This is a genomic window from Robinsoniella sp. KNHs210 (assembly GCF_000686105.1).
Classification (GTDB): Bacteria; Bacillota; Clostridia; order Lachnospirales; family Lachnospiraceae; genus Robinsoniella; species Robinsoniella peoriensis.
Genome location: NZ_JMLZ01000002.1, coordinates 655,172 through 885,857, shown reverse-complemented (window position 1 = coordinate 885,857; position 230,686 = coordinate 655,172). Strand labels below are relative to the sequence as shown.

191 protein-coding genes, 6 tRNA genes, 5 pseudogenes, 1 riboswitch and 1 other annotated feature (2 of these 204 cut by a window edge) are annotated in these 230,686 nt (G+C 41.0%); of the genes and pseudogenes, 30 read left to right on the top strand and 172 right to left on the bottom strand.

What is annotated here, in order from left to right; genetic code table 11:
* The 10 genes from eutA to CD03_RS0110660 form a co-directional block, all read right to left on the bottom strand.
* Positions 1–835, bottom strand: the 5' portion of a protein-coding gene (gene eutA, locus CD03_RS0110705; RefSeq protein WP_027293625.1) for an ethanolamine ammonia-lyase reactivating factor EutA. The gene continues 602 nt to the left of window position 1, outside the view; only the first 835 of its 1,437 coding nucleotides appear in the window; it begins with the start codon at positions 833–835; its stop codon lies beyond the left edge, outside the window.
* A 157-nt stretch (positions 836–992) separates the two neighbouring features.
* A complete protein-coding gene (locus CD03_RS0110700; protein ID WP_027293624.1) occupies positions 993–2,387 on the bottom strand; it encodes a sensor histidine kinase in 1,395 nt (464 codons plus the stop codon).
* Positions 2,384–2,974, bottom strand: coding sequence for an ANTAR domain-containing response regulator (locus CD03_RS0110695; RefSeq protein WP_027293623.1), 591 nt, complete (start codon positions 2,972–2,974; stop codon positions 2,384–2,386). Before CD03_RS0110695 ends, CD03_RS0110700 begins: the two co-directional genes overlap by 4 nt.
* Before the next feature lie 70 nt (positions 2,975–3,044).
* Positions 3,045–3,479, bottom strand: a complete 435-nt coding sequence (locus CD03_RS0110690; RefSeq protein ID WP_027293622.1) for a EutP/PduV family microcompartment system protein — start codon at positions 3,477–3,479, stop codon at positions 3,045–3,047.
* Between the two features lie 21 nt (positions 3,480–3,500).
* Positions 3,501–3,851: an ethanolamine utilization microcompartment protein EutS gene (eutS, locus tag CD03_RS0110685; RefSeq protein WP_027293621.1), complete on the bottom strand. Its 351-nt coding sequence runs from the start codon at positions 3,849–3,851 to the stop codon at positions 3,501–3,503.
* Positions 3,852–4,225: 374 nt separating this feature from the next.
* Positions 4,226–5,416 (bottom strand): 1-propanol dehydrogenase PduQ, encoded by a 1,191-nt coding sequence (locus tag CD03_RS0110680; protein WP_330377177.1) that lies wholly within the window; start codon positions 5,414–5,416, stop codon positions 4,226–4,228.
* A 223-nt stretch (positions 5,417–5,639) separates the two neighbouring features.
* The gene (locus CD03_RS33180; RefSeq protein ID WP_152614149.1) at positions 5,640–6,857 is read right to left on the bottom strand and encodes an AraC family transcriptional regulator; all 1,218 of its coding nucleotides are present in this window, start codon (positions 6,855–6,857) and stop codon (positions 5,640–5,642) included.
* Positions 6,845–7,672 (bottom strand): MerR family transcriptional regulator, encoded by an 828-nt coding sequence (locus tag CD03_RS0110670; RefSeq protein ID WP_027293619.1) that lies wholly within the window; start codon positions 7,670–7,672, stop codon positions 6,845–6,847. The genes CD03_RS33180 and CD03_RS0110670 overlap by 13 nt, the downstream gene beginning before the upstream one ends.
* Before the next feature lie 130 nt (positions 7,673–7,802).
* Positions 7,803–10,061, bottom strand: coding sequence for an ABC transporter permease (locus CD03_RS0110665; protein WP_027293618.1), 2,259 nt, complete (start codon positions 10,059–10,061; stop codon positions 7,803–7,805).
* Positions 10,061–10,765, bottom strand: coding sequence for an ABC transporter ATP-binding protein (locus CD03_RS0110660; protein ID WP_027293617.1), 705 nt, complete (start codon positions 10,763–10,765; stop codon positions 10,061–10,063). The genes CD03_RS0110665 and CD03_RS0110660 overlap by 1 nt, the downstream gene beginning before the upstream one ends.
* A 194-nt stretch (positions 10,766–10,959) precedes the next feature.
* Between CD03_RS0110660 and CD03_RS35975 the strand changes: the two genes are divergently transcribed.
* Both CD03_RS35975 and CD03_RS0110650 read left to right on the top strand, forming a co-directional pair.
* Positions 10,960–11,565, top strand: a complete 606-nt coding sequence (locus tag CD03_RS35975; protein WP_052377756.1) for a TetR/AcrR family transcriptional regulator — start codon at positions 10,960–10,962, stop codon at positions 11,563–11,565.
* 107 nt (positions 11,566–11,672) lie between these two features.
* Positions 11,673–12,287: a hypothetical protein gene (locus CD03_RS0110650; RefSeq protein WP_027293616.1), complete on the top strand. Its 615-nt coding sequence runs from the start codon at positions 11,673–11,675 to the stop codon at positions 12,285–12,287.
* Positions 12,288–12,330: 43 nt separating this feature from the next.
* On the opposite strand, the pseudogene CD03_RS39930 reads toward CD03_RS0110650, so the two are convergent.
* Together CD03_RS39930 and CD03_RS0110645 are read right to left on the bottom strand one after the other, a co-directional pair.
* Positions 12,331–12,438, bottom strand: a pseudogene (locus CD03_RS39930) (DUF6783 domain-containing protein); the annotation flags it as partial.
* Positions 12,439–12,447: 9 nt separating this feature from the next.
* Positions 12,448–14,253: a serine hydrolase domain-containing protein gene (locus CD03_RS0110645; RefSeq protein WP_027293615.1), complete on the bottom strand. Its 1,806-nt coding sequence runs from the start codon at positions 14,251–14,253 to the stop codon at positions 12,448–12,450.
* Positions 14,254–14,559: 306 nt separating this feature from the next.
* Between CD03_RS0110645 and CD03_RS38545 the strand changes: the two genes are divergently transcribed.
* Both CD03_RS38545 and CD03_RS39925 read left to right on the top strand, forming a co-directional pair.
* On the top strand, positions 14,560–14,847 hold the full coding sequence (locus CD03_RS38545) for a DUF554 family protein (protein ID WP_027293614.1): 288 nt from the start codon (positions 14,560–14,562) through the stop codon (positions 14,845–14,847).
* A complete protein-coding gene (locus tag CD03_RS39925) occupies positions 14,816–15,037 on the top strand; it encodes a DUF554 family protein (RefSeq protein WP_027293613.1) in 222 nt (73 codons plus the stop codon). The genes CD03_RS38545 and CD03_RS39925 overlap by 32 nt, the downstream gene beginning before the upstream one ends.
* A 19-nt stretch (positions 15,038–15,056) precedes the next feature.
* Here the strand turns inward: CD03_RS39925 and CD03_RS0110630 are convergent, their stop codons facing one another.
* The 19 genes from CD03_RS0110630 to glyA form a co-directional block, all read right to left on the bottom strand.
* Positions 15,057–15,995, bottom strand: a complete 939-nt coding sequence (locus CD03_RS0110630) for an amidohydrolase family protein (protein WP_027293612.1) — start codon at positions 15,993–15,995, stop codon at positions 15,057–15,059.
* A 312-nt stretch (positions 15,996–16,307) separates the two neighbouring features.
* Entirely contained in the window at positions 16,308–17,231 is a 924-nt protein-coding gene (locus CD03_RS0110625) for a hypothetical protein (RefSeq protein WP_027293611.1), read from the bottom strand.
* Positions 17,232–17,362: 131 nt separating this feature from the next.
* Positions 17,363–18,244 (bottom strand): helix-turn-helix domain-containing protein, encoded by an 882-nt coding sequence (locus CD03_RS33170; RefSeq protein ID WP_044289298.1) that lies wholly within the window; start codon positions 18,242–18,244, stop codon positions 17,363–17,365.
* Between the two features lie 151 nt (positions 18,245–18,395).
* Entirely contained in the window at positions 18,396–19,265 is an 870-nt protein-coding gene (locus CD03_RS0110615; protein WP_027293610.1) for a MerR family transcriptional regulator, read from the bottom strand.
* Between the two features lie 352 nt (positions 19,266–19,617).
* Complete coding sequence (locus tag CD03_RS33165) at positions 19,618–21,249, bottom strand: InlB B-repeat-containing protein (RefSeq protein WP_081820215.1); 1,632 nt, start codon at positions 21,247–21,249, stop codon at positions 19,618–19,620.
* 21 nt (positions 21,250–21,270) lie between these two features.
* Complete coding sequence (locus CD03_RS0110600; RefSeq protein WP_027293609.1) at positions 21,271–21,792, bottom strand: hypothetical protein; 522 nt, start codon at positions 21,790–21,792, stop codon at positions 21,271–21,273.
* On the bottom strand, positions 21,789–21,935 hold the full coding sequence (locus CD03_RS38240) for a hypothetical protein (protein ID WP_197041655.1): 147 nt from the start codon (positions 21,933–21,935) through the stop codon (positions 21,789–21,791). The genes CD03_RS0110600 and CD03_RS38240 overlap by 4 nt, the downstream gene beginning before the upstream one ends.
* Before the next feature lie 139 nt (positions 21,936–22,074).
* Positions 22,075–22,869, bottom strand: a complete 795-nt coding sequence (locus CD03_RS35970) for a hypothetical protein (protein WP_027293608.1) — start codon at positions 22,867–22,869, stop codon at positions 22,075–22,077.
* A 27-nt stretch (positions 22,870–22,896) separates the two neighbouring features.
* Positions 22,897–24,375, bottom strand: coding sequence for a hypothetical protein (locus CD03_RS0110585; RefSeq protein WP_027293607.1), 1,479 nt, complete (start codon positions 24,373–24,375; stop codon positions 22,897–22,899).
* 35 nt (positions 24,376–24,410) lie between these two features.
* Entirely contained in the window at positions 24,411–26,675 is a 2,265-nt protein-coding gene (locus tag CD03_RS0110580; RefSeq protein WP_027293606.1) for an InlB B-repeat-containing protein, read from the bottom strand.
* 245 nt (positions 26,676–26,920) lie between these two features.
* Entirely contained in the window at positions 26,921–27,724 is an 804-nt protein-coding gene (locus tag CD03_RS0110575) for a response regulator (protein ID WP_027293605.1), read from the bottom strand.
* Positions 27,705–29,057, bottom strand: a complete 1,353-nt coding sequence (locus tag CD03_RS0110570; RefSeq protein WP_027293604.1) for a sensor histidine kinase — start codon at positions 29,055–29,057, stop codon at positions 27,705–27,707. The genes CD03_RS0110575 and CD03_RS0110570 overlap by 20 nt, the downstream gene beginning before the upstream one ends.
* 589 nt (positions 29,058–29,646) lie before the next feature.
* On the bottom strand, positions 29,647–30,579 hold the full coding sequence (gene tsf / locus CD03_RS0110565; RefSeq protein WP_027293603.1) for a translation elongation factor Ts: 933 nt from the start codon (positions 30,577–30,579) through the stop codon (positions 29,647–29,649).
* Between the two features lie 171 nt (positions 30,580–30,750).
* Entirely contained in the window at positions 30,751–31,494 is a 744-nt protein-coding gene (gene rpsB / locus CD03_RS0110560) for a 30S ribosomal protein S2 (RefSeq protein ID WP_027293602.1), read from the bottom strand.
* A gap of 275 nt (positions 31,495–31,769) precedes the next feature.
* Positions 31,770–33,029 carry an ABC transporter permease gene (locus CD03_RS0110555; RefSeq protein ID WP_027293601.1) on the bottom strand — a complete coding sequence of 420 codons (1,260 nt, stop codon included), beginning with the start codon at positions 33,027–33,029 and terminating at the stop codon, positions 31,770–31,772.
* An 11-nt stretch (positions 33,030–33,040) separates the two neighbouring features.
* The gene (locus CD03_RS0110550) at positions 33,041–35,209 is read right to left on the bottom strand and encodes a Cna B-type domain-containing protein (RefSeq protein ID WP_027293600.1); all 2,169 of its coding nucleotides are present in this window, start codon (positions 35,207–35,209) and stop codon (positions 33,041–33,043) included.
* Entirely contained in the window at positions 35,206–35,895 is a 690-nt protein-coding gene (locus tag CD03_RS0110545) for an ABC transporter ATP-binding protein (protein WP_027293599.1), read from the bottom strand. The genes CD03_RS0110550 and CD03_RS0110545 overlap by 4 nt, the downstream gene beginning before the upstream one ends.
* A gap of 17 nt (positions 35,896–35,912) precedes the next feature.
* Complete coding sequence (locus tag CD03_RS33155; protein WP_044289296.1) at positions 35,913–37,412, bottom strand: efflux RND transporter periplasmic adaptor subunit; 1,500 nt, start codon at positions 37,410–37,412, stop codon at positions 35,913–35,915.
* A gap of 146 nt (positions 37,413–37,558) precedes the next feature.
* A complete protein-coding gene (gene glyA / locus CD03_RS0110535; RefSeq protein ID WP_027293598.1) occupies positions 37,559–38,797 on the bottom strand; it encodes a serine hydroxymethyltransferase in 1,239 nt (412 codons plus the stop codon).
* A gap of 177 nt (positions 38,798–38,974) precedes the next feature.
* Between glyA and CD03_RS0110530 the strand changes: the two genes are divergently transcribed.
* Both CD03_RS0110530 and CD03_RS0110525 read left to right on the top strand, forming a co-directional pair.
* Positions 38,975–39,244, top strand: a complete 270-nt coding sequence (locus tag CD03_RS0110530) for a DUF1294 domain-containing protein (RefSeq protein ID WP_027293597.1) — start codon at positions 38,975–38,977, stop codon at positions 39,242–39,244.
* Between the two features lie 11 nt (positions 39,245–39,255).
* A complete protein-coding gene (locus CD03_RS0110525; protein WP_027293596.1) occupies positions 39,256–40,362 on the top strand; it encodes a hypothetical protein in 1,107 nt (368 codons plus the stop codon).
* A gap of 48 nt (positions 40,363–40,410) precedes the next feature.
* Here the strand turns inward: CD03_RS0110525 and CD03_RS0110520 are convergent, their stop codons facing one another.
* The 9 genes from CD03_RS0110520 to CD03_RS0110480 form a co-directional block, all read right to left on the bottom strand.
* Positions 40,411–43,461, bottom strand: coding sequence for a leucine-rich repeat protein (locus CD03_RS0110520; RefSeq protein WP_027293595.1), 3,051 nt, complete (start codon positions 43,459–43,461; stop codon positions 40,411–40,413).
* A gap of 243 nt (positions 43,462–43,704) precedes the next feature.
* Entirely contained in the window at positions 43,705–45,513 is a 1,809-nt protein-coding gene (gene aspS / locus CD03_RS0110515; RefSeq protein WP_027293594.1) for an aspartate--tRNA ligase, read from the bottom strand.
* Positions 45,514–45,579: 66 nt separating this feature from the next.
* A complete protein-coding gene (hisS, locus tag CD03_RS0110510; protein WP_027293593.1) occupies positions 45,580–46,824 on the bottom strand; it encodes a histidine--tRNA ligase in 1,245 nt (414 codons plus the stop codon).
* Positions 46,821–47,435 carry an HD-GYP domain-containing protein gene (locus CD03_RS33150; protein ID WP_044289295.1) on the bottom strand — a complete coding sequence of 205 codons (615 nt, stop codon included), beginning with the start codon at positions 47,433–47,435 and terminating at the stop codon, positions 46,821–46,823. Before CD03_RS33150 ends, hisS begins: the two co-directional genes overlap by 4 nt.
* Complete coding sequence (gene hemZ / locus CD03_RS0110500) at positions 47,432–48,904, bottom strand: coproporphyrinogen dehydrogenase HemZ (protein WP_027293592.1); 1,473 nt, start codon at positions 48,902–48,904, stop codon at positions 47,432–47,434. Before hemZ ends, CD03_RS33150 begins: the two co-directional genes overlap by 4 nt.
* 22 nt (positions 48,905–48,926) lie before the next feature.
* Complete coding sequence (locus tag CD03_RS0110495; protein ID WP_027293591.1) at positions 48,927–49,556, bottom strand: MBL fold metallo-hydrolase; 630 nt, start codon at positions 49,554–49,556, stop codon at positions 48,927–48,929.
* Between the two features lie 12 nt (positions 49,557–49,568).
* Positions 49,569–51,869 carry a RelA/SpoT family protein gene (locus CD03_RS0110490; protein ID WP_027293590.1) on the bottom strand — a complete coding sequence of 767 codons (2,301 nt, stop codon included), beginning with the start codon at positions 51,867–51,869 and terminating at the stop codon, positions 49,569–49,571.
* A 45-nt stretch (positions 51,870–51,914) separates the two neighbouring features.
* Positions 51,915–52,439 (bottom strand): adenine phosphoribosyltransferase, encoded by a 525-nt coding sequence (locus tag CD03_RS0110485; protein WP_027293589.1) that lies wholly within the window; start codon positions 52,437–52,439, stop codon positions 51,915–51,917.
* A 559-nt stretch (positions 52,440–52,998) separates the two neighbouring features.
* Positions 52,999–53,082, bottom strand: a tRNA-Leu gene (locus CD03_RS0110480).
* Positions 53,083–53,294: 212 nt separating this feature from the next.
* On the opposite strand from CD03_RS0110480, the gene CD03_RS0110475 reads away from it, so the two are divergent.
* Both CD03_RS0110475 and CD03_RS37780 read left to right on the top strand, forming a co-directional pair.
* Positions 53,295–53,378: transfer RNA gene (locus CD03_RS0110475), tRNA-Leu, on the top strand.
* A gap of 893 nt (positions 53,379–54,271) precedes the next feature.
* Complete coding sequence (locus CD03_RS37780) at positions 54,272–54,424, top strand: hypothetical protein (protein WP_156042856.1); 153 nt, start codon at positions 54,272–54,274, stop codon at positions 54,422–54,424.
* A 385-nt stretch (positions 54,425–54,809) separates the two neighbouring features.
* Here CD03_RS37780 and CD03_RS37775 read toward each other — a convergent pair whose 3' ends face one another.
* From CD03_RS37775 to CD03_RS0110405, 12 genes are all read right to left on the bottom strand, one after another.
* Positions 54,810–54,968, bottom strand: a complete 159-nt coding sequence (locus CD03_RS37775) for a hypothetical protein (protein WP_156042854.1) — start codon at positions 54,966–54,968, stop codon at positions 54,810–54,812.
* A gap of 168 nt (positions 54,969–55,136) precedes the next feature.
* Positions 55,137–55,328 carry a hypothetical protein gene (locus CD03_RS0110455; protein ID WP_027293588.1) on the bottom strand — a complete coding sequence of 64 codons (192 nt, stop codon included), beginning with the start codon at positions 55,326–55,328 and terminating at the stop codon, positions 55,137–55,139.
* A 335-nt stretch (positions 55,329–55,663) separates the two neighbouring features.
* Positions 55,664–55,735 (bottom strand) — tRNA-Asn (locus CD03_RS0110450).
* A 130-nt stretch (positions 55,736–55,865) separates the two neighbouring features.
* The gene (gene rplT, locus CD03_RS0110445; RefSeq protein WP_027293587.1) at positions 55,866–56,222 is read right to left on the bottom strand and encodes a 50S ribosomal protein L20; all 357 of its coding nucleotides are present in this window, start codon (positions 56,220–56,222) and stop codon (positions 55,866–55,868) included.
* 25 nt (positions 56,223–56,247) lie between these two features.
* On the bottom strand, positions 56,248–56,445 hold the full coding sequence (rpmI, locus tag CD03_RS0110440; protein ID WP_027293586.1) for a 50S ribosomal protein L35: 198 nt from the start codon (positions 56,443–56,445) through the stop codon (positions 56,248–56,250).
* A 51-nt stretch (positions 56,446–56,496) separates the two neighbouring features.
* The gene (gene infC / locus CD03_RS0110435; protein ID WP_027293585.1) at positions 56,497–56,994 is read right to left on the bottom strand and encodes a translation initiation factor IF-3; all 498 of its coding nucleotides are present in this window, start codon (positions 56,992–56,994) and stop codon (positions 56,497–56,499) included.
* A gap of 310 nt (positions 56,995–57,304) precedes the next feature.
* Positions 57,305–57,619: a DUF1540 domain-containing protein gene (locus CD03_RS0110430; protein ID WP_027293584.1), complete on the bottom strand. Its 315-nt coding sequence runs from the start codon at positions 57,617–57,619 to the stop codon at positions 57,305–57,307.
* A gap of 77 nt (positions 57,620–57,696) precedes the next feature.
* Entirely contained in the window at positions 57,697–59,649 is a 1,953-nt protein-coding gene (gene thrS, locus CD03_RS0110425) for a threonine--tRNA ligase (RefSeq protein WP_027293583.1), read from the bottom strand.
* Between the two features lie 210 nt (positions 59,650–59,859).
* Positions 59,860–60,056 (bottom strand) — a binding site (T-box leader).
* 56 nt (positions 60,057–60,112) lie between these two features.
* Positions 60,113–60,856, bottom strand: a complete 744-nt coding sequence (locus CD03_RS0110420; protein ID WP_027293582.1) for a YdcF family protein — start codon at positions 60,854–60,856, stop codon at positions 60,113–60,115.
* Between the two features lie 260 nt (positions 60,857–61,116).
* On the bottom strand, positions 61,117–61,989 hold the full coding sequence (locus tag CD03_RS0110415) for a carbohydrate ABC transporter permease (protein ID WP_138002413.1): 873 nt from the start codon (positions 61,987–61,989) through the stop codon (positions 61,117–61,119).
* A complete protein-coding gene (locus CD03_RS0110410; RefSeq protein WP_044289294.1) occupies positions 61,986–62,882 on the bottom strand; it encodes a carbohydrate ABC transporter permease in 897 nt (298 codons plus the stop codon). Before CD03_RS0110410 ends, CD03_RS0110415 begins: the two co-directional genes overlap by 4 nt.
* Positions 62,883–62,957: 75 nt before the next feature.
* Entirely contained in the window at positions 62,958–64,304 is a 1,347-nt protein-coding gene (locus CD03_RS0110405) for an ABC transporter substrate-binding protein (protein WP_027293579.1), read from the bottom strand.
* 270 nt (positions 64,305–64,574) lie between these two features.
* Between CD03_RS0110405 and CD03_RS0110400 the strand changes: the two genes are divergently transcribed.
* Together CD03_RS0110400 and CD03_RS0110395 are read left to right on the top strand one after the other, a co-directional pair.
* Complete coding sequence (locus CD03_RS0110400) at positions 64,575–66,311, top strand: sensor histidine kinase (RefSeq protein ID WP_027293578.1); 1,737 nt, start codon at positions 64,575–64,577, stop codon at positions 66,309–66,311.
* Positions 66,312–66,320: 9 nt separating this feature from the next.
* The gene (locus CD03_RS0110395; protein ID WP_027293577.1) at positions 66,321–67,886 is read left to right on the top strand and encodes a response regulator transcription factor; all 1,566 of its coding nucleotides are present in this window, start codon (positions 66,321–66,323) and stop codon (positions 67,884–67,886) included.
* A 159-nt stretch (positions 67,887–68,045) separates the two neighbouring features.
* Here CD03_RS0110395 and CD03_RS0110390 read toward each other — a convergent pair whose 3' ends face one another.
* The 4 genes from CD03_RS0110390 to CD03_RS0110375 all read right to left on the bottom strand — a co-directional run bounded on the left by CD03_RS0110390 (position 68,046) and on the right by CD03_RS0110375 (position 71,777).
* Positions 68,046–68,552 carry an SEC-C metal-binding domain-containing protein gene (locus CD03_RS0110390; protein ID WP_027293576.1) on the bottom strand — a complete coding sequence of 169 codons (507 nt, stop codon included), beginning with the start codon at positions 68,550–68,552 and terminating at the stop codon, positions 68,046–68,048.
* A 213-nt stretch (positions 68,553–68,765) separates the two neighbouring features.
* Entirely contained in the window at positions 68,766–69,296 is a 531-nt protein-coding gene (locus tag CD03_RS0110385; RefSeq protein ID WP_027293575.1) for a hypothetical protein, read from the bottom strand.
* A gap of 109 nt (positions 69,297–69,405) precedes the next feature.
* Positions 69,406–70,728, bottom strand: coding sequence for a sodium-dependent transporter (locus tag CD03_RS0110380; protein WP_027293574.1), 1,323 nt, complete (start codon positions 70,726–70,728; stop codon positions 69,406–69,408).
* Between the two features lie 23 nt (positions 70,729–70,751).
* Positions 70,752–71,777, bottom strand: a complete 1,026-nt coding sequence (locus CD03_RS0110375) for a threonine aldolase family protein (RefSeq protein ID WP_027293573.1) — start codon at positions 71,775–71,777, stop codon at positions 70,752–70,754.
* Positions 71,778–71,948: 171 nt separating this feature from the next.
* On the opposite strand from CD03_RS0110375, the gene CD03_RS0110370 reads away from it, so the two are divergent.
* The gene (locus CD03_RS0110370; RefSeq protein ID WP_027293572.1) at positions 71,949–72,176 is read left to right on the top strand and encodes a hypothetical protein; all 228 of its coding nucleotides are present in this window, start codon (positions 71,949–71,951) and stop codon (positions 72,174–72,176) included.
* Between the two features lie 59 nt (positions 72,177–72,235).
* Here CD03_RS0110370 and CD03_RS0110365 read toward each other — a convergent pair whose 3' ends face one another.
* A complete protein-coding gene (locus CD03_RS0110365) occupies positions 72,236–72,874 on the bottom strand; it encodes a VTC domain-containing protein (RefSeq protein ID WP_027293571.1) in 639 nt (212 codons plus the stop codon).
* Positions 72,875–73,165: 291 nt separating this feature from the next.
* Between CD03_RS0110365 and CD03_RS0110360 the strand changes: the two genes are divergently transcribed.
* A complete protein-coding gene (locus tag CD03_RS0110360) occupies positions 73,166–73,768 on the top strand; it encodes an HAD family hydrolase (protein WP_027293570.1) in 603 nt (200 codons plus the stop codon).
* Between the two features lie 101 nt (positions 73,769–73,869).
* Here the strand turns inward: CD03_RS0110360 and CD03_RS0110355 are convergent, their stop codons facing one another.
* From CD03_RS0110355 to CD03_RS0110295, 13 genes are all read right to left on the bottom strand, one after another.
* Positions 73,870–75,147, bottom strand: coding sequence for an adenylosuccinate synthase (locus CD03_RS0110355; RefSeq protein WP_027293569.1), 1,278 nt, complete (start codon positions 75,145–75,147; stop codon positions 73,870–73,872).
* Positions 75,148–75,239: 92 nt separating this feature from the next.
* Positions 75,240–76,145, bottom strand: coding sequence for a LysR family transcriptional regulator (locus tag CD03_RS0110350; protein ID WP_027293568.1), 906 nt, complete (start codon positions 76,143–76,145; stop codon positions 75,240–75,242).
* Positions 76,146–76,239: 94 nt separating this feature from the next.
* Positions 76,240–77,556: a Na+/H+ antiporter NhaC family protein gene (locus tag CD03_RS0110345; protein WP_081820213.1), complete on the bottom strand. Its 1,317-nt coding sequence runs from the start codon at positions 77,554–77,556 to the stop codon at positions 76,240–76,242.
* A 132-nt stretch (positions 77,557–77,688) separates the two neighbouring features.
* Positions 77,689–79,122, bottom strand: a complete 1,434-nt coding sequence (gene purB / locus CD03_RS0110340; RefSeq protein ID WP_027293566.1) for an adenylosuccinate lyase — start codon at positions 79,120–79,122, stop codon at positions 77,689–77,691.
* Positions 79,123–79,164: 42 nt separating this feature from the next.
* A complete protein-coding gene (gene purF, locus CD03_RS0110335; RefSeq protein WP_027293565.1) occupies positions 79,165–80,610 on the bottom strand; it encodes an amidophosphoribosyltransferase in 1,446 nt (481 codons plus the stop codon).
* A 191-nt stretch (positions 80,611–80,801) separates the two neighbouring features.
* Positions 80,802–81,506 (bottom strand): phosphoribosylaminoimidazolesuccinocarboxamide synthase, encoded by a 705-nt coding sequence (purC, locus tag CD03_RS0110330; protein ID WP_027293564.1) that lies wholly within the window; start codon positions 81,504–81,506, stop codon positions 80,802–80,804.
* A 133-nt stretch (positions 81,507–81,639) separates the two neighbouring features.
* Positions 81,640–82,395: an amino acid ABC transporter ATP-binding protein gene (locus CD03_RS0110325; protein ID WP_027293563.1), complete on the bottom strand. Its 756-nt coding sequence runs from the start codon at positions 82,393–82,395 to the stop codon at positions 81,640–81,642.
* A gap of 103 nt (positions 82,396–82,498) precedes the next feature.
* A complete protein-coding gene (locus CD03_RS0110320) occupies positions 82,499–83,149 on the bottom strand; it encodes an amino acid ABC transporter permease (protein ID WP_027293562.1) in 651 nt (216 codons plus the stop codon).
* A 73-nt stretch (positions 83,150–83,222) separates the two neighbouring features.
* On the bottom strand, positions 83,223–84,146 hold the full coding sequence (locus tag CD03_RS0110315; protein ID WP_027293561.1) for an amino acid ABC transporter substrate-binding protein: 924 nt from the start codon (positions 84,144–84,146) through the stop codon (positions 83,223–83,225).
* A gap of 293 nt (positions 84,147–84,439) precedes the next feature.
* Positions 84,440–84,820, bottom strand: coding sequence for a hypothetical protein (locus CD03_RS0110310; protein ID WP_027293560.1), 381 nt, complete (start codon positions 84,818–84,820; stop codon positions 84,440–84,442).
* A 486-nt stretch (positions 84,821–85,306) separates the two neighbouring features.
* Positions 85,307–86,104 carry a hypothetical protein gene (locus tag CD03_RS0110305; protein WP_027293559.1) on the bottom strand — a complete coding sequence of 266 codons (798 nt, stop codon included), beginning with the start codon at positions 86,102–86,104 and terminating at the stop codon, positions 85,307–85,309.
* 15 nt (positions 86,105–86,119) lie between these two features.
* Complete coding sequence (locus CD03_RS0110300) at positions 86,120–87,289, bottom strand: DUF5716 family protein (RefSeq protein WP_027293558.1); 1,170 nt, start codon at positions 87,287–87,289, stop codon at positions 86,120–86,122.
* 12 nt (positions 87,290–87,301) lie between these two features.
* Positions 87,302–90,850, bottom strand: coding sequence for a DUF5717 family protein (locus CD03_RS0110295; RefSeq protein ID WP_027293557.1), 3,549 nt, complete (start codon positions 90,848–90,850; stop codon positions 87,302–87,304).
* A 286-nt stretch (positions 90,851–91,136) separates the two neighbouring features.
* Here CD03_RS0110295 and CD03_RS33145 point away from each other — a divergent pair, with 286 nt between their 5' ends.
* The gene (locus tag CD03_RS33145; protein ID WP_242849079.1) at positions 91,137–91,826 is read left to right on the top strand and encodes a phosphatase PAP2 family protein; all 690 of its coding nucleotides are present in this window, start codon (positions 91,137–91,139) and stop codon (positions 91,824–91,826) included.
* Positions 91,827–91,918: 92 nt separating this feature from the next.
* Here CD03_RS33145 and nrdR read toward each other — a convergent pair whose 3' ends face one another.
* A complete protein-coding gene (nrdR, locus tag CD03_RS0110285; RefSeq protein WP_027293556.1) occupies positions 91,919–92,368 on the bottom strand; it encodes a transcriptional regulator NrdR in 450 nt (149 codons plus the stop codon).
* 250 nt (positions 92,369–92,618) lie between these two features.
* Here nrdR and CD03_RS0110280 point away from each other — a divergent pair, with 250 nt between their 5' ends.
* A complete protein-coding gene (locus CD03_RS0110280; RefSeq protein WP_027293555.1) occupies positions 92,619–92,876 on the top strand; it encodes a YlmC/YmxH family sporulation protein in 258 nt (85 codons plus the stop codon).
* 7 nt (positions 92,877–92,883) lie between these two features.
* Here CD03_RS0110280 and CD03_RS0110275 read toward each other — a convergent pair whose 3' ends face one another.
* From CD03_RS0110275 to CD03_RS0110150, 26 genes and pseudogenes are all read right to left on the bottom strand, one after another.
* Entirely contained in the window at positions 92,884–93,576 is a 693-nt protein-coding gene (locus tag CD03_RS0110275) for a response regulator (protein ID WP_027293554.1), read from the bottom strand.
* Positions 93,566–94,993, bottom strand: coding sequence for an ATP-binding protein (locus tag CD03_RS0110270; protein ID WP_044289292.1), 1,428 nt, complete (start codon positions 94,991–94,993; stop codon positions 93,566–93,568). The genes CD03_RS0110275 and CD03_RS0110270 overlap by 11 nt, the downstream gene beginning before the upstream one ends.
* 51 nt (positions 94,994–95,044) lie before the next feature.
* Positions 95,045–95,698: a potassium channel family protein gene (locus tag CD03_RS0110265; protein ID WP_027293552.1), complete on the bottom strand. Its 654-nt coding sequence runs from the start codon at positions 95,696–95,698 to the stop codon at positions 95,045–95,047.
* A gap of 13 nt (positions 95,699–95,711) precedes the next feature.
* Positions 95,712–97,052 (bottom strand): TrkH family potassium uptake protein, encoded by a 1,341-nt coding sequence (locus CD03_RS0110260; protein WP_027293551.1) that lies wholly within the window; start codon positions 97,050–97,052, stop codon positions 95,712–95,714.
* A 304-nt stretch (positions 97,053–97,356) separates the two neighbouring features.
* Positions 97,357–98,949: an amidohydrolase gene (locus CD03_RS0110255; RefSeq protein WP_197041654.1), complete on the bottom strand. Its 1,593-nt coding sequence runs from the start codon at positions 98,947–98,949 to the stop codon at positions 97,357–97,359.
* Between the two features lie 192 nt (positions 98,950–99,141).
* Positions 99,142–100,062 (bottom strand): tocopherol cyclase family protein, encoded by a 921-nt coding sequence (locus CD03_RS0110250; protein WP_044289291.1) that lies wholly within the window; start codon positions 100,060–100,062, stop codon positions 99,142–99,144.
* A 19-nt stretch (positions 100,063–100,081) separates the two neighbouring features.
* The gene (locus tag CD03_RS0110245; protein WP_027293548.1) at positions 100,082–101,524 is read right to left on the bottom strand and encodes an FAD-dependent oxidoreductase; all 1,443 of its coding nucleotides are present in this window, start codon (positions 101,522–101,524) and stop codon (positions 100,082–100,084) included.
* A 45-nt stretch (positions 101,525–101,569) separates the two neighbouring features.
* On the bottom strand, positions 101,570–102,346 hold the full coding sequence (gene sigG / locus CD03_RS0110240) for an RNA polymerase sporulation sigma factor SigG (protein WP_027293547.1): 777 nt from the start codon (positions 102,344–102,346) through the stop codon (positions 101,570–101,572).
* A gap of 129 nt (positions 102,347–102,475) precedes the next feature.
* Complete coding sequence (locus tag CD03_RS0110235) at positions 102,476–104,911, bottom strand: beta-mannosidase (RefSeq protein ID WP_027293546.1); 2,436 nt, start codon at positions 104,909–104,911, stop codon at positions 102,476–102,478.
* Between the two features lie 193 nt (positions 104,912–105,104).
* On the bottom strand, positions 105,105–106,610 hold the full coding sequence (locus tag CD03_RS0110225; RefSeq protein WP_027293545.1) for an ABC transporter substrate-binding protein: 1,506 nt from the start codon (positions 106,608–106,610) through the stop codon (positions 105,105–105,107).
* Positions 106,611–106,684: 74 nt separating this feature from the next.
* On the bottom strand, positions 106,685–107,644 hold the full coding sequence (locus CD03_RS0110220; protein WP_027293544.1) for a carbohydrate ABC transporter permease: 960 nt from the start codon (positions 107,642–107,644) through the stop codon (positions 106,685–106,687).
* A 12-nt stretch (positions 107,645–107,656) separates the two neighbouring features.
* A complete protein-coding gene (locus tag CD03_RS0110215; protein ID WP_027293543.1) occupies positions 107,657–108,601 on the bottom strand; it encodes an ABC transporter permease in 945 nt (314 codons plus the stop codon).
* A gap of 141 nt (positions 108,602–108,742) precedes the next feature.
* Entirely contained in the window at positions 108,743–110,272 is a 1,530-nt protein-coding gene (locus CD03_RS0110210) for a response regulator (protein WP_242849078.1), read from the bottom strand.
* Positions 110,247–111,986 (bottom strand): sensor histidine kinase, encoded by a 1,740-nt coding sequence (locus CD03_RS35965; RefSeq protein WP_052377755.1) that lies wholly within the window; start codon positions 111,984–111,986, stop codon positions 110,247–110,249. Before CD03_RS35965 ends, CD03_RS0110210 begins: the two co-directional genes overlap by 26 nt.
* 116 nt (positions 111,987–112,102) lie before the next feature.
* The gene (locus CD03_RS0110200) at positions 112,103–112,783 is read right to left on the bottom strand and encodes a hypothetical protein (RefSeq protein WP_027293541.1); all 681 of its coding nucleotides are present in this window, start codon (positions 112,781–112,783) and stop codon (positions 112,103–112,105) included.
* Between the two features lie 53 nt (positions 112,784–112,836).
* On the bottom strand, positions 112,837–115,971 hold the full coding sequence (locus CD03_RS0110195) for an alpha-mannosidase (RefSeq protein WP_027293540.1): 3,135 nt from the start codon (positions 115,969–115,971) through the stop codon (positions 112,837–112,839).
* 128 nt (positions 115,972–116,099) lie between these two features.
* Positions 116,100–117,425 (bottom strand): glycoside hydrolase family 125 protein, encoded by a 1,326-nt coding sequence (locus CD03_RS0110190; protein WP_044289290.1) that lies wholly within the window; start codon positions 117,423–117,425, stop codon positions 116,100–116,102.
* Positions 117,426–117,618: 193 nt separating this feature from the next.
* Positions 117,619–118,359: an RNA polymerase sporulation sigma factor SigE gene (gene sigE / locus CD03_RS0110185; protein WP_027293538.1), complete on the bottom strand. Its 741-nt coding sequence runs from the start codon at positions 118,357–118,359 to the stop codon at positions 117,619–117,621.
* 11 nt (positions 118,360–118,370) lie between these two features.
* Complete coding sequence (locus CD03_RS0110180) at positions 118,371–119,204, bottom strand: sigma-E processing peptidase SpoIIGA (protein WP_027293537.1); 834 nt, start codon at positions 119,202–119,204, stop codon at positions 118,371–118,373.
* Positions 119,205–119,522: 318 nt separating this feature from the next.
* Positions 119,523–120,290, bottom strand: a complete 768-nt coding sequence (gene aroD, locus CD03_RS0110175; RefSeq protein WP_027293536.1) for a type I 3-dehydroquinate dehydratase — start codon at positions 120,288–120,290, stop codon at positions 119,523–119,525.
* Positions 120,291–120,379: 89 nt separating this feature from the next.
* Complete coding sequence (locus tag CD03_RS0110170) at positions 120,380–121,438, bottom strand: hypothetical protein (protein WP_027293535.1); 1,059 nt, start codon at positions 121,436–121,438, stop codon at positions 120,380–120,382.
* Between the two features lie 316 nt (positions 121,439–121,754).
* Entirely contained in the window at positions 121,755–122,771 is a 1,017-nt protein-coding gene (gene galE, locus CD03_RS0110165) for a UDP-glucose 4-epimerase GalE (RefSeq protein WP_027293534.1), read from the bottom strand.
* 32 nt (positions 122,772–122,803) lie between these two features.
* Positions 122,804–122,899 (bottom strand): annotated as a pseudogene (locus CD03_RS39920) (hypothetical protein); the annotation flags it as partial.
* A 35-nt stretch (positions 122,900–122,934) separates the two neighbouring features.
* Positions 122,935–123,855, bottom strand: a complete 921-nt coding sequence (locus CD03_RS0110160; RefSeq protein ID WP_027293533.1) for a nucleotidyltransferase family protein — start codon at positions 123,853–123,855, stop codon at positions 122,935–122,937.
* A gap of 257 nt (positions 123,856–124,112) precedes the next feature.
* A complete protein-coding gene (locus tag CD03_RS0110155; RefSeq protein WP_027293532.1) occupies positions 124,113–125,225 on the bottom strand; it encodes a phosphotransferase enzyme family protein in 1,113 nt (370 codons plus the stop codon).
* Positions 125,225–126,154, bottom strand: coding sequence for a nucleotidyltransferase family protein (locus CD03_RS0110150; RefSeq protein ID WP_027293531.1), 930 nt, complete (start codon positions 126,152–126,154; stop codon positions 125,225–125,227). The genes CD03_RS0110155 and CD03_RS0110150 overlap by 1 nt, the downstream gene beginning before the upstream one ends.
* 174 nt (positions 126,155–126,328) lie before the next feature.
* On the opposite strand from CD03_RS0110150, the gene CD03_RS33135 reads away from it, so the two are divergent.
* Entirely contained in the window at positions 126,329–127,273 is a 945-nt protein-coding gene (locus CD03_RS33135; protein ID WP_044289288.1) for an AraC family transcriptional regulator, read from the top strand.
* A gap of 59 nt (positions 127,274–127,332) precedes the next feature.
* On the opposite strand, the gene ftsZ is transcribed toward CD03_RS33135, so the two are convergent.
* From ftsZ to CD03_RS39915, 27 genes and pseudogenes are all read right to left on the bottom strand, one after another.
* Positions 127,333–128,511, bottom strand: a complete 1,179-nt coding sequence (gene ftsZ, locus CD03_RS0110140; RefSeq protein WP_027293530.1) for a cell division protein FtsZ — start codon at positions 128,509–128,511, stop codon at positions 127,333–127,335.
* Between the two features lie 306 nt (positions 128,512–128,817).
* Positions 128,818–129,825, bottom strand: a complete 1,008-nt coding sequence (locus tag CD03_RS33130; protein WP_052377754.1) for a cell division protein FtsQ/DivIB — start codon at positions 129,823–129,825, stop codon at positions 128,818–128,820.
* Between the two features lie 77 nt (positions 129,826–129,902).
* Complete coding sequence (gene murA, locus CD03_RS0110130; RefSeq protein ID WP_027293529.1) at positions 129,903–131,165, bottom strand: UDP-N-acetylglucosamine 1-carboxyvinyltransferase; 1,263 nt, start codon at positions 131,163–131,165, stop codon at positions 129,903–129,905.
* 78 nt (positions 131,166–131,243) lie between these two features.
* The gene (locus CD03_RS0110125) at positions 131,244–132,323 is read right to left on the bottom strand and encodes an FtsW/RodA/SpoVE family cell cycle protein (protein ID WP_027293528.1); all 1,080 of its coding nucleotides are present in this window, start codon (positions 132,321–132,323) and stop codon (positions 131,244–131,246) included.
* 19 nt (positions 132,324–132,342) lie between these two features.
* Positions 132,343–133,701: a UDP-N-acetylmuramoyl-L-alanine--D-glutamate ligase gene (gene murD, locus CD03_RS0110120; RefSeq protein WP_027293527.1), complete on the bottom strand. Its 1,359-nt coding sequence runs from the start codon at positions 133,699–133,701 to the stop codon at positions 132,343–132,345.
* A gap of 133 nt (positions 133,702–133,834) precedes the next feature.
* The gene (mraY, locus tag CD03_RS0110115) at positions 133,835–134,800 is read right to left on the bottom strand and encodes a phospho-N-acetylmuramoyl-pentapeptide-transferase (RefSeq protein WP_044289287.1); all 966 of its coding nucleotides are present in this window, start codon (positions 134,798–134,800) and stop codon (positions 133,835–133,837) included.
* A 300-nt stretch (positions 134,801–135,100) separates the two neighbouring features.
* Positions 135,101–136,855, bottom strand: coding sequence for a peptidoglycan D,D-transpeptidase FtsI family protein (locus CD03_RS33125; protein WP_044289286.1), 1,755 nt, complete (start codon positions 136,853–136,855; stop codon positions 135,101–135,103).
* 58 nt (positions 136,856–136,913) lie between these two features.
* Positions 136,914–138,971, bottom strand: coding sequence for a peptidoglycan D,D-transpeptidase FtsI family protein (locus CD03_RS33120; protein ID WP_242849077.1), 2,058 nt, complete (start codon positions 138,969–138,971; stop codon positions 136,914–136,916).
* 84 nt (positions 138,972–139,055) lie between these two features.
* Positions 139,056–139,583 (bottom strand): hypothetical protein, encoded by a 528-nt coding sequence (locus CD03_RS0110100; protein WP_027293525.1) that lies wholly within the window; start codon positions 139,581–139,583, stop codon positions 139,056–139,058.
* Between the two features lie 230 nt (positions 139,584–139,813).
* A complete protein-coding gene (gene rsmH / locus CD03_RS0110095) occupies positions 139,814–140,752 on the bottom strand; it encodes a 16S rRNA (cytosine(1402)-N(4))-methyltransferase RsmH (protein ID WP_027293524.1) in 939 nt (312 codons plus the stop codon).
* A gap of 15 nt (positions 140,753–140,767) precedes the next feature.
* Positions 140,768–141,199: a division/cell wall cluster transcriptional repressor MraZ gene (mraZ, locus tag CD03_RS0110090; RefSeq protein ID WP_027293523.1), complete on the bottom strand. Its 432-nt coding sequence runs from the start codon at positions 141,197–141,199 to the stop codon at positions 140,768–140,770.
* A 908-nt stretch (positions 141,200–142,107) separates the two neighbouring features.
* Positions 142,108–142,257 (bottom strand): hypothetical protein, encoded by a 150-nt coding sequence (locus CD03_RS37770; protein ID WP_156042849.1) that lies wholly within the window; start codon positions 142,255–142,257, stop codon positions 142,108–142,110.
* 10 nt (positions 142,258–142,267) lie between these two features.
* A complete protein-coding gene (gene lgt / locus CD03_RS0110080) occupies positions 142,268–143,140 on the bottom strand; it encodes a prolipoprotein diacylglyceryl transferase (RefSeq protein ID WP_027293522.1) in 873 nt (290 codons plus the stop codon).
* Between the two features lie 9 nt (positions 143,141–143,149).
* Entirely contained in the window at positions 143,150–144,247 is a 1,098-nt protein-coding gene (gene ychF / locus CD03_RS0110075; RefSeq protein WP_027293521.1) for a redox-regulated ATPase YchF, read from the bottom strand.
* 156 nt (positions 144,248–144,403) lie between these two features.
* Positions 144,404–145,051, bottom strand: coding sequence for a thiamine diphosphokinase (locus tag CD03_RS0110070; RefSeq protein ID WP_027293520.1), 648 nt, complete (start codon positions 145,049–145,051; stop codon positions 144,404–144,406).
* A 21-nt stretch (positions 145,052–145,072) separates the two neighbouring features.
* The gene (gene rpe, locus CD03_RS0110065; protein WP_027293519.1) at positions 145,073–145,735 is read right to left on the bottom strand and encodes a ribulose-phosphate 3-epimerase; all 663 of its coding nucleotides are present in this window, start codon (positions 145,733–145,735) and stop codon (positions 145,073–145,075) included.
* Between the two features lies 1 nt (position 145,736).
* On the bottom strand, positions 145,737–146,615 hold the full coding sequence (gene rsgA, locus CD03_RS0110060) for a ribosome small subunit-dependent GTPase A (RefSeq protein ID WP_027293518.1): 879 nt from the start codon (positions 146,613–146,615) through the stop codon (positions 145,737–145,739).
* Between the two features lie 10 nt (positions 146,616–146,625).
* Positions 146,626–148,974, bottom strand: a complete 2,349-nt coding sequence (pknB, locus tag CD03_RS37170) for a Stk1 family PASTA domain-containing Ser/Thr kinase (RefSeq protein WP_027293517.1) — start codon at positions 148,972–148,974, stop codon at positions 146,626–146,628.
* Positions 148,974–149,711, bottom strand: a complete 738-nt coding sequence (locus CD03_RS0110050; RefSeq protein ID WP_027293516.1) for a Stp1/IreP family PP2C-type Ser/Thr phosphatase — start codon at positions 149,709–149,711, stop codon at positions 148,974–148,976. The genes pknB and CD03_RS0110050 overlap by 1 nt, the downstream gene beginning before the upstream one ends.
* A 31-nt stretch (positions 149,712–149,742) precedes the next feature.
* Complete coding sequence (gene rlmN, locus CD03_RS0110045) at positions 149,743–150,780, bottom strand: 23S rRNA (adenine(2503)-C(2))-methyltransferase RlmN (protein WP_027293515.1); 1,038 nt, start codon at positions 150,778–150,780, stop codon at positions 149,743–149,745.
* A gap of 4 nt (positions 150,781–150,784) precedes the next feature.
* Entirely contained in the window at positions 150,785–152,140 is a 1,356-nt protein-coding gene (rsmB, locus tag CD03_RS0110040; protein ID WP_027293514.1) for a 16S rRNA (cytosine(967)-C(5))-methyltransferase RsmB, read from the bottom strand.
* The gene (locus tag CD03_RS0110035; RefSeq protein WP_027293513.1) at positions 152,133–152,816 is read right to left on the bottom strand and encodes a zinc metallopeptidase; all 684 of its coding nucleotides are present in this window, start codon (positions 152,814–152,816) and stop codon (positions 152,133–152,135) included. The genes rsmB and CD03_RS0110035 overlap by 8 nt, the downstream gene beginning before the upstream one ends.
* A 192-nt stretch (positions 152,817–153,008) precedes the next feature.
* Positions 153,009–153,941, bottom strand: a complete 933-nt coding sequence (gene fmt, locus CD03_RS0110030; protein ID WP_027293512.1) for a methionyl-tRNA formyltransferase — start codon at positions 153,939–153,941, stop codon at positions 153,009–153,011.
* Between the two features lie 133 nt (positions 153,942–154,074).
* Positions 154,075–154,551 (bottom strand): peptide deformylase, encoded by a 477-nt coding sequence (gene def, locus CD03_RS0110025; RefSeq protein WP_027293511.1) that lies wholly within the window; start codon positions 154,549–154,551, stop codon positions 154,075–154,077.
* A gap of 49 nt (positions 154,552–154,600) precedes the next feature.
* Positions 154,601–156,823 (bottom strand): replication restart helicase PriA, encoded by a 2,223-nt coding sequence (gene priA, locus CD03_RS0110020; RefSeq protein ID WP_027293510.1) that lies wholly within the window; start codon positions 156,821–156,823, stop codon positions 154,601–154,603.
* Between the two features lie 47 nt (positions 156,824–156,870).
* Positions 156,871–158,349 carry a UDP-N-acetylmuramoyl-L-alanyl-D-glutamate--2,6-diaminopimelate ligase gene (locus tag CD03_RS0110015; protein WP_027293509.1) on the bottom strand — a complete coding sequence of 493 codons (1,479 nt, stop codon included), beginning with the start codon at positions 158,347–158,349 and terminating at the stop codon, positions 156,871–156,873.
* Between the two features lie 208 nt (positions 158,350–158,557).
* Positions 158,558–158,617 (bottom strand): annotated as a pseudogene (locus tag CD03_RS39915) (DUF6783 domain-containing protein); the annotation flags it as partial.
* On the opposite strand from CD03_RS39915, the gene CD03_RS39910 reads away from it, so the two are divergent.
* Positions 158,618–158,749 (top strand): DUF6783 domain-containing protein, encoded by a 132-nt coding sequence (locus CD03_RS39910; protein ID WP_442969722.1) that lies wholly within the window; start codon positions 158,618–158,620, stop codon positions 158,747–158,749.
* Here CD03_RS39910 and recQ read toward each other — a convergent pair.
* The 6 genes from recQ to CD03_RS0109985 form a co-directional block, all read right to left on the bottom strand.
* Positions 158,695–160,959 (bottom strand): DNA helicase RecQ, encoded by a 2,265-nt coding sequence (gene recQ, locus CD03_RS33115; RefSeq protein WP_081820456.1) that lies wholly within the window; start codon positions 160,957–160,959, stop codon positions 158,695–158,697. The two genes, CD03_RS39910 and recQ, sit on opposite strands and share 55 nt — an antisense overlap.
* Before the next feature lie 258 nt (positions 160,960–161,217).
* Positions 161,218–161,835, bottom strand: a complete 618-nt coding sequence (locus CD03_RS37165) for a hypothetical protein (RefSeq protein ID WP_027293508.1) — start codon at positions 161,833–161,835, stop codon at positions 161,218–161,220.
* The gene (locus CD03_RS0110000; RefSeq protein ID WP_197041653.1) at positions 161,792–163,045 is read right to left on the bottom strand and encodes an ABC transporter permease; all 1,254 of its coding nucleotides are present in this window, start codon (positions 163,043–163,045) and stop codon (positions 161,792–161,794) included. The genes CD03_RS37165 and CD03_RS0110000 overlap by 44 nt, the downstream gene beginning before the upstream one ends.
* 11 nt (positions 163,046–163,056) lie before the next feature.
* On the bottom strand, positions 163,057–163,935 hold the full coding sequence (locus CD03_RS0109995) for an ABC transporter ATP-binding protein (RefSeq protein ID WP_027293506.1): 879 nt from the start codon (positions 163,933–163,935) through the stop codon (positions 163,057–163,059).
* 65 nt (positions 163,936–164,000) lie between these two features.
* The gene (locus CD03_RS0109990) at positions 164,001–165,194 is read right to left on the bottom strand and encodes a HAMP domain-containing sensor histidine kinase (RefSeq protein ID WP_027293505.1); all 1,194 of its coding nucleotides are present in this window, start codon (positions 165,192–165,194) and stop codon (positions 164,001–164,003) included.
* A complete protein-coding gene (locus tag CD03_RS0109985) occupies positions 165,182–165,856 on the bottom strand; it encodes a response regulator transcription factor (protein ID WP_027293504.1) in 675 nt (224 codons plus the stop codon). Before CD03_RS0109985 ends, CD03_RS0109990 begins: the two co-directional genes overlap by 13 nt.
* A 298-nt stretch (positions 165,857–166,154) precedes the next feature.
* On the opposite strand from CD03_RS0109985, the gene CD03_RS0109980 reads away from it, so the two are divergent.
* On the top strand, positions 166,155–167,504 hold the full coding sequence (locus tag CD03_RS0109980) for an MATE family efflux transporter (RefSeq protein WP_027293503.1): 1,350 nt from the start codon (positions 166,155–166,157) through the stop codon (positions 167,502–167,504).
* A 141-nt stretch (positions 167,505–167,645) separates the two neighbouring features.
* Here CD03_RS0109980 and CD03_RS0109975 read toward each other — a convergent pair whose 3' ends face one another.
* The 11 genes from CD03_RS0109975 to abc-f all read right to left on the bottom strand — a co-directional run bounded on the left by CD03_RS0109975 (position 167,646) and on the right by abc-f (position 184,807).
* Positions 167,646–168,527, bottom strand: coding sequence for a cation diffusion facilitator family transporter (locus tag CD03_RS0109975; protein WP_027293502.1), 882 nt, complete (start codon positions 168,525–168,527; stop codon positions 167,646–167,648).
* A gap of 103 nt (positions 168,528–168,630) precedes the next feature.
* Positions 168,631–168,808: riboswitch (NiCo riboswitch) on the bottom strand.
* A 195-nt stretch (positions 168,809–169,003) separates the two neighbouring features.
* Entirely contained in the window at positions 169,004–169,957 is a 954-nt protein-coding gene (locus tag CD03_RS0109970; protein ID WP_027293501.1) for an Rpn family recombination-promoting nuclease/putative transposase, read from the bottom strand.
* Between the two features lie 460 nt (positions 169,958–170,417).
* On the bottom strand, positions 170,418–171,317 hold the full coding sequence (locus CD03_RS33105; RefSeq protein ID WP_044289281.1) for a glycyl-radical enzyme activating protein: 900 nt from the start codon (positions 171,315–171,317) through the stop codon (positions 170,418–170,420).
* A gap of 33 nt (positions 171,318–171,350) precedes the next feature.
* A complete protein-coding gene (locus tag CD03_RS33100) occupies positions 171,351–173,651 on the bottom strand; it encodes a pyruvate formate lyase family protein (protein ID WP_044289279.1) in 2,301 nt (766 codons plus the stop codon).
* A 407-nt stretch (positions 173,652–174,058) separates the two neighbouring features.
* Positions 174,059–176,320, bottom strand: coding sequence for a beta-galactosidase (locus CD03_RS0109955; RefSeq protein ID WP_027293500.1), 2,262 nt, complete (start codon positions 176,318–176,320; stop codon positions 174,059–174,061).
* A 10-nt stretch (positions 176,321–176,330) separates the two neighbouring features.
* Positions 176,331–177,158, bottom strand: coding sequence for a carbohydrate ABC transporter permease (locus CD03_RS0109950; protein WP_027293499.1), 828 nt, complete (start codon positions 177,156–177,158; stop codon positions 176,331–176,333).
* A complete protein-coding gene (locus tag CD03_RS0109945) occupies positions 177,155–178,072 on the bottom strand; it encodes a carbohydrate ABC transporter permease (RefSeq protein WP_044289875.1) in 918 nt (305 codons plus the stop codon). Before CD03_RS0109945 ends, CD03_RS0109950 begins: the two co-directional genes overlap by 4 nt.
* Before the next feature lie 63 nt (positions 178,073–178,135).
* Positions 178,136–179,533, bottom strand: coding sequence for an extracellular solute-binding protein (locus tag CD03_RS33095; protein WP_052377752.1), 1,398 nt, complete (start codon positions 179,531–179,533; stop codon positions 178,136–178,138).
* A gap of 109 nt (positions 179,534–179,642) precedes the next feature.
* A complete protein-coding gene (locus CD03_RS0109930; RefSeq protein WP_027293497.1) occupies positions 179,643–181,397 on the bottom strand; it encodes a sensor histidine kinase in 1,755 nt (584 codons plus the stop codon).
* Positions 181,360–182,922 (bottom strand): response regulator transcription factor, encoded by a 1,563-nt coding sequence (locus CD03_RS0109925; RefSeq protein WP_027293496.1) that lies wholly within the window; start codon positions 182,920–182,922, stop codon positions 181,360–181,362. The genes CD03_RS0109930 and CD03_RS0109925 overlap by 38 nt, the downstream gene beginning before the upstream one ends.
* A gap of 244 nt (positions 182,923–183,166) precedes the next feature.
* Positions 183,167–184,807, bottom strand: a complete 1,641-nt coding sequence (gene abc-f, locus CD03_RS0109915; protein WP_027293495.1) for a ribosomal protection-like ABC-F family protein — start codon at positions 184,805–184,807, stop codon at positions 183,167–183,169.
* Positions 184,808–185,635: 828 nt separating this feature from the next.
* Here abc-f and CD03_RS0109905 point away from each other — a divergent pair.
* Both CD03_RS0109905 and CD03_RS0109900 read left to right on the top strand, forming a co-directional pair.
* Positions 185,636–186,262 carry a TetR/AcrR family transcriptional regulator gene (locus tag CD03_RS0109905; protein ID WP_027293493.1) on the top strand — a complete coding sequence of 209 codons (627 nt, stop codon included), beginning with the start codon at positions 185,636–185,638 and terminating at the stop codon, positions 186,260–186,262.
* An 11-nt stretch (positions 186,263–186,273) separates the two neighbouring features.
* The gene (locus tag CD03_RS0109900; protein WP_027293492.1) at positions 186,274–187,344 is read left to right on the top strand and encodes a radical SAM/SPASM domain-containing protein; all 1,071 of its coding nucleotides are present in this window, start codon (positions 186,274–186,276) and stop codon (positions 187,342–187,344) included.
* 191 nt (positions 187,345–187,535) lie between these two features.
* On the opposite strand, the gene CD03_RS0109895 is transcribed toward CD03_RS0109900, so the two are convergent.
* Together CD03_RS0109895 and eda are read right to left on the bottom strand one after the other, a co-directional pair.
* Positions 187,536–188,561, bottom strand: a complete 1,026-nt coding sequence (locus CD03_RS0109895; RefSeq protein ID WP_027293491.1) for a sugar kinase — start codon at positions 188,559–188,561, stop codon at positions 187,536–187,538.
* 118 nt (positions 188,562–188,679) lie between these two features.
* Positions 188,680–189,642: a bifunctional 4-hydroxy-2-oxoglutarate aldolase/2-dehydro-3-deoxy-phosphogluconate aldolase gene (gene eda, locus CD03_RS0109890; protein WP_027293490.1), complete on the bottom strand. Its 963-nt coding sequence runs from the start codon at positions 189,640–189,642 to the stop codon at positions 188,680–188,682.
* A 473-nt stretch (positions 189,643–190,115) separates the two neighbouring features.
* On the opposite strand from eda, the gene CD03_RS0109885 reads away from it, so the two are divergent.
* A complete protein-coding gene (locus CD03_RS0109885) occupies positions 190,116–190,715 on the top strand; it encodes a TVP38/TMEM64 family protein (RefSeq protein ID WP_027293489.1) in 600 nt (199 codons plus the stop codon).
* A gap of 15 nt (positions 190,716–190,730) precedes the next feature.
* Here CD03_RS0109885 and pfkB read toward each other — a convergent pair whose 3' ends face one another.
* Together pfkB and CD03_RS39905 are read right to left on the bottom strand one after the other, a co-directional pair.
* Positions 190,731–191,657 (bottom strand): 1-phosphofructokinase, encoded by a 927-nt coding sequence (gene pfkB / locus CD03_RS0109880; RefSeq protein ID WP_027293488.1) that lies wholly within the window; start codon positions 191,655–191,657, stop codon positions 190,731–190,733.
* A 104-nt stretch (positions 191,658–191,761) separates the two neighbouring features.
* Positions 191,762–191,806 (bottom strand): hypothetical protein, encoded by a 45-nt coding sequence (locus CD03_RS39905; RefSeq protein WP_442969736.1) that lies wholly within the window; start codon positions 191,804–191,806, stop codon positions 191,762–191,764.
* Between CD03_RS39905 and CD03_RS39900 the strand changes: the two are divergent.
* Positions 191,792–191,866: pseudogene (locus CD03_RS39900) on the top strand (hypothetical protein); the annotation flags it as partial. The gene CD03_RS39905 and the pseudogene CD03_RS39900 sit on opposite strands and share 15 nt — an antisense overlap.
* On the opposite strand, the gene CD03_RS39895 reads toward CD03_RS39900, so the two are convergent.
* The 3 genes from CD03_RS39895 to fba form a co-directional block, all read right to left on the bottom strand.
* A complete protein-coding gene (locus CD03_RS39895) occupies positions 191,837–191,902 on the bottom strand; it encodes a DUF6783 domain-containing protein (protein ID WP_442969735.1) in 66 nt (21 codons plus the stop codon). The pseudogene CD03_RS39900 and the gene CD03_RS39895 overlap by 30 nt on opposite strands.
* A 28-nt stretch (positions 191,903–191,930) precedes the next feature.
* Positions 191,931–192,980, bottom strand: a complete 1,050-nt coding sequence (locus CD03_RS0109875) for a galactitol-1-phosphate 5-dehydrogenase (protein ID WP_027293487.1) — start codon at positions 192,978–192,980, stop codon at positions 191,931–191,933.
* A 170-nt stretch (positions 192,981–193,150) separates the two neighbouring features.
* Positions 193,151–194,002, bottom strand: coding sequence for a class II fructose-1,6-bisphosphate aldolase (gene fba / locus CD03_RS0109870; RefSeq protein WP_027293486.1), 852 nt, complete (start codon positions 194,000–194,002; stop codon positions 193,151–193,153).
* 404 nt (positions 194,003–194,406) lie between these two features.
* On the opposite strand from fba, the gene CD03_RS0109865 reads away from it, so the two are divergent.
* Entirely contained in the window at positions 194,407–195,204 is a 798-nt protein-coding gene (locus CD03_RS0109865; protein WP_027293485.1) for a DeoR/GlpR family DNA-binding transcription regulator, read from the top strand.
* Positions 195,205–195,319: 115 nt separating this feature from the next.
* Positions 195,320–196,510, top strand: a complete 1,191-nt coding sequence (locus CD03_RS0109860; RefSeq protein WP_027293484.1) for an MFS transporter — start codon at positions 195,320–195,322, stop codon at positions 196,508–196,510.
* 256 nt (positions 196,511–196,766) lie between these two features.
* Here CD03_RS0109860 and CD03_RS0109855 read toward each other — a convergent pair whose 3' ends face one another.
* From CD03_RS0109855 to CD03_RS38235, 10 genes are all read right to left on the bottom strand, one after another.
* The gene (locus CD03_RS0109855; protein WP_027293483.1) at positions 196,767–198,251 is read right to left on the bottom strand and encodes a glutamate synthase subunit beta; all 1,485 of its coding nucleotides are present in this window, start codon (positions 198,249–198,251) and stop codon (positions 196,767–196,769) included.
* 12 nt (positions 198,252–198,263) lie between these two features.
* A complete protein-coding gene (gene gltB / locus CD03_RS0109850; RefSeq protein ID WP_044289278.1) occupies positions 198,264–202,817 on the bottom strand; it encodes a glutamate synthase large subunit in 4,554 nt (1,517 codons plus the stop codon).
* Between the two features lie 414 nt (positions 202,818–203,231).
* Positions 203,232–203,864 carry a CPBP family intramembrane glutamic endopeptidase gene (locus CD03_RS0109845; RefSeq protein ID WP_027293481.1) on the bottom strand — a complete coding sequence of 211 codons (633 nt, stop codon included), beginning with the start codon at positions 203,862–203,864 and terminating at the stop codon, positions 203,232–203,234.
* An 81-nt stretch (positions 203,865–203,945) separates the two neighbouring features.
* Positions 203,946–204,905: an N-acetylmuramoyl-L-alanine amidase family protein gene (locus CD03_RS0109835; RefSeq protein WP_027293480.1), complete on the bottom strand. Its 960-nt coding sequence runs from the start codon at positions 204,903–204,905 to the stop codon at positions 203,946–203,948.
* A 165-nt stretch (positions 204,906–205,070) separates the two neighbouring features.
* A complete protein-coding gene (locus tag CD03_RS0109830) occupies positions 205,071–206,123 on the bottom strand; it encodes a hypothetical protein (RefSeq protein WP_027293479.1) in 1,053 nt (350 codons plus the stop codon).
* 13 nt (positions 206,124–206,136) lie between these two features.
* A complete protein-coding gene (locus CD03_RS0109825) occupies positions 206,137–207,048 on the bottom strand; it encodes a YARHG domain-containing protein (RefSeq protein ID WP_027293478.1) in 912 nt (303 codons plus the stop codon).
* Positions 207,049–207,097: 49 nt separating this feature from the next.
* On the bottom strand, positions 207,098–209,941 hold the full coding sequence (locus tag CD03_RS0109820; protein ID WP_027293477.1) for a hypothetical protein: 2,844 nt from the start codon (positions 209,939–209,941) through the stop codon (positions 207,098–207,100).
* Positions 209,938–211,566 (bottom strand): serine/threonine protein kinase, encoded by a 1,629-nt coding sequence (locus CD03_RS35955; protein WP_255348126.1) that lies wholly within the window; start codon positions 211,564–211,566, stop codon positions 209,938–209,940. Before CD03_RS35955 ends, CD03_RS0109820 begins: the two co-directional genes overlap by 4 nt.
* Positions 211,567–211,811: 245 nt before the next feature.
* Positions 211,812–213,578 (bottom strand): arginine--tRNA ligase, encoded by a 1,767-nt coding sequence (gene argS / locus CD03_RS0109810; protein WP_027293476.1) that lies wholly within the window; start codon positions 213,576–213,578, stop codon positions 211,812–211,814.
* A complete protein-coding gene (locus CD03_RS38235; protein WP_044293157.1) occupies positions 213,562–213,849 on the bottom strand; it encodes a hypothetical protein in 288 nt (95 codons plus the stop codon). The genes argS and CD03_RS38235 overlap by 17 nt, the downstream gene beginning before the upstream one ends.
* A 378-nt stretch (positions 213,850–214,227) precedes the next feature.
* Between CD03_RS38235 and CD03_RS0109795 the strand changes: the two genes are divergently transcribed.
* The gene (locus tag CD03_RS0109795) at positions 214,228–214,863 is read left to right on the top strand and encodes a lactate utilization protein (RefSeq protein ID WP_027293473.1); all 636 of its coding nucleotides are present in this window, start codon (positions 214,228–214,230) and stop codon (positions 214,861–214,863) included.
* A gap of 60 nt (positions 214,864–214,923) precedes the next feature.
* A complete protein-coding gene (locus CD03_RS0109790; protein ID WP_027293472.1) occupies positions 214,924–216,024 on the top strand; it encodes a pyridoxal phosphate-dependent aminotransferase in 1,101 nt (366 codons plus the stop codon).
* A 187-nt stretch (positions 216,025–216,211) separates the two neighbouring features.
* Here CD03_RS0109790 and CD03_RS0109785 read toward each other — a convergent pair whose 3' ends face one another.
* Positions 216,212–216,706 carry a DUF5626 family protein gene (locus CD03_RS0109785; protein ID WP_156042846.1) on the bottom strand — a complete coding sequence of 165 codons (495 nt, stop codon included), beginning with the start codon at positions 216,704–216,706 and terminating at the stop codon, positions 216,212–216,214.
* A 415-nt stretch (positions 216,707–217,121) separates the two neighbouring features.
* Here CD03_RS0109785 and CD03_RS0109780 point away from each other — a divergent pair, with 415 nt between their 5' ends.
* Both CD03_RS0109780 and CD03_RS0109775 read left to right on the top strand, forming a co-directional pair.
* On the top strand, positions 217,122–217,505 hold the full coding sequence (locus tag CD03_RS0109780; protein WP_027293470.1) for a BlaI/MecI/CopY family transcriptional regulator: 384 nt from the start codon (positions 217,122–217,124) through the stop codon (positions 217,503–217,505).
* Complete coding sequence (locus CD03_RS0109775) at positions 217,489–218,517, top strand: M56 family metallopeptidase (protein ID WP_027293469.1); 1,029 nt, start codon at positions 217,489–217,491, stop codon at positions 218,515–218,517. The genes CD03_RS0109780 and CD03_RS0109775 overlap by 17 nt, the downstream gene beginning before the upstream one ends.
* Before the next feature lie 4 nt (positions 218,518–218,521).
* Here CD03_RS0109775 and truA read toward each other — a convergent pair whose 3' ends face one another.
* Together truA and CD03_RS35950 are read right to left on the bottom strand one after the other, a co-directional pair.
* On the bottom strand, positions 218,522–219,259 hold the full coding sequence (gene truA / locus CD03_RS0109770; RefSeq protein ID WP_027293468.1) for a tRNA pseudouridine(38-40) synthase TruA: 738 nt from the start codon (positions 219,257–219,259) through the stop codon (positions 218,522–218,524).
* A 105-nt stretch (positions 219,260–219,364) separates the two neighbouring features.
* Complete coding sequence (locus tag CD03_RS35950) at positions 219,365–220,444, bottom strand: helix-turn-helix domain-containing protein (protein ID WP_052377750.1); 1,080 nt, start codon at positions 220,442–220,444, stop codon at positions 219,365–219,367.
* A 509-nt stretch (positions 220,445–220,953) separates the two neighbouring features.
* On the opposite strand from CD03_RS35950, the gene CD03_RS0109760 reads away from it, so the two are divergent.
* The 3 genes from CD03_RS0109760 (at position 220,954) to CD03_RS36730 (ending at position 222,229) form a co-directional block, all read left to right on the top strand.
* The gene (locus CD03_RS0109760) at positions 220,954–221,157 is read left to right on the top strand and encodes a cold-shock protein (protein ID WP_027293467.1); all 204 of its coding nucleotides are present in this window, start codon (positions 220,954–220,956) and stop codon (positions 221,155–221,157) included.
* A gap of 195 nt (positions 221,158–221,352) precedes the next feature.
* A tRNA-Thr gene (locus tag CD03_RS0109755) sits at positions 221,353–221,425 on the top strand.
* A 96-nt stretch (positions 221,426–221,521) separates the two neighbouring features.
* Complete coding sequence (locus tag CD03_RS36730; RefSeq protein WP_027293466.1) at positions 221,522–222,229, top strand: lysozyme family protein; 708 nt, start codon at positions 221,522–221,524, stop codon at positions 222,227–222,229.
* Positions 222,230–222,787: 558 nt separating this feature from the next.
* Here CD03_RS36730 and CD03_RS0109745 read toward each other — a convergent pair.
* The 11 genes and pseudogenes from CD03_RS0109745 to CD03_RS0109690 form a co-directional block, all read right to left on the bottom strand.
* The gene (locus CD03_RS0109745) at positions 222,788–223,498 is read right to left on the bottom strand and encodes a queuosine precursor transporter (RefSeq protein WP_027293465.1); all 711 of its coding nucleotides are present in this window, start codon (positions 223,496–223,498) and stop codon (positions 222,788–222,790) included.
* A gap of 3 nt (positions 223,499–223,501) precedes the next feature.
* Positions 223,502–224,215, bottom strand: a complete 714-nt coding sequence (locus CD03_RS0109740; RefSeq protein WP_027293464.1) for a radical SAM protein — start codon at positions 224,213–224,215, stop codon at positions 223,502–223,504.
* Positions 224,216–224,709: 494 nt separating this feature from the next.
* The gene (gene sigH / locus CD03_RS0109730; protein ID WP_027293463.1) at positions 224,710–225,303 is read right to left on the bottom strand and encodes an RNA polymerase sporulation sigma factor SigH; all 594 of its coding nucleotides are present in this window, start codon (positions 225,301–225,303) and stop codon (positions 224,710–224,712) included.
* Between the two features lie 24 nt (positions 225,304–225,327).
* On the bottom strand, positions 225,328–226,065 hold the full coding sequence (rlmB, locus tag CD03_RS0109725; RefSeq protein ID WP_027293462.1) for a 23S rRNA (guanosine(2251)-2'-O)-methyltransferase RlmB: 738 nt from the start codon (positions 226,063–226,065) through the stop codon (positions 225,328–225,330).
* A 106-nt stretch (positions 226,066–226,171) separates the two neighbouring features.
* A pseudogene (locus CD03_RS33080) lies at positions 226,172–226,597 on the bottom strand (Mini-ribonuclease 3); the annotation flags it as partial.
* Positions 226,582–227,988 carry a cysteine--tRNA ligase gene (cysS, locus tag CD03_RS0109715; RefSeq protein WP_027293461.1) on the bottom strand — a complete coding sequence of 469 codons (1,407 nt, stop codon included), beginning with the start codon at positions 227,986–227,988 and terminating at the stop codon, positions 226,582–226,584. The pseudogene CD03_RS33080 and the gene cysS, both read right to left, overlap by 16 nt.
* Positions 227,989–228,111: 123 nt before the next feature.
* Entirely contained in the window at positions 228,112–229,335 is a 1,224-nt protein-coding gene (locus CD03_RS0109710) for a GNAT family N-acetyltransferase (protein WP_081820208.1), read from the bottom strand.
* Positions 229,283–229,822 (bottom strand): 2-C-methyl-D-erythritol 2,4-cyclodiphosphate synthase, encoded by a 540-nt coding sequence (gene ispF / locus CD03_RS0109705; RefSeq protein WP_027293459.1) that lies wholly within the window; start codon positions 229,820–229,822, stop codon positions 229,283–229,285. Before ispF ends, CD03_RS0109710 begins: the two co-directional genes overlap by 53 nt.
* A 271-nt stretch (positions 229,823–230,093) precedes the next feature.
* Complete coding sequence (locus CD03_RS0109700) at positions 230,094–230,330, bottom strand: hypothetical protein (protein ID WP_027293458.1); 237 nt, start codon at positions 230,328–230,330, stop codon at positions 230,094–230,096.
* A gap of 199 nt (positions 230,331–230,529) precedes the next feature.
* Positions 230,530–230,603 (bottom strand) — tRNA-Met (locus tag CD03_RS0109695).
* Positions 230,604–230,621: 18 nt separating this feature from the next.
* Positions 230,622–230,686 (bottom strand) — tRNA-Val (locus CD03_RS0109690); it runs 8 nt beyond the window's last position.

Genomic DNA, 230,686 nt, shown 5'->3' with positions numbered 1-230,686 from the left:
CGTTACCGGCTTCCTGATATATATAATCAGCAACGCCTCCTGAAAAGGTAACGGCTTTTGGTATTACTTCCTCCTTCAGCCCATTGCCACCATTCGTAAATATTTCATTATAATAGTCTGACTTTGGCAGTGTATGAAGAGACTGACCAATCAGATCCGCCATTAAGGTACAGATACTTCTTATTTTAGCTGCATCTGCAATCTCTCCTACGGAGATCGGGATGCCCAGACGTTCTGCCAGCTTTTGTATTTTGGAATAAATGTAAGTAATACGCTTTGTTCCCCGGTCTACTTTAATCAGCCTTCCGCCAATATCCAGACAGGTGGTTCCAATTAGATTTCCGTGGTCAAAAACCGCTATATTACTGGTCCCACCGCCTACGTCAACATTTGCAACCACAGTTCTTTTTTCTTTTGAAAAATTATCTGCCCCTGCACCTCTGCCGGATAGTACGGATTCCAGATCCGGACCGGCCGTCGCAACTACAAAGTCTCCCGCCAGACCACTTAATCTATCCAGCACTACATTTGCATTTTCTTTTCTGGCTGTTTCTCCCGTTATAATAACTGCACCGGTTTTTATCTCCTCCGGTTTGATTCCCGCCTTATGGTACTGGCTCTCTAAGATCTGTTTTACCGCTTCCCCATCAATCTCCGTCTGGGACAATAAAGGAGTAAAAAAGATTTCACTGCGGAAAATAACTTTCTTATCTACAATGCTGATTCTGGGAACCGTATAGCTGGTTGCCTGGTTTTCAATGGTCAATTCACTGAATACCAGCTGTGTGGTGGAGGTTCCAATATCAATTCCCACACTTAAAATGACTTCATGCATGTTCTGCCTCCCTTATATTTGATAACCCGATAGGATGAATCGTGTCTGAAAAATGCTCTGGAGCACCCTCCAAACAAGAAAAAAAGCCCAGGTGCAGAATTTTCTGCTCCTAAGCTTCACCGCTTTTTTCAGACACCCCTGCATCGGACTGTCTTATTCAATTGTACATTTTAAAATCAAAACTTGCTCTGGTGCCTTCCGGCCCTGATTTTATCTTAAACTTGCCGTGCAGTTTTTCTCTTACCACACTATCTACGATATATAATCCCAGGCTCTTTCTTTTTACTGCATCAACTGCAAACCCTTTTCCGTTATCTGTTATACTCACCTGGGAATACATCTTCCCATGGGTAATCTCGATAATAATATGCCCGGACGTTACATCCGTAAACGCATACTTAAATGAGTTTTGCAGTAATTCATTAATTACAAGGGTAACTGATGATGCCACTTCTGCATTCAGCTTAAATTCATCTCCAATGACATCAATTTTAACTTCCAGATCCGGATAGATATATGATCTTAACAGATCCCGTTTTATACTTTCCACAACTTCATAGATATTAACATTATCATCCTCACCCTGCAGGATCAATTCATGGGTTATGGAAATTGATAGAAGGCGGTTAATCGTATCCTCCAGCACTTCTTTTACCTCGTCGTTTTCACTTCTTCTGCTCTGCATACGCAGAATACTGGCAATCATCTGAAAATTATTTTTGATCCGATGATGCATTTCTTTTAAAGCAACTGATTTATTCACCAATTCCTTTTCTTTTTCTCTAAGGTGCGTAATATCACTTAAAACAATTGCGAACTGAATCCCGTTTTTCCCAAGGGGAATCTGCTTTACCCTCAGAAAATATTTCCCAACAGTGACTTCAACTCCGGTTTTTTCAAGTTCCCCGGGCTGATACTCACGCTCCGGCTGATATAAAAGAATATTATCATAAGGCATGTCCAGAATATCACCGCCATATCCAAGCTTGGCATACAGTTCCTTTGCCATCATATTGCGGAAACATACTTTTCCTTTATCATCCACCATCATTAATGCTTCATCTATATACTGCATCAGCCAGTCATATTCGTGTATTAAATTATCAAATACATTTACTTGTCTTGGCTTTTCATCTTCTATGGTCTCAATTTCTTCTACCGCACGTTTTTCCGTTATTAACACACCGATAATGCGGTTATCATTAAAAATAGGTTCTACATTCTGCATTACTTCTGTTCTCTCCTGGGTTACTGCCTTTACATATTTCGTCCCGATTCCCAGTCGGATCGTACGCTCTACTGCCGGTTCATCTTCTTTTCTGGCAAGCATTCCCACTACGCTTTTGGCATAAGCAGAGGGTACATTTTCCGGATTCGCCTCACAGATTACAATCGCGGTGGATTTATCTTCTGTAATGCAGTCAATAAACACATCACATCCTACCATGTTCGCAATGAGCTGAAGACTAGGCTGCATAGCTTCAATCACTTGAATATCCGAATCGGTAAGCGGAGTGCATTCTTTGCATAAATCATATACTTTAGAACTCACACATGCCCACCTGCTTTCAATAATATCATTTCTGCCACACGTTTCATAGACAGCTTTTTTGCCTGACTTAAGCTTCTGATATAATCATAAGCCTCCTGCTCAGAGATTTTTTTCTCCTGCATGATAAAGCCTTTTGCTTTTTCAATAATTTTCCTGCTTTCCAGCTGTTTCTTTGCCTGTGTTCCTTCCTGCTTTAACTGCTTCATCTGAGCACTCTGCGCAAGCGCCACCTCAATAGCCGGAATCATCGTCCTTACCGCTACCGGTTTGACTATATAACCGGAAACGCCGATCTCTTTTGCCTTTCGGATACAGTCTTTATCACTATAAGCTGTCAGCATCATAACCGTATCCACAATATCCTCTTCTTTTAATACCTTTGCCGCACAAAACCCATCTAAAAGCGGCATTTCAATGTCCATTAATACAAGATCCGGTCTTACCGCCTTACAAACTTCAATTGCATCGAAACCATCGGATGCTTCTCCGACAACTTCGTAATTCTGATCCTCCAGCAATTCTTTCAGGTCCATTCTGGTAATCGGCTCATCATCCGCAATTACCACCCTTACTTTTGATTCTTCCATTTGTACCTCCGCATTATACCTCACATTACTTCTGTCGATTATGCTTTATATCCGGATCACTTATGATCTGCTAGTGATCCTCCAGGTATTGAATAACGTCTTCCATACCTTTTCCCGCAACTGCACTTGTTAAAAAAATCTTTTTTGCTCCTGCATTTTCCAGATACTTTACTGCCAGAGCGGTCTGCTCCCGGGAAGCAGCATCGCATTTTGTTACAATTCCAATGACCGGCTTCGTAAACATCGATGTGAACATTGGCGCAAACATACTGCCGTCTGCAGTAGCATCCTGCACAAAGATAATCACATCCGCCTCAGCTGAAGTTACCTGCAGTGCACGGTATAACCCCCGTCTCTCCAGATATTCTCCTGGTGTATCGATCAGCTCCTTCCCCAGGATTTCAATCGCCTGGGTCTTCTTATATTTTATTGATTCACCCATAAGATACTGGCATAGCGTAGTCTTACCTGCGTATGTCCTGCCTACAAACATTACTTTCTTCATGGTATGTCCACTCCCTTATAGTCAGGTTCTAGTGATTTTAGAAGGAGTGAAATCTAACATGTCGCCTAACACATTCATAATTTCATGCAAAGAAGCATCCACAGCAGCAATATCACCGGTAATAACCAACGACCCGCTGAAACGATCAACAAAACCAATCTTCACATCTGCCGCTTTCGTTGCTACATCTGCGCCTATAATGGCACCTTCACTGGGTGTTATAGTTAAAATACCAATTGCTCCGCGCCCATCAACCAGGCCCAGCTTAGTATACAGGTCTTCATCCGGGTTGGCAATCAAATGTGCCAAAGTAACCTGCTTCCCCGGAACAAACTCCTGAATAATTCTTTTTTTCTCATCTAATTCTATCATATTTTCACTCCTTATGCAGTAAAATATCCTGTAAAAGCGCAAAAAACCCCCAGAAATAAATTTCCGGAAGTTCCATCACTTCGTAAAAACACTGCAGGTCATTACGTCACAACCCGCTTATTCAGTTGAAAAGATCTCTCTTTTGTTATACTTTAATGCATACTTCATAGTTGGTAATATGTATACGTACTTTCAAACTTATCGTAATCCCGCTTACGATACTGCCTGATACGCAGTGCGACTGCGAACTGCATTCACATTTTCACACTTACTTCTATAGCGACTATACACTATTTTATACAGTTTTGTCAACACTTTTCGTCAATTATATGTTATTTTTTACCATTGTTATCCCCGTTTTTCACCATTTGTTCCTACATCTTTAAATATTTACTTTTTCCATAATAAGCTTCCCGGAAAACAGTTTCGATTTCTTCCGGAAGACACTTTCTCGGATTTGTAGCCGTACACCTGTCCTCACAGGCAATTCGTGACATCTCTGATACCGATGCTTCAAATGCACTCTGATCCTCCCAGGCATCTTTGATTTGCAGCGGCATTTTAAACTCCCTGCACAGTTTTTCCATTCCGTGAATCAGGTTTACCACACCGGAACGGACACTGTAGGATTCATAACCTGCCAGTTTCGCCAGTCTTGCATATTTTTTTGCTGCCCCTGATTCTTTTTCACCGCCAACATCCTGAATTCCGGCATTGTAAGCAATTACGTAGGGAAGCAGCACTGCATTTGCACGTCCGTGGGGCAAAGAAGCACGAATACCCAGAATATGCGCCATTCCATGATTTACCCCAAGGGATACACTGTCAAATGCCATTCCTGCCAGACAGGACGCATGATGCATATTTTCTCTCGCTTCCAAATCATCACCCTGATGATATGCCCTTCGCAGACTGTCAAACGCCATTTTAAATGCCTTTTCCGCCAGTGCATCTGAAAAATCAGTTGCATTTGCAGAAACATAAGCCTCCATGGCATGGGTTAATACATCCATTCCGGTATCAGCCGTAATAGCCGGCGGTACGCTTACCGTAAGGTGTGCGTCTAACACTGCTATGTCCGGAAGCAGGCTGTCATCCACAAGCGGATATTTTATATTTTTCTCATGGTCTGATATTATGGAAAATCTTGTAACTTCAGATCCTGTACCGCTGGTGGTTGGAATCGCTATAGATAAACACCGGGGCAGTCCTGCCGTTCTGACTGCAAAGTACATAATTCCTTTCGCTGTATCAATTGCGGAACCGCCTCCAAAAGAAATCACCGTATCCGGTTTAAACTCATCAATGATAGAAATTCCTTTCATAACCAACTCAACATCGGGATTGGGCACCACATCGGAAAATACATAATACGGAATTCCTGCTGCCTCCAGTTTCTCTGTCACATAAGTAATCCTGCCGCTTTCCACCAAAAATTTGTCTGTTACAATAAACACACTCTTCGTGTCAGGACAAACACTGGAAATGTCCAGTTCACCCATAAAAATTTCTGTACCCAGTTGAAATGTTTTCATCTTCAATTCCTTATCCTCCATATTCTTCATACCCGCATATTGAATGCTCTCTTTGCTGCACCGCCAATCAAGAAACAATTCAAACCCGGCAATCAAACAAAACGCCTAAACAACATAAAAAGTGCCTCGGATAAAATTCATCCAAGACACTTCAACGTACCTTTAAGCTCCATGTACTGCGCCGCACATAGAATATTCTGAAATCAATTATACGCACCTGCTCTGGAAAAGTCAAGAAATATATAGTCATCCCCTATTTTTTCAAAAACTCTCTGGATCTGTACCGATCCCGGTACTGCTGGGGAGTTACCCCATTACATTTCTTAAACACGCTGCCAAAATGGCTCTGGGAATTAAAGCAGACATAACTGCTGATTTCCGTCAGGGTTGCATCGGAATATTTCAGCAGGTTCTCCGCCCTTTTTACACGAACGCGGTTAATGTATTCATTCATGGATATTCCTTCTTCTTTTTTAAATAGATGGGACAGGTAATTTTTATTGATCCCAATTGCATCTGCCGCTTCCTCCAGCCGGATTTTATATTGATAATGATTTATAATATAGTCCTTACACTGTTCAATATAATTAGACCGGACTTTTTCTTTTCTGGCTTCCATCACCTGTCTTGTAAATTCCATAGTGCTGAGCCTTCGCAATTCAATCAGCTGCCCCACATCACTGCATTTATCAATCTTATCAATATAAACATCGCTTAATATATAAGCCTCCGCCGGAGTAACTCCGCTCTCAATTGCGGCTCTGGTTGCTAGCGTAACCGCACAGATCGCCAGATTTCTCTGGTGGTTCATTTCCTTTCTTGACAGTTTACCTGCATTTTCAGCCAAAGAATCGCTCATTTCTTTTGCTTTTACTTCATCGCCATTCTTTATGCAGTTAATCCATTGGAGTTCTTCCATGTAGGTATGGTGATAAGCTTCTTCCTCAACCTTGCCAATGCGAAAGGTTGCTTTATCCCGTTCCAGCTCTTCCGGGTCTACATAGGCCAGATTATTTTCCTTAAGCAGCATTTCTTCGTTACATATTTCACCGGTTATGGTGGTATATATCATACTGATCAGCGAGATCATCTGCAAAAACCCCAGTCTGGCAGGTGCTTTTTGCTCGATCTTCTCCATGTTATGCAGCTTATAAAAACGGTGTACTTCCACATTTGAAAGAAATTCCGAACACATCGGTCCCGCCAGGACATATTGATTTTCATCAGCCTTTATTGCACTGAAATAAATTGCTTTATTTTCCACTATCACTGCCGGACAAGCAATGCCGTTGCACCTCTCAATCAGCTTGTTGGTAAAGTGGGAATCAGCCCCAAGGGGGTTTTCCTCTTTCTCAAAATTACCATAGCATTCCGTGATCCCGGCTCCTGATTCATATAAAAACAGGGCAATATTTGATAGCAGGCACAGCTTTTGCATACTGTACTTTTTCTTCTTATCTATGACAAACACCCCTTTTTATCTTTTATAACCGGTAACTGCAATTCGGTCAGCCACTCCCCGGGATCTTCTGCATTCCAGATGCCATCTATATAACTCTCCCTTGGATTCCCGGCTGCAATATATCCATTTTCCTCCACCCACTTAAATAAATAGGCATAAGCATTTGGAAGCTTTTCATAAGATCCTTTATGCATGACAGAGGCAACCACCACAGGTTCCATTTTCTTAAAAACAACTCCTTCAACTTCATTGCCAAAGCGGGTGACAGCTTCGCAGAACTCTATATTTATATCTTTCTCCCGGTATTCACCATCCAGATATACACAAAAGCAGTATTCCGGTATGGCACATCTCAAATCGGGATTCGCTTCCTGCACCGCAGCACCGATCCCCGGAATGATTTGAAAATAAGAACTGTAACCCGGAATGGTAAGCCGTTTGGAATAAACTATGCATTCCGGTATTTCTTTAATTATACCCTGGTACTGTCTCATGCTTTCCGCTTCGCTGCCGGACAGCATAAAATTAATCCTGGAGATCTGATCCCTGCCCTCTCTTAATTCTTCCTCAAGCTCTCTTTTTCGATTATGAAGTATCTCCTCCATATTATGTCCATCCTGAATCAATTTGATTTCCATAATAGACAGTCCGATTTGACGCAACGCCTGAATGTGGTGCAGTTCCAGAATCTGCCGGGTTGAATAAAAGCGGTAGTTTGTTTCATCATCAATATACTCCGGTTTCAGAAGTCCCACCTCATTATAATAGCGCAGTGTTTTAATGGTTGTCTTGCAAAGCTTGGAAAATTCTCCAATCCGGAACATATCTTTTCCTCCTCGTATTTGTCAGATGTATTTGCATTTATTATACATCCTCCCTTAAGGGGAGAGTCAAGTATTTTTCCAAAAAGAATGATCCGCTGCTTTATTCCTTTTTTTCATCGCAATCTCTCCTCTACTCTGCGCCTTTTAACGCACTTACCATGTCAATATCTTTTACTTTCCTGGAAAATAATATATTCACTCCCACGGAAACAATCATCGTTATGGCAACACTGATTCCTATACTGAGCATACTAATCTTCGTCATCATATCAAAATTGTCTCCCAGCATCCCGCACATCAAATCAATAATCCATTTTCCCAATAAATATCCCGGGACTAATCCCAATGCACTAAGCCATATATTCTGACGCAGCATTAGTAGACGTATTTTCTCAGATTTAAATCCAAGTACCCGCAAGGTCGCAAATTCCCTCAGCTTCTCCGTAAAGGAAAGTACTCCCAGATTGTAAAGTACTACAACCGCCATTAAAACTGCCGCCGCAACCATAATGTAGATAATCGAATACATGGTATCCATCATTTCTGTAACAGAGGACTTCAGTCTTTCAATATTCCAGACCGTGTAAGAAACAGCATCCGGATCTATATTAGCTTTTGTTAAAAATGAAGTGGGCTGGTAATTGCCGCCCTGTTCTTCGAAGTAATCCCGGTATAACGTAATTCCCTGCGCCACCGGATCCCGGTATATTGCTTTGATTTTCGATTCCACCCATTTGCTTTCCCCATAGAGATGCCATGAGACCTCATCTCCCACATCCACATTTAAGATATCCGCCATATGGAAGCTGATAGAAATTCCATTAACCGGAAGCTTTTGTTCATTCCTTCTGCTGTCCGTAAAAACAGTAAGACTGGATTCCGGTTCTAAAACCGTAATTCCCGTTGTTTTTTTAATTCCATTAGCGCGCAGTTCAATACTGCCCTCCTGGATGGTCTCTCCCGGATAGGGCATATCCGAAGCCGTCAAATCTTCTGTCAGTAAAACCTTGTTCCGGTACTGGGTGAGCTGCCCATACTTCCAATCATTAATATTGTTCAGCGAATCAACCATTCCTAGTGCACAGGTAAGCAGGCTCATACACCCTGTAATACCCACAATTGCCATAATACTTCTTACCTTACTCCTCAGCGTATCCCGTAAATTCCACTGGAAGTCAAATCCGGTCCGCTTCCACCACGCGGTTTGTTCAAACCACATATGCTTCGAAATCTTCGGCGGCTTCGTCCGCAGTGCATCCGCCGGCTTTTCCTTTAAGATTTTATTACAGGCAAGCCAGGTTACGAGGGAACACGCAGCCACTGCTGCTGCCGCCATAAGAACTGCCTGGGGCAGTAAGATAACCGTAAGCGGAGGAAGGGAATACATGCCAGACTGCATTTGAAAAAACAAAGGTGTCAGGGTAACCGGTCCCAGAATTAAGCCGAGCAAAGCCCCCGCCAGTGAAGGAATTGTCCCGTAACAGATAAAATGCCTCATGATTTTCCTGTCTTTAAATCCCAGCGCTTTTAAAGTTCCAATCTGTGTTCTCTGATTATTAATCATTCTGCTCATAGTGGTAAGTATCGTAAGCAATGCCACTGCAATAAATACAAATGGAAACAAATCCCCCATTGCCTTATTCTGCAATATTTCTTCCCGGAACTGCTGATAGCTTCCCTGTCCATCTCTGGATAAAAATACATTGTATGTACCATCCAGCTGCTTCTCAATCTGTTCTTCTGCTTTCTGATAGTCCGTTGTGCTAAGAAGTGCCGCAATCTGATTGTAAACTTTGGGAAATCCCTGAGGCAGTAAATCCATTCCGCCATACACAACCCCTATATTCTCCGGATTTGCCATGCTGTCAAAAGACGCAGAAGCATAGACATATTCCGGGCTTATCATAATTCCCAGGATTTTTTTACTGATCACAATACCTTCCACCTGCATATCCAGGGTATCGCCTGCCGCAAGTCCTCTTGTCTCTGCAAATTTATCACTCAGCCATATCCCGTCGGCGGCAGGATCAAAGCTTTCCCCGCGAATCACTTTACAGGAAGAAATCTTATCCTCATCCATAAGCAAAATCTCCAGCTCCGGTTCTCCGCTTAAATCAGCTGTACCTTTCAGATAAAGACGCTTTGAGGCATCTGTTACAACATCCGTTTTCCGCAAGTTGGAGACATCACTTTCCGTAAATGACTTTCCGTAAAGCCAGATATCCGCCAGATGCGTTTCCGAATAGTAACTGTCTATTCCCTTTTGGAAAGTGTACCATTCGCTTCCAATTCCCGCATAAACAAAAATTGCCAAAAATGTCATTAACCCAATGGAAATAAACTGCATTTTATTATTTTTCATATCCCGCAGCATTTTTCGAAACAGCATTACCACTCCACCTCACTTACGGACTTTGGATTCTCATTGACTGTGACACTGCGGATCTTCCCATTTTTAATCCGAATCACTTTATCAGCCGCCTCAGCCAGGGCACTGTTATGGGTTACAATAATAACTGTTCTGTTATGTTCCCGGCTCATATTCTGGAGAAGGGACAAAATCAAAATGCCTGTTTCAGAATCCAACGCTCCGGTAGGTTCATCACAGAGCAGCATCTTTGGATTTTTACACACTGCCCTGGCAATGGAAACCCTCTGCTGCTCTCCTCCTGACAGCTGTGCGGGAAACTTATCCTGATGTTCCAAAAGCCCCACCGACTGCAGCATCTCACCGGGATCCAGGCTTTCCCTTGCAATTTCTTTTACAAGGGCAACATTTTCATAAACAGTCAATGCAGGAATTAAATTATAAAACTGAAATACAAATCCAACATCCTCTGCACGGTACTCCGATAATTCCTCTGCTTTCAGTTCTGATATTTCCCGCTCACCTACTACGATCTTTCCGCTGGTCACATGATCCATACCTCCCAGAAGGTTTAACAGGGTAGATTTTCCCGCCCCGCTGGGTCCCAGAATAATAACGAATTCACCTTCGTCAATGGTAAAATTCAAATGATTGGCAGCAAACAGCACTTTCTCTCCAATGGGATAACTTTTCACTACCTCTTCAAATGCAATTAACCGGCTCATAAATTCCTCCTCTCCATGGATATTCCATATCCATATTCAAAACCTGAAATATATTTCATGTTTTGAATTCTACCACTCCGGCAACCGTTTGTCAATAAAACCTGAAACTTTTTTCACCTTATTTGACAACCTGTTCTTAAGCGGTTATACTATACAGAAGTACCATATTATCTTGTAAAGAGAGGCTTTGTTAAATGAGTGATGTAATTAAAACCCCTGTCCAGCAACGTTCTATTGATAAAAAAAATCGTTTAATGAAGGCCGGGCTGGATCTGATGCGTGAACGTGGATACTATCATGTAAATGCTGTTGACATAGCCAAAGAGGCTGGCGTATCCACCGGCATCTTTTACCGTTATTTTGAAAATAAAATGGATCTTGTGTTGGAAATAATGAACCAGATTGTAGATCAAAGCTTTAAACCGCTGGTTCGGGAATTTGTAGAAAAAAATATAGATCAGACAAACTTCATTTCTTTTCTCGATAAATTACTAGATGAACTCAGTGAAATTCATGAAGGTCTCGGTATTCTTCATAATGACCTGAATACGCTACTTAGTTCTGATGAGGAAAAAGCCAGCCTTTGGATGTCATTAGAGGATCAGATCATGCAGCTCTTTGTTGCCGCAGCGAAAAAAAGTAACCTGAATCTGAAAGATCCGGATGAAAAGATCCATATTGCCTATAACCTGGTAGAAGCATACTGCCATGAAAAAGCATTTCATAAGCATTCCTATATCGACTACGATGTATTGAAGCAGGAAATCATAAAAACACTGGTTTTTGTTATAATAACTTAAATACTCTAAAAAACATTTATTGAGAACTAAAATATGAAAAACAGTATATCCTATACTAAAGATGTTAGAAAATTCATTCTACAATGGAAAGAGGAGGGATGACTGCTATGAAAAAAGAACTGCCCTATTTTAATATTGGAGACTCTTTTGGCGGTAACCAGGACTGGTTCCACAATTTTCTCATGCACATGGGCGGATGTGCTGCTGCTACCGCCTGTGACAGCTGCATTTATTTCGCACTGCACCGGGATGTCAGGGATCTCTATCCCTTTGATGTGAGCCATATAACCAAAGAAGACTATGAAGCTTTTGCCATGAAGATGAAAACTTATCTTCGTCCAAGAGCCGGAGGTATAAAAAAACTGACAATTTATATGGACGGTCTTTGTAAATACCTGCAAAGTCTGGGAAAAGGAGATTTTATCTCCATGGAAGGATTTTCCGGAGATCATTCTTATGACGAAGCAGCTTCCTTTATTATTGCCCTTATAGATCAGGGATACCCTATTCCCTATCTTATGCTGAAGCATACAGACTGTAAATTTAAAGATTTTTCCTGGCACTGGTTTTTGCTTGTTGGATATGAACAGTCGGAATCCGATGTACTGGTAACAGCTGCTTCCTATGGTAAAGCAACTGTTTTTTCCCTCCGTGAGTTATGGCATACCGGCTATGAAGAAAAGGGCGGAATGATCCGGTACCAACTGAATAATCCGGTATAACTACTTTCCCTGATATCAAAATCGCAGCATCGTCACAGTTTGTGGGATATTTATCCCGGATGAAGGGCACGTAGCGGGCTACGTAACCTGAATCCGGGGCAAATATGCCGTAAGTGGTTCCTGCAGATGGCGGGAATGAACTTTCAGACACGCTGTAGTACTAGCATCCAGACTCCGTCTGTAACAAATGTCCTTTCACCACAGGCTGAATGGTCCGTCCGATCAGATAATAAAACAATTCCGGATTTACCATCCCTCTCAGATTATTAATTATCAGATTATCTGCAGGCATAGCTGCAAATGAATCCAGGCCTTTTAAAATGACATCTTTACCCGGCGCTTCATCCCAGCGAATTTCCACTTCTTCGTCCTGAAAGTAAAATTTCACTTCCCGCCTTACTGCTTCTTCTAAAAAGGTAATCCAGATCCGCAATACCCTGCGGTTTTCTTCATCTGTTGTAAATCTGCCTTCTGCCCCAACCAGATACTCTTCTTCATGGAACTTTACCGCCGTGGTTCTGGCCCCATGAAACCCGATTTCAATCTTATGGCTGTCAGAACCCTCTTGTATTTCCAAATAAAATTTCCCATTATCCAGGGAAAATCCCATCTGCGTAATGCCCTCAGAATAGTTATTATGCATCACCTGAATGATTAACGGCGCCAGTCCCACATGTTTTTGTTCCATCCCGTAAACTCTGCCGGCTGCCCATTGTCTGTCATCCGGTACAAGCTTCTGCCTTGGCAGTCTTCTCTGCTTCTGTATACGGCGGTGTTTCCATCCACCTTTTTCAATCAGCGGAAGATCCGTTCCTGCTCCTCCCAGTGACTTGCGGATACTTAAAAGTCTGGAATAATTGGCATTTTCTTCTGCAGTGACGCTCACCTTATTCTCAGCCGGGGTAAAATCATTTTCAAAATACCTGCCAATCACATCCATTAGGGTAGATTTCTGGAAGAGTTCCCTGCTTCCCGCATGGACTACGATCACCATTTGAAGATCCGGATAAACTATCACATTCTGTCCCAGCATCCCATTAAAGAGAAAACTTCCCGGTCTCCCTCCCATCCATATCTGATAACCATATCCATAACCACCTTTTTCCGGCGGCGTATCTACCTGTTTCGTTGTAGATTCCTCCACCCAGGCAGCCGGAATTATCTGGCGGTCATTCCATTTGCCCTCCTGAAGGTACAACTGTCCAAGCTTGGCAGCATCCTCCGGCATGAGGAAAAGTCCCCAGCCCCCCTTCGTTATCCCTTTCGGACAGGTTTCCCAGAAAAACTTTGTAATTCCCAGTGGTTCAAAAAGTCGCGGCGTCAGATATTCCGTCAGTGTCTCCCCCGTTATTTCCGTCACAATGGCGGACAGCATATAAGTATTCATACTGTTATAGTCAAACACTGTACCCGGTGTTCCTTTTACGGAAGACTCCAGAAAACTTTTCGCCCATTCATTTCCAGCCAGTGCCCCAGCCTCATTGTAGACAACACCGCTGGACATAGTGAGCAGATTGCGAACCGTAATATTTTTCTGACGGAATAATCCCAGTATATTTTTCTTCTCGAAAATATCGTGAACCCGGTCATCCAATTCCAGCCTGCCTTCTGCAATCAGCATTCCCACTGCCATTCCGGTAATGCTCTTGCACATGGAGTGAGTGATATGCCACATCCCCTGAATGTAGGGTGCAAAACTGGTCTCTCCTATGACATAACCATTTCGCAGTATCATAATATGATGCATATTGATCCCGTCATTTCCTGCCAGTTCCTCCAGCAGATCCCCAATCATTGCAGATGAAATTCCCTGTGTTTCCGGAATTGCCCTCTGAAATGCCTGTTCATAGGGTGCTTCCTCTGAAAAAGGTATCTTCTGCGGAGCAAATTCAACTTTACTATGATCAGTTTTCCCATTTATTAAATTCCAGATTAGTTCAAATACAGCCATCTGTTCTTTCGTCATTATGTATCCCTCCGTTTCAGAGTGTGTCTGAAAATCCCGGTTATAAAATTCCGTTTCAATTCGGGCAATTTTTCAAACAGACTCTATCTCTTAAATGCTGCTAAGTAAGCATTGCACAACAATTCACTAAGTTACCTACTCTATGATTATAGTATGGATAAACCTTATATACCACCTTCAAAAATAATATTTTCCAAAAGAAACTATAAAATTTTTATATGCATATTCTAAAAAATATTTTCCAAACACCATAACTGATGTTATAATCTTCCTTATGACATTTATAGAAGCTGGAGGATTACTTTCATGTTTGGTACTGGTACACTAATCAACACCATCGCCGTCATTGCCGGAAGCGGAATCGGTATTTTCCTGCACAAGAGTATAAAAAAAGAACTGCAGGCTTCTCTCATGTGTGCCTGCGGAGTTGCTACCATATTCATAGGTATCAGCGGCACATTACAGGGAATGCTGCAGTTTCAAAACGGCATGATCGAAACCAAAGGCAGCATGTTGCTGATCTTTTCCCTGGTTCTTGGCAGCCTGTTCGGGGAAATCATTAATGTGTTCTGCACTTGCCATTTTGGTATATGAAGGATGCATCACACTGGTGGCGCACTTCGCGGGATATTTTGTAGCAGAAGAACTGATTGCCAATCTTTCGTATATTGGATCCGCACTGATATTCTGCGTAGGAATTAATATTGCATTTGGCAAGAAATTCCGGGTGGGCAATATGCTGCCCGCCTTAATTATCCCAGTCCTTTATGCAGTCATTTTTTAATTCCAAACCCGAGAAAAACTTATGCCATGATACCTAAAAGCGCAGCGGCATTCCGGTAAAAAACTTTATCCGCAGCATCTTCTTTACCGGAAAACGCTTCCCTGCAAAGTGCAATCGAGGATTCTGCTTCACCAAACGGATAATCCGTCCCAAACAGAATCTTGTCCTCTCCCATCAATTCAACTAATTCTTTTATTACCTCAGTTCCCTTAAACGAGGTGTCGGTATATACATGCTTCCATTTATGTTTTCTAACTGCATCCGCCAGTTCCAGATACTCTTTTCCACATTCTCCACCCGCATGAGCCGGAATTAAAATATACTGGGGATACCGTTCAATCAGCGCAAGCATATAATGAAGGGCTCCATACTCCTTTGGTGCAATATTCTGATAGGGACTGCCCGGTTTATAATAATCATTTACCCCGCAATGTGCAGTTACCGGAAGCTTTAAATCTCCAAAAACCTCAACCGCAGCATAAGTCCGCTTATCCGTTAATTTTACGTTTTGCAGAATCGGATGAAGTTTTAATCCCCTTGCTCCCATCCTGATATCCTCTCTTAGTTTTTCCTGCATTTCTTTCACTGGAAGAGAGAAATCCGGGCTGGTAAATGGAAGAATTTTGGGCTCTAGTTTTGATGCTGCAAGCGTTTCTTCAAAACTGGTATTGGGAAGAACCGGCAGAGATACCATATAATCCATTCGATTACGTTCTATCTCCTCCCGGACAGACTGTAAACTCCCTTTTTCCCAGATACGGAATTGTCCTGCATCAATTAAAGTATTTAAGGCATCCGGATCATCTGCGATAAGCGGTGCCCGGTAACCTCCTTCTCCCAGTTCTTTGAAAGGGTCCTTATATTTTGGTAAATGCTGTGGTGCTTTAAAGCTTATATTCTTATTCTCATGAAAAATGTCACCTAAATGTGTATGGAAATCTATAATTCTTGTTCTCATCAATCCTAAGGATACCGGCAGATAAATTTATCAGACAGTATCATCCTTTCATAATACATAATATACTTACTGTATATCTTGTACTGCCACCATCCGATTTATACATTTATGCTCTTCCCACTAACTTTTTTACATACATATTTTTCCTTCCATCAACTTTTTCATATATTTTTCTTTCCATCAACTTTTTCGCTTAACAATCTTGCAAAAACAGAGACAGAAAAAACTGCTGCTTATCCTTATAATAACGCCCATAACGAACAGTGAGGCAGCTTCTGCCACCTCACTGTTAGTTATATTTGACCTTGTTTTTTACTGATTCAATCTGCCGAATCTTTTCAGAAACATTGTTTTTTCTATAGCTTTATAAGCTTTTGCCCAATTTTCACTGACTGCAAATTCTTTTGGGTATTTTTCATAGTTTTCAAACCAGGACCAGGATATTGGCCATACATCATTCTGCGGCAGTGTATCTACCAGAAAATCCAGTTCTGTTTCCACAATATCCTTATTATCTAAATAAAATATACTATCTTTGGATTTTATATAATCTGATGGTCGATAACCATAAGAGGGCCACTGCGCAGGATCTCTCTGAATAGATTTATTCACTACTTCTTTCAGCCTGTTTTCTAATCTGTCATAATCATATCCATCTAATTGCACATTTTTCATTGCACTTACTAAGGATATATATCCATTGGGGCCCATGTCTCCCAGATTTTCATCAGTCAATCCATCGATCAATCTTTTTGTCATTTCCAAAACCTGTGCATAAATGGACGATTCCGGATAGTGTTCAATGATAAATGCACAAAACCTTAAAGCAATCCCTCTGCTTTCTATTTTGTTATATGCATCATCATAATTATAGAAACTGGCATGTGGATATTTCTCGTTGGAAGGAACTGTAAAAATCCATCCATCCGGAAAATTACTGTGGCATTCCAGATACTTTATAATACCTGCATAAATTGGATGCTGGATATCATCAAACTCGATTTCCTTCAGTATCTCCAAAACATAATATGTCCCATAAGGTAAGGAGTTGGTATTCCAGTTGTCCGGGTCAATCCCATTCCCAAAACCGCCATCCTCATTTTGAAAATACATAATTGCATTTACTATCTCTTCCTTACTTCCGTTTGCAAAATAATAATTCCATCTTGTCATTTCCAGTTCCCTTGCATTTCTATGCATCCATACTTCTATGTGATTCTTATCTGCTTTCTTCATATTTATACCTCCTGCATATCACAGGCCTGCCTGCGGTGATGCCTGTCCCAATTCAACCAGGGCTGTACATCTGTTATATAGTTACAAAGTTACATCTGGTTCTCAGACATTTGCTGATGTGCCTCTTACCTCTATATATTATATTTTATTCCATTCTCATTTTCTTGTAAAAAAGCGACATCCTTTAATGCGAGATTTTTGGCCTCCTGAATTGACATAGAGTGAAAACGTTTAAAATCATGCAGTAAATGAGACTGATCCGTATAATGATATTTAGAAAGGGCATGTAATACATCAAATTTTCCGCATTTCACTATATCATTCCATAAATATTGATACCGGATTATCGAAGATAATTGTTTTGGGGATATTCCGATATTCTCTTTGAATAACCGTTCTAACTGTCTGCTGCTGATATGAACTTCTCTGGCAAGCTGCAAGGTCTTTATATTTCCTTTATTCAGGAAAATTTCAAATAATGCATCTGTGACAATATGATTTATGCGTTCCGGATGATAATTTTCCAGCAGATAATTTTCTGCAATCGCTTTGCGCTGCGTCAGGCTGTCTGTGTCAAACAATCTGTTTTCCAGTAATTTCTTTAATTTAGAAAAGTAGTATCCTACATCACAAAACATATTTTTAGCATCAACCATAGACTCTTCGGAAAATAAAATTACTGCCCAGGCATAAAAACGAATTGCAAATTTAGATATTCGTTTTACAGTACCAGGCTGTGAGCATATTTGAAAAGAACTGTTATTTATCCCGGAAAAGTTATTTTTAAGTTTATTATCTGTATAATCTATGTCAAACATAATATCCATACATGTATCGGGTGTCACGATGCCGCTGACAGCCATATCGCTTTTTGGCTGTATTATCGGTCTCTCTGTCCCCCAAAAGCACCTGATATAGGGTTTTAAAGCATCACAAGGCTCTATTTCAATATATGTTTCATCCTTTTTGAAAGGGGTGGCTGTTAATGGTTTATATATTTGATAAAATTCCATTTTTCTCCTTGTCTCATACGCAAATATATTAGGAACATGTTATGTCCAGAATTTTATGACGATAATGAACATACCTGGTATATATATTACCACTTTAGCCACGCCTGATAAACTAAAAAGTGTCTTACTTGAAGGTAAATAAAAGAGCTGATTACTGCTTATGAAGATAACTCTGCATTGCTTTAACAATAAAATCGGATGCACCTGCTCCATATTTATCATCTGTAATTTGTCTTATGGCATCCTGTGAATAACTTTCTATCACCATATCCCAATATCCTTCGCCCATATCTACCTCAAAACCAGTCACCTTGAACATATCCATGATTTCACAAAGTATGTCCTGTATTTCATCGCAAGCCGGATCTTTGGTTAAGTCTGCGGTCAATTTTTCATATAAATCATTATTTGTTTTCAGAATGTCATCTTTCTTTTCCTCAAGTACTTTCATTTGCTCCATTATTTCTGAAAAATGCTCCAGGTTGTATTTCATCGCTTCCGTATATTTTTCAACACTTCCAAATTGTTTAATTGCTATTGGGGCTAAGGTTGTCTGGTCGTCTTTCACTTTTTGAATGAACTCATTAAACTTTTCCAAACTGCCCCAATATTTAATAACCTCCTCTGTCTTTTCTTTTTTAAACTGCTCCAAGGCATCTATATATTCACTCAAATCAAATTCTTTAAAACTCATACACTGTTCCCCTTTCTCCAGTTTACCCAGAAGTTCTATCAGTTTGTCCAGCCGATTACGTTTTAAACTTAGTAATTTCTTTTGTTTTTTATACGCTTCGATTTTGTCAAACCCGGGATCTTCTACAAATTCTTTGATTTCCCTTAACTTAAAATCCATTTCTTTAAAAAATAAAATTTGTTGCAATCGCTCTAAAGCATCATTATTATATAACCGATAACCGGATGATGTTACTTCGCTTGGCTTTAAAAGTCCAATTTCATCATAGTACTGCAATGTGCGTATACTTACTCCTGTCAATTTAGCAATCTGGCTTATCGTTCTCATAGTTATATCAACTCCTGGAAATAATTAAGAAATAGTATAGAAATAATTTGCCGGCGAATATTTCTCTCTATTCTTATCTTAATATTACACTATCACGTTGCGTGAAAGTCAATACTATTTTTGAATTAATCAGGATAACCGGACGCTTATCTTCCTCCTTCAGTAAAAGCAGAACTTTCCGCCTGACCCAAATGGACAATGGTACTTGCATGCAGTGAGATGCCATGCTCCTCAATCAGCTTCTTAACTGTTTCCAGTATGAAATCCACTTCCAGTGAATCACTGAGCACAAAATCAAAAAGATGCCTTAGAGACGTCAACAAAATACGCAACGCCTCAAAGACATCTCTGTTCAGTTCTTTGGTGTGCGGGGACCTCCCTTATAGGTAATGGTCACTGCAACATTTGCTATTCTAATATATCCGTTTTCATTGGGACTTCCTGAAGTTTCAAATTCCAGATTGCTGGGTGTGCCTACCAGTCTCAGATAACCGCTCACGGCAGGTGCCGGTTCCGACTCCGCCGGTACTCTGGATAGCAGCAGCGCCGTGGCCGGTGTACTTTGAACTGCATTTTCCCGGTTGAGCAGTATATCAACCCCAGGTAACTCATAGGGCAGCGTCACTATATCAACCATAACATCCGCATTGGAATGATTGTAGACCGTAACTCTGTTATTACTGCCATCAAATCCGTGGGGCAGCCAGTCATACACAATGCTGGAATAGCGGTGTTCATCCGGATCCCACATCTTCCCGATCGAGTATTCAAATTCCATGCCGCCCCAGGTAATATCAACTTTATAAACGGCACCGTCACCGCCTTCCAGTACTCTGGTCTGTACATCCAACTCGGCAGTTCCTCCCGATGTCAGCTGTGTGGTCTGATCCGGTAATATCTTACTGTTCCCTACAACGGCATAAGTAGACAGACGTCTCGTATGTATGGTAAGAATGGTTTCCCCGCTTTGACTGTCTTTTGCATACTCAAAGTATTCGGTCTGGTCGGTAGGATCAGCCACCGGCCCGTCTGGAATCAACTCGGCTGCACCGTTGTGATAGCGGTATACTCTGTATCCGCTCCTTTGGCCAATCTCCGGAGAAAGCGTAATCTGTACTTGCACGGTATTTGGTATCTGATTCAGCCCGGTTACGATTGCCTTACTATCCGACTGTTTTTTTACCGATTTCGTCACACTGAAATCATAAAACTTAATCACTTCTCCCTGAGCCAGTTGAATAATATCAGAAGCCCCCTCATCCAATTCTCCGGCATCACGGGCTGACATGGTCAGAATTATTTCATCACTATCCATATCGTCTGCCGTAACACCGTTTCTGGCATCCTCCACCTGCTGCTCATAGACCCTTCGCAAATCATTGCTGTCCATTACAACCGTTTCTGTGGCATTATCCACAACCGTAACCTGTTTCGACCGGTTCCACGTAGCTGACAAAACGAGAGCTGTATCGTATGATACAGCACCTATAACCAGACCTTTTGATGCAGTCAGACTGTTGTTGATTCTCCATCCAAAGAACTCGTAACCTTCTCTGGCAGGATCCGATACTGCAGTGGTCTTTCCATAAGTATGCGTTACAGGATTGTCTGTTCCAGAGGATGCCTGTTCCATATTTTCATATATTATCTTATAGGTTCTGACCTGCCACGCTGCATAGACAGCAGACGTCTCTAAAAAATCGCAGGAAATTAGAGCCTTACCCGACTCATCATAATATCTTTTCCCCTGACCATTCGCCTTTTCATAATATCCCTGGAACGAATATCCTCGTCTGACCGGGATTTCTATTTGGGGCATGTTCTCTCCATATGGTACATAGATTTCTGATGTACCGGCTCCACCGCCCATAGGTCTTAGATAAATGTGCACACGATTGTCACCTGCTGCCAATACAGTAACAGAGGTAAAAAAACACCCTGCTAAAATCAAAGCCAACGACAGCCGCCTGAAGTAGACTTTCATAGGATTCCCCTTTCTTGCTGTTTACCATGGCTGCAGTGTATTACCCAGAGAAATCACTCCCTTACTATAATAAGTTTCTGGTTCATAAGCATATACTTTTACATCCACTTCAATCGCTTCATTTTTTATTTTCTTTATAGGATCCAGCCGTTCCAGATAATAGCCCGGCTGAATCAGTCCGCTTTTATAAAGCACCTCACCATTTTTATCTACAATTTCACACAGCAGATTGACCCCGCTGTCTTCCGGATTGGTCAGATACTGCAGCACCGTTCCGTCTTCCTGCTGAAACAGGGTTCCCGATATATAAAATTTGAATGCCTGTGGAGCTTCGATTCCTCCGTAACTCATGTTGTTAGGAGGTGCCGGCACCCCTGCCTGAGCCGCCGGATCAAAATCCGGCGGAACAAAAACGGGCTTGTAGTTTCGGTTATAAACAACCACTCCTATGCATAAAAGAACCAGCACAATAAGGCTGATTTTAATTATTTTGTTTTGAATATGTCTTGTTTTTGGTCGTAAAGCCTGTTCACGCATTTTCATCCCGTCCCCCCTCTCTTATGCTGCTTTGCTCTATTCGCTTTTATAAAAGCACTGCTGCCACCGACAATGCCCTTATAAAAACGGGCCCCGACTCTTGCCGGAGCCATGCCCTTATTGCAGCTAATATCCCTATACTTTGTCACGCCTTCCCTGTCACAGGCAGCGTATGCCGCTTTCGTTCTCACGCCGTCCAATACGCAAGAGGGAAAGCAGTGCTAAAGCACGTTTAAAATATGATCATATTAAAGGCAAACGTTCTTTTATACATACTATATCGTTTGTCTACGGAACCTGTGCTGGTGTGGGAGCGATGGTAACCGTGATCACGCCAACCTTCTTGAAATTATCAAGTTCTGCACCTTTGCCCTCATCCGGTGTTCCGCTGAATGCAAAATATGCTTCGGCCTTTGTCTCTGTACCTGCTGCAGCTGATCCACTGTTGTCAGCAGTTGGAAGCTGAACCTTATCAATGCTGTTTGTTACTGCAGACACTGTTCCAGCACTATAGGTGCCAGTCAATTTTTGGGAAGCGGTAACTGCATTTGCATTTGTAGCAAAGAAATTACCTACAACTGCATTGTCACTTATAGAGCTAGCATTAAATGGTGTTCCTGCAAGTGAAAAAGCAAGTCCTGCATCAATACCTCCATTAGAGTGATTGGTTATATCCAGTTTATTGTTCGTCCCATCAAGATATCCTGTCTCAGTCCACTCAGCCTGACCTGCCCCGCCGTTATATGTATGAGTGTCTGGATCCCAAACTCCGCTTCCGCTGGTGTACTCAAACTTCATAGCTCCCCAAGCCAAATCAACTTTGTAAACAATGGTTCCTTTATCCGTTACTTTAGCCCATACATTAATGTCGGTATTGTCAGCTGCTTCACCGTCAAAACCGTCATCCGTCGTAAAGTCAGCAGCACCTGATGCTTTAGAAATTGTGCCTGCACCTGTACTTGCCCCTGCCTCACCAGAACCTGCCGGAGAGGTGGCCTCTGCTCCTGTAGCTGCAAATGCAGTAATGCTCATAGAAGCTGTTAAACATGTAATAATTGCAATTTTTGCTAATTTTTTTAACATAATGATTCCTCCTAAATAAATTTAATTTTAGTGGACGGATATGACAACTGGAAGCTGCGATTCCAGCATTGCCCGTTCGTTGGTTTCGATGTCATAAAACATCAGATACACTATCGCGTTATATTCTCCTGGCGGGATAGCTGCGCCGTTTGGTTGTTCTACAAGCCTGAGGTTTTCAAGCTGATACCCGATCTGGATGGCACCCGATTCCGCAATAATCATGCGGTTAACTGCCGGGTCATAGTCAGGATTATCATCTAATTTCTTTTGGTCTTCCTCAGACCTGCCGGTACTGCCCATAATACGAATCGCCTGCTCATCGGTAAACTGCAGTTGGATCACAATATTGTGATTGGAGTTACCCGGATTCTTGAATCCAAATTTACATAGCCCCGTAGCAAGGTCTACATCTATATGTTCTTCAAACTGGAAAGACGCAAAATTTCCATCTGCATTAGGCTCAATGGTTTCTCCCGGTATGGGATCCTGGTCTGGATCATATGGTACCGGAGCAAAACTTGGTAAAATAATTGGATTCTTAATGAAGAATAATAGGAAAAGCAGAAGCAGTAAAACTGGCAATCCGAAAATCCATGGAATCACAAGAAAGGTAATCTTTCCCGCTGCATAGCTGTGGAAAATTCTGCCGCTGTTTCTTCCTGCGAGACCACCGTAGCTTCCCTTTTTGCCGCTGAGCTCTATGATTGCGGCACAACAGCCGATAACAGCATCAGCCTCACATATTGCGGCGATACCGCCTGCCACATTCCCACCCTTGATATGGCAGTCCACTGTGAGGTTATACACCTCTCCATTTAGAAATCCAAAAAATCCTTTATTTTCTGTCTCTTTGCTTTTTATTACAAAGTTTTTGACGGTATATCCGGCACCGTCAAACACCCCATGGAATGGTAAAGTTCGTTCTCTGCCTATGGGTGTCCATTCCCTGCCACCCAGATCAATATCGTTGACCAGTTGGATATAGGCCGAAGCCAGCGCTCTATCTCCCTCATTGATTTTTTTTGCCAAATCAAAAAGTTCTTCCGGTGTGGATATTTTTACAATATCTTCAGCCGTCGTTGTTGACTGGGCTACCTCATAGAACCAATGCTCTGCCTGGAAGCGAAGGAGCGGTTCCGCTCCTGTATACTCCCATACAACTTCGGTATCAAATCCAAGCTCCTGTGCTTCTTTTTCACTTTGTACGGTTTTCAGCCGCTGACCGTGGTGAGGATCACATAACTTTTGCAGCTTTTTGCTGCCCTCTTTTTCACTGTGAAAAAAATAGCAGGAATCCTCAGCATTGTTGTTGCCTGAAAAACCACCTGTCATGGTTTTATTGATTTTACACATAGCCAGGCTTTTTCGAATTATACCTGCATTTTCCCCTGCAAAACCTGCACTCATCTGCTTTTTTGCATTGAGTTTTATATAACTGTAAGAATTTTCAATCGTCCCGTTGTTAAACGCAGCAAACCCACCAACGTAACCGGTGTTTTTTTGCATTTTTTCACCTCTCCCTTATATTATAGTAAATCCTTTTAGCTCTTGGGAGTCAACCCGCCGCTTTCATCCGGTGTAACTGTCATAGTGATTACACCCACTTTAGTAATCGTTGTTTCCTGCCCGGTTGCCGGTGTTCCTCCCGGAAGATTTTGTGGCGTACCTGACAACCAAAGATATGTATCAACACTGGATGGCGTTGCATTTTCTGCTGCAACTTTGGGAATATAATACGGGTTTACTGCATCACTGGTGTCAGCATTAACAGCTTTAAACTTTACATCCACTCCCTCCAGCTGCCCTGTCTCCTTCACTATGGTAAAGTTTGCAAAAACATCTGCGTTAGAGTGATTTGTGGTTGTGATTTTGTTGTTTCCATTCAGAAAACTCTCATCCGACCATTTGTAGGAAGCTCCGGTATACATATGGTTATAAGGATCCCACTCTTTTGCTATGGTAAAATCAAACACCATACTTCCCCATGAAATATCCATTTTGTAGACTGCCTCCAGACCTTTTTGAGAAATACGTCCCTGGACATCAATGTCAGAAGTGGCATCAGCCATATTACCGTTGTAGGAAGGAGACGGAGTCATAACCTTTTCTCCTGCAGCGATGGCAAAGGTGGAAAACATCCGGGTATAAACAATGAGATTTCCATTTTCTATAGTATAGTACTCACTGTCTCTTGGATCACTGCTGATCTGATGAATCTCCTCAACCGGATTGTTTTTATCCATGAAAGTGTGATAACGGAAAACCGAATAACTGGCCTTATCTGCCAACTCTCCGGTAAGCGGAATGGAAACTGCAATCCGCACCGGTATTTCTTTCAGGGTCGTTGTAGTAGGTGTCCCACTCAGAGATGTAATGGTTTTTTCCACTTTTGCATCGAAAAACTTCACGATCTCTCCCTGGGCTGCCTCTTTGATTTGTGTCTCTCCCGCAGGACTGCCAACGGTATTTGTTACCTTGAGGGTCAGTTTCACAGATGCATTGTTTGACATTTCATCTGAAGTCACTCCCGCAGCAGCATCGGTAACAGGATTTTCAAAGACTTTGTTTAGATCTGCTTTATTTTCCGAGGTATTGGCCTGCAAATCCACTGTATCCTCAATTGATACATCCGTTTGTTTTTTCCAGTTTGCTGTCAGTGTAATATTATTTGTGTAGGAAGTTGCACCCAACACCAGATTTCGGTTCAGCGTATTTTGTCCGTTAACGGACCAGCCCATAAAGGTGTGCTCAGTTTTAGTTGGATCTGAAACAGTGGTTGCCTGCCCATAAGTATGCGTGCCAGGCTTACTGGAACCATAAGCCGCTCCACTCATTCCCTCATAAGTAATGTTGAACTGTTTTGGTATCCAGCGGGCATACAAGGTAAGATTTCCTGACATGGCCGTGGCTGTGTTTCGTGCACCTGTGCTGGTATAATACTGGTTTCCCCCTGAGGACGCAGTGTAATATCCAGTAAAGTCATAACCGTCTCTTTTAGGCGGGGTAACTGAACCCGGAAGAGAAGCTCCGCTGGTTACCGTAGCCGTGGTATTTGCAACTCCCTGATTGTTAAAAGTAAGTGTATACACATTTTGCTGCCACTGGGCATACAAGGTTCCATTGTAATTGCCGCTTCGGATGTAGCCGTTGCTGTCAATCATCCGGGTTCCGCCAGATGTTTGATTATAAAATCCGGTAAAAGTGTAACCGGACCTGGTGGGCGGGGTAATATAATTGGTGGAAGATGAGGAATTTGTATACAGCCAGTATGCAACATTGTTGTAATAGTAGTTCGATCCTCCTGATCCTCCATTTTTATTTAATGTTACCGTATTATAACTAGGGCCATCAATAAGAAAATTGTATGTAGTTTGAGCGGAACTGTATTTTGTTGCAAAGCAATAGTAGGTCTGACCTGCATAGCATAAATATGACAGACTAAAATCCCTTCCTCCACCACTGTCATCATTATATACGAGACTGTTATCCCTGGCGGTATCATTCCTATACCCGGTACTCGCAAGAGCATTGTACACTGCATTGTAACCGCTGGAATTCGTCAGATAAAAATATGGATCACCTTCCGTATTGCTGTAGGAGTAAAAACGATAATATCCTGTCACACTGGGAGTAAAGGTAAACACATCTCCCGCCCAGTGAGAAGGAAAATTACAGTTCTTTACACTTCCGGCACTGATTGAATAAGAAGATAATCCCGCAGCAAATGCTGTTAAAGGGAAAATTGCCACCATTATAATAACTGCCGTCAGAAATGCAATGCTCCTTTTTCTATTTTTTTTAATCATTTCACCATCTCCTTTTTTCTATTTTGTAAAATCACCATTTGAATAGCAGCTATATCAGATATATATCTTTTTCCAATCTGATTGCATCTCATTTTTTATATCGTCCGATTGCACGCTTTTAAAATGCCGATTGCTAAATCTATTATAAAACAGCTTCCGCAAGCAAACCGCAAGCAAAACCCCCGAATTATGATCCATTCGGGGGTTTTACTTTAAATAAACTGATATGCAATTTTACAATAGATTTACATTATCTTTTTTATCCGGTTCTCCAGATATCCAACGGTTGTTTCTGCCCATGAATACTGGGTCATGTATTGTCCCATATACAGCTTAAATGCTGCTTCTTTATGGTTGAGCAAATGGTAAAAATCACAATCAATTTTCTCAGTATCCACAGCAAAACTATTTCTGGTCTTTATAACGATATCACCGGCATTGATATTCCCCAGAGTCTTCATAAGATCTGAAATCAGATTGCGGAACTGGCTGCGCATAGCAGGGGTATCTTCTTTATCTTCCCACAATATCGCACACAGTTCTCCTGTATTTGCACTGGCACCTTTGCGATCCACCAGATATGCAAAAAGTTCTTTTGTTTTTGTATAGCGGAATTTCAGCGGTTTTTCCCCGGCAAAAACTTCAAAACTGCCAAATGTCTGTACCCGTATCAGGGGCGCTGTTTTAATTGAGACGGGATGCCGCAGATTATTCAGCTCTACCCGCAGTTCTTCTGCCCGGACAGGTTTCATCAAATAACCGCTGGCATGAAGTCTAAGAGCCTCCATCGTGTATTTGGAATAGCCGGTTACAAAAATAATGTTAACCTGTGGGCAGAGGGCTTTACATTTTTCAGCCAGCGCCAATCCACTGTAACCATCCAATTCAATATCCAAAAAGGCAATATCTACTTTGTTGTCTGCAAGAAACGCAAAGGCCGCATCCGCTTCTGTAAACGGCGTAACATCTGCGTCCGGCTCTGTCTCCCTCAGCACCTTGATAAAGCTATTTAATGCCCGGCGTTCATCATCAACGGCAATTATTTTCATATGCCTCTGTCTCCTTCTGTGGTAAAATAATTTTCGCTTTGGTACCGGCTCCACGCTCACTTTCAATCAAGAGTGAGCCTTCACACTGCATGGCCAGGCGATCCCGTACATTATCGATGCCGACATGGGTTCGTCCGTCTGTCTTTGTTTCATACACATCAAATCCCACACCGTCATCCGTAATATCAATAACCACATCATTTCCAATTTTGCGGCTTTGTATCACCAAGGTGCCTCCTCCTTTCTTTTTGGTAATGCCATAACGCACGGCATTCTCAACAATCGGCTGCAAAGTCAGGGGCGGCAGTCGGAAATCCATATATTCCAATGCCCATTCTACATTTAGTTTTTCTTCAAAACGTATTTTTTCCAAATATAAATAATCTTTCACATGCTCGATTTCTTTTCTGAAAGGAATTAGTCTGGTGTCTGCCAGCGAGTCCAGATTCCCCCGTAAAAAATATGCAAAATGTTCCAGTGCTTTAGATGCCATCTCCGGTTCCGTATCACACAAATCTTTGATTCCGGTCAATGAATTATACAAAAAATGTGGCTGTATCTGGGAAAGCATAATGGAAATGCGGCTCTTTTGCAATTCCAGTTCTTTCTCCATAATAGCGGTGTGAATTCTTTCGATCTCCAATTCCTTTTCACTAAGCTGATTGGCCTGCTCTGCCTGAATCAAGATATAAATACTGACTGCAACCAGAGTGTTAACCACGTGGAGAGATACTGCACCGTAAATAAAAATATGGCTGCCAGCAGCTGCCAGAGGCAAAACATAATATGCAGAAAAAGCGATTTTTTCCTTAATGTTCAGAATATGCCTAAACTTTATCACCATCCAAATGCCGGGAAGCATAGCCACCATGCCTATGGCATTGGAAAGCCAGTAGAAATTTCCCCGATGATAAACATTAATCCCATCGATGAAGTAATACAGCGGCACAAACTGGGATATGAGCAATAAAACAATTCCCACGCCAATAATTAACCAGCATGTCTGGGCTTCTCTGGTTACTGCTCCGCCCCGTTCCCCGATATATGCCGTAAAATAATTGATAAACGTACCAATCAGCAGGAAAGAAAACAAGAACATAAACAGATTGGAAGAACGGACCAGCAATTCTCCCCCTATCCCCTGCCATCCGTCAAACAGCCAGGAAGATATATTTGCAATCTGCAGGAAAATGTTACACAGCAGCATCTCTATGTACAATTTGTCCAGTCGGCTTTGCTTTTCACGATAAACAACCAGACATAGTATTATGATTAAAGAAATCAGCCCTCCAAAAGTCTGCAGCGCGGTATTCACAACTACTTGTATGTTCATAGAAATACTCCTTTACTATAAACGCTCCTAATATGATATTAATTTTCTCAATAAATCAATGAAGTTATTTTAGCATCTGTTAAAAAAAATGTAAAGAAATTGATATGTATGATCTTTGCAAAAATTGATATGTATGATCTTTAATCAGAATGACCGGATGGTATTCTGATTCAGAAAGTTCTGTAAAAATAAATAGTGTCTCCGGCACTTCAACTCCCCTGGGCTCAGTCATGAGGAGTTAGGGGGGTGGACCATTATGAAGAGATATAATATCTATTACATCCGCGTCACGACCTTGATGACGATGAATTCAACGCAAGTCAAACTTTCTTATTACATGAAAATAAAGGGTACATTGCTTTCACAACATACCCTTTCCTTCATTCACGTTTTCCCTACTATTTTAAACAACAAGTAATCTTTGCATTAAGAGGTTGGGTAAATCTCTCTACCCAATCGCCCACCTGATTTTTACCCAAAATACTATGATATTTTGTGATATCCTGCAATCGTTTATATCACTTGCAAAATCAGGAAAAAATGTGAAAATACGCTATTTTTATAGTCTTATATCACTCTAAAAAATGATTTAGTTACCCATCTGCTTTGCAACTTCAGCAGCAAAATCTTCCTGTTTCTTTTCGATACCTTCGCCAGTTTCGAAACGAACAAAGCTCTTGATTGTAATTTTAGCATTGTTAGCTTTTGCAACAGAATCCACATATGCTTTTACGTTCTGTTTTCCGTCTTCTGCTTTTACATAGATCTGATCTAATAAGCAGATTTCTTTTAATTCTTTGTTAATACGTCCCATTACCATTCCGCTGATGATCTTGTCATTCGCATCCGGTTTTTCATTTTTAGCCTGAACAGTTAAAATTTCTTTTTCTTTTTCGATGTATTCCTGGTCTACTTCATCTCTGCATGTATATACAGGTTTTAAAGCTGCAGCCTGCATAGCTACGTTTTTAGCCATTTCTTTAATATCATCGTTAACAACATCTGTTTCAACATCTACTAAAACGCCGATCTTTCCACCCATATGTGTGTAAGATGCCACGAATCCGTTTTCTTCTGTAACCTGTTTAAATCTTCTGATGTTCATGTTTTCGCCGATTACTGCGATCTGTCCTGCTAATTCTTCTTTAACAGTCTTTGTAGTATCAGCTTTCCAAGGTTCTTCCATGAATGCTTCGATATCTGCTGCATCTGTAACCATAGCCTGTGCTGCTACTTCTGCAACGTATGCCTGGAATTTTTCATTCTTTGCTACGAAGTCTGTCTCAGCATTAACTTCAACTACAACTGCTTTCTTATCATCATCAGATACAAGAACTTTACAAAGACCTTCTGCTGCGATTCTTCCTGCTTTTTTCTGAGCAGTAGCAAGTCCTTTTTCTCTTAAGAACTCAACAGCTTTGTCCATATCGCCTTCAGTTGCTGTAAGCGCTTTTTTACAATCCATCATACCAGCGCCTGTCGTTTCTCTTAATTCTTTTACCATTCCTGCGGTAATAGCCATTTTATTCTTCCTCCTGAATTTGTATTTATTATTGTAACTATCATTTGCGTTAATATTCAATTCAATTGAAAATAACTGCATAATTACATTAGTTTCTATTTTAAAATTCTACTTTACTTAAGAAAGTGCGCACTAAATTAGTGCGCATTCTCCGTTTTCTATGATTATCGCTTATGCTTCTACTTCTGTTTCAGCTTCTGCATCCATGAATTCTTCAGCAACATCTGCTTCTGCACCCTGGTTTGCTTCAATAACAGCATCTGCCATTTTAGAAACGATTAATTTTACAGCTCTGATTGCATCGTCATTACCCGGGATAACGAAATCAAGTTCTTCAGGATCACAGTTTGTATCTGCAATACCGATTAACGGAATTCCCAGTGTATGAGCTTCCTGCACACAGATTCTTTCTTTCTTAGGATCTACTACGAAGATTGCATCCGGGATCTTCTTCATATCTTTGATGCCGCCCAGATTCTTCTGTAATTTATCTAATTCTTTCTTTAATGCGATAACTTCTTTTTTCGGAAGAACATCAAATGTTCCATCTTCCTGCATTGTTTCAATTTCTTTTAAACGGTTAATTCTGCTCTGGATGGTTTTGAAGTTTGTAAGCATACCGCCTAACCATCTTTCATTTACAAAGTACATGTTACAACGTTCAGCTTCGCTTTTAACAGCGTCCTGAGCCTGTTTCTTTGTTCCTACGAACAAGATTGTGCCGCCTTCTGCTGCGATGTCAGAAACTGCCTTGTAAGCTGTGTCTACCATACCTACAGATTTCTGTAAGTCGATGATGTAGATACCGTTTCTTTCTGTGTAAATGTACGGAGCCATTTTAGGGTTCCATCTTCTTGTCTGATGTCCAAAGTGAACACCTGCTTCGAGTAACTGTTTCATTGAAATTACGCTCATGTTTTTTTCTCCTTTTTGGTTAAAATCCTCCGTGCATTTCACTCTTCCTCCAAAACCGGACATTCGGCACCGTCTTCGGAATCCATGCACGTGTGTTATTTTTTGCCTATGTAGTATAGCATATTATGGCAGCGAAAAGCAAGGACTTTTTCGAATAATTCGAAATATTTTGTAATATGTTCTGGGATTTTGCATATAACGAAAAAAATCCCTCCAAAGCAGCAGTGCTTTTTATTTTACACATACTGCTTTAGAGAGATCTGCTTTAATAAAACTTATTCATGACGCAGCGCATCGATGGGATTCAGCTTCGCCGCTTTTACAGATGGCAGCAGACCAAAGATGATTCCGATCAGCATCGAGAAAATAACTGAGCCAATTATTGCCGGAACACTGATTGCCACTGGAATCTGCGATATCTTGGAAATCGCCTGGGCAAGTATAATTCCTGCAATAACACCTATAATTCCTCCAAGACTGGTCAACACCGCTGCTTCCGTTAAGAACTGTCCTAAAATACTCTTTTTCTTGGCACCGATTGCTTTCTTTAATCCAATTTCACTGGTACGTTCCGTAACAGATACCAACATAATATTCATTACACCGATACCACCAACCAGAAGTGAAATACTTGCAATCCACAGGAGCTGGTTATTTGTTGCGGCACTCAGCTCTTCTTTTTCCTTTGCAATCTGCAAAACATCGGAAGCTTTGTATTTAATATTATCTGTATTGGTAACGGACGCATTTACAATGTCGGCACACTTCTTACCAATACTGCTCATGTCATCCGTATTTTCTGCCTTCATTACTATATTCTGAGGCTCGTCATACTGATATGGAATACACCATGATGAAGTCGTAAGGTAAACAATACCACTTGCTTCATTTCCTTTATAGTTGCTATAGTCCTCCATAGAATTAATAACAGGTTCAAATTGATCACTCTTAACCACCACACCAACTACGGTGAATGGCTCACCTTTTATTTCTATGGTTTTTCCAAGCGGATCTTCATCCTGAAACAGGCTTGTAGCCGCCGACTCATCCAGGATTGCTACTTTACGAAAATTTTTGTAATCTTCTTCTAAGAATGGGCGTCCCGTTTTCATTATGTAACCGCAGGTGGCGAAGTAATCCAAATCAACTCCGTAGACTCCGCCTCCGTCCAAACTGGTATTCTGATGGTAGATTCCATCTGCATACGCTCTTCTTGTATATAATGATACTTTTTCAACGCCGCTTATATCACTTATTTCTTTTTTCGTCTCTTCCGAAATTACCGGCACGCCCTTAGGAAGGGCGTCGTAATCGGACAGGGAATAATCATCCCAGTCACCCTGGCTTAAGCTTACCGTAACGGTATTATTACCCCCGCCAATCAGGTTCTTTTTAATCTGCTCATTGGTTCCCTGGATTGTGGAAACAATGGATATAATAGATGCGATACCAATGATGATACCCAGCATGGTTAAAAATGACCTCATCTTATGTGACCAGATGCCCTGAAAGGACAATCGTATATTCTCTAACACTGTTCCACCTCCTAGTACATCATTTCACTGGTGTCATCAGCATCTTTTACTTTTGCACCGTTCTTAACATTTTTACCATATGGGAATGAGATCTTATCTTCGTTGGTTAAACCTTCTTTAATTTCAATGTACTGTGAAAATAATGTTTTACCTGTCTTTACAAACTGCTGCTTCAAACGGTTATTCTCGTCTACCTTGTAAACGTAGCTCTGCCCGTTTTCTGTTCTTACATAAGCCTTATATAAATAAATGGTATTTGCATTTCCCGAACCGCCGCTGATTGTGATCTGGGCAGATTCATTATTGCTCAAACCATCTGCTGATTCAATATAAGCCGTAAATGGATAGTATGAGGAATTAGAGTTTCCTTCACCAAAACCATAGCTGTTGGAATCCTCAGGATAAGGAGATATTTCTGTAATCGTAGCTGCAAAACTAATCCCGCTTTCATTACCCATTCCCTGGACAATATCGCCTTTTTTAATTGTATCCAGGTTCAGTTCACTGATTGCCCCTTTTACATACAGTCCTTCATCACTGGTGATTACAACGAAAGCTTTTCCGTCAACTTCTCCAACATTTGGATCACCAACGCTTTTTACAACGCCGTTGATTGTAGATGATATGGTTGCCTCATTTACTTCTCTTCTGGACTTTTCAATCTTCAGACTGGATTCTCTTTTATCCAGTTCCAGTTTCCGGATCTCTGCTTCTTTTTCCTTAATTGCCTGTTTTAATTCGTCTTCGGTATAGCCTTCATCAAAATCTCCCGGATCACTCCAGTCAACATCTCCCGGATCTCCCCAATTGCCGTTTTTATCATCGTCTTTGGGAGGATCATTGATATCAGTTTCCTGCTTTTTGATTCCATCACTGGTAAATACCCAGGAAGTTCCCGGCGCATAACCATGGGTGACCTTGATCGTTCCGTCAAAGCCAATGGATTTAATAAATCCTCCTGTCAGAGAATCTGCCTCACGTATTTCTAATTTCGCGTGATATCCGCTTCGGATGGATTTTTCACCCTTTTCATCAAATCCCAGCATTTTATTAATAAAGGAACCTTTGACTACCGTACCGTCCTTACAGAAGAATACATAGGGATTTTTCTTTGTTCCTTCTCCCTTATATGGCTCTGATTTGTAATCCAGAATATCATAAGGTTTAATTGTTGCTGCGGGTGAATCTGCCGGTTCATTGTAATGATAATTCAAGGTAAATGTTCCAGCCGGCTTTTCTTTCATAATCAACGAATACTCTGCTACCTCTTCTCCTTTAACCGAATAAGTTCCGGATGGATCTAAGTTTGTAAACGTTGCACTCCATTTATTATCAGCCGTTAATGTTTTTACATCTGCTTGTTTATCACCATTCATCAAAGTAACTTTTACCCCGGAAGGATAATCAGCCAATGCATTGGTACCATGATCCCAGCCGATATTCACAATAATGCTGTTTAACTCAGCCGGAGCATCTGTCGATGGTGTCTCCGTTTGCTGATTTGTCTCTGTTGCCGGCTCCTGGCTGTCTGTTGGTTTTGTTTCCGGAGCATCCGTACTGTCTCCGCTTTCACTTGGTTTGGTATCCGGCGTACTGGTATCGCCAGTATTCCCGGTACTGTCTGTATCATTTGTGCTGCCCTGCATCTGACTCATAGATGCTGTAACAAAATTTTCTGTCAGGATTGCCTTTGCTTCATCTCCCGGTCCGTCATCGTCATCGGAATCATCACTGGGACCCTGATTTGGTATATTGTGATTTGCCTTAGCTGAATTCGGAAGAGGTGTCACCTTTTTCAATTTTTCCAGGTCATTTTTCGATCCCTGTATTTTTAAATCCAGTGTCTTTCCATCCAGTTCATACATCTCCAGATTCAGTTCCATAAGGGTTGTATCATAAGACAAAAGCTTATCCCCTACCTTGACTTTATCGCCTTCTTTTACATATACCTCATTTACAATCTGATCGGAAGCCAGATGTACTTCCTGACTGATATCAGATACAATATTGGCATATAGCGTGCTTCCGTCTCCCATCATACCCATTCCCTGAAACTGAGAAACCGGAATGACCTCTACCGGATCACCACCTGATTTTACTACTTTAAACACACCAAACCCGGCGGCACCAACTACAAGGACAGAAGCAATACAGATACCTGCTATGGTAATTTTTTTCACTTGGTAACCTCCTTTGGATTGCTTTCAGAGAGTTCTCCGTCAAATATATATACCGTCCTTTTTGCACACTGTGCAATCCCCGGGTCATGGGTAATCATAACAACTGTTACCCCTTCCTCATTTAGCTTTTCAAATAACTCCATTACCTGTTTGCTGGATCTGGAGTCCAAAGCGCCTGTAGGCTCATCTGCCAGAATTATCTTCGGATTATTTACCAAAGCTCTGGCGATTGCCACCCTCTGCTTCTGTCCGCCGGAGAGCTGCGTGGGTTTGAACTCTATACGATCTTCCAGCCCAACTCTTTCCAGTGCCTGTGCCGCTCTCTTCAAACGTTCTTTCTTATGCACGCCTGCGTAAATCAACGGTAATGCTACATTTTCAAGAGCACTCTGCCTTGGAAGCAGCTGAAAGGTCTGAAATACAAATCCTACGCTCTTTAAACGCACATCCGCTACAGATTCCTCTTTTAGTCCCAGTACATCCTGTCCATCCAGCAAAAATGTTCCTTTTGTCGGCTTGTCAAGACAGCCGACAATATTCATAAGCGTTGATTTTCCGGAACCGGAAGGACCCATAATTGCAACATATTCACCTTTTTCTACATGAAGGCAAACATCCTTTAATACCGGGACAACCATTTTGCCCTGAATATAATCTTTATAGATATGATCTAACTCAAGAATCACTTTGTTGCCTCCATTTCTTAATTGCCTGCTGAAGCTGGCGCAGAACCATCACCTTCAATCGTTACAGGTCCCGGCGATACTACACTTCCTTCAACGTCATTTTCATCCATTGCATCATCAGCTCCATCATCATCACCTGGAGCAATTTCTGCATTGCCGCCTTCGTCGCTGCCATTAAACTCCTGAACATCCATGCTGCCGGATACGCCATTTCCTGCATCCATTCCGCCATCCATGCTTCCTCCCGGCATTACGCCTTCACCGCCCTGAAGATCTTCTGCTCCGCCGCCGCTGCCTTCATCTGAATCATTCTGTCCTGACAGATCGTTGATATTTCTGGTTACCGGAGCCCCTGCTTCTATCGTATCATCCGGATAAGCAATGTAATCTTCCGCAGTCAGTCCCTCTGTAATCTGATATTTCTGAAGATCCTCATCAAATTCTCCAAGAGTTACTTTTCGTTTTTCCAGTTTATCTTTGGAGTCTGCTGCCCATACATAGGCTTCTTCCGGTTTTTCTTCATCCATGACCAGATAGTAGCTGTCCAGCCAGATTCCATCTTTATGATCTTCCTGCCCATTATCCATTTCGATATAAACGTGCTGACCCAGCATTAAACCATCAGCTGAATCCAGAATTACATAAAATGGATAATTGCTGGAAGATGTCTCAGAACTTCCACTGCTCATATACATACTGTTCTGGCTGGATTCCGGCTTGTCTGTTTCTACTGACGTTAGTGTTCCCTTCCAAGTTTTATCCTCATCCACTCTGGAACGGATAATAACCGGATTGCCTTCAATTATGGAAGACATATTCTGTTCATTGACTTTTCCTTTTACACGGTAATCCCCGGTAGCCAGTACCGTCATAAATGGTTCTGCTTCGCCGGTACTCGTTGTTGCAGTACCATCCTTATTAATGGACTTTACAACTCCGCCGATTTCACTGAGTACATCCGCATTTGCAATGGTCTTTTTCAGATTTTCAATTTCCACTGCTTTCGTTTTCTTTTCATACTCTGACCGCTTTACAGAGTTCTGGGCTGTCTGGATCTGTGTTGTATAGCTCAGCTGTTCATCTGCACCAGCTTCCTTTTTCTCCTTCTCCAGCTCAGCAATATTATTATTAGCCGTATCTATATCAGACTGAATACGTTCAAGATCAATCTGAGACTGATTCAGGGTATCTTCAGAGTCCTGGGTATCATAGGTAAATAACTTATCCCCTACTTTAACCTCCTGCCCCTCTTCTACATAGATTTCTTTTATTTTCTTATCCTGAGAAACTTCAATTTTCCAGGTTTCCTGGGGTTCTACAACACCGGAATATCTCCCGTTCAGACCATCCCCGCTGGATAGACCTGCAAGATTTGCCACGGAATCCACATATACGACATTCTTACCTGAAGCTGAGCCTGTCCCTCTGAATTTGAAAAACCATATCGCTAAACCTATTACTGCCAAGACAAGGATAACTGCTATAACAATTATAAGTTTCTTTTTCTTCTTATCCATCGTTTTCCTCCATAAATCCATAATAATGTTGATTATACCACCTGCCACTAAGCGTGTCATTAAGAATTCATTAAATTCACATAAAATTCAAAAACCACCTTTTCCTGATTTACTGCCTGTTCAGGAAAAAGTGGTTTCTAATTAATCTATGATAATGGATATTTTTCGGTCAGGCTCTGTACAAGTGCCAATGCTTTATCATGGTTTTCTTCCGGTGACTGAAGCATCATTGCAATAGCTTCAGCAATGATATCCATATCAGCTTCTACCATACCTCTGGCTGTTACTGCAGGTGTTCCAAGTCTTACACCGCTTGTTACAAATGCCGACTGGGGATCATTTGGAATTGTATTCTTATTGCAGGTGATATTAACGCTGTCTAAAATTTTCTCAACTGCTTTTCCGGTCTGTCCAAGAACGGATAAATCAACCAGCATCAGGTGATTATCTGTACCTCCGGATACAATCTTAATACCACGGCTCATCAGACCTTTGCTCAGTGCCTGGGCATTCTTAACAATATTTTTCTGATATTCTTTATATTCATCGGATAATGCTTCTTTAAAGCAGACTGCTTTTGCTGCAATCACGTGCATCAGAGGTCCTCCCTGAATTCCTGGAAATACTGCTTTATTGAAGTTGAATTTTTTTGCTGTTTCTTCACTGCATAAGATCAAACCACCACGTGGTCCGCGAAGTGTCTTATGGGTTGTCGTTGTTACAACGTCAGCATATGGGATTGGGCTTGGATGAACTCCGGCTGCTACCAGTCCTGCAATATGTGCCATATCGACCATCAGATATGCATTTACTTCATCTGCAATCTCCCGGAATTTCTTAAAGTCGATGGTTCTTGCATATGCGCTTGCACCTGCAACGATCATTTTCGGTTTTGATTCCAGGGCAATTCTTCTTACTTCTTCATAATCGATAAAGCCTTCATCATTTACCCCATAAGGAACCGCATTAAAATAAGCTCCGGACATATTAGCCGGACTTCCATGTGTCAGATGTCCGCCGTGTGCAAGATTCATTCCCATCACGGTATCTCCTGGCTTTAACATTGCAAAAAATACAGCCATATTAGCCTGTGCTCCGGAATGGGGCTGAACATTTGCATAAGTACATCCAAAAATCTCTTTTGCTCTTTCTATGGCCAGAGTTTCAACAACATCCACACATTCGCATCCGCCATAATAACGCTTACCCGGATACCCTTCTGCATATTTGTTTGTCAGCGGGCTTCCCATTGCCGCCATTACTGCTTTACTAACCCAGTTTTCAGATGCTATCAACTCTATATGGCTGTTTTGCCGATCCTGTTCTGCTTCGATTGCCGACGCTACCTCTGGGTCTACTGACCTTACTTCATCCAGTGAATACATATTCAATCCTCCTAAGATATTTTAACACATTGCAGTATTAATATATCGGTTTTTTCAAAAATTGTCAAGAGGTTTGACAATCTGCCCTTTTTCGTATAAACTATAGTAGATGACACAGATTCAGTATGAGATGAAACTTATTACTAAATTTGTCAAATACTGTCGAAAGGATTTCACATGTACTCAATTACAACATTTTATCTTATTCTGATCAATCTTATTGGTTTCCTTTCCATGGGTCTGGATAAGAGCAAAGCAAGGCGCGGCAAATGGCGCATAAAGGAACGGACACTATTCCTCATTGCTCTGGTTGGCGGAAGTACCGGTTCTCTGTGCGGTATGTATTTTTTTAGACATAAGACAAAACACAGATCATTTGTTATAGGAATCCCTGCTATATTAATTTTACAGGCAGCCGGATTCGTTAGTTACTATTTTATTTTTTAAAGGAGACTCCCATGAAGAAATATTCCATCAGATTGTTATTGTCTGTACTTTTTTTATGTGTGATATTTGTTCCGCTCTCAGGCTGTACGGACAGTGCACCCAAAAAAACCGTAAAAAAAGAACTTAATCTGATCCAGCATCTGGATGAAAATACAATCAAGTCTTTCATTTCCTATGAAGACATGATACATACTCACTCCAGCTCTGAAGCAATCAGCCCGGAAGCAACCGAATCCATTAAATTATTTTTCAAGAACTTCACTTACAAAATTAAATCGACAAAAATTGACGGCGATCATGCGACTGTTGCCGTCGAAATCAAAAATCTTGATACAAATGCACTGGCCAAGGATCTTTGCAAAGCCCTCATTGCCCAAAGTGCTTCCTTAGAGAACGAATCCCAGGAAATCTCCGGTTTAACTCCCTACTTCACTTTATTACACAATTTTCTATCCAAGAACAGCTATGACCTTATCACTACAACTGCAGAAATCCCACTTACCAAAAACGATGATAACTGGTCTATCGATAATTCACCTGAATTAGAAGATGCCCTGGTCAGCGGTTTTGTTTCCCAGTTAAAAAACCCTTACCTGATTACACCGGAAGAAGTTCTATCCATATACATGGAGAGCTTTAAAAAACTGGATGCAAAGGGTTGGATACAGTATCTGGGAATGGAAGATATTTTCGCCACCGGAAATGCTCTCTATCCGGAAATCGACCTTGCATTGGCAGACCAGATCGAAAAATATTTTGATTATAAGATACACACTTCCACGCAGGACGAAAATTATGCAACTGTCAATGTGGATATTACCAGTCTGGACTTGGAAAGTGTACTTCATACATACCGGGATCTTCTTATGAAATATGCCAATACAACCGCTGCAATAAGAGCAACGGATTCGGAGTTGTCGGACAAGACCTCCAAGTATCTTTTAGAAGCGTTAAAAGCTAATAAACAGGCAATTACCAAAAATATAGACCTAAAGCTGACAAATGACGGGTCAAGCTGGGTTCTTCAGCTGAATGACGGCTTTTCTGATGCCCTTCTTGGAGATATCAGCGCTGCACTTTCCGCATTCAGCCAGCCGGAAAGTGAAGAAAATTCATAATGTAATAAAAAACGGAAACTACATGCAGATGCAGTTTCCGTTTTTTATTTATTTTACTTTTACCGCTGCGGCTTTACTGTAAGATCCGTAAATACGCTTTCCGGTAGAGTCTTCTTTATACGCACGCACCTTTACATAATACTTTCTGCCGCTTTTCAGCTTCGTAACAGTCTTGTTCAGCAATCCCGTATTCAAAGACTTTTTGCCTTTTGTAAAGGAAGAATTTGCTGCATATAAAATCTGATAGCCCTTTGCTCCCTTTACCTCTTTTGTGGATACAACCATCCGGGTCTTCGTTGTACTGGATAAGCTGATCCCAGATACTTTTTTCACTTTAACCTTTGTCCACTGGGCATAGACGGTGCGGTTCTTTGCCGACTTAATCTTTTTGTCAGAAGTAATTTTACTTCCGCCCTTTTTCTTGGTATACCAGCCTTTAAACTCATATCCTGCTCGTTTAACAGATGGCAGTGTTCCATAGAATGATCCGTATTTAATGGTCTTAGATGCCTTACCAGACTTACCGCCATTACCATTAAACTTAACTTCATAATTCATTTTTGAAGGTATGGTTACCTTTTTGCCCTTCTTCACCTTATTGTTTCCACTGCCTTTTGAAGCTACGATTTTGCTGATGTTCTTACAGTTCTTTCCGTAATCCAGAGTTAAGCCTGAGCCATTAATTCCTGCATTGTAGAAAGTCTGGAAGTAAGCCTCTACACCATCGATTTCGTCATCATCTTCATACGCACCATCTTCGAAGATCGGATCTGTCAAATTTGCATTTATAATCATCTTTCCTTGTAGATTTACACATCCATTGAAGGTATCAATCATATTATAAACACTCTTTGGGATATCAGGTGCCTGGCGCAAATTAGTGCAGTTTTTAAATGTTCCCATCAAATCCACTACATTATTTGATATGGCATAGACCTGCTTCAAACTACTACATCCGGAAAAAGCATATCGCATGTACTTAACTGAATCCGGAATTTCTGTAACTATTTCCAAAGAAGTACATCCAGCAAATGTATTATACATTTGTTTAACACCATTCGGTATTGTTGGCATCTTTGTTAAGCTTTCACAGTTATAAAATGTCCAGTCCAAAGAAGTAACTCCTTTGGGTATTGTAGGTGCTTTCTTTAAACTTTTACATCCACGGAATGTATCTGATAATTGTTTTAAAGAAGCAGGTAGCTTTGGCGCTTCTTCCATACTGATACAACCAGTAAATGTATAATTCAGATTTGATACTGTATCAGGTATCTTGGGTGCTTTCTTTAAACTTTTACATCCCAGAAATGTCTCTTCCATATTTATAACACCTGATGGTATCGACGGTGCAACCTGAATAGTTTCACAATCTGCCAGATATCCGGAGATATCCACAATCCCCTTTGGAATCCTTGGCGCCTTTACAAGATTGGTACATCCTGAAAAAGCATATGTCAAAGATTTAACCGTAGTTGGAAACTCAGGAACACTCGTAAGACTTCTACAATCCGCAAATGCTCTACTAACATCCTTTACTTTGGCTGGCAAATCCGGCACTTTTAAAAGATTAACACATCCATTAAAAATCCCCGAAATGTCTGTGGCACTTTTGGGCAAATTTCCAATTTCCTTCAAAGCAGTACAACCACTAAATGCATAACTTGCATTTTTTATGCCATTAGGAATCTCATAGATTCCTTCCAGACTTATACACTCTTTAAAAGCAGATTGAATATCAAGAGTACCTGTTGGTATTCCTGTAACTTTTTGAAGATTCCTACATCCTGCAAACGCAAACTGCATGTTATTATCTTCAAACTTTACCCCATCTTCAAAATTAATAGAACTGATCACTTTATTATTTGTAAATACACCATTCGATCCTCTTTTTCCTGCTTTACCAACTACTATCTTATATTCAATTTTATCAAGTTTCACCATTTTAGGAACAACAACCTCAGCTCCCACATCTAAATATTTATGAAGTGTAATTGTTTTTGTCTTTTCATTAACATCATAATTCCATTTACCTGTAAAATTATCATATGTCCATGCAGCATACAATATTTGGCTATCATTTGCTTTATATACCATTTCTGGTGTGACTTTATGACTTTCTTCCTTGTCGGTATACCAACCTTTGAATATATATCCATTTCTGACAGGCGTTGGTAATGCACCGTATGATTCACCCGTTGTAACATCTTTGCTTTCTTGTGAAACACTTCCTCCATTTGGATCGAAAATTATCTGACATTTATTTCTTGCTGATTTATTACCAACTATCATACCTTTTACTATATTAGTACGTTCGCCCCCTTGAGTAGCTATAATTTGTTCAATATTGAGACAATCTTTTGTATAATTCACAATAAGACTATTTTTTCCTGTAGATGCATTTAAAAAGCAATTCTCAAAATTATCCGGATTGCCTGATATTGTAATTTCTCCTTTCAGTCTGCTGCAATTTTCAAATGCATTTTCCAAGTTCGTTATCTCTGAAGGTAAATTATTTACTTGCTCTAAGGTGTCACATCCTGAAAACATATAAGATAAGTCGTTATTTTCAATTTTCACTCCCTTTTCAAAAGTAACTGACTTAATTTTTTTATTATTTGTAAACGCTCCTAATAGAATTTCACCCTGATCATCTGATATGTATTCTGCATTTTTTAACATTATATCATATGGTTGTCCTTTTATATCGATTTCCTTTGGAACATTTACAATTTCATCGCTCCCAACATACTGTTTCAATAAAATTATTTTCTCAGAATCCAATATATCATAATCCCAGTTTTGTGATAAATATATATTGTCTATTTCCAGCTCGGTCTCGATTTCTGTTGCATCCCATATTTCTGTTTCAGACTCTGTCGATTCGGTTTTAATTGTCTCTTTCTCGTCGGTTTCTACTACAGTATCTGTCACTTCTTCCTTTAACAATTCTGTCTCTGAAACAGTTTCCATTTCATCAACCTGATCTGATTTCTGTGTGATGTTTTTCTCATCTGCTAATGCTGTAATACCAGATGTACTGATAATAGAAGCACAAATTAATACACTCAAAATCTTTTTACACACTTTTTTTCTTCTCATAACCCACTCTTCCTTTCTTTTTTTAAACAATATTTTCTGATGTTACATTGTGCAATATGTCAGCTTTTGCTTTGATTTTACACTATAATTAATCTAATTATAACATATAATATTATATATGTTTGAATTTTTTCTTAATTTGTAGCTGCCATTTACACAAAAAAACTATCCAACTGCATGTAGGATCAATAAAACATGGCCCTTTTTTTGCAAGTTGGATAGTAATGATACGATCATTCAATTTTACTCTGATTCTTTTTCTTCTTCCTGAGCCGCTACTATTTTCAGTTCTAATTCATCTAACTGCTTCTCATCTACAACCCCCGGTGCTCCTGTCATCAGGCAGGACGCATCCTTCACTTTCGGGAATGCAATCACTTCACGGATGCTGTCTTCTTTTGTCATCAGCATGATCAGCCTGTCCAGTCCATAAGCCAGTCCTGCGTGGGGTGGAACTCCGTATTTAAATGCATTTAACAGGTATCCGAAACGCTCCTCTGCCTGTTCTTTTGTGAATCCCAGAACTTCAAACATTTTTGCCTGAACATCATTCTGGAAGATTCGGACACTGCCGCCTCCGAGCTCGGTACCGTTAAGTACGATATCGTATGCTTTCGCTCTGACTGCACCAGGATCTGTATCGATCTTATCTAAATCTTCTTCCATCGGCATGGTAAATGGATGATGCATAGCTGCAAAACGCTGCTGTTCTTCTGACCACTCCAGAAGCGGAAACTCCGTTACCCAGAGGAACTTATAATCATCCTTAGAGAGAATTTCCATATTTTTTGCAATCTCAAGGCGAAGATTTCCTAATACATCCCAGACAACCTTATTCTTATCCGCCGCAAACAGCAGTAAATCCCCAGGTTCTCCACCCATTGCTGCAACGATTGCTTTTAATTCCTCTTCTGACATAAATTTCGCAAAGGAGGACTTAAAAGTGCCATCCGGATTGATCACCAGGTAGGCAAGACCTTTGGCGCCATAGCCTTTGGCAAATTCAACAAGTGCATCTATTTTCTTACGAGGCATGCTTCCCTGCCCTTTCGCATTAATGCCGCGTACACTTCCGCCATTATCCAGGGCTCCTTTAAATACTACAAATCCGCAGTCCTTTACAACTTCTGATATATCTTTTAATTCCATACCAAAACGGATATCCGGTTTATCGGACCCATAACGATCCATTGCATCCTGCCATGTCATTCTCGGAATCGGAAGTGGCACATCAATACCGATAGCTTCCTTGAAGATCTTAGCTAACAGTCTTTCGTTGACTTCAATTACATCATCTATGTCTACAAAAGACATCTCCATATCGATCTGTGTAAATTCCGGCTGTCTGTCCGCCCTTAAATCCTCATCACGGAAACATTTTGCAATCTGGAAGTAGCGGTCAAAACCGGAACACATCAGCAGCTGCTTAAATAACTGGGGTGACTGTGGAAGAGCATAGAAATTACCGGGATGCACACGGCTTGGAACCAGGTAATCACGAGCACCTTCCGGGGTACTATTTATTAAAATCGGAGTTTCAATTTCCAGGAAGCCTTCTTCCGCAAGGAAAGTTCGTACAGAAGTAGCCACCTTACTTCTTAGCATCAGGTTTCTCTGAAGATTTGGTCTTCTAAGGTCTAAATATCGGTATTTTAAACGAAGTTCATCTTTTGTCTGGATATTTTCCTCTACCGGGAAAGGCGGTGTATCAGATTCAGAAAGAATACGAAGTTCCGTAGCGCGAAGCTCCCATTCTCCTGTTGCCAGATGTTCATTTACAGCTCCGGAACGGTTTTCCAGAATTCCTTTTACTGCAATTACAAATTCACTGCGCAGTTTTCCTGCTTTCTCAAATCCCTCTGTTCCAATATCATTTTCATCAAACACGATCTGAAGTATCCCGGAGCGGTCTCTCAGATCCACAAAGATCAGACTTCCAAGATTTCTCCTTTTCTGTACCCATCCCATTGCAATGATCTCGGTACTAATGTCGGACTTTGTAACCTCCGCACATCTGTGTGTTCTCTTAAGGCCTTTCATTGATTCTGCCATTTCTCTTATCCTCCATCATCAAAGCGGACATTTAAAATCCACTTTGTTACTTTTATTATACACGCTCTAAACAAATAATCCCGGAATATCCGTTAATGCCACTTCTGTCTGTTCCCCGGTTTCCATATCTTTTACCCTTGCCACACCTTTTTCAAGCTCGTCAGAACCGATGACCACCGTTTTCTTTGCTCCGATTTTGTTCGCATATTTCATCTGGGCTTTCACGCTGCGGTCCATATAGTCTGTTTCCACGATAATTCCGTGGCTTCTGATTTCATTTACAAGCTTATATGCCTTTGCTTTCGCTTCTTTTCCCAGAATTCCCACATATAATTCAACCGAATCTTCTGACGGGAGCTGAACACCTTCTTTTTCCAGGAAGTATAAAATTCGTTCGATCCCCATTCCAAATCCTACCGAAGGAATATCCTGCTTCTCATCGATTTCATGAATCAGTCCGTCATAACGTCCGCCTCCGCAGAGTGTAAAACCTTCCGAATTTACAAATTCAAAAACAGTTTTTGTATAGTAGTCCAGTCCTCTGACAATTCCCGTATCTATTTCGTAGGGCACGTTTAATTCATCTAATAGTGCCTGTAATTCCTCAAAGTGCTCTCTGCACTCCTCATCCAGATATTCAATTGTTCTAGGTGCCTTGTCCACAATCGTTTTACAGGTATCCACTTTACAGTCTAAAACACGAAGGGGATTTTTCAGCATTCTCTCACGACAGGTGGGACATAGCTGTTCTTCATGTTCTTTTAAGTACGCAAGGAGGGCATCATTATAAGTTTTACGGCAATCCTTGCAGCCGATACTGTTAATATGAAGCTTTGCATCGGATAATCCTAATTTACGAATCAGGGTAGATACCAGTGTAATCACTTCGACTTCTGCCAATGGACTTTTGGATCCTACAAATTCCACTCCGAACTGGTGATGCTGTCTGAGTCTGCCGCTTTGAGGTTTTTCATAACGAAATGCCGGTGTCACATAAAATAATTTTGTAGGTGCAGGCTGTGCGTACATGTTGTGCTCCAGGTAAGCTCTCATAACCGGGGAGGTGCCCTCCGGCTTTAAAGTAATGCTGCGGTCACCTTTATCTAAAAAGGTATACATCTCTTTTTGTACTACGTCTGTCGTTTCCCCAACTCCACGCTGGAACAACACAGTATGCTCGAACATAGGGGTAATAATTTCAGAGATATGATACGTTTTTGCTAGATCTCTTGCTATTTTTTCTACCAGGGTACGCTTGTGCATCTCTTCTCCGTACCAATCCTGTACTCCTCTGGGTGCCTGTGTAATCATGACAAGTCCTCCTCTATTTCAATCTCTATATTTTCTTTGTCTAATATTTCTTCTATCCCATCTTGATGTATGACTCTTAAAAATGCAAGGAATATTTTCATATCGAAATTCTTTACTTCCGCAATCATCAATTCCACAGCAGCATCCATTTCAAAAGACCTGCGGTATGGACGGTCGGAAGTTAAAGCCGCAAAGACATCGCACACTCTTAAGATCCTTGCTCCTATAGGGATCTCTTCCTCTGCCAGATTGGATGGATATCCAGTACCATCGTAGTTTTCGTGATGATACAGAATACTGTCCAAAACTTTCATGGAATAACCCTCTTTATGCAAAATAGCATAACTGAGCGTAGAGTGTGTACGAACATACCGCATCTCTTCAACCGTTAAGGTTTCTTCTTCCCGTCCATAGATATATTTTGCAAGTTCCATCTTACCTATATCATGGAGAAAACCGGCAATTGCCATCTCATGGCAATCTTCCTCACAAAGGCCCAGTTCTCTGGACACACGGCTGGCCAGATTACTGACACACATTCCATGTGCAATTTCCTTTGCAAGATCTATTTGTATGATGTGACATGTTCGTTGTTTACGAGTTTCTGTCATTCCAATTCCCCTTCGTATAGTAAGAAGCCTTTTCGCTTCCGTTCTATCATTTCATCAATACGTTCGATATAACCTTTAATATCTTTTACATTTTCTATGCGTTCAATATGTTCCTCATCCGGCACAATTTTGGTAGCTGCTCCCGCCCCCAATGCCAGAATACTCTGTTTTTCTTCCATAATCAGAATATTGTAAATACCTGCTTTATCCGGCTTAGCATAACCCACATTTTCAAAATTTCCCGCCATATTCTTCTGTCGGTACAGGTAATAAGGTGTCAGTCCGCTTTTGCTCACATAATCAGATGTCATGTCCATAATTTCCTGATTATTCGTAAATGTCATCTCTTTATACTGATCTCTAAACATGTTCAGCCTTGCCGCGCGTTTCACTGCAAGGGAATGGACTGTAATACTTTCCGGATCCATCTCCACTACTTCCTGAAGTGTATGCTCCACCTCAGATTTACCTTCACCTGGAAGTCCTACAATCAAATCCATGTTAATATTATCGAATCCTGCATCCCGTGCCAGAGCAAATGCTTCTTTGGTCTGCGCCACCGTATGGCGCCTGCCTATAATATCCAGCGTCTTATCATTCATCGTCTGAGGATTTATCGAAATCCTGGTAACCGGATGTCTGCGTATCGCCTCTAACTTTTCCATTGTAATACTGTCAGGCCTTCCGGCTTCCACCGTGTACTCCTGGATTTTATTGATATCAAAACAGGATTCAATCTTATTCATAAGACGCTCTATCTGTTCCGGTTCCAAAGTCGTAGGTGTTCCTCCCCCTATATAAATCGTATTGAGTTCACGGTTTTTATAGAGCTTTGCAGCAAACTCCATCTCCTTACAAAGTGCGTCAAGATAAGCGTCCACTTTATGCTTCCACACGGACAGCGGGCTGGAACTAAACGAACAATAGAGACAGATACTGGGGCAAAATGGAATTCCTATATATAGACTATAACCATTTTTATAATTAATATCCTTTAAAATATAGCTTTCCCGGTTTGCAATCATAACACTCAGTGAGGTTTTTTCATTGCTGCAATAATATGTATTGCGCATATAATCCGCTATCTCAGTATTCTTAAGTCCCTGTTCTAACAGAGCCATTGGAATCTTCGTAGGGCGAATGCCTGTCAACGTCCCCCAGGGCAGTTCCTGACCCGAACGTTCTCTAAGCATTTCATAAAGCAGGCGTTTCAGCCTGTTTTTTGTTTCCTTACGATTGGCATAATAATCCAGCTGAATGCTTCGTCCATCCAGCTTTTCCCGATCCGGTCCATAAAATGTTATAGCAATGCCGGTGTCACTGTAGGATATCATGATATAAAAATCAAAAGACCCTTCCACCAGATCTTCCCCGTAATAGACAGGTACATCCACCCCCGGATAGAATGCTCTCACCAGTGAATGGATATCATATTCGAAATCTCTCTTATTCAATTGTACTGCAATCATCATTTTCTCCTGTAAAACGATATTAAGCAAAAGGATTATACTTTTTTTCGTGACCGATGTCTGTCATAGATTCATGCCCTGGGCAGACCTGCGTATCTTCCGGCAAAGTGTTTAAAAGCTCTTTTACCGATCGTGATAATTCCGCCTGGTTTCCGGTTGGAAAATCAGTTCTGCCTATACTTTCACGAAATAATGTATCCCCGCTGAATAAGGTCTTTTCTTCCGGCAGGTAATAACATGCCCCGCCTTTTGTATGTCCCGGTGTATGCAATACTTTGATTTTGAAGCCCGCAAGTTCTGCTTCTTCCTGATTCTTAAAATAGCGGTCTGCCTTAATCACAAACGGCAGTCCAAACATCGAGGATAAGTTTAAATGATTATCCTCAGTGACCGCCTTTTCCTGCTCTAATACACAGACTGGAACCTGGAGCTCTTTCTTCAAATCCATAGCTGCACCAGTATGGTCAAAATGACCATGGGTTAATAAAATGGCTGCCACTTTAACCTGCAGGCTTTTTATCTTTTGTATAATCGCCTGTGCTCTGTCTGCCGGATCTATAATAACAGCTTCTTTGTTCTCTTCGTTGATTGCCAGATAACAATTGGTCTGCACCATCCCCAGCACCATCTTCTCGATATGCAGCTTACTCATACAACCTACTCCTTATCCGGTGGTACGTTCAATATCAATCACGCTTTCCACCTGTCTGATTTTTTCAATAAGACTGTTTAGAACTTCCCGTCCCGGCACATCAAAGCTCATGGCAATGGTTGCCGTTCCCTGTTTGCTTGTTCTGGAATTTACACTGGTAACATCAATCTTACGTTCGGTAAAAATCCTGGATATATCTACCAGAAGTCCGGTTCTGTTATTACCGTAGATCTTAATCTCTGCAGTATAAAGTCCATTAGATCCGGTTTCCTCCGGCTCCTGCCATTCAGCATCAATAAGACGTACCCTGTCTTCTCCACCCAGATTAATAATATTTACACAATCTGTCCTGTGAATTGACACACCTCTTCCTCTAGTAACAAATCCAACGATTTCATCTCCCGGTACAGGGCTGCAGCATTTGGAAAAACGTACAGCAACATCATGAATGCCTTTTACGACAATGCCGCTTTTCGTTCTGGCAATGCGGACTTTTTCTTTTGATTCTGCTGCTTCAATAATATTTTCATCCGTGATCTGCTTCTTATGCTGCTTCTGATACTCCTCCAGAAGTTTGTTCACCACCTGGCCCTCTTTCAGTCCGCCATGGCCGATGGCCGCCAATACAGATTCCCAGTCCCGGAAACCATATTTACGCATCACACTTTCCATATATGCCGGCTTTGTAATGTCGCTTTGTACAATTGCTTTGGATTTGCAATACTGTGCAAACATTTCCTTGCCTTTAATAATATTATCTTCTTTCAGTTCATTCTTAAACCATTGGTTAATCTTGTTCTTTGCCTGAGTACTTTTTACAATCCCCAGCCAGTCACGGCTTGGACCTCTGGAATTTTGTGAAGTCACAATCTCAATACGGTCTCCGTTTTGAATCACGTAATCGATATTCACAAGCTTGCCATTTACTCTTGCACCAATCATTTTGTTCCCAACTGCACTGTGGATACTGTAAGCAAAATCAATTGGTGTTGAACCATTTGGAAGGTTCTTCACATCTCCCGCAGGTGTGAAGCAGTATACATTCTCGGCAAACAAATCCAAATCACTTTTTAACAGGCTCATGAATTCTTTATTGTCAGACATATCACGCTGCCATTCCAGAATCTGACGCAGCCAGCTTAATTTTTCTTCTTCCTGCTCAGCCACTCCTTTTTTACCGTCGGAGCTTTCCTTGTATTTCCAATGGGCAGCAATACCAAATTCTGCTGTCCGGTGCATTTCAAATGTACGGATCTGAATTTCAAAAGGCTGACCGCTGGGGCCAATCAAGGTGGTATGCAGGGATTGGTACATGTTGGGCTTAGGCATCGCAATGTAATCCTTAAAACGCCCCGGAATCGGTTTATACATCTCGTGAATTACCCCGAGAGCTGCATAACAATCCTTCACTGTGTCCACAATTATCCGAACTGCAAACAAATCATAGATCTGTTCAATCGTCTTCTGCTGATTGACCATTTTCTTATAGATACTAAAGAAATGTTTCACCCTTCCATCAATCTGCGCCCTAATCCCGGCACTTTCTACATGGAGGCTGACTTCATCGACAATACTCTGCACGAACTGCTCCCGCTCCGTTTTACGCAGTGAAACTTTTTCCACAAGGTCATAGTACACTTCAGGCTCCAGATATTTTAAAGAAAGATCATCCAGCTCCACTTTAATCTTGGAAATACCAAGCCGTTGGGCAATGGGTGCATAAATATCCATGGTTTCCCTTGCTTTTTCCTTCTGCTTTTCCGGCTTCATATACTTCAAAGTCCGCATGTTATGCAGTCTGTCCGCCAGTTTAATTAATATAACCCGAATGTCTTTCGCCATTGCCAAAAACATTTTACGCAGGTTCTCCGCCTGAACTTCAACTTTATCTGCTGAATAGGACAACTGCCCCAGTTTGGTTACGCCATCCACCAGAAGTTCCACCTCTGCACCAAATTCCCTGCGTACCTCATCGGAAGTCAGAACCGTGTCTTCCACCACATCGTGCAGAAGTCCTGCTACAATGGTTTCTTTATCCAGTTCCAGATCCGCAAGTATGATTGCAACACTTAAAGGATGGATAATATATGGTTCTCCTGATTTCCTCTTCTGATCCTGATGGGCATCATTCGCAAGATGATACGCCTTTTCGATCATCGAGATATCGGTAGACGGATGATATTTTCTAACACTGCTGATCAGCTCATCATACAGGATATCCGGGCTCGTAAAATCAGCCATGCCCTTTATAATGGCATCCGCCTTTTTAATCTTATCTAATTTTTCATTTTTAATCGTCCCATTCATTGGCATTCATATCACCATCTTCTAATTGTTATATTCGCTGCTGTTTTGCGTCTATATACCCTCATAGCAGAGCACAGACTGAACATCATAGCCTTTCAGACGTTCTCTGCCTTTCAGCCCTGCAAGTTCCATTAAAAATACAATCTTGACTACTTCTCCGCCCAGACTTTCAATCAGCTTCACGCTGGCTTCTATAGTTCCGCCTGTAGCAATTAAATCATCAATAATAACAACCTTCTGTCCAGGCTTAACCGCATCCTTGTGAATTTCAATTTCGGCACTGCCATACTCCAGGTCATATTCCTCAGAAATTGTCTCACAGGGCAATTTCCCCTTTTTCCTCACAGGTACAAAGGAAGTATGCAAATTATATGCCAGGGGCATTCCAAAAATGAATCCTCTGGATTCTGTTCCAACAATTACATCTACCGGTATATCTCCAATTAATTCCTGCATGGAATCAATTGCAAGCTTCAATCCGTCTGCATCCTGCAAAATACTGGTAACATCTCTGAAAATAACTCCTGGTTCCGGAAAATCCGGGATACTTCTTACATAATCGTCTAGCTTCTTCATCCTGTTCTCCATTCTAAATTCAATCATTCTTCTTTATTTATCAATTTAACTTATCCATAAGTATATCATTTATCTATCGAATTATCAATTGTAAACTCCTTCAAAATTAGGCGCAAAAAAAGATGCAAAATGGTATATTTGCATCTTTTTTCTGTTATAGTGTCGTATTATGTGGTTTTTTTCTACTTTATGGGCATGAATTCCATTTATAAAGGAGCGTATTTTGAGGGCAAACTCCACGAGGCCATGCCCCTTCTGTATTTATTAACCAGTCATGCAGTTCCTCATTTGCTAAAACGTATCACCGAACCATCAGCTTATAAGATTCCCAAACCGGACTCAGAAGCAGAAACCGTCATATTATAAGTTGCAGTTCCTATCGATTATGCATTACAAATTTCATAGAATACGTTCTTCCGTTCCTATCGGACATAACAAATCTATCCCCAGTGTATTGATCAAGTATATGGTACCCCCATACTTTTCAATAATACGTAAAACAAAAAATAGCCCTCTTTTCAGAAGACTACTCTTATATAAAAAACTAATATTTCTTTGATGCGGAAGATGGGACTTGAACCCACACGATATTGCTACCACAGGCACCTGAAGCCTGCGCGTCTGCCAATTCCGCCACTTCCGCGTTCTATGTAGTTACTTGCGCAACTTACATGCTATATAATACAATATTTGTAACCGCTTGTCAACAAGAATTTTAAATTTTTTCAAAAATTTATACAAATAAAAAATTTTCAACTTTTTTCGATTTTAGTGTTGACATCTGTTCCTACCAATGCTATAATTCTATCTGTTCGCAGCTGAGAGAAACACATCACAGCGGATATAACTACATAGGCGGGAGTGCTGGAATTGGCAGACAGGCAAGACTAAGGATCTTGTGTATGCATGTACGTGTGGGTTCAAGTCCCATCTCCCGCATAGTTAATTTTGAGAAGAATACCTAATTTATTGGGTATTCTTTTTTTGTTCAATCAAACTGTGCTATTTTTTACTCCCCCCTCTCAGGTTACGAGATTAGTTTGTGGGAGATTGGTCCAGGATGAAGGGCACATAGCGGGCTACATAACCCAATCTTTTCATTTTCCATATAATTTTCTTAATAGAATCACAAGCTTTTTTAGAAATGCTTTATTCCCACGTCATAATCTTGACACAAATATTCGATATACTAATATCATCAAATGAAGGACAGCGGTTTCACAACATAAATAAATTAGCTTACCTATCGTGGACTGCCGTTGGACTTCGACTAACAATTATCCAAACAATATTGGTTAACATAAACTTTTTCATAACTCAGCCCTGTACTCACAGTACAGGGCTCTCCCTCCGTTCAGAGATATAAAAAAATATCGCAGCCACGAGCCAACCATGACCACCCAGTCCGATTTATCAGGTTGAAATCCGTAAAAATTAATGGGTATCATCAGCATAAGCAAAAAATATTTATGAGAACCAGACTCTATCTATTTCATATTTCCCTACCAATTTCTTAATACAATCTAAAGCTTTTTTATAAATCATTTATTTCTCTGCCACACTTCGGACACAAATCTTCGGTATACTAAATATATCAAATGAAGAACAGCGGTTTTACCTAACACCTTGTTATGTGAGCTGCCGCTGGACTTCGACAAACAACTATCCTATTATTGGTTTATATAAAATCTTTTTCATAACTCTGCCAGTACTGTTAACAGTACTGGCCTCCCTCTTTTTATGGACCTTTTTTACTTTTTTTCTGTCCATTTTTTCCCATGCATAATAAACTATAAATTACGAAATACTATCTCAAAAAAGGAGTGTGTATTATGGAAACTAAAAATACTAATAAAAATGATTATAAGTTTGCAGATATTAATGAATCCTGCAAAAGTGATATTGATGCATTAGAAAGCACTATCAGTAATAAGTTAAATAAACAAATTGCCATCGTTGCATACGAACACTCGGAAGAGGAATAATAATAATGTGGCTGCCGTGAATCCTTAAGATGTACGGCAGCCACATTACTTTTTTATTTTTGAGGGAGTCAGACTGGTAACGTCGTGGGGTTTTACCAGACTGAACGAGTTGTGAAATATACCAGCTTCCGCTAATATAATTTGTATATTAACATATTTATACAAAATTCGCAATAATCTAAATATAGAAATTTGTGTTATAATCCAAAAATTTTCTTGTTATAAAATGACCCTGCCGGAAGAAGATATACACTTCCCCCAACAGGGCAGAATATGATATTTCCTTTTTCTTTTGTTTCCCTACCTGTCAGGAGCCCCCCGGCACCACTTTAGAGCCTTTATCTGTGCTAATACGGCTTTCTTTCTCATATAGTATCCAAGAATCTTATTTACTGTTGTATTTACGCAAATATTCTATTTGCTCCCGATCTTCCTGATCTTTGTCTTTTGAATTACCGGATACCTGACATAAGGCTATTACAAAAACGCCGCTCGCCATTCCGGCAAAAAACAACCCGAATCCCATCAATATCTCCAGACCCATATGACAATCCCCCTGTAAGAATACACTTCTCTATTTATAATAATATGATAGACATATTTTTTTATACTTAATCACAGAAAGAATTAAATTTTCATATTAATCGCAAAAAATCCTGAAGACAGTGATTGTAAGCCAGTCTTCAGGATTTCTTAATTGAATTTGATTTTTTTACGACGGTATTACTTTAATTGTCCATGCATAACCATTCTTTGTCCATACTTTGTAGTCATTATCTTTATGATTATAAGTAATGTGATCCAATTCAGGATTTGCATTAACATTTATAATATTCATATACTCTATGGGATTCAGCTCCCAGTTTCTGCTTCGCAGATATGAATCAATTTCGTGACTGTACATCTGATGCCCTCCTGTCTGTGTTTTATTTTGTGCTTTATTTTGTGCTTTATTTTGTGTTCTATTTTTCTATTCTGTATTATTTCTTCTTAATCTTATTTTACCAATCTTATTTTGTATTTAAAATAGAAATTTTTATCGATTTGTGGTAATATTTTATCTTCTTTTGTAAATCTTTCGGTTTTTTAGCCGGAAAACAGGTTGTAATTAGATCTGATTACGGCCTGTCCACCACTATTTATCGTACAAAAAACGGAAGCCAACCACATAAAATGTTTAGGCTTCCGCAAATAATCTTCATTATGAAATTCTCTTACTCAGAAAATAAGCAGTAAAAACTCCCCGAGTTGGGCTCGAACCAACAACCCTTCGGTTAACAGCCGAATGCTCTACCATTGAGCTATCGAGGAATACAAATCATATTATAAACCTTATATGAAATATGTCAAGAGGGTTTTCGCACTTTTTCAAAGAATTCGATCGTCTTTTTACGACAAAATTCCCCGAAGATTAAGTATCCCCGGGGTATCTAAAACACTATTATGCCAATTTAGATTTAGCCAGCTCTGCAAGTGTTGCAAAACCTTCTGCATCATTAACAGCCATATCAGCTAAGATTTTTCTATTCATTTCAACTTCAGCAAGTTTTAATCCATACATAAATTTGCTGTAGGATAATCCGTTGATTCTAGCTGCTGCGTTGATACGAGCGATCCATAACTGTCTGAACTGACGTTTTCTTTCTTTTCTTCCTGCATAAGAGCTTGTCAATGCTCTCATTACGGACTGTTTTGCTACTTTATACTGTTTAGATCTGGCACCTCTGTAACCTTTTGCCAGCTTTAATGTTCTATTATGTCTTTTTTTAGCGTTCATTCCGCCTTTAATTCTTGCCATGTCTTATTTCCTCCTTCGCCTACTCTTATAAATAAGGTAAAATCTTCTTCATGTTTTTGAAATTTGTAGCATCTGTGATGATTGCTTTTCTTAAGTTTCTTTTTCTCTTGGCAGATTTTTTGGTTAAGATATGGCGCTTATAAGCTTTATTTCTTTTTAATTTACCTGTACCTGTTTTTTTGAAACGTTTCGCAGCTGCTCTGCTTGTTTTGATCTTTGGCATTGTATATGTTCCTCCTTATATTTAGACTTATCTATTTTAACTAAAAAATTCTTAACTACGTTTTTCAGTTAAAAACATCATAATGCTTCTGCCTTCCATTTTGGCCGGCTTATCCACTACTGCAATGTCTTCAAGTTCTTTTGCAAAATCATCCAGAATATGCCTGCTGCTCTGGATATGTGCCATTTCTCTACCTCTAAAACGAAGTGTTACCTTTACTTTGTTGCCTTTTTGAATAAACTTTCTGGCAGCACTTACTTTTGTATTCAAGTCATTTACATCGATATTTGGCGATAAACGAACTTCCTTTACATCAATAACCTTTTGCTTTTTCTTCGCTTCTTTTTCTTTTCTCACCAGTTCGTAACGATACTTTCCGTAATCGATAATCTTACAAACAGGCGGTTTCGCTGTCGGAGCGATTTTAACCAGGTCTAATTCTGCTTCTTTAGCCAGTCTCATTGCCTCTTTTGTAGGCATAACACCTAATTGTTCTCCGTTTTCACCAATCAAACGGATCTCTCTGTCTCTGATTTGCTCGTTAATCATTAATTCGCTAATTGTCTTGCACCTCCATAAAATGCTTGAAATAAATACCACTTCGCTGCTAATTATCCGCATAAAAAAAGTGGATAGATAGACTATCCACATAATATTCCCATAGAACGTTCCTATGTAACATATTAACCGATAGTCACCTCTGTGCTACGGTGAGAGTGGATACTCTACTTTGATTTCTTGTAACCTTATTTACTTTACCACATTCAAAATTTATTGTCAACTATTAATTTATTATTTTAACACGTACATCAGAAAAGCAGCTCTAACTTCCGAGCCGCTTTTCCTTATACTTCACAAATTATTTTTCTTCGAAGCTTGCGCATTCTGTCTGGTCGCAATGCTTTGCAGCTGCACCGGCTATACCGATCTTATCTGCACTGCATTTACAGGATTCATTGAATGTGCAGTTACGTGCTTCACAGTCTACATCAATCTTCTGACATGGAGTTCCCATGGAACTTCTGGCATTGTCACCTTTTCTTTCCCTGAAACTGGAACAACATGTTTCCTGGCATTTTTCTGCATGGTCTCCACCAACCTGGATATCACCTTTGCAGCAACACTCTGCATCGTTATAGACACAACTTTGAGCGGAACATACTAATAATGGCATGATACTACCTCCTTTGATTTATTTGGGATAGTATCTGCCTTTTTAGATTTTTTATTCGTTATTATTTTAGAGCGTGATCAATCTTCCACTTCGATTTTACGGATTTCTTTTGTACGGATCTCTTTACAGATATCATCTATAAAAGTATCCAGGGCTTTTTGCCCTTCATCCCCTTTAAATCTGCTTCTTACAGAAACTACGCCGTCTTCTTCTTCTTTCGCACCTACTACCAGCATATAAGGCACTTTGTCCAGACGGGCTTCACGGATTTTATAACCAATCTTTTCGGAACGTTCATCTGTTGTACAGCGGATACCGTTTAATTTCAACTGGTCTTCCACTTTTTTTGCGTAATCATGATATTTTTCAGAAATCGGGAGTACACGTACTTGTTCCGGACACAGCCATGTAGGGAATTTTCCTGCATATTTTTCAATCAGCCATGCAAGTGTCCTTTCATAGCAGCCCATGCTTGTTCTGTGGATAATAAACGGCCGTTTCTTTTCGCCGTCTTTATCTACATAATACATATCGAACTGCTCAGCCAATGCAAAATCTAACTGAATCGTAATCATGGTATCTTCTTTTCCATAGACATTTTTCGCCTGGATATCCAGTTTTGGTCCGTAGAATGCTGCTTCTCCATCGGCTTCTACAAATGGAAGTCCCAGCTCTAATAGCATTTCACGCATTACACCCTGGGATTCTTCCCAATATGCTGCATCTCCAATATATTTTTCTGTATTATTTGGATCCCATTTGGACAAACGGTATGTTACATCATTTTCCAATCCCAGAGTTTTAAGGCAATACAGTGCCAGATTTACACATCCTTTGAACTCTTCGTGTATCTGCTCCGGAGTCATGATTAAATGTCCTTCAGAAATGGTAAACTGACGTACTCTGGTAAGTCCATGCATTTCTCCGGATTCCTCATTCCTGAATAATGTAGAGGTTTCGCCATAACGCAGCGGCAGATCACGATAGCTCTTCTGGCTTGCTTTATATACATAATACTGGAATGGACAGGTCATCGGACGAAGTGCAAATACTTCGTCGTCCTTTTCCTCGTCTCCCAGAACAAACATACCATCTTTATAGTGATCCCAGTGACCGGAAATCTTATACAGATCACTTTTTGCCATTAATGGCGTTTTCGTTCTCACATAGCCTCTTTTTTCTTCTTCATCTTCGATCCATCTCTGCAATGTCTGGATGATGGTTACTCCCTTAGGCATAATAAGGGGCAAACCCTGACCAATTACGTCTACCGTAGTGAAAAGTTCCATTTCACGGCCCAGTTTATTATGGTCACGTTTTTTTGCTTCTTCCATCTGTAACAGATATGCATTTAATTCATCTTTTTTCGCAAATGCTGTTCCGTAAATACGTGCAAGCATTTTATTTTTTTCGTTTCCTCTCCAATATGCACCGGAAGAAGACGTCAGTTTAAATGCTTTGATAGACTTTGTGCTCATTAAATGAGGTCCTGCACAGAGATCTGTAAAATCTCCCTGACGATAAAAAGAGATAATTGAATCTTCCGGAAGATCCCGGATTAATTCTACTTTGTAAGGCTCACCTTTTTCTTCCATAAACTGAATCGCTTCTGCTCTTGGCAAAGTGAATTTCTCAAGCTTTGCTCCTTCTTTGATGATTTTCTTCATTTCTTTTTCAATATTATCAAGGTCATCTCTGGAGAATGGCTCATGATCAAAGTCATAATAAAAACCGGTGTCAATAGATGGCCCAATTGCCAGTTTTGCTTCCGGATAAAGGCGCTTTACAGCCTCTGCCAGCACATGGGACGTGGTATGGCGCAGCGCCGCCAATCCCTTTTCATCATTTGCAGTTAATATAGAGAGTTCACAATCCCGGTCTACGACTGTACGCAGATCCACAACCTCTCCATTTACTTCTCCGGCACATGCCATTCTTGCCAGTCCTTCACTGATATCCAAAGCGATATCATGTACGGATTTACTTTCTTCATATTCTTTTTTTGATCCATCTTTTAATGTAATAATCATTTTACTACCCATTACATGCTGCAGGCTTTTCTGCAGCACGCCACAAATTAAAATGTGGTTACCTTTCTTTTTTATTTCAGCTTTAACAACATGTATCACGCAGGCTTTCTTACTGCATACCAGATATACAGTATCATTTACACAGATTTACTTTTGTACAGGGATTGTATTTCCACGCAAAAAGTCCCTGGACCATACCTGCCGGTACGATCCAGGGACGAGTATTCTTACTCGCGGTTCCACCCTGATTGTTTCTAAGAAACCACTTCATTTTGATGATAACGGGATCACCGGACCGGATTAGGGTCACTCAGAGGCAGTTTTCAAATGTTTCCTAACAGGATATTTCCAGCACCAATCCCTCTCTGGGTTATTCCGCATTTTACTCTTCTCTTCAACGTATTAACATTATCTACCCTTGATTATAGCATTTAAGCTTCATTTGTCAACACCTGAAATTAATTTAAATATTTCCAACCAGTTTTTCTTTTACCAAAGCAAAAAATTCCCGCAACAGATAATGGACTTGAAATCTTGGATCGGAAGCCGCCGCAATTCCGGACAGATTTGTATATCCCTGTTTCTCCCCCAGCTGCATTGCACGAAACACATGGAAATTATTTGTTACAATACCGACTTTGGCATCTTTACTTCCAATTACCTGTGCACTGTATTTTAAATTTTCTTCCGTGCTGGTAGATTTATCTTCCAAAATAAGCCGGCTTTCTTCGATTCCCTCAGCTGACAGGTACCGTCTCATTGCCTCTGCCTCGGTGATATTTTCCCCCGGACCCTTTCCGCCGGAAAGAACGGCCTTGCTGTCCGTATTTTCTTTCAAGTATTCTGCTGCTGCTTCCAGACGCAATGTCAATGCTTTACTGGGTACTTCCCCTTTCACCTGGGCTCCCAGAATCACCACGTAGTCCAGATTCTTTTCACCATGCTGAAACATGCCGGTAAAAATAAATATTTCCACAAGCAAGAACACAAATAGTCCCACTGCCAATACCCCGCCAAAAATCACTTTGCACCACGAGGGAAAAAGATGTACACCCGGATGGGTTTTATAATAATGACTGAAAAAGGCAAGTCCAAAAAACACGGCCGCTCCACAAAGCCATATAATTGAAAAATCCATTCCTACGCTGACTAAAATCACAAAATATAGCAATGATGCTGCTCCTAAAATCAACCATAAAATCTGCATTGTTTTTTATACCTCCTTTTATTTATGATTATTTTCTATAATTATTTACGATATCTTCTTCAGTTTACTGTATTTTACAAGGTCTGTCAATCTGACCAATACGCCATATATTTTAAACATTTCTTAAATTTTTCATATTTATACAGCAAGATGGGTTCTTTCACGCAAAAAGCAGCCCCCGTTAAAGCCAAACTGAATCTGGTTTAACGGAAGCTGCCTGCTTACAAATCAGTATTTTATTTAAATATAAAAACCTGTACTCAGCCTTTAACTGCTCCGGCTGCTATTCCATTGATAAACTGCTTTTGCAGCACTGCAAATAAAAGGATCAGCGGGAGCGCACACAGCACGCAGGCTGCAAACAGGGTATTCCACTGTGCCGGGTTTTCACGATCTCCCAGAAACTGTATCATTCCTACCGGCAGGGAGTACTGATCCGATTTGGATATGAAAATCATTGGATAAAAATAATCGTTCCAAATCCACATACCCTGTGTGATCACAACCGATACAACAGCCGGTTTTAGCAAAGGGAAAACTACACTTATGAAACGTTTCCACAGACCGCATCCATCGATATAAGCAGATTCCTCAATTTCAACAGGAACCCCTTTCATAAAACCCGTCAGTAAGAAAATAGAGAATGGAAGGCTGCAGGTGATAAACATGATCATTGGCGTAAACCTGGTGTTAGGCAGCGATAAGCGTCCGAACATCTGGGCAATTGGAACGATGACCATCTGGGATGGTATAATTAAGCCTGCTATAAAGAAGTAATACAAGAACCGGCTGGTCTTTTGTTTAATCCTGGAAATTGGATATGCCGCCATTGTGGAAAACATTACAACCAGAAACACTGATCCCCCTGTTGTCATAATGCTGTTCAGCAGCTGCTTGGGATACTTCATCTTTGTAAAAGCATTTATATAGCTGTCTAACGAAAACTCCTGAAATAAAAGCAAAGGTGAAATCATATTGTCGGGACTTCTAAGAGAACTGGACAATACGATTAAAAGAGGGAAAATAATAAGGCAGCAAAATAAGGTCAGCATAATATAGAGAATGAAAACCATCGGTGAAAGTTTAACCTTTGCTTCCACTTCTTTATATGTTTTTCTCCTTCTTCCCATCATAATTCCACCTCCCTTTTATTCATGTAGAACAGCATGAACACGGTAATCAGGATGATGACCGCAAATGCAGCCACAGAGAATGCACTGGCTTTTCCCATCATCTGATCATTAAACGCAATTTTATAGATGGAAAACATCAGGGTATTGGTTGATTTTCCCGGTCCTCCATTTGTCATGATAAAAGAATAATCAAAAGCTTTCAGACCACCGATTACAGCCAGAATTACATTGATAGTGACTGTTGCCGAGATCAGCGGTAGCTTAATTTTTCGAATCAGCTGCCATTCCGAACACCCGTCTATTTTACCGGCCTCCAGAAGGCTGTCATCTACCGTCTGCAGTCCCGCAAGATAAATAATCATGGTAGAGCCGAAGCCTTTCCATACTTCAACCATAGCAATGGCATATAAGGCTGTCTTATAATTGCCCAGTACATTAAAGGATGATCCGTCTAATCCGACTGCCTTCATTACTGATGCAATCATACCTGAATCCGGCATGTAAACATATGACCAGATAAAACCTACCACGATGGCACTAAACAGTGCCGGAATATAGGATACCGTCCGGAATAATGCTTTTCCCTTAAGTTTTACGTTCAGTGCCATGGCAATCACCAGTCCCAGCAGATTATTCAGAACAACTACCACAACTGCATAAATCAACGTGTTCTTAATTGCATTTATCATAGAACCATCTTTCAGCAAAGTCAGATAGTTTTTAAATCCCACGTAATCATAATCGCTATTAATTCCATTAAAGTTTGTTACACTATAGTAAAATAGCTGAAGTACCGGTACGATCCAAAAGATCACAAACAAGATCAGTGCCGGAATCACAAATACATACATCCGGTTGGGAAATACAAGGGTTTTTCGTTTTGCTTTCTTCATAATTATCCTTTCCGGCAAGCCAGAGGGAGGCTTTACAGGCTCCCTCCGGAATTCTGCCGCATCTCAATCAGCTTATTACTCTGTATATAGTTCCTCAAATTTCGCCTGCATTCCATTTACAATATCATCTACCGTAGTCCCTTGTCCGCCGATCGCTTCAGAGAACAATGCTTCCATCTCGTTTTCGGTTCCCGATGGCCAGCCCTGGTTGCACCAATAAGAGGACTTTCCTTCATTATACAAATCCATAAACGGTTTCCAGAACTCATCCACATTTTCAGATCCATAACCATAAGTAACTACAATATTCCCCATATCCACCATGCTCTTCCAGATCTCAGACTCTCCATCAAACCATTTTTCCAGAATCGCTTTACTCTCTTCTATGTGTTTGGAACCGGAATAAATAGCCGGCGTAGCTCCGATAGACATTGATGCCCAGAGTTCCTCATCCGCGCTGTTTCCCGGCAGTGGGAAGTATCCCCGTTCAAAATCGACTGCACCTTTTGCACACAAGGATTTTTTGTCTCCATTATGGTCAAATGTCATAGCAGCCTCCCCGTCCACAAATTTCTGGATTGCCTGCTGCGCGCTCAGTCCAAGTGATGAGCTGTCAATATAGCCCTCATCATACAGCGTCTTATACATAGATATTACTTCATCCCAGGTGTCCTTATCCGTAAACTTCGTTTCTCCGGTTCGGAGCTGGTCATCAAACTTGAGGTTCTTGGCATATACTTTGCTGGCTGCAATCTGATAGAGACCAAACTGCATCACATACATATCCTTATCGCCCATGACAATTGGCTGAATCCCTGCTTCTTTCAGAACCTTGCAGCAATTCAAAAATTCATCCCAGTTCTTGGGGATCTCCAGATTGTGTTTTTCAAACATATCTTTGTTGAAATAAGTTCCCAGCATAGATACGTTGGAACCTACTCCATAGATTTCTCCATCATAGGTGAATGCATCTCTTGCTCCCTCTCCTACCTTATCCAGCACTTTCAGATCTGTCAGCGGTTCCAGATATCCCGCCTTTGCCAGATTGATTACCCCATTTGCTCCCGCATACTTAGGGTGCACAAGAATAATGTCCGGACACTCTCCCGATGCCAGCTTCGTCTTCAAAGCTGTGTAGTACTGGTCATCCGGCAGCTTTGTAACTTCCAGTTTTATATTGGGGAATTCCTTTTCCACAAGCCCCGGTAAAATTTCTGTTTCGAAATCCGGATCAGCGGGTGTACCGGAATACATCATAGTGATTACGGTCTTATCCCCCGATGCTTTGCTCTCCTCCTGCTTTACGGTGGCGGTCTCTGCCCCCTCACTGCTTTCTGCTTTTTTGGTGTCTTTGCAGCCCGCTAAGGAAAGGGCTATCATGCTTCCCGTCAGGGCTAAAGCTAAAAATCTTTTCATTTTCATTTTGTTTTCCTCCTATGAATAACTTTTTTCATGGTTTTATCATACCATATTGCCGGTATACATTTGTTCAAAGTAATGGTGCACATTTGTTGGATCAATTTTTCTCTATTATCGAGATTCTTTCGTTCTTTTGTTATTCAAAATTTTTTCCAGGTAATATGACAAAATTATCATTACCCTGAACATAATTTGTGATATACTTCTTTTCAAAAGACCATATCTGACAAACTTCAACATTTAATATCGTTATATAAAGGAAAGGGGAGCGGAATGAAACTAAAGCATAAGTTTCTTATCATATTTCTTCTGATATCCATAATACCGGTTATCTTTATTACCACATTTACTTATACCCGGTATACCAAACTGATTGACAAACAGATCACCAGCATTACTGAAAACATATTTGAAAAATCCGGAGAAGAGCTGGAGACAAACCTCAAATCACTGGAACATATCGGAGATCTCTTCAATTTCCACAGCGAATCTGATCAGATATCTTTAAATAAAGAACTTCGAAAATATGCCGGAGATTCCGAAGGTTATTCTACTTACGACATATTCCAAAGTAATCAGAACATACATTTCATTATGAAAAATATAACCTATAGCAGCGAATTCATAAACGGTATATTTGTCTTTACGCCCAGTGGTCCTACCCTGGGTTATGGATTAAACAGTAATATTGATGTATTCCCCGGTTATGATCCACGAAAGGAAGACTGGTACGAAAAAACGATAGGTCTGGAAGGCTCCTTTTATATAGACGGGATATCCAAGAAAGATTTTCTGATTAACAGCAGACCCTCCATTTCCTTTTCCAAAGCCCTTTATGACGGATATTCCAAGAAATTTCTGGGTGTTCTTCTGATCGACTGCTCCCCGGCTGTTTTTGATTTTTCTAAGGTAAATACGCTGAATGAAACATCAATGATTACCGTTAAATCAGACACCAATAACGTGGTCTATAGCGATCCTGCTTCATCGGAAGAAAGCTTTACACCGAAAAACAGCCATACATTGATTAAAGAATTTCCTTCTGACAATCTGCAGCTGATTTTCACCGTAAATTATGAATCTCTTTATAAAGAGTTTGATGCGACTAGAGTAATGATCCTGACAATTGCAGGTATTTGCGCAGGTGTTTTTATCATACTATCCTTCTTTTTTTCCTACTCACTGTCCCGGCCGGTCACCTACCTGAGCAGCAAGATGGCTGACTCCAAAAACCAGAAGCTTCTTACCGCTTCCCACTACCTGAACAGAAACGATGAGATTGGGATCCTGTACAATGAGTATAATCACATGATCGAGACATTGAGCGAATACATAGAAAAAGAATTACAAAACAAATTAATCTCTCTGGACTCTCAGATGAAATCCCTGGAAGCTCAGATTAATTCCCATTTTCTTTACAATACACTGGAATCCATCAACAGCATTGCGGAACTGGAGGAAGTGGAAAGTATTGCAACCATGTCACTTGCCCTGGGAGACATGTTCCGCTACAGTATTAAAACACAGTGTGAACTGGTTACGATTGAGGAAGAGCTGAAGCACGTCCAGAATTATATTTCAATTCAGCAGATCCGCTTCGAAAACCGTTTTCGTATGATCATAAATATTCCGGAAGCAATACTCAAATTTCAGGTTCTTAAGCTGATTCTACAGCCTCTGGTGGAAAATGCCTTTTACCATGGCCTGGATTATTGCCAGTACGGGAGTTTTATCCGCATTGACTGCTGGACGGAATCTTCCTTCATTTATTTTACAGTCAGTGATGATGGGATTGGTATGGATGAGCCACAACTTGAACAGCTAAACCTGGTTTTAAAGCAGAAAGCTGAATTCACGGAGCTGGGGCACCGGAACAAACAAAGTATCGGTATTAAAAATATTCACACCCGGATACAGTTATATTACGGAGATGAATACGGACTTAAGATCCAGAGTCAAAAGAACGAGGGAACTTCCATACTGATTAAGCTCCCCAAACTAAACTGTTAGGAGGATTCTATGTACACTTATATTGTAATTGATGATGAATCACTGATCCGCAAAGGAATTATCAAGAAATTATCTTCGATCCGGGATACGGTTTTATGTACCGGCGAGGCCTCTAATGGCGAGGAGGCTCTCTCACTGATTGAGTCCATGGATCCGGATATCGTGATAACCGATATGAAAATGCCCCTTATGGACGGAACAGCTTTTTTAACACTGCTTACCCAAAGATTCCCTCATATAAAAGCAATTGTCATCAGTGGTTATAAGGACTTCGAATATATGAAGCATGCCATTGCCGCCCAGGCTGTTGACTATCTGCTAAAACCCTTTGGCAAGGAAGCCCTGACCGAGGCTGTCATGAACGCCGTAAAGCAGCTGAACGACCATCAATCCATACAAAACCGTCTCGTTTCCTCAGATGAGAAAAAAGAACAGGCCCGTTATAAATACGATATACAAATGCTGCAAAATATGATTATGGGTTACCATACCTCTGATTTCTCCATTACTTCCAAACGCCTGAACTTCATTAACCAGATCCACCACCTGGTTATGGTCACGGTCTATTCTCAGACCGCCCTTGATTTTACTATGCTGGAGGCTTTCCTGTCCGATAATTCTTTTGGAGACCTGGCATTATTGCTGGAACACACAACCAACCAGAACCTGGGATTTTTTATCTTGTTCAAACCGGAACATTCCGTCTTAAGCTCTGAGGAAATGTGCAGGCAGCTGATCCAGCAGCTAAACAACACTTTATATTCTTCACAAATAACTGTTTTATTCGGATGCAGCCGGACACACCATTCTCTTCTGGAACTGAATACTGCTTTCCTGGAAACGGTAACCGCTCTGAATACAAAAACTGTAGCCGGCAGCTCAACGGCTTTTTTCCCCTTGAACAGGAAACGGGAACCGATTATTATTACCTGGGATAAAACAGAAGAATTTTTATTCCGTATCGAAGCCGGAATGATTCCCCAGACAGAAGCGCTTTTAGAAGAACTTTTTAATTATTTTCTTACAATACCTGACTGCAGTCTCTATGATATAAAAGTATTCTGTTTTTCACTGGCTGACCAGACACGCTATATGATGAGTACCTACTTTGACCAGATCAACCCGTCCTCCGCTAATAGCAGTATGCAGAATATTCTCAACAATATGTTCAGCCTGCCGGAAATAAAAGATTACTACCAGCAGTTTTACCAGAATATCGCCTCCCTTTTTAAAGCAGATAATATATATGCCACAGATGATATCATAGAAAAGATGAAGATTTACATGGAGCGCCACTACCAGAATAATCTGACTATAGAATTCCTGTCCTCACTTTTTTACCTGAACCGCAGTTATTGCAGCCATTTATTCAAACAACGTACCGGAGAGACCTTTGTACACTGCCTGAACACCATACGGATCGCCAGAGCTAAACAAATGCTCTCTGAAACGGACAAAAAGATGTATCAGATCGCCAAAGCATCCGGATATGATAATGTAAAATATTTTTTCCGTATCTTCAAAAAATATGAACACATGACTCCGGAACAATACCGGCTTCAATACCGGCCATAAAAAAAGGAGAAACACAGCGGCCTCAACAGCTGTGCTTCTCCTTTCGATTCTATCCTAATCTATTCATCCGAAACAACCGGCATCCCATAACTACAGGGTAAATGCAGCCGGATACTCCAAAACCGGATGAAAAGCTTACTCGCTTTCACCCGGTTTTTATTATGCGTTTTTACCGCAGCATTTTTTATATTTCTTACCACTTCCGCAAGGACATGGATCATTTCTTCCAATCTTCTTGCCTTTGACAATCGTATTTGCTTTCTTTGCTTCTCTATACAGCACTTTCTTTTTCTCTTCATCGAAGATTTCATCCCACATAGGCAGCTCGTATAACCAGTCAGCCTTTGCGTCTACCATATTTTTGTAAAGAAGCTCTTTATCAAAACCTAAGTTTACCTCAGTGTTCTCATCCATTTCTTCAATTGGATTCTTCACTTTCAAACTTTCATCAATTCCATCCAGAAAGCCTACCATTGTCATTACCGGAATTTCAAACTTCTCAGCCAAATCCTTAACGGTACCTTTTACCACTTCTTCCGGATTAGCCAATAATTTCTCATAGATTCCTTTTTCAATTAAAAAATAATCAGTCCAAAACTTCTGAAGCTGCTTCTTATCTGTTTCCTGAGAGTATGCTACGTCTCTCCAATCCTGTAATAATCCCATATCTAATCCATCCTTTGTTTCATATTCGTAATCATAACACGTATAGTATATAACACTTTTGATTATTTTTCAAAAGAATTTTATTTTTTATAAAAAAATTGTATAGAAACCAAATTTCTGCTCATACTACTAACATCTACAAAAGAGAAAATTAATACTTATCCTCCCCCAAATACCGGGTCCGGCCGCAACAGCGCGGCGGGCCCGGTATTTTTAAAATTTCTTTTTAATCTTAAACTTGATATAGTCCCTGATATCTCTTTTTAACTGCTTTTTCACATCATCTTTATTTGCCTTTGCCATCTGGTCATGAAATTCATCCAACAGCCTTCGCTGGCTTTTTACATCTTCTTCAATTTTTTCCAGCTGCTTTACTTCATTTGCCGATATTCTCTGAAGAATGTATTCCGCATAGGCACTGGCAAGCTTCATGCCGCGGTGTTTCAGGATTTCATTCATTTCTTTGATAACTCTGATTTCATGATTCCCGCCTACGACAAATGCGTAAATATATGCCTGTTTATCAACCACCAGGCGGCCCAGCATCTGCTTAATGCAATCCGGCAGGTGCCCCTTTACACTTGCAAATATAAACCCGACTGTTTTATTCTCTTCATAAACGATGGATTCTGTAACAGAAGATGCCTCTACAAGCAGTACACCCTCGTTTCTTTCTTGAAACATCTTTGCAATTTCCTTACTTTTTAAACTATGTCCATCATAATATACCGTACTATTTTCCATAAGATTCCTCCATTTCAATTGTTTCCCAGTAGTTTCACGTTTCAGGTGACATTGCCGATTTCTCTTACGGTATCCTTTTAGAGCTTATATTTAAAATTGACTTTCATGCTTAACCGATTCCTTTGTATACAACACTTAAAATCAGTACCAGGACAGCCAGAAAAATATAAACATATTTCGCAGTAAAATCAAAAATTTTACCCACCGGCTTCTTTCGTCCCAAATTTAATTCTTCGTCAATCTTCTTGGTCCCAAGTACCCAATAAATAATAATTGCGCACATCACTGCTCCAAATGGAACAACATAAATCGTAATGATATCCATCCACGTACCAAGATATGCTTCGTTTTCTACAAATAAACCAACTGCAAGAGCAATGGCTCCCACAATCAGGATTGCTGCCGTTCTTTTCATTTTCAGCTGCTTCATTACCGCTTCTGCACATACCTCAAACATATTAACCAGAGATGTAATTCCGGCAAATAAAACGGAAATGAAGAATAATACAGCAATCAGTCTTCCCGCCGGCATCTGGGCAAATACCTTCGGCAGAGTGATAAACATCAGCGGCGGTCCGGAACTTGGATTCATTCCAAATGCAAATACTGCCGGAATGATTGCAAATCCCGCAAGCAGAGCTGCACAGGTATCTAAAAGAGCCGTCTGCATGGATGCCTTTGGTATATCTTCTTTTCTGCTTAAATAACTTCCATATATAATCATTCCGGAACCGGTAATTGACAATGAGAAAAATGCCTGCCCCATGGCCATCACCCAGGTCATAGGATCCAGAAGCTTCTCCCACTTGGGAATCAGCAGATATCGGTACCCTTCCATAGATCCCGGAAGGAAAAAAACACGTATTGCCACAATCGCAAATAAAATAAAAAATGCAGGCATGATAATCCGGTTTACTTTTTCTATGCCTTTTAATACCCCGCCAATTAAGATAATGACGGTGATACAGATTACAACGGTATGCCATGGAATACTTCCAAGGGTTCCCGTGATCTCACTAAAATACTGTTCTGACTCTGTATTTAAAAAACTTCCGGTTACCGCCCCAAACAGGTAGCGCAGCACCCATCCTACAATAACGGCATAACCGGTTGCGATACCCAGAGATCCCAGAAGGGGAATACTGCCCAGTATTTTACCGCCCTTTTTTCCTCTGGATTTTAATGCATAGTCATATGCACCAACGGGTCCGGTACCGGTGAGACGCCCCAGGGCAAATTCTCCCGATAATCCAACCATTCCAAATAATACTATAAATAAAAAATAAATAATTAAAAATGCAGCTCCGCCATATTGCCCAACACGATAAGGAAACATCCATATATTTCCCATTCCTACTGCTGATCCGACACTTGCCAGAACAAAACCCAGTCTGCTTCCAAACTTTGCGCTCTCGTCACCTCTTTTTGACATTCCCCTTTTTCTCCTATCGTAGTCTATAAATCTGAAATCAATGTTTGGACATCCTCCTCTTTCGTCGCCCAACTAGTGCAAAAACGCACAACACTATGCGTATCATCATAACGCTGAATATAAGCAAAACTATACTTCTCTCTTAACGTTTCCAAAAAGCTGTCTTCCATAATCGGAAACTGCTGATTCGTTGTACTATCGATAAATAATGGATATCCTTTTTCCAGTAATGCATTTTTCAGCATCATTGCCAGCTCATTGGCATGCTCTGCTATTTTAAAGTAGAGGTCGTCGCGAAACAATTCACCAAACTGGATACCCAGCAGACGTCCCTTTGCCAGCATTCCGCCTTTTTGTTTTATCAGATAACGAAAATCTTCCTTTAGTGCCGGATTGGTAATGACAACCGCCTCTCCAAACAAAGCTCCTATTTTTGTCCCGCCAATGTAAAATACATCGCAGATATGGGCAACATCTGGCAGATCCAGATCATTTCCTTTCGCCGTAAGCCCGTATCCGAGTCTGGCACCATCCATAAATAAATACAATCCATATTTTTTGCAGACACTGCCAATCTCAGTCAGTTCCTTTTTGCTGTAAATAGTTCCATTCTCTGTTGGGTTGGATATATACACCATTTTAGGCTGGACCATATGTTCATGTGTCTCATCTTCCACATGATCCCGATAAAGCTTTTCAATCTGCTGTGCCTGAATTTTTCCATCATCACTTGGCAAAACCAGTACCTTATGTCCACAGGCTTCGATGGCTCCTGTCTCATGTACATTAATATGTCCGGATACCGCAGAGATCACACCCTGGTAAGAACGCAGTGCAGCATCAATCACAGTCAGATTTGTCTGGGTGCCTCCTACTAAAAAATGTACATCTGCATCCTCTCTTTTGCACTTTTCCCTGATCAGCCTGCCGGCCTCTTCACAATATCTGTCTTCCCCATATCCAGGTGTCTGCTCCAAATTCGTTTCCATCAGTTTCTTCAAAATATTCTCGTGAGCACCTTCTGCATAGTCACAATTAAAACGTATCATGTTGTCAAACCTCAATTCTCTTTAATGTATGTCTTCCGTGCATATCTTTACTGTACAAAATTTTACTCTAAAAAGCAAGGAAAAAATACAACAAGAGGCAAAATACCAACTATTTGCTTTTTCCCCCCAACTGTTGTATAATATTTCAAAACGTTATGAGGTATCTAAACTATGAAAAAGAAACAAATTCTGGCCTGGATCGGTATTGTACTGCTGGTAGCCCTTTACCTGAGCACACTTATATTCTCACTCTTAAAAAGTGACTTCGCCTATGACATGTTCCGCATCTCTGTGGCATGTACAATCATTGTTCCAGTCCTGCTGTATGGCTACATTCTTTTTTACCGGATTTCAAAAAAGGGAAAAGAAAAAGAAAAACCGGATAACCACAAAAAATAGGTTATCTGGTTTTTCCTCTGATATTGAGAAATTATGTTCCCGTTTTCCTTGCTTATCCTTTAAAATGCAAATGCTAAATCATCTGCCGGTTCTTCCGCCGTCTGGATCAAATTCATAATCATCTGTGGAAGCGTGACTTCCCATTTATAACTCACATTAACCCGGTCTTCTGAAAGACACTGGATCGGTATTCCATTACTTCCAAAAATATCCACCTCACCGCCTGCAATTCGGCTGATTCGATGGGCAAACGTGATGTAACCTTTCTTATAATTCATCATTTCTCTTTGATATTCTGTTATATGCTTCGGCCGCAGGCTGTTAAGTGTGTATTGCAGATAGAAATCAGATAGCAGCTGCTTTTTATGTCCCTTCATCCATTCAACATCCTGGTTTAATATCCTCTGCGCTTCTTCTCTTGTTATCTTTACGCATCTCTTATATACAATTTCATTCTGTATATATTTTTTCTCTATATAAATCTGGGTTTCGTCGTCGTTCTTCATACAGATATAGTATTTTGGCACCGTGTCATTGTGTAGCTCCCCTGCTACTCCGGTCTGCATAAACCTCAGTTTCTTCAGGCTGTATTTTTCAATTTTCTTTTTCGGCTGGCCTGTAAGCGCAGCCTGTTTCATTTGTTCGTACTTATCTTTTCTAACTGTTTCATTTTCTTCATAATACGTGGTGTATCTCATGAAAAATCCCCCTATCTTCCACCTTATACTATATGAATGACGTCCCTGCAACATGCATGTTTTTAAACTTTTTCTGTATAAAATGACTGAACATTTTTTATTCGCATTTTATAGTTTTATTATAGCATTTAATTGTGAATACATGATGTCGGACTTCTAAAAAGTTTCTTAATTATATTAAGAATTGACAAGTAAATGCTTGTCATATTATGATATATGAAATAAATATGTGCATACTGACTGCACCTTTTTTATTACTTATAACGGACGTACCAAGGAGGATCTGTCATCATGATCAAATCAATTATTTTTGATATTGGAATGGTTTTAGCTGATTATAACTGGCCCAAATATCTGCAAACTTTTTCTTACGATGAAAAAACATACCAGGCTGTTGCAAAAGCAGTCTTTTTGAGCCCCACCTGGATCGAATGCGATCGCGGGGTTCTCTCTGACCGGGAACTTTTATCTGCTTTTATCAGCAATGCCCCAGATTATGAAAAAGAAATCAGAGAGGTATACGCCACTGTAGGCGGATGCATAAAACAGTATGATTATGCAATACCCTGGATTCAGGATTTAAAGAGTAAAGGGCTTCAGATCTATGCACTTTCCAATTACGGAGAGCGGATGTTTGCACAGACAGGGAAAGAATTGAACTTTTTAGAATTAATGGATGGTGCTCTGATCTCTTATCAGGATCATTTAATAAAACCCGATCCCAGAATTTATCAAACGATTCTGGACCGGTACCATCTGATTCCGGAAGAAACTGTTTTCTTTGATGATAATGCAGATAATGTCAGAGCTGCCGCAAATCTTGGAATCATTGCCTTTCCATTTAGCAGCTACTCACAGGCAGTAGAACAATTACAATCATTGATGCAAATTTAATAATTATAAAAGCCGGAATAATCAGAAGTAAAGTAAATACTCCCGTTTATTCCGGCTGTTTTATATTGCTGTTTATATCTAGCTGTTTTCCCGGTAATCCATTATTTCCTATAAATAATATCGTCTCTTCCAGGTCCGTTGGAAATCATGGTAATTGGGAATCCTAAATGTTTTTCAACAAATTCTACATATTTTCTGCAGTTTTCCGGTAAATCTTCATAATTTTTAATTCCGCGGATATCTGAATTCCAGCCTGGCAGAACTTCGATTACCGGTTTTGCCTTCTCCAATTGTGAAGTTGTAGGGAAATCTGTAGTTACTTTACCATTAATTTCATATCCGGTACATACCGGGATCTCTTCTAAGTAACCCAAAACATCCAGAACAGTAAAGGCAACATCTGTCGTTCCCTGAATTCTGCAGCCGTATTTGGATGCTACACAGTCGAACCATCCCATACGTCTTGGACGTCCTGTCGTTGCTCCGTATTCACCGCCGTCTCCGCCGCGTCTTCTTAATTCATCTGCTTCTTCACCAAATATTTCACTTACGAACGCACCTGCTCCAACAGCGCTGGAATATGCTTTTACAACCGTAACAATCTTTTTGATTTCATATGGCGGAATACCTGCCCCTATAGCACCATATGCTGCTAATGTAGACGAAGATGTAACCATTGGATAGATTCCATGATCCGGGTCCTTTAAAGAGCCTAGCTGGCCTTCTAACAGGATAGTCTTTCCTTCCTGAATTGCATCCCATAAGAAAGCAGATACATCACATACATAAGGCTCTACCATTTCTTTATAGCCTTTTAATTCTGCCAGGATTTCATCCGGGTTTAATGCAGGTTTCTGATATAAATGCTCTAAGATTACGTTTTTCTGAACACATATGCGCTCCACTTTTTCTCTTAAAGCTTCTTCATCAAATAACTCACTTACCTGGAAGCCGATCTTGGCATATTTATCCGAATAAAACGGTGCAATTCCTGATTTTGTAGAACCAAAGGACTTTCCTCCCAGACGTTCTTCTTCACACTGGTCAAATAGAATGTGATAAGACATTACCATCTGTGCACGGTCGGAAACCAGAATTTTGGGAGCCGGAACCCCTCTGTCTACAATCCCTTTTATTTCATTAAATAATACAGGAATGTTCAATGCTACGCCATTGCCTATTACACTGGTTGTATGATCATAAAATACTCCTGACGGCAGCGTATGCAAAGCAAATTTACCATAGTTATTAACGATAGTATGACCTGCGTTTGCGCCTCCCTGAAATCTTACGATTATGTCTGCTTTCTCGGCAAGCATATCTGTGATCTTGCCCTTGCCTTCATCTCCCCAGTTTGCTCCTACAACTGCTTGTACCATAATGAGATCCTCCTGTATCTGTTTTTTAAATAGTTATCGTATTAAATCAATGTTACGGATATAGTATACTACTTTTCTTTGCATAAGTAAAATTAATATTGATTATGCTTTGTATAACTCCACATTATATCAATCAGGCACTGAGCCGCCACCGACAATGGATTTCTCCGGTCTATTGCCAGGCATATATTTCTCTTTGGAATATCTTTTTTTAATTTTAACTGAAACAATGTTCCGTTTTCGATATACGCACTGGCAAAGTCCTGCATAACTGTAGCCACTCCCAGATTTCTGGCTGCAAACTGAACGATCATATCGCTGGTAGCCAATTCAATTTCCGGATTCAGGACAACTCCGTTTTCCTGCAGAAATTTATCCATATATGCTCTTGTACTGGTCTTTTTCTCCAAACAGATAATAGGGAGACTTTCCAGTTCCTTTAAAGAAATTTCACGCTCTTTTAAATCCATAAATTTGCTGCCTGCCACAAATACATCTGCAATTTCACGTACCGGCCGGATTTCCAGCTCTGTCTTTGCCGGAAGCGGATCCGTTACAACTCCGAAATCTATTTTCCCCTCCTGCATATAGCGCAGGGTTTCCGGAGTCGGTCCGTTTGTTACCGTTAGCTTTACCTTGGGATATGCTTCATGAAACTGCTGAAGGTAAGGCAGAAGATAGAACTGGAGCGTCATATCACTGGCTCCAATCCTTATTTCACCGGTTTCCATATTCTGCATGTCCCGGAGTTTGCTCTCTCCCAACATCATATATTCATATCCTCTGGCAACATAAGAATAGAGCATCTCCCCCGCTGATGTTAACCGCACACCTTTTCCGGTTCTGACAAACAAGGTGATGCCAAGCAGCTTTTCCAGCTGTTTAATCGCCTGGCTGACGGCCGGCTGGGTTATAGAAAGCTCTTCCGCAGCCAGGGTGATTCCTCCAAGTTTTCCAACATAATAAAATATCTTATAATACTCCAAATTTATATTCATGGATGTCCCTGCTTTTCTTACGTATTCATTTGCAATGGGTTAACGTGCTTTCTCTGTTTGTGCTTTCTCTGTTTGTGCCTTATCTGTTTGCGCCTTATCTGTTTGTGCCTTTTCTGAAAATGATAAAAATAATTGCACTGATCCCCATCAGTATGGGATAGAAAAGGTATGGCATAATCTGAAACGGTGTGAGTGCCGACAGACTTGCCGCTGACAGCAGCTGCGCTCCATAAGGGATCAGTCCCTGCCCTACCGAAGCAAAGATATCCAGAAGAGAAGCACTTCTTCTGGGTGAAATATTGTATTCCTCGCTGATTTCCTTTGCAATGGGACCTGCCATTACAATTGCTACCGTATTATTTGCGGTACAGGCATCTACTGCTGCTGCCAGGAATGCAATTCCAAATTCTCCGCCCTTCTCACCACGAATACTTCTCTTGATCACGTACAGGATGTAATCGATGCCGCCATAGGCCTTTACCAAAGCCACTATACACGCAACAATTAATGAAATTACTGTTATGTCATACATTCCGGTAACACCTTCACCTACCACTTTAAAGATATCACCTATGGGAATTGTTCCGGTACCAACACCTACTGCAAGAGATAATACAATGCCGCTGATTAGCACCACGAATACATTTAATCCAATTAATGCGCCGATCAAAACTATGAGATAGGGAGCAACCTTTAGAATATCATATTCCAGATTGCCAAAGTCCTGTTTTCCACCTGTCCCGGAGATAACCAGGAACAGCACCATAGTAATAATTGCAGCGGGAAGTACAATAAAGAAATTCTCCTTGAATTTATCCTTCATTTCACATCCCTGGGTACGTACTGCGGCGATCGTGGTATCGGAAATCATGGATAGGTTGTCCCCAAACATAGCACCGCACACAACTGCACCGATACAGATCGGAAGGGCAATCCCGGTTTTATCACTGATACCCACACCGATTGGCGCCATAGCTGCTATGGTTCCCATGGATGTTCCCATGGAAATAGATATAAAGCAGCCAATTAAAAATAACCCTACAACAGCGATATTGGAAGGCAGAATGGACAAGCCCAGATTCACAGTGCTCTCTACACCGCCTGCCGCTTTAACCGCTCCGGAGAAACCGCCTGCCACCAGAAAAATCAGGCACATGGTAACAATGTTTTCTTCTCCGATTCCTTTTGTAATAACACTGATTTTTTGCGCATACGGCAGTTTACGGTTCTGAGCAAAGGCTACTAACAGAGCAATCAAAAATCCAACGATTGCCGGCATACTGTAAAAATCTCCGGTCACACAGCCCATTCCGATAAATATAACTAAAAACACACCAATAGGCAGAAGTGCCCCCGGGTTTCCTCTTTTATTTTCTGATTGATTCTCTTTTTTATTTTCTTTTACCATCATCTCTTCTCTCCTGTCTTTTGCCCATGTAAGTTACAGATTTTCATGGGATACTCCCCAAATAAAATCAATGCTGAAAGAGCCGCCGCACAAGACATATGTACGACGGCCCCTGCGGCATTTCACCTGCTTATATTATACGTTAATTTCTGCTTTCATACCCAGAATTTCTTTATTTTCTTCTAAAACCGGCTTTACATTGTTCGTAAGGAAATTATCTACCTGTAATGGAGCACGTCCAACATATTTAGAAGGATCCATGGTCTTCTTCAATTCTTCCAGAGACATGTTGAATGCAGGATCTGCTGCAATCAGTTCCAACAGATTATTATCCTTTCCTTCCACTTTCACATTCTTACCTGCTTCCATGGAAAGTTCACGGATTCTCTCATGTAATTCCTGTCTGTCACCGCCTGCTTTTACTGCATCCATCATGATGTTTTCCGTTGCCATAAACGGCAGCTCTGACATCAGGCGTTTTTCGATTACTTTTGGATATACCACCAGTCCGTCTACCACGTTCAGGCACAGATCCAGGATACCGTCAACTGCGAGGAATCCCTCCGGAACAGAAAGACGTTTATTAGCAGAGTCATCCAGCGTTCTTTCGAACCACTGAGTCGCAGAGGTAATAGCAGGATTTAAAGCGTCTGCCATTACAAATCTGGATAAAGATGCAATTCGTTCACTTCTCATTGGATTTCTCTTATATGCCATTGCGGAAGAACCGATCTGGGTCTTTTCAAATGGCTCTTCTACTTCTTTCAAATGCTGAAGCAGACGGATATCATTGGAAAATTTATGTGCACTTGCAGCGATTCCTGCTAATACATTTACCACCCTGGTATCTACTTTACGGGAATATGTCTGTCCGGATACTGCATAGCATTCACTGAATCCCATTTTTGATGCAATCATAGGATCAATCTTGTCTATTGTTTCCTGATTACCATCAAAGAGTTCCAGGAAGCTTGCCTGTGTTCCGGTAGTACCCTTGGAGCCAAGAAGTTTCATGGTAGAAATAACATAATCCAGATCTTCTAAATCCAGCATAAATTCCTGCATCCAAAGTGTAGCGCGCTTCCCCACAGTTGTTGGCTGTGCCGGCTGGAAATGCGTAAATGCCAGTGTAGGAAGAGATTTATATTCATTTGCAAAGCTTGCAAGTTCTGCAATTACATTCACTAATTTTCTCTTTACTAGCTTTAGAGCTTCAGTCATTACAATGATATCTGTATTATCCCCAACGTAACAGGATGTTGCTCCCAAATGGATAATCCCCTTTGCTTTCGGGCATTGTACACCGTATGCATACACATGGGACATTACATCATGACGTACTACTTTTTCTCTTTCTTTTGCAACATCATAATTGATATCATCTGCATGAGCTTTTAATTCTTCTATCTGCTCTTGAGTAATATTCAAACCCAGTTCTTTTTCTGTCTCTGCCAATGCAATCCATAATTTTCTCCAGGTGCGGAATTTCATATCCGGAGAAAAAATATACTGCATTTCCCTGCTTGCATAACGTTCCGATAACGGACTTTGATATCTATCTGTACTCATTTTATATCTCCTCTATTATCTGTAGAATTTAAGGGGTATTCCCTATTTCGTGTATTCACCGCGGATGTCTTCTGTCGGCGGTTCCATTGGATATTCGCCTGTGAAACATCCTTTGCAGATGGGGCGGTTGCCAATCATTTCACCCAGGCGTCTGATCGCCAGATAGGCCAGGGAATCTGCTCCGATCACCTGTCTGATCTCCTCGATAGAGCGGTTATAAGCAATCAGCTGTTCTCTTGCCGGTACATCGGTACCAAAATAGCATGGCCATAAAAACGGCGGCGAACTGACTCTTACATGTACTTCGGCCGCTCCTGCTTCTTTCAGCATGCTTACAATCCGGTCGCTTGTAGTACCGCGAACGATGGAATCATCGATCATGACAACTCTTTTTCCTTTAACTGCTTCTTTTAATACGTTTAATTTTACACGGACGCTGGACTCACGGCTGCTCTGCTTTGGCTTAATAAAGGTACGTCCCACATATCCGTTTTTGACAAATGCCGTACCGTATGGAATACCGGACTGAAGAGAATACCCAAGAGCCGCAGCATTGCCTGATTCCGGCACGCCTACTACCAGGTCGGCTTCCACCGGTGAATCGATTGCAAGAAATTTTCCGGCAAGTATTCTGGAATGATAAACGCTGACTCCGTCAATCCTGCTGTCCGGTCTGGCAAAATAAATATATTCAAAAATGCATCTGGCTTCCTGTTCTTTTGGAAGGCACATACTGGTATCCGATTGTATGCCATCTTTCGTAATGGTTACAATTTCACCGGGCAGCACGTCTCTTACAAATTCTGCACCTACCGTATCCAGAGCACAGGTCTCGCTTGCCAGAATGTACGCATGATCTCTTTTACCAATGCACAGGGGACGAAATCCATAGGGATCCCTTGCTCCCATTAATTTTCTTGGAGACATGACTATTAGGGAATAGGCTCCCTTGATTTTCATCATAGCACGTTTCACAGCTTCTTCTGCCGTTTTTGATTTTACCCGTTCTCTGGCAATATGATACGCGATTACTTCAGAATCGATTGTGGTCTGAAAAATAGCTCCGTCATAAGCCAGCTGGTCGCGAAGTTCCGTCGCATTGATCAGATTGCCATTATGCGCCAGAGCCAGCGTTCCTTTTATATAATTTAATACCAGCGGCTGGGCATTCTCACGCGTGCTGCTGCCCGCTGTTGAATAGCGGACATGTCCAACCCCAATGTCACCTTTCAGATTGTCAAAACTGTCTTCTGTAAATACTTCATTTACCAGTCCCATTCCTTTGTAGGACTGTACCCTGCCTTTTGGACCCTGGGTATCACTTACCGCAATTCCACAGCTTTCCTGTCCTCTGTGCTGCAATGCAAATAATCCATAATAAATGGTGGACGCAACATCGTTTCCATCAAAATCATAGATACCGAATACACCACATTCTTCTTTTAATCCGTCAAACTCTTCCACTTGTTCATGTAAATGATTGTTCATCCGTCTAGCCTTTCTACATGCACCCGTTACCTTGTTACCATATCCCGTTTGAAAAGTCATTCCCGCCGTCTGCACGCCCCGCTTTGCGGCATATCTGCCCCGCATTCAGGTTACATGGTCCGGGGTCTTAAAATACAGTGCTCTTACGAAAATCACAGTGGATGTAATATCCACTGTGTCTTTTGTTTTTCTTATAATCCAAGACGAGAGAAAACTTCGTTGTAAGCTTCTTCTACATTTCCCATGTCTCTTCTGAAACGGTCTTTATCTAATTTTTCATGGGTTGCTGCATCCCAGAGTCTGCAGGTATCCGGTGAAGTTTCATCAGCCAGGATAATCTGTCCATGATATCTTCCGAATTCAATCTTAAAGTCGATTAATTCGATATTTGCTTTTAAGAAATATGCTTTTAACACTTCATTTACTTTCAAAGCATATTTGGAAATTATTTCGATTTCTTCTCTTGTTGCCAGGTTTAATGCGATTGCAAAATAATCATTGATAAGCGGATCGCCTAAATCGTCATTCTTATAACTGAACTCTAAAGTAGGAGCTGAGAATTTCGTTCCTTCCGGTACGCCAAGTCTCTTTGAAAAGCTTCCTGCTGCAACATTTCTAATGATAACTTCTAATGGAACAATCTCTACTTTTTTAACTGCTGTTTCTCTGTCGCTTAACTCTTCAACGAAATGTGTTGGAACGCCTTCTGCTTCGAGAATTTTAAAAACATGATTGGTCATACGGTTATTAACAACACCTTTACCAACGATAGTACCCTTTTTTAAGCCATTAAATGCTGTCGCATCATCTTTGTAGTCTACAATTAATACATCCGGATCTTCCGTTGTGTAAACTTTTTTTGCTTTTCCTTCATAGAGTAATTCTCTTTTTTCCATTTTGAATCCACCTATCCTTCTTCATATAGTTATCAGTATCATGACCAGAATCGACCGATCACCTACAAAATTATATAACATTGTAATTTATAAAGCAAGAATAATTCTCTAAAATACGACACGCATTTACATTTTAGTGGAATTTGCCCAAAAACTCCTGAGTTCTTGCATTGTCTGAGCGAAATAATTCCTCAGGTTTTCCCTGTTCCACTATCACGCCGCCTTCCATGAAGATAATATGGTCTGCCACATTCTTTGCAAAATTCATTTCATGGGTAACAATGACCATGGTCATATGTTCTGCCGCAAGATCTTTAATGACTTTGAGGATTTCTCCTGTCAGCTCCGGATCCAGTGCGGATGTTGGTTCGTCGAAAAATAAAACCTTTGGATTCAGCGCCAGCGCCCTTGCAATAGACACACGCTGCTGCTGTCCCCCGGATAACTGAAAAGGATATGCCTCTTCTTTTTCGGATAATCCCATCTTGGCAAGCAGTTCTTTTGCTTCTTTTTTCACCTGTTCTTTATCCCGTTTCTGTACTCTGACAGGTGCATCCATCACATTTTTCAGAACATTAAAATGCGGAAATAAGTTGAAATTCTGGAATACCAGTCCAAAGTTCTGCTGAATCTTCTTCAGCTGGTCTGCCTTTGCGTAAACTGCTTTTCCGTCCGGTCCCGTAGTAACCGCTTTTTCCCCCAGATAAGAAAGCTCACCGGAGTCCATGGTTTCCAACAGGGTTGCACATCGCAAAAGCGTGGATTTACCGGAGCCGGAAGGACCTATAATTGCCACCACTTCTCCCTGTTTTACGGTAAGTGAAATATCTTTCAGAACTTCCAGATTTTCAAATTTCTTCTCTATGTTATGAATTTCCAAATAATTCATCTGACATACCTTTGCCGCAGAAATACCTGCAGCACTGCCCGTTTGCGTAAGGATCGAATCCTTGCGGGCATTCCTTTCTATTCTTAATTTTCTTATGGTATATTTATCGGTAATAATTCATTTTCTTCTCTGCCTTCTCCATCAGAAATGCTACAATGAAGTTAAAAATGTAATAGAAGATACCAGCCGCCACCAGGGGCATCACGTTTGTACTGGATGATGAGAGTGCCTTGGCAACCGTAAACATCTCTGATACAGCAATTACCATTGCCAGGGAAGTATCTTTAACCAATGTAATCACTTCATTTGTAATAGACGGAAGAATTCTCTTAATAACCTGCGGCAGTATAATGGTAAAAAAGGTCTGCACTTTATTATAACCCAGAAGCTTTGCCGCCTCGTACTGTCCAACGGGCATTGACTCGATGCCGCTTCTGTATATCTCAGCAAAATATGCAGCATAATTCAGTGCAAATCCAATAATAACTGCTATAAAACGGTATGATGCCTGTATCTTTATGCCGAACAGGTAATATGGTCCAAAATAAACCACCATAAGCTGCAGCATCAGCGGTGTTCCGCGCATGATTGATATGTAAATTTTTGCAATATTTCGAATGACACCGTTCTTCGACATCCGGCCAAATGTAATTACCAGTCCGAGCGGTATGGAAAACAATAGGGTCAGTCCAAATATTGCAACAGACGTCAGCATTCCCTCCGATAATTTTGTTAACATCATTGCATAATCCATGTTTGCTTCCTCCATTTTGTATCAATCGCAAAAGAGAGGGGAATCTTCCCCTCTGATTGTTTTGCGTCTTTATTTATTTTCCTATAATTGTAATATCCTTGCCAAACCATTCATTGGAAATCTTAGCAAGCGTTCCATCTGCTGCCATTTCTTCTAAAGCTTTCTGAACAGCATCTTTTAATGCGTCGTTTCCTTTTTTGAATCCGATTCCATATTCTTCTGCTGCAATTGCTTCATCCAGCACTTTGAAATCTGCATCTCTTTTTTGGATCTGATAGCTTGCTACTACATTGTCCATTGCAATTGCATCCACTGCTCCGGATTCCAGATCCATAAATGCGGTATTATAATCCGCTACTGTAATTAACTGTCCAAAGCTGCCTGAGAGATCCGGTTTGTCATTTAATGCCGCCTGGGCACTGGAATCTGTCTGCACATCTACTACTTTGCCGGCAAGATCTGTTAACGCTTCAATCCCTGAATCTGCTTTTACGACAATTACCTGATCATTTTTCATATATGGATCAGACCATGTATAATCATCTTCACGTCCATTCATGGTAAATCCATTCCAGATACAATCAATTGTTCCGGAATTTAATTCCATATCCTTGGCATCCCATGCAATGGGCTGATATTTTATTTCTTTACCCATACGCTTTGCAACCTCAGCTGCTGTAGCCAGGTCAAATCCTGTAAATTCACCGTCATCTCCCACAAATCCCATTGGTGGGAAATCCTGGTCGAATCCTACGGTAAAGGTGCCGCCTTCTGCTGCTCCATCTGCAGATGCTGCTTCCGTTGTCTTTGCTTCCGTAGTACCCGCCTCAGATGCCGCTTCTGTCGTTGCTGCTTCGGAAGATGCTGCCTCTGTTGTTTTGGAAGTTCCACTCTCAGCCGCCGCCTTTGTCTCACCTGTACCGGATGAGCCGCATCCTGACATCATAGCTGCTGCTAAAGCAGCCCCTAACATAACGCTTAAGATTTTCTTTTTCATAATAACAATTCCTCCATTTTATACCAAACGCTTTTTATATTTACCGAGTGATCACTCTGCTCTGGTAAATCAGTAAAATCATACTAACATAAAATGATATCACTGTCAATTGTGAAAATATACCGTTACGGAACGGATAAGAAAAAACGCACCCGAATGGTCTTACAAAAGCAGATCCAAAAGCGCAAAAGAGCGAAAACCTGCTCAAACAGAACCTCGGTGCTACAAAACCCAATGAGAAATGGCTGAGTGACATCATGGAATATGTTCAACCCCTATGCGGTATCGAACTTTCAGCATTCATTCCAATAACTAGGATCATATGGTGGCTCAACGCCTCCTGTAGGAGCTAAAAATGGAGAAATATTTTCCAGAGTGCTATTTTTTTTAAAATCAGATGCTTCATAAGCCCTTGCTTTTTGTTGGTATAAGCTATCAGTAAATAACTCTGATGGAACATAGCTTATCGTCTCTTTCAGATCATCAGGTAAACCATTATACCAATCTAACCATTTTAATGTTTCGTCAGATAGATTATTTTTATCGTATTTTTGCCCCTCATACACAACAAAATTATCCTCTGATTCTGCTTTATTCTCATCAGCCGATGCAATTAATATCACTGAACAGAAGATAATAAATGTCACTAATAATAAGAATATTCTTTTAGCCATAATCCTTCTCCTTTCCAAATAGAAACGAAACACACTCTGCTACATCCAAAAAAGAACAGCCGACCACAACCCAAGGGTCTACACCCTGCTGAGAAAACCAGCTTTGTGGCGGCAACCTGAATCTCGGAAAGATGGGTGTGGGAAACTGGTATGGGCGTAGGAAGCGTAGAGCAGAGCTGAGTATTTACTTACCTTTCCGAAGTGTTTTTTGGCGGATAGTATTCGACTAGTACTGCATTGCAAAATGCAGTACTTCTCCCACCGGATACTAAGCGGGCACTGAACCGAGAAATGCATCAGGATTTCTCGGTGAATGCCCGCGTGCCGCCAAAAAGCGCTTCGGAAAGGTTAGAAAATACCAGTTCTGCGGCCAGCTAACGGAGTCCATACAAGTTTTCCACTCCCATCTTTCTGTTGCACCATCTCCATCTACAAAGCGTCCCTTAATCAGCTAAACCCAAATTCAAGAAATTGTTCGCTGTAGTACTAAGAACAAGTACTTTTATGATACTGCGCTTTTAATTTCTCCACAATTTCCTCCGGCTCCATCCCTTTCAGGCTCCTTGCCAGATCACTGTCTTCTGCTTCTTTACAAATCTGCGCATTCCTCTTTTGAAGCTCCGCTACCATGATCTTATCCGCCTTGACTTCTTCAAGACGTTTTTCGTATGCTTCCTGTGACAGATAAAGCGGCAGAAGGGAAAGATACTTCTGGAACGTATCTTTTGATTTCACAATGCCGTAGGACTGCCACAGGCAGTTTGCTGCTTCTTCAAATAAAAAGAGTTTTGCATATGCGCCTGCCATATTGCAGAGTATGGAAGCGTAGAACTGAATTCCAAGATTTCCCGGATTGCGGTCTTTCAGTATCTGATAATATTCTTGTATCCCATTGATATACATCCCATATTCCACAAGGTAATCGGCTTTCATCTTTCTTCTTAAATCGTCGGGCTGGATTTCAATTTTTGAAATTTCCTCCTGTATCTGCTGAAACTCCTGATGGGAAAGATATCCGATTTCCTTGAAAATAGGAAGAATAAAGTTTCCGATACTCTCGTCTTTATCTAACTGCTGGTAGAGCTTCCGGTAAAGCTTATCAAGCCCCAGTTCATCCCTTATCCAGTCACACAGTTTTTCGTTGATAATCGTATTATCAATAAGATAAATATTTTGCTGAAGATAATAGCACAGTTCTTCGATAGAATAAATATTCGTACTGATACTCTCGATATAATATGGATTTTTCGCCTTTTTTATCTGGCATAATACGTATCCGCTCAATGCTTTATCTCCTTTCTATACATCTATAATCTCTTCCCAGGTCTTCCCTGAGGAAGGGAACAGTCCTCCAAATCCAAGATCCCGTATAAAGACTTTACACTTATGAACTGACTGAAAAGATATGTTCACTTCAAGTCTGGTTGTCTTATTCGGCCGTACCGGAAGCCCTTCCAGCAAAATGCTGTGAGTTCTGGCGGGACTGGAATCGATGGGTTTGAAGTAAAGGATTAATTCATCCGTGTCATCCAGAATCAGTTCGTAAGTATGATATGCCTCATACCAGTCCATACCTGCATTAAGGCAGAGATAATAATTATCTTTTCCCCGGATCAGCATCTGCATTCCCACATTTACTTCCACCATATCTTCGCCGACATACAAAAAGTCTCCGATATTGCCAATCCCTTTTCTCTGCATGGCTCCATAGCAGGCTCCTTTTGTATAGAGATTCCTGCCCTGAAAAGCATGTCTTCTGTTATTACAGAGATATTGAAGGGAACGTACCGCCCAGGTTTTATCAAAATTATCACCGATGAGATAGGTGGACGAGAAAATCTTATTTGCAAATATCTTCTGTATCAGACCAAGAAAAAGACGATCTCTTTCCAAATCCCAATCCGTATCTTTTTTTCCTCTTCTGACTTTTTTGTCAAGGGAAAGCTGCGCCATTTTAGTAACCCGTACCAGTGCCGGCCTGGTCTTATAATCTATATCCAGTTCAAATGCAGTAATTTTAGAATCTTCGTATTCAAACAACGCAACTTTATAATTCCAGAGTTCTTTTTTCTGGTTCAGGGTAAAGTAGAAAAAACTTTCCCGGTAATCCTGGAGAAACACATGGCTTCTCTCTATCCCCAGCATGGCAAGGGAAGATGGAATTGCACTCACCCAGGGTTCTTCCATTTTTTCCATTGTAACCATAATGCTGATATCTTTTGCCGGTTCCTCTGTTCCCAGCATGTCAAAGCACTCCTTAAAAAAATTACTTAAAAGGACATCTCCCAGCTCCTTTTTCCCCTCCACCAGAGGGAAGATGTCCCTGGGGGTGGGAATCAGGTATTTTTCCTGTCCCTCCTCCGTGCTGATCGTAATCGGATCTGAAATTTTGTGGTTATAAAATGTAATCAGCGAAAAATTTCTGCCCAGATCAAATCCGACAATGACCTCATTTATTTCGTTAATCATAGGTGCCTCCATCTAATTTGTGTAACCGCCGAATAAACGGCCGATAAAATAATTCTGCTCTATATAAGTCTGCTTATTGTCTTCTACCGCCTGTTTATTACCAGTTTGTATCGCTTCCATCATATGGTTAATCAAATCATACTGGCTGTTTCCTTCCGGTTTTGACTTTTTGGTATAATAAATGGTCTGATCTTCTGTGGTAATCGTCTGGTTATCCAATTCCTCCACCAGATGCCAGGTCAGTTCATCTCCATAAAACAGCGTAAATTCTTTCACAAAGATACCTTCGTACATATTCTTCATCGGTTCTGTTTTAAATCCATTTTCTTCCCCGCCCAAACGGTAATGGAGCACAACTCTGGACTTTGGATTGGCGCGATATTCCACATAGGTTTTATCAGATAGCTGGTATGGCCTTGTGAAGGCATCCGGCAGTTCCTCAAAAAATGCAAAACGGAGTCCCTCATAGGAGATATCTTCCATCATACGGTTAATTACAGTTTCCTGCCCATCCGTCAGATCCGGCTTTTCCGCATAGTTTCTTAAGAGCGCCAATTCACATATGCGTTCCGGAACCTGCTGCTTCACAGCCAGACGCTCAATATAGTCGAATACCGGCTGGGCAACCTGCTTTTCTTTTACAAAATAGTTATAAGCACTCAGGATAACGTATGCCAGGCAGATTTGCTTTTTCCCCATCTTTTTGCGGTATGAATCGAAAATCTCTTCCGTATCTTCCGACCCTACTCTCATAAACAGTACAAATATCAGGATCTTCTCTTCCATTTCAAATCCATCCAGCCCAAATTCCCTGCCTGCTTTCCAGATGTTTTTCATAATCTCAATCGGACCATCATAATACATCAGAAGGTAGGCTAAGATTGTCTCATCGTATTTTTGGCTGGCAAAACAATAAGCGCACAGGAACAGCAGCATGTCATCCGTCCCATATTCCTTTTCCAGAATCGTTCTGCTGCACAGGCGGACCAGCTGAATCAGATCTATATTTTCCGGGCCATAGATACTCACAAGTCCGAATGCCTCCTGGCACATGCCTTCCTCTGTCAGAAGCTCAATTAATTTCTTTTTGTCAGTTTTCACAAACTCATGGTAATCAATCCTGTGAAGATACTCATAGCGCTGCTCAGCGGCAGGATTCTCATAATAATACTCCAGAATCTTACACCTGAGCTGTTCTTTATAAGTCTCCCTGATCCCTTCAATTTCCAACAGCCTTCCATAGCTGTCCGCATTTTCTGCTGTTATGAGAATTTCTTTAGAATCCAGATAACAGCTGTTTAGTACAAGGCCCGCATTATCCGGACAAAGTTCTCTGCAGTATTCCCGAAAAGCCGGTCGATCCATCAATTTTGTCAATGTATATGGAATCTCTGAAGCATACCGGTTACCCTCTTCGTCTTCAAACAAGATCCGGTAATCCCCGGTATACAGCTGAACATAAGCTTTTCCATCCTGAATAACAGATCGTATCTCATTCTTTAACTGGCTGTGAATTACAATTACTGACTTCATGCGGGCAATATCACACTTTAATTCATAAGTAAAAATTGCTCTGGCAAGACCATCCGCCATCCGTTTATTCATAATCGCTTTTGTCAGAAAGGTATCGTAAATCAACGCAAGATCCCTGCTGATTCTGCCCAGTGCCAGCTGGTCAACCATAAACCGCTCCATAGCAGGGCGGTAACTCTTGTAGGTCTCCGGATCTTTACTGTGATTTCTGATTACATTGGCATACACAAAAGCCTTTTTATTGTAGCTCAAAGTATTATTATAGGCAAAATACATCCGCACCATCTGAGGCAGGATTCTATCCGTATCATCCTCCATCGTTTCAATATAATATTCGTATAGTCCTGTCAGGCGCAGTTCATATTCCACCCCTTTTGCGTACCATTTGAAATACTTCTTTTCTGTTTTATGCCCCTTGATTAAGAGACTGCAAACCGCCGTTATGATGCTCTTAACCGGATACTTCTCATAGCAGTAAGTCAGCACTGCGAAAAGTCCTTCGTTAAATTCCCGGTGACGCAGGGTTAGTTCTGCCGCCTGCTCAGCGATTTCCCGGTTCATAACTTCTTCCTTGCACACAAAACGAAGAAGCTGGATTTCAAAGTCATCCAGACGCTTTAATATCAGGGGTTCCTTCTGAAGAATCTGTACACCTTCCACATACATAACCGGACTTGTACATCCGCAGATATACTGATCCCGCACCGCTGACATCCGATCCAGAGGACCACAGACAGAAGGTTCCTGCAGATAAAGAAGAATCCACTGAAGCATCCAGTTTTCCTTATTCTGCAGATATAGTTCATACACCTTCTCTTCTATATAATCAATATATTTCGTATCCCGGTTATAAAATGTAGTGAGATAAAGGTAATAGCCCTCCAGTTCCGGCCTGTCTATCCTGTCTTTATGATTCTCGATCTCTTCCAATGCCATACATGCATCTACCATCCGCTCTCTTGCGAAAAGAAGCTGCACCTGATAAAGTTCGAAAAATACATGGTTTCCTCCCGCGTTGCGGTAATCCCCCAGCGCCCTCTCGGATACATCCAGCCATTCCCCCAGCTTTTTCCGCTTTAGCCGAAAGTCCATATAAGCGGACATCATCCTGGCAACCGCCCGATGCTGCTTATATCCCTTCCTTTCCCCGGAACCTTTTACCGCCTTAAATGCCTCGATTTCAAAAACAAGTGTTTCGTATCCGGAAGAGAGGGTAATCCTTCCAAAATTTTTCCCGCCATGGAGTTTTTCCAAATCGATCACATATTCCAGTGAATACGTACTTCCCACGAACTCATCCGTGGTAACCGTTTCATGATCAATTGTTATAAAATCTGCATCTGCCTGTATATCCAAACGCAAAAATCCCCAGCTGTCCTTGGTAAGTGTCAACACTTCTTTCGTAGACTGGGTCATAACAGGAAAACTTCTGGACAACTCTGACATATGCAGTTTTACCGGTTTTTTCTTTCCACAGCCAACCAGAAACTCTTCCAGACTGCGATAGCTGAAATTCTGTCCACGGATGCCTTCATAGAGCGATGCAAAGGAGGGCGTCCATTTGGGCAGCATATGATAAAATTCGGATGATATAAAAAGCACATATGCTTTCTGGAAATCTTCTTTTGCCAAAGCCGTAAATTCATCCAGACTCTTATATGCCACTGCCAGTTCCTGCTCCTTAGAATACTCTATCTCTAAACGAAATGGAATACGATACTCTCCCAGATTGGAGCAAATCGTAAAGGCGCCTTCTAATACCTCGCCTTCTTCCATTCCTGTCGTATCGATCTCATATACAATTTTTTCATTGTTTCCAAAAAAATCAGATGGCTCATAGGCAACTCTTGCGCTGGAAGAATAGATGAATCCCTTCATCTTCTTTTCTTCCGGATTGCCGATCTCAAAACTGCCCCTGTATGACTCTCCCTTTTTGACCAATACCCTGATTTCATCAACAGAAATGTTCATCGTGGGAGCTTTATATTCAAAAATACCATTTAGTAATTGTTCAATTCTTCTTTTCAAAGGAATCACCTGCACTTTATTTAATCTATGAAGAGTATAACACTTTAGGTATATGACGCGCAACTGTCTAAACGACAATTTGTTTTTGTTTTTGACATTTTTAAGGAATTACTGCCCGTTAAGATTTGGTTGTTTTTCCTCAACTTTCCATCACCTTCCTCTTAAGATTTTCTGAACTTTGTGAACTTAACGTGAACTACATTGTTCAAAACTGCTCATTATGGTATAATTTTTTTAATTCTACGGTGCTTATGAAAAACTTTATTCAATGGGAGGAACCTTTTACGTGAATACAAAAAAGAACAGTAAACATCTCTGGATTATTCCAGTGTACGGCATTTTTTATATGCTGTCGTTTTCCTTTCTGGAAAATCACGTTGTTGATCACAGGGAAATTATCCAATCCCGTTTAGACGACCTGATCCCATTTTCAGAAATCTTTGTAATTCCTTATTTTCTGTGGTTTTTGTACATAGCCGCAACTGTAATTTATTTTGCTCTGTTTCAAAAAAACATAAAAGATTACTATCACCTCATTGCCACACTTGCAATTGGGATGACACTGTTTTTAGTAATCTCTCTGTTATGGCCCAACGGACATACGCTGCGCCCAAGAAGCTTTGAACGGGATAATATTTTTGTCGACATGGTCAGATATCTTTATACAATTGATACACCTACCAATATTTTCCCCAGCATCCATGTCTTTAATTCCGTGGCCTGCTGCATCGCAATCCGCAGCAGCAGCGCACTGAAAAAACACAGAATTTTACAGACCTGCGTATTTTTGCTGACAGTCTCCATTGTAATGGCAACCGTTTTCCTGAAACAGCACACAATCATCGATGTTATAGCTGCACTGGTTCTGAACCTGATCTGCTTCCAGCTAATCTACAAATATCAGTCTATCCTGGCATTTATAAAATCACTGGGAGAGAAAAGGAAGAAGAAGATTTTTCACTCAGACATTTTTTGAGTGAATTGGAAAAAGATATAAACTGATCTAAAAAGAATCCGAAAAGATGTACCGCCGTCCGGCGATTACATCCTTTCGGATTCTTTTGATTCTTATTTTAAAATTTTCTTTAATTCATCCATAAATGTATTTACATCCTTAAATTCCCGATATACCGATGCAAATCTGACATACGCAACGGGATCCAGTTCTTTTAACTTGTCCATGACAATCTCGCCGATTATGGTACTTTCGATCTCTCTGTCTTCCCGATTGAAAACTTCTGTTTCTGCTGCATCTATCATTTCATTTATTTTAAGAACCGGTATTGGTCTTTTATAACATGCCCGAAGTACTCCTGCTTCTATTTTAGACCGGTCATACTGTTCTCTGTTCTGATCCTTTTTGATTACAATTAACGGAATGGTCTCAACTTTTTCATATGTAGTAAAACGCTTCCCGCATTCATCACACAGCCTGCGCCGTCTGATGGAATTATTATCATCTGCCGGTCTGGAGTCCACTACTCTTGTATTATCCTGGTTGCAAAATGGACACTTCATATTATTACCTCCTTATCTGCCCCTCTTGAGCATATCTCCCCTGCCAATATTATGTAGATTGCATTTTCTGTTTTGAGTATATCCAATCCCTTAATCCCTGTCAATCAATTTTATGTAAAAATATGAATAATCGCCGGGGTGGTGCAATATAATGTAAAAATATCCAGAGTATGTTTGAAAGATGCTTGTACCAGGAAGTACCTTCTGATTGGTGCATAATTTTAAAATAGTCTCTGACCGGGGAGCTTTTATGCGTATTTGTGATTTAAAACAAAAGGAAGTTATTAATGTATGTACCTGCGGCTGTATTGGATGCGTCAGCGATGTGGATATTGACCCCCGTACCGGCCGAATCCTCTTCTTAATTGTACCGGGACCCGGAAAAATCTGCTCATTTCTGGGCCGCGATACCGAATTTATCATCCCCTGGGAATGTGTTACACAAATCGGCACTGACATCATCCTGGTAGAGGTTGATGAAGAAAAAATAAGAAAGAAGTGCGAATAGGGCCGTTTTACGAAGTAAAACGATAACCTACTCCCACTTCTGTCAGAATAAATCTGGGATCGGCAGGATCCTTTTCGATTTTTCTTCTGAGCGTTGCCATAAATACTCTGAGGTTCCCGGGTTCTATGCCCTCTGTATAACCCCAGATCTGATGAAGAATATAATTATGAGTAAGGACCTTGCCTCTGTTTTCTATTAATAAATTCAGTATCTTAAACTCGATCGGAGTCAGATGGATTTCTTTTTCGTCGATCAGAACCTTATGTGCTTCGTTATCCACCGTGAGATAATCACACTGGAAGATCTCTTCCGGAATCTTTTCCACACCTCCGGTGCGTTTACGAAGTGCAGCTCTGACTCTTGCCATCAATTCTCCCATATAAAAGGGCTTTGTCACATAGTCGTCTGCTCCGGCATCCAATGCCCTGATCTTTTCCTGTTCTTCCTGACGTGCGGAAACCACAATAATCGGTACTTCCGATACTTCCCTGACTTTCTCAATAACCTCCATACCGTCTCCATCCGGAAGCCCCAGATCCAGGATGATCATATCCGGACGATTTGCATAGAACAGGCTTACGGCATCCTGCACTTCTTTTGCCACACAGAATCGGTAACCTTCTTTCTTCAGGCTCATTGAGATAAAGTTAATAATGTATTTATCATCTTCCACAATCAATATATTTTTCTTATCTTCCATCTGCATTCACTCTTTCCGCATTCAGCCAAAATGTCAATCTGGCGCCTCCGCCCGGTTTATTCTCTGCCCATATCTCACCGCCGTGTTCTGTGACAACTGCCTTACAGATCGCCAGCCCAAGGCCTATGCCCTGCTTTTGCTTGGAATCCCCGCTTGCGGAAGTAACAAATTCATCAAACAGCTTTCCCATCATTGCATCTGCGATCCCTTCGCCATCATCTTCAACCTGTATGAAGACCTTTTTGTTCCGGAAGCTGGCAAGTACCGATATTCGCCCGCCCTCTTTTGTATGCTTCATGGCATTGTCCAGAAGATTGATCATCACCTGAACCATCATCTTCCCATCCATCTTCGCCACAATCACTTCATCGGGAAGGGAGACGGTAAATTTCCGCTTCTGATGAAGATCTCTGATATGGCTTGCCGCCTCGTAGATAATATCATCAATTACTTCCGGCTGTTTATTAATATGAAGGCTTCCGCTTTCTATCTTAGTCATATTCAAAATATTTTCCATCATCTTCATCAGCCAGAGTGCCTGTTCATTAATATCCGTTGCTAATAACTGGATATTGTCTTTTTCCAATTTTTCGGAATCCAGAATTAGTCCGCAGTCGCCGATAATTCCCGTAAGCGGTGTTCGAAAATCATGGGAAATACTGCGCAGCATCCTGCTTTTCATATGTTCCCGTTCCATTTCCACCTTGATCTGCTCCTGCTGCTGGTACACCAGTTCCCGGTCCAGTGCAATCCCGATCTGATTCGCAGCGGTCTTGATCAAAAGCTCCTGCTCTATGGAAAGGCCCTCGTTCCGGTTATATACTTTCAAAACACCTAACTGTTTTTCTAATCCAATGATCGGCACCATCATATAGTCACCCAGCCTGTGGTTTTTGTCCCGCATTTCGGTACTCTTGTCTCCGATCAGCTCCACTTCACTTTCGAATTTGGTATGCTCAAAAATATAGCGGATTCCAAGGCGGACGATATTTTCCTTTCCTGTCACATTAATAAAACTTTTCGACATCTCATGCAAAAGTCTGGCCGCCTGTTCATTTTTCTGTGCGATCAACAGCTGCTTTTGGAATTTAACTGTCAGATTATAAGAAATAAGGGACGCAATCAGAAATATGATAATCAGGACAATATCATTAATATCTGCAATCCGGAAGGTATGCAGCGGTGCCGTAAAAAAGAAGTTAAATGACATAACGCTGATAAAGGATACCGCCACTCCATACTGATAACCATTGGTATATGCCGTTGTCAAAAGTACCCCGATCATATAGATCATCAGCGTATTTTCTTTTGCGATTCCGGCACTGTTTAACAGAACGGAAAAAAGAGTCGTACCCGCTACAATGGCCACGACTCTGCCAATATATTTCATATGCTGAAGATATATTTTTTTATCCATTTCCAAACCTCTTTAATCGTTTAATTCCTTCTTTCATCCTATTCTAACATGTTATTTAATATTTGCCAATATCTTGTCGATGTCATTTCGCTGACCGATAATCATCAGATGTTCATTTCCGGTCAGTACATAATCTGCATGAGGAAGTAATTTCACATCCCTCTCTACCTTTATCCCTAATATACTTACATGGTATTTAGCCCTTACATCTACCTGTTTAATACTCTTTCCTACCCAGGATGGCAGGGGAGGGATCTCTAAAATAGAATATCCTTCTGTCAATTCTACATAGTCGAATACATGATTGGCACTATGGCGTACCGCTATCTTTTCTGCAATATCCCGATCCGGATAAACTACCTCATCCGCTCCGTTCCGAAGAAGGAATTTAGCATGAATATCTCTGTTTGCTTTACTTACAACATATTTACCGCCCATTTCTTTTACCAGGCTGGTAATTTCAAGACTGCTCTGGAAATTCGATCCGATACAGACGAAACAAAGGTCAAAATTACTGATTCCAAGGCTTCTTAAGACCTCCTCATTTGTACAATCTCCCACCTTTGCTGTAGTTGCATAGGGTAAAAGGTCAGAAACCTTCTCTTCATCTTTATCGATAATCATAACCTCATTATTCATTTTCGATAAATTGATGCATAAATGGTGGCCAAACCGCCCCATCCCTATAATTAATATCGTCTTCATGTTTATCTCCTTCTTATCCTATCGTAATTTGCTCAACCGGCTGTACTACCGGTGTCGTTTTTTTATTCCCTCTCAATGATAATGCAAACGATAAACTTCCGATTCGTCCGCAGTACATAAGAAAGATAATGATTATTTTAGAAATAGCATTCAGATCCCGTGTAATTCCGGTAGACATACCTACGGTACCAATTGCTGAGAATACCTCCAGTAAAACGTCTGTCATTGGTATTGGCTGTATAGCAGTGATCAGTATCACGGCTCCCACAGACAGGAAGAGATTAGTGCACAAAACCGCACTTGCTTTTTTAATTACGTCATCGCTCAATCTCCTGCCATATATATTACAGCAGCGGTTCTGTGTAATATTTTCTCTTAAATAGAAGATCATGACTACCAGCGTTGTTGTCTTAATACCGCCTGCTGTAGACCCCGGGCTGCCGCCTATGAACATCAGTACTATGGTCAGCAGCTTACTGCTGTCCTGAAGCGCCGCTGTGTCCACGGTATTAAATCCGGCAGTTCTTGCGGTAACAGAGCTGAACAGCGAACTTAAAATTTTACCGCTTGGGGACATATCACTGATGATGTGGCTGTTTTCAAATAAGTAAAATAATACCGCCCCGCCGAAAATCAATACCAGGGTTGCTGAAATTACGATTTTCGTATGCAGTTTATACTGGCGGAATTTCCATTTATGGGTCCAGATATCATCCCAAACCAGAAATCCGATACCTCCTACTACAATTAACGTCATTATGGTCAGGTTTATAATCCAGTCATCATAATATCCGGTAAAGGAAGCATAGGGAATCTCTTTCCCCATCAGATCAAATCCAGCATTGCAAAATGCGGAAATTGAATGAAAGATTCCATAAAAGCTGCCCCGCAGCACTCCGAATTCAGGTATAAACCGGATACTTAATAATATAGCACCAAGTCCTTCGAAAAAGACAGTGCCGATTATGATTTTCTTTGCCAGGCGGACAATACCGCCAATCTGCATGGTGTTTACACTTTCCTGTAAGATACCTCTGGTTCGGAGTCCTATTTTTCTTCTTAATATAATTGAAAAAAATACGCCGATGGTCATAAATCCCAGTCCGCCGATCTGAATCATTCCAAGGATAACCAGCTGTCCAAACAGTGACCATTTCTCCACGGTATTGCTAACCACCAGGCCGGTAACACAAGAGGCTGAAGTTGCTGTAAAAAAAGCATCCAGGAAATTGGTCATCTGTCCATCCTTACTTGAAATCGGCAGAGTCAAAAGCAGCGCACCCGCCAATATGATTGTAAGAAACCCAACTGCAATCATCTGGGTTTGAGTTAATTTTTTATACAATAGCTTCAGCATTTTATTTATGTCCTTTCCTTCATACGCACTTTAAAAATTTTAACTGAAAATCATCCTGCTGCAAGTTCTAATTATAATAAACTATTCGTTAAGGCGGTGATAATTTATCTGTTTTCTATATTAAAAATGCATTTAAATTCTCGATTTACCATTAAGATTGTATTAAGATAAAGTGGTAAAATGCTAACTTGTCAAACCTTTCTGTTTTTCCTCATATATTCATTATTTCCTGGAAATTTAAATGAATGCAAATCTCTTACTTTTATCCGATATTTCTTCCTATTTATATAGAATTTTATTTTTAAATTTTGCGTTTTCTTCCTGTCATCATCCGGATGAGCTCCCCAATCGTTCCCTTTTTTTCTTTACACTTTATTCCATCCAGATAGAGGCACTGTATTTCAGCTTGTGCTATATTGGTTTTATCCATCTTTAACAGATCTTTATCGGATACCATAAAGTTTGCCCGCTTTCCCACTTCAAGTGTACCCAGCTCCTTTTCCTCACCCAGCATCTTCGCCGGATTCCTGGTATAGGTACAGAGCGCCTGATACATGGTCAGTGATTGTTCCGGTATATAAAAATCGATCATTCCAAGCATCTGGTTAAAAGGATTGATGCTTTGTACCGGAGCATCGCTGGAACCGCAGATACATACCTGATGATCCATCAGTGTACGCAAAGGAATCTGCTGACTGATCATATGCTCCGGCAGAGACTGCTCATAACTTTTCAGATAATTTTTATCAATCCATGAAAAGCCCGGCTGCACGGCCAATGCCAGGTTCTTCTCCATAACCCGTTCTACGGCTCCTTTATCCGGAAATTCAAAATGATCTATGCGATGCATTCTAGCCGGGCAAAAGCGGTCATATCCGTCTAACAGAACGTCTATTGCCTTCTCTCCTATTGCATGGCTGCTGATTTGATATCCTGCCTCATCCGCTTCTTTTAATTTATCCGCAATTACTTCTGATGTGAAATAGCAGTCCACCAGCTCATTCGTATCTTTATAAGGACTGTAAAATGCTGCACTGCCAGATCCCACAGAACCATCCATTTCCCAGTCGCCGCATCCTCCTACCCTGGGCGTCCTCTGAAACTTTCGGTAATAACGGGCCTTTTTCAAATCCATAAATTGTGGAAAAAGGCGCACACCAATCTCCATATGAGATGCTATTTTTGCCAACCTTCTGGTTTGCTTGTCTTTATTTACATCTCCATTTCCATCCATAGCACAGACAATGCCAATTCCGTATTTTATACAGAGATTTGTAAAGCTTGCGATTCCTTTAGCCCATACTGCGGGTGTTACTGATTTTCCAATCAGCTCCATCACTTTGCCCTGTATAATTTCATGATCCCTGCCTGTCAGTATTCCGGTATGGTTCTCTTTATAAATATTCAGTTCTTTTAGCAATGCTGTTGACATACTGCTGCTATGCCCGTCTATATTGTAAATTACAATTTTTTTACCATTGGCCCATTCATCCAGCTCATGGCGGTTGGGAAGCCTTTTTTCCGGAATTGCTGAAGCAATATATTGATTTGCTGTAATGATATCCCTCCCGGTTCTCTCCCGGCATTCTTTCGTTATGAGCTTTGCTGCGTCTTCTAGCTTATCCGGATATATTCTGCCATCCTCAATTTTGCAGACCGAAAAACTATTTGCGCCCAGCACCATGGTATACATCAGGTGCAGATGTGCATCTATCATGGCCGGATAGACATGCCTGCCGTTTAAAGAAACTTCTTTCTCATATCCATAGGGCTTCTCATCGCCAAGATAACTGATTCTCCCATCGGTAACCCCCATATAGCGGTAACATTCCGTTTCCGCCCGGAGGGTATGGAAATATCCGTCTTTGTAGAGACATTGTGTTATTTTCATCATATTCATTTTGCACTCACCATCCAGACTGTTTATTCGTTCTTGCTGTCTTTCTATGTTCCCATTATACCTGCCTCATGAACTGACGTAAAGCTTGTTTTTCGGATGACGCAAAGAGGGGTTGATGACAAACGGAAAGGAGCCACTGCCTGCGCAATATGCGCAGGCAGTGGCCCGTTAGATATGTGACGATGATTATTCCTTCATTATTTCCAGGCTTGCCTGTGGACTGATCACATCAAAGATTAATTCGTCCCGTTTCCAGAAACGGTAACGCATTTCACAGGAGAGGCTCTCTTTCACTGCCCTGCCCATACTGCCGTTTACAGGTGCTTTCAGATCAGATGGATTCTGTTTCAGGACTTCCGCATGAAACCAGTATTTTCCCTGTCGGATCAGTGCCTCCTTATCGTTAAAGATCAGTATCCGGACTCCGCGGTACGTTGCCAGCCGGTATTCCTTTCCGCCTTGCATGATGCAGCAGATACAACCGGTAAAGCTTCCTTTTAGCAAAGGTATTTTTGCCAGTGACAGCATCAGGTCACCGCCGGCACCTCCATTCCAGCTGCATTGGGTCCAGAGATATTCGCTTGGAAAGCTGCTGCCCCAATCTTTTTCTATATATCCGGTACCGCCGGCAAAATCATATCTGTGCCCATTTACTACTACCGTACCAGTCAGTTCATGATGCATACTCAGCACCCCATGATTGCACTGCATAAACGGTGCAAAGCGGAAAGGCCCCATAATGTCTTTCCGGGGTGCTTTCAGTTCTCCATATCTTATTTTTCCAATAACCCTTAAATCTTTTGTTTTAATATCCAGAATGATCCCTTTTTCGGAAAAGGTATTTTTTCCGATCCGGCAATAAAAATTCAGAGGACTGGCATAAAAATACTCCACCGGAAACTCTGTGTAGAAAGATTCATCATTGGTGATTACCTGTATGGATGCCGAACGGTTTCCTTCTTCATCAATGTGAAAAGCCGGAATAAAACTTAAGGACTCTTTCCCTGACTGGTGCTTCAGATACCATCCTTCAAAAAAACTTTTTTTCTTCTTCTCCCCATGGAAACTTTTCCTGGGTATGGTCAGATACTGCCGGACTTTTTTCATCTTTTTCCCCCTTTTTGTTTTATTCCGTGTTCAGATTTTCCTGTGCCGGGTTATCTATCAGATTTCCTTTATAATCAAACCGGGAACCATGGCAGGGACAATCCCAGGACAGTTCATCGGGATTCCATTCCAGTTGACAGCCCAGATGAGGACATCTGGTATCAACGATAAAGACTTCCCCTTCTGCATTTTTATAAACACCGGCTTTCTTCCCTTCATATTCTACGATACCGCCATGGGACAGCGGAAGCTCCTCTATATTTTCTTTTGGGATTTTTAAATTCTCATACAGAATTCCTTTCGCTGCTTTATACCCATCCGTTACCACATTTTTAGCGGAAGCCGACAGATGGAATCTCTGGGGTGAGAATACTTCCATAAAAGGATTTTCCCGCTTCATGATCAAATCAGAAATCAGCATTGCGGAAACCATAGAAGAAGTCATTCCCCATTTCCCAAATCCTGTCGCCACATACCAGTCCGGAGTCTGGCTGGAATACTGTCCGATATAAGGAATCCCATCCAGCGTCATACAGTCCTGCGCCGACCAGGAAGCTGATACCCTGCTCCCAGGCCAGTATTTGGATGCTTCTTCCCACAATTTCTGATAACAGCCTCCCACTTTATTTTCTCCTGTGCGGTGCCCGCTGTCGCCAATCAATAGCAGATCTTCGTAATTGCGGTAAGAAAAACTGTTTTCTTTATCAATACCCAGATACATGCCGTCTAACTGCACAGCATTTTCAAGCGCCAGTACATAGCTTCGCTCCTGATGCATACGCATAAAATAGTATCCCGGTACATTGATAAAAGGATAATGAGTGGCAAATACAATCTGTTCCGCATGAATTACATAAGAGTCGGTAACGATCTCCTGCCCTTCCACACTTTTTACTTTTGTATTTTCATAAATCGTCAGTTCCTTAATCATCTTATCCAGAAATTCCAACGGATGAAACTGCGCCTGTCCATAAAACTTGGCTGCTCCTGCAACCGGGAAAGGCAGTTCTGTCTGAGTGGTGAATTCTGCGTGTATTCCTAATTTCTGAGCTGCCTTTACTTCTGCTTCCAAACTATCAGATCTGGTTACGGAATAAAGATACGAAGGAAGCTCCTGAAAATGACAGGGGATCTGGTATTTGTCAATCAGGTTTTGATAAGCCTTGATAGCTTTCTGATTAGCAAGGGCATATTGTCTCGCCTTTTCGATACCACAATCGCGTATTAATTTATGGTAGATCAGGTTATGGGAGGATGAAATCTTTGCAGTTGTATTCTTCGTCTGTCCGCTGCCTACTCTGGACGCTTCAAATACAATGACTTTCTTGCCTTCCTGCTGTAGAAAATATGCAATTAAAATTCCCGCCATACCTCCACCAATTACAGCTACCTCTGTTTCCAGGTTATCCGCAAGGGATGGCATAGCTGTTACTTCTGCTGTTTTACTCCAAATTGATTCCATGTGCTCACCTTCATGCCTGATATTATGAGGATATTCCCCACTACGTTATCTTAAATAGTTCTTCATGCTCTTTAACGCATTTTTTTCCAGTCGGCTAACCTGTGCCTGGGATATATTAATTTCATTTGCTACTTCCATCTGTGTTTTCCCCTGGAAGAAACGCAGTTCAATAATATGGCGTTCCCGTTCGTTCAATCTTTTAATTGCTTCATTTAAAGAGATGGATTCCACCCAGTTCTCTTCTTTATTCTTCTTATCACTGATCTGATCCATTACATAGAGGGTGTCTCCGCCTTCCGTATAAACCGGATCATAAAGGCTGACCGGACTCTGGATCGCATCCATAGCAAATACAATGTCTTCTTTTGCAATACCAATCTCGTCTGCGATCTCATTAATGGTAGGCTCTTTTAAATGCTTCTTCATATAGCCTTCTTTTGCATAAATCGCCTTGTAAGCCGTATCCCTCAGTGACCTGCTTACCCTTATTGAATTATTATCCCTTAAGTATCTGCGGATCTCACCAATAATCATCGGAACCGCATAAGTAGAAAATTTTACATTTAAGGTCGAGTCAAAATTATCTATTGCCTTAATCAGACCGATACAGCCTATCTGAAACAAATCATCCGCATTTTCATTGCTGCTTGAAAAACGTTTAATTACACTTAATACCAACCTTAAGTTTCCTTTGATGTATAGTTCTCTTGCTTCTTCATCGCCCTCCTGAATCCGGGCAAAAAGTGCATCTTTTTCTTCATTGTTTAAAAGGGGAAGCTTTGATGTATTCACACCACAAATTTCTACTTTATTAAGAGCCATAACGTTCATCCTCCTATTAATTTGTTTAATAGAATGATTCACATTATGGCTCTCAAATATTCAAATATGAAAAAAATTATGTCAACTTTTAGCCCTTGACAAATTCCTTATGGGGGTGTTGTTTTTTCATCATCCAATGTCATAAACACTCCTGAGCCGCAGTTTATCCGGCTTTCCACTGATTATCTTTATCCGCTTCTCTCCTGCGTTCATATCAAAATAATTATCGGATAAAATAAGGTCCTCCTTCTGATTTAAAATCTCTACATTTTTTGCGTATGTTTTCGACTGAATAATGATCTCTCCATTTTCTACCCGGCACGTAAGCTGCGGATCCTGGTATTTAAAATATTTGGGAAGTGAAAAGATTACGGTTCCTTCTGATATAAGTTCTCCATTTTTCATCAACTGATAGCTGACATATTCTGTAAACATATCCACATCCGGCAACTCTTCCTTATCCAGCCATACACTGGTCAATGCCGGAACCATAATTTCTCTGCTCTCTTCTCTTAATACCATGGCACCGGCATCTCTCAGCTGCCATTTTACTGTTACGTTCTCATCTTCCCTGGTTTCGTTTGCAACATTCAAATGAATCGATTTTTCAATATGGTAATGCTGGCGGTTCATATCTGCATCCTGTGTTAGAAGTCCTTCTTCCTCACAGGATATCATACACGGACTAAAAAATCGCTTTGCATAATAGTGAAGTGCTTTCCACCTCTGGCAGTAATCGATGGATGCCCAGGAAGCCACGGGCCAGCAGTCATTGAGCTGCCAGTAAATCGCTCCCATACAGCGCCCTCTGTTTCTCCTGAAATGCTCAACTCCATAACGGATCGCGTCTGCCTGAAGTAATTGGGACGCATAGATTACTGTCTCAAAACTGTAAGGATAGCGGTAGGTCTGCTGAAGATAATTCATAATCTTCCCGTTAGCGCCAAAATTTCTCTGATGCTTTTCCATCACATATGAAAAAATATTCATATCTCTTGGATCATCCGTTATCGTTTCTATCGTCTTAACACTTGGAAATGACTGAAAACCAAATTCCGAAGCATAACGGAAATAATGCCGGCGGTATTCAGAAAACGGCTTATTTCCGTGCCATACTTCCCAGAAATGTACATCGCCTCTGTTTGGATCATTTGGTTCATCAAAAGATCCGCCTGAGGAAGGACTTGCCGGCCAATAGAACGTATTCGGGTCATATTCTTTTAAAAGCTCCGGTATGATGCGTTCGTACATCAGAAAATAATCCCTTACTTCTGAGTGTCTGCTCACCCAATTGCCTTCTTTGACAAACAGTTCCATCTCATTGTTTCCGCACCACAGTCCCAGTGATGCATGATGCCGCAGACGCTTTATATTATCTGTAAATTCCTGACGGATATTCGCTTCAAACTCCGGAGTCAGATCATACACGGCACATGCAAACATAAAGTCCTGCCATACCACCAGCCCTAATTCATCACAGATATCATAAAACCAGTCCTCGGGATAGTATCCGCCGCCCCAGACACGTATAGCATTAAAATTTGCCGATTTGCACTGTTCCAGAAGATTTCTTGTAGTTTTGCTGTTCACTCTCCCAAGAAGATGGTCTTCCGGAATATAGTCCGCACCCATGGCAAAAATAGATATCCCGTTTACCTGGTGTGCAAAACAGGAACCCCATTGGTCTTTTTCAATATGCATGGTCATGGTTCTAAGCCCGATACGGCGTTTCCAGGAATCCGTCTCGGTTCCCCCGGTTTTCTGAATTACTTCCAGCTCATATAAATCCTGGGCGCCGTATCCGTTTGGCCACCAGAGCCTTGGCTCTTCAATAGTGATTTCATCCGGTGAATTCTCATAGTCCCTGCAATTGCCATCGGGATCGGTCACCTTTACTTCATAGGTAGTGGAAACGCTGTCGCACTTATCTTCTTCCACCCGGATCTGAAGCCGTACTTTTCCATTCTCGTGTATCTGGGTAATATAAACACTGTCAATGCGGGCATGGTCTATTCCAATCAGCCTGACCGGTCTGAATATTCCCGCATCCGGAAGGTGTGCACCCCAGTCCCAGCCAAACATACAATGTGCCTTTCGAATATGAACAAATCCATCCATGGCATCTTCCGATCCCCGGGTAGGAGACTTTTCAAATGCTTCCCGGATATACTGCAGGGGAGAGTGCAGAACTACATGCAGCTCATTATCCTGCCCCGGGTTTAAAAGCTTCTTTACATCAAATTCCCAGATCCGGTGCATATTATAAGCCTGCCCCGCAAGTTCTCCATTTACATAGATGTCGGCAATCGTATCCAGCCCGTCAAACCGGAGTAATACCCTTTCTTTTTCATACACCACAGAATCCACCCGGAACATGGTACTGTACTCATAGTCAAATTCCATTCGCTTTAGCGCCTGATCCTCGTTGTCTTTCCAGAATGGATTTTCCATCTCCCCGTTTAAGAGCAAATCGGTGTAAACCGTTCCCGGTACAATCGCTGGCAGCCATTCCCCTTCCTCCAGCCTGCGCATTCTGAAGTTATCCTGTAACATCTGAGTAACCATAGATTTTCTCCTCCTGAATTTTATTTTGTAAACCCTGAAACCCTTTTATGTTCCTGTTAATGCTTATATTATAAACCAAGTTTACTAATACCTCAATGATACTTTGTTTGAATTCAGGATAAATTCTAAAACCCGCCATGATGAGAAAACCAGCTGTGCAGATGGAGGCTGTGTTTGGGGAGAGCAGATGGGGTCATTTTGCCGCCTTCCCCTTCCATTCATCAATCTGCTTTTGCATCTCATCAATTACCTTCTGTAATCCTGTCGCCTCCAGTTTTTTCTGCAGCTCCGGCAGATATTCGGAAGGTTCAACACTTCCGGTAAACAGGGACGGTCCGAATTCATCCAGAATATTCCGGAAACCTGCGATCTCGGTACTTACCGGTTCGGAATTAAAATCAAACCCAAAGGAAGGAGCATTAACAGCCTGATCGTTAAACTCTTTAAACGTACTCCATTTATCTGCCGGTTCCGTATCCTGCACGTAAGTATTGAACAAGCCCCCCTGTATCCAGTACGGAACGGAGTAATCTTTTCTTTTTTCCTCAATCAGCTTCACTTTAGTGTCATATACATATGGCTTTCCTTTCACGGCCTCTTTCTCTTCTGCCGATACCGGAACTTTTTCATAATGTACGCCTTCGATTCCATAGTTTAGAAGATTTCTCAAATATTCATCCGTGTTTACCAGATTTAAAAACGCCACCGCTTTCTCTGGGTTTTTGCAGTTCTTTGATATTGCAGTCAGGGAACCTCTGGCTGAAGCATTGGTTACCTGCATATCCATAATGGGAGAAATTGCCACTTCGTATCCAAGGTCTTTTCCCCAGACGACATCTGCATAGGGCTGTCCATCCCCTTTCGTCACAAACCGTTTCACCGATTTGTCATCCGTTGCGGTTGCCGCATCTTTATTGATATATCCAGCCAGATAATACCTTCTTATGGTATTCAGGGTATTTTTCATCTGGTCCGTTTCAAACAGGTTTTTCACCGTCAATGATTCATCCCCATATTCGATTCCTACGGGATCCTGTATTTTATCCATATAGGTTGGCGCAGTAAAGCTCTTAATCAGATATAAGGGCACTACGTCCGGTTCTTTTTCTTTGATCAGCTGCAGCCATGGTTCCAGATCTTCTAATGTGTGGATGTCCGAAACCGGAATATCATATTTATCCACATATTCTTTGGTAAATACCCACATTGGATAACTGCCGATCTCCTTTTCATTTGGTACCCCATAGGTTACGCCTCCGATCTTCGCCGCATCCCAGAAACGCTTGTCAATTTTCTCATACATTTCCTTTCCTTCTTTTTGAAGGTAATCGTCAAGAGGCAGGAATGCTCCTTTTTGAGCCATCTGTAAGTAATCATTTGCCCAGGAACTTGTAAATGCCAAGTCCCAGTTATCCCCGGTATTAATTACCACCTGCATCTTCTGATTATAATCACCCCAGCCGATATTATTAATTTTGATCTCCACTCCGATTTTTTCTCTTGTATACTCATTGATTTTTTCCAGAACCTGAGGGGTATCTTTCTGCGCATCACCATCCTGATACCAAATAAGTGTTACCACCTCTTCCCCATCTGTCCCCTTTGCCGTCTCCTTACTTCCGCATCCAGATGCCATTCCCAGAATCAGTGCACCTGCAGTGATGAGTGCTGCTGCTTTTTTTATTTTATTAAATTTCATAATCCGTTCCCTTTCTTCATTTCCACAACTATTGCGGTTACTTTTTTAATAGATGCATAGATTCTCTTTCTCACCTATTCTTTTACTGCTCCAATCGTTAACCCATTGATAAAATACCTTTGGAAAAATGGATATGCAAAGACAATTGGCAAAGTGGAGATTACCACTATCGCCATCTTAATAGTCTCTTTTGGCAGATTAGCCGCTGCCTGTATCCCATCAACGCCCATCATGGATTTATTGCTTGCCAGCCAGTCAATGGAATTTTCTATCTGTATTAGCAGGTATTGCAGCGGCAAAATTTCTTTTCCGTCCAGATACATCATGGCGCAAAACCAGTCATTCCAGTATGCAAGCGTAAGAAATAAACCTATCGTGGCAAGCCCCGGCAATGCCATTGGAATTACAATTTTAAAGAAAAGTTTCCATTCGGATGCGCCGTCTATTTTCGCTGATTCTACGACTGCATCCGGAATACTGGTTTTGAAAAAGGTCCGAAGCACAATTACATTAAAGGTGTTCAGGCATAGTGGTAAAATCAATGCCCAGACCGTATCCTTCAGCATGAGGAATTTGGAAACTACTAAATAATTTGCAACCATACCTCCGCTAAATAACATTGGCACTGTAATTACCAAAGTAAATAACTTTCGGTAGGCATAGGTTTTTCTGGAAAGGGCATATGCGTATGTACCTGTCAGCAAGAGTCCAATGACCGTTCCGGTAACAGTAACAAAAATGGTAACTCCATAGCTGCGGATTATATTATCTCCGGCATTGATAATGTACTGGTATGCGTAAAAGCTCAGTTTTTCAGGAAAGAACTGATAGCCATTCACAGCCAGGATTTTTTCATCCGTAAATGAAATGATCATAACAAAAATAAATGGGATTACACAAAACAGCGAAAGTGCACTTAAAATAATGTTAAAAATCACATTGGTCGGTTTTTTTACCTTGTTATATTTACACTGTTCTGCTTCTATTTTCTGAAGCTTTTTCTCAAGTTTTGCTTCTTTATATCCGGCAAACATTCCATTCCCTCCTTAAAATAGTGCATTATCGCTGTCCACTTTGGATACGATTTTATTAGCAGCCATAATCAATACAAATCCTACCGTTGACTGGAACAATGCTGCTGCAGAACTCATCCCGATCTCTCCATTGGCACGCAATGCCCTGAAGATATAGGTATCCAGAACATTCGTCACATCGAACAACGCACCAGAATTTTTAGGCAGCTGGTAGAAAAGACCGAAGTCTGCATTGAATATTTTTCCAATTGACATGATCAGTAAAATAGTTATGACCGGTTTCAGAAGTGGTAAAGTAATGAATTTGATCTGCTGCCACTTTGTTGCCCCATCCAGGACTGCAGCCTCATAATATGTTTTATCAATTCCGCAGATAGAGGCAAGGTAAACCACCGTATTATAACCGATTCCCTTCCACTGGCTCATCAGGATAATCAGAAATGGCCACCAGGATTTTTCTGTATACCAGGAAATCCCCTCTTTTCCATATTGCTGCAGAACATTATTGACAAAACCTTTTTCCGGGTTTAAGAATGCGAATAGACAGTAACTAACCACAACCCAGGATAAAAAATATGGCAGAAACATAGCGCTTTGATAAATCTTTGCCATGCCTTTGTTCCGGATCTCATTGAGCAGCAGGGCAACCAGAACCGGAAGCGCCACTCCCAGTATGATGAATACCAGATTATACAAGACTGTATTTAAAAATACTCTGGCTGCATCCCCGCTTGCGAACAGGAATTTGAAATTGTCAAATCCAACCCATTCACTCTCAATCAGACTTTTGAAAAATCCGCCGTTGTCTGCTATCCGGAATTTTTTAAAAGCAACTAAAATTCCAAACAGCGGCAGATAGGTAAACAACAGGAACCATATGCCGCCCGGCAGACTTAAAAACAACAGTTCTTTATTCGCTTTTAAACGGCTTAAAAATTTTCCATTTTTGTTTCCCATTTTATTCCCTCCCTTGTTATTTGATACATTTACTATATCATTTAACAAAATTGGAATATAGTTGAAAACTTTTAGGTTTCTTGTACATTTTCTAGTTGGAGAAGCAGCAAGTAAAAAAATATGGCGCAGTGGTCTGCCCTGTTAATATTTTTTCATTTCCCGCAGTGTGGCAGGTGACACCCCATAACACTGCTTGAATTTTCGATAGAAGTAACTGGTATCCGGATACCCTACTTCCTTCGCAATATCATTAATGCGCATATTGGTACTTAGAATCAGTTCTTTCGCCCTGCTGTTTTTTGTATTGCTCAAGTACTGCGCGAATGAACACCCCACCTCTTTTTGAAAAATCTGCCCCAGATAGGATGTATTCATGTGATATTTATGGGCGAGGGTCTTCAGGTTCATATCTTCCCTGTAGTTTTCCCTGACTTCTGCAAGAATCTGCTTGATCACAGGCGTATAATAGGATTCTTCTGTGTGCAGGCTGTCAATCATATTTATAATTTCTTCGCGAAAGACGGTCTTCACGGAAATGATATCCTCTGCCTGATTAATTTCTTCAATTATATGATATAAGCGATGCTTTCCGCCGCTGTCCAACAGTTTGTATTCTTCCCGTATATCCTGAATGATACCGGCTATTCTCAGGCACATTTGTAATAGTACGTCTACCTCCATATCCCTGTTTACATGATTTATAAACAATTCCTCCAGATAACTGAGTGCACTCGCTTTATCTTTTTGGATGATCAGCCGCTGAAACCGTTCTGCATCTACGGAAATATCCATAGATTTCCTGTTATTGATATACTCCTGATCAACACAGCTTCCATATCCATCAATAACCAGATATTTCTGATTGGAAAGCGCTTCCCGGTACGCCCGGGGCATTTCCGTAAATTCCATAAAAGGAGAACTGATGCTGGTAAAAATGTGAATGCCAAATCTCTTCTCAATCTGGTTCTGCATATCCGTCAGATATCTTCTGACTTCTCTTGCTCTATCTGACTGGCTGGATAAAGTCAGAAGAATGCTGTCAGGCGGTAAATGATATACGCGTATTTCTTCTTCTGTCACTATTTGCCCAAGCCAGCTCATTACATCGGTAATCTTAAACTCACCCAGGCTGTCCAGCTTAAGTTTCATTACCGCCGCATATGTATAGGGTTTCGTGGCAGATAAGCCGGTTTGCGTCATATAATGTACCTGTTCATCGTAATTCATTTTACCGTTTAAGAATCGCATAAAATCTGTCTTACCATCAATCTGCGCCATATCTGCCTCTTCTCTTTCCTTAAGCCTCGCTGCTGCAGACTGCAGAGATTTTTCCAGCTGCTCTTCATCTATGGGTTTTAAAATATAGTTTTCTACTTCAAGGTGAATTGCTGCCCTGGCATATTCAAATTCATCGTATCCCGTAAGAATAATAAAGCGGACCCTTTTACTTTTCTCCCTAAGCCGCTCCATCAGATCAAGTCCATTCATTCTCGGCATGGAGATATCGGATACCACAATATCCACTTCCTCTTTTTCCCAGCAGGCAAGTGCATCAATACCATCATGAGCCATATGGACAATGGTCATTTCCAAAGCCTCCCAGTCTATTATATTTTTGATTCCCTGCAGAATAAATTCTTCATCTTCAACTAACATTACTTTTTTCATCATAACCTGCTCCTTTTAATGGAAAACGTAAATTTACCCGCAGACCGGCTGGCTGGTTTGCCTCTAAAAGAACCCCATAACCCTTACCATATGCCGCCCGCATGCGAAGATTTACATTTTGTATTCCGATTGAACCCTTTGACTCTTCACAAAGACAATTTAATTCCCTGTTTTTATCTGTAATTGCCTCATCCTTCATACCATATCCGTTATCCGAGACCACAATCAGCATATCATCGCTATCCTCTTTTATTTCAATACAGATCCGGTTGTCACTATCCTCCAGGCGGATACCATGTACCAGGTAATTTTCGATCACAGGCTGAATGATAAATTTAATGACCGGTATATTCACAAATGCTTCCGGACAGTCAATCTCAAACTGGAACTTATTCTGATATCGGAATTCAAATAATTCCAGATACTTTTTACAGTAATGAAGTTCCTTTGCCAGCGTGATAATGTCGGTATCTTTAATCTGGCTGCGGAATATGACGGCAAGACCGTAGAGCATCTTCCCCACCTCCCTGTCGCCGTTGCATATGGCCTTCATACGGATGGACTCCAACGTATTGTATAGAAAATGAGGATTGATCTGACTTTGCAATGCCGCCATCTCCGCATTCTTCTGCTCAATCTGTGCCAGATAACTCTTTTGAATGTAATGGTTCAGTTCCACACACATTTCATTGAAATGCTCTGCAATTACATCCAGTTCATCTTTTTCCTCATCTACTTTCAGCCGGACATCCAGATCTCCTTTTGTAACCCGTTCCATTCCATCTAATATCCCATCCAGTCTGCCGGTCAGCTTGATCAGATAAAAATGGATAAACACAATACCAAGGGTAACAATAGACAGCCCGATTAGAATAATAGTAGCCCACAGCCCCGCCGGCATTTTATCCGCCCGGGACTTACCGATGGAGGCAGCTACATGGAAATCTTTGACCTGGCGGTAATTGACAAAGGCTTTCAGCTCTTCTTCCATCTGCCTGGTATCCTCCAACAACAGCATTTTCTTTGCATCACCCCTGCCGCTGGAATCGAACACAAGATTTCCAAAACTGCTGAAAACCAACAGATCACACCGCTCAAAATATTCCCATGCATCGGCAAGCCCTGCATTTTGAAAGAAGACAATCATGCATCCGATATTCTCCAGTGTCACCGGATCACGGATTTCTTTTAAAAATTCATACTGCAGGGGCTGTTCCATTCGTTTTTCATCTAACTGATTCCTTAAATACCCTGACACTTCCCGGCGTGAAACTTTGCCATCCGGGGTGTATACGGTCAGTTCTTCTTTTGGGTAGCTGACGAAGCGAATGCTTTTGATCTGCGGGCTTTCTTCCATGGCATTAAATGCAAAATCATCAATCCCGTTATAGCTGGCAGATGAAGAAGCCGAGAATGCATCCAGCCTGTGTTTTAAATAAGCAGTAATATCTTCCGTAAGATAAGATATCACATCCTGGAGTTCTGTATTGGATTTATACAAATCCGCCAGCATATTATCTGCTTTATCCGAAGAACGCAGAATTTCCCGCGAAGCATCCTCCCCCACTTTCTGCATGTATTTCAAACTCTTTTCCTGTATCTGTCCTTTGGTATTTATAATAAAATAAACGACCAGTGCTGCTGCTATGCCCACACTGATCAGTGTATATGTACGGAATAATTTCCGGTAAAGCTGCTTTGGTGTTTTCTTATTCATATTTCACATCACCCCCATGATTATTATATTATATACAGCAAAAAAAGGAGTATAGAAGACCTGAACGCACTTCTATACTCCTTAATACACAGGCAGCTGCCCGCGAAAGGGACGCTTTAGGCTTTACCGTATTTTTCTTTCATTTCCGATATAATCCGCCGGTTCATAAAAGCAACCAGAAATCCGTAGAAACTGCCCATAAATAAAACCGTTGTACCCGGGGACAGTTCAAAAGCCAAAAGTATGATACCGAAAGCCGCCAGATTGCCGATGGCAGCCACTGGCTTGCCCAATGTATAAGCCAGTGCCAGTTTGCACACATCCGGGGAGGTTAATTCAGTATTTACCGTCAGAAAATACAGATTTGGCGTTAACAGCAATACAACAAGAAACAACAGCATAAATAAAACCGCCAGTAAAAACACCGGAACTATTCTGGTGAAAAAATTCAGGTTGGTCCATATCATAAAGATGGCTGTTAACTGAAGAGCCCCTGATTTTACTGCCTTTTTGAAGTATTTTTCATATCCTTTCCGATAATCTCTTACTGCTCCGGCTTCGATTCCGGATACGAATCTGCCCATAGAATAGAGTACCGCTGAAAATGCAGGTGCTGCCGGCAGGAGGCACAAAAGAAATAGCGGCAGAAAAGTTCCGGTACGGCTGATACCTACAAATAGTAAAAATAACAAAACCGGCAGATTACATATGATAAACAGAAAATTTATTCCCAGGAAATAATATATCCTGCTAAAAAAATTCATAATCCGCTCCCAGTTAAAAATATCATGCTGCATTTCTATTCCTCCTTTTACCGGCATGCCTTAGTTAGAGCGTGTCTGAAAAAACTCTAACATTTAAATAGAATTGTTTTAATTTCAAATGGCTTTAACATCATGGAGATTTCGGTTTCACTGCAAAAATCCTGAATCGGTCGTTCTCTCAGATCTCCTTCAGCCCAAGCGGTAAACTGGAATCCAGGCTTTATAGCTGCCTGGCATCTGGAACCAGCGAATTCATGGAAACGCACCACCAGGTAATTGCCGTCTTCCGATTTCTTAATGGCATCTGCCTCCACATGGTCACAGTCAAATACAAGGAAACTCTCATAGGGAAGTTTTGCCGTACCTTTTCTTAACTCTAACGGACGGTTTAACCGGTGGGCTTCCTGAATCACCCTGCCATTTATACAATCACCCCTATGAGGCAGAAGTGCATAAGTAAATTCATGCAACCCCTGATCCTGTAGATGATCCGGATGGGTAGCCGCCTTAAGCAGCGTGATTCTTAAAATATTATCCTTTACATCGTAACCGTATTTACAGTCATTTAATAGCGCAACCCCATAATCATGTTCTGATAAATCTGCAAATCTGTGAGCAACTGTTTCAAATCTAGCCTGATCCCAGCTGGTGTTCCAATGGTTCGGGCGCTTCACGTTCCCGTACTGCACATCGTATGTGGCATAAGTCGTTCGAATATCCACAGGGAATGCTGCTTTTAACAGCTGATGATTCTCATGGTAATCCACCTTTGTCCGAAAATCTATCCTGCGGTTATCCTCATACAAAATAATATCCTGTTCAACCGTAGAATTCATATACTTCCATTCCAGATGGACTACTGTCATAAGGGGACCGGAAACCACAATCTGGAATTTCTGAAGATCTGTAATTTCTTTCATCTTCTGCTGATAGAAAATATCAATATCCCAGGCATCATTCCCAAGAGGTTTGTCTTCAAACATCTGCAATACATTGCCCTTTGTTCCCTCTGCAAGCACTTCCCGCTTTGCATCCTTGTCATAAAGCCTGCTGATCTGCCCATGATCGTTAAAATCAATAATATAATATTTTGTTTCGATACTTTTTCCTTCTATATAAAAGGAATCATTTTCCAGTCCGGAATTATCCGCCCCGCCGGATTCTTTGACACACCTGATCTGTGCAAATCCCATCGCCGGAATTTCTCCTGTCTGGACATATGTTCCTTCCGTTCCGGTTTGCATTTTCAGGTTGTTTCCACTCTGATCCATGCAGCGGAGTATTCCCGTCTCAGGTATTTCTATAATGCCATCCAGCTTCCAGGATGCATGATTGAGAACCGTATAGGTATCTTCTGATTCATCCAGTATAATTCCATATGCTTCTTTTTCTACTTCCCTTGCAATATCTCTCGCTTTTTCATAGTCCACTTTGGAATCTTCATATACCTCATGGATAGAAGAACCGGGTATGATATCATGGAACTGGTTTGTCAAAAGGATTTTCCAACCTTCTGTCAGGGCTTCCTGATTCGCTTTTTTCAGATCTCCCTGGGAAAGTGCTGCCATGGCTGTCAGCCACTCCGCATTACCATACAGGTATTCCATTTTCCGGTTCATGCGCTTATTATAACCCTGGCTGGTATAAGTTCCCCTATGATACTCCAGATATAATTCTCCATCCCAGGTATGGACATATTGATCAGTATTCTTTACCGTATCCTTAAGGTCTCTAAAGTAAGCGCCTGCAGTGGAGGTCTTAAGCGCCGGAAGTCCCGGTATCTTATCGATCCGTCTTCTCTGCTCCAGCATATCCCTGTTCACACCGCCTCCCCCGTCTCCATATCCATAGGAAATGAGAAGTTCTTTGTTCATATCTTTTTCACTGTAAGCATCCCATACTCCTTTTACCGTCTTCGCCGTAAGCTGCCCGTTATAAGTGTAGAACCAGGATCCCGGTGTACTCCACGGATCCGGTGTAGTTATGAAATGGGTAAGGATTTCGCTTCCGTCTATGCCCTTCCATTTGAACGTATCATGGGGCATCCGGTTGTACTGGTTCCAGCTGATCTTGGTTGTCATGAACATATCTATACCGGATTTTTTTAAGATCTGGGGCAGCGCCCAGGAATACCCGAATACATCGGGAAGCCAGAGGTACTCCACCTCTTTATCAAATTCATCTTTTATAAATTTACTGCCAATTAATATCTGTCTTGTGAGAGATTCACCGCTTGTAATGTTACAATCGGCTTCTACCCACATGCCTCCGTCCACTTCCCATTGACCGGATTTTACTTTCTCTTTGATCTTTTCAAATATTTGCGGAAAATCATTTTTTATGTATTCATATAACTGAGGCTGGGTCTGCAGGAAGACATATTCAGGATATTGTTCCATCAGACGCAGAACCGTAGAAAATGACCTGGAACACTTTTCTCTGGTGTGTTTCAAACGCCACAGCCATGCGACATCTATATGTGTATGCCCAACGCATTTTACCAGTATCCGGGCATCCTTACCCATGCTTTCGATCTTTTCGTTTATCTTTTCATCTGCCAAATGAACAGATTCATAAAAGCTGCTGCTTCCCGGATAGGACCAGTCTATACATTCCAGCGCACTGTCCAGTGCTGTGCGCAGCTGATGTTTTACCGGGTCATCATCATGCAGATTTTTAACAGCATCTATTATCATAGATGACAAATAGTAGAGGTCATCCGTTTTTTCATCCAGCCAGGCAAGGTCAGCCTGATTGATTCTATGCTCCTGGGGAACAGGTGCTCCGCCGCCTTCCAGGCCCGACCACAGGCGAAATGTCAGATCCAGACTGCGTCCCAGATGCTCTTCCTCAAAAAACACTTCTTTATGGTTAACGTCTACCCCCTGGTATGGTGTTTTATCCACATACAGCAGTGACTCAAATCCCGAATTATTTCCGGCTCCGGTATTACCATAATCAAATATACCCAATACCTTTTTTCCCTTCCATTCTTCCGGAATTGTGATATCTTTATGAAGCCACAGATATCTGTCTCTTCCCTCCCAGGTATCATTTACCTGCATGCTGTCCCATCCATCGTAATCAGCCGGTACCTCAGGATTCACAGTTCCCTGACGGTCCTCACTTACCAGAAAATCACCCAGATGCATTACTTCACGATAACGGTATCCCTTCAGTTGCTGGGTTCTCGCTTCTAATTTATTATCCGTTAAAAACATGGTATCCTCCTGTGCTAATCATTTATTTTTAGATATATAATTTTAATTTATTTCATATCATTTATATCATCGTACTATAACCAGACTGTATCTGCAATTTGCAGGATTCTATATTTAATGTACAAATTTTACTTATTTACATGGTAACCACAATATTCCAGTACCAGTTCACTAAACATAGCATTCGCCCATGAAAACCACTCCCTGGTATATTTAGTGGGATCATCCACATCGAAGCCTTCATGCATCAGTGCTTTTCCTCCATCGGTACTTTTCAGCACTTCCAGAATTTTTCGTTTTTCTTCCTGGGTGTCGCTGGTCAGTCCCTGCATAGCCAGGGAAATATGCCAGATATAGCGCACTGGTGTATGGGGGCTTCCTATTCCCCTGGCAGCTTTTCCTTCATAATAAAAGGGGTTCCCATCACTCAAAATAAATGCTCTGGTATTTTTTGCAACCTCATCACCAGGCCTTCCCGGAAGGCTTTTTCCCTGGTATCCCAGATATGACATCGCTAACAGGCTTGGTACATTGGCATCGTCCATCAGATTAAACTGTCCATATCCATCCACCTCATATGCATATATTTCTCCAAACCCATCTCTTCTGGTAATGCCATATGTCTCAATTCCTTCTCTTATCTCCTCTTTCAGTTTTCCTGATGCTTCTTTTAATTCCTGATCCTTTAATATTAACTCTGCAATTTCTTCCAGATATCCCAGGACAACTACTGCGAACATATTGGAGGGAACCAGGTAACCGTATGTGCAGGCATCATCACTTGGACGAAAACCTGACCATGTCATACCGATTCCGGAACGGACCAAAGCACCTTTCCCATCTCTGGATAACGTATCCGTGAAAGTACAGTTTTTCCGGATAAAACGGTATTCAGACTTTTCCTCATGATATTGCTCTCTTTTGAAAACCTCCAGTATCTTTCTGGCTCCTTTTGCAAAAGTATCATTAAAATGTGCCGTCCGTCCGGTATTTTTCCAAAACAGATAGGAAAACTGAAGCGGGAAGCAAAGAGAATCCACCTCATATTTTCGTTCCCATATCCATGGTCCCATATCCGTTTCATCCTTTTCCCAGCAGTGTCCATTTGCAGCTTCATTGAATGCATTCGCGTAGGGGTCAATTCCGATACACTGAAACTGCCGTTCAATCAATCCCTGCAGCGTATCTGCTATTTCACTGTCTCTGCCTGCCAAAATCAAATAGGGACGGAGCTGACACACCGAATCCCGAAGCCACATTGCGGGAATATCTCCGGTAATCACATAAGTTGTCCCATCTTCCATTTTTTTCACCGTGGTATCCAGTGTGTTTGTAAAGCAGTTGCGAAACATGTCAAACAAGTCTTCATCTTTTAATTTTTCCCGGACATCTTTCAGCAGGCATTCCATAGACTCCGGCAGATTCTTTGATTCATTTCCTACAATAACACCCATAATATTACCCCTTTTCTTCTTAAATAGTAAACTCACTTTACAAGTTGTTAGCACTATATTATCATTGCTTGCGACTAATTACAACTGAAAAATTATTAATATTCCAGATAAAAAATAACAGCGGAAGCAATCAGTCCACACAGGATAAAATCCCTGCCGGCTCACTACTTCCGCTGTTTGTTTTATATTGGAATTACTCAAACCTCACAATTTCTTTTTTCAGTCTCTTTATAATCTTCTTCTCCAGTCTGGAGATATAAGACTGGGAAATACCAAGCAGATCTGCCACTTCTTTTTGTGTTTTTTCTTCCCCGTCTCTTGTATTAATACCGAATCTCAACTGCACGATTGTTTTTTCTCTATCTGAAAGTTTTTCAATTGCTTTTCCCAGCAATTTCCGTTCAACTTCATTTTCCATGTCTTTATATATTACATCTTCGTCCGTTCCCAGGATGTCGGATAATAATAATTCATTTCCATCCCAATCCACATTCAGCGGTTCATCGAATGACACTTCCATCTTTGTTTTATTATTTCTTCTCAGATACATTAAGATTTCGTTTTCTATACATCTTGAAGCATAAGTTGCCAGTTTGATATTTTTCTCCGGATTAAAGGTATTAATTGCCTTAATTAAACCAATGGTTCCTATTGATATTAAATCCTCTACTCCGACACCTGTATTGTCGAATTTTTTTGCTATGTATACTACTAATCTTAAGTTGTGTTCGATTAATAACGATTTCGCATCGCTATCGTATTCCGTTCCCAGGTCACTGATTACCTCAGCCTCTTTTCCCGGCTCTAAAGGTGCCGGAAGCACTTCACTGCCGCCAATATAATGAATATCATTTGGCCTTTTCAAAATAAGGTTGGGAAGCGATGATACAACGCGAAACTGAAAACGATGTGGCATTGAAACTTTTATAACCATTTTTATTCCTCCTAATCTTCTAACATTGAAGGGTTTAATATCATCTGATATTTTCCCTTCGCACTAACGGACTCTTTTGTGACTGCTGCAACAGCTCCTTTGATAAGCTGCGACGCCCCAGACCTTCGTATGCTGATATAATCTAATCGTATTCCCGGCAGCAAACCATTTTTTTCTCCAATAGAATGATACGGGATATAACAAATTTTCTCTGTTAACGCTTCTGCAGTTTGAAATTGGTACATCTGGAGTATCTGATTTTTTACTTCCTCTTCCAACATATCACTGATGGCATCATAATCAATGATATTTACCGGCTTTCCGGTAACAGGCTGTTTTAACTGATTTCCGGTATCGCATAACCCCATTACATGTTTGTTCTTACCATTCAGATTAATTACAACCTCGTAAAGATATTCTGTTTTTTGTTTGTATCTCTGATAGCAGCTTAAAATACATCGCAAGGTAAGAAAACTTATTACTCCCAGAAGAAGACCACTGGAAGCAATTTGCCCCAGTAACATCTCCCAGATGCCTCCCAGAACAAAAGCTGATAAATACAGAATTATCGTACCCCGTATTAAATGGTCTCTGTCCTTTATCCTGCACCCTATTTTAACCATAAGCACACTCAGAATGCCAAATCCGCAAATGTTATAAACGAATGTATTTTGAACGGGCAATATGATAAGAATACACATCCCTGCTGCCCCAAGCACACTGGCTAAAAGTATCCTCCACCAGTTTGTCTGACATTTCAGTGAACGGCGTACCAGTGTAAGCAATAGATAATCCATTATCATATTTTCCAAAAAGAATTTATCTATGTATATTTCATAATACACAAAACACCCCCTGCCACCAAAATGAATGCTTTGATCCAAGCACTATTCATTATAGGTGATAGGGGGTGTGAGTTTTGTCAAAAACGCAACGCTATATTCAATTTTTCTTCGACAGACCTCGACAGCCTGGTACCGCATTGTGTAATTAATGGTGAATAAAGTGCCTGATATCTGCATCAGATATGCGTCCACGAAGCAACGACGCAGTGGATCACGGCTAGTGCCGCCCGGCGTGCTTATTGCGTAGATAACGGGTGTTTAATTCACTGTTTATTATGCAAAAATGTACCAGCTTCCTAAACGTGTTCTAAAAAAGCTTTATAAGCCATATCTGCCAATGATATTTAATACCTGTTCCAGCTTTTCTACCGGAATCTGTCCCGGTGCGGAGACCTGTCCTACAGCGCCAAAAGTTACTGCTGAACCAAATATTTCTCCGGTAATTCTGCTGACAAATCCCATGCTTCCCATTGACATGGTAATGAAAGGCCTGTCCGCAAAAGACTCCTTCATTGCCAGCGTAGCATCCAAGAGCGTTAACACGTCCTGCCGCTTAGCTGGCATAACTGCTATCTTCGTAATATCGACACCAGCTTTCTGCATTTTCTGCAATCGCTCTACAATTTCATTTTTAGGCGGAGTCTTCTCAAAATCGTGGTTGGATCCCACTACCTTAACACCGTGCCTGTGTCCACTCTTCACAATTGGAGCACTCACTGCTTCTCCACGAAATATCTCTACATCAACTAAATCGATATATCCTGTCTTAACAGCATGCAGATTCATATCTACATAGTCCTTCATCTCAATCGGGCGATTCCCCCCCTCATCCACCGTGCGGAAAGTAAACAGCAGTGGGATCTCACCAAGTATCTTGCGCAATTCTTTCAGGGTTTCTGCCATCTTTTTCTGATCCATAACATAATCAAAAAAATCCACACGCCACTCCACCATATCAATAGGACGCGCCGTAATCTTCAGTGCAGTTTCCAATATTCTTTCCTTACTTCCACCCACAATCGGAACACATATTTTCGGCATTCCTTCTCCAATTGTAATATTCCTGACTTTAACTGATAAATCCATACGGTATCACTCCTCATCATGTATTTAATTTATTACTAACAGAGCCTGGTGCCAGCAAGTTCTTTGCCGCAGATTGCTGTAATAAATAATCAAGCCAGCTCCAGCTTCCGCTCATGTTCACCTAAAATCGTTCGTGTTTCCATAATCTTCACAAAATTATTCATGATCCTCTCTGTATTAACATCAATCTTCGTATTCAGGTTTCTGGTAACCTCATTGAGTTCATCCACCTTATTCTCAACACGTTCCATTCTAAGATTCATATTATGCATTTCACTATGGAAACTTAATATCTCTTTCTGAAGCGGTTCTAACCGTTTACTCATGTTATGATCGATCCTTGCCTCCATCGCTTCAAGTTTTGCATCAAATTCCTTTTTGTTCTTATCAAATGCTGCATCAATCTCCGACTTCAGACTGCTTCTCCACTGAGTGTTGTTGTTATGCTGCTCTGTAAATCGCTTGTCCAACTTCTGATCCTGTTCTGTAAATTTCTGATCTATCTTTTTTTCCTGATCTGTAAATCGCTGATCTATTTTCTGATCTATTTTCTTTTCCTGTTCTGCAAATCGCTGATCCAACTTCTGATCCTGTTCTGCAAATTTCTGATCTATCTTCTTTTCCTGTTCTGTAAGTCGCTGATCCAACTTCTGATCCTGTTCTGCAAATTTCCGATCTATCTTCTTTTCCTGTTCTGTAAATCGCAGGTCCAACTTCTGATCCTGTTCTGCAAATTTCCGATCTATCTTTTCATCTTGTTCTGCAAATCGCTGATCCAACTTCTGATCCTGCTCTGCAAATTTCCGATCTATCTTTTCTTCCTGTTCTGCAAATCGCTGATCCAACTTCTGATCCTGTTCTGCAAATTTCCGATCTATCTTTTCATCTTGTTCTGCAAATCGCTGATCCAACTTCTGATCCTGCTCTGCAAATTTCCGATCTATCTTTTCTTCCTGTTCTGCAAATCGCTGATCCAACTTCTGATCCTGTTCTGCAAATTTCCGATCTATCTTCTTTTCCTGCTCTGTAAATCGCTGATCCATTTTCTGATCTATCTTCTTTTCCTGCTCTGCAAATCGCAGGTCAATTTTTTTCTCCTGCCTCTCAAACATTTTGCCAATTTCTTTTAGTAGAATGGTATTTTCCATCCGATTCACCTCGTGTTTTCTATTTTATCATATACTATTTCCAAAGTCTATTTAGTTTTCAAGGTACACTTAATTTCATTGGGGGTTTTTAAGAATAGTCTGTCAAAATTATTTTCCAGATTGGGATTGAATATCCCTAAGATTGTTATTGCGTTTATGTGATTTATATTTTATCTTATTTACAATGATATGTCAATAAGTTTTCATTTATTTTCGTAATAAGACTTTAATAAAAAACAGAACCGATGTATTTATACACCAGTTCTGCCAAGATTCATTCACAATAAATGTTGTTTCTGCAAATATTTCTATATATTTACTCTTCGTATCCGTTCGGGTTATTGCTCTGCCATCTCCAGGAATCTTCACACATTTCCTCAATGCCTCTTTCAGCTACCCAGCCAAGCTCTTCTTTTGCCTTTGCGGCATCTGAATAGCATGTTGCAATATCACCTGCACGGCGTGGTTTGATCTGATATTTGATTGGCTTTCCACAAGCTTTTTCAAATGCTTTTACTACCTGAAGTACACTGTATCCATTTCCGGTTCCCAGATTATAAATATTTACGCCTGCTTTTTCTTCTATTTTCTTTAACGCTTTTACGTGTCCTACTGCAAGGTCTACTACGTGGATATAATCACGTACGCCAGTTCCATCCGGAGTATCATAGTCATCTCCAAAGACACCGAGACATTCTAATTTTCCGACTGCAACCTGTGCTATGTATGGTACCAGGTTATTTGGAATTCCCTTAGGATCTTCTCCGATTAATCCGCTCTTGTGTGCTCCAATTGGATTAAAGTAACGAAGCAATACCACATTCCACTCCGGATCAGCAACATGAAGATCTGTTAATACCTGCTCCAGCATTCCTTTGGTCTGTCCATAAGGATTTGTTATTTTTCCCTTCGGGCATTCTTCCGTAATCGGAATAAATGCAGGATCTCCATATACAGTTGCAGAAGAACTGAAGATAATGTTTTTCACATTATGGTCTCTCATTACTTCGCACAGGATAAAGGTACCTGTCATGTTGTTATGATAATATTCCAAAGGTTTTGCTACAGATTCTCCAACAGCTTTCAATCCTGCAAAATGAATTACGGAATCAATCGATTCCTTATCAAAAATTTCATTTAATTTTTCTCTGTCCAGGATGTCAGCTTTATAGAACGTTACTTTTTTACCTGAGATTTCTTCTACTCGCTGGATTGCTTTTTCGCTTGAATTGTAAAGATTGTCTACGACAACCACATCGTACCCTGCGCTTAATAACTCAATACATGTATGGCTGCCGATATAACCAGCCCCGCCAGTAACTAAAATTGCCATGATGTGCTCCTCCTCATTCTTTGCCAACTGAATTAGTTTCTTTTATAGTCTATACCCACTCTGTATATTTCGCAACATATTTTTGCATTAGAGCGTGCCTGAAAAATGCTTTCTGCAAGATGTGCGTCACAAGGCTGCTTTCATTGATATCCGTGATTGCACGTTATTTCCATAAAAACTCCGGATACAGTCCGGTCATCTTTAAATTCTTAATCGCATTTACTACATACTCTTTATCTTCTTTGTAAGTAACCCCATACCATTTATCCAAAGATTTTAAAACCTCTACTGTCGCTTTTCCTTCATCGATCAGGTCATTTACAACTGTAGGCAGAAAATACTCACATTTTAATGGATTCATTTTCAGATTCTCATCCAGAAACTTCGGAAATCTATCTTTTAATTCCTGAAGGATACTGCCTGAAAATCCCCACATATTCATAGACACTGTGCTTCCTTCCGGTATCTCTGTCCAGGTTGCACCTTCGTCTTCCGTATATTCAGCCTTACCATTTCTTTTTTCAATATGGGTTCTTTCATTTATTCCTGTCAAATAATGATGATCATCGGTCACACAGACTCCTCTGGCAACATGCCCATTATCTGTCAGGGTGTTTTCAAGGACATAACCAACCATCGTATAACGGTATTTTTCATCATCCTGGTGATTAGACAGGTAATCATAGATCATCTGATAGGCATGCCGTCCATAGTAATCATCTGCATTGATGACTGCAAATGGGCCATCTACCACACTACTGCAGCTAAGCACTGCATGACCTGTTCCAAATGGCTTCTGACGCCCCTCTGGTACCTCATAACCTTCCGGCAGGCTGTTCATCTCCTGATATACATACTCCACTTCCAATTGTCTTTCCATCCGATTGCCAATTGCTGCCCGGAAATCTGCCTCATTTTCTTTTTTAATGATAAATACTACTTTTTGAAAACCGGCCCGAATGGCATCATAAATGGAAAAATCAATAATCATATGTCCCTGTTCATCTACTGGATCAATCTGCTTCAGTCCGCCATATCTGCTGCCCATTCCTGCTGCCATAATCACTAAAACTGGTTTGCTCATATTCTTCCTCCGTTTAGCTTAAATCATTCCTAGTACAGCATTGCGTAATTAATGGTGAATAAAGTGCCTGATATCTGCGTCAGATGTGCGTCCACGAAGGGACACGTAGTGGATCCTACGGCTAGCTTCGTGGGCGTGCTTCCGGCGTAGATAGCGAGAGTTTAATTCACTGTTAATTGCGCAATGATGGACTACTAAGTAAGTTTATCACAAAAGAAGAGATTTGGGCACCCCCTTTTCCTTATGTACCTTTAAAATCATAGATATTTTTCTACAATATCCGCCATTTCATTCCACTTGTCTTCCATATCTGCCACCAGTTTAAACTGAGTTCGGCATCTGTCTACATTATGCTTATCCCGATGAATCTTAAAATAAGTATCACCTTGCAGATAATCCGTCAGAAAACGCATACCGCATTCGAAAGTCATCAGCTTGGCACCTGTAGGAAGCATTTTAATCTCCATTTCCGTAAGGCTACCCGCACATCCTTCGATATAACCTTTTGTATATAATGCAAACAGATTCAGGTCACAGGAAATTTTTGATAAATCCTTTTCATCTTCAGCTCCGGTGCTGGCACCAAAACGAATGGAATCACCAAAATCATTCAGTGCTAATCCCGGCATTACGGTATCCAGGTCAATGACACATATACCCTTTCCAGTCTTGTCATCAATCATAATATTATTAAGCTTGGTGTCATTATGGGTAACCCGCAGCGGCAGTTCTCCTTTTTCCAGCATATCACACAAAATATGGGCATCCGCTTCCCTCTCCAGGACAAATTGAATTTCCGACTGTACCTCTTTTGCCCTTTGGCAGATATCTTCTTCCACCGCTTTTTTAAACTTGTCAAAGCGATCGATTGTATTATGGAAATCTTTAATAGTTTCATGCAGGGTTTTTGCAGGATAATCCGATAAAAGCCTTTGGAAATTGCCAAATGCCACAGCACTCTGATAAAAATCATCTGGTTTTTCTACAGCATCATAGCTGGTTGCACCCTCGATGAATCCATAGCTGCGCCAATATTCACCGGAAGAATCCACATAATAATTTTCTCCTTTGAGCGTAGGAATCACATTTAGAGTCTCACGTTCCGGATCACCTCCCATCTGAATTATTTTTTTTCTCAGAAAGGATGTCACATGAACGATATTCTCCATTAATTCTACCGGGTTTTTGAAAATCTCACGGTTCATACGCTGTAGAATATATCTTATCATTTTGCCTCCATTATCAAATATAAGCAAAAATGTATCATTGATATGCCCGCTTCCATAAGCATTGCCGCTTTGATAAACTCCTTCATATTGAAAATTCTGAATCACTTCCTCTAACTTACTGCAAGTTTCCTCTTTTGCCATTACTGTTCCTCCCACAATTTTTCAGGATACAATCCCTGCTTCTTGAAATTCTCTACCGCATCCACAACTACCTGCTTATCTTCTTTATAGGTAACACCATACCATCTGTCAGAAGATTTCAGTACTTCTACCGTTGCCTTTTTTTCTTCCAGAAGCTCGCCTACAACAGTTGGTAAAAAGTATTCACATTTCAGAGGATTGCTTTCTAAATTTTGTTTCAGGAATGCTGCAAACCGGTTTTGCAGTTCCTCTAAGATACTCTTAGAAAATCCCCACATATTCATGGACACCGTACTTCCTGCCGGAATCTTAGTCCAGGTTATTCCGTCATCTTCCGTATATGCTGCACCTTCGCTGCGTTTTTCAATACGGGTTCTTTCATGAATGCCTACCAGGAATCCCTGCTCATCAGTCTCACAGACACCTCTTGCAACATGTCCGTGATCTGTCAGCGTATTTTCCAATACGTATCCCACCATAGTATAGCGGTATTGTTCATCATCCTCATGGGTACTTAAATAATTGTAAATGGTTTCAAAAGCATGTTGTCCATAATAATCATCTGCATTGATAACTGCAAATGGTCCGTCCACTTTTCCCAGACAGCTTAAAATTGCATGTCCTGTTCCCCAGGGTTTTACTCTCCCCTCCGGAACTTCAAATCCTTCCGGAATGTTATGTAAATCCTGGTAAACATAAGAAACATCCATTTGTTTGCTCATCCGGTCGCCGATGCATTCCTTAAAATCTGCCTCATCCTCTTTTTTAATAATAAATACTACTTTTTCAAAGCCTGCTTTCACTGCATCAAAAATGGAAAAATCAATAATGATATGTCCCTGCTCATCTACAGGATCAATCTGTTTCAGGCCTCCATAACGGCTTCCCATTCCTGCTGCCATAATCACCAATACTGGTTTCATGTCCATACATCTCCTTTTATCTTTTATTTTTTAATCATCTAACTTTGTATTAACGTCATTATAGTATACCTTTTCTCAAAAATATTTGTACAATCTTTCAGCAATTTTGCACTATCGGATTTATTATTTGCATTTTGTCCAAAAATGCGATATTCTATAGCATACAAGGGGGTATTTTTTATGGAATATAAAAGCATAACACTTCATGAAGATTTTCGAATTGATCAGATTGTCACAGTTCATTATTTTGAATATACCAGTGACTTTAAATTTGATGGAGAATCCCATGATTTCTGGGAATTTTTATGTGTGGATAAAGGAGAGGTGTCGGTTATGTCTGACAGCCATAAGATCTCTTTAAAAAAGGGGGATATTATATTTCATAAGCCCAATGAATTTCACAATGTTACAGCAAATGGACTGACGGCACCCAATCTGGTCGTTATTTCTTTCATCTGTGATTCACCACGCATGAGTTTTTTTGAGAACAAAATCCTGACCATCGGAGAAGTCGAAAGAAATTTGCTGGCATCTATCATTATCGAGGCGATGCATACGTTTACTTCTCCTTTGGATGACCCTTATCTGGAAGAAATGGAATTAAACCCGGAGCATCCTTTTGGCAGCCAGCAGCTGATTAAGATTAATCTGGAACATATACTGATACAACTGTATCGAAGATACACCGCACTGCAAAGTCTGACTCCCATCACGAAATCTATTAAAGCAAAAAATGATGAAGAAATCTATAACCGTATCGTAAACTATCTGGTGGGCAATATGAAAAACCAATTAACCATAGAACAAATCTGCCGTGACAATCTGATCAGCCGGTCTCAGCTGCAAAAGCTTTTCCGTGAAAAGAATAACTGCGGCATTATAGATTATTTCTGTAAGATAAAAATAGATGCTGCCAAACAGCTGATCCGTAATAAAAATATGAATTTTACTCAGATTGCAGATACTCTTGGCTACACATCCATACACTATTTCAGCCGTCAATTCAAGAAAGTAACCGGGATGACTCCCAGTGAATACGCTTCCAGCATTAAAGTTTTTTCGGAGCGCCATGACGGAATGATGAAAACAAACAGCACAGCAGCACACAAGTCAAGCCCGGAATGAAATCATCCCGGGCTTATTTTAAACAGATACTTTCTCTATCATGACATTCGAAGTTTCTATTATCTTCTCTTTAAGAAATCAGGAATCTGAATGTTTTTCTCAGCTACGTTACTTTCAGGTGTTCTCAATTTCCCTACAGAAGAACTTGGAGTTGAAGTTCTTGTATTCTGAGGTACTGTGTTTCTGCTCGGTGCTGCAGATTTCTGGAAACCAAATCCTGTATTCTGCTTTTCTTTTCCAGCAAAAGAACTGCTGTACTCCGGCACGATCTTCTTATTCACAGATGGCTGTGAACCAGCATGCTCGTCCAATCCGGTTGCAATAACCGTAATACTTGCTTCATCTGCATAAGTATCATCATACATCGCACCAAAGATAATATTAGCATCATCTCCGGTAAGTTCCTGTACATAACTTGCTGCATCATTGGCATCCATCAGAGAGATATCACCGGAAATATTAATGATAACATGAGATGCGCCTTCAATCGTAGTCTCCAGAAGAGGACTGGATACTGCCTGCTTCACAGCCTCTAACGCTTTATCATCGCCCTTAGCCTGTCCGATACCGATATGGGCAATCCCCTTATCTGTCATCACTGTCTGAACATCTGCAAAGTCCAGATTGATCAGTGCAGGTAAGTTAATCAGGTCTGTAATACCCTGAACTGCCTGCTGCAGAACCTCATCCGCTTTTTTCAAAGCTTCCGGCATGGTAGTTCTTCTGTCTACAATCTCTAATAATTTGTCATTTGGAATTACAATTAAAGTATCAACGTTGTCCTTTAATTTTTCAATACCTGTCAGGGCATTATTCATACGTGTTTTTGCTTCAAAACGGAAAGGTTTTGTTACAACACCAACGGTAAGAATTCCCATTTCTTTTGCCAGGCCTGCCACAACCGGAGCTGCACCTGTTCCTGTTCCGCCACCCATACCACAGGTAACGAATACCATATCTGAACCCTGCATAGCCTGTTTTAATTCTTCTGCACTTTCCTCAGCAGCCTGCTGCCCAACCTGAGGCTGTGCTCCTGCGCCGAGTCCTTTTGTTAATTTCTCACCAATCTGAATTGTAGTAGGCGCTTTGCATAACTGCAATGCCTGCTTATCAGTATTCACACCGATAAATTCTACTCCTCCAATTGTATCGTCCACCATTCTATTTACAGCATTATTGCCTGCACCGCCCACTCCAATTACAATAATCTTCGCAGCGGATTCAGCTTCGTTTGTCATAATCTCTAACAAGGGTATTTCCTCCTTCTCGTATCTGTACATTCTAAAATTCATTTACAGTTTTGGACAATATCATCCCAGTATCCAAACTGCATTTATTATATAATATAGTTTTTTCTCAAATTAATCAAGTAGATTTTTAAATTTCATTGTTTTTTTAAGCATTCTTCATAAAATCCTAACATATATAAAAGAATATGCATTACCGATTCGATTTCATACTCCGGTAATCGACAAAAACAGCGTTTTTCAGTCAATACCGGTTCTTAATAATTCTTTGCATACCGGTGCAGTCAGCTTTGCGGCCTAATTCAGGATATAGGCACCGGTATACGGATCAATATATCCATAACCATCTGTAATAACCTGTCCATCATCACCCAAATACTGCTGCGTCATATCATTTGTTACGTTTCCTGCATCATCGGTATAAACTTCATTTCCGGCCGCATCCTTGGATACTCTTCCCGATTCCTCTTTATAGTTAGGTCCTGCGCTCTTGCCGCTTTCACTTTCTGACTCGCTCTCGGATTCTCCTTCTTCCTTACCTGCACTGTCTTTCTTGCCATTTCCCTTCTTAAAAATAGCCGTACTGGAATCTGCAGTAAAATTCTCCATATCCAAAGTGCCATCCATGGTAGACATTTTCGGATAGATCGCCTTCAGATTAGAGATCTTTTCTTCCAGGTTTTTATTCTGTCCCAAAAGTACCGTGTTTTTTGCAAAATACAATGACATGGCATTTTCTTCATCAAAGTGGATTTCATCCGGCATAATTGCATTCTTATTCAGAAGCTGTGCCAGAGTCACCACTGACTTAAACAGGTCTTTATCTTCAATCGGCAGTTTTCCCAGTACTTCCACTTTACCAAGATTCACCCCGGAAATCATGGGAACTCCCTCTCTCACTTCCTGAGAGTTCTCCATGACAACCCCGTCCTTATCAAAGTACACATTTGATCCAGCAGTTTGGATATATCCGACGATGGTTTTTTCATAAACATGAATACGAACCTTATATGGAGCCAGCATCTCTATTTCCACCGTACTTAAAAAGGGAAGTTCTTCCTGGATATTCGCGTGGCTGTATTTCCACGTCAGATAAATTGAATTTTGCGCCATAGAATCTGACATTACCATTTTCTTTATCTCGTCTGCCGTATAATAATCATTCCCCACAACTTCTACCTCTTGAATGCGGAATAATCCAAATACTACAATTGCACTTATTAATAGAAGTGCGAGAATTGATAAGGCAGCTATTTTTCCAATTTTTTTCCTTCTCTTCTTCTTTCTTTTGTAGCCCTGCTCCATACTAATCACCTGTATCCTCTCATTTTAAAACAATTTGTGACTACCTGACTGCATTCCCCATTCTCCGAGTCAGATAATTACTCTGTTATTTCTATAGGAGAGATCCTGGCTCCCAATGCCTTCAGATCTTCACAGATATCTACATATCCCCTATCAATAAAATGTTTATTACTTATTCTCGTAACTCCCTCGGCCATCAGACCGGCTATAGTAAGTGCAGCACCTCCCCGAAGTTCTGACGCTTTTACATCACAGCCTGTCAGCCTATCTACGCCTTCGATATGTGCTTCCATTGAATTGGTAAGCACCCTGGCCCCCATCCGGTTCAGTTCTTCAGCCACATGGAATCTGGCTTCGAATACTGTTTCCCGTATGCAGCTTTTCCCCTTTGCCATACAAAGTACTGCCATAAGCTGAGACTGCAGATCCGTAGGAAAACCCGGGTATGGATTGGTCTCAATAAACGGAACCGGAGCTCCAGCCCTTCTTGCATCTACTCTCAGACAATTACGGTTCCATCTGAGGGAAGCTCCCATTTTACCTGATAGATACAATATATTTTTTATCTGATCCACAGGCGCGTTCCACAATGTGACACATCCCCGGCTGCCCAGAGCTGCCAATACATATGTCCCGGCTACAATTCTGTCCGGTCCCATAGTATATTCTGAATCATGCAGCCTGTCAACACCACGGATACAGATACAGTCACTTCCCATCCCTGTTATTCTGGCCCCTTTTTTATTTAAAAATACAGCCAATTCTACAATTTCCGGTTCTCTTGCCGCACCTGTCAGAACTGTCGTTCCGTCCGCCAGCACGGCACCCAGAATAATATTTTCCGTGGCACCCACGCTTGGGAAACGCAAATGAATTCTGGCACCGCAAAGACCCTTTGTCTGTGCCAGAAGCAAACCTTCCTGCTCCTCTATGCAAACACCCATCTGCCTGAAGGCTTCCAAATGAAGATCAATTGGCCTTGCTCCGATTGTACATCCACCCGGATAAGGTACATGTGCTTCTCTATGCCTGCCCAGAAGGCTTCCTAATAAAATAATAGATGAACGCAGCTTGCCTGCATGATCTGCCGGCACTTCACAGCAGTCCAGGCAGGATGCATCAATTACAAGTGTATCATCCTTCCAGCAGACGCGGCATCCCAATTGTTTTAGTATCTCTACCATATACATAACATCCAAGATTTTCGGACAATTATGCAGAACCGTGATTCCATCATGCAGAAGTGTTCCTGCTATAATGGGAAGTATGGCATTTTTCGAGCCTTGTATCGCGATTTCCCCGTGCAACGGATGACCACCCAGAACTTTTATACCATCCAAGTAAGATTCCTCCGATAACTTCTAATGACCGCTATAAGGCGGCCATTAAACCCATATATCTCATTATATGCACGGAATCTATTTTTGCCACCGGCTGACACTAAGCGCCAGCCCCATTTCCGACAGCAGGAATAGTACGGAAGTTCCTCCATAACTGATAAACGGAAGGGTGATACCGGTATTGGGAATTGTATTTGTTACAACCGCAATGTTCAGCATAACCTGAATCGCAATATGTCCCATAACGCCCACCGCAATCAAAGATCCGAATAAATCCTTGGCATGAGTTGCAATCACCATAAAACGCCAGATCATGACAATAAATATAATAATCAGAATAATGGCACCTGTCAGCCCCAATTCTTCGCAGATAATAGAAAAGATCATGTCATTTTGTGCTTCCGGAACGAATCCCAGTTTCTGAATGCTCTCCCCTAATCCTCTTCCGAACAAACCTCCTGAACCAATCGCGTAAAGTCCCTGGATCGTCTGAAAACCTTTTTCAAAATTCTCCGGATTCTTCCAGATTGCAAGACGTTCCAGACGATAGGATTCCATACTCAGAAAAATGCTGATAAATCCAATCCCAACGGCACCTATCCAGATAAACTGCAGATATTTTGGATTTGATACAAAAATCAGAATAACCGCAATACCAAGGATAATAATAGCTGTACTTAAGTTATTCGTTCCAACCAGACCTACAATCGGGAGTACCAGACCTATAACCATAGATATCAGGAATACATTTCCCCGCTTTTTTTTCTGGCTGCTGACCATATATGCCAGAAATAATATGACCGCCAGCTTTGCAAACTCAGATGGCTGGAAAGACAGCGGTCCAAGAGACAGCCATCTCTTTGAACCATTATAAGAATCCCCAAAGATCAGTACTGCCCCGGATAATGCCAGGGATAGCAGATAAGCATAGAATGCAAACTTCCCGAAAATATGGTAATCCATTCTGGAAACGATCAGCATCGCCACAATGCCCAGGATTGTCGCAAATAATTGTTTTTTAAAATAATAGCCGGGATCAGCAAACTTAACCTGGCCATTATATGCGCTTGTACTATAGAGTGTTATTAAACCAAAGCAAATTAAGAAAAGCACGATTATCAGTAGTGTGTAGTCCTGTCTTTTCACACCTTGATTCAAACCATCACTCCTTTTTTAATTAATGAAGATGTCTTACATGCTCTTTAAAAACCCGTCCCCGCTCTTCATAATTGGGAAACATACCCCAGCTTGCACATGCCGGTGAAAGTAAAACGGCATCGCCCGGATTGGCTTTTTTAGCACAGATATCAATAGCTTCTTCCAGTGAATCTGCCAGAATAATGTCATTGAAACCACATCGTTTTGCTGCATCTGCAATCTTCTCCCTAGTCTGCCCAATTAATACCAGGTAACGGACTTTTCCATCAAAAGAATGGATCCACTCATCATAGGAAGAATTTTTATCATAGCCCCCCCCAATGAGTAATGTGGGGCGGTCCATAGCCTGAATTCCTTTCATTGCGGCATCCGGATTCGTACCTTTTGAATCATTATAATATGCCACCCCGCGAACCTTAGTCACATACTCTATTCTATGTTCCACAGCCGTAAATCTTGTTATCACGTAATGAATTTCCTCAAACGGCACTCCAAAAGCTATCGCCATTGCCACAGCTGCCATTACATTTTCATGATTATGCCTTCCGGGAAGTTTTAACTCGCTGATCTGGCATACCGTGATTTTATTTGTACCATCATTGTATTCAATCGCTCCATCATTTATGTAAATACCCTTATCTAATGTACGCAGGCTGCTGAAAAATAATACCTTGCATTTTAGCGAACTGCCAAATTCTCTTAACAGCTCATCTTCATAATTCAGGACACAGGTATCTTCTTCTCCCTGATTTAAGGTAATACTCTCTTTTACCCGGATGTATTCCTCCATGGTATGATGCCGGTCCAGATGATCCGGTGTTATATTTAAAACAGCGCTCACCTTTGGCCGGAAAGAATGTATGGTTTCCAGCTGAAAGCTGCTGATTTCCGCTACTGTTACCGCATCGGGAGTCATTTCCAGCGCAACCTGGGTATAGGGATTCCCTATATTTCCAACTACATACACTTCCTTAGCATGATACTTCATGATCTCTCCAAGCAGGCTGGTTGTAGTAGTCTTTCCATTGGTTCCCGTAATTGCAAGCACACTTCCTTTGCTGTTAACATAGGCAAGTTCTACTTCACCCCAGACTGGAATCCCGCTTTCCCTCATTTTGTTCACAAGAGGAAGATCCGTAGGTACACCCGGACTTAAAACCGCCAGATCAAGGCTTGCCATAATATCTTCCGGCAGGTCTCCGATAATAATATCCGCATTGCTGCCCATTGGCAGTCTTTCACCTATTTCTGCTTTTGTAAGTTTTGTATTTCCATCATACAGGACTGGTTTCGCTTGTACTTTTTCCAATAATTCTACCGCACCTATACCGCTGATTCCGGTACCAAATACAAGAACTTTCTTGTCCTTTAATTCCATTGTAATCCTCCTAACCGGTCAAATGATTTCTAAAACCGTATGTTCTTATCTCTATCATTAATCTGCTTTTCATCTGTCTCTGTCCCCGGGTCAGTAATAAACCAGGGAATCCATATCTGCCAGCTGATTCACTTTAGGAAAGTATCAGAAGCCCTACCAGACATAATAACGCTGTAACAACGGTAAATACAGCTACCACCTGGGTTTCCGACCATCCGCATAACTCAAAATGGTGATGAATCGGAGCCATTTTGAAAAATCTCTTGCCGCCGGTCTTCTTAAAATAAGTAATCTGGATCATAACTGAGATTACCTCTACCAGGTAAACCAATCCTACAATGATAATAATCCATGGCATCCTAAGGGCATAGGCACAGCCTGCCACAAAACCTCCCAGAGCTAACGATCCGGTATCTCCCATAAATACCTTAGCCGGATGTGCATTAAACAATAAAAATCCCAGCAGCGCCCCTACAACGGCTGCTGTGATAGGTTGTATTCCGCCTTTATAAGCAATGGACACTACTGTAAAAAATACAGCGACCATCGTAGTAACTCCGGTAGCCAGACCATCCAGACCATCTGTAAAATTAACACCGTTTACCGTTCCAATTACCGCAATATACACAAGGGGTATTGTAATCAGCTTAAAATCAATATAAGTTCCTTTGTCAAAAGGATTCATAATCGTAAGGCCGGATGAATCTACAATAAGAATATATGCCAGGAAAATGGTTGTAATTACAATCTGCCCCAGCATCTTCTGCCATGGAAGTAATCCGTCTGACCGTCTTAATACGACTTTCAGGTAATCATCTAAAAATCCGATAATACCAAATCCAAGAGTCAAAAATAAGACCGGTATGATCTGCGGATAATCCTTCACAAAAAACAAAGAAGTTGCCAGTATGCTGATTAAAATAATCAACCCTCCCATAGTAGGAGTTCCCGCCTTTTTCAAATGAGACTGGACGCCGTCTGTTCTCTCCGTCTGTCCCACTTTCAGCTTCCGTAAAAATGGAATTACAAAAGGACTAAGTGCTACACTGATGGCAAACGCCACTAGTAATGGAATAATAACTTCAGTACCAATAATCATAATACACCTCTTTAATTCTTTCGCTATTTGTAGACATACTATAGATTAGTATAAACTTTTTTTGGTTATTAATCAACCTTGAAATCTAAAAAACATGATAAACTGATCTGGTTATGAAAACATGAAATTGGTGTTTTGTTGATTAATAACGCTTTGTATATTTTGGATAGTGTCCGGAAAGATGGGAAGCGGGGGACCTGCATGGACTCTGTCAGTTGCCTTTGCCGTCCATGCAGGTCCCCCGCTTCCCATCTTTCGGAGATTCAGGTTGCCGTTACAAAGCTATCAGGCCTATACAAATCACTGCGTTTCTGTCTCCGTTTCCAACTGGGATTCATCTATTGGTATTTCCAGATAAGGCAGAATATTCGCAAAAATGTCTTTAATTACAGGAGCTGCTATGGTTCCGCCATAATAAACACCCTGTGGATTATGAATGACACAGAGTCCCAATATCTGGGGATCATTTGCCGGTGCAAATCCCAGGAATGAAGAAATATATTTATTGGCACTTCTTGGAAGTGTCTCTGACGTAGCTGTTTTACCACCAATATGGTATCCTGCAATATAAGCATTTTTGCCTGAACCGCCATCAACTACCTGCTCCAATACATAGCGCATGGTTGCCGAAGTATCTTCTGACAGGATTCTGTCTCCCAGGGGATATTGCAGTTTCTTAATCAGCGTCCCTTCTTTATCCTTAACAGATACACCAAAATGCGGTGTAACCCGCCTGCCGCCGTTAATGATGGAACTTGCCGTTGTTGCAAGCTGCATCGGCGTAATCTGAAATGACTGCCCAAAAGAGATCGTGGCAAGTTCTACCTGCCCTACATTGTCCTTTTTATGCATGATGGTTGCTGCTTCACCGGGAAGATCAATACCGGTCTTGTTATTCAGGCCGAACTGATTGAAATATTTAAAATAATTGTCCACACCCAGCCGTAGCCCCACTTCAATAAATACCGGGTTGCAGGAGTTCATGACTCCCTGTACAAAAGTTTCTCCTCCATGGCCCGCTACTTTATGGCAGCGGATTCTTCTGTCCTCCACAATTTTATATCCGGGGCAGGAAAACTGATCCGTCAGAGAAACTACTCCTTCTTCCAGACCTGCCGCAGCAGTAATAATTTTAAATGTGGATCCCGGTTCATAGGTATCATTAATGCATCCATTTCTCCACATCTGATTCAGGGCATCCTGTTTCTCTTTATCTGTCATCTGGGAGGAATCTACATTTAATGTAAACGGACTGTTCAGATCAAATTCCGGAACATTAACCATAGCCACAATTTCTCCATTCCCGGGTCTCATAAGCAGTATGGATACACTGTCCGCACCTTTCTGTTCCATTACCTTCTTGGCTGCCTGCTCGACATACTGTTGTATATTGTTGTCAAGGCTGATATACAAATCATTTCCGTTAATAGGCTCCAGCCTGCTCTCTCCTGCTTCCGGCAGTTCCACTCCCCTGGCATCTGTCATCGTAAGAATTTTACCGGGGCTGCCTTTTAAGATATCCTCGTACTTTACTTCCAGACCGATTATCCCCTGATTGTCGCTCCCTGTAAATCCCAAAACCTTGGATGCCAGGGATCCAAATGGATAATAACGTTTAAAATCCTCATCTACCTTCACTCCGGCCAGATTATATTCCCGGATCTTATCCCCAACCTCTTTTTCTACATTCGTCTTTACACGTTCAATAGAGCTTCTCTTCTCTACCCTTTTGCGTACCTCAGCCTCGGATAGCCCCAACTCCTTTACCAGCATGGCAATCACTTTATCCGGTTCTTTAATCTGACTGTGAATAACAGAAATTGTACAAACAGTTTTATTTGTTGCCAGGGCAGTTCCCGTAGCATCCATAATTTCTCCTCTGGCAGCCTTAATATCTCTTTCTCTTTCGTGAAGTTCCTCCGCTTTCTGGGCATAGTAATCCGATTTAAATATCATCAGATAAACAAGGCGTCCCACCAGGGCAGCTAATACCAAAAAGCACAGGGTAAATACTACAACAATCTTCTTCTTGTGATACGTTTTAATTTTGAGCATAAAAATCCCCGTAGAAGTAATTAGTATAATCTATTATTACTTCTACGGGGATATGTCTTTATTGTTCAAGCTGCAGATCTTCGTTGGTCACGCCATCGTCCCAGGGATCTTCCTGAGGCTCTCCCGTGTCTTCCAAAGGTTCTACATAATTCTGATCCGGCACTCCGTTCTGAGCAGTACCATCTGCATTCTCGCCTGTACCGTCCGTTGTACCGTCCGTCGTGCCATCCGTAGTTCCATCTGATGTGCCGTCTGCATTTTCTCCTGTCTTCATACCCAGGGTACCACGTTCATCATCTGTAATCTCCTCCGTTGGATATATTCCCAAATAGGGAAGGATTTCTGATAAGATCTTTTTGGAAATCTCCATGGAATATCCGCCGATTTCCTGATCTTCTACGTTTGGTTCATCTACAACCGTATAAATAACCACCTGCGGATCATCAATAGGTACCGCCCCGATAAAGGATACGATATAACGATCCTCTCCACGCGGGAGAGTCTCCGCAGTACCTGTCTTACCACCGATACGGTAGCCGGGAATCTGCGCTTTCTGTCCGGTTCCTTCTTTTACAACGGCTTCCAGATATTCCTTTAATAAGGAAGAGTTCTTAGATGAAACCGGCTGGCTTAACAGCAGCGGATCAATATCTTTAGCAACTCCGCCCTTTGAATCCAGTACTTGTCTTACCATGTGAGGACGATAATAGTTGCCGCCGTTTACAACGGTTGAAAACGCTGCAAATTCCTGAATCATAGAAGCGGTAAATCCCTGTCCAAATGAATTGGTTGCCAATTCAATTACATGCATGTTATTACTGTTATATAAAATACCCGCATTTTCGTTTGGCAGATCAATTCCGGTTTTCTTACCAAAATTAAATAACTCCTGATATTTAACGAAAGCATCCACTCCCATTTTATCAGCAATCTCCATCATACCCACATTGCAGGAATTCTTTACTACATCACTTAAGGTTTCGTCCTGATGTCCATTCCGGTTATCACAATAAATCGGAGGTTCCGATCCATACTGCAGATAGCCATTACAATAGTAATGATCTGAATCATCTGCAAACCCGCCTTCTAAAGCAGATGCCACAACAACCGGTTTATAAGTGGAACCCAGTTCAAATGCTCCTGAAATACAGAAATTACTCCAAAGTCCATTCAGCGCTGTTACATATTCCTCATCAGACATTGCTTCGATCTGCTTTTTAGTATACCATCCATCCAGATTTTCCGGATCATTTAAATCATAAGCCTGATTGGTAGCCATTGCCAGAATTTCTCCCGTATTGGGATCTCCTACAATAACACCGGTATTTTTACTTCCATGTCCTGCAAAATCTACCCATGGGCCATCTTTATACTTATCGTCAAATTCTTTGATATATTTTTCCACAACCTGCTGGATATTTACATCAATGGTAGACACCAGGCTTTTACCATTGGTAGGTTCTACCGTGGTTCGCTGTAGCTCGGAATCTTCGTTCAGATATCCGAATTCACGTCCGTCTACTCCTCTCAATACATCGTTGTAATAGGACTCCAGCCCAACGATACCCTCATTCAGATCATTGGAAAATCCAAGTACGTTACTCGCAAGGGTGTTAAAAGGATACTTACGTATAAAATCCTCTTCAAACCAGATACCCTGCACGTTTTCCAGTTCCAGCCGTCTTTCATCACTCAGCTTGCGGTCTTCGGATAAATCTGTGTAATCCTCGTATTTCTGTTTGTCTTCCATGGACACTTCTCTTTTAATAACCTGATACTGACTGTCCTTGGTTTCCTCTGAAGTAATTATCTTACGCACTTCCGATTCATCCACACCCAGGGTTGCTACCAGGGCGCTTATGGTTGGTTCTATAAAATCCTCATCTGCATTGATTGCAAAGCAATCCAGAACCACATTATAGACCTTCTCACTTCTTGCCAGAATATTACCATTCCGGTCCAGAATCTCTCCCCGGCGAAATGGTATGGTTCGGCTGTCATACTGCTGCTGGGATAAAACTTTCCTGGCGTACTTATCACCGCTCTTAGCCGTAATATACGCAATCCGGACATTCAGCCCCACAAGCGCTAATAAAACTAATGCAAATATAGCCATAAGCTTTATTTGCATTTTTTTCGTAAATATTTTTTTACTGTTTCGTTTTCTATCTCTATTTCTTTCTGATGCCAATCATATCACCTACTTATTGGTTGGTACATCTTCGTATTGTCTTACATAGTCTCCATTCTGACTATTATAATTAATGATTTGTCCCTCCTGGGCATATACCATGCCGAGTTCATTAATTGCAATATCTTTGATTTTTTCTAAATCAACAGATGCCATGGTTTCGTCGTATTTCGTATCATTCGCTAATTTCAAAGAACTGAGCTGGCTCTCAAGAACTGTAACATTCTTCCGATGGGCTGTATTTGCTGCCTGTAACTGTAAATAGTTCACACATACAAAAAGGGTTGCTACTGCTGCCGCCGTTAAGAATATAACATATGCAAAGTTCATTTGCAATGCTTTTTCCCGATTTTTTCTGGTTTTCTGACTAGTTGCCGGTCTTCTCTTCCGCCTCGGTTCCTGTCTTACAGGCCTGTTTTCCTGCCTGCGTGGAACTGCCTGCAGCTCTCTTGCCGTATTGCCGTCAACGTATGCTCTTGTCTGATGCTGATTTCTTCTCGCGTAACCGTGTTCCGGTCTTCTGGCTGATCTTCCCATTTAGCTTCTCCTTACCCCGCTGTCTTAGATCGTGTCTTAAAGTCATCGCACCTGTAAGGTACAATCATTTTCAAGACATACTCTAGCGTATTTTACAGTTAAACAAACTTAACCCTTTGAATAGCGCAAGCAGGCTTGTGCTAAATCAGCAGTGTGAAAGCGATGTTCTTTCACACTTGTATCATTCGTCTCACTCTTTGTTTATGAATACAGCCTGTATCAGATCCTGATTACAGTCTGCGTTCAAATACACGTAGTTTCGAACTTTTTGCCCTCTTGTTCTCTTCAAGCTCCTGTTCGCCTGGTATTATTGGTTTTCTGGTTATTACTTTTCCTTTGGATTTTTTCCCACATACACAAATCGGAAATTCTCTCGGACAGGTACATGGATCCTCATTCTTTTTGAAAATTGTCTTTACAATCCTGTCTTCTAATGAATGAAAGGTAATAATACAAATTCGCCCTTCATCATTCAGAAGTTCTATCATGTCATCCAGAGAATCCCGAAGTACCTCTAATTCTCTGTTTAATTCGATTCTTATGGCCTGGAATGTCTTTTTGGCCGGGTGTCCTCCTACTGCCCGGAATTTCATTGGAATTGCCGCTTTTATAACATTAATTAACTCCCCAGTTGTTTCTAATGCTTTTACATTTCGCGCACTTACAATATGTTTGGCAATATTTTTTGCAAATTTGTCTTCCCCGTAATCACGAATAATACGATATAAATCGTGTTCGCTATACTCATTTACAATATCTTTGGCGGTCATGCTCTGACGCCTGTCCATTCTCATATCCAGTGGTGCGTCTTCTCTGTAAGTAAAGCCGCGGTCTGCCGTATCCAATTGGTAGGAGGAAACACCTAGATCCAAAATTATCCCATCAACTGATGTAATCTGTATGTTTGCCAGTTCCTTTTTCATATCGCAGTAATTACTGCGGATAATCGTTACTTTATCGTTAAACTCCCCTAAGCGCAGCCTTGCCGCTTCTATTGCGTCTTCATCCTGATCAATTCCAATCAGTCTGCCTTTGTCAGACAGCCGTTTACATATCTCATAAGCATGTCCGCCACCACCCAGAGTTCCATCGACATAAATGCCGTCAGGTTTTATGTTCAGAGCCTCAATCGTTTCCTCAAGAAGCACAGATTTGTGTTTGAATTCCATATTGTCCTCCCCAGGCTATATGCTTAAACCTAAATCTGTCATTTGTTCTGCAATGTCATCCATATCATCATAAGAATTATTCTCATTCCATTTCGACTTGCTCCAAATTTCAATTCTGTTTAACATTCCTGTCAGTACTACGTCCTTTTCCAGACCTGCAAATTCTCTTAACGTTCCCGGTAAAAGAATTCTCCCCTGCTTGTCCAGCTCGCATGGTGTCGCACCTGCTACAAAGAAACGTGCAAATTGTCTAGCGCTTTTGTTTGTAAGTGGTAAAGCCTTAAGTTTTTCTTCGAACGCCTGCCATTCATTATTGGGAAAAACAAATAAGCATCCATCTAATCCCTTTGTAACAACAAATTCGTCACCCAGTTCATCTCTAAATCTGGAGGGGATAATCAGTCTGCCTTTGGTATCAACCGTATGATTGTATTCTCCCATAAACATATGACGCACCTTCTTTCGTGAAAATGCAAAACTTACGATCCTTCTTTTGCACTTTCAGTGAAATGTGGTTCTGGTTACCACTTAGTCCCCATTTGCTACCACCTTCCACCACTTTCTACCACTTGTATGTTTATAATAGCTTACTTTGTACAAAAATACAAGGGCTAATTTTATTTTTTTTGCATAAGAATTTCTTAAGGAGCCCGCCATTTTTCGCCATTTTTCGCGGGTTTTACCAGATATTGTGTGTGTAAAAGCGAAATATACCAGATAAATGTGCACAGTGGGAAATATTACCATAAAAATTGGGAAGCCTTGTTATCGTGGGGAGGGAAGTGGGGGGATAATCTGTTTTTTCAGTTGCTGTTATCACTTTTAACTATGAAAATGTGCTATATATCCCCCACTGATTTACACTATATTTAAACTGTTAAGATTTTCAATCCATTTCCAAATATATATTCATATTATTGCATAATTATACTTTATAATTTTTCACTTATATTTCCGGGTTCATATAAAAATTTAAATTTTTTATTCATAATTCCATTCATTATAAAAAATTAAGCTCTCCCACTTTCCTTTATTTTTTCTTCTTTTTTACAATTTTTAGTTTTATTCTCCCACCTGTATTTATATTTCGAAAAAATTTTCTTCTATAATCATAACCAAATCCCCACTTTAATGATCTTCATTTCAATCCTCTCCACTTCGCCCCACCTAATTGCGTATCATTTTTACACAGATCAATATCTATCCCGTTCTAACCAGATATACTGTTCTTTTGTCATCTTATGCAGTGTTACTATTTTGTCAATTTACTGATTTGCATTTTTACAATTTGCAAATGAGTGCAAAAAAAGAACCCGCAGTCCCCACCAGACCACAAGTTCATAAAAGAATCTATTTTATAATTGATTTCCCAATTTAATGTATTGACTCATCAATTCATCCACAACAATACTTTGCTTATAGACTTCTTCTGTAAGTAAACCTCTTTCAACGATTTTATCCAAGTTCACTTTCTCTGCCTCAATTTTCCTTCTTAATTCTTCCATATGACTCATATCATTCACCCGTACCTTTCTCCATTTTGTTTGATTTTCTTTTGAACAAAATGATTATAATAGAAACAAATACCAACAGTATGGCTAACAACTGGGACACCGGCAGTCCGATTACTGGCAGGAGAAGCTGGTCTGTGCGCAGCCCTTCTATCCAGGCTCTGCCTAATCCATATCCTAAGAGATATAACAAAAATACCTCTCCATCGAATTTTTTTCGCTTAGTATACCAAATAAGTATAATCAATAATACCAGATTCCACATTCCTTCATATAAAAAAGTGGGATGCACCTGTATATATGATACTCCATCTATCTTTTGTAAATGTTCCATCATCTGAGGGGTTACTTCCGACGATCGTACAGCGTCTAATGGAAGCCGCATGGCAAACAGATTATTAGTATATCCACCAAACGCTTCACGGTTAAAAAAATTGCCCCACCGTCCTATGATCTGACCCAAAACAAGTCCAATGCAGGCGGTGTCTACTAATTTCCAAAACTGTAATTTCTTAATCCTGGCAAATACGTATACCGTAATTACTGCTGCTATTACACCTCCATAAATTGCCAGCCCGCCTTCACGGGTATTAAAAATCTTCCATAGATTATCTTTATAATTATCCCATGAAAAAATAACAAAATACAGTCTTGCACCAATCAGGGCAAAAAATATTGCAATTAACGCCAGGTCAAAATAATCATCCGGATTTTGTTTCGTAACTTTCGCCACACGCATAGCTGCTAAAATCCCACACACCATTGCAATTGCAATTGTTATCCCATAATATGCAATCGGAAATCCAAATAAACTAATACTCTTACCCACATTCTCCAGTTCTATTCCCAGATTTGGGAAGGCTATCGAAGTATTCATGCCGTACTCCTATACATTAAACCGAAAGAGAACCACATCTCCATCTTTTACTACATAGTCTTTGCCTTCCAGTCCTACCAGTCCTTTCTCTTTTGCAGCAGCATATGTCTTGCAATCCAATAAATTCTGGTAATTAACAACCTCTGCACGAATAAATCCCCTCTCAAAATCAGAATGGATCTTGCCTGCCGCCTGAGGTGCCTTGGTACCGTTTTCAATTGTCCAAGCTCTTGTTTCAGTTTCACCTGCTGTGAGATAGCTGATAAGTCCTAATAAGCTATAACTTGCTTTTATAAGTTTTTCCAATCCTGACTCTTTTAATCCTAAATCTTCCAAAAACATTTTCTTTTCATCGTCATCCAGCTCTGCGATCTCCTGTTCGATCTGTGCGCAGATAACAAATACTTCACTGTTTTCTTTTTCAGCCAGTTCGCGGACCGACTGAACATAACGATTGGATGCGCCATCATCCGCAAGATCGTCTTCCGCCACATTTGCTGCAAATATTACCGGTTTGTATGTCAAGAGATTATAAGAACTGATCCATTCTGCCTCTTCATCATCCTCAGCAGTAAAACTGACCGCCATTTTTCCATCCTCCAGATGCGATTTTACTCTCTGCAGGAAGTCTAATTCTTTGGCAAGCGTTTTGTCATTTCGGGCACCTTTAGAGGCCTTGGCAATCCTTCTCTCCATTATTTCAATGTCTGAGAATATAAGTTCCAGATTAATTGTTTCAATGTCCCTGATAGGATCTACACTTCCATCCACATGAATTACATTTGTATCCTCAAAGCAGCGGACTACGTGCACGATAGCATCCACTTCTCGAATATTAGCCAGGAATTGATTTCCTAATCCCTCTCCCTTTGACGCCCCCTTTACAAGGCCTGCGATATCAACAAATTCAATTACCGCCGGGGTAACCTTCGCTGAATTATATAAATCTGCCAATAACTTTAGCCGCTCATCTGGTACCATTACAACTCCCACATTTGGATCTATAGTACAGAACGGATAATTCGCAGATTCTGCTCCAGCTTTTGTTAAAGAATTAAATAATGTGCTTTTACCGACATTCGGTAAACCTACGATTCCTAGTTTCATGTATGATTTCCTTTCTTGTATTCCGTTTTTCTTTGTTTTTCTTTTGTATCTCTTAACAAGTAACAGTTTATCACAGAATCTGACAAAAATGCAAGCTTTTCTACTTTTAAGATGTCGACATATTTCGCCAGTCAAATTTAAATTTTCACAAAATTATTAATCCCTTGATTCTATCACGATTAGAGCACCTTCGGTCACAGAAATCATTGCTTCTTCTGCAATAATTTCATTGCTGAGACCAAGTGCCTGGTTACAAGACATTGTATAATTCGACAAAGGATAATAAAATCCAACTAAATCCAAACCTTTTACCACGGTTGTATGTGCCACTACCGACACAAATTTGCCATACTGTTCTGATTTTTTTATAGAAATTTTATTATTTATTACCCGGATCCGGTTATTTTCGTCAATGAGATAACACTCTATACCGGCTTCTGCCGCCTGACCCAATATCTGGATATTTCCAAGAACATGATCCAGCCGGCTTCCGGTCCCGCCTAATATATAAATACAGGTACTTCCTTTTTCTATAGCCAGATTAACGGCTATCTGGGTATCCGTATCATCTTTTTCCGGCTTAAATTCACGAATCTCAACACCTTTTTCCCGAAAATGCACCAGCGCATCACTTCCCGCTGAGTCAAAATCCCCTACAATATAATCCGGTGTAATTTCTGCTTTTTTTAAAAATTCAATTCCACGATCTGCCCCAATCAGACAGTCAACCGGATGTTTTTCCAAAAATGAGAGGGCAAAATCAAAATTGATATTGCCCCCGCTGATAATCGCTGTTATTTTCATCTCCGCACCCATTGCACACTTTTAACCTTCATATTCTTTCATAATGGCTAGTAATTCCTTAGCATTTTCGGTAACATTTCCATTAAATACCGTTGAGCCTGCTACGACTACGTTTGCTCCTGCCTCTAAAACGGTACGGATCGTATCCTTATTAATACCTCCATCCACTTCGATATCCAGATCCAGATTTTTAGCCTCTGCAATTTTGCGAAGCGCACTGATTTTATTGGTACAGCTGTCAATGTACTTCTGCCCCCCAAATCCGGGATTCACGGTCATAATCAGAACCATATCTACTTTTTCCAGCACATAGTCCAATACACACAGGGAGGTTGCCGGGTTGAGCGCTACCCCTGCTTTCAATCCTTTTTCATGGATCTGCCCGATCACACGATCCAAATGCCTGCAGCTTTCCGCATGCACAGTAATCATATCTGCTCCACAAGCCGCAAAATCATCAATGTACCGTTCCGGATCTACCACCATCAGATGTACGTCAAAAATACGTTTTGTGGCACTGCGCACCGATTGGATTACCGGCATTCCAAAGGAAATGCTGGGCACAAACTGACCGTCCATCACATCAATATGAACATACTGTGCTCCGGCTTCATCAATACGCTTCAGCTCACTTCCTAAATTTTTAAAATCTGCTGCTAATATAGATGGTGCTAAAATATTCACATCAATACCTCCTCTTATCTTTTAGTTCTCCAAATAATTCCACATAATTATCATAACGCATCCTGCTGATTTTACCTTCATCTACTGCCCGTTTTACTCCGCAGTCCGGTTCATGGATATGCATACATCCCTGGAATCGGCACTCCGGTTCGTATTCCCGGAACTCAACAAAGAATTCTTTCAAGTCTTCTTTTTCAAAATCCTGGATATACAGGGAACTAAATCCCGGCGTATCCATGATATACGTATTTTCTTCTATCATAATAAGTTCTGAATGCCTTGTGGTATGTTTTCCTCTGTCAATCTTATGACTGATTTCTCCTGTTTCCATCATTGCTTTGGGCTGCAGGATATTTATGATAGATGATTTGCCCACACCCGAAGGACCTGCCACCGCAGTGGTTTTTCCTCTCAGCCGCTCTATTACCAGCTCCAAGCCTGTATTTTCCAGAGCGCTGGTAAATAAGACATCACAGCCGCAATTTTCATATATTTTCCGAAGCTTCTCTTCTTCTTCAGCAGAAGAGATATCCTGCTTATTAAAACAAATGATGGTATGCACCTTCTGGTACTCCATCATAATTAAAAAACGATCCAGCAAATTAAAATTCGGTTTGGGACGGTCAATAGAGAAAATAACCAGCGCAAGATCGATATTGGCAACAGCCGGACGGATCAGCGTATTCATTCTCGGCAAAATCTCGACAACATTGCCTTTCTTATCCGCTTCACTTATGACATCAATCTTTACATTATCCCCCACCAAAGGTTTCATTTTGTCTTTTCGAAATATTCCTTTTGCTTTACATTCATAAAGACCGGATCCTACTACATTAACGTAGTAGAATCCAGCTATACCTTTCACTATCTTTCCCTGCATGTATTTTCCTCTAATTAAACGGTATCGGCGAGTAACGAACCGGACTGCCGTATTCTCCTGTAGAAGCATCTTTCACATAGATATAAGCAACACCATTTACTCCTTTTGTACCTTTTGCATTCAGCACATAAGGAAATTCAACTGCGGTTCCCTCTACTATGGTAGTAGTTTTATCGCCTTGTACTAATAAGATCTTAACGGCTTCCCCGTTATAGCCATCCGGCGCCTGTAATCCAACATCACAGGTTCCGGTTGTGGAAGCATCTGTATTATTTGTTGTGCCATTTCCTAAATTCGGGTCAGTCTGGGCAGGATCCTGGCCCCCGGAACCTGCACTGATCGTCAGCGTAATGACAGTGCCTTTTCCTACTCCCTGCCCGGAGGTAATATCCTGATCCATAACGGTTCCCGCAGAATACATCTCTGAATACTGCTCCTGCGATTTTACGGTCAGTCCAAGTGCGGACAAAGTATCTTTGGCATCAGAAAACGTGCTGCCGATTACATTAGGCACAGTAATATCGTCTTCTTCTTCCGGTCCATCACTGATTACAACGATTACCGTATCTCCTGAACTTGCAGATGCTCCGGCTTCCGGTGTGGAACGGATTACCAGGTCTTTTGCAATCAGATCATCATTTTCTCTTGTCACAGAGATGCTCAGATTCTTTTCTGCCAGTTCTGATTTTGCCTCTTCCTCTGTCAATCCGCTCACATCCGGTACCGTAACAGACTGCTGCTGGTTATCTGATTCTTCCGGTCCCTTACTAATCGTATAGGTAACTGTGGTGTTCTTGCTGACACTGGTATTTGCAGCGGGGTTCTGGGAAACAATCTGTCCCTGTGCATACACAGATGATGCCTGCTCTCCTGCAAGGGAAGCCCCAAGACCTAATGCATTTAATTTTTCCTTAGCCTGATCAGCCGTAAGGCCTTGCAGATTAGGTACGGTAACTTCTGCCTGGTCCGCAGAGGAATTGCTCTGCTGTGTACTGCCTGTTCCATTACCCTTGGACGCAGATTCTGACTCTGTCGTCTTAACTGTTGATGTTTCCGTAACCTTCGGAGACTCCGTTGTCTTTTTCTTACCCGCTCCGAAATTAAATAATCCCAAAGCATTTCCGATTAAAACCAGGAACACGCATCCGATAACAATGGCAATAATAATACTTCCGATGGTCATTACCTTTTCCAGTTTCGGATTAATACCGGATCTTCCGTCATCGTCGTCATCGTCGTCATCATCATCCGGATCATAATCATCATTCATATATCCATTATTGTAATTGTCTCCATAACCGCCCTGATATCCGCCGCCCTGGTAACCGTTATTCTGGTAGCCATTGCCCATATAGCCGTCGCCCTGGTAGCCATTGTTCATATAGCCGCCGTAGTTTCCATCCTGTCCGCGGTTATCATTGCCGCGGCTATCATTCCCTCTGTCACCATAGCTGTTATGAATCTGATCCAGTTCATCTTTTGATATAACAACTGTTCTTGCATTATTATTAATAGGGGTCAGCTGAACAAAGTCCCCATCCGGATTTACCAGCGATTCTTTTAAGTCATGAATCAGTTCCGTCATATCATTATAACGCCTGTCCGGACTTTTCTGGGTACACTTTGCAATAATCTGAACCGTACTGTATGGAAGATCGGGAACAAATTTATGAGGTGACGGCATTTCCTCCTGCAGATGCTTGATCGCAATTGCAACCGTAGAGTCACCATCAAACGGAACATGGCCTGTCAGCATTTCAAAAAGTGTAATACCAAGTGAATAGATATCACTCTTCGCATCGCTGTAACCGCCTCTCGCCTGCTCCGGTGAACTGTAATGTACAGAACCCATCACATTGGAGCTTATGGTATTGGAGGAAGCAGCCCTGGCTATTCCAAAATCTGTTACTTTTACTTTACCATCTGTAGAAATGATGATATTCTGGGGCTTTACATCACGATGCACAATACCCTTCTTATGTGCCGCCTGTAAGCCCATGGAAACCTGCACCGCAATGCTGGTCGCTTCACGAACCGCAAGTCTTCCTTTTTTTCCTATATAATCCTTTAATGTAATTCCTTCAACTAACTCCATTACAATAAAGTAGATTCCATGATCGTCCCCTACATCATAGACATTAACAATATTTGGATGCGCGAGACCTGCTGCAGCCTGTGCCTCCACCCGGAATTTGGAAATAAACGCTGTGTCATCCCGAAATTCCTGTTTGAGCACCTTGACCGCTACAAACCGATTCAGCTTATGGTCTTTCGCCTTATAGACATCCGCCATACCGCCGGCACCAATTCTGCCTACGATTTCATAACGTTCCTGGATAAACATTCCTTCTTTTAACATTATTCCACCTCACCTGTCAACGGTTCTATCAAAACAACCGCAATATTATCTTTACCACCATTTTGATTCGCCCTTGCAATCAGTTCGTTTCCAATCCACTGTAGATTGGGTCCGCTTTTTACAATTTTCTCTATTTCTGCGTCCTCTATCATGTTGCTTAACCCATCTGAACACATCAAAATGATGTCTCCCCTCTGAAGCCTCATGTCAAAAAAGTCTATTACCACTTTCTTTCTGGCCCCAATTGCTCTTGTAATAATATTTTTATCCGGATGATTCCTAGCCTGTTCCCGGTTGATCTCACCAATCCTGACCATCTCTTCTACAAGAGAATGATCTTTTGTAATCTGTAAAATTTTATCACTGATCAGATACAGCCTGCTGTCCCCTACATTTGCCACATACAGATATTGCCCGATGATTGTCGCTACCACCAGGGTGGTCCCCATACCCGCCAATGCCTCGGATGAACTTGATTTTTCCATAACTTTATTATTTGCAGTTTCGATTGCTGAACGTATTATTTTTATCGGATTTGTATCCTGGTTTTTACGGATATCCTCAAGCAACACCTCCACCGTATAGCTGGAAGCCTCATCGCCTGCGTTATGTCCGCCCATACCATCTGCAACTACAAAAAGATTTGGAAGATTCCCCACAAGCCCACCAGAAGCATAAACGAAATCCTGGTTTGTTGTCCTTTTTTGCCCTACATCCGTAACGCAATATGATTTCATGTTTCTTCCTCTCCTTTACAATTTATGACACTTAAACTTTTTCCATATAACTTCTGCGTAACTGTCCACAGGCGCCATTGATATCTCTGCCCATTTCTCTTCTTATAGTAACATTAATTCCACATTTTTCAAGTTTATTTTTGAAATTGTCAATAACTTTTTTCTGGGATTGAACGTAATCCCGTTCCTTAATCGGATTCACAGGAATCAGATTTACATGACAGTTTAACGGCTTAACCAATGCGGCCAGTTCATCTGCATCTTCCTTTTTGTCGTTCACACCGCCAACCAGGCTGTACTCAAAAGTAATCCGCCTGCCTGTTTTTTCAAAATAATACTTGCATGCACCGATTACTTCATCCAGGCTGTATTTATTGGATATGGGCATTAGTTCAAGCCTCTTTGCCTGGTTAGATGCATGAAGAGACAGCGCCAGGGTAATCTGTAACTGTTCATCTGCAAGCTGTTTCATCCTGGGAACGATTCCGCATGTGGAAACAGTAATATTTCGCTGGCTGATATTCAGCCCGTGTTCGTCTGTAAGCATCTGGAAAAATTTCAATATATTGTCATAATTGTCGAGAGGTTCACCCGTTCCCATTACAACGACATTGCTAACCCGCTCCCCAGACAGCTTCTGGATCCGGTAAATCTGGTCCAGCATTTCTGCTGCCGTAAGATTCCGGGTCCATCCTCCAATCGTCGAAGCACAGAAACGGCATCCCATCTTACACCCCACCTGGGAAGAAATACACACGGAATTCCCGTGTTTATACCGCATGAGTACACTTTCAATTACATTTTGATCCTTCAGTTCAAATAAGTATTTTTGTGTCCCGTCTATCTGAGAAGTGAGTACTTCCGCTACCGAAAGACATGTACAATCATAATGCTCTGTCAGTGTATCTCTGAGATTTTTGGATAAATTCGTCATTTCATTAGGCGAATCTGCCAGTTTTTGATGTATCCACTGATAAATCTGACCCGCCCGAAACGGTTTTTCTCCAATCTTTGCCATCTCCGCTTTCATCTCTTGAAAATCAAGCGTCTTTAAATCTACTTTTCCCATTTCACTAACCTATCCTCTTAAATCTTGCCATAAAGAATCCGTCTGTCTTGTGAATTCCCGGCAATAACTGCAGATAACCTGCTTTTGTGGTTTTACTTCTCAGTTCTTCACAGATATACGGATCAATGCTTTCCAGCTGGAAAGGATAATTATCCAAAAACCATTTAACATTAAACTGATTCTCATCTGCTCCTATGGTGCAGGTACTGTAAATCAGGGTTCCGCCAACTTTTACATAAGGGTAAACTGTATCCAGTATCTTCCGCTGCAGCTTAACCAGTTCCTGCTGCTTTGTCTCTGTCATTTTATATTTAATATCTGTTTTTTTACCAATTACACCCAGGCCTGAGCAAGGAAGGTCTGCCAGCAGAATATCTGCCTTTTCCACTGACGCACCATCGAATACCGTAGCATCCTGACGTACGGCTATCATATTAATAAGTCCGACCCGCTCGATATTTTCCAGCATCATATCAACTTTATAATCCGTAATATCTCTTGCTTCCACATGTCCGCTGCCATTTAGCTTATCTGCTAAATGAAGGCTTTTTCCTCCCGGTGCCGCACAGACATCGATGCAGTAGTCCCCAAACTTCGGCGCTGCTATCTCCGCAACCAGCATGGAACTTACATCCTGTACCTGGAACATTCCTTCTTTAAATGCATTGATGGCCTGCATATAATTATAATCAGAGATCTCCAGTGCATAATCCAGATATGAGACATCTTCTGCCGTGATATTCTGCTCTTTTAGACTTGCCTTTACTTCTTCTTTTGATGCCTTATTCAGATTACAGCGGATACTGGTCTTCTGGTCTTTCTCAAAATTAGTGCAGACCATTTCAACAGTTTTCAGATCATACTGTCCCAGCCATTTTCTCAATATCCATTCCGGCATGGAGTACCTTACCGAAAGATAATGTAGGGGATCCTTTACCGGATCCGGGTACTCAACCTTGTCTATTCCTCTTGCTATACTTCGAAGCACTCCGTTTACAAATCCTTTTAAGCTGTAAAACCCGCGCTTCTGGGCTATTTTTACAGCTTCATTACAGACTGCCGAATCCGGAATGCTGTCCATATATTTAATCTGATACACTGACATCCGCAGAAGATTGCGGATTAAAGGCTTCATATTTGCCACCTTTACCGTAGAAAACTGCTCCAGAATATAATCCATCTGAAGCATATACTCTATGGTTCCCTCCGCAAGCCTCGTAATGAATGCCCTGTCCCTTTTTTCTAAATACTGATACTTCTCCAGGACGCCGCGGATTACAACATGACTATATTCTTCTTCCTCCGTAACCTCCATTAAAATACCCAGTACAATTTCTCTTAAGTTCACCGTTTTAGTCACGATTCCTTCCTCCTGATAGTATGATCAAACGAAGCAGCTGCAAAATAGAAGATGCCAGACTCGCAACGTAAGTAAGTGCTGCTGCTGAAAGTACCTGCTTTACACCAGCCACCTCCTGGTCTCCGCAAATATGGGAAGACCCAAGAATTTTAACAGCACGTGATGAAGCATTGAATTCTACTGGAAGTGTTACCAGCTGAAAAATTACCGCCAGTGTAAATAAAACGATTCCCGCTGTCATAAGCGGTCCCATTGAAAATATCAGCCCTGCCAGGAAAATCGGCCAGAACAGTGTGGATCCCAGGTTTGCTGCGGGAACCAGCGTACTTCTAAGTATCAGAGGCTTATACTGCTCCTGATGCTGGATTGCATGACCACATTCATGTGCCGCCACTCCGATGGCAGCCACTGAGGTTGACATGTAAGTACTATCTGATAAATTTAATGTCTTAGATCTGGGATCGTAATGGTCGGTCAGATTTCCCTGTACCCGCCGGATCCCTACATCATAAATACCTGCACCGTGAAGAATCCGCTCTGCTGCCTGCGCACCGGTAAGTCCAGACATACTGCGCACCTTGTCGTATTTTGCAAAAGTACTTTTTACCCTGGCAGAAGCGATCAATGAGATTACCATTCCGATCAGCACCAGAATCATAGTCGGATCATAAAGCATACCTAAACCGCCAAAACCTAATCCATAAAATCCATTTGAACTGCTATAGCTAAGTAACATGATTTTCATTCCCTTCTATCATCATCTAAGTGTGAAAAATAACATTCACACTGCTTCAAGTGAGACTATTCTAACCTATTTTTTGCAAAAAACCACCGACTTCACAGTAATTTCATAAATTCTTAAACTTTTTTAAGATAAAAGACTGCCAACCGCTAATTGGCATCCCCGTAAAAATGCATCCACAGGCATTTTTTTCTTGCCTTCCAGCTGGACTTCCAAAAGGCTTAACATACCGTCCCCGGTCTGCACTTTTACCGAGTTTCTGGTGATTTCGGCAACCGTCCCCGGTGCTGACCCGGAATTACCTTCTTCTGCGTCAGACATCCAGATCTTCAATGTTTTCCCGTCCAGATGCGTATATGCACTGGGCCATGGATTCAATCCCCTGATCAGGCGTTCCAGTTCTGCCGCACTCTTCTTCCAGTCGATCTGCCCGTCTTCTTTTTTTAACATTCTGGCATAATCGGTGGAACTCTCTGCCGGCTGTTTTTCATAAGATACCTGACCGGATTCCAGCTTGTCCAATGTTTCTATCAGCAGCTCTGCCCCCGCCTGACTAAGCTTATCAAACAGGCTGCCTCCCGTTTCTTTTTTCTCAAGCTCCACCACTCTGGTTGTGATCATATCACCGGTATCCAATCCTGCATCCATACGCATAATTGTGACTCCGGATTCCTTTTCCCCATCAATCACTGCCCACTGAATAGGTGCAGCCCCCCGGTACTTCGGCAATAAAGAACCATGTACATTCAGGCATCCTAGTCTTGGAACGTCCAGGACTGCCTGGGGTATAATCTGACCAAAAGCCACGACTACAACCACATCCGGAGAAAGTTCTTTTAATATTTCTAAAAATTCCGGATCTCTTACTTTTTTCGGCTGGTAAACAGGGATTCCTGCTTTCTCTGCCACTTCTTTTACCGGAGGAAACTGCATTGCTTTTCCTCTGCCCTTTGGTTTGTCCGGCTGGGTTACTACTGCCAAAACCTCATGCCGGGATTCTATTAGTTTCTTCAATGTCCCCACTGCAAAATCCGGGGTTCCCATAAATACAATTTTCAACTTTATACCCTTTGCATATTCCAGGCCTGCCTGCAATACTGCCACTTACAAAACAGGCTGAAAGAATCAAAGCGTGGCATCCTTTCAATATCAGATTTTTCTTTCAGCCTTATAACTTTTTTCTAAAGAATGACTATTCTTCTTCCTCTAAACTTTCCACATCCATCAGTTCCCCCTCCACATGGTTGGTGAACATAACTCCGTCCAGGTGATCGCACTCATGGCAGACTGCTCTTGCAAGCAATTCCGTAGCTTCCAGCGTAAATTCTTCCATATTTTCATCCAGTGCTTTCACTTTTACATAATTGGGTCTTGTTACAATGCCGGTCTTGCCAGGCAGGCTTAAACATCCTTCATTTCCGGTCTGTTCATCCGCTTTTTCCACAATCTCAGGATTGATAAATACTCTTGGAGTTCCGTCCGTATCGATCACCACAATTCTTTTCAAAATTCCAACCTGTGGTGCCGCAAGGCCCACTCCCATTTCCATGTACATCGTTTCAAACATATCCTCGATAAGTTCCTGGATTCTCGGAGTCATCTCTTTTACTGGTTTACATTTCTTCGTTAAAACCGGATCCCCCATAATTCTTATCTTTCTGAGTGCCATTTTACTTTCCTCCAACTCTTTTGTTTATATTATCGGGTCATCAATGTAATCAATTCAGATCGAACTGTATATTTACACTTTCATATCCCTGGTTTGCTTCTATATATTGTTCCACTTTATCTTTAATCATAGTCAGTAAATCGTGTCTTTCTTCCTTCAGATATATAACTTTATGATAGATATCATTTACCTTTGCAACCGGTTCATCCGCCGGTCCGATAATGCGCACACTGGTATTTCCCGCAATCCGTACAATAAACTTTTGCAGATAATCCATGGCCAGACTTAGATGCATCAACTCCTGACATGCTCCGTGAATTGCCATCATATTTGATGCAGGCGGATACCCCGCCAGGCTCCGATAGGCTATTTCCTGTTCGTAGAAGCTTTCGTAATCCTGATTTGCCGCTGTGATAATGCAATAGTGCTCCGGGTCATACGTCTGGATGATGACTTCCCCTTTTTCCTCACCTCTGCCTGCTCTGCCCGCAGCCTGGGTCAGCAATTGAAAAGTACGTTCCCCTGCCCGGTAATCACTGGCATGAAGTGAAAGATCCGCCGCTAATATCCCAACCAGGGTCACATTTGGAAAATCATGCCCTTTTACAATCATCTGGGTTCCGATTAATATGTCTGCTTCCTGATTAGAAAAGGCCGACAGTATTTTTTCATGTCCATCCTTTTCTTTCGTAGTGTCCATATCCATTCTTAATATCTTTGCCTGGGGGAATTCTTTCTGTACAAACTCTTCTACCTGCTGGGTTCCCACCCGAAATCCCCTGATGAATTCAGAACCGCAGTTCGGACACTTCTGAGGCCGGGGTTCTTCGTAACCGCAATAATGGCAGACTAGCTTTCCGTTATTATGAACTGACAGGGAGACATCGCAATGAGGGCACTGAATAACATGTCCGCACATACGGCAGGAGATAAAGCCTGCATAACCTCTTCTGTTTAAGAATAACATAACCTGCTGCCTCTTATCAAGCCGGTCCTGCATCAATTCTTTTAACCTGCCGCTTATGACCGAACGGTTTCCCGTCTTAATCTCTTTACGCATGTCTTCCACAAATACATTTGGAAGTTCACTGGTCCTTGCCCTGTTCTGCATGGTGAACAGTGTATATTCTCCAGTCTTTGCCTTATAATAAGCATCCACTGATGGAGTTGCCGAACCAAGTACCACCTTGGCGCCTTCTAAGACACCACGCTGGATTGCAACCTCCCTGGCATGATAGCGGGGTACGCTTTCACTTTTATATGTCGGCTCATGCTCTTCATCAATAATGATGATTCCCAAATTAGGAAAGGGGGTGAACAATGCAGACCTTGGACCGATCATCACATCGATGTCACCCTGCTTTGCCCGTTCAAACTGATCAAAACGCTCCCCCGGGGACAGCCGGGAGTTCATAATCGAAATCCGGTCTCCGAACCGTTTATAAAAACGCATCACAGTCTGATAAGTAAGTGCAATTTCCGGGATCAGCACAATCGCCTGCTGCCCCTTATCGATTGCATGGGCAATCAGCTCCATATATACCTCTGTCTTGCCGCTGCCGGTGATCCCATGTATCAGATACGTACGTTCTTCTTTATCTTCCCAGCCGGCAATGATCTTATCTGCAATATATGCCTGTTCTTCGTTAAGCCGAAGCAGATAATCTTCTTTCATCCCCAGTTTTATGGGATTGCGGTAGACCTTCGTGGTTTTTACCTCTATGATCTGCTGTTCTGTCAGTGACTTTATGGTGCCTCCGGTAATATTCAGCTTTGTTGTTACCAGTTCATAGGGAAGCTCTTCTGCCTCTAAGAGTGCTTCCAGCAGGCGCTCTCTGGCTTTTTGGTGTTTCTTTTTATAAAATTCCAGTTTTTCTTCCGCTTCCCTTCGTTCCATGATCAGGCAGATCTGTTTTTTTTCTTTTGGTTTGACCTTTTGCTTTATGGGAATTACCGTTTTAAGCGCCTGTATCATCGTCGCACCATAATTTTCCCTAATCCAGGCCGCCAGGGCAATCAGCCTGGATTCACTGTCACTGCTGTCTGTAACGATTTCGCAGATTTCCTTCATTTTCGACGGTTCGTATTCACATTTGCGGCTGATAGAAACAACGTACCCTTTAATGAATCTGTTTCCCCTGCCAAACGGAATCTTTACAACCATTCCTATCTGCAGGCTGCCCTGCATTTCTTGGGGAATCTGGTACTGGAATGTTCGATCCAGTTTCTCCTGTGTAATATCCACAATAATATTTGCGTATAACTTTTGCATTTATTCTCCTTGAGCGTGTTTTGAAATTGCTTTCTGACTGCAGTGCATCACACTTTGCGGGAGATTTGTCTGTCTTCATCCAATATTTCCTGAATCAGAACACGTTCATCCATAGGATATTTTTTACCCTCAATTTCCTGATAATCTTCATGTCCCTTACCTGCCAGAACAATGACATCTCCCGGCCGGCCGTGATGAATGGCATAGGCAATTGCTTCTTTTCTGTCGCTAATCTTAATGAACTCTCCCTTTGTCTTAGAAATTCCAATCTCAATATCTGCTAATATATCTTCCGGTTTTTCAAACCTGGGATTATCGGATGTAATAATCGTGAAGTCTGCAAGCCTGCCTGACACCTCGCCCATTTCATATCTTCTGGCTTTTGCCCGGTTTCCGCCGCATCCAAAGACACAGACCAGTCTTTTGGGCTGATACTCCTTCAGCGTTCCAAGCAGGCTCTCCAGACTCATGGCATTATGGGCATAATCGATCATTAAGGTAAATGCATCCGACACCTTAATCATTTCTATTCTGCCTTTTACTTTTGCCTTTCCAAGAGCATTAACGATATCCGATTCTTTTACCCCAAAATGCCTGCAGATTGCAATGGCTGTCAGTGAATTATATACACTGAATTTCCCTGGGACATCTATTTCAACATCAAAATCCATAAGCCCGTTTACATGGTAGGAAATCCCCAGATATCCCGGTTTCGATACCAGTTCTGTGTTGGTTGCACGAAGATCTGCTTTTTCGGAAAAACCGTAGGTTTCCACTTCACAGGTATGCCCTTTTAGTATCTGATCCAGATGTTCATCATCTGCATTGAAGATACCCAGTTTGCACTGTTTAAACAGCATTGCCTTACACCTTAAATAGTCCTCAAAGCTCTCATGCTCCGCAGGGCCGATATGATCTGGTTCTATATTCGTAAAAATACCAATTTCAAAGGTGAATCCTGCCGTCCTGTGAAGCATCAGCCCCTGAGAGGAAACTTCCATCACAACACAGTCGCATCCTGCATCTGCCATGCGTCTAAAATATTCCTGCACCAGCGTAGATTCCGGTGTTGTGTTTGCCGCTGGAATCACAACCTCTCCGATAATGGCTTCTATCGTCCCTATTAGTCCCACCTTATGACCCGCGGATTCCAGGATAGATTTTACCATATATGTGGTTGTGGTTTTTCCCTTGGTTCCTGTAATCCCAATCACCTTTAATTCTTCCGCAGGATATCCATAATATGCCGCGGCAATAAGGGCCATGGCGTAACGTGTGTCTGCTACCTGAATCACTGTAACATGTTTTGGAGCATTTACCGGATCTTCTGCCACCAGAACCTTTGCTCCTTTTTCAACAACTTCTGCTGCATATTTATGTCCATCACTGACGGCTCCTTTAATACAGATAAACAGAGAACCATCTGATACTTTTCTGGAGTCATTCACTACTTCCGTAACTTCTGTCTGAATATCCCCCTGAATACACTGATATTCTACCCGTTCTAATAATTGTGCTAATTTCATAATATTATCCTCCATGTCTGTCTTACATGTCTTAATCCATAACCCCAGAGCGTGTTTAAAATTGCTTTCTGACAACAGAAGCTGATTTATGTGGTTACAGAGATTTTCTACCCTTTAGGATAACATACCTACAGGTACTTTTCAACTTTTTATCATCGCAGGAGACGACTTAAAATTGATGGCTTTTCACCCCTGCTTTAGTACGTATTTAAAAATTGCTTTCTGACAGCTGCGCGTCACAGTTTGTGGGAGAATTGTCCCGGATGAAGTGCGTAGCGGGCTACATAACCTGAATCCGGGCAAATATACCGCAAAGTGGGGCGTGCAGATGGCGGGAATGAATTATCAAGCGCGCTCCAGCAGAGCCGCCACTATTTTCCTCTGTGCATCCTCATTATAATAAAGTACTTCATACTCATTTCCTTTTTCACTTATCCGTGTTATAGCCTGTATTCCATATCCGGCACCCGTTTCTGTTACGGTTTTAAATAGCCGTCCGTTTATCACTCTGTCTTCCAGATAACCTTCTTCTGTCAGTTTCTGTAATATTGCTTTATTCGTGAGCCGTTTCATAACCTGATCATCCCGTAAGTCATTGATTTGTCCCACCAGGTCACTTAATGTCGTCTGTTCCGAGTAATAGATCTGTTCCGCAGTTTCATTGGTTAAAACAAATTCAGATTTTTTGTTCTTGCTGCGTTTTTCTTTTATTTCTCCCTCTTCCGCAAAATCACTATCTGCACTTCCTGCAAATCCAATTTCACTTGCAGATGCAGTTGTGGCTCCATTCTGCACGCAGTTTAAAAATCGTTCTCCGTACTTTTCGTACTTGAATTCTCCCACACCGGATACCGTAAGCATTTCTTCCCTGGTCTTTGGTTTCAACACGCACATATGAACCAGGCTTTTATCTGAAAATACAACGTATGGCGGTACTTTTTCTTCTCTTGCAATTTCTGTCCTTAAACTCCGCAGTTTTTCAAACAAATCCTCATCTGCTTCTGAAAGAGATAGCCCAGCCGTTTTGCTTTTCTTCGCTTTCTTTTCCTGCTTTGCCTTAGTTTCTTTTTCTTGTTCTTTAGACATCTTCATCAAAACCCGTTCATCCTCATGAAGAATCAGTCCGGATTTTTCCGTAAGTTTTATAATCGTATACTCATCATTTGTCGCACTTAAAAATTCGTTCAGCAGCAGATGATTCATCACCTGACGCAGCTTATGTGCAGGTGTTTTTGCAAGCTCTCCGTAATGGGGATTGCCATCCATCCGGTACTGCCTGATCTTCGCGGTATTCGCACCATGTACCGCATCAATGATTACATTTATACCATACCTCTCATGGCTGGTCTGTACGCACCCAATCAGACTCTTAGCCAAATCGGTTACATCAACCTCTTCAAACTGGGTCAGGCAATTAGAACAATTCCCGCAGTAATGATCTCCGTATTCTCCAAAGTATCGAAGTAAGTAATCCCTCAGGCAGTCATTGGTACAGCAGTAGAAAGTCATCTTTTTCAACCGCTCACGGTCACGTTCTCTTACCACTGCTCTGGTAATATCATCCAATTCATCATTATCTATGTCATGCTCGATAAAAAACTGATTGGTAATCACATCCTGCCCGTTATATAAGAGGATACATTCCCCCGGTTCCCCGTCTCTTCCCGCTCTTCCTGCTTCCTGATAATAGTTCTCTACATTTTTGGGCATTCCATAGTGGATAACAAATCTGACATTGGATTTATCAATTCCCATTCCAAATGCATTCGTTGCCACCATGACAGGTGCTCTGTCATATGTAAAATCTTCCTGGTTTTCCTGCCTTTCCCTATCACCAAGCCCAGCATGGTAACGGGTTGCCAAAACCCCATCCCGTACCAGATTTTCATGAACTTCCTCTACCACTTTTCTGGTCAGGCAGTATATAATTCCGCTTTCTTCAGGATGCATATCCAGATAATTTTTAACAGCTCCATAACGGTCCTTCGGCTTTAAAACCGAGAAATACAGATTCGACCTGTCAAATCCCGTACTGACCACAGTGGGCGCCTGGAGCATTAAAATATCAATAATATCATCTCTTACTTCCTGTGTTGCAGTAGCCGTAAATGCACAAATAACCGGTCTTATGGAAAATAGCTGGATAAATTCCAGAATTTTTAAGTAACTTGGTCTGAAATCCTGTCCCCACTGAGATACACAGTGTGCCTCATCTACTGCAATCATAGAAATTTTCACCTGCATAGCAAAGTTTAAAAACTCTTCTGTCATCAACCGTTCGGGCGCCACATAAATAATCTTATACTGACCCATTCTGGCTAGATCCAAAGCTTTATAATATTGAGATGTTGTAAGGGAACTATTTAAAAATGCGGCATGAACGCCTGCTTGATTTAATGCTCTGACCTGATCTTTCATAAGAGAAATGAGTGGAGAAATAACTAAAGTAATACCATCTAATAACAAACCGGGTACCTGGAAACACAACGACTTTCCCGCTCCCGTTGGCATAATCCCCAGTGTATCCCGTCCTGACAAAATACTGTCAATCAGAGTTTCCTGTCCTTCACGGAACTCATCGTATCCAAAATACTGCTTTAAAACCTTCATCTTTTCCTTGCGTAAATCCAAAATATTCACCTTTCTGCCGTCTGCTGCGGCTGCTGATTTATTATATGCTAAATCTTTATATTCTTAATGATTCTTATAATATGAATATAGCGGTTATTCAAAAGGATGTCAATAGTTTCTTGGATGTAGTAATGGGGATACTGATTAAGAAAACAGGCAGATGACGCATACCTCATAGGTTCATGCCGTCATCTGCCTGTTACGGGCCAGCTCTTCTTTTCAACGATTAATATTTACCTACCTTCTTCTCTGCCTGTATAAAATACCAACACCAATCAATACGATACCTGCCGCACCTAAAACAATCTTCTCCTCAAAACTGCCTCTTGCCATGGAGAACAGAAAGAATTTCTGAAAATATTTATCTCCGGAATAATTACATACATAATATACCATTGGAGCCATATAAGCGATTGCTACATTATCAGATAAACTGTATGCAAATATTCCAAGCCCGCCTAAAAAGACAGCGCCTCCCATGACTCCAAAGTAATACTGAATCGGAGAAAACACCGGATTATTGGAATACAAAATGATGATAAATGCCCCCAATACCACAAACAATGCCAACAGGGACTCCGTCAGCCGTATCAGATGTACTTTGACCTCAGGCATATATTTACTCTTAGCAAGATCCCGGATGTTCTTATCCTGGTCAGGAATAAAAATCGGAACTAACAGAATAATGCCCGCTAACTGTATATACATTTCCAGCGTCTGTGCTACCTGGCCAGAATCCAATCCTTTCATCCCCATCAAAACCGGAGCTAACAGGCTAAAACATAAGGCAATCAAAAGATGGGGCAGAAAATTATGCTTCAGATTTGCTTTTCCCACTGCGATATACAATTCCATTGAATTTCCAGATCCCCTTTCTTTTCCATTCATAAATAAATATGGTTGCTATTAATAAGACTACTGCCAACACGGTAAAAAAGATACGGTTGGTTAACAGCCCCTGGTACTCTTCTAAAAATTTCTCACCCTCTCCCACCGTATTCCATCTTGGTGCCAAATGTAAACCAAATCCTCCTACAAGTCCATTTTTTACTGCACTATTTATATCAATGAACCACCAGATTCCCTGAATCAGTATCCCCAGAGCGCTGTCCGTGAGTTCAGTAAAGAAAAACCCAATGGAAACTACCATCATTGCCGTAGGAAAAAGCCATCCCAAAATGTATTTCATATATGAGAATACGTCTGCAGATACTCCTAGTGTTCTTGCATAGTAAATTCCTTCCATCATAGGTGAAATGCTTAAAATAACCACTGGTATCATGCTCATAATCAGTGTTGCCAGATAGCGGGAAAGTACAATTGATACAGAAGATGCTTTTCTGGAATATATGAGTCCACTGGCACCTGCACGCTTATCCCGCAGTCCCCTTGTTACAGCCAGAAATACAGGAAGTATCGCCAGCATCAACACCATATAGTCACAGAATATCCGGGCAAATGCACCGGTCACATGATCCACATCAATTATCTGCTGATACTCAATCAGAGCCTCTTCATAATTCATTGGAACCATTGCATTGCGGGACATCTTCTCAGGTGCATAATAGGAAGATCCGTTAGCCCCCAGAATAGAATCCACTTCTTTCATTAACTGTTCAAACTGCTCATAAGTAATGGTATCTGATATTACTGTACGCCCGGACATCGGCGGCATGATGGTTCCCTGCTGCGTTTGGTTAGAAGAATTTGGACTGTCTGCTTGTAAATCACGTACTAAATCTTCTTCTGTCTTTCCCGTCACTTCTTCCAGTATCTCTGCTACACGGTTATAATCTTCTTTATCCAGGGATACTGATTTATAAAATCCGATAGGATAAGCAGCATACGAATTGTTATACCAATCCCGTATCAGTTTGCCTGTTGTAGCCTCCATAATCTCTTTAGGGTCGTTGCTCTCTTTCATTCCATAAGACTCCTGTCCAGGCTGAGGCTTTGTAATAATTGAAAATTCCTCCATCTGCGAAGTAACAAACACGGCAAGTATAATCAGGTACAGGTAAAAGATTAGGCTCTTAAATATCTGTTTGCATTCCTTTCCTAACAAACTCAGAAACATCACCTGTCACCTCTTTCCTTCTGCATCAGATACATATATGCATCCTCGACGTTTGGCTCACAGGGGACAGCTCCGGAAAATGGTTTTTCTTCCGAAACAAATTTCACATTCAGATGATTCCCTATTGTCATCATGCTGGTAACAACATATTTTTCTTTCATACCCGAAAGTTCTTTTTTGGAAATCTCAGCTGTATAGATTTTCTGGTCTGCTTCGTGAAGAAGCTGTTCCACAGTACCTTTATACAGAATTCTGCCGTGGTTCAGGATTGCAATATCCTCACAGGTTGCCTCAATATCCCCAACAATATGCGTAGATAAAATTACGATGCGTTCTTCTGCAAGCTCGCAGAGCAAATTCCGAAAACGCACCCGTTCTTCCGGATCCAGCCCTGCCGTAGGCTCATCCACAATCAATACTTTTGGATCATGGAGAATAGCCTGCGCTATCCCCAGTCTTCTGCGCATTCCGCCTGACATGGCCCGTACCTTCGTTTTTCTTTCCTCCTGCAGATTTACCTTTTCAAGCAGGATCCCAATACGCTCCTGGCGGCGGGATCTGCTCATTCCGGACAAGACCCCTAAATAATCCATCGCTTCATAAGCAGTCATATTTCCATACATGTTAAAATCCTGTGGCAGATAACCGATCATTTTCCTTATTTCCTCCGCCTTCCCGATGGGAACCTGACACACCGTTACTTCTCCTGCATTTTTTTTAAGCAGTGTGGCAAGGACTTTCATAAGTGTGGTCTTTCCTGCTCCGTTAGGGCCAAGCAACCCAAACATTCCACTTTCAATCTTAAGATTGATATTTTTTAACGCCTGTTTTTTGCCATAATTTTTATCCAGATTTTCGATTATGATTTCTGTAGACATTTTTATTCTCCTCTCTGCTATTCCTTTGTGGTTTTTATCATACGGACTAAATATCTACACTTTTCCTATTTCACACCAAAAATTGCACAAATAATTGCTCCCCCATCTATGCTGTTTGCCAGGTCCAGGCTCCCGCCATGTTTTTCACATAAAAATTTACAGATAAACAGACCGATTCCATAATGTGTACCATCATCCTTCCCCTTTTGGTCACTGTAATATGGCCGGTCTGCCATTTTAAGTCCTTCCTTGGAAAATCCTTCTCCGTCATCCTGAACATAGAGGTACAACTCCCCATAATCTTCACTGCTTTCCAGGGTAATAACAACTTTTGATTTGGCATACCGCATAGCATTGGACAGCATATTTTCAAGAATTTCCATAAACATCATCTCATCCAAAAACCAGTCAGAATCCGTTGGAAGTGCAGACTCACAGGTAACTTTTATTTCTCCCATTTCTTCCATAATCTGTGCAATCCCTGATGCCCTTTTTAACAGTGTTTCCCCTTTTATATTTTTTCTGTTTAATTCCAGAGCCTCCAGGCTGCCCACTTCCTTCATGGTATTGGTAAAATTCATCAGCCGCATTGCCTGTGCATTGATTAAATTAAAATTTTCCATCATCTGCTCCTCCGTAATTTTACCGGTAGGGTAATATTTACTTAAAAAATCCGCATATCCATGGATAACTGTAAGGGGAGTCCGAAGATCATGTGCAAACGCTGCATTCAAGCGACGCTGCTCCTCCATCATATTCCACATTCTTTTATTATTTTCTATCAGCGTAATGCGCATCTGCTCAAATGCACTGCACACCTCTCCCAGTTCATCCTTCCCCTCATAGACACACTCGTACCCCAGTTCATTGTCTCCAATATGCTTTACCTGCCGCTTTAATAACTCAATCGGTTCCGCCAGCTTATTCTTATAAAATAAATAGGAGGTAACAATAACTGCACCTATGCTATAAACAACAATACTGAATGACTGTAAAAAGATCACCGCAAAAGTCAGAATCTGATCCGGCAGTGTCATTTTAACCTCTGTCCATACCAGATTTGTTGTAATCCCATAGGTATTTCCAAAATATCGTATACTTAGCAGCGTACTCCATTTTTCGCCGACCGCCGTACTGACTGCAAAAAGTATTAAAACCGCTCCAATGGCAATCAGCAGGTACGTTGCCATTGCCCTTTTCAGGGAAATATCCAGCATCTTTTTCTTAAATTTAAATACCAGTTCATCTATCCAATCCATTTATATCCCACTCCCCAAACAGTTTCTACATAGGTCTTGTCTGCATATTTCCCGATTTTCAAACGTATTCTGCGAATGTGTTCCGCAATAATATTGCTGTCACTTTCCCCGTCAAAGCCCCGGATGCGCTCATAGATCGTCTCTTTACTGAAAATCTGCCCCCGGTTCATGGAAAGCAGTTCTATAATATCGAATTCAGTTTTCGTTAAGGTAATTTCTTTATTCTGATAATAAATACTCCGCTCCGTATAATTGATAAGCAGATCATCTGTAAACTTCAAGGTTTCCTTTGCACCACTCCTGTGCTCCCTCCTCAAATGTGCCGCCACCCTTGCCCCTAATTCTTCTATACTAAAGGGTTTTAATATATAATCATCCCCTCCGATCATCAACCCGTTAATACGGTCCCTTTCTTCCACCTTTGCCGTCAAAAACAAAATCGGACAAGCGACATGATCTCTGATTTTTCTGCACACATCCAGCCCATTCATATCCGGCATATTAATATCCAGCAGAATGATATCCGGCTGTATCTCTATTTTTTCCAGAGCCTCACTCCCGCCGCAGGCCGTATAGACCAGATATCCCTGCATATTAAAATAATCCTTTAATAACTTTAAAATATGTATTTCATCATCAACTGCCAAGATTTTATACTGCATTAAGACACTCCTTTATGTGAAAACATAGTAAATTTCGTTTGTTAAAATAACGAGCTTATTTTATCATATAAATCTCTATAAAAATACTATATCAACGTGGGAAATTTTTACTATGAATGGAATTCTATATAATTTTGTAGGAGATATAGATAAGTTACAAAAATATATTGGGTTTAGTATTTACCCACGCATACCAATTCCCCTATAGACTTCCCAAACCCACTATGCTAGAATATCCCTGACAACTAGATTATTTATACATTTTTCTATTTAAATAAATACATTCAGGAGGCTCTTTATGTTTACTAAGGATCGCAGTTTTTATCATAATTTTTTCTCTCTGTATTGGATTCTGGTCCTTCAGAATGTTATTGTTTTAAGTGTCAATCTGGCTGATAATATTATGCTTGGTGCCTATAATGAAACAACTTTATCCGGCGTTGCAGCAGTGAATCAGATACAGTTTGTGCTTCAGCAGCTGATGAATGGATGTGGTGACAGCCTGGTGGTATTGGGAAGTCAATATTGGGGGCAGCGGCGAATTGAACCTATTCGTAAGCTCGCTACTATTGCCCTGCGGGCGGCTTTGCTTTTTGCAGTTCTTTTGTTTATTACAGTCAGCCTCTTCCCTCATGGTGTATTGAGCTTATTTACCAACGACGAAGCAATTATCGCTGCAGGAATGGAATACTTGTCCATTATTCGTTTTACCTATATTATATTTGCGATTACAACTGTACTTCTGGCCTCCCTTCGAAGTGTGGAAAGTGTTAAGATTGCTTTCTATATATCAATCAGCGCTCTGGTAATAAATTGCTGTATCAATTATACTCTGATCTACGGACATTTTGGTTTTCCGGAAATGGGAGCAAAAGGAGCTGCAATCGGCACACTGGCTGCGCGAATCAGCGAATTGCTTATCGTCTGTTTCTACCTATATAAAAAAGATCAGAAATTGCATTTAAAACTCAGGGATTTTCTGCACTGCGACCGTACTCTGCTTCACGACTATATCCATGTATGTTATCCGATAATTATTGTGGCAGGAATGTGGGGGTTATCCACAGCCATGCAGACCGTAATCCTGGGACATCTGCAGTCCAATGCCATTGCAGCCAACAGTGTCGCCTCTACCTTGTTCCTGATTCTGAAAGTGGCATCGGTAGGTGCTTCCTCCTGCGCCACAATTGTAATCGGCAAGACAATCGGCTGCGGAGATATGCACAAGGTAAAAGAATATACCCGAACCTTACAATTAATGTTCCTCTGTATCGGCCTTTTAACCAGCCTTTCCTTATTCCTGTTAAAAACTCCGATTCTGGGACTTTACGCTTTATCTGAAGAAACCAAATACCTGGCAAATGCATTTTTAACCATATTATGTGTGACCTGCATCGGCACCGCATACCAGATGCCTGTCCTGACAGGCTTAATCCGTGGCGGCGGCGATACAAGGTTTGCCATGATTAATGACATCATCAGTATCTGGTTGATTGTCATTCCCATCTCCTTCCTTGCTGCCTTTTATTTCCGATGGTCACCGATTATCGTCGTATGCTGTCTGAATTCAGATCAGATATTTAAATGTGTCATTGCTTTTATCCGGGTAAACAGTTATAAATGGGTAAAGAATCTTACAAGGGCATAAAGTTAAGCAGCTTGTCTGAAATTCATTCACAGACAATAATTAAGAAAAAAGAAACCTCACAGCATTCCATAATTCCTGAAAGGTTTCTTTTTATTTTCTGTTCTATTCTTATGTATTCTATTTAAAATCGCTCATATGTCCTTATGCTTTTCTTACCGGATTCACATGCACCATACAGTGCTTCACACTAGGAAAAGTACCTTCTATCTCATCATGGGTCCTCTGTGCTATTGAGTGGGCCTCAGTGAGTGTTTCTTCCCCATCTGCCTGAATTTCAATATCTACATAGATTTTATCTGCAAATAATCTTGTTTTAATTTGGTCAATTCCCATAACACCTTCCTGCCGGCTGATTACCTTACGCATCTCATCAACGACTTCATCTTCACAGGCTTTATCCATCATTTTATCAATGGCATCTTTAAATACATCAAATGCTGCCTTTAGGATAAAAATGCAGATTACCACACTGGCAATGGGATCAAAAACAGGAAGCCCAAGTCTTGCCCCCAGAATACCTATCATACTTCCAATCGATGACAGAGCATCGGAACGATGATGCCACGCATCCGCCATTAACGCTCCGGAATTAATTTTTTTTGCCGCCGCTCTGGTATACCAATACATGGCTTCTTTGGTCACAATCGAAATAATCGCTGCCACAAGCGCCAGCATTTCCGGAATCGCCAGGGACTCCGTATCCCCGGAGAATATTTTCCGTATCCCGCTGTATCCGATTCCAAGCCCGGTAATCCCCAGTACAATAGCAAGTACCAGGGCGGCCACACATTCCATTCGTTCATGGCCATACGGATGTTCTTTATCCGATTCTTTGCTTGCCATCTTAACACCGAGAATTACAATTAATGTACTAAATACATCCGAAGCAGAATGAACTGCATCAGAAATCATTGCTCCTGATTTTGCAAATATACCTGCATAGAGCTTAAACAGAGACAAAACTATATTTCCTATAATGGTGACAATTGATACTTTTGTTGCAATTTGTTGATTTGATTTCATTTTCTTCACCCCTATTCTAAATGTTAACCGACCATGCTCAGACTCATTCATAAGATGTGCTGTTCTGTTCGGAAAACAAAAAAAACACACCTGCGGAACATACTACTGTCCCACAGATGTGTTTCATACCCATCTGCTGCCGCTTAGCGGCCCGGCCCCACAAACCAGTGCCACCGGTTGTAAATATGCCGATATAGTGCCTGATGTCTGCGTCAGGTGTTATAGTGGCCTATTTACTCGGGCGGCATTAGATGGTTTATCGCCTGCTCAGTTTGTACTGTTGATCTCGCATTCTTTTTTATTAGAATGTAATGCAGTGCAAATCGATTTCTAATAATCTAACATATTCAGTATAGCATGTCAAGGTGAAAAAAATTAAGGATGCATGGCGAAAAAATTAAGAATGCATGGCATCCATGTGAGATATCGCTATCATGTATTCATAAAATCACAAGATAAGATTAAAAAAACTACAGTTATACCAGACAATACTCCTGATACAGATTTTCTCTGGAACCCTTATCTGTTACCGCTTTTTTTAATTCTACGGTTCGATTATCATTTATTAAATTTAATGTTAATCTGGCAAATAATTCTTCGCCTTCCATTCTTCCTTCACTTCTCATATCTTCAAATGCTTTACACATATCATATTCCTCCTTATTATCTATCTGTGCCTGTTCTATGATCTCTGACATCTTTTCTTTTTCACCCAGCATGATGAAAATAACTTCTATTGTTTCTTTCATCAATCTGCTATATCTGTCCTGGTGCTTCTTCACATGTGCTTTCATCATATTCTTATCTTCTGCATATTTAATAACTCCGAATACTTCTCTTAAATCCGTTTGAAAATATTCCAGATGATCTATCCTCTTTACATCCAGAACTTGTATCTTATAATTCGGCAGATATTGACGGAATGTCTCCATTTCTGCTGGTAGATCCAGCATACTGTGCAAATCCAGACAGCCATCCCAGGGCTTTGCTCCAAAATATACAACCAATGTAATAACCGGCAGAAGCTTATCCTGCTTTTTCATTCCAGATAAGAATTCATCTGAATTACCATAATCCCCGGCGATTTTATATTTACGTTTTATCTGTTGTACCTGTTCTGCGTAATTCATAGCGTCATACAGCATATTCCGAATTACCATTGCATAATGTACATGCTCCTGGTTTTCACATGCCAGAATTAAAAAATTTGCACCCAACGCAGTCATTTTGACTACATCCCGGTTCCTTCGTACGGCTTTTTTACTAAAGCTCTGACTGTCAGGTAAGCATTCCTGTACAGAATCCAGAGGGGTTAAATCGTCCAGATTTAAAATCTGCTCGCCCTTAAAGCAGGCACCATTATACAGATCTGCAAAATGCTCCGGCTTAGCAAAAAATATCTTTGCTGCAATATCTCTTTCTTGAGTCATAGATTCCTCCTTCTCATTCAGAATACAAAGACACAAAAATGATATAACAATTCTAAAGGGAAATTGTACAGAATATGTACCAGATATAAAATGAATTTTAAGAACTTTAGAAAAAAGTGTTGTTCAATGAAATGTATCTATGTATTTCTTTTTTTCATTATATAACAGTTTTTTCTAAAGTTCAAGCTTTATTTTTATTTTTTGTGACTTTTATATATTTATTTATTTCATCTTATTGTATGTACTTTCTCACTTGAGATTCTGTTACCTCATTGTCTATCACTTTTCTTTTTCCACTTCATCCCGTGCCCCCACAAATCAATCATCACCTACCGCCTTCAAAGGAATTTGGAATTCGTGGTAAGGTACGCGCTTAGAAAATAGAATCTGAAGCATACAATCGGATATGAATGGCAGAACTGCTGATGACCACAGAATCAGCAGTTCTGCCATTATCATTTCACTGGATATACGAATTTAAGCGCTCATTCCACTCACTCGCCTGTTCTTTCCCTACCGTATCCAGATCTTCCAGTAAACAGGTTTTTCCCACCTGTCGCCACTTTCCGTTTCCAAAGCTATGATAAGGCATCAATTCTACTCCCCTTAAAGGTAATTTCACAGCCAGAGAAGCTATCTTTCTAAAATGATCTTCCGTATCATTAATCCCTGGGATAATCGGACACCTTAGAATAATATTTTTACCCATAGTGCACAAAATCTTCAAATTCTCCAGGATACGAGTCAAATTTCCCCCTGTATATTTTTTCATATTTTCAGGGTCTGACAGCTTATAATCAAATAAAAATAAATCTACAAATTCCACTATGCTTTCCAGTGCCTTTTTGCTCACATCGCCGGCTGTTTCCACACAGGTTGAAATGCCTTCTTCTTTACATTGCTTCAGCAGAAGCCTGCAGAACTCAGGCTGTATCAGCGGCTCTCCACCGGATAAAGTGATACCTCCTTCTTCTTTATAATATGCCTTATCCTTTCGTACCAGCCGCATTACTTCCTCCACATCCATAGCTTTTCCCACCTGGGATAATGCGCCGGATGGGCAGATATCAATACATGAACGGCATAATTTACATCTTTCCCATTGTACCTGGTGTTCTGCCCTTTGCACACTGTGTAATTCCGGAAACAGATGAACTTCATTTTCACAGACCTGTCCGCATTCCCTGCAATTTATACAAGCTTCAGCAACATATTTCAATTCTGGTTTCATCCGTTGGCTTTCCGGATTGTGGCACCAGATACATGACAAAGGGCATCCCTTTAAAAATACGCTGGTACGCACTCCCGGTCCATCATGAATCGAAAACCGCTCAATGGAGAAGATCATTCCTTTTTTCATCTCACCATTCCTTTTCTTATGATACTTTTCATTTTAATAACAGGTTCTGCTCAGGATATCTCCCTGGACCTCTTTTGACAATTCAACAAATCTGGCACTGAATCCCCCCACACGAACCAGCAGATTCGTATAATCTTCAGGATGTTTCAAAGCTGCTTCCAGATCCTCTCTTCCAACTACCGTAATCATCAGCTGTGCTCCGCCCTGTTCAAAATATGCTTCTATCACACTTCTTGCTGCATCTCGGTTATCGTTAAAAGTTTCTTTGGAAAATTTAATATTCTGAACAGCGCCAGCATGAATATTTGTATCTACTTTCAACATGGAATTCAGTACTGCTGTGACACCATTCCTGTCACCCTGAGCCTGGGGGCTGTTGGCATTCGCCATGGGCTTGCTCCCATTTCTTCCATCCGGTGAAGCACCCGTCAATAATCCAAGAGAGGTATTGGCACTGTTGTTGATAATGACTGCCAAATAACTGTCCAGCCCAACTTTTTTGGCCTGCTCTTTTACCGTAAGGCATACAAAACGATGCAGATCCTTCATTAAACGATCCACATGTTCCTGGTCATTACCAAACTTATCACATTCTTTTAATTGTTTTTGAATTCTTTCATATCCATGGAAATCAGCTTTTAATGCCTGCAGAAGTTCTTCTTTTTTAATCTTCTTTTCTCTGAAAATGAGTTTTTCAATGGCGGCAAGACTGTCTGCAGTATTTACATTTCCATAACTCTCTAATGTTCCCCCCAGATATTTGATTCCTCCATCAAAGATTCCTTTTCCCTCCTGGATACAATTGTCATAAAGCATAGAAAGGAATGGCAGACAGCAGGTTCTGGCTGAAAAGTCATATTCCATTTTTTCCTGCTGTGCAAGAATTTCAATATGAAAGCCGATAAACCGCTTATAATCTTCATAAAATTCGGTAAAATCTTGATATTCCTCAAACGATTTCCCGGCACCTGTTTCCTCCCTGATCGCTTCCAAAATCCCCTTACCATTGTCTCTTCCAAGATATTCGGCGTCCTGCTCTCTTCCGTAATTCAGGTAAATTTCCAGACCTTTTAACAGATTCAGTACACCGCTTGGCGTCCCAAAACTCTGATGGTCTATTATGTATTCGCCACATCCGTAAGGCACATAATGAACTGCTGTTTCTTCCGGGAGTGCAAAAGCATTTTGTACATCCTTTATAATAACATCATCATTATAGAGTACGGGATAGGTACAACCTTCCCCAATTGCTTCCATGGCAAGCTCCATAAGCTGAGGATTCATCCCCTGGTAAAAACGCAGTGACAGCTGTGGATCCGGATTCTTCAATGTCCTGGTCGCCTGAATACAGGCTTTCGCCAGACGGTCCGCGTGTTCTTCATTTTTTCTTCCCCGTCCTCCCACCATTACTCGTCCATCCGTAATAGTACGGCGTTTCCCCATGCGTTCCCAGAGCTTAAGGATAATTCCATCTGCTTCTTCCTGAGTCAGATAGCCACTGTCTATATCTTCAGCATAATAGTTTCCCAGATATATATCGATCCTTCCATAATTACGTACTTCCGAAACAAGTACGTACATCCAGAATAATTCCACTGCTTCAAGCAAGTGATTCGGCGGATTCGTTATGATGGATTCCATAGCTTGTTTTATAGCATTCATCCTTCTTTCCGTATCCTTGTCGCCGCATTTTCTGGCAATCATTTCCTTCTCTTTTGCCCTGTTACCATATCTATGGATTACTTCCTGTAAGGTTTCCAGCGCAATTTTCATTCCCTCGTATACACTATAGGCCTCCTGGTCCGCTGTATACTTTTGCTGATGTGCCTCCACCTCTAACCATAATCCCCCTATTCCCAAAGCCAGCAGTTTAGAAAAATCCAGGATACCTCCCGCAATCCGGTACAAAGGATACGCGACTGCCTTTTCCCCTTCCCAGTCATCCGTGGGAAGCGCAAGTAACTGGCGGTCAGTGTATTTCCGGCGAAGTTGATCCCTGCTATTTTCCTGTCTCCAAAAATGAAGCATGTCCTCCAGCTGTTTTACATATAATGTATTTCCCTGACATTTTGCTATTTCCGCCTGAATCTCATTTTCCTGGAAATAATACAAAAAACCGCCGATTTGTGTAGAAAATCCCACCGCACCATAACGACAACCTCCCGGTACCAGATCGCCGTCATCTATATCCAGTAATATTCTGGGAAGCTGCCAAGCAAGACAGCGTGCTTCCCGGACAGCCCTGTGCTCATTTCTGTTTTCCTGATAAATCTTCGTAAACCCCAATTCTAACTCATATGAACCATGTGAAATTCCTGGAAATAAACCAGCCATATGTACCTCCTTGCTTTTAATCGTTTATTGTCTGCTGAAAAATCCACAATTTTACTAAATGTACCTGCTTGTCCACTTCCGGGTCCATCCTTGCAATGAAAGATTCAAATCATCTTTTAATCAGGTATTATTTTAGGATTTTATAACAACCATTTTTATATCATAAATTTACCATATTATTTCATATATAACAAGCATATTATGATTTATTTTGATTTTATTTGATCAATCCTTAAATATTGATGCATATTTCTTCAAAATACTATCTACTGTTAATCATAGAGGTCACCTTTCTTTGTGTGTATTTTGGTCGTGCTTAATACTTTATCACAAAGTGGTGACCTCTTTTTACTTATTATCCATTATCCGAGTAAAATTTTATGCCAGCATACTAAAAACCATAGATGCTATTTTCCATAAACCCACGCAATGGATACACTATGGAGCATTCCGGTTATTCCATCTACCTGCTCCATTCTGGCAGCCATTGCGGATTCTACATTCACATGAACCCCTTTCTTGATCGGAGTTATATAAATTGTTAAGGGATGTTCTTTTAAACTGTCTGCAAATTCTTTCAGTCCGATTTCCCAGATACCCCCGCTGCAAAAGTTATCCGAAATCATCTCTCCATTTATAAATGCCTGCCCGATATCACCTGTATAATCTATTTTTAATATGGCGTCTTTAACACTTTCCATTAAATTTCCCGGCAGATCTATACAGTATCTGGTTGGTCCTGTCTGCTTTGCCAATAGCTTAACCGGCGGCTTCTCTTCCACCCGGTACCTGTATTCCGTAAAAAGCGGATATTTACTTTGGACAACTGTTTTTTCAGTCTTTTCTATATTTTCCAATATCCTGTCCGGCATAGCCAGGATGCGGTTTTCACAATTCCCGGTTTCAAAACGGATGCCATATTCATCTTGCAGTACCGCCATATCTGTAATTAAAACCATGTCATTTCCATTTTGGTTAGCTTTATAAAAGTCCATCGCCATCTTTCTTGATAACGTAACCAGATGAATAACCTTTTCATCCTCTTCTAAACGGTATGAATGAATGGGCTGCCCTGGTATTTTAATCTCTTCACCATTTTCCCATACATATTTACCTTCCATTCCTTCCGGTGTGAAAAAGAAATAATAATATGCTCCATCCAGACATAGTTTTGTAATTGGCTGAACTGTGGCATATTTCAGAATTCTGCCTTCGATCTGCATATGAAATGGCAATATGCAGTTTTCACCGGCAGCCAGGGAAAGGGACTTAAATGTAATTTCTCCCCCTTTCGTAATGACGGTCACACACTCCTCTGTTTTTACTTTCGTTTCTACATGATCCTGAAAGTTATTGATAAATAAAAAACCGCCGTTTTTGTTATAACGCACCGCAAACCGCAGTGTATCGGTATCTTCCGGTGCTATTTGTTCCGCACCGCCGGGAAGCGCCGTCTGCATCGTACATAAGTCAGACTCGAAACTGCTGGCAAATAAATGCAGCAGTTTCAACCGTTTATAGGAATCCCGGATCTGTCCAAACTCGCCTAATGCCGCCTGATAATCATAAGATAATTTGGGCATCTGGCTTTCATTCAGAAATCCCCCCTGTTCTCCCTTGGGGTTTGTGCCTCCTTTATACATATAGTATCCAAGAAAATTACACCCGGAAGCCATCTTAATATTTGCCATGGCATCCACACTTTCATAAGGAAGCAAAAAACGGTAGTGATAGGAACAGGTCATGCCCCCGCCCATTTCACAACAGGCATAGGGCACGGATTCAGGCGGATACCCAGGTTCAAAATTATAGGTCTTTGGAATCTCATTGTTATGATGATCCCGGTAAATATATTCCCCGGTAGCCGGGTGCTCTCCCTTATGGGAATAAAAGATCCATGGACGGTAAGCATACCCTCCCCAAAGAGGCATCATCTCTTTACTTGGTGCTGCAGCACCTCCCCATGCGGTACAGGTATAGAAAGGCACGATAATCCCAGACTCCTGTGCCATCTTTTTTAATTCCAGCATATATGCATCCCCTTCATTTCCTGCAAATACCCACTCATTTGAAACTCCGGTTGTGATTTCCCACGGCGCTGAAGAATGTTCATATTCATTGTCAATCTGAGCTGCAATAATGGGTCCCTGATCTTTGTAATAAAGCCCTTCCATCTCCTTTGCCAGTCTGTCATACAGCCGCTTTGTATAATATAAAAATCCTTCATTCAGCATTCTTGCTTCAAAAGGCTTCCCATACAGCCAGTCTGGAAATCCTCCGTTTCTGACTTCTCCATGATCAAAAGGCCCAATCCGTACAATGACATACATCCCATGCTTTTTGCAAAGCAGAATAAATTTCCTTAAATCTCTTCTTCCTGCAAAGCAAAATTTTCCTTCCTGTTCTTCATGGTGTATCCAGAAAATGTATGTAGAGATCACATTTATGCCACCCATTTTCATCTTAAGGATTTCATCCTCCCAGTAAATATCACTGCATCTGGAAAAGTGAAATTCCCCGCTTATTCCAAAAAAAGGCTTATGGTTTATTTCCATATAGTAATTGGTAAAGGAAAGTTCATCCTTATTGGGACTGGTCCCCCCGAAATGATTGGATAGAGCATAAATCTCTTTCTCTCTGTTATGGCTAATATCAATTCTGTAATGCATTTCTTCCTCCTTATCCTTTCACCGCTCCCGCGGAAAGTCCTTTTATAAAATATTTAGAACCGATTGCAAATATAATCAGGATTGGCACCACTGCAATGGTAAGTGCCGCCCCTCTCGCCCCCCAGTCCTGTGTATATGCCGTAGCTAGCGTCTGAATTCCGATTGGTATTGTAAACTTGGAACTTTTCGTAATCAGCGTGCTTGGCATCAGAAAATTATTCCAGGACCACAGGAATACCAGCATAAACAAAGTTCCCACTGCCGGCTTAATCATAGGAATACCGATACTGATAAACGTTCGGAATTCATTGGACCCGTCAATGCGTGCACTTTCAATTAACTCTTTCGGCAGAGAATTCTGCATATACTGCACCATGAAGAAGACCCCGTAAGCACTGGCTCCCCATATTAATATCAGGGGAATATGTGAATTAACCAGTCCCATATTTTTCATTTCAATACTATATCCGATTAAGCTGATCTGGGAAGGTATCATCATGCTTGCCACTATAAATGAACTGCAAAAGCTTCTACCCTTAAAACGGTACACCGTCAGGGCATACGCTGCAAGTGCACTGATAAATACGCACAGTATCCCGGAAAACAGTGCGGTATAAATGCTGTTCCAGTAATACTGCAAAAATCCGCCCTGCACTATGGTACTGATATTTTCCACCAGTTTTGATCCGAAAGTATAGATCTCTCCTTTGTAAATCTCGTTTGTGCTGTGAGTAGCCATGGAAATAATAAAGTAAAACGGGATAACCGAAATTATGCTGACGATGGCAAGGGGAATCACATAGAAAAATTTCTTGATAAAACGTACCGGTTTATTCATCTGCTCTCCTCCTTCCTGTTAATCACACGGGATACAATGAGACTGACAATGAGAACCACGATAAAGATACCATAGGAAACTGCCGCACCATACCCCAGTTTGGTGGAACTCTTAAATGTCTGGTCAAAAAAGTACATCATGCTGGTCAGGCAGGAACGTTCCGGTCCGCCAACGGAACTGTTAATATTGCTGAACAGCAGATAGGGTTCGTCAAACAGCTGAAAACCACTGATGATGCTTGTAAGCGTCAAAAAAATAGTAATCGGCTTCAGATAAGGAAATGTAATTCTCCAGAAAATCTGTACTTTATTCGCCCCATCCACCATGGCTGCTTCCGAAATATCTTCCGGAATTGTGGACAGCCCCGCCAGATAGATCAGCAGATAGTACCCCAGATTCTTCCAGACAATCAAAAATATAACAATGATCCTGGCAGTAGCTCCGTCACCCAGCCAGTTAATTCCCTCGATTAGGACCCCCAGCTTGATTAACAGATTATTGACAATCCCGGTGGACCAGTCAAACATAAAGGAAAAAATAATACCAATAGCAACCGGTGTGGTAATATAGGGCAGTACATTGATTGTTTGAAACAACCGGCTGGTTTTCTTTAATTTATACAATAACACTGCTAACAGCAGTCCCCCTAATATCAGAAGCGGAATATAAATAATCATAAAGAAAAACGTATTACCCAGTGATTTAAAGAAAATTTTATCTTTTGTAAACAATCTGATGTAGTTCAACAATCCCACAAATTTACGCTGTGTCACCCCCGCGATACTATCCCAGTCGGTAAAACTTATGATAAACGAGTAGATCGTCGGAAAGATAAAAAACAGAAAGTAAAATGCAAAGTATGGAAACAAAAACAGATAGGGCCATTTGGTCAGAGTATTTCTTTTTTTCTTCATTGCCAACCTCTCTTTCCGGAAAAGGCCATGAATATCATCCACAGCCTTTTCCTGTTTATCCATTTATTCAATGGTGTAGTCCGGCAATTTCATGGACAGTTCCTCTTTTAACTGTTCTAATGCCTGATCCGATGTCATGCTTCTGTCATTATTTAAACTTGTAGTGATCAGGTTTAACGTCTCATGAATCACATTATCATCCAGATTCATCGGTCTTACCTTGATATCCGGAACGATTTCTTCCAGGAACATTTTACCCAGATCCTGATCGCCGAACCATTCACTCTTATAAGACTTTAATTCTGGCTTTTCTTCATATGGTTTCTTTGCAGAGGTGAGGTTCCCCATGGAATTCAGTGCCTCGGCACCTTCCGTAGACAAGGTGGCAAATTTCACAAATTCCCATGCCAATGCTTTATCTTTACAATTCTTTGATATTCCAAGTGTGGTTCCTCCCCAGCTGATATTTCCCTCCGGAGCATTCATCAGCCCCCAATGATCTGCCCCCTTTCCATCCGGGTCATTTGGCTCGATGGTAAATGGAACCGACCAGGTTGCACAGCCTGCAAATATATGGTTTCCTTCTCCAAAGGATGCGTACCAGGCAGGTGTCCATGCTTCCAGTTTATCCACTACATTGTTATCCCGGAACTGACATGCCAGATCCAGTGATTTTTTCAGAGCCTCTGTAGCTTTAATCGTATTCCCGTCAATCCAGGATAATCCGCTTTGTTCACGGATAAACTGCTGTGCATCTGCAATGCCCGGCCACATATAGACCTTATTGCCGCTTTTTTCATATACTTCTTTCCCTTTTTCCACAAACGATTCCCAGGTAGGGAACATTTTTTCTAATTCTTCCCGGTCATCCGTTCCAAGATATTGTTTTGCCAGATCCTTCCGATATGCAATACCCGCCGGGGATATGGATTGCTCTATGCCGCACACATCTCCTTTTGAGTTCACCATCAGAGGGTGCAGGTAATCAAATACCTCCTGAATATCAAAATTATAAGGTGCCTGGTTCAACGGTTCCCACATGTCCAGTTCAAAAACCTTTGCTCTGGAATCTACAATTGACCATGCCACATCCGGCAGTTCCGTACCCGTTGCCAGCGCTGTCTGGTACTTTTGCAGCAGGTCGCCGTTTGCCACCGGTGTATATTCGAAGGTTACATTGGGATATTTTTTCTGAAATGCCGCTGTCATTGTTTTATAATAATTATCATCCCACCCCCACATAGTCAGTGTGCCTTTATAATCCGAAGGCAGCTCTGTATAAGCCTCCGCCCCCTCATCACTCTTGTTCTCAGTAGAAACGCTGTCTGCTGTATTGATAGCCTTCGTGGTTTCTTCCTCTGTTGTCTGATTTCCGCATCCGGATAACAGTCCCGTTACCATAACCGCCGCTGCTGCCAGGCTTGTAAGTTGTTTCATACGTTGTTTCATACGCTTTTTCATTTCCTTATACCTCCTTCTTTATGTATCTGTATCATATCATCCGCACTTTGATTTTCACACATCACATTCTTTATATTTTGTTTCCATTCTATAGTTTTTCTCTTTCTGATCACTGTTTTTTTTCTTCTCCCTGAATGGGAAGAAGCACTTTTACAACGGTATATTCATTTATCCTGCTCTCAATCCAAATACCGTATGGTTCACCATATAAAAACCGTATCCGGTCTCTTATGTTCGTAATGCCAATGTGTTTGCGCTCCTCTGCTCTTTCTTCCAATGCTTCACCAGACATAAATTTTCTGATTTTATCAGAATCCATTCCGACGCCGTTATCCTCCACTGTGATCTGGATTTTTTCCTCTGCTTCTCGAATCCTGACCCTTATCAACCCGTTTGTTTCACCCGGAATGATTCCATGCAAAATAGCATTTTCTACAATTGGCTGAATGCAGGTCTTCGGAATCACGCATTTCTTCAATTCCTCTTCACAGCAAATCTCCACCTGGAATACATCGGGATAACGATATCTTTGAATCGTCAGATAGCATTCCACTAACTCGATCTCTTTTTCTATGGTTATATAAATATTCTTTTCCCCCACCTTCAGCGTTTCCTGCAGGGTATGTATGAGCGCATTCACGATTTCCACAATCCTTTTATTTTTTTCAGCAACAGCGATATAGACCACTGTATTTAAAACATTATATAGATAATGGGGATTAATCTGGGACAGCATAATATCAAACTCCATTTCCTTCTTCTGATGCTCGTCCTCAAGTTTTCCCTCCATATACTGCTGAATCTCTACCAGCATTTCACGGAAACGCCGGTAGAGCAGCTCAATCTCATCGCCGGTATGAATGGATAAATCACTTCTTAACTCCCCGTACTCCATCTGCTCCATGGCCTTTGTCAAACGGGTAATTGGGTGTATCATACTTTCTAATATCCTGGATGTCATCACCAAAAGAAGGGTAATGGAAATCACAAAAAACAGCAGAAAAAAGTCCAGCACAAACTTTGACTGCTGCCACAGATATTTGTTAGACAAAAAAGTATTTACACTCCATCCGGCAGCTCTTATATCTTCCCTGATTAAATATCCTTTTTCCACTTTCTCTACATTCTGCCGGTTACTTTCCGTATGTTCACTAAAATAACCGCTTTCCTTTTCTTCTATTTTCTTCTGATATAAGATATTTGCGGAATTTCCCGTTAAATATACATTTTCATAATCCTTCGCATAATTTGCAATCTGATCTGTAAAATACTTCAGATAGATATCCAGATACAGGACTCCCAGAATCTCCGATGCACTGTTCATATCCCGAATCACCGTTTTATAACAGATTACACTTTGGGAGATCTCCGATTCAATACTATAATAAGGATTTGAAAATACCATATCATCCCTCGCCTCGTACTCCTGAATCTCTTCCAGTTCAAACTTCTCCTGGAAATAAACGTCTCCCATTAAGTTCCTGCTGCTGTAATATAACCCATTCGTCCCTTTCAGCATAGAAACCCCGATATAATTCCGCAGGGAATTGTAAAATACCAGTTGTTTTCCTACTTCAAATCTCCTCTTGGTTTTGTCAAATTCATTTTTATATGTTTTTTTATTTAAATTCTCCTGAATTGTCTGGTCAATTGCAATACTTCTCGTAAAGTTCTGTATATCTTCCACCATAAAATCCAGCTGACTTACAATCTGACGCAGTTTAATCTGCTCATCGTGAATCTTCTGCTCCCGTACAATCCGGCTGAAATAGATATAGGCCACAATGGTACTTACAACTGTGGCTGCTGTTAATGCAAATGCAATCTTAGTCAGTATTCTTTTCTTTAAGCTTTTCTTTGCCACCCTGTTTCCCCCATTTTTTATAATCCTGCGGCGTCATGCTCATATATTTATAAAAAATCTGGCTGAAGTACTGGCTTGTCTTGTATCCCACCCGCTCAGCCACTTCTGCCACCTGATACTGCCCATCCTCCAGCATTATCTTAGCCTGGCTGATGCGATAGTCTGTTAGAAATTTTAGAAAGGTAGTTCCTACTTCTTTTTTAAAAAGCTGCCCTAAGTAAACACCATTCATCTGAAATTTTGCTCCTATGTAATCCAGCGTCAGTTCTTCCCGGAAATGATCCTGTATAAAACTTATGATCTGTCTGACATTTACGGAATAGGAGTTCTCTATATCCTGCTGCATTTCGGTGCATATCCTCCTGCAGCAGGATACACAGTATTCACTTAACTGGTCAACCGTATAACATTCCTGCTTAAATTCATCATAAACCAAACGAAAATTTTCCCCCCATTTCTTTTCATAATACAGCCAGGTTGATAAGAAGTTCTTAAGTGCAGATAAATTCCATTTAGGGCAGCATAACGTTTGGAACATCCTGTCCAGCCCGCTGCTCCACTCATCCTCTGCCTGGTTTAAGTTCCAATCCAGCAGCTCAAATTCCTTTAACAGTTCCACCTCTTCGTCCGGATCTCCCGCTGGTATCTGATCCAGAAAGTAGTATTTATTCTGCTTCATAAATGGACTGTAACGAATTTTCCTGGAAAGCTCACGGAATGTAGCTGCAACCTGATTGTGTGAAAATCTCCTGCTGCAAAGGATTCCATAAAACCCTTTCCCTAATTCCCTGATCACCCGCTCTGTATATAATGCCTTTTGATAAATTAATTCCTCTGCTTCATATTCACTGCGTACCTGATCCGCATTATATAAAACCAGATAGTTATCTTCACTGATCTGTACATCCGTTACATAAGTTATTTTAGATACCGGTTCTTTTCGCAGACTATCCATAATTATATGAAAGCCTGCAGGCTGACGCTCTATTTTTCCATCATCGTAAAAAAGAGGCTTGTTGAACTGCAGCATAATCATAAACAGCTGATTGCCCACTCCCGTATCCTCTTTCCTATTTTCTTCTTTCGGGGCATCATATATAATATTCTTTAAGAAATAACGTTTTTTCGCCTGCTGCCATTCTTCTTCCCTGTAGATTTCAGCTTTTACTTTTCCAAGTTCCCCCAACAGGGTCGCCTCGCTAATTTCATGCTTCAGCAAATAATTGGAAACACCATACTGAATACCTTTTTTGGCATATTCGAAGTCCTTATATGCGGACAGCAGTATAATCTTGGTGTGGGGATTTATCTCCTTCACCTTCTTCGACAATTCCAATCCATCCATTACAGACATCTTAATATCCGAAATGATAATATGCGGATTTTCTTTCTGGAATAACTCCAATGCCCGTTTTCCATTGAGCGCCTGTCCCACAATCTGAAATCCGTATTGATTCCAGTCAATAACTTCCCTTAAAAATTCAAGTGCCAACACTTCATCATCCACCAACATTACCCGTAACATAAAATTTGCCACCCTCTCATCTTATTACCAGTTTATTTTCACTATACCATAATACCTGTCAAATACCCATCTCACATTCCATATAAAATGTATAAATTCCATAGATTTTTTCAATAAAAAACTGTATGTACAGATGCAGAAGCCGGAAATAATCCATCTTCCACAAATGCCATACAGTTTTTCATTTACTTCCTATAATTTCATGCTATTTTTTACCGCCTCTGACAGCAGTCTTTTTTATATCTCATGGGTTTACCTGATAATAGGCTTCCGTTACCTGATCCAGCTCTTCTTTTATTTTCAGCACATTATCGCCTTTTTTAGGCTTGCTCAGGCGCATACTCAGTTCTGCCATCTTCATACTGAGCAGCATCTTATCCAATTGCAGCACATCTCCCCGTTTGGATGCACGTTCTTTTTCCTGCTCATACGCTTCCCAGTTTCCCTCGAATGTTTCTAATTTTCCATCTTCCAGAAATACCAAACGGTCCGCCGCATTTTTTGCCAGACTTCTGTCATGAGTGACGATCAGCATCGTACCCTCCCACTTATCCAGCAGTCCTTCCAGCGCTTCCGCAGTATACATATCAATATGGTTCGTAGGTTCATCCAGGATTAATACATTTACATCCGATGCCATCAGCCTTGCCAGCATTACTTTCGCCCGTTCACCACCGGATAATACGGAAACCGGTTTATGAATATGCTGTTCGGTGAGATAGAGATTTGCCAGAATACAGCGAATCACATGCTCTTTTAAATTAGAATCAGCCCTTACATTTTCCAAAACAGTTTTATTCACATCCAGTGTTTCGTGCTCCTGTGAAAAATAACCTATTTTAACATCCGGATTCACATACACAGAAGGATGATGTTCCATAATCTTTTTAATCAGTGTAGACTTTCCGGTTCCATTTTCCCCCATCATAACGGTACATTTATTCGCTTTCAATGTCAGATCTGCTTCATTCAAAACCAACTTCTTGCCATACTGAACCGTCAGCCCCTGTATCCTGACTGCCGTCTTCCCGGACAGTGGATTATCCATGCCCAGTCTCATGACAACCGGTGCCAATTCCTTTGGTTTTTCTTTGACTTCCAGCTTTTCCAGGCGTTTTTCCATGGCTTTGCCTCTGCTCTGAACATTTTTCTGCTGTTCTCTTGCCACACCCTTATACAGCATCCACTCACTGTGCCCCATCTGCTTTGGTGGTTTTAACATCTGGGATGCTTCATTCTTCACCTGATTCATGGCAATCGTAATCCTTTTACGCTCCTGCTGGTACTGCTCAAATTCGAACATTGCAAATTCCCGTTCCCGTTCTTTCTGTTCCTTCCACTGGGAATAGCGCCCGGGGAACACACGAAGTTTACCCTCCTCAATCTCCCAGATAGAGGTACACACTTTGTCCAGCAGATACCGGTCATGGGAAATTAATACAAAGGCACCCCGGTAACCCATGAGCATTTTCTCCAGCGTTTCAATTCCTTTCACGTCCAGATTGGTTGTCGGTTCATCAGCGAACAGAAGCCTGCTCCCCTGTGATAGGGCCGCCGCAATGGCCTGTCTTGTTTTCTCCCCGCCGCTTTTGCAGGCAGAACCTTTAATCTGCATATGGCTGAGCAGCTGGGGGCTGACATCCTGGTTCTGCTGATCTTCCGTCTCTTCCTGACACTGTTCAATCATAGCAATTTCACAGTATCTGTTAATCTCTCCTTCATCTGCATGTTCACTTCCATACAGGATATGCAGTAACGTACTTTTTCCTGCGCCGTTTAAACCCACCAGTCCAATGCGGTCTCCTTCTTCAATCGTAAGCCGGTCTATGCAGAACAAGTCCTGAATCCCATAGCCTTTTTTTAAATTCTTAACTTTTAATAACAAAAAAATCCCTCCTAAACACTCTGTTCAGCAGGGAAATCAGCGTACGAAAACAAGCAGGCAAAATGAACCTGTAATACAAACTGCCGCATACTCTTATCCAACTTCCAGAGTAACGGTCTCGCTTTGTAACTTGTTCAATATTATCATAAATGATCCGTAAGCATAGATTCAGACTGAACAGAGTAAACTCAATAAATAAGACTAATTTTTCCTTAGCCTTCATTATCCATTTACTTTTCATAAGTTTCATCCAGTCCTCAAATAATCATATTCTTACAGATACCTCGTTCTTTCTAAGATGCAGTAGAAATAGTGTTACTGCTCTAAATTAGTTGTAATATATCATAGAAAGCGGGGGACGTCAATACTTTTTTGGGTTTAGCTGATTAAGGGACGCTTTGTAGATAAAGGTAGTGCGCGGAAAGAGAAGGGGGCGGACCATGGCAGGCATTTGGATGGCGTATAGCAGATCTGAGCATTTACTTACCTTGCCGGAGTGTTTTTTGGTGGATAGTATTCGACTGGCTCCCATCGGATACTAAGCGGGTACTGAGCTGCGAAATGCATCAGGATTTCACAGCGAATGCCCGCGTGCCGCCAAAAAGCGCTCCGGCAAGGTTAGAAAATGCCAGTTCTGCGGTAAGCCATCCAAATGCCTGCCATGGTCCGCCCCCTTTTCTTTTCGAATACTATCTCCAACTACAAAGCGTCCCCTTCCTCAGCTAAACCCAAATATTTTTTAACTTTAATATTGACATGTGAACGCTCGTTAACTATAATACCATTATGTGAACATCCGTTAACTTTTTTTGTATAGAAAGGAGTATCATGCCAAAACGTAACACAAAAGAACTGATCCTGAAAGAAGCTCTTCGCCTGTTTTCTGATAATGGATATGATGGTGTATCCGTAAGGGAAATTTCCGGAGCTGTTGGGATTCGTGAAAGTGCCATTTACAGGCACTTTAAGAATAAGCAGGATATCTTTGATACGATTATCAAGCGGATCGAAGGCCAGTACGCAATTGTAGCACAGGAATTTAATATTCCTGAGGGCGATTTGTCCGAGGTGGCAGGCGCCTATATTAATAATGGGCTGAATCCCTTAAAGGAGATGACGAAGTCCATGTTTTTATTCTGGTTGAAATCTGAGGAAGCTTCTAAATTCCGCAGAATGTTAACCATTGAACAATTTAAAAGTACCAAAGCAGGTGAGACTTTTCATATGTTTTTCTTCCGCTTGCCCCTGGATTTTCAAACACAATTATTTGCTGAGATGATCAAACAAAACTATTTTAAAGATTTAGATCCCAAGATGCTGGCTCTCAATTTTTATTCACCTATCTTTTTACTTATAAGCCAGTATGATAATCATCCCGAACTAGAAGACGAAGCATTGCAATTATTAGAGAAGCATATCGACCAGTTTGAACTTCTCTATTGCACCCCACATTGAAAGGAACCGTTATGGATATCAGTTTGTTTATGAATACAGGCATCCTGTCTATTGCCCGCACTGCAGCGAAATTTTATTTAACCGATAAGAAAAACCGCCGTTTTATAATGGATTTTACACCTCAGCTTACAAAAAATGCAAAAATAAGAGCAGATCACGAAAATAAAGGCATCCACGTACCTCCTTTTCTGATTGCAAGTATCGCATCCCGCTGCAACCTCCACTGTGCCGGATGCTATGCAAGAGCAGAGGGAGCGTGCAGTGATCATGAACAGCGCTCTGAAATGAACACTCACCACTGGGAAAATATATTTGACCAGGCAAATAATTTGGGAATATCATTTATACTGCTCGCCGGAGGAGAACCTATGCTTCGAAAAGACATCCTCACATTAGCAAGTAATTATCCCGACATTATATTTCCAGTTTTTACAAATGGTACGCTGATAGACGAACAATACATAGAACTTTTCCATAAGTCCCGCAATCTGATCCCGGTACTCAGCATTGAGGGAACCACTGCTGACACCGATCTGAGGAGAGGCGCCGGAATTGCGGAAAAACTCTGTCAGGTTATGTCCGCACTTAAGAAACACCATATATTGTATGGTACCTCAATCACTGTTACACACAACAACGTGGAGTTCGTAACCAGCAGACAATTTGTTGACGATCTTCAGAACCAAGGCTGCGGTATCATCTTTTATGTAGAATTTGTACCGGTAGAAAAAGGAACAGAATCACTGATTTTATCAGATACCGACCTTGAATTATTAAATACAAGCGTGAATGCTTTAAAATCTGACTGTCAGAAAATGATTATCTTGTCATTTCCCGGCGATGAAGCATCCATGGGCGGTTGTCTTGCTGCAGGACGGGGCTTTTTCCATATTAATCCCACAGGCGGTGCAGAGCCATGTCCTTTCTCTCCCTATTCTAAATTAAACCTGACCCAGTCTTCTCTTGTAGAAGTACTTCAGTCAGATTTCTTTGAAAAGGTAAGGGCTATTGAAGAAAAAGCAGGCATTCATCAAGGGGGCTGTACGCTGTTTGCGAACAGACAGGAAGTGGAAAGTATTTAAAATAAAAAGAAAAAAGAATAAGCATATAATCGGCAAATAATTATATGCTTATTCTTTCATTTTACATTTTAGGATTTATCTATTTATACACCTTAATCTGCCAAATGCACAGATGATGTTTTCATAGCTTATTTCATCATAGCATCATGCACAGTGTCACATATTTCAAACCACTGCTTTATCTGCATTTACTATCTCTGCACACGTCCTGATCCGTCTCCGCCTGCAAGTTTCATAACTTCGTCTACGGATACCTGATTGAAGTCACCTTCTATACTATGTTTCAGACAGCTTGCTGCAACTGCGAATTCAATCGTCTGCTGTGGTGCAAAATCATTTAAGCATGCGTAAATTAATCCGCCGCCGAAGGAATCACCGCCGCCTACACGGTCTACGATATGCATCAGATAGCTTTTACTGAAGTAGAAGTCTGTTCCGTCATAGAGCATAGCTGCCCAGTTATTGTCATTTGCGGAGATAGATCCCCTAAGGGTAATTGCTACTTTTGAGAAGCCAAATCTTTTGGCCAGCTGTTTTGCAACATCTTTATAACCTTCATGATTTACTTTTCCGGAAGTTACATCTGTATTAGCTGCTTTAATACCGAATACATCACTGGCATCTTCTTCATTCGCAATACATACATCCACATATTTACAAAGCTCACCCATTACCTGGCCTGCTTTTTCCTTAGACCAGAGTTTATTGCGGTAATTCAAATCACAACTTACGGTGATACCTTTTTCTTTCGCTTTTTTGCAGGCTTCCAGACAAATTTCCGTTACATTGTCTCCCAATGCAGGAGTGATACCGGTAAAATGGAACCACTCAGCCCCTTCAAAGATCTGATCCCAGTCAAAATCTGCAGTAGTTGCTGCTGCGATAGAAGAACCCGCACGGTCATAAATAACTTTACTTGGTCTCTGACTTGCACCTTTTTCTAAGAAATAAATTCCTACTCTGTCTCCGCCTCTTGTGATATAAGAAGTATCAACGCCAAATCTGCGAAGTGAATTTACTCCTGCCTGACCAATTTCATGTTTCGGAAGCTTTGTTACAAAAGCAGCATCCAAACCATAATTGGCAAGAGAAACTGCAACGTTAGCTTCACCTCCGCCGTAAGTTGCTCCATAATTTTCTGCCTGCACAAAGCGATAATATCCTTCCGGTGCCAGTCTTAACATAATCTCTCCGAATGTGATTACTTTCTTGCTCATATCCTAATATCCTCCGTTAACTCAATCTCTTATATTAAAAATCTGTGTTGAAAAACCCACACTATAATTGTCACTTATTAAGTGATCTGTATCATCAAGCATCAAATATATCAGCAGATTATTTCTGTACTAAATGTACTGCAAATCCGCCAATTTCACCTTCTAAATAAATTGCCTTCAGATTTCCTTTTTCATCGTATTTTGCTGACTCTTCATTAAATGAGACACCCTGTTTTCCTAAATGGTAAACTGCCCTGTCTATATAATTGGTCTTAATTGCGATGTGGCCGTTGCTTCCAAGATAAGGTGTCAGCATTACTTCCACAGCACTTCCGGCAAAGACAGAAGACTTACCCGGTTTCTGTGTAAATCCAAAGATCTTTTCAAAGGATGCCGCTGTACTGGAAGCCTCATCACTATCTGCTGCATTAATTCCAACATGAGCCAGTTCGAATCCAAGCATTGCAGTCACTGCTTCTTTGGTCATCTCTCTGATTTTGTCAAATTCCCCTGCTGTAATCATATCTTTGCTTACCATCCAGCTGCCGCCGCAGGCAATAATTTTCGGAAAGTTTAAGTAATCAATCAGATTTTTTGCATTAATTCCACCGGTAGGCATAAACTTCATATTTACATAAGGTGCTGCCATGGCTTTTATCTTAGCAAGTCCGCCAGAAGCCTCAGCCGGGAAAAATTTCACTACTTCTAATCCTAATTCAATAGCCTGCTCAATATCTGTAGGGCTGGACGTTCCCGGTGTTATCGGAATGTTTTTATCTACACAATATTTTACAACCTTTGGATTCAGTCCCGGGCTTACGATGAATTTTGCACCTGCTGCCACAGCCCGGTCTACCTGTTCCGTTGTCAGAACCGTTCCTGCTCCTACTAACATTTCCGGAAATTCCTGCGCCATAATGCGGATAGACTCCTCTGCTGCTGCCGTACGGAATGTGACCTCCGCACATGGAAGCCCTCCTTCGCAAAGTGCCTGTGCAAGTGGTTTTGCATCTTTTGCGTCATCTAATGCAATAACCGGTACAATTCCCATCCTGGAAATCTCTTTTAAAATTTCATTCATGATTTTATTCCTCCTATTTATATAATCTGGCTTTATGTATAGTTTTATATTATGAAACTATGTTTTGAATTACGATACCTTTAATTGCATTATAGGTAGAAACGTAAAAAATGTCAATAGGAAATTTATACTTTCTACTTATCTTTTTTTCTTATTAATTCTGGTTGCTGTCAATAAATCATTTTCCTATATAAGGCAAAACCCCTCCGTCCAGTATTTTTACTGTTCAGAGGGGTTTTGCCTTTTTTTCACTTTTGATGCAATGGAATTAGTTCCATTCTTAGAACATTTCGCTCTCCAAAGAAACTTATTAGATTCTTTACAACTTTGTCAGAATTTTTTAAGAATTACATCCAGAGTTTCTTAACATTTATGATATATTCTATATTTAATAAATAACATTCACATATTCTGTCTTAAAAAAACAAAAGCTAATATTAAAAATAAAGAAAAACGAAACAAGGAGATCCGCTATGGCTGAAAAATTAAAGAATCACATTCCCCTTATAACAAATATGATTACCGTGCTAACGATCGTCTTGTGTATCATTTTTGCAGTGTATGGGTACCGCGCAGGCATTTTTGAATCAAAAGAATCTCTGATTGCTTTTATCAAAGCTCTTGGACTTTGGGGTCCCCTTGTATTTATGTTTATACAGGCATTACAGGTAGTAATACCGGTACTTCCAGGATTTGTAACCTGTATTGTGGGCGCACTGGTATTCGGACCCGTTATGGGATTTGTTTATAGCTACATTGGCATGTGTATCGGTTCCATTCTTGCATTTATCATTGCCCGCAGATACGGAATTGATTTTGTCAAAAAATTTGTAAATGAAAAAACTTATGATAAATATGCATCCTGGCTGGAAAAAGGAAAGAAATTTGACATCTTTTTCATGCTTGCAATTTTCCTCCCGGCTGCTCCCGACGACCTGCTGTGTTTTATCGCAGGACTCACACGTATGCACTGGAAGAAATTTACAACAATTATACTTCTTGGAAAACCATGGGTCATTGCTGCTTACAGCATCGGAACCGCAGGCATGATCCATGCATTACAGTTTTTTTAAAATATTTTTATTTTATCATAATTTTTTCACTTCTACCCGTGGCAGTATATCCTGCAAATCTTTTTCCAAAAAGCTTCCTGTCTTCATGGTTAAAGCATTTGCAGCAGATACTGCCACTGCATATCTGAGCATTTCTTCTGAATCATAACCTCTGTATAATCCTACGGCAAATGCTGCTGTCATAGAATCACCACATCCTACCGTATTTACAACTTCAAGCTTTGGCGGTTTCCCCTGATAAACACCTTCTTCTGTTACCAATAATGCCCCCTCACTGCCAAGAGAAACTACTACCATTGGAATTCCCATTTCCCGAAGCTTTATTGCACCTGCAATAATCTCTTCCCTGTTTGTAACCGGAACACCTAACAATGCTTCAATTTCATCATCATTTGGCTTGATCATAGTCGGACATGCCTTTACACTTTCTTCTAACAACTTTCCGCTTGTGTCGAGAATTACTTTATGTCCTGCTGTCTTTACCAAATCAATCAGTTTTCCATAAATACTAATATCTACCCCCCTGGGCACACTTCCTGATATCGTAACAACATCGCTTTTCTTAGCGATTTCCTCAAATTGAAGGAGAAAATCATCCACTTCTGAAGGCTCAATGGGCTCTCCCGGCTCCAAAAATTCTGTAGAACTTCCGTCAGCAGCCAGAACATTAATGCAGCTTCTGGTTTCCCCTTTTACATGCACAAACTGGCTCTTTACCTTGTATCCCTCCAGCAGTTCTTCCACATAAGCACCATTGTGGCCTCCTACAAAACCGGTTGCCAGCACCTCTTCTTTACAAAGCCTTGCTACTTTGGCTACATTCAGCCCTTTCCCCCCTGCTGTATTGGAGCAGGTTTTAACACGCATAACTTCTCCCTTAATCAGTTCATCTACTACATAAGCTTTATCAACTGCTACATTGAGTGTCACTGTTGTGATCATATTTTCCTCCCATTCCGTGTATATGCCGTAAAAGTCTCACTTTTGAATTTTTCCTATAAGAAAGGCTGTGCATATAGCCACAGCCCTTCTGTTAAATATAAATGTTATGTACTCGAGCGTGTATGAAAATTCATTCCCGCCATCTGCACGTCACACGTTACGGCATGTTTGCCCCAAATTCAGGTTACATAGCCCGCTACGCACCCTGAATGCGGGACAAATCTCCCACAAAGTGTGACGCACAGCTGCCAGAAAGCAATTTTGAAACACCCTTTAGGATTCACTGTCAATCAAAATCTTACCTTTAACCGCACCGGGTGTTTTAAACATCTCAAACCCATCTGCTATCTGGCTGAGTCCCAGTTTTTTATAGATAAAAGAATCATCGAATTTCAACTGTCCTGTTTTGAAATAATGTGCGGTCAGTTCCCATTCTTTGCCGGGGAATGGTGCACTGTAAGACATCCAGGAGCCGGTAAGCTTAAATTCTTTGCGGTTCATATTTTCCCATTCGCTGACTGTAAAAGATAATTCTCTGGTGGGTGTACCTATGAAGCAGACCTCTGCTTTGTTTGCTGCCAGCTGGAATGCCATTTTCATGGTAATGGTATTCCCGGCTGTTTCATAGACATAGTCATATCCCTTGCCATCCGTTAATGACATTGCCTGTTCGATGTAATCTTCTTCCAGTGTATTGATAACTGCGTCTGCACCTAAACGCATTCCCAGATCCAAACGTTCTTTTGCGATATCAAAAACCACTACTTTTGCGGCGCCAAATATCTTTGCCCACTGCATCGTCAGCATCCCGATTGTTCCACCGCCCAGAATCGCAACTGTTTTACCGCCTGTATAATCACATCGCTGCAGCCCGTGAAGAGCTACTGTTGCCGGTTCAAAAAATGCCCCCTGCTCAAAGCTTACTTCATCTTCAAATTTTACTGCATTTTTCTCCGGTACTACCACATACTGTGCAAAGCTGCCATATTCTCTTGAACCGATAAAACTATAGTGTTTACAAAGTGAATAATTTCCCTTCTGACAGTCTTCACACTTCATGCAGGGAACCAGCGGAACTCCTGCCACCCGGTCTCCCGGTTTTAAAGAAGTGACTCCGTCACCTATTTCTTCAATTGTTCCGGAAAATTCATGTCCCAATACGTTTGGGAAGAAATGACATGCATCTGCGTTTACCCGCGGTACATCAGAACCGCAGATACCGGTATATTTTACTTTTATCAGAACTTTTCCCGGTCCTGCTGACGGCTTCTCGATATCATCATAACGAATATCATTTTTTGCATATACTACTCCTGCTTTCATGATTCAAATCCACTGTGTATCACAAGCAAAAAACTCCTTTTGCGTTATGTAAGTTTTCATTTTTGCATTTGGGGTATACTTGTGACACTGCCACTTTTAAACAGGCTGAAAATAATCTGTGGCATTTCCTCTCTCTTTATATTTCTTTCAGCCATCTTATGAATTCCGGCTTACTTGGCTTTTCCGTCGCTCTGACATACTCTGATGCGGTTCATTACAAGTTGTTTTACATTTTCACGTCCTGCAGCACCATATTTTTTCGGATCAAAGGTATCTGGCGCATCTGCCAGTACTTTTTTCACTCCGTCTGTATATGCAATACGAAGTTCCGTTGCAAAATTCACTTTACAGATACCGCGCTTGATACTTTCCTGCACCGCTTCATCGGATAATCCGGATGCACCGTGGAGTACCAGCGGTATAGACACCAGCTTCCGGATTTCACTTAAGCGGTCCAAATCCAGTTTTGGAACTCCGGAGTAAACTCCGTGAGCAGTACCGATTGCAACAGCCAGAGATCCGACACCTGTTTTTTCTACAAATTCTTTTGCTTCTTCCGGTACGGTATAGCCGCCGGCTCCGCCATCCAGATCATCTTCCTTACCGCCAACTTTTCCAAGCTCTGCTTCAACCGGCACATCCGAAGGTGCACAGGCATCAACCACACGTTTGCTAAGGGCTATATTCTCTTCAAAAACGCTGTGTGATCCGTCGATCATAATGGATGTATATCCGGTGCGCAGTGCCTGCATCGCCAGTTCAAAACTGCTCCCATGATCCAGGTGCATACATACAGGAACACTTGCCTTTTTTGCAATTGCCGTTACATTAGCAAGATATAAATCAAGGCTTGCGTATTTAACAGTAGATGGTGTTGTCTGAATCATTACCGGTGCCTTTAATTCCTCTGCGGCTGCGATAATTGCCTGAACCATTTCCATATTCTCCGCATTGAATGCCCCAACTGCATATCTCCCAGCCTGAGCATCTAACAGCATCTGCTTACTTGTAACTAATGGCATAATATCCTCCTATTCTGCGCCTTTTTTGCGCGTGCCAACCGGATTCCGCTTCTTACAGTATTTTATCATTTTTATGGGAATCTCTGCTAAAATTCATGTTTAATAAATGTCTGATTTATGTTCGTTATGTTTATATCATAATATAATCACAGCCAGGTCTATTTGTCAAGCACATTTTGTTTTATTTCTGTTATTTACTTTTCATATTCAAACATGTTTTTGTTTGTTTTTCGTTATTAAACGTATAATATCTGCTGTTTTAGCATATTTTTGTTTGATTATTTTCGAATTCAAACATGTTTTCATGGAATACTCTTGTATTTTCTTCTGTATCATATTATAATGTCTTCAAATGTTTGAAAATATTGTTTTGGGAAATAAAAAGAGAGGAACGTAAACCCCCTATGAAAAATAAACGAACAGACCAGATCATGGAATACATGCGTCTTCACGATGGAACTGCCAGCGTATTAGAACTGTGTACGGAATTTCACGTTTCAGATATGACAATCCGAAGAGATCTACAGGCACTGGAAGATGACAAAAGAGTAATCCGCCATCATGGAGGCGCTACCCTGGTTCAGGCATCTGCTGCCCTATTTAGTGATGCTCCTTTCCAGACCAGGCTGAACAACCATCACGACCTGAAAATGGCACTTGGAAATGCCGCATCGGAATATCTGGGCAACGCCAGTCTTGGCCAGGGCTGTAACTCTGTCTATATTGCATCCGGCACCACACTTTACTGTATGGCCCTGCAGATGAACTACACAATGGGATCCGCCACTTTGGTAACCGATAATGTCAGTGTCTCCCAGGTATTGGCAAATCACCCGGATTATACGGTGATTTCAATCGGAGGCCAGCTGATACTGCCCTCCCTTAATGCAGTTGGGCATGTGGCTGAAAATATGATACGCAGTTTTTCTTTTGACTATGCTTTTATCGGTGCCGCCACCATTGATGAAAACGGAATCATATATAACTATAATTACATTGAAGCCGGTACTTTTACTGCCGTACTGGAATCTTCCAGGCACATTGTAGTGGTTGCCGATTCTACAAAGTTTGGCAAAAAGAGTTTCGTACAGCTCACCCAGCTAAAGGAAGGCTATACACTCATTACAGACTCCGGCATCCAGGAAGAATTTATGGAAACTCTGCAGAACAACGGCGTAAAGGTAGTAGTAGTTAATGCCTGAAAACTTTCCTCATTTTTTTATAAATAAAGATTCCCTTTTTCCAATTCCAATGATATAATGCTATCACATTGCCACGATAAAGAGCAAAAATTTTATACTACTTGGGGAGGAAGTCATGTCACTTCATTTTAAACACACACGAAATGCCTGTTATCTCGGATATATTACGCAGGCCATCGTCAACAACCTGGCACCGCTTTTATTTGTCACGTTCCAGTCGCAGTTCTCCATATCACTGGAGAAAATCGGTCTTTTGATTTCCATCAATTTTGCTATGCAGATGTTTGTGGATATTCTGGCTGCCAAATATGTTGACAAAATCGGTTATCGTATCTGTACTGTTGCCGCACATGTCTGCTGTACGATCGGACTTGTCGGTATGGGCGTTTTTCCTTTTCTCTTTTCAAATGCCTATGCTGGATTGATTGTAGCTGTATTAATTAATGCCATCGGCGGCGGACTGATCGAAGTACTAATCAGCCCGATTGTAGAATCTCTGCCGGGTGACGAGAAGGCATCCGCTATGAGCCTGCTGCATTCCTTTTATTGCTGGGGACATGTAAGTGTTGTTATTATATCCACTTTGTATTTTGTAACAGTGGGTATCAGCAAATGGTATCTGTTGACGATATTCTGGGCGATCATCCCATTTTTCAATGCATTTTTCTTCAGCAAAGTGCCATTACATACCGTAGAAGCCGAAGCAGAGTCACTGCCCATCCGCAAGCTTTTCTCCATGAAGATCTTCTGGATGTTTCTGATACTGATGATCTGCTCTGGTGCATCGGAACAGGCGATGTCACAGTGGGCTTCTCTGTTTGCAGAATCAGGGCTTAAAGTATCCAAGACCCTGGGTGATCTGCTGGGTCCCTGCGCTTTCGCCGTATTAATGGGTGTTTCCCGTGTTTTCTACGGAAAATTTGGTGCAAAAATCAAGCTTAAAAAGTTTATTATAGCCAGCGGGTTCCTGTGCATTATCAGTTATCTGCTTGCCACGCTGTCACCCTACCCATTGCTGTCTCTGGTTGGCTGCGGATTATGCGGATTGTCGGTAGGTATCATGTGGCCCGGAACATTCAGTCTTTCCTGCCAGTACTGCCCTCAGGGCGGAACTGCTTTATTTGCACTTCTGGCACTTGGCGGAGATATCGGCTGTGCGGCAGGTCCGGGTCTGGTAGGTGTTGTATCCAATCTGGCTAATGACAGCTTAAAGAGCGGGCTGCTGTTTGCCATGGTATTTCCGATTGTAATGGTAATTGTAACGGGAATGCTTCGTAAAATAAAGAAAACTGCTGTTGTTCAGTAGATATTTATCTATTGGGTGTAAATTTAAAAAAGCCATGAAGGATTTTGAGATAACATCGCATCATCCTTCATGGCTTTTTTTAATATTATTTATCCAGTTATTTCATTTTCTATAAACTATTTCTTTTTCTGCTTTCAAAATCTTACAATTATTCTTATAAAAAGCAATCCCATAACAAATCAGGCTCGTATATCCATCTTTAAGCAGCTCTTCTCTATCATGCCTCCTGCCTGCTTATATTCAGGAATCTATAAAATTACAAATTCGTATACCCCATCAATGATTCATCCACTGCTCTTGCTGCTTCCCTGCCTTCCCGGATTGCCCAGACTACCAGAGACTGCCCTCTGTGCATATCCCCAGCCGTAAATACATGCTTTACGGAGGTCTGATACTGCTCTGGCTGCGTTGCCACATTTGTACGTCCGTCTAATTCCACCTTGAATGCATCAGTAACATATTTCTGTGCACCTAAGAATCCGGCAGCAATGAAAACTAAATCCACATTTACTGTTTCCTGGGTTCCCTCAACCGGCACCATCATCATGCGTCCGGTTTTTTCATCTTTTTTACTTTCTAATTTTACGATCTTCGCCTGGCATACTTCGCCTTTTTTATTGGCAGCGAATTCCGTAACGGTAGTCTGATACACCCGGGGATCATGCCCATACACTTCGATTGCTTCTTCCTGCCCGTAATCTGTTTTGCAGATCTTTGGCCATTCGGGCCATGGATTATCAGCAGTCCGTGTATCCGGCGCCTTAGGCATCATTTCAAGCTGGATTACGGATGCAGCCCCCAGTCGTATTGCCGTACCTACACAATCATTGCCAGTGTCACCACCGCCGATTACCATCACTTTCTTTCCTTTTGCAGAAACAAAGTTCTGATCCGCAAAATTTGAATCCAGCAGACTCTTCGTTGTGGCCTTCAAGAAATCGACTGCAAAATAAATTCCTTTGGAATCTCTTCCAGGGACGTTGATATCCCTGGGATTGGATGCCCCGCATGCCAGAATTACACGATCATAATCTTTTAGCAGAGCATTCGCCTTGATGTCTTCACCAATATTGGTATTGGCAGCAAACTCGATTCCTTCTGCCTCCATGATAGCAATCCTTCTGTCTATTATCGACTTATCCAGTTTCATATTCGGTATGCCATATCGAAGAAGTCCTCCGATGCGGTCATTTCTTTCAAATACGGTAACCTTATGCCCCCTTTTGTTCAGCTGTACTGCTGCTGCAAGTCCGGCAGGTCCACTTCCCACTACTGCCACTTTTTTTCCGGTTCTGACTTTGGGCGGATTTGGAACCACCAGGCCCATCTCAAATGCATTTTCAATGATTGCCCACTCATTTTCTTTCGTAGCCACAGGCTCTCCATTTAAGTTGCAGGTACATGCCGCTTCACATAGTGCCGGACATACCCTTGCCGTAAATTCCGGAAAACAATTCGTTTTCGCCAGTCTGTGATATGCCTGTTCCCAGCTTCCGGTATATACCAGATCATTCCATTCCGGAATCAGGTTCTGCAGTGGACACCCCGATGCCATCCCTCCGATCATCATGCCGGACTGACAGAACGGAACACCGCATGCCATACATCTGGCGCCCTGAAGCCTCTGCTTTTCCCTGGATAAGGGAACGTGGAATTCATTAAAATTCTTAATCCGGACCTTTGGTCGTACCGTCTCGCTGGTCTCTCTTTTAAAATCTAAAAATCCTGTTGGTTTTCCCATTCCTTTGCCCTCCTATCCTCTCGTATTTGCGTAAAATGCTTCAATCTGTGCCTGCTCGCTGCTTAACCCTTTTTCTTCCATCTGCACAATCTTCATCAACATCCGATTGTAGTCATTGGGAATGATCTTCTTAAATTTTGGCAGGTAATCCTCAAAATGTTCCAGGATTTCTTTTCCTTTTTCGGAATTGGTGTAGGCGGTATGATCTTTGATCATCTCTTTCAGTTCCAGGACATCATATTTGGAAGTAATCTTATCAATGGAAACCATCTCCTTGTTCAGCTTCCTATATAAATCGCTGTTTTCATCCAGTACATAGGCAATACCGCCGCTCATGCCTGCTGCAAAGTTCTTACCGGTATTGCCAAGAATTACAACACGGCCTCCTGTCATGTATTCACATCCATGATCGCCAACACCTTCTACTACCGCATTCGCCCCAGAATTACGCACACAGAAACGTTCTCCTGCCACACCATTAATATATGCTTTTCCACTGGTTGCTCCATAGAGGGCAACATTTCCAATAATAATATTTTCGTCCTGTTTAAACTTCGCACTCTTAGGAGGATATACAATCAACTTGCCGCCGGACAGCCCTTTGCCAAAATAATCGTTACTGTCACCTACCAGTTCCAGGGTAAGCCCCTTTGGTATAAATGCCCCAAAGCTCTGTCCCCCTGCTCCATTACATTTCACGGTGTAGGTGTCTTCCTCCAGTCCTTCCGGATACATTTTCGTGATTTCAGAACCAAATATTGTACCAAAAGAGCGGTCTGTATTGATTACATCTACTTCAATGCTTCTCTTCTGCTTATTCGAAAGCGCTCCTTTTAATTTTTTTACCAGAATTTTCTCATCCGCTGTTTTCTCCAGTTCAAAATTGTAAACCTGAGCCGGGTCAAAGGTCACTTTCATTCCCTCTTTTACAAAGGGGTTATTGATAATTGCGCTTAAATCCACTTTGGAAGCTTTTTTATTAGCGATGTCTGCTTTTCGTTTTAACAAATCTGATCTTCCTACCAGTTCATCTATAGTACGAACACCCAGTTTCGCCATATACTCCCGTAGTTCCTCCGCAATAAATTTCATAAAATTCATGACATATTCCGGTTTTCCGCGGAAACGCTTACGAAGCTCTGGATTCTGGGTTGCCACTCCTACCGGGCAGGTATCCAGATTACATACCCGCATCATGACGCATCCCATGGTTACCAGCGGTGCTGTAGCAAATCCATATTCTTCCGCACCTAAGAGTGCCGCAATTGCCACATCTCTTCCGCTCATGAGTTTACCGTCTGTTTCGATCACTACTTTATTACGCAAGCCGTTCATAATCAATGTCTGATGAGTCTCAGCAAGACCTAATTCCCAAGGCAGTCCGGCATTGTGAATAGAACTTCTGGGTGCAGCACCGGTACCTCCATCATACCCGGAGATCAGAATTACCTGGGCACCTGCTTTTGCCACACCTGCCGCAACGGTACCTACCCCTGCTTCCGCTACCAGTTTTACCGAAATTCTGGCTTCTTTATTTGCATTTTTACAGTCGTAGATCAGCTGTGCCAGATCTTCGATGGAATAGATATCATGATGAGGGGGCGGCGATATCAGGCTGACACCCGGTGTGGAATGTCTGGTCTTAGCAACCCATGGGTAGACCTTCTGTCCCGGTAAATGTCCTCCTTCTCCCGGTTTTGCTCCCTGAGCCATTTTAATCTGAATTTCTTTTGCACTTACCAGGTATTTGCTGGTGACTCCAAATCTACCGCTGGCAACCTGCTTAATCGCGGAACAACGGTTCATGCCGTCTTTCCCCATTTTCAAACGTTCGTCGCTCTCACCGCCTTCACCGCTGTTGGATTTTCCATGCAGACGGTTCATGGCAATCGCCAGTGTCTCATGTGCTTCCTGAGAAATAGATCCGTATGACATGGCTCCGGTCTTGAATCTCTGAACAATGGAATCCACACTTTCTACCTCTTCAAGGGGTATGCCATTTTCCGGATATTTAAAATCTAAAAGACTCCTCAGATAGCCCGATTCTTCCTGATCCACCATCTGTGTATACTGTTTAAATAATTCGTAGCTGCCCAGTTTTGTGGATTCCTGAAGGAGATGGATCGTTCTGGGATTGTAACGGTGCTCTTCTCCCTGGCTTCTCAATTTATGTCTTCCAATGCTGTCCAGTGTCAGGTCCACTCCAAGTCCCAGCGGATCAAATGCAGCCGAATGCAGCTCATCCATATCTTTGGCAATATCCTCCAGGGTAATCCCGCCGATCCTGCTGACCGTATTGGTAAAATATTTTTCCACTACATCCGGGTCAATTCCCACTGCTTCAAAAATCTGTGACCCCTGATAGGATTGAATTGTGGAAATACCCATTTTAGAAGCAATCTTCACAATACCATGCAGTACAGCATTGTTGTAATCATCTACCGCCGCATAATAATCTTTGTCAAGCATCTGGCAGTCAATCAGCTGGCGGATCGTTTCCTGTGCCAGGTAAGGATTAATTGCACAGGCTCCATATCCCAGCAGTGTTGCAAAGTGATGTACTTCTCTTGGCTCTCCCGATTCCAGAACAATCGCAAGTGAGGTTCTTTTTTTCGTCTTCACCAAATGCTGGTGCACCGCGGATACCGCAAGCAGCGAAGGTATGGGAACATGATTTTCATCTACTCCCCGGTCAGACAGAACCAGAATATTTGCACCGTCCCGATGGGCCTTATCCACTTCCACAAACAGCCGCTCAATTGCTCTGACAATACTGGTGCTTTTATAATATGTGATAGGTACTTCCGCTGCCTGAAAGCCTTCTACCTTCATGTTTTTAATTTTCATCATATCCGTATTGGTTAAAATCGGGTTTTGGACTTTGAGCACCTGGCAGTTCACCGCCTGCTCTTTTAACAGATTTCCATCCTTCCCCACATAAACCGTAGTAGATGTTACGACTTCCTCGCGTATTGCATCAATGGGAGGATTGGTTACCTGGGCAAACAGCTGTTTAAAATAGTTAAATAATGGCTGGTGCTCTTCTGATAGAACAGCAATCGGTGTATCCACGCCCATGGCTCCGATTCCTTCTGCACCATTTAAAGCCATGTTACAGATGGAAGTGCGGTATTCCTCATAGGTATAGCCAAATGCTTTTTGCAGTCTTGCCAATTCTTCCGCCTGGTACTCATGTGCCTTTGTATTTGGTATCTTCAGGTCACGCAGCTGTACCAGATAACTGTCAATCCATTCGCCATAGGGCTGGCTTTTTGCATAGCGTTCTTTTAAGGTATCATCATCCACCACTTCACCTTTTACGGTATCAACCAGAAGCATTTTTCCCGGATGCAGTCGTTCTTTTAATACAATTTTTGCGGGGTCAATGTTCAGAACGCCAACTTCGGAAGATAAGATCATATATCCATCATCCGTAATATAATAACGGGAAGGCCGTAATCCATTGCGGTCAAGCACTGCCCCCATAATATCCCCATCACTGAAAAGAATAGATGCCGGCCCGTCCCAGGGTTCCATCATAGTAGCATAGTACTGATAGAAATCCTTCTTAGACTGTGTCATGTTCCGGTTATTATCCCAGGGTTCCGGGATCATAATCATAACAGCCAGCGGCAGATCCATACCGCTCATAACCAGGAATTCCAGCGTATTATCCAGCATCGCCGAATCAGACCCCTGTGTATTTACAACAGGAAGAACCTTATGTAATTCATCCTGTAAATGCGGGGATACCATTGTCTCTTCTCTTGCCAGCATCTTATCCGCATTACCTCTGATCGTATTAATTTCACCATTATGCACAATGAAACGGTTCGGATGCGCTCTTTGCCAGCTGGGATTGGTGTTCGTACTGAATCTGGAGTGTACGGTAGCAATCGCAGATTCATAGTCCGGGGACTGAAGATCTGCAAAGAAAGTACGAAGCTGGCCAACCAGAAACATCCCTTTATACACGATGGTCCTGCTGGAAAGAGATACCACATAGGTATTATCATTACTCTGTTCAAATACACGGCGCGCTACATAAAGCCTTCTGTCAAAGTCCAGACCTTTCTTTACGTCATTTGGTTTTTTGATAAATGCCTGCATAATACAGGGCATACATTCCAATGCTTTGTGTCCCAATACCTCCGGAACAGTAGGTACCGCCCTCCATCCCAGAAGTTCCAGTCCCTCCTTTTCCACAATGATTTCAAACATCTTTTTTGCCTGATTTCTCTTTAATTCATCTTGTGGAAAGAAAAACATTCCAATTCCATATTCTCTCTCAGAACCTAAAAAGATGCCGAGGGATTTGCAGGTTTTCGAAAAGAATTTGTGAGAAATCTGTAATAGGATTCCTACACCGTCACCTGTTTTTCCTTCGGCATCTTTGCCAGCTCTATGTTCTAAATTTTCTACAATCTTTAATGCATTCTCTACGGTCTCATGGGTCTTCACACCTTTGATATTCACAACGGCGCCTATGCCGCAGTTATCGTGTTCAAACGTCTGTCTGTACAGCCCGTTACACCCGGATCGCAATATTCGATTTTGTGTCGTCATATTATCGTTCCTTTCTCTCGTTTTTCTCTGAACATAATATACACCTATTTTTTTCATCTGTAAACCATTAATTTTTGCGTTATTGTCAGATTATTCGTCTTTTTCATAAACCCAGTCATTATTATCAGATTATTTTTGCTAATACTTTATTTTTGCTGCTCCCCCAAAAACATTAGGCAGGGTATCATTAAAGATTTTTACCAAATATTTTTTTGAAATCTGACTTTAAATTCCCGCAAGAACTATATTGTCTTAATTTTATATATATTGTAAGGATGTTTTTGAAGACTAATACTACCGCGAACAATTTCATCAAGTTGGGTTTAGCTATGAAAGGGGACGCCTTGAAGCTGGAGATAGTGTTCGAAAAGAGAAGGGGACGGACCATGGCATCTTTCTCAGCGCCCCCCCAATTTACAGGAATGCGCTGAATAACACGGAGGATAAATTAACCGCAATATGAAAGACAATTGGTGCCTTAATGGTTCCCCATTTTTCATAAACCCATATCAGCAGAAGTGCCATGGGCAGAGCAAACAAAAACTGAATCATATTCCCATGATAAATCGCGAATATAAAGGCTCCCAGAAATACTGCCATTTTTTGGGATCTGACAAACCGTTTTAAACGCTTATACACCAACCCTCGAAACAGGTACTCTTCCATAATGGGCACCAGAATCCCGACACCAATGATCTGTATCCAAAGACCGCTTCCAAACAATGCCTCCTGAGCTGCATTAGAGAATACTCTATCCACCTGTATCAGGTTAATCAGATAGGATAAGATCTGATTGCTGAATACTGCCATCAGAATAATCAGCAGATAAGTCCATACTGGCTTGTGATCCGGATTATCCTTATTCCGTCCATAAAGCTGTCCATCCTTCCAATATAGGAAACAAACCACCGGAAGAACAATCAGCGCCGACAGCGTTGTCAGCAGTGCTGAATCAAATCTGCTGCCAAACACAGTCACCACGCCTGCGGACGCCAAAAAATGAATCAAAATCGGAATAAGAACTCCGGTAACATTTTCAAATATCATACATACACCTCCGGCTTATTGCAGTTTCCTTTGTTACTCCAGTGTGTGTGCTGATACTCTGGAGCCTGTTTTAAACTCGCCCTATCTTCCAAAATAATCATCAATGCCATTGGCAATCCCCTGTACCATAACGTCCTGGTTAGCAGCGTCTGCCATATACGCATCATCTCCCGGATTTGTCATAAATCCCATTTCCAGTATCGTAACCGGTACCTGGCTCCAGTTAATGCCCGTCATCTCATCTTCTGCCAGAATGCCCCGGTTAATCAGCCCGGTGGCTTCACAATAGCGGTCAATCAGACATTGGGACAAACGCATACATTCTTCTGATATACTTCCCACATAAGGATTTGACTGTGTGGGCGCCATGGTAAGTGCACCGGCAACACTGCTGTCCTCAGATCCATTTGCATGAATACGCACCAGAATATCCGCTCCCGCCTCATTGGCAATCGTTGCCCTGTCAATATTTCCCAGATCCACTTCATGGGTTGTCCTTGTCATTACCACCTGATAACCGCGTTTTTCCAGCTCAGTCTGAAGTTTCAAAGATACGTCCAGATTCAATTCATATTCATCCAGGCCGGATACACTTCCTGTGGTACCGGTAGCAAGACGTGCTTTCATCACCTCAGAGCCAGGACCGTTTGCTTCCGTCCTGCTCATATCCTGTCCCGGTCCCTGATGTCCTGCATCTACAGCAACAATCGGTCCCTGAGCCTTTGACTCTTCGGTTTCCTTAATATTGGCATTACTATCGTTCTTTTCCGTACTTTCTGACTCCTTTAGTTCCGTTACTGCCTGATTTTCAGACTCTTTCTCTGACTTTTTCTGATTTGAATTCGTCTGATTTTCATTTTCCGTTCCTGTCTCCTTTGCGGTCATACTGCCACTCAAAGATTCCGTTATAGTTTCCGTTACAGTTTCCGTTACAGTCTCTCCTTTATTCGTATTTTCACCGTTACCAGAAAACGTACAACCGGTTGTCAATAACACAATAGCCATCGCTGCTCCCATACATTTCACTAAATTTCTATGCATTTTTCGTTCCTTTCTCCAGAGACTGTTAATAATTCTCATATAATTTCACATTTTTCAGTTCATTACATAAGGGCTAGTATTTTATCATTTCCAGGTTCTGTTTTTCCTTTTTATGGATATAAAACAGAAGTTGAAAATATTTAAAATACCAGCCCAAAGCGTGTTTTAAAATAAATTAGGAATCTCCATTGATTTCAAATAGCACTTTCCACCTTGATAAATAAAATAGAATTTTACCTCTTTGGCATAAGACTGGGACTCTTCTGTTTCAGTGTCCCCATCTTCACCTTCCGTAATACGGTTACCGGTATATTTACAATTATATTTTGTCTTAACTTCAATTCCAATATAACTTTCATCCTTAGCCTCCGGATAATATGGCTCACCGTAAGTACTGTTAAACCCGCTGAATTCCAGATGCTTAATCACAAGACCCGGATCCGAAAACAGATTTCCGGTAACTGTCTTCAGTAAAGTCTCTTTATCCTGCACTTTATCAAAGGTGCTGCCGAGAGCCTGAACCGTCTGCTTTTGAACTGCCGCTGAAAAAAATTCTTTCAGCGCCTGCTTCCCCAGCTCCTGCATCTGAGTCTTTGCATTTTCACTAAGCTTACATTCACCTCTGACATCTATGGTACTTGCATCCTGGTCCGGCTTCCATTTCGTCTCATAGATCTCAAATGGCAGTCCTGTTACCTTTAATTGGTATTCCTTTTTTTCAAGGTATGGTAACACATATGATTTAGCTCCCGCTGTCATTTTCTCATCTTCTATAACCAGACTACTGTCCAGCGTCTTTTGATCCAACATAACTTTAGAATCCACAGGTACTGTAATCTTTACATTCTTTGCCTCGTCAACATGGTCATTACATACCCAGCGTTCAAACATACCGTATCTTTTTTTATCCTGACGTATAAGATCTACTGTTTCTGTTATGGGGTCTTTACTGTCTTTCGGAGTATAGGTGAAGGTAAAAGTCTGTACAATTTTACCCTCTTCACTTAGATTACGTTCCCCGGACTGTACGGTATAAGTTTCAATATTCTTTTCATTTTTAATGTAACGCTCTGCACTTTTCTGCGGATTGCTATCATAGGTTCCCTGATATACAAATGCTGCTGCCGCTGACAGAACGCCGGCACATACTAACCATGCCGTAAGTATTCTTTTATTCTTCCGATGCTTCCGCCATTTGTACTGCTGCTGCTTGTCCATTACTTTTCCTCCTCTATCTCTTTTCTTCATAGGCAAGAATTACTTTCAGATTTTTCTTTTCAAAATCATTCAGTAAGTCCATAGAGTCAAAAGTTTCCGGATCATAAGTTGGAACATACCAGGTTTTCGTATTAAAGTAATCAGTCCATTCCTGTTTGGTAAATTTACGTCCATGGCGTGCAAATATCTCATTTCTGGCTATTGCAATTTCCCTGTCAGTCATATTGTATAATTCATTTTCTGTAATATATCTGGTTGCCGTATCCGGGAAGAAATAGGTATCATCCCAGGCTGCAGGCGGCGCTTCTGTCTGTGGCGGATCTGTCTGCGGCGGATCCGTTTGCGGTGCATCCGTTTGTGGTGGATTTGTCTGCGGAGCTTCTGTCTGCGGTGGATCTGTCTGCGGTGGATTTGTCTGTGGAGCCTCCGTCTGCGGCGTACTGGCAGGAGGAGTTTCCCAATTACCATTCTGTGAATTCCCGCTTCTGTCTGTTCCTCCGTTAGAATCAGAATTTCCATTATAATCCGAAGTTCCATTGTAACCCGAACCGTTGGATCCATTACCCGATGAGCTGCTGTCACCATTATCAGAACTTCCGGTATTTTCACTTCCAGTACCGGAATTTTCCCCTCCGGTCTTTTCCCCATCTGTTTTCTTATCAGTCTCTTTTTCTGTACCTGTTTTTTCTTCCGGTACAATAAAAGAATCTTTGCTCTTGGCGATAAGCTCTGTTTCCTTATCACTATTGGTTTGCTGAATCTCTGATGATTTTTCGGTAACATCACTTTTTTCAATTTTTGTATTTAAAAATGCCAGTCCGGAATCTACCAGAAAAAATGATCCTGCAGATATCGCACAGGTACCGACTACAACTCCAGCTGCCGTTAGTATCTTTTTAACGACCTTTTTTCTTTCGTCATGCATTTTATTCTCACCTCTTGAAGAAAATAATAGCATACCATAAGTAAAAAGTCTATTCTTTTGAACGTCTTCTTCCCCATCTTCGATAAGAAAAAGCTCCAATTAAGGCTCCGGAGATTATCATAAGTGCTTTGATTCCAAAATGAACATATCCGGTCTCTTTCTTCTTATCCTCTCCTTTGAACTCATTCTTCATATTTTTCTTGTCTCCACTTTCCTCATCATTCATAACCTCCTGCTTCCCTTCCTGATTTATAACCTCCGGTATGGTAAATGTTTCTTTTCCCATTATTTCTTTATCTCCTTTCCCCAATAATTTCTTTTCCTTAAAATGTTCCAGAGACTGCGGAACCGCAATCCTTCCATTATCTGTTTTACTGATACAAAAAGCTATCTTCTTTTTTGCTTCGTTCCCCGCCTTATCGATAGCCAGAACCTCCAAATCACGCCATTTATCCTTCTGCAGGATAGTAAAAGAAGTCTCCTGATTTAAACTGCTTTTGATTAAGTCACCGTCCAAATAAACCAGCATCTTCTGAAGGGCTGCATTATCCCTGGCATCTATGACAACATCTCTGACCTCCTCCGGATAAAATGATTTATCATCCAGTCCGGCGATCATGATAGACGGAGGTGTTTTGTCTATTACAAACTCTATATATTTTTTCTGCAGTTTATTATCACCTACATTACCTGCCATATCTATAGAATTTAGAGTAACTGCATAGGCTCCTTCCTCCTGGAAATTTTTTGCCGGTATTATATAACGGTACTCCTTATACCCATACTTTCCTTCTATTTTTTTAACCAGATACTCTTTATCCCGATTTAAAATCCGAAGTTCCCCATCCCGCGTAATCGTCAACTGCGCCTCTTCAAGCTTATCTACATTCACTTCCCTAATTTCCACATCAAAAGGTTTTCTGCAGTAATAATTATCCATCTGTTCCCTGGTTTCCTTCCCCAACGTATATACTGACCCAAACCGGTTTACCGAAAATTGAATTTCCCTGGCCGCTATATTACCAGCCTGGTCACCCGCTGATATATAAAGCACATAATAGTCATCCCATTCTTTCTTCTCAGGTATCTGTTCAAAAATTAACAGTTCTCCTCTATCTGACTTTTTTCTTTCGTATTTTAACTTCTTTTCCCCGTTCTTTTCTCCTATGAGTACTGTCTCCAGACTGCCTTTCCAATAATAATCATCCACACATTGGATACGAAGCTCTAACACCCCACTGTTCGCACTTAGATCAGACACACCATCAACGGTTATCCGTGGAGTTGTCTTATCAATCAAAATAGTATTTCCACCAAAGAACGATGCATTTCCAACGTTGTCTTCCACTCTCACAAATACCTGATATTCACCCTCCTTAACCAGCTCAGCGCTGATCCCAGTTCTCCATAAACTTTTTTGGCTTTCATAACTTTCTTGTATACCAGATAACTTCTGGCGACTCCCCTCTGTAATCTCCGATATCCAATACTGAACCGAGCGGATACCTGCATGTACATCTAAATATCCGGTAAACTTTAATCTTACGTTGCCATTAAAGAACGCTCTTTCACCCGTACCTGACGAAAGTTTTTTTTCATTTGCCAAAATGGTCAATCCTGTTGGGGGCTGGTCATCAACTTCATAGGTTACACTCTGTTTTCCAGACTTGGCTAATAAATCCCCTGTTTCATCTCTTCTCTCCAATTCAAAGGAAAATACCCCATTTTCCTTCAGCTCATTACTTATGATTACCTGATTATATCCCGCTCTCTCATTCGGAATAATCTTAAGGCGCATTCCCTTTTTTACTAATATTTTGCCATCCCCATTTCGCAAAAATCCTTCCTTGGATTCCGGAAGAACCTGATAGTCCTTTATTTCGCTCACACTGTTTTTCACAAGCGTAACGCTTCCCGGATGATAAAGCGCCGAATCTTTTTGCAGGTCGTAACAATAATTATCCGTTGTATTTCCTGTAATATTGCCCTTTTTGTCTCTTTTTACAACCAATGCCCTGCCGTATTTCTTAAGTGCTCCCTGATCATACATAGGACTGTCAGGTTTTAATATCCGCTCATCTATGGTTATCCCGGGTTTTTGAAATCCTTTCGGGGACTCTTTCACTGCCTTCCCATTTTTCACAAACCCGCTTACCTTTACGATTTCATCCGGGCTTTCATCAAATTCCAGAAGTTGAATGTTGTTCTCTGAGAAGTACGGTTTTCTTCCCTCTGCAATTCTGATATTTAACACTCTGGGAACTATATGTACTTTTAAACTGTTTTTTTCAACCTTTACGGAATATTTTTCTGAATCCTTACCCGTCAGCTTACACGAGACTTCCACTTCCCAGGTTCCAACCCTTCTGTGCTTTGACTTACCTGCTAATAATACCTGCATTCCTTCAGGAAGGCCTCTCACATCCGCTTTTAGTTCTACCCGATTAGTATCATCAAATTCTCTGCTGTCACCCTTGTAAATCGTTTTTAAATTTTCTACGATAACTTCACGCGGTAATTCTGTTTCTGACTCTGTCTGGGTTTCTGACTGCGTCTCGGATTCCATCTCTGACTGGCTTTCCGATTGAGTATCAGATTCCGTCTCTGTCTGGCTTTCCGATTGAGTTTCGGATTCCATCTCTGTCTGGCTTTCCGATTGAATCTCGGATTCCGTCTCTGTCTGGCTTTCCGATTGAATCTCGGAACCCGTCTCTGTCTGGCTTTCCGATTGAATCTTGGAACCCGTCTCTGATTGGGTTTCGGTTTGACTTTCCGTCTGTACTTCCGATTTGATCCCGGTTTGAGTTTCGGATTTAATAAATGCTGCAGCTTTATTCCCCGCCAGCAAAAGAAAAACTGCCCCAATTAAAATACCTGTTTTAAAATATCTCATTCCTTTTTCCCTTCTTTCTTAAAATTATTATAAATTCTTTCTACACTTTCTATTGCCAGTTCTATATTTTTCAAAATATCCTTTTCTAAAACTTCTATCTCCTTACTTACCGGCCTGTTATCATTGATTTGCACTTTATCTTTTATCTCCCGTAAAATTCTATCTAAAACTGCTTTCTCCAATCCAGCCTGACAAAATCGATCGGCAAAATAATAGCTCTGTGCCGAAATTTCCTCCCATAGCAGTAAATTTACTTTATCCGCATCCTTATCACTCTCCTGAATATCATAGATTTCCATCAAGTCTTTCCAGAATGTCAGATAGGAGATATTCTCTGTTTCATCCTCTCTCCTGTTTCGGATTCTGCTGTAATAGCTTCCTATCTTCGCTAAAACCGCTGCTCTTTTTCTCTGGTTTTGTGTAATTCCTGTAATTTCTGTATTCCCTATACTTTCCGCAGCCTCCGCTATATTTAAAAACCATCTGGCTGCATAAGATTTTCCGCCGTCTCCCTCAAAGTAATACCAATATGCCATTCCCAGTTCATAAGAAACCCGAAGGAATGCTCCTTCATCTGTGCGCAAAGCTTCTTCATGACTCCTGGTATCTCCCTCTGACTTTTCTTTTAAAACCTTTCGCAGAAAGATATCCTCCTCTTCCGTCAGTATTGCGTCTTCCAAAAATATTTCAATTAATTGCTGGTATGCTTCTTCCCGAACGGGATTTAAAAATATTGCAGATTGGCAGTTTTTTTTCTGCTCTTCATAGACATTAAATTTAGCTTCTTTCAGATACTCCTCATATGATTGTTCCTTAGTTAATTCCCCCTGTTCCAGCTGTAACTGACTCCCTGCTGAAAATATTATAATAAACGCAGCAGCAACAAACAGGTACCTTGCTTTCCTCCACCACAAAATCCCCTGAAGTGCTCTTTCACAAGACTCTATCCCAGAAAACCTCTGAGTTCTGTCAAATCTCATACATTTGCAAATTATTTTTTTTAAACCAAAATACCCCGGGCACAATTTCCAATCCTCCTTACCAATTCCGGACAGCAGCAGTTTTCCTGTAACCAGCTGGAATAAGGTCACTCCCAGGCTATATATATCGGCTCTGGTATCCACAACACATGTACCATCGTATTGTTCCGGCGCCGCATATCCTTTTGTCCCATAATGTCCCCCGTGATAACTACTTTCCTTAACAAAGGGTGAGACCGTACCAAAATCTACTAAAACCAGACTTTTGTCAGCGCGGCATATCATATTGTCCGGTTTCAGATCTCCATAGACTACCGGCGGTTCCTGACTATGAAGGTAATGCAAAACCCTGCAAATCTGTATACCCCATATGACAGCCTGGCGAGGTTTCACTTTTCCTGTTTCTTTTAAAATATTTGCTACATTTCTCCCTTCCACATAATCCATTACAATCAATATCTCGGATTCTGTTTCAATTACATCAATAACTTCGGGCAGATTCGGATGGGAAAAATGCTTCCACAATTCCAGCTCCACTCCATCTCTGCCCTTCGCCACAATCTTTATTGCCCAAAACTTATACGCATTTTCATTCAACGCCAAAAAAACACTTCCCTCTCCTCCGGAACCCAAAGGTTTTAAGATCCTGTATTTGCCGTCAACTAAAGCCCCAATCTCCAGTTTTCCTCAACTCCTTTATTCTGTTGTACTGCTAAATGGAAATATAACGAAACGTTATTGAATTTATTTGATGCGGTAAGTACCGCGATTAGATTTTGTCATTCTACTACATTTATTTAAAAATGTCTAGTGGCAGTATGCACAAAGTTTACATAACACAGAATAAGTTTCAGAGCCTGTCCACAAGTTTTCAGACAGGCTCTGCTATTTTACATTCTCTCAGGTGCAGAAAATCCTAAGACATCAATACAGCTTTCCAGTACGTCTCTTGCCAGCAGAAGCAGCTGGATATAGCTTCCTTTTTGTTTCTCGTCCTCTTCTGACAAAATTTTTGTCTCATGATAAAAGCGGTTAAACGCATTTGCCAGATCATAGATATAAGAACAGATCTTGTGGGGTGCGATTTCCTCAAATGCATTTTCCATTACATTGTTAAACTTGGATAATTCAAGCATCAGTGATTTTTCACTGTCGCTTACCGGTTCACCAATTGCATAGGCTCCTAATTTTCCCCCATTTTCCTGATATTTGTTCAGGATAGATTTTATACGAACAATGGTATAAAGGATATATGGGCCTGTATTTCCTTCGAATGATGTAAAACGATCCACATCAAATACGTAATCTTTTGAAGCCTGGTTGGATAAGTCTCCATATTTAACTGCGGACAGACCAACAATCTTAGCCGTCTTTCTGGCCTCTTCCGGATCAATTTCATGATTTTCTGTTATTTTACGGAACATTTCATCATTAATGCTGGTGATCAGGTTTTCCAGTCTCATAACGCCGCCTTCACGGGTCTTAAAAGGCTTACCATCTTTTCCGTTCATAGTACCAAAGCCTACAAAGGTCAGATCCGTATCGTCCTGAATAAGCTTTGTCTTTCTTGCACAGCGAAATACCTGTGTGAAATATAACTCCTGGCGCTTGTCTACCACATAAATAATATGATCCGGATGATATAGCTTCATACGTTCTACAATAGTAGCCAGGTCAGTTGTATTATAAAGAGACGCTCCATCTGATTTTAATATCATACATGGCGGAATCTCTTTGGTATCTGTTTCTTCTTTGACATCTACTACCAACGCACCGTCATCAATATGCGCATATCCATTTTCTTTCATATACTGAACCATGTCCGGAATGTAAGGCTGAGCATCAGACTCGCCTTTCCATAAATCAAAATGAACATTTAAATTTTCATAATTTCTCTTCAAGTCCGTAACAGATACCTCCAGGATATGTTTTAAGATCCCCTGGTATCCCCGGTGCCCTTGCTGAAGCAGATAAGTTGCCTGCATTGCTTCCTCTTTATATTCCGGGTGTTCTTTTGAATAAGTACTTGCCGCAGGATAAATTTCTTCCAATTCGGAAATGGTAAATGGTGCTTGTACAGGATACTCACCGGTAAAGTTTTCATCAAAATACACCAGTTCCGGTTTTCTCTTCTTAAGTTCTGTTATAATCAGTCCCATCTGAAGCCCCCAGTCACCAAGATGTACATCTCCGATCATTTCGTGTCCCAGGAACTTTCCCATTCGCTTAATGCTTTCCCCGATAATGGCAGAACGCAGATGACCTACGTGAAGTGGTTTTGCAACATTGGGACCGCCGTAATCAATAATAATTTTCTTTGGCTCTTTCGTCTTTTCTATGGATAAATATTCATCTGCCTGCATTTCTCTCATATACGCAGCCAGATATTCTTTTGTCAATTTCAAATTAATAAAACCCGGATTCACCGCATTTACTTCTTCAAACACTTCACTTTGTGCCAGCTTCTCCACAACTCCGTTGGCAATCATAATCGGTGCTTTCTTATACACTTTAGCAGCTGCCATTGCTCCGTTACACTGGTATTCGCACAGATCCGGACGATTAGAGATGGTTACTTTTGCATAAGATGCATCATATCCTGCCTCGGTAAAAGCGACTGTCATTTCATCCGTAATCATATCAATAATTTTTTTCATATTTATACCTATTGCATATTACAGGCTTGCCTGCAATACTGCCACAATAAAACAGGTTGAAAGAATCACACCGTGGCATCCTTTCTATATCATAATTTTCTTTCAACCTTATACCTATTTTATAATTTTCTTTCAACCTTTCGAACATCCATATCTCAAGCTTGCTTGCGATACTGTCCAAATAAGCAGTATGAACTTGTTTACACTTTAAAAGTGTTTTTCTTTCACACTTTGACCGCACGAATATCGTAAGCCTGCTTACAATATTCATTGCACGCAAAACAGCCGTTCAAACGGCTGCCTCTGCAAATTGTCTCTTTGATACATTATACTTTGTGTTTCTGTTATTTTCAACTTCTTTTTCAAATAGATGTTACATTGCACCTATCCTTGTAAAGTAGCCTTTGGCGAGGGACAGATACCCTGAGACCATCACTTTGCCAGCTCCGATGCCGTGCAGCGCTGATCACGGCACGGTTTGAACAGTAACAAATAGAACCTTTCAAAAAGAATCTCCTTAATAACTCCTTTACAAGGTGCTGATCCCACCGTATAATTTATATAGGTCTTATCATAACATATAATTATAGGAATTGCAGTAACAATTAGCTGCAGATTGATCCCTACACCAGAAAGGAGATTGAAATTCATGACACCTATGCAAGAATTCTATGAAAAACAGGCTGCAATCATTATTAAGAACCTGGAAAAACGAAATATGGAGGGTTACTACTGCCCTGACAGCAAAAGCGCAGTTAAAAAGGCAATGAGTTTCTTACCGGATTGTGCTGTTGTATCCTGGGGAGGCTCTATGACACTGACTGAATGCGGGATGATGGATGCCCTGAAAGCCTCCGGTCTGACACTGATTGACCGTTCACAGGCTGTAACACCCGAAGAAACCAAAGCCATGTATCGTCAGGCATTGAGTGCAGATTATTATTTTATGAGCTCCAATGCCATCACGCTGGACGGTAAACTGGTCAACATCGATGGTACCGGAAACCGGGTTGCCGCCCTGACTTATGGACCTGACCATGTTATATTACTGGTGGGCATGAATAAAGCTGCCAAAGACGAGGCAAGTGCCCTGGAACGTATACATACCCAAGCCGCACCACCAAACGCAATGCGTCTGAAAATGAAAACCCCCTGCGGACTGACTGGCGTCTGTTCAGACTGTACTTCTAAGGAATGTATCTGCAGTCAGACACTGATCATTCGCTATAATCGATTCAAAGGGCGTATTAAAGTAATCCTGATTGGAGAAAATCTTGGTTATTGATTTTTCATACCGGATTTAATCATAAAACATTCAGATACGCCAAAGGAAAGGATGAACACTATGCTAACCCCCGCAGACCATTTTCATGGAAGTGACTTAGAAACAATTGAATATACCTATGGCATTAAAAAAGAAAACATTACCAGTTTTAGCGCCAATGTAAACCCCCTGGGAGTTTCGCCCAAGCTGCGCCAGACTCTGGCCGCCCACATAGATGTTATTACCACTTATCCGGATCGGGAATATACCGCACTTCGCAGGGCCATCGGAACCTATGCAGGCTGTGATCCGGATCACATCATCGTTGGAAATGGTTCAACGGAATTAATCTCCCTGATGATACAGATACGGCATCCGAAAAAAGCGATGATTCTGGGGCCCACTTATTCCGAATATGAACGTGAAATCTCTCTGGACGGCGGTATCTCCCTCTACTATCCACTGAAAGAATCCAATAATTTTCAGATGCAGGCGGATGACCTGATGAATAAATTGAATGAACAGATTGACCTGCTGATTTTATGTAATCCCAATAATCCTACCTCTACATCAATCTGTCGCAATGATATGCGTAAAATTCTAGACTGTTGTAAACAGAATGATATCTTCGTTATGGTGGATGAAACATATGTAGAATTTGTACCGGATCATTTGGAAATTACCAGCGTTCCACTGACCGATTATTACAATAACATTGTAATATTGAGGGGCATTTCCAAATTCTTTGCTGCTCCCGGCCTTCGTCTCGGATATGCCATAACGGGCAACCTGGATCTTATCAAAGAAGTTAACAAAAAGAAAAATCCCTGGACAATCAATAGCCTTGCAGAGGCTGCGGGAAAACTGATGTTTTCTGATACGGAATATATTTCAGCTTCAAAAAAACTTATCTTTTCAGAACGGGACAATATTGTTCATGAGCTATCTCTCATAAACGGAATTAAAGCTTATCCGCCCACTGCAAACTTTATACTGGTCCGTATATTGAAAAATGGCATAACCTCAAAGGATGTCTTTGAGTATGCCATTCGCAGAGGACTTATGATCCGGGACTGTTCTACATTTCCATTTTTGGGAAATCAGTATTTCCGGTTTTGTTTTATGTCAGCAGTAAAAAACAGAGAACTGCTTATGTGTATACATGAACTATTTGATGATTAGTATACATTAAACCTACACACAAAGGGGCTGTCTAATTTCCCGATAGCCCCTTTTTCTATCTTTATCATCTATTTTCTATTTGCTAAATATTTTCTTAACAAATAAATGATATAGATTAGTAACAAAAGCTTTATTATACCCCAAATTCCAATTAAAATAGTCAATAATTTTCCCTCATTTTATAATTTTAAAATGTATTTGACACCGTTACATCATTTCCACTTCCAGTTGCCGTAGCTCTTAAATACCCTGAAAAAGAAATAACCCCATCCCAAGACTGTACCCCAAGTCTATACTGTCCATATGTAGAAGTCTTAGTTAAACTTTCACTCGTAACATTGCATCCGATAGTTGTATAGCCTTCATCCCATACTGTAGTTACCTTATTATTGGTTAATTGTACGGTAAACCAACAGTTAAATAAGACTGCTGTATATGAAATTTTCCATGCATTTGTAGCTCTTGTAGTAGAAGGCTCGATTTTAATCGTATACGCTTCCCCCCTTTCATTAATTCCTGTATATTCTTGCACCGGATTTATATTCAAATCTTTAAAAACAATTTGTTCTTCCTCTACATTACCAGTCTTATCTGATGCAAATACGTTCATTGAAAAGGTCAATAGTAGAATTAATGTTAATAGTAATGATAAACCTCTAAATTTCTTTTTTTTCCACATCATTTTATCTCCTTTAACTTTGTTAGTTGTTACAAAATCATAGTTCATATAGATATCGTACGTTGAATAAAAATTACTGATCATTAACATTTACTACTATAATAATAGTCGACTATTTTTATAGTCATATAATAACATAGTTATACTCCTGTGTCAAGTTTTATAATAAAAATATATACTCTACTTATGGTTCAATACTTAACAGCGATAACTCAAATTTTGGTATTCGCAATTTTTGATATAAATCGACAATATAGTATAAATAATTTTAGTAAGTATCAATATAAGTCAAATCAAAATAGATACTGATTACCATAATTGAACTATAGTATAAAGTATCTAAATCTAGTTGACTATTCTGAATGAACATATTATTATTAATTAAAAATACATTAAATCATCGAGAGGAAAAGAATAGATGAAAGAATTACACGAATTAACGAAGAGTGAATTAGAAATCATGAAAATCTTATGGCAGGCTGATCATGATCTTTTACTCTCAGAAATACTACCACTCATAGAACAAAAATTTAATAAAAGCTGGAAACGTCAAACTGTTTCTACATTTCTTTCTCATTTAATCGAAAAAGGTGTTGCGACCTCATACAGAAAAGGCCGATATTTTTATTATCGTGCCATAGTAACAGAGGATAGCTACAAATTAAATGAAATTAATAATACAGTGAACTTTTGGTGTAATGGGTCAGTGAAGAATTTAATATCAGCGTTATGTGACCAAGAAAAACTTAGCATATCTCAAACTGAAAAAATCGAAAGGATACTAGATGAATTGGATAATTGAACTATTTTATTTTTTTATATTATTAAATATAGTAATTGCTGTAACATGTGTTCTTTGGGCTATTTATCATAAAATAATTGATAAGAATGTTTCATCTACATTTTGTTTTAATAGTATAAAAACCTTGATAATATTCCTGTTAATATCAATTATCGGTTTTAAATCCCTGCAATCAACATATTCAGGAATCCAGCTGGAAAGTATGAGTATAACAAACTTTATCTTATATCAGATTTCTTTTGTTGTTATATGTATTTGGGGGATTGGAATTATTATTTTCTTAACTGGAATTCTGATTAATATTTTAAAATTCAGCAGAAACATTTCTTTTTATAACGCATACATTTTAGATCCTCATTATACTCATATACTATCCCAAATAAAAAGTAACTTTAATTTCAACAAAAAAATAAAACTCTATTCTAACAGCAACATAACAATTCCAATAGTTACCGGTGCATTAAAACCTAAAATTATACTTCCCGAAAATACCCCAACCGATAAGGAATTATATATTATTATGCTTCATGAGTTTATCCATATCTACAGAAAAGATCTTCTGTTTAAATATCTATTAATAATACTTAGGGGTATCTTTTGGATAAATCCTTCATTTATCTATATATCAAAACAATTAGATATTTGGTCCGAATATAGCTGTGACGAAATTTCCTGTAAACATCAAAAGAATATATTTACAAATAAAGAATATTTCTCAACTATACTTCGCTATTCAATGCAATTTAAACAGAAGTTTTCCATTACAACGGCTTTATGTAGTCATAAATCCAATATAGAAAAAAGAATTAGACATTTTAAAAGTTCTAATTTAACATCAAAGTTCGTAAAATATATTTCTATTCTCTTATTAGCTATGATCATGTTAATAGAAGTACATTTTTACTATTCAGCTAGTCAATATCAAAATACGTTTATTAGCACTTTTCAGCAGTGGAGTACCATAAATATAATTCACGTTTCTAAAACACAAGAATCTATTACCTGCAAATAATCTCTTAATACGAAACCTTAACCAGACACAACCCTCTGGCTGGAGCCGTAATACCAGCCAGAGAGCGGTCTTTCCCCTCAAGAATCTCTGTCATCTCTTTTGGCGAGCGTTTTCCCTGGCCCACTTCTATCAGCGTTCCCGTCATGATCCGTACCATATTGTACAAAAATCCTTCGCCTGTAAAATTAATTTGCAATTCCCCTTCCAGTTCTGTAATTTCTATTTTAATTAACTTACGGACTGAGGATTTTTTCATTCTTTTATTCGAACAGAAGCTTTTAAAATCGTGAGTTCCAATTAACGCTTCCGCTGCTTCACGCATGGCTTTCACATTCAGATGTTCATCAAGTGGATAAATGTACTTTCGCTCAAATACATTTTTCAATGTACTGGTAGAAATCCGGTAACGATACACCTTTTCCTTCGCATTCAGACGGCTGTGAAATCGCTCCGCTGTCTCTGTCACTTCAAGAATCCCAATATCCTCCGGCAGGTATTTATTCAGGTAATCACGGATATCCTCTGTTAAGACACATCCCTTTGGAAGATGGAAATTAGCCGTCTGTCCAAGGGCATGTACACCTGCATCTGTTCTTCCTGCCCCCTGGACTTCAATCGGCATTCCTGCCATTTTTGATAATATTGCCTCCAGCTTGCCTTGTATCGTATTATCCGTATTCCCCTGTTTCTGCCATCCATCATACCTTGTTCCATCATATTGGACTATCATTTTATAATTCATATACACTGCTCCTATCTTTCACTGCATTCTAAAATGCAATCAGCATTTCTTTAATAGTTACAGTGTAATGCCTGCTGTCCGGAAAGTCAACGCATTCCCTTTCTTTTATAATGCCTCAATATGTTCTTTGAGTTTTTGTACTGCCTCCTGAAATGCCTCATATCCACGCAGTTTTTCATATCTCTCGTCTGACATCAGTAGATTTAACTGGGATTGTTTTATTCCTTTTACCTGACCCTGGTTTTCATTACAGTCCAATGTGACTGTGTCAAAGTAAACCCGGTCCTGGAAAGAATAATCCATTTCCCGAATATGATCCATATATTTTATGATACTCTTTAATGCTTCTTCCTCATGATAAGTTTCCAAATACAACTGGGTAATTTTTTCCCATGCAAACAGACAGCCTCCGCTTCCAAAGATCTCTTCTATCTCACATCCTGCCCTTGCATATTCAAATGCTCTTTCTAAATTTTGTGTTTTTCTGGCGGTTGCAGTCAGAGAAAGCAATGCCATTTCTGCATTTCGGATACCGGACAACAAATTGGATTGCAATAGTTTCTCTGCCTTTTTATAATCTCCCTTTTTCAGATAGATACTGGGCCGCAGCTGTGAAGGATCAATCTGCTGCTGTGGTATGGAATCCAAATATGCTTCTGCCTCATCGTATTTTTCCGCTTCCATGCATCTCGTAACCAGATACACCTTGGCATTTTCACGAATTAACGGATTGGAAGAACCCACTATTTCCTTAGCCAGTTTTTCCAGCTGATTTCCCCATTCATCCCATTCTTCTTCCATAAAGTCCTGATCCATTGTATAAGACAGCATTATGGAAGCGGATATTACCCTCATTTTCAATTCTTCTGAATTTGAGTACTGTTTTAAATAAAATTGAATTTTTTTCATTCCTTCCCGAAAGCCTTTATCCTGACATATTACGCGTATATCTGCCATAATTTCATCCAGCATATTTATATCCAGCTCCTGGGTATAAGACAGCAGATGGTCGATTGTGGTACCAAGTGCTCTGGCAAGGGGCGGCAGCAATAAAATATCCGGATAGGTACTCCCCGTCTCCCATTTACTCACTGCCGGTGCAGTAACGCCAATTGCCTGGGCCAGCTGCTCCTGCGTTAATTGTTTATCCTTTCTTAGCTTTAAGATAACTTCACCTATATTCATTTTATATGCTCCTCTTCTAAATATGGAAACGGCCATTTCTTATTACTAGTATATCTGATATAAATGAAATCCGCAATGGAGCCCTATTATAGTTCCTGTTAAGAAAATTTAACCCACAGGAAAGTGGCAATTAAAAACTTTTCAATTTCTTCACAGACTCTTCAATCGTCTGTCACACTTTCTTCACAACTATCCTTTATATTATAAATATGAAAAGCCAATAAGACTTTTTCAAGAAATTAAATCTTTTTCATTTTCGCCAGTATCGATGAGGTACTGGCCTTCCTTCCATTTAGGGGTAAAATTCAACTAAATTCCTTTGATAATAAAATATTTTTTATTTATCTTGACAACGCTTTGTTTACATGGTATATTAAGAGAGTATTTTGAATGAATTTTTGATCTTCACATATTTTTGTAAGTCACTAATTTGATTGATGATTTACAAAAATATGTGATTTTTTTTATTTTCATGTTAAGATATAATATTATAATTGGAGGTACCTACTATGAATAACGGTACAGTAAAATGGTTTAACAGCACTAAAGGATTTGGATTTATCACAAACGACAGCACAGGCGAAGAATTCTTCGTACATTTTTCAGGAATTGCTACTGAAGGATTCAAATCTTTAGAAGACGGACAGAAAGTAACTTTCGATATCGCTCAGGGAAACCGCGGTATGCAGGCAGTTAACGTTTGTGCAGCTTAATCAGCTACTCAAATAAAAATCCGATCATTTATTAGATCATTTAAGCCGATGTGTAAAGCATCGGCTTATTTTATTGCACTCCTCTTTGCACATAAAAAGAAATATGCAGAATTTTATCAATTTTTTAAAAAATTCGTTGACAAGCGCAGTAACTTATGATAAAATTCTTAACTGTAGCGGTTATTTATATCGCAGGCTGATGTGGCACAGTCGGTAGCGCACCTCATTGGTAGTGAGGAGGTCACGGGTCCGATTCCCGTCATCAGCTCTTTGGAGCCCTGGATTATATCCGGGGCTTTTTTCGTATATAACTGCTTTTCTAAGCAACCCGTTTACTCAGAATGTTTTTACAGAAGAGAGGATTATGGCAGCTTATCAAAAAACAACAAAATCATCAGCAACCCGGAAAAATCAAAGAAAAAAAATATCCGCAACGCTATCTTCAACTAGCCGCGGTTCGGCAAAAAAGCGTCTGAGCCAAAAGGAACAGCTGCTAAAAAGAAAGCGGCAGGTGCGCCGTAACTGGTTTCTCATAGGCTTTATACTTTTGACGGCAGGCATATTTACCTGCTTTCTGCTGTTTTCAGGAACTCCCCGGCCAGGCGAATTAACAAAAAGTGTTCTTCAGTATGAAGATCAGGTCAAAAAATATTGTAAAGAATACGACATTTCCGAATATTCTGATGTGATTCTTGCAATGATGCAGCAGGAAAGTGCCGGAAAAGGAACGGATGTCATGCAATGCTCCGAAAGTCCTTTTAATACCCAATACTCAAATGAACCTGGCAGTATTACAGATGTGGATTATTCCATTCAGGTGGGCGTGGAAACCTTTGCCTATTGCCTCGGGGAAGCGCAGTGTACTTCGGTCAACGATATGGATAAATTAAAACTGGCTCTTCAGGAATATAATTTTGGAAATGCATATGCCACGTGGGCAGCGGAAAATTATGGAGGATACTCTCCGGAGAATGCACAGGAATACTCAGATAAGATGAAAGCGCAGCTTGGCTGGACTACTTACGGTGATCCTGAATATGTACCGCATGTTTTGCGCTACTATAATAAATAAAACCCCTATACAGAGGGAGTGCCAGTATCTAAAGATACTGGCAGGTTATGAAAAAGATTATTAACAATGCTTATTTGCTTTGTACACTTAATACTATAACGGATTGCTGTGAAGAAACTGTGTACAGTACTTGAAGACTTTGTGAAGATTTTTATACTCCCTTCCAACTGCTAAAATGGCAAAAAGAAGGACTGGCCATCGCCAGTCCAGGAGGGAGAGAAAAGTTTATGTAAAAAAGCTTGTTTGCTTTGTATGTATATACTATATCAATCAATTGTGAATAAGATATGGCATCCCGCTTAAAGCTTTATAAAGTTGTTTAAGAATTTATAAAGGTTTTAAAAAGAAAAGCTTTCTCACCCCTAAAAAGAGGGAGAGCCAGTATCTTGGCGGATACTGGCGAGTTATGAAAAAGATTTATATGAAAAAGTCTTATCGGCTTTTACATGTATTACTATAAAATATAGTTGTGAAAAATATGTGACAGCCTGTTGAAGAATTTGTGAAAAACATTTCTGCTGCTTTTTTCAGAGATATTTTTAATAAACAGGAGGCTTTTCAGGCACACTCTGCGTCTTCTCCCACAGGTCTGATCCTCCTTGCCAGATATACGGCAGGTGTATCTGCAAGACTTGTAAATATAAAGATTACATAGCTTGCCCACATAATACTGATCAGGGTACGGGTATCATACGTTCCCAGAAATGCCCCCATAGTGAATAAAACCGTATTTAAAAGCTGGGACAGTAATGTAGATCCGTTATTACGAAGCCACAGATAGCGTCTGCTGTCTCCACACAGCCTTTTTGTCAGCCCCCACCATTTATGATACAGCCAGACATCAAACTTCTGGGAAATGGCATATACGATAAGGCTTGCTGCCATCATACGCGGTGTATTGGAAAAAATATTTACGATACTCGAATGAGCCCAGTCATTTGCTCCCGGCTGATACAGCAGCCAGGACTGGGATATAATAATAAAAGTAAGGGAGGTAAGTATTCCAATGTTTACCGCCTGATTCGCCGCTTTTTTTCCGGATACCTCGCTTAGGATATCCGTCACAAGGAACGTAGATGCAAATAAGATATTTCCAAGCGTCTGCTCCATCCCAAATGCATTCACCAGTATCAAAACTTCTATATTAGCAGATATCGTTGCCAATACGGTAAATGCCATCAGTCCTTTGCACCCCAGCAGCTTATACCACAGCAGAACACTTCCATAAATAATAACAACACTCAGTATTAATAGAATCTCATTTCTCATCTTTTACTTATCTCCTACTCCAAAATCCGTATTTTCTATTAAAATATCAACCCTTGGGTTATCCAGATAAACGGGCAGCAGTTCTTTTATAAACTCCCGTATTACAGAAGGAGACGGTTTAATAGGTTTGCTGTTCTCATTCATAATATTGATACACACCCGGTCAAAATATTCAAGTCCGGTTAAAATATCCCTCTCCATTGATGCTGCATTCTGACCTGGAATTCCAAATAAAAGGCAGCATTCATCATAGTATCCGGCAATTTCTTCGGGTGAATCCGTTGTAATCCCCTTATCCAGGTAACTTTCCCGGAACAGGGCATCAAATGTTTCCACACCAATTTTAATCTTAACCGTAATACCATGCTGTCCAAAATACCTTTTAATGTCCGAAATCTTATCCCTATGCATCCAGTGGCATTCAAAATGAAGCTGTCTGATCTCCTTTTCCAGGCATTTACTTAATACTGCCTGCATCGTATTTTCATCCAGATCAGTAAAACTTCCGGAATTGATTACCTCCAGGGTCTTATAAATTCCGGTTACCTTTTCAATTTCCATTTTGTTTAATCTGTAATTTTCCTCTTCGTTTCTGGAATAGTCCAGATGATAATCGCAGAACCGGCATCTTCTCCATTTACAGCCGTTTCCCCGAAGCAGGATGATCTCCCGCGGATTTTTTTCAGAAATAATAGAATAGCGGTTTAATTCAGTCATTTTTTTCCTTTCCGTCCGGCATTCTGACCTGAAGCATAATGATAAGCCGGACCAGTACTCCATCCGGACAGTAATGATAGTGACAGTGATGAATATTTTGTCAGACTGCAAGGCGAAGGATGTAGTACTAGAGCGTGTTTTAAAATTACACACTGCTATGATGTTATAAGGAAAATAAAAAAAGACGCTTATAATTAAGCGCCATCAACAGTACCGGTAAAAACCCTCACTGCGGCTTTTTCCGATAATCATTTTCCCTGTACAGCACTGCATAAATAAAAGAAATATAGCACCCGTTATCCATACCGCAGCCTGCAAAGCTAATCGCAGGATACACTACGCCGTCGCCTTGCAGGAACGCTTCTGATATGGATATCAGTCACTCTATTCTCTGTTATTTACCTTATACCGTACTAGTTTTATTTATAGACAGGATGGTCACGAACTGTCTTATTCAATTGCGTATTACACTATATCAGCATCCTACCGGCTTGTCAACGTATTTTTTTACGGATTCTCTGCAGTGCATTATCAACAGACTTGGGCGGCTTATCCAGAAGTTCACCTATTTCTACATAGTCTTTCCCCTGTAAATAGCAGTCCAGCACTTTCTTTTCAAATGCGCTTAAGGATGCTTCCAGCTTCTCCTCTATCTGCTTTTTATTTTCCTGATGAATCAGCAGTTCTTCCGGATTACTCTCCTGGGTAAACAGAATTTCCTCCAGCGGCAGGGATTCTTCTCCTGCTTCAAGGGTTCCTGAATACAGTGAAACATAAGAGTTTAACGGGGTATGCTTCTTCCTGTTGGAAGCTTCAATTGCATGATAGAGCTGCCGTCCGATGCAGAGTTTTGCAAAATGATAAAAAGAGGCATCCCTGTCTTCCCGGTAATCCCTGACAGCTTTAAACAGGCCAATCATCCCCTCCTGGATCAGATCGTCCTTATCTCCGCCGATTAAGTACAGTGCCCTTGCTTCTTTACGCACCAGATATTTATACTTTTCCATAATGTAGTCCGTAATCCCGGGATTTCCATCCCTGAGCTTTACGATTAATTCTTCGTCGGTATATCCGTCGTAGGACACCATTTCCCGCCTCCACCTGATATTTGTTTACATCCGCTGTCTTACAATCTCATAAGCCAGTACACCGGCAGCTACGGAAGCGTTCAGCGAGTCGATATCCCCTTTCATGGGAATCGATGCAGTAAAGTCGCATTTCTCTTTTACCAGGCGGCTGACACCTTCGCCTTCACTGCCTATCACCAATCCGATCGCTCCTTTTAAATCCTGCTTATACATCACTTCACCGTCCATATCTGCACAGACAAACCAAAGACCTTTTTCCTTTAACTCTTCTATTGTTTTCGCAAGATTTGTGACTTTGGCTACCGGTGTATAGTTAATAGCTCCAGCAGAAGTCTTAGCAACAGTTGCCGTAAGGCCTACTGCACGGCGTTTCGGAATGATAATGCCATGAGCCCCTGCCAGATTAGCTGTACGTATAATAGCTCCCAGGTTATGTGGATCTTCAATATTATCCAGCAATATAAGAAATGGAGGTTCGCCCTTTTCTTCTGCAATCTTCAAAATATCTTCCACTTCAGCATATTCATAAGCTGCTGCATAGGCAATAACCCCCTGGTGCTTGCCGGTTTCTGAGATCTGATCAAGCCTTTCCTTATCCACATAGTTAATAATGGTATCATGCTTTTTTGCTTCTCTTACGATGGTACGAACCGGACCATCCTGACAGCCATCCAGAACAAACAGCTTGTCAATCGGCTTTCCGGCACGAAATGCCTCTATTACAGCATTTCTGCCTTCTATTGTCAATTCCTCATATCTCATTGGTATTCTCCTTTACGGCTGCCTCTGTCATATCATCTTCTGCAATAGCATCAGCTGCCTTATCCACATTTATTTTATTTCGGACATTACTATCCACATTTTCCAGACTCCTAATACCCTCTTTTACCAGATCAATCATACGATGCATCTGGTTTTCCAAATACAGATATCCCATTAGTGCCTCAAATCCTGTTGCTTTTCTATAATCGAGCATTGTAGCATTTTTTGCCATCGTATAAGATTTGGCATTACGCCCTCTTTTGTAAATCTGCTTTTCCTCATCTGTCAAAAGAGGCATAATCTTCTCTATCATTTCAGCCTGGGCAGATGCCTTCACAAGTGCACTTGCGTTCTTGTGAAGTTTATTTGCGGGACAATTCCCCTGGCAGACCACCAGCGTGCGGATTACCAGGTCATATATACTGTCTCCGATATATGCCAGTGTCAGCGGAGAATACGTCTTCATATCCAGATCATCCAGCCTAAACTGCTCTTTTAAATAATCAGAGAATGAATCTACGCCTTTTTCCATTTTACACCCTCTCTGGTATCTTCCAGAACAATGCCTTTTGCAAGCAGAGCATCACGGATTTCATCTGCTTTTTTGAAATCCTTTGCTTTTCTAGCCGCCTGGCGGTCTTCGATCATTTTTTCAATGTCCTCTGCCAGAATTTCTTCTTTTTTATCAACTATGATTCCCAGTACATCGCATAAGTTTACCATTTTATCCAAAACTGTCTGAATAAATGATTTTGAATTTTCTCCGGAAATATTTGTATTTACATACTTCACCATTTCGAAAATCGCAGAGATTGCATCTGCAGTATTGAAATCATCATCCATAGCTTCATCAAACTTAGTTTCAAATGCAGCCGCCTGGGTCAGGCTCTCTTTTTCTTCCAGTGACAATTCTTTATCCTCTGCATTTCCATCCAGAAATTTCAGGTTATCCACGGCAGTTATAATACGTTCCAGGCTTGTTTTGGAAGCTTCCATAAGGTCTGCACTGAAGTTGAGCGGACTTCTGTAGTGGGCACTGAGCATAAAGAAACGCAGTACCTGTAAGTCATACTTTTCGCCAATTTCACGCACTGTAAAGAAATTCCCAAGAGACTTGGACATTTTGCGGTTGTCAATATTTAAAAAGGCATTGTGCAGCCAGTATTTTGCAAAGTCTTTTCCATTGCAGCATTCACTTTGTGCAATTTCATTTTCATGGTGAGGGAATACCAGATCCTCTCCGCCTGCATGAATATCAATCTCTTCGCCCAGATATTTTTTAGACATCACCGAACACTCAATATGCCATCCCGGACGTCCTGCACTCCACGGAGATTCCCATGCCGGCTCTCCTTCTTTTTTTGGTTTCCAGAGTACAAAATCCAGCGGATCTTCCTTCTGGTCTTCTCCCGATACTAACAGGGAACGGTTTCCAGCACGTAAGTCATCCAGGTTCTTATGAGAAAGCTTACCATATTCATCAAACTTTCTGGTTCTGAAATAAACGGTTCCGTTCACGTCATAAGCAAACCCTTTTTCAATCAGGGTGGAGATCATTTCAATCATTCCGCCGATTTCCATTGTAGCAAGGGGATGAGTTGTAGCCGGCAATACATTCATAGCAGCCATATCTTTTTTACATTCTGCAATATAGCGCTCCGATATCTCCTGGGCTGACACTCCTTCTTCGATTGCTTTCGCAATGATCTTATCATCTACATCCGTGAAGTTGGATACATAATTTACTTCATATCCCTTATGTTCCATATAACGTCTGACCGTATCAAAAACAATCATCGGCCTGGCATTACCAATGTGAATAAAATTATATACGGTTGGTCCGCAGACATACATGCTTACCTTACCCGGTACCAAAGGCACAAATTCTTCTTTTTTCTTTGTTAAAGTATTGTATACTTTCATATTCTATTCTCTCCGTTCTATAAAATCTGATGGCTGTTCAGTCATAGGATTTATCTCTAATACCCAATGCCATTAGTCTATGCAAAAATCTTCCATTTGTCAATATCCCCGCAGCCTTTTCCGCTAAACTATTTCATCCAGAAATATTTTATTAAATAACTCTATCTTAGAAAGCGGCAGGCGATCCTCTTCTATCAAACCTTTAGCACCAAAAAATAATTTCGTCAGTGCTCCAACAGACAGGACCGCATCCACATCTTCCGCTCTGCAGTCTGTGATACGGCATGCACATCCTCCATTCTCACTCAAATCGAACCGGAAGATTCCATTATTGCCAGGAAGCATCCGGTCTTCTACCTTTATGGTAAAAGATACCGGTTCCCTGCTTCTCAGGCTGGAAGCAAAAGATTCCAGATGGACAATCCTCGCCATGATCAATGATGCAGTTTTGACAGCATTAGAATAGAGCCCTTCACGAAAAGCAGTAACTGTTATGGATTCATCCCGGGCATTATCAAATACACCCTTTTCATTATAATAGGAAAAAAGGGCTGAAATTACTTCTTTTTCATACTCAGCCGTACAAATCAGCTCCCGTATCTGCGGAGTTTCTTCCAATGCACTAAAGCAATAACCAACCGGTTTTCCTTCTGCCAAAAAAATAAGAATCCCGCCACGTTCACTTTCCTGCTCCTTAAGCAGACGGTTCATATATGCCGCTGTCCGGACCGTATATACTTGATAACGCTCTCTTAATAATTTTTCAGAAAGATCAGCAAGCTGGCAAAGATCCTCCTTTTCTGCCTCCTGTACCTGAATCTCAATCTCCATATGCCCCGGGGAACTATCCTCTTTACGGACAATCATGCTTTTCTGTTCATATATCGTTTCAAAATCAAAGGGTTTGTAAATCGCCTCTGCTGCAGGCATTAAGAACATAAATGCCTCATTTCTCTCATATCCGTCGCTCAATGCCCTTTGCAAAATGCTCTTCATCAGCCCCTGGTGTCTGGATTCCGGTCTGGTAGCAACCGCCACTATATAATGGGTGTCCACAGTTGTTTCACCAAGATGCACGGCATAGGGATTAAATTGTGCCATAGAAAGCAATTTCCAATCATCATCCACAATTCCGTAAATCAGATTATCCCTGGTACAGTATTCATAATAATAATCCAGAAATTCCTTTGTATCATCCGGGAAAATTTCTTCCCACAGCTTTCTGGTCTTGCCATAATCCTTATCCTCTAACCGGTAAACATCCCGTGAACTCATAATTGCGTTTCCTCCTGCACTATTTACAACAGCCGCCGCAGCCCTGACACGCCCCGCCTGCCATTCTGTCATCTGCTGCCAGATCAAACATGGGAATCAACAGGCATACTGCCTGGGAACTAATCCCCTCTCCCGCTCCTGTAAATCCCAGTCCTTCTTCTGTTGTGGCTTTCACATTCACCTGATTCTCTTCTAATCCTAAAGCATCTGCAATATTTTTTACCATCTGAGGCATATAGGGCAGAAGCTTTGGTCTCTGTGCTATAATCGTAGCATCAATATTTTCGATCATATAGTTATTTTCTTCCAGAAGTTCTGACACATGCTTTAATAATGTAATACTGGATATTCCTTTATACGCTGGATCTGTGTCCGGAAAATGCTTTCCAATATCACCAAGTGCCGCTGCACCTAACAAGGCATCCATGATGGCATGTACCACGACATCTGCGTCTGAATGTCCCAACAGCCCTTTTTCATAAGGTATCAAAACACCGCCCAGAATCAAATCCCTGTCCGGCGTTAACTTGTGTACATCATATCCCATTCCAACTCTCATATCAACCTCCATTTTATTGGCTTGTAAAAAAAATTATGCGATTAACCTTTGCTGAGAATTCAGCTTAGACCAGTTAAGTTATCTTAAATCTTACCTATATTCATACCCGCCTGAATAGACTTTCATACAGACGGATTTTGCGAGTTACAGAATCATTATAAGTCATGAATAAGAGAAATGTCAAAGGCATATCTATATATTGAGAATTTTCATTTCTTTAGAAACGAAAAAACTCCCCGATCCAAGGACCAGGGAGCCTTCTATGTTTAAATTATTGAGCTGCTTCAGTTGTAGCTGCTTCTGTTGTAGCTGCTTCTGTTGTTGTAGCCTCTGTTATAGCTGCTTCTGTTGTTGCAGCTTCTGTTGTTGTTGCTTCAGTTGTTACAGCTGTTGTAGCTGCTTCTGTTGTCGCAGCTTCTGTTGTTCCTTTATCAGAACTTCCACAACCTACTGCTAATGCTCCTGCTAATGCCATAACTGCCATTAAACCTAATACTTTTTTCTTCATAGTTATATCCTCCTCATATTGACGAGATGCATTTGCACCTCTGTTTCGTTACAGGGGGTATCTTACCACATCCAAAATTAGAATTCCTGCTATTTTTATTAAATAAAAGTGAAAGTTTTCTGACGTTTCTTAATTCTTCTTAAGAATTGTGTCATAATTTGACACAAAAAAAGCATAACGAAATATCATTATGCTTGTGTAGCGGAAGGGAGATTTGAACTCTCGACACCACGGGTATGAACCGTGTGCTCTAGCCAACTGAGCTATTCCGCCATATTTAATTAAAAGACATGGGACCTACAGGGCTCGAACCTGTGACCCTCTGCTTGTAAGGCAGATGCTCTCCCAGCTGAGCT

Bases quoted from the DNA above. Each gene is read 5' to 3' on its own strand.
- CD03_RS0110695 (WP_027293623.1), bottom strand. From the start codon at position 2,974: ATGGAAGAATCAAAAGTAAGGGTGGTAATTGCGGATGATGAGCCGATT.
- CD03_RS0110690 (WP_027293622.1), bottom strand. From the start codon at position 3,479: ATGAAGAAAGTAATGTTTGTAGGCAGGACATACGCAGGTAAGACTACG.
- eutS (WP_027293621.1), bottom strand. From the start codon at position 3,851: ATGATAGAATTAGATGAGAAAAAAAGAATTATTCAGGAGTTTGTTCCG.
- CD03_RS0110680 (WP_330377177.1), bottom strand. From the start codon at position 5,416: ATGAAGAATATGGAGGATAAGGAATTGAAGATGAAAACATTTCAACTG.
- CD03_RS0110670 (WP_027293619.1), bottom strand. From the start codon at position 7,672: ATGTTCCGGATTGGAGAATTTTCCAAGCTTTGCAAGACAACCATTAAA.
- CD03_RS0110665 (WP_027293618.1), bottom strand. From the start codon at position 10,061: ATGCTGTTTCGAAAAATGCTGCGGGATATGAAAAATAATAAAATGCAG.
- CD03_RS0110660 (WP_027293617.1), bottom strand. From the start codon at position 10,765: ATGAGCCGGTTAATTGCATTTGAAGAGGTAGTGAAAAGTTATCCCATT.
- CD03_RS35975 (WP_052377756.1), top strand. From the start codon at position 10,960: ATGAGTGATGTAATTAAAACCCCTGTCCAGCAACGTTCTATTGATAAA.
- CD03_RS0110650 (WP_027293616.1), top strand. From the start codon at position 11,673: ATGAAAAAAGAACTGCCCTATTTTAATATTGGAGACTCTTTTGGCGGT.
- CD03_RS0110645 (WP_027293615.1), bottom strand. From the start codon at position 14,253: ATGACGAAAGAACAGATGGCTGTATTTGAACTAATCTGGAATTTAATA.
- CD03_RS38545 (WP_027293614.1), top strand. From the start codon at position 14,560: ATGTTTGGTACTGGTACACTAATCAACACCATCGCCGTCATTGCCGGA.
- CD03_RS39925 (WP_027293613.1), top strand. From the start codon at position 14,816: ATGTGTTCTGCACTTGCCATTTTGGTATATGAAGGATGCATCACACTG.
- CD03_RS0110630 (WP_027293612.1), bottom strand. From the start codon at position 15,995: ATGAGAACAAGAATTATAGATTTCCATACACATTTAGGTGACATTTTT.
- CD03_RS0110625 (WP_027293611.1), bottom strand. From the start codon at position 17,231: ATGAAGAAAGCAGATAAGAATCACATAGAAGTATGGATGCATAGAAAT.
- CD03_RS33170 (WP_044289298.1), bottom strand. From the start codon at position 18,244: ATGGAATTTTATCAAATATATAAACCATTAACAGCCACCCCTTTCAAA.
- CD03_RS0110615 (WP_027293610.1), bottom strand. From the start codon at position 19,265: ATGAGAACGATAAGCCAGATTGCTAAATTGACAGGAGTAAGTATACGC.
- CD03_RS33165 (WP_081820215.1), bottom strand. From the start codon at position 21,249: ATGAAAGTCTACTTCAGGCGGCTGTCGTTGGCTTTGATTTTAGCAGGG.
- CD03_RS0110600 (WP_027293609.1), bottom strand. From the start codon at position 21,792: ATGAAAATGCGTGAACAGGCTTTACGACCAAAAACAAGACATATTCAA.
- CD03_RS35970 (WP_027293608.1), bottom strand. From the start codon at position 22,869: ATGTTAAAAAAATTAGCAAAAATTGCAATTATTACATGTTTAACAGCT.
- CD03_RS0110585 (WP_027293607.1), bottom strand. From the start codon at position 24,375: ATGCAAAAAAACACCGGTTACGTTGGTGGGTTTGCTGCGTTTAACAAC.
- CD03_RS0110580 (WP_027293606.1), bottom strand. From the start codon at position 26,675: ATGATTAAAAAAAATAGAAAAAGGAGCATTGCATTTCTGACGGCAGTT.
- CD03_RS0110575 (WP_027293605.1), bottom strand. From the start codon at position 27,724: ATGAAAATAATTGCCGTTGATGATGAACGCCGGGCATTAAATAGCTTT.
- CD03_RS0110570 (WP_027293604.1), bottom strand. From the start codon at position 29,057: ATGAACATACAAGTAGTTGTGAATACCGCGCTGCAGACTTTTGGAGGG.
- tsf (WP_027293603.1), bottom strand. From the start codon at position 30,579: ATGGCTATTACCGCAGGAATGGTAAAAGAATTAAGAGAAACGACAGGC.
- rpsB (WP_027293602.1), bottom strand. From the start codon at position 31,494: ATGAGCGTAATTTCAATGAAACAGTTACTCGAAGCAGGTGTTCACTTT.
- CD03_RS33155 (WP_044289296.1), bottom strand. From the start codon at position 37,412: ATGGATAAGAAGAAAAAGAAACTTATAATTGTTATAGCAGTTATCCTT.
- glyA (WP_027293598.1), bottom strand. From the start codon at position 38,797: ATGTATTCACTGGATGAAGTAAGGTCAGTAGACCCAGAGGTAGCGTCG.
- CD03_RS0110530 (WP_027293597.1), top strand. From the start codon at position 38,975: ATGTACTCAATTACAACATTTTATCTTATTCTGATCAATCTTATTGGT.
- CD03_RS0110525 (WP_027293596.1), top strand. From the start codon at position 39,256: ATGAAGAAATATTCCATCAGATTGTTATTGTCTGTACTTTTTTTATGT.
- CD03_RS0110520 (WP_027293595.1), bottom strand. From the start codon at position 43,461: ATGAGAAGAAAAAAAGTGTGTAAAAAGATTTTGAGTGTATTAATTTGT.
- aspS (WP_027293594.1), bottom strand. From the start codon at position 45,513: ATGGCAGAATCAATGAAAGGCCTTAAGAGAACACACAGATGTGCGGAG.
- hisS (WP_027293593.1), bottom strand. From the start codon at position 46,824: ATGATTACACAGGCACCCAGAGGAGTACAGGATTGGTACGGAGAAGAG.
- CD03_RS33150 (WP_044289295.1), bottom strand. From the start codon at position 47,435: ATGACAGAAACTCGTAAACAACGAACATGTCACATCATACAAATAGAT.
- hemZ (WP_027293592.1), bottom strand. From the start codon at position 48,904: ATGATTGCAGTACAATTGAATAAGAGAGATTTCGAATATGATATCCAT.
- CD03_RS0110495 (WP_027293591.1), bottom strand. From the start codon at position 49,556: ATGAGTAAGCTGCATATCGAGAAGATGGTGCTGGGGATGGTGCAGACC.
- CD03_RS0110490 (WP_027293590.1), bottom strand. From the start codon at position 51,869: ATGCCAATGAATGGGACGATTAAAAATGAAAAATTAGATAAGATTAAA.
- CD03_RS0110485 (WP_027293589.1), bottom strand. From the start codon at position 52,439: ATGAAGAAGCTAGACGATTATGTAAGAAGTATCCCGGATTTTCCGGAA.
- CD03_RS37780 (WP_156042856.1), top strand. From the start codon at position 54,272: ATGGAAACTAAAAATACTAATAAAAATGATTATAAGTTTGCAGATATT.
- CD03_RS37775 (WP_156042854.1), bottom strand. From the start codon at position 54,968: ATGGGTCTGGAGATATTGATGGGATTCGGGTTGTTTTTTGCCGGAATG.
- CD03_RS0110455 (WP_027293588.1), bottom strand. From the start codon at position 55,328: ATGTACAGTCACGAAATTGATTCATATCTGCGAAGCAGAAACTGGGAG.
- rplT (WP_027293587.1), bottom strand. From the start codon at position 56,222: ATGGCAAGAATTAAAGGCGGAATGAACGCTAAAAAAAGACATAATAGA.
- rpmI (WP_027293586.1), bottom strand. From the start codon at position 56,445: ATGCCAAAGATCAAAACAAGCAGAGCAGCTGCGAAACGTTTCAAAAAA.
- infC (WP_027293585.1), bottom strand. From the start codon at position 56,994: ATGATTAACGAGCAAATCAGAGACAGAGAGATCCGTTTGATTGGTGAA.
- CD03_RS0110430 (WP_027293584.1), bottom strand. From the start codon at position 57,619: ATGCCATTATTAGTATGTTCCGCTCAAAGTTGTGTCTATAACGATGCA.
- thrS (WP_027293583.1), bottom strand. From the start codon at position 59,649: ATGATTATTACATTAAAAGATGGATCAAAAAAAGAATATGAAGAAAGT.
- CD03_RS0110420 (WP_027293582.1), bottom strand. From the start codon at position 60,856: ATGCAGATTTTATGGTTGATTTTAGGAGCAGCATCATTGCTATATTTT.
- CD03_RS0110415 (WP_138002413.1), bottom strand. From the start codon at position 61,989: ATGATGGGAAGAAGGAGAAAAACATATAAAGAAGTGGAAGCAAAGGTT.
- CD03_RS0110410 (WP_044289294.1), bottom strand. From the start codon at position 62,882: ATGAAGAAAGCAAAACGAAAAACCCTTGTATTTCCCAACCGGATGTAT.
- CD03_RS0110405 (WP_027293579.1), bottom strand. From the start codon at position 64,304: ATGAAAATGAAAAGATTTTTAGCTTTAGCCCTGACGGGAAGCATGATA.
- CD03_RS0110400 (WP_027293578.1), top strand. From the start codon at position 64,575: ATGAAACTAAAGCATAAGTTTCTTATCATATTTCTTCTGATATCCATA.
- CD03_RS0110395 (WP_027293577.1), top strand. From the start codon at position 66,321: ATGTACACTTATATTGTAATTGATGATGAATCACTGATCCGCAAAGGA.
- CD03_RS0110390 (WP_027293576.1), bottom strand. From the start codon at position 68,552: ATGGGATTATTACAGGATTGGAGAGACGTAGCATACTCTCAGGAAACA.
- CD03_RS0110385 (WP_027293575.1), bottom strand. From the start codon at position 69,296: ATGGAAAATAGTACGGTATATTATGATGGACATAGTTTAAAAAGTAAG.
- CD03_RS0110380 (WP_027293574.1), bottom strand. From the start codon at position 70,728: ATGTCAAAAAGAGGTGACGAGAGCGCAAAGTTTGGAAGCAGACTGGGT.
- CD03_RS0110375 (WP_027293573.1), bottom strand. From the start codon at position 71,777: ATGATACGTTTTAATTGTGACTATGCAGAAGGTGCTCACGAGAATATT.
- CD03_RS0110370 (WP_027293572.1), top strand. From the start codon at position 71,949: ATGAAAAAGAAACAAATTCTGGCCTGGATCGGTATTGTACTGCTGGTA.
- CD03_RS0110365 (WP_027293571.1), bottom strand. From the start codon at position 72,874: ATGAGATACACCACGTATTATGAAGAAAATGAAACAGTTAGAAAAGAT.
- CD03_RS0110360 (WP_027293570.1), top strand. From the start codon at position 73,166: ATGATCAAATCAATTATTTTTGATATTGGAATGGTTTTAGCTGATTAT.
- CD03_RS0110355 (WP_027293569.1), bottom strand. From the start codon at position 75,147: ATGGTACAAGCAGTTGTAGGAGCAAACTGGGGAGATGAAGGCAAGGGC.
- CD03_RS0110350 (WP_027293568.1), bottom strand. From the start codon at position 76,145: ATGAATATAAATTTGGAGTATTATAAGATATTTTATTATGTTGGAAAA.
- CD03_RS0110345 (WP_081820213.1), bottom strand. From the start codon at position 77,556: ATGATGGTAAAAGAAAATAAAAAAGAGAATCAATCAGAAAATAAAAGA.
- purB (WP_027293566.1), bottom strand. From the start codon at position 79,122: ATGAGTACAGATAGATATCAAAGTCCGTTATCGGAACGTTATGCAAGC.
- purF (WP_027293565.1), bottom strand. From the start codon at position 80,610: ATGAACAATCATTTACATGAACAAGTGGAAGAGTTTGACGGATTAAAA.
- purC (WP_027293564.1), bottom strand. From the start codon at position 81,506: ATGGAAAAAAGAGAATTACTCTATGAAGGAAAAGCAAAAAAAGTTTAC.
- CD03_RS0110325 (WP_027293563.1), bottom strand. From the start codon at position 82,395: ATGAATTATTTGGAAATTCATAACATAGAGAAGAAATTTGAAAATCTG.
- CD03_RS0110320 (WP_027293562.1), bottom strand. From the start codon at position 83,149: ATGGATTATGCAATGATGTTAACAAAATTATCGGAGGGAATGCTGACG.
- CD03_RS0110315 (WP_027293561.1), bottom strand. From the start codon at position 84,146: ATGAAAAAGAAAATCTTAAGCGTTATGTTAGGGGCTGCTTTAGCAGCA.
- CD03_RS0110310 (WP_027293560.1), bottom strand. From the start codon at position 84,820: ATGGCTAAAAGAATATTCTTATTATTAGTGACATTTATTATCTTCTGT.
- CD03_RS0110300 (WP_027293558.1), bottom strand. From the start codon at position 87,289: ATGATTAACGAAATAAATGAGGTCATTGTCGGATTTGATCTGGGCAGA.
- nrdR (WP_027293556.1), bottom strand. From the start codon at position 92,368: ATGAAGTGTCCATTTTGCAACCAGGATAATACAAGAGTAGTGGACTCC.
- CD03_RS0110280 (WP_027293555.1), top strand. From the start codon at position 92,619: ATGCGTATTTGTGATTTAAAACAAAAGGAAGTTATTAATGTATGTACC.
- CD03_RS0110275 (WP_027293554.1), bottom strand. From the start codon at position 93,576: ATGGAAGATAAGAAAAATATATTGATTGTGGAAGATGATAAATACATT.
- CD03_RS0110270 (WP_044289292.1), bottom strand. From the start codon at position 94,993: ATGGATAAAAAAATATATCTTCAGCATATGAAATATATTGGCAGAGTC.
- CD03_RS0110265 (WP_027293552.1), bottom strand. From the start codon at position 95,698: ATGAAGACGATATTAATTATAGGGATGGGGCGGTTTGGCCACCATTTA.
- CD03_RS0110255 (WP_197041654.1), bottom strand. From the start codon at position 98,949: ATGATGAAAATAACACAATGTCTCTACAAAGACGGATATTTCCATACC.
- CD03_RS0110250 (WP_044289291.1), bottom strand. From the start codon at position 100,062: ATGAAAAAAGTCCGGCAGTATCTGACCATACCCAGGAAAAGTTTCCAT.
- CD03_RS0110245 (WP_027293548.1), bottom strand. From the start codon at position 101,524: ATGGAATCAATTTGGAGTAAAACAGCAGAAGTAACAGCTATGCCATCC.
- sigG (WP_027293547.1), bottom strand. From the start codon at position 102,346: ATGGCTCTTAATAAAGTAGAAATTTGTGGTGTGAATACATCAAAGCTT.
- CD03_RS0110235 (WP_027293546.1), bottom strand. From the start codon at position 104,911: ATGGTTACTCAGATGTTACAGGATAACTTCAGAATGCGCAGGCTGGAG.
- CD03_RS0110225 (WP_027293545.1), bottom strand. From the start codon at position 106,610: ATGAAATTTAATAAAATAAAAAAAGCAGCAGCACTCATCACTGCAGGT.
- CD03_RS0110220 (WP_027293544.1), bottom strand. From the start codon at position 107,644: ATGTTTGCCGGATATAAAGAAGCAAAACTTGAGAAAAAGCTTCAGAAA.
- CD03_RS0110215 (WP_027293543.1), bottom strand. From the start codon at position 108,601: ATGGGAAACAAAAATGGAAAATTTTTAAGCCGTTTAAAAGCGAATAAA.
- CD03_RS0110210 (WP_242849078.1), bottom strand. From the start codon at position 110,272: ATGATGAAAAAAGTAATGTTAGTTGAAGATGAAGAATTTATTCTGCAG.
- CD03_RS35965 (WP_052377755.1), bottom strand. From the start codon at position 111,986: ATGAATAAGAAAACACCAAAGCAGCTTTACCGGAAATTATTCCGTACA.
- CD03_RS0110200 (WP_027293541.1), bottom strand. From the start codon at position 112,783: ATGCAGCATGATATTTTTAACTGGGAGCGGATTATGAATTTTTTTAGC.
- CD03_RS0110195 (WP_027293540.1), bottom strand. From the start codon at position 115,971: ATGTTTTTAACGGATAATAAATTAGAAGCGAGAACCCAGCAACTGAAG.
- CD03_RS0110190 (WP_044289290.1), bottom strand. From the start codon at position 117,425: ATGGGTGTTATTGTAGGAAATGAATCAAAGAATCTGCCGGAGTCTATG.
- sigE (WP_027293538.1), bottom strand. From the start codon at position 118,359: ATGGTTATAAAAGTTTCAATGCCACATCGTTTTCAGTTTCGCGTTGTA.
- aroD (WP_027293536.1), bottom strand. From the start codon at position 120,290: ATGGATTTATCAGTTAAAGTCAGGAATATTACAATTGGAGAAGGAATG.
- CD03_RS0110170 (WP_027293535.1), bottom strand. From the start codon at position 121,438: ATGGAAAATACCATTCTACTAAAAGAAATTGGCAAAATGTTTGAGAGG.
- galE (WP_027293534.1), bottom strand. From the start codon at position 122,771: ATGGCAATTTTAGTTACTGGCGGGGCTGGTTATATCGGCAGCCATACA.
- CD03_RS0110160 (WP_027293533.1), bottom strand. From the start codon at position 123,855: ATGAGCAAACCAGTTTTAGTGATTATGGCAGCAGGAATGGGCAGCAGA.
- CD03_RS0110155 (WP_027293532.1), bottom strand. From the start codon at position 125,225: ATGGCAAAAGAGGAAACTTGCAGTAAGTTAGAGGAAGTGATTCAGAAT.
- CD03_RS0110150 (WP_027293531.1), bottom strand. From the start codon at position 126,154: ATGGACATGAAACCAGTATTGGTGATTATGGCAGCAGGAATGGGAAGC.
- CD03_RS33135 (WP_044289288.1), top strand. From the start codon at position 126,329: ATGGAATATAAAAGCATAACACTTCATGAAGATTTTCGAATTGATCAG.
- ftsZ (WP_027293530.1), bottom strand. From the start codon at position 128,511: ATGACAAACGAAGCTGAATCCGCTGCGAAGATTATTGTAATTGGAGTG.
- CD03_RS33130 (WP_052377754.1), bottom strand. From the start codon at position 129,825: ATGGAGCAGGGCTACAAAAGAAAGAAGAAGAGAAGGAAAAAAATTGGA.
- murD (WP_027293527.1), bottom strand. From the start codon at position 133,701: ATGGAATTAAAGGACAAGAAAGTTCTTGTATTTGGTACCGGAATCAGC.
- mraY (WP_044289287.1), bottom strand. From the start codon at position 134,800: ATGATTATTGGTACTGAAGTTATTATTCCATTACTAGTGGCGTTTGCC.
- CD03_RS33125 (WP_044289286.1), bottom strand. From the start codon at position 136,855: ATGCTCAAAATTAAAACGTATCACAAGAAGAAGATTGTTGTAGTATTT.
- CD03_RS33120 (WP_242849077.1), bottom strand. From the start codon at position 138,971: ATGGCTATATTTGCATTAGTTTTATTAGCGCTTGTGGGGCTGAATGTC.
- CD03_RS0110100 (WP_027293525.1), bottom strand. From the start codon at position 139,583: ATGGGAAGATCAGCCAGAAGACCGGAACACGGTTACGCGAGAAGAAAT.
- rsmH (WP_027293524.1), bottom strand. From the start codon at position 140,752: ATGGAATTCAAACACAAATCTGTGCTTCTTGAGGAAACGATTGAGGCT.
- mraZ (WP_027293523.1), bottom strand. From the start codon at position 141,199: ATGTTTATGGGAGAATACAATCATACGGTTGATACCAAAGGCAGACTG.
- CD03_RS37770 (WP_156042849.1), bottom strand. From the start codon at position 142,257: ATGGAAGAATTAAGAAGGAAAATTGAGGCAGAGAAAGTGAACTTGGAT.
- lgt (WP_027293522.1), bottom strand. From the start codon at position 143,140: ATGAATACTTCGATAGCCTTCCCAAATCTGGGAATAGAACTGGAGAAT.
- ychF (WP_027293521.1), bottom strand. From the start codon at position 144,247: ATGAAACTAGGAATCGTAGGTTTACCGAATGTCGGTAAAAGCACATTA.
- CD03_RS0110070 (WP_027293520.1), bottom strand. From the start codon at position 145,051: ATGAAAATAACAGCGATTATCAGCGGGGGCAATATCAATTTTGATTTT.
- rsgA (WP_027293518.1), bottom strand. From the start codon at position 146,615: ATGCAGGGAAAGATAGTGAAAGGTATAGCTGGATTCTACTACGTTAAT.
- pknB (WP_027293517.1), bottom strand. From the start codon at position 148,974: ATGTTAAAAGAAGGAATGTTTATCCAGGAACGTTATGAAATCGTAGGC.
- CD03_RS0110050 (WP_027293516.1), bottom strand. From the start codon at position 149,711: ATGAAATCATATTGCGTTACGGATGTAGGGCAAAAAAGGACAACAAAC.
- rlmN (WP_027293515.1), bottom strand. From the start codon at position 150,780: ATGGGAAAAGTAGATTTAAAGACGCTTGATTTTCAAGAGATGAAAGCG.
- CD03_RS0110035 (WP_027293513.1), bottom strand. From the start codon at position 152,816: ATGCTTTATGATCCGACTATGATTCTGGTGCTGATCGGAATGGTAATC.
- def (WP_027293511.1), bottom strand. From the start codon at position 154,551: ATGGCACTCAGAAAGATAAGAATTATGGGGGATCCGGTTTTAACGAAG.
- priA (WP_027293510.1), bottom strand. From the start codon at position 156,823: ATGCAAAAGTTATACGCAAATATTATTGTGGATATTACACAGGAGAAA.
- CD03_RS0110015 (WP_027293509.1), bottom strand. From the start codon at position 158,349: ATGAAATTAGCACAATTATTAGAACGGGTAGAATATCAGTGTATTCAG.
- recQ (WP_081820456.1), bottom strand. From the start codon at position 160,959: ATGAAGGTTTTAAAGCAGTATTTTGGATACGATGAGTTCCGTGAAGGA.
- CD03_RS37165 (WP_027293508.1), bottom strand. From the start codon at position 161,835: ATGGAATTGTATATCGCAGTGGGAAAAGCAAATCTGAAGCATAATTTT.
- CD03_RS0109995 (WP_027293506.1), bottom strand. From the start codon at position 163,935: ATGTCTACAGAAATCATAATCGAAAATCTGGATAAAAATTATGGCAAA.
- CD03_RS0109990 (WP_027293505.1), bottom strand. From the start codon at position 165,194: ATGGATTGGATAGATGAACTGGTATTTAAATTTAAGAAAAAGATGCTG.
- CD03_RS0109985 (WP_027293504.1), bottom strand. From the start codon at position 165,856: ATGCAGTATAAAATCTTGGCAGTTGATGATGAAATACATATTTTAAAG.
- CD03_RS0109980 (WP_027293503.1), top strand. From the start codon at position 166,155: ATGTTTACTAAGGATCGCAGTTTTTATCATAATTTTTTCTCTCTGTAT.
- CD03_RS0109975 (WP_027293502.1), bottom strand. From the start codon at position 168,527: ATGAAATCAAATCAACAAATTGCAACAAAAGTATCAATTGTCACCATT.
- CD03_RS0109970 (WP_027293501.1), bottom strand. From the start codon at position 169,957: ATGACTCAAGAAAGAGATATTGCAGCAAAGATATTTTTTGCTAAGCCG.
- CD03_RS33105 (WP_044289281.1), bottom strand. From the start codon at position 171,317: ATGAAAAAAGGAATGATCTTCTCCATTGAGCGGTTTTCGATTCATGAT.
- CD03_RS33100 (WP_044289279.1), bottom strand. From the start codon at position 173,651: ATGGCTGGTTTATTTCCAGGAATTTCACATGGTTCATATGAGTTAGAA.
- CD03_RS0109955 (WP_027293500.1), bottom strand. From the start codon at position 176,320: ATGCATTACAGAATTGATATTAGCCATAACAGAGAGAAAGAGATTTAT.
- CD03_RS0109950 (WP_027293499.1), bottom strand. From the start codon at position 177,158: ATGAATAAACCGGTACGTTTTATCAAGAAATTTTTCTATGTGATTCCC.
- CD03_RS0109945 (WP_044289875.1), bottom strand. From the start codon at position 178,072: ATGAAGAAAAAAAGAAATACTCTGACCAAATGGCCCTATCTGTTTTTG.
- CD03_RS33095 (WP_052377752.1), bottom strand. From the start codon at position 179,533: ATGAAAAAGCGTATGAAACAACGTATGAAACAACTTACAAGCCTGGCA.
- CD03_RS0109925 (WP_027293496.1), bottom strand. From the start codon at position 182,922: ATGTTACGGGTAATGTTGGTGGATGATGAAGTGTTGGCACTTGAATTT.
- CD03_RS0109905 (WP_027293493.1), top strand. From the start codon at position 185,636: ATGCCAAAACGTAACACAAAAGAACTGATCCTGAAAGAAGCTCTTCGC.
- CD03_RS0109900 (WP_027293492.1), top strand. From the start codon at position 186,274: ATGGATATCAGTTTGTTTATGAATACAGGCATCCTGTCTATTGCCCGC.
- CD03_RS0109895 (WP_027293491.1), bottom strand. From the start codon at position 188,561: ATGAGCAAGAAAGTAATCACATTCGGAGAGATTATGTTAAGACTGGCA.
- eda (WP_027293490.1), bottom strand. From the start codon at position 189,642: ATGAATGAAATTTTAAAAGAGATTTCCAGGATGGGAATTGTACCGGTT.
- CD03_RS0109885 (WP_027293489.1), top strand. From the start codon at position 190,116: ATGGCTGAAAAATTAAAGAATCACATTCCCCTTATAACAAATATGATT.
- pfkB (WP_027293488.1), bottom strand. From the start codon at position 191,657: ATGATCACAACAGTGACACTCAATGTAGCAGTTGATAAAGCTTATGTA.
- CD03_RS0109875 (WP_027293487.1), bottom strand. From the start codon at position 192,980: ATGAAAGCAGGAGTAGTATATGCAAAAAATGATATTCGTTATGATGAT.
- fba (WP_027293486.1), bottom strand. From the start codon at position 194,002: ATGCCATTAGTTACAAGTAAGCAGATGCTGTTAGATGCTCAGGCTGGG.
- CD03_RS0109865 (WP_027293485.1), top strand. From the start codon at position 194,407: ATGAAAAATAAACGAACAGACCAGATCATGGAATACATGCGTCTTCAC.
- CD03_RS0109860 (WP_027293484.1), top strand. From the start codon at position 195,320: ATGTCACTTCATTTTAAACACACACGAAATGCCTGTTATCTCGGATAT.
- CD03_RS0109855 (WP_027293483.1), bottom strand. From the start codon at position 198,251: ATGGGAAAACCAACAGGATTTTTAGATTTTAAAAGAGAGACCAGCGAG.
- gltB (WP_044289278.1), bottom strand. From the start codon at position 202,817: ATGACGACACAAAATCGAATATTGCGATCCGGGTGTAACGGGCTGTAC.
- CD03_RS0109845 (WP_027293481.1), bottom strand. From the start codon at position 203,864: ATGATATTTGAAAATGTTACCGGAGTTCTTATTCCGATTTTGATTCAT.
- CD03_RS0109835 (WP_027293480.1), bottom strand. From the start codon at position 204,905: ATGCATAGAAATTTAGTGAAATGTATGGGAGCAGCGATGGCTATTGTG.
- CD03_RS0109830 (WP_027293479.1), bottom strand. From the start codon at position 206,123: ATGGACAAGCAGCAGCAGTACAAATGGCGGAAGCATCGGAAGAATAAA.
- CD03_RS0109825 (WP_027293478.1), bottom strand. From the start codon at position 207,048: ATGCATGACGAAAGAAAAAAGGTCGTTAAAAAGATACTAACGGCAGCT.
- CD03_RS0109820 (WP_027293477.1), bottom strand. From the start codon at position 209,941: ATGAGATATTTTAAAACAGGTATTTTAATTGGGGCAGTTTTTCTTTTG.
- argS (WP_027293476.1), bottom strand. From the start codon at position 213,578: ATGAAAAAAATTATTGATATGATTACGGATGAAATGACAGTCGCTTTT.
- CD03_RS38235 (WP_044293157.1), bottom strand. From the start codon at position 213,849: ATGAATATTGTAAGCAGGCTTACGATATTCGTGCGGTCAAAGTGTGAA.
- CD03_RS0109795 (WP_027293473.1), top strand. From the start codon at position 214,228: ATGACACCTATGCAAGAATTCTATGAAAAACAGGCTGCAATCATTATT.
- CD03_RS0109790 (WP_027293472.1), top strand. From the start codon at position 214,924: ATGCTAACCCCCGCAGACCATTTTCATGGAAGTGACTTAGAAACAATT.
- CD03_RS0109785 (WP_156042846.1), bottom strand. From the start codon at position 216,706: ATGATGTGGAAAAAAAAGAAATTTAGAGGTTTATCATTACTATTAACA.
- CD03_RS0109780 (WP_027293470.1), top strand. From the start codon at position 217,122: ATGAAAGAATTACACGAATTAACGAAGAGTGAATTAGAAATCATGAAA.
- CD03_RS0109775 (WP_027293469.1), top strand. From the start codon at position 217,489: ATGAATTGGATAATTGAACTATTTTATTTTTTTATATTATTAAATATA.
- truA (WP_027293468.1), bottom strand. From the start codon at position 219,259: ATGAATTATAAAATGATAGTCCAATATGATGGAACAAGGTATGATGGA.
- CD03_RS35950 (WP_052377750.1), bottom strand. From the start codon at position 220,444: ATGAATATAGGTGAAGTTATCTTAAAGCTAAGAAAGGATAAACAATTA.
- CD03_RS0109760 (WP_027293467.1), top strand. From the start codon at position 220,954: ATGAATAACGGTACAGTAAAATGGTTTAACAGCACTAAAGGATTTGGA.
- CD03_RS36730 (WP_027293466.1), top strand. From the start codon at position 221,522: ATGGCAGCTTATCAAAAAACAACAAAATCATCAGCAACCCGGAAAAAT.
- CD03_RS0109745 (WP_027293465.1), bottom strand. From the start codon at position 223,498: ATGAGAAATGAGATTCTATTAATACTGAGTGTTGTTATTATTTATGGA.
- CD03_RS0109740 (WP_027293464.1), bottom strand. From the start codon at position 224,215: ATGACTGAATTAAACCGCTATTCTATTATTTCTGAAAAAAATCCGCGG.
- sigH (WP_027293463.1), bottom strand. From the start codon at position 225,303: ATGGTGTCCTACGACGGATATACCGACGAAGAATTAATCGTAAAGCTC.
- rlmB (WP_027293462.1), bottom strand. From the start codon at position 226,065: ATGAGATATGAGGAATTGACAATAGAAGGCAGAAATGCTGTAATAGAG.
- cysS (WP_027293461.1), bottom strand. From the start codon at position 227,988: ATGAAAGTATACAATACTTTAACAAAGAAAAAAGAAGAATTTGTGCCT.
- CD03_RS0109710 (WP_081820208.1), bottom strand. From the start codon at position 229,335: ATGACAGAATGGCAGGCGGGGCGTGTCAGGGCTGCGGCGGCTGTTGTA.
- ispF (WP_027293459.1), bottom strand. From the start codon at position 229,822: ATGAGAGTTGGAATGGGATATGATGTACACAAGTTAACGCCGGACAGG.
- CD03_RS0109700 (WP_027293458.1), bottom strand. From the start codon at position 230,330: ATGAAGAAAAAAGTATTAGGTTTAATGGCAGTTATGGCATTAGCAGGA.